The organism is Pseudoalteromonas luteoviolacea S2607, assembly GCF_001625575.1.
In the GTDB taxonomy this organism is placed as follows: Bacteria; Pseudomonadota; Gammaproteobacteria; order Enterobacterales; family Alteromonadaceae; genus Pseudoalteromonas; species Pseudoalteromonas luteoviolacea_E.
In genome coordinates, this window is sequence record NZ_AUXV01000001.1 from 115,344 (window position 1) to 297,715 (window position 182,372).

Consider the following 182,372-nt stretch of genomic DNA (forward strand, 5'->3'; position numbering starts at 1 on the left):
TGCCATGCAACGCTAGCAATACTGCCATCTACATCGCTTGAACCACTGGCATCGAAAGTGCAAGTTAGTTGATTGCAGTTAACCTGAATGTCAGCAGTTGGTGGGGTATTACCTACATGGCCATTGTCTCCCACTGGCACAACGCCACCAAAGTGTGAGGATACTTTTGGCCAAATTAGCTCGATACGCGTACCGCGATTAAGTTTTGTCGTGCATTGCGTGCTGTTTCCATAATGATGCAATGCGATGACATTGTTGTGCTCTGCGGACAAGACAGGCGACCCCGACGAGCCACCAATGGTGTCACATTTGTAACCCATATCTGTATTGCTACCTCGCCCTGCTGTAACAGTCTGATCTATTTGACAGTAACCCGTGTCATTTTGATCGCTTTCTATCGCCAACTCTTTAGGGTTGCCACTGCCATGTTGTGGAATATAGATTCTTTGTCCAAGTGTTTGCGAGGTTACATCAAGACCAAAATGACCAAACCGTTTAATCTTATCGAACTCTTGTACCGTGAATAATGTGTAGTCAAGACTGTAGTCGGTAGCCAGAAGTTGGTCGCCTTTTACTTTAACCGTTGCATTCGGCTGCCCTGTGCCACATGCAGTACGCTGATAGTTGAACCAAACCTCGACATTTTTGGCTTCAGCTGCGGTGTCAAAACAGTGATTGTTCGTAAACATGTGATTGCTCGAACCGACACGCCACGCTGTACACAGGCTTCGCCCCCCAATCAATAAACGTGCCACGGGACGGCTGCGCTCAAATTCAACTGGGTGAGTAGACTCCCAACACGCCACATCTCGACGCTCATTAATGCCACAGGTTGATTTTGGTTCAATTAAATCCGCAGCTAACATGTGTGCTTTTGCCGCTATTTCTGATTCAGGGTATCCGGCGAAGAAATTATCAATCTCTATACCATGGTGAGGCTGCCAAAGAGTCGGGGTTGGTACAACCAGCTTCAGCTGGATAGCATCAGCAGAAATCGACATAGCAGAAGTGACATCGCTGTCATTATGATCATAGCGATATGTTTCACGCCCGTCTAAATCACTAACTTGTAAATAAGCGCCTTTTGGCAGCTCAAATTTAGCAAAATTAACCTTGATAAAGTTTGCATTAGGGTGATGAATTGTATGCTCAAAGTGCCCAGAAGTAGAACTCAGAGTATGGTTTAAACCCAAAGCCATTTGGTACGGCACCGCCTCAGCTACAATCTCCTTTTGTTGATTTTCGAATGAGCTGGCTTGTAAGTTAGTCGCCAAAAACAGCGCACATGCTGGTAGCATGGACTTGATTACTTTACATGATGTCATAAGTTGAATGTCCTTTATTTGTAATTATTGTGCCTTAAATGAAAAAGCTCTTGAAACTTATGTTATATTAAAGTTAATATCAAGATAATTTTTTCGAATATTCTTTGTAGATTAAGTTCAAACAGTATTCAACTGCTCACGTCAATTCGCACAAATAGGGAAACCCTCTGTTATTACATGTAGTTTTTACTTTATTATCAGATGAGCGCCTTGTTTGCATCCAAGCATAAAAATCAAACATCTTTAACTTCGTTTATTTAATACACTGTTCTCCAAAAAAACGTATGTATATCGATACCATGCTCGTGTACTGTAACGCCACTTTCAAATCTCATGGCTTATTATCTTCATAAAAATTAACGTATTGAAGGAATTACAATGCCGTATCCACTGCTAATAAGGTTTACAATCTAACTGTAGTTCGGATCCAGATTCTGTTTAATAAACCTATCAAGCAGAGAAATCTACAGCCCTTTTTTGCAGTAAACCGTTTGCTGGTGCCGCCCAGACGACAATAAACTCATAACAGGAAAATATCGCCTCTTAGACTCTGTAACTTGAAGATAATCACTTTGGTTTGCGAGGAATTTAGTTACTTTTATCAAAACAAACCGCTTGAAATATTGCAATTTTCAGCCCAATGGATGGATTCGTGCGATAAATGCCTACATCTTGCGAAATTAGTTAGGTATCATTCTAGATACAAGTATATTATAACATTACATTACTTTTATTAGGGGATACCCAGTGCTAAGAAAAACCCACCTAGCTTTGGCCATTTCGGCAGCGGTTCTATTTGCCGGCTGCTCGAAAGCGCCTGAAGAGCAACAAGCCAGTCAAGCTACTGCTACAGAAAAAACGGTTGCTGAAGCTACAAGCAGCGATATTAAACAAAACCCTTTCTTTCAAGAGTGGACAACCCCATTTGGCGCGCCGCCACTTGGTCAAATTAAAACAGAGCACTTTTTACCTGCGTTCAATCAAGCTATGGTTGAGCATAAGAAAGAGATTGATGCGATTACTGACAACGAGCGTCCTGCCGATTTTACAAATACCATCGAAGCAATGGAATTAGCAGGCTCAACGCTTTCGCGTGTTTCTGCGGTATTCTTTAATTTGTCTAACACAGAATCAAACGAGCAAATGCAAAAGCTGCAACGTGAGATTTCACCGTTATTGACGCGTCATGAAAATGAAATTCAAATGAATGAAGCGCTGTTCAAACGTGTAGCACAGGTTTATGAGAATCGCGGTTCAGCACTGCTAAACGCTGAGCAAACGCGTTTACTTGAGCGTATTTACAATAGTTTTGTTCGTTCAGGTGCAAAGCTTACAGGTGAGCAACGTGCTGAATTTGCAAAAATTAACGAGCGCCTTTCAGCATTGACAACTGAGTTCGGTCAAAACGCTTTAAACGATTCTCGTGCTTTCACGCTGGTACTTGAAGAGTCTGACTTAGCTGGGTTATCACAATCACAACGTGATGCAGCAGCAGCTGCCGCGACAGCAAGAGATTTACCTGGAAAATACGTCATTACACTTAACCGCTCAAGCGTTCAGCCGTTCTTGCAATTCTCAGAGCGTCGTGACCTACGTGAAAAAGCATTTAAAGGTTGGGCAAACCGTGGGGACAATGACAATGAGTTTGATAACAAAGCTATCATTGCAGAAATCGTAGAACTTCGTTCAAAACGCGCTCAACTTCTAGGATATAAACATCACTCTGAGTACGTGCTTACTAATTCAATGGCAAGCAAACCTGAAACAGCAATGGATCTACTAACAAAAGTATGGGAGCCAGCTGTTGAAAAAGCCGAGCAAGAGCGTGAATGGATCAAAGAACAGATGGCTGCAGAAGGTGTCACTCACAAGCTTGAACCATGGGATTGGCGCTTTTACGCCGAGAAAGTGCGCAAAGCTAAATTTGACCTAGACCAAGGTCAAATCGCTGAGTACTTCGAGCTAAATAATATGATCGAGGCACAGTTTTACACAGCTGAGCGTTTATTTGGCTTAAAGTTTGTTGAACGTACAGATATCCCTGTTTACAACCCTGTTGTACGTGTTTGGGAAGTGCAAGATAAAGCAGGTAATGCGATTGGCTTGTTCTACGGGGACTACTATGCGCGTTCAACTAAACGTTCTGGCGCTTGGATGAGCTCATTCCGTACACAGCAGAAACTGGCGGGTGATGTTAAACCATTAATTCTAAACAACATGAACCTGAATAAACCTGCTGAAGGTGAGCCGACGTTGATGAGCTACTCAGACGCGGTAACTTTATTCCATGAGTTTGGACATGCACTACACGGCTTACTTTCGAATGTAACTTATCCAACACTGGCTGGTACTAGTGTACCTCGTGACTGGGTGGAATTCCCTGCACAGTTGTTTGAGCACTTCATTGCTCAGCCTGAAATGCTGAAAAAATTCGCGCTTCATTACAAAACTAATGAGCCAATGCCAAAAGAGCTGCTGGATAAGATCAAGCAAGCAGGCACATTCAACCAAGGTTTCGCAACAGTTGAGTTTACTGCATCTGCGCTTGTAGATATGGCCTACCACCAAATGACCGACGTAAAAGATCTCGATGTTCGTGCATTTGAAAATAAAGTACTCACTGAGTACGGTAAACCTGAAGAAATCATCATGCGTCACCGTAGTACACACTTCGGTCATATTTTCGCAGGCGGTTACTCGTCGGCTTACTATGCCTATATGTGGTCTGAAATCTTAGATGCAGATGGCTTCGATGCTTTCTTAGAAAAGAAAGATATCTTTGATAAAGAAACAGCCGAACGTTTATATCAGTTCATCTACAGCCGTGGTGACACGCTTGATTACTTTGAAGCCTATGAAGGCTTTAGAGGTAGAAAGCCAACCACTGATGCGCTACTGCGCAACAGAGGTTTAGACTAATCCCACCCTTAAAAAGCCGAAGTCATAGTACTTCGGCTTTTTATTTGTCAAACAATGTTTATTTAGTCGTTTTTATAAACCCAGTTCCCAAAACTTCAAAGTAAAACTGACCATTGGTTGCATTAATAGGTGTTGCGATTAGCTGGTCATTCTCTACACTCCAACTAAATGAGGGCCAACTTCTTCCTGTACCTTCGATACGTCCTAGAGCATACTGCTGTTCAACAAATACCGTATTGTCTGATTTGCATACAGCAATTTTGTATAACGCAGTATTCTTATTCAAACTGCTTGAAGGGTCGCCATTTGAAGCTTGTATCATTAATTCTCCACCATAGGAGCTGCTGTGTCCTTGGGGAGACAAAAGTCGACAAATTTCGGTAGGTGAGGTAACACTTTTATTGGGCACAACAGTGTGCTTGGGTAAGTGCTGAATATAGCCCCCCCGCTGAGATCTAACGCCATTTGGCAGATCATTAAAGCCTTCAACTAAGTAAGCCCCCTCTCCATCCACAATAACGTCTTCAATTACGTGTGCAGAATTTGACTGTTTTGAAGCACTATTAATTAACGTAGCTGTGTTTTCTTTTCCATCTTCCGACTTAAGATGGAGTAGATTAGCAAACCCTTGATTAGCAGAATTGTTGTTAAATCCAAAAACACTGTTCAAACTAATGTTTTTGTTTTCTCCACTGGCGTTTGAAGCTGTCAAATAGAAACCTGACTTCCTATTATGCTCTGCTCCAGAACCTGCTATATCCAGCGAATGACTGTTTGATATCTCATAGCCATGCTGGCTATTTAGGTCCGATGCACAACTACCGATAGAGCTATAAAAAGCTTGGTTAATTTTATATCCAACTTCATTTCTTGCTGAATAACAGTTATCAAATTTTAAAGAAGTGTGTAACCCCTGCATGTTAAACCCATGGCCAGCGTTATGAGACGCAAATACTCGACTATATGTTCCCAAGAAACCACGGCCAGAACTAACACCATCACCTTCATTGTAAGATATTCTAAGGTCTGCAAAATATGCATGGTTCCAAGCAATACCCGTAGTTTGGTCTAACGTAAACTCTCCACCTAACTGCGCTACACCATCACTTTTAGAGTTATATACAGCAAGATCTCTTAGTGAGTAAAATACACCTGGTTCAAAAACTACACCGCAATCAGTCCCATTCGCTTCACTAAAATCGAGTGCACTCGCCGCTTTACCTCTTCCTAGGATAGTTCTATTTACAAAGTTGTTGTGGCCGTCTACTTTAAAATATGCTTTTGAACTAACATTATTTTTGCCAATTGGAATATCAATTACGCCACCCGTTGTAATGCTATCCCCTGTTGTCAATAAATTACTGACATTATTGATACTGGTTGAATTCGCCACTTGGTTTAAATTAATTCGATCACCATGCACAAGCAATAGTGCTAAACTGCTGTTTGCATTGCTGGTATGCAACTCGACACTTTGTGGTGACGTATAATTAGAGAATACCACTCGGTAAAATGTAGATAAGGTCCGTGCAATGATGGATGCCGTGGCTTGAATGAATACAGTGTCACCTTCGCTTAGTTGATGACTGTTAAGCGCTTCAGATAACGTTGTAAAGAAATATATATTGCTAGTCCCTATTGACGCATCTACATTTGTTGCATATGTTGCTGCTCCAACTGGTATTGCAGCACCAAGTAATGCCCCAGCACTTAAAAACTGCCTTCTTCCAGCGCTGTCTATCTCGTTCACACTATCTAAAATTTTGCTATCATTCTTGTTTTTCAAAGTAATTCTCCACTATATAAATTGGAGGATTTTAAATTAAAAATAACGATCATCAACCTTGCAGATGTACAGCAATAAGTTATTTTTAATGATTGCCGAACAATTATTTAGAAATAACAAAATCGGTAATGGAGATTATCTGATTAGTAATGAATTCACATAAAAACCTCAGCAACGATGCTAAAAATCATTACTGAGGTTTTATTGTTAGTGTATGCTAACAATACATTATTGAAGCTTATAGAACTGTGACAAAATAAACTGGATTAAAAGTTGTTACACCATCAGGAGAAGCGATGACCTCTCTTGTTGAGCTAATCGCTCTGAATCGCCTGTTCTCAGAGTCTTTTAGCGCCGTAACTGTGATTGGATAACTTACGTAATCATTGAATGTATGATTCACAAACACACCCGACGGGCTTCCCTTGACTTCTTTGACTGAGCCATCCCCAAACTTAACTTGATAAGTCATTTGTGATGCGTAAGGGAAACAGCTTCTCATTGCCACTTTCACCTTATTGTCCCCAGAAAGAATAACGTCTGGCGCATCAACAACCGGCAAGAAAGCATCTGACTCTACTAATTCATCAAAGTATAAACTTTTCTGAATAGCCATATACTCACCGCGACCATCTAGCTCTTTTTCAACCCAACCATCTAAAAGCTTGATTCTTAGAGGCTCTTCTTTGCGATTACTAAACACCCGCCAGCTAAACTTACCTGCTACGCCAACCCCAGCGTCTATAGCCGCACCGCCAATTACCTCATTAACGCCATCATAGTTACCATCACCACAAGCATTTCCGTAGTAGGCCCACAATTCAGCATAGCCATATAAGAAAGTATCAAGTGTTAATCTAACTGGTGAAAGGCCCTTTAAGTAAATGCCAGCTCTTTGCGTATACACTGCAGCAATTTCAGGTTGAACACGAGCTCGTACCGAAACGCCGCCTGTTAACGTTGGATTTTTCAACTTTGCTTCGAAAGTATTGACTGTCTCACTTGCGTTGTAACAATTGTTTTGACCAACCATGTCACACTTGAAGTCAAACTGATATTTACCGTTTACATCAAAGTTTAACCCCATTTGAGCATCAATTCTGATACCACCAGCAAGTCTAGCGCGCAGATCAAACTCATGTGACCACACGATTCTCACTGGGCCGACCCAAAAATCTAACTCCTTATCAATCCCACCATTGAGTAAGCTTTCATCAAATAGCATATCCTGGGTCGTATCAATAACGGTACCATTTATCGAAATTGAGCCACCATTTGAATGCAAGCTCCCTTTCGCTTTGAAACCCGTTATAGAGTGCTTATATGGCACGTTAAAGGAACAACGATTGGTTTTGTATTTATAGCTAAGCTCGTAGCTAATATTACCGCTAATCCCCGAATTTACATTAAAGTTCAGGTCCCCTCTTTTATATGAATCAGTTAAAGAGGCTAGCGAAAAGCTACCTGCTTTAGTTCTATCATGCCACTTTTTTTTACAAAGGCCCAAAGGAGTTACTTCACCATTTTGTAAAGCAGCAGATTTCAAAGCAAGGCCATTGCCCAACTGATAGTCAGCTTGGTTTTTGTCAACGATCAGCAGACCTATCTCAACCTGATCAAGTGCATCGCTTGGTGTCACATCATAGTCAGATAAGATATCTAGTTTATGTGAATAAGGTAAGTCAGAATTCATCACACCAACTAGACTGTCAAATACATAAGCCTGAGTAGAAACTTTCTGGCTTGCGACTTGATAGTCTTCGAAGCTTGGCATATCCGGCGTTTCTTGAGAGCTTACATTCAATGCAGCGCTTGACATCTGCCTTTGTAGACTCGAAACATAGGTCTGATAATCAGTGCCTGACACTTCATACACTGAGTAACCTTCGCCTGAGTCAATTAAGTATGTGTCTTGTGTTTGTTGTATTTGAGGTACTTGAGATGCATATGCACCTAATGTGCTCATACTAAACAGTACACTTGAATACGTTATTAGTTTTTTTATCATGTACTAACCTTTAGTGTATTAATTGCTTATTCCTTGGTCTATAAGTTTTGGTTAACGTAAGACCCATCTATCAATTAGTACAACCAAATGCTAACAATTCTTGGATATTTACTGTTTTGTCCAGAGCAGCCCTGTACCCAAAATCTCACCTTGCTATTCGATAACTTTGCGGCCATTAGAGTTTCATGCATGGTTTCATAGTTCGGATGTGAAGGTACAATTGCATAGTGAGATGTACCTGCACAGTTGTCTGGATTTCCTGTAATATCCGGCGCGTGTACCATAGTCCAGCTGTTGTTGACATATACACTCGATATTGTTCCTGTTGTCGTGTTACCACCAGCCAATGCGTTAAAAGATAGACCCAAAGCTAAAACCGCAGCAGAAGTAAGTAATTTTTTCATTTATATTATCCTTATATTTATTTTTTAAATTTAACGTTAACAAAAATTAACGAAACCAATTTAAACACGGAAAATGAATAGCGCAACAGCTAAAAAACAAATATAAAAAACACAATAAAGTAAAAAAATAATCAAAATTAACAACAGGTTAAATTTCAAAAATCTCAAAAACAAAAACAAATAGAACAAAAACGAATCAAACCTACGTCCCCCACCAAGAAGAATGATCATTTAAAAAACAAATAAAGCACAAAAAAACAAAACATTTAACACAATTAAAACCTAGTTATAAATGTATTTATAAAAGAACTAGAGCAAGGAATAACAATAAAATAGGTTATATAAAATTATTAATACTACCACCCAATAAATAGTAAAATATTTAAAATATCCACCAAGAAAAATCGTGAAATAATAAGAGTGAGGTAACAAGCTATCAGTAACGAAAGGGTTATAGAGTAATTTTAATCTTTCAGCTCCTCTTTAGCTTGCCACAATATCAATTTTATACAGGCCATGCGGTGTTTAGGTTATCGTTAAAATTTAGTTGATAGCCAAATAGCAAATCGAGTTGAAACATGTATTTTTCACCATGTATTCACTGCACTTATGTCCGCTCGAGCCCAATGACATTTTGTTGAAAGTGCACTTTCTTCGTCCCAAAGGTAGGTGTTCAGGGGTAAACAGATGTGGCTGAACAATATCGTAGCGTAAAATAGTTTATATTTCCTCTTCCGCTCTCTCCCTCAAATACAGATACATAGGTAACCCAAAAGACACGCCTACAATCAAAGTACCAATCACCGCCAAGTACCTATACTTGATTTGTTTTCTTCGGCCATCGACTAAAATAAACCCTATAAGCGCGACTGCCGATACAAGTACATCTAACCAAGCAAATTGACTAACCGAGTTTGCCGCCGCATGACTGAACAAAAGAGGAATGTCCAAGCCATGGGCTGATATCCAGGGTGCTAATACTCCATATGGTATGAATAAACCAAGGAAAGCAAGGGTAAGATAAAATCCTTTCATATATTCTCTCTTAATCAATTTTTTCGACGATAAAATAAAATACACCAACACAGCTATTAGAGTGGTATTGCAACGCATTCATCACTTTCCTTTGTCATCTTCCACATGCCTTTGCGATTACTATTTAAGCAGACTGAGTTACTGAGTTTATAAATCAATTACACTCTTTAGTGAATGTATTTAAATACTTTATGAAAAAATTCAAGCTATTTCAGTTGTTCGCTTCTGGGCGATAAGTAATAATACTTAGAACCCAAAAAACAAAAGTAACGTTTAATCACTAGAGAATAAAATAGTTAATGACTTTTCCAACTCGGCAGATCCGTGCCGTTTATGACAATAAAACGATCCGTGTTTATCAGGCTTACAACGACGCAATAGCAAATTCTACACTCGCCAATGGCACTTTTATTTCGCCTCCTTTCAAAATGGAGCGTATGACCTGGATTAAGCCATCGTTTCTATGGATGATGTATCGCTCAGGTTGGGCGAAAAAAGATACTGGTCAAAACCGTATTTTGGCAATCGATATAAGTAGAGAGGGATTCGAGTGGGCACTCGACAATAGCCTATTGAGCAATAAGGCGAAAGAGTTCACCGACAGAGAGGCTTGGTTAAAGCTTAAAAACAGTACTCCAGTTAGGATACAGTGGGATCCTGAGCGTGACATTAACCTGCAACCGCTCGAGCATCGCGCTATTCAAATAGGATTATCCAACGAAGCGGTCGACTTATATGTGAACCAGTGGGTTCAAAAAGTCACCGATGTGACAGAGCTCGCAGCGCAAATTAAAGGTTACGTTGACAACAACCAATTAGAGGCCGCTAGGGCCCTATTGCCCAATGAAGTACCGTACAATCTCAATACCAATCTAAAAGATAAAATAATGGCCGATTAGATCGTTTAGCCAAGGCTTAAACTAACTTCGAGCTCCTCATAAACGAAAATGAAGAAGAGAATGGGGCACTCTTCTTCATTATGATTAACGCTAAGCTTTATTTTTTAGTAGCTTTCGCAAGAATTATAATAAGGCGTGCCAGATTTATTTTTACACACGTCATAACCTGCGCCACCATAATAATAATCAGCAGCTGTACCTCCTTCTAAGTAATCATTTCCATTACCGCCGTATAGTCGATCTGATGCTGTATCTCCATACAACTTGTCATTTCCGTTACCGCCATACAGAATGTCACTGCCTGTTTTACCATAAAGACGATCGTTACCATCATATCCGTAAATGATATCTGTGCCTGTACTACCAATGATAATATCATCGCCACCAGTGCCGTAGTGTGTACCACGTGCTTCTGCTGAGCTTGCAAAAGAGGCCGCAGCCAACGTTCCTATTACCATAAGTAAATTTACGAGTTTCATTAGTTATCCTTAATTATAAATTATTGTTTCGCTGTATTTTTGGAAAGACTTTTCCAAATCTGGTCTCTTTTATTTCTCATTGCATAACGACGGTTTATGCTCTGGTGTTATCTCGAGGTGCCTCTTATATCTTTGTTCATTATACGTAATTTGTTTATTTCACCGTCATTTAAGGCATACCTAGATAGTGATTTGAGTGCATATAGTCGAATTGGTGGTGGCTCATTTTCGTCATCCGCAACTTGCCAAAGCACACTGCGATTTTCATGAGATTTAAAAGGACTGTCTCCCAATGACATGACAGCTCGAGCACGTGTGTTAACATCAGGATCCGTTAAGGCCAAAGTCCTCACATCTTGCAAGTCTTCATTATTCGTAGCCCACTGAGCCATTTGATAAACGCCATGACGACGGATATTATGATCTTCTGCTTGAACCACTTTTGATAACGTACGTTGCACACGTTGGTAATCTTCTTGGGAGCTTGGAGCTGGTTTTAATGCCATTAGAGCAAATTGCTGTAGGTCAGAGTTTAAGTCACTTCCAGAATCAATATGTGCTAATACACGATCCCGAGTCTCAGCAGTCACCTCTTCCATTTTTGCAACCAACAGAAGTCCAGCCGCTCTAGCTGGCTCATCATGTGATAAATCCAATGCCATATCTAGCGCAGCTTCTTGCGCAAATTCATGACCTGATTCAGATAGTACCGCGCTGAGCTCTCTACCAAGCAAACTATTCGGCTCATCAATAAATGCGTCGATTAATTCAGAGATTAAATCAGGGTCTTGCTCCAGTAAATCAAGCAACTGCATACGCACTGCGATATGCTGGTTGCTAGGCCCCATAATGGCATGCTGGAGTGGTTCTGGGTTTTGCGAGATGTTTGCTTGTAGCTTTTCTAATGTATCTCTAAGCTTTTCATTCGTTGTGATATTTTGATCATTTTTATTCAGTGTTTGATTATTTTGGCTCTCAGCGGATGACACTAAAACCGGATTATGCGCATGCTTCTTTCCTGCACTGTCGTTTACCACATCAACTTGGATAGCAATTTGCTCGGCAAGTCGAGGAGACTCCAATGGTTGTGTTGATAAAAATCTCAGTTGTACAAAGCCAATAGTTACCAATAACACTAAAATAGCCGCAGCAATTATATATTTGCTCAGAAAACACCGTTTATGTTGCATCACAACACTCTTTTATTGTTTTATTTTTGAGCTAAGATAGATTGCTTAAATGACGTTTACGTTGCGAAAAGGCGAATATTTTTTGAACAGGATAAAATAAGGTTTTATTTACAATAACGAAGCTCAGTGTACTTTAAACATAGTGGAGGTGAATAAATGTTAAGTCGCTAACCTGCTATTACTTACCACAATACCTGTAACTTTATCGTAAAAGTCGTGTTTTTTATTTTCGCGCTCTAATTGCTTCAATTTCTGTAGAAGAAATTCCGAGAGACTCCAAAAATGCTTGATGTTGTATAGGCTTCATACGCTCAAAATTACGATGCCATTCAATCATGTCACTTTCACTAAAGCCAAGTGAAATCATAATCTCCACCCACCGTGATTTAGAGACAACTTTTTCTTCGAGCAGATCTGGTTCTTGTAACATTACTACAATTGCCTGTTGTTGCTTCTTTAGAGTTTGAATTTCTCTTGCTAAGGTATGAAACTGACTTTTTAACAATGCTCCTTGCTCCTGCTCACTTTCGCTGGAAACCAATTTGGCGATATCAGAAATTGACATACCGAAAGCGCGGTAAGCCAGAATACTTTTTAATCTATTAACTTCTTTCTCGCTGTACCAACGATACCCATTATCAGAGCGACAGCTCGGCATAAGCAGGCCAACTTTTTCGTAATATAAAACAGCAGTGCGAGAAATCTCGCACTTCTTAGCTAACTCAGTAACAGTTAACATCACTTCTCCAATCAATTAAATAGGTTTCAGATCCGGTGCAAGATAAGAGACTTTTGCAGTGTCACTCATCATTCGCTCCTTCGTAATGTACTGACTTAACACCCCTACCGCATCAGTAGCTAAATCTTGATTACTCGCAATAAAAGCCTCCCATGTTTTGGCTTCACAACTTTTCAAGCGGTTAGCTATAACTTTGACCAGCATTGCTGTAACAGTGAGATTAAATTTATCTTTTGCCCCGAGACTCTCTGCGTAAGCTCTAATTCCAGTGCAAACTTTTTTTATTGCCTCAGCTTCTGTGTACTTATTCAAGTATATACACGCAATTCGAATATGGCCGATGTGGTTAAAATGAACTGGATTTAAAGATAAATCTTCAAATTGAGTTAAAAAAACGTGGTTGTCTAGGTGCTCTATCTTTAGCATTAAAGTTCCCCTCTTTTACATTAGGTTGAACTAAACTTTAATCCCTATACTAATAGACAGGTCAAACGCATACTCAACTTTTATAAGTATCTATATGTATCGCGAATGCACATGCCATAGTCACATTTAGCGCTAAGCGTTATGCAAATCGCTGTAACCTGAATTTCTCATTAAGAATCTTTTAATTTGGTTTAACACCCCATACCTTAATACAGTTACCGAGCTCTGCTCGCAATTGAAAATGATGGCAATACTACTTCAACCGTCACCATCATTTCATAGCCTAAAAGTTAAATTCAAAAGAACTTAACATGACATTTAATTATTAGATAGGTTCAACTTGTTGATATAGCTTGAGTAATTTGTTCATTTGTCATTGCAACACCATTGAAATTCCAACTTCCATCTACGGCATGGACAACATTAATGTATATATTTTCTCTTGGCTGTGTACGCTCGGACAATTCATAAATAATATCCGTAACATCTTGACCAAACCCTATTTGAACGTCTCTATCAGTAAATGCAAACGACGGTACTTTCCATTCAACCCAAACGCCTGAAAACTCCTTTCCACCAGCATATGTCGCGTTTTTTGGTAAAACTTGAACCATGGCGGTGATATTCGACTTCATAGTTTCATTACCTGTCAAATTGTGCCATTTCAGCATCGCTTCAGTGATTTTCGCTATAGCAAGCTTTTCAGCACCTTCAGGCAAGACGTCTTCTGTGAGTGTTAGTGTTAGCGGCATAAATCTATCTCCTTTCAGTATCTACATTAAAATATAGTGGTCGCTATAAAAAATAATATAGTGATCGCTATATTGTCAAACATTTTTATAGTGATCGCTATTTTTAATGTTATAGTGCCTTTGTGGTAGACAGAGGAAGACTTCATGCCAAATAAAAAAGAGCTGACATATCAACGAATTTTAGAATCAATGCACAAAACCTTTAGACAAAATGGCTATGATGGTGCCGGAGTTAACAGCTTAGCCAATGGCGCAGGTGTGACATCAGGTGCTTTTTATGCTCATTTCGGCTCTAAACCGAATGCTTTTAAAGAAGTTGTCACTGAAGGCGTCAGTCAATTAGATTCTGCGCTGCAAAACTTTCAAGAGCAACACGGCGATCAATGGTTAGATAAATTTATTTCTTTTTATTTGCAGGACAAGCGGTGCAGCGATTTAAGTGAAAGCTGCGCTCTACAAAGCCTAACACCAGAGGTAATTCGCGCTGATGACGAGACTCGCTCAGCTTTCGAGGCGGCGCTGCTTAAAGTTGTCGAGACCTTTGAACAAGGCACAAAAGAGCGAAGCGAATTAAATACTTGGGCAACACTGGCAACCTTAATCGGCGCTGTTACTTTAGCGCGCGCAGTTAAAGACCCGCAAGTTGCTGAGGAAATTGCCACGTCTGTTCAGCAGCATATTATCCCTAAACCTGAATGAATCGATGAGATTCGCTCATAGAGTTTTCCGATTAGAACCTAGGAAAACATCAATTGCTAATTTCTAGGTTTTTACTTTTGAGGCTTTTGATTAAATCTTTATTAAAAATTAGTTACACGGATTCTTGTACTTTGTTCATATTTCGTTTTAGAAACAGAAACTACAGATAAGAATATTACAGCACATATACCAAAATAATAGTTTCTTAGAGTTTTTCCACATCCATTTTAATTTATAAAATAATTCATAACCATAAACACTGTAATAGCTCTAACGAAGCTACCTCTCTCATAAACATTAATATTTTAATACCAACAAGAAATAAAATATCAATAACGTAGTAATCAACCTGTACGCAATAAGGTTAAAAAATTTAGCTACATTTACATGCAGACGAAAAACAAACAATTTTAACCACCAAGCAACATCTTAATAAATCTCAAAGGAAATATATGAAATTGCCATTACTACCAATCAGCGCATTACTTGTCAGCAACTTTGCTTTAGCTCAAACTACACTAGAAGGAAATTATATTCTCACAACCGATAACCTGCAAAATGGTGTTATTGAGTCTGGTACATCTCAAGAGATCACAATTATAGGAGACAAAGTACATTTTATGTCTCAAACTGCCAGTCAATTTTTGTCTGGTAATACTTCAATTATGGGCAACGTTATTGACTTCAAGTTATCTGATAAAACTCCCTCAAATACTCAGTACTTCTTAGGAAACGTAGATGTTCAAGGTAACTACAGTGGCACTTGGTTTGCTGAAAATGGCACCAAGGGTGACTGGACACTCAGTGCCCTTCAATCAGATGCAGCAACGAGCTGTAAGGACATTTTAGATGCAGGACTTAGTCAAGGTGATGGAGTATATGACATCACGACCGCTTCGGGTGAAGCGCTTAGCGTGTATTGTGATATGACTAGAGATGGGGGTGGCTGGACCTTAGTCGGAAGCTACCCTGCAAGTGAAACAGGCGGGATTTATCGTATTGAGCAGTATGGAAGTATTCCAGAAACAGATCCAAATAATGTCACCAAGCTTTGGCTATATAAAGGGGAATTAAGTGTTTTCTCTGATGTAAAAGAACAAGTAAGTTGTTCAACTCTGGATTGTGGAGACGGCTACAATGTATATGGTACAAATTTCACTTCAAGAGAGCTTGAACTTGTAAGATATAACTGGGGTGCTAAAGACAGAGTTGAGTTAATGCCTAAAAACTCTGATAAGCCTAGTTGTACGACTTCTTTAGAGCCAGGTGCAACCGTGTATGAAGGGTGTGTTGGCACAGCTTACATTGGTGGAAATGTCGCAGATACGACAGTAGGTTGGCAAGGAGATGTGCTAGCTTCTCATTGTTGGGTTGCGACCGGCACATACAAACCAGGTTCTAAAGGTTCAGCGATTTGTAGTCGGGGCAGTCTACCAAATGGGACGCAATGGGCGTTACTTTGGATGAGATAAAAATCTCATAACTACATCTAAACAAAAGCAGCTCAACAAGAGCTGCTTTTACGTGATGACTACGGCTTATTCAAATACTTGTCATATGAATAAGTCTTAACTTGATCTGTCAGGCTTAATTAATAGGGGTGGATTAAATCTGACAGTGTCATTTGTGCCAACCCCTGTAGCTCAATTTTGAAAATTTTTTTGCTGTAATATCGTGAAATGCTATTAGTTTATAACTATCAAAAAGGACAATTGCCTTCATAAGCATTCGTTAGTCCATCTTCTAGAGTAATCATTTATTGAATCGTAATTATCGAATTTTAAATCTACAGGCACATCGAATTGTGCAGCTAGTTCGTTAAACCTATCAGATATAGACACATATGCAATTCGATAGCATGCTCTTCTTATTCTGACGGAGGACAAGTTGTTCTTACCAAAATATTTCTCAATTGCGTAAATTGCTTCGCTTGTATGAGTAACGAGTTCTCGAAGCTGTCGATTTTCTGCTCTTAATGTAGTTAGTTCTCCGTTTGCCTGCCTGTATAATTCGTTTGCAATTTTTGCATCGTTTTGTGCCGCGGTCTCGTTTGCTGTCGTCGTTTTATAGTTCTGCTCTAAATCTTTCGCATAATCTTCAAAATATTGTTTTTCCCCCCTTAGGCGACCAACTTCCTCACTTAAAGCTAATATCTTATTTGCTTGCTTTGTAGCTTCTTCAGCAGCGGCGGTGTTAGCATCACTCCTATAACTCGCAATAGAATCATTATACTCTTGCAGTTTATCTTGCATTGCTAGGCGATGTTCTTCGTCTGCTTTTTTTAGACTTTCTTTTAAATTAGATTTTTCACCAGCTAATGTTTCTATGTCGCGCTGTAAGTTGCCTATTTGGCGTTCAAGACGCTTATTGTCATTTTCGATACCTTCCAATTTTGCCAATCTGTTTTCAGCTGTGTTAAGTTCACCTCTAGCAACTTTCAAATCAACTTTGATTGATTCCACCCTCTTCTCAGCCCAAATAGTAGTGAAACTACCGTATGTAGCGCTAGCCGCAAACACTAAACCAAATAAGATAGCAGTGTTTAGTGGTGATAGACGTGCAAAAAATCTAGAAATAACCGCTATGGGAAATCGCCAACCTGACGGCAACTCTTTTTCGATGCTTAACGTTGTATTACCAGATGCAGTAGATACGCTGTCAAGTTCGGTTGGCTTTGGTTCTATAGACTGCTCCTTTTCTTTGCTGTCTAGTACACTCCATTCAGAAAAAGGCTTAGCTGCACCTTCTATAAACCCTGTAACACCTCGCCGTGCGAAATACCCAAACGCTTGTAACTTTGTTTTCTCAACATTGGTTTCTCCCCTCTGTGCTTCCAATTCGACTTTGAGTTGAGAAAGTTTATTGATCAGTTCGAGTTTCTCTTCTTTGTTGAGTTTTTCATATTTACTAAGCTCGGCTACATAGACACCGTAAGCGGCTTCTAACACGAGTTTTTGAGGTGCACTCGCTTTTGTCGGATCGTCCGCGAGGTTCGTATCCGATACGCTGTACGTTTTTTTTGCGAATTGTTTTTTAGTGAGCGCCACAGTTATTTTCCTATATTGTCTTAAATGGTATCTATGGTGTCTCAGAACTTACTTTCTTAAGCCAGCGACATTAGAATTATACAATATACTTACATATTACTAACCGATAAAAAAGAAATTGACAAACTAATGTATTATTAAAATTAACGAGTCTTTGACTTTAGTGGTTCTTGCTACCAATCAATATTCATACCGAAAAACAGTCCTTTCAGGGTTAAAGATAAGTGCATTTAAGAAAGTATTGAAAAACATTTTCAGTAAAACGAGGAGTAACTGACGGACTGCTCCTTTGTCTCTAATCGCTGTTCAAGGGAATTGTGCGACTGAGTTCTAGGTGCTCAAAGCTACCTGTCAGATGAATTCTAAACTTATTAGTTAAAACTGTCAGGTCAGATATGAGCTACTACATGTCATATGAGGGTAAAAACAATCCTCCACACGACTAACAGCATATTTTAATACTAATTTTCAACATGCTTAGCACTTTGAAAAGCTGATCTTTACAGCAATATTATGGCCTGTATGTAGTCTCGTAAACTCGCTATTCAAGCAAAAATGACAGACGTTCGTCACTTTTAGAAATTGCCAGCTCTGTAATTTCGGGTTTTACTACCCCCTCAATCACAAATGGGTCTTCAGCAATAATGCTTTCAAGCTCCATTTGGCCAACATTAATTGCTATTATTGCACCACCTCCGTTTGGCTTAATGCTGCCAGAGAGAATAAAAACCCCTTTATCAAACCAAGTCTGCAACCAAGTTTTGTGGCCTTCCATATAATTTTTCGCCAAAGATTTATTATCTGAAAACTTCAATTCAATTATAAACAAGTGTTTGCTCCTTCAATTAACATCTAAGTCTTTGTGATTTGCTTTATTTATAATATAAAACTTCGCTCAACAGCCATCGCGAATTAACTTTATAAAGCCTCTAAATGGATTTATTCAACTTAAAACCTCAATACCGTGTTTAATTTATCTGCTGAAACCTTTCTCACATCCGAGAGGTAAACCTCTCTATGCACATTAGACACTCTCACCACTCCATTCTGATTTGCAATCGCTTTCATGATTTCAAAAGCTTCATGCTGGTCTTCAAAAGGGACTATGTGAAGCATTTGAATACACTTTTCATCACCATAGATTCAAACCGTATTAGATCTCGTAATGGGGTTGGCAGGACTTCCTGTGCTACGTACAGTAATAAAACTAAACTCTGTTACGTCAATAATGACCGGCTTTCGTTTAGGGATATACAGTTCTTTTTCCTTTTGACGCCATTCGTACTTCTCTGGCATAGTCGTCCCTTTATGTTTGATGTATTCAGATACACTGATAGCATCAGATTTTCTAATTAACCCTTCTAGAAATGATGCAAAGAAGCTCTTATTACATTAATTTTCACAGCTTTATTGCTGACTAAGCTATTTTCTCGTAAACATCATTTTCCAGTTGGTTTCCCAAGTTTCACCATGATCTTTCGAAAATGCCTGTTCCCATGTAGGTATTTCTGGGTTTGTTGCATTCCAAATAAAACGAACTTTAATTGGCTGGTCATTGAAAGTATCGTCCGCAAAAAACTGCCCGACTTTCTCATTAAATGTGCCAACGACAGGTGTGTCCATCGACGTGGGGGTTCTGCCATCTATCCACCAAATAGACCACTCTCTTGTTTGCGCATTGTAGGAGCGTATTGCCTTAGCTCGAATTGATGCTTCAGGAAAGTGAAGATGGTTGTCTTCAATGTTACCAAACCCGCCAAGCGTTTTAACCGTGGCTGACTCTCCATTAAACTCGTACCACTCATCGCTATCACTTAAAATCTCTTTTAAACGACTATGTCTTACGTTCCACTCACCTATAATAAAATCAAAGTCTTGTGGAGCATCTAGCTCTAATTCGAGTAACATATCCTGTCCTTTTAACTTTTAATTTCCACCAATACCTTAGCACAACAACTGTATAAATAAACAGTTAAAGTTAAATAAATGAGGATATGCTACAAAGAATAAAGCATATTGATTTGGCGAGGTTGTGACAAAAGCTGCATTCAACACAGCCCTTGAATTGATGGATCATGGAATTTTTACGATTTCATCTCTAAAGGCCATAGGATGATTATCCGTGCTTTTAAGTTTGTCCGCTTCTATGTTGATAAACTGAGTTTGTGCGATACTGTATTCATCCACCTTCGCCGTTGGTTTGAACCAAGTAACATTGCAATTAAAGGATCCCGGGCATGCTTGGTCTACCCAGTTGGAAAACTCTGCGACTTTCGCTTTACCATTCGCAGTGGTACTTGCATCATCATGTGCAGCTTTCATCCTATTAAAAAGATATGGCGGCGTCGTATAAAATTCAGGTTGTACTTCATAATAGCAGTAGTAACCGTTTGAAACGCCTTGCTTAATAGGCACCTCGACTGAATGTAAATGGCTGTCCGACGATGAGTTATTGGCTCGTTGGCTACCGAGAAACATATTTGAGGCGTCACTTGGGCCGTGAAGAACCCCGTTAATTTGATGCATTCTGGTAAGCTTTGTACTAGAGGTACTTGATGCATTTGGGTCGATTAGCCCTTTATAAGGAACCCATTTCTTCAAATCTTTGAGATCAGCTGGGCTAGATTGCTTTTTCGTACTCGAAATAAAAACATTGTTGCTTTGTGCCGTATTGGTAAGACTGTTTATACTTCCGGAGGATACCTTGTTTGCTGTTAGTTTTTTTGTTACTGGTGTAATAAGAGACCAGTTTATCGAAGTGGGATCAACCACTTTATTCGCCATCATATTCAGCTGCCTTTTCAAGTTTTAAAATTTCTTTTAAATACTGCCAAGAAGACGAATTTTAAACGCATCTGTGAATCTAAATCGGCTCAAAAGCTATGTACCTACGGCTATGGCATTTGTTTTTCCTGATTGACGAGCTGATTCAAGACGTTAAACATTTCATACATTGCAACTGGTTTACCAATATGATTTACAAAACCTAAGCTTTTGTAATGCTCTATATCCTGAGGCATTACGTTGGCAGTCAAGGCTATGACAGGAACACTCGGATCAAGTTTTTGGATTAGTGAAAAAGCCTCAATCCCATCCATTTCAGGCATTTGAATGTCCATCAATACAATGTCATAAACGCTGGCTTCAAACGCTTGTACCGCCAATCTACCATTTTCGACTAACTTTACCTGTGCGCCTGTTTTTTCAAACATCTTTTTGATAACAATTTGGTTTATTTCATTGTCCTCTGCGATGAGGATTTTAATCTCAGAAAAGTTGGGGAGCATGTCTTTGCTCGCCTCTTTTTCAACACTTGGCAGCGCTGCTTTTTGCAATGGCAAAGTTACACTAACACAGGTTCCTTGACCTTCCACACTCTCAAGACGTAACTCCCCTGCCATTAACCTCACTAAACTGGCTGTGATGGCTAAGCCTAATCCAGTACCGCCATACTTGCGCGTTGTGGAAGAATCGGCCTGTTTAAAGCGCTCAAAAATTGAATCTTGAGTTTCTTGTGCCATCCCAATACCAGAGTCAATAACATCTATATGCAGGGCGCATGTTTCACCATTGTGTTTTGTTTTCACCTCAACTTGAACGCCACCAACTTCCGTGAATTTGATAGCGTTTGATATCAAGTTAAGCAAAATCTGCCTGACTCGCACAGCGTCACCAAGCCACCCTCGGGTTAACGCCATCTCAAACTGTGCCTCGAGTGAAATCGACTTTTTCAGCGCATCACCTTTTAAATCCGAAATCACTGACTCTACAGTATCGTGTATAGAAAAAGGAGCTGCTTCTAACTCCATCTTATGGGCTTCAATCTTTGAGAAATCCAAAATATCATTAATGACGGTAAGCAAAGACTGTGCAGAATACACAGCCTTAGAAACTAAATGCTTTGACTCACTATTAAGCTTTTCTTGCTCAAGCACTTGTAACGCACCTAATATGCCATTCATTGGTGTTCGGATCTCATGACTCATATTCGCTAAGAATTCACTTTTGGCGTTAGAAGCTTGCTCAGCCTTTATTTTTGCCTCCGTCAAAGCTTCATTTTTTTGTCGCATTTCATCCCGAGAACGCTTAATTTGTCCAGCATACTTTCGATTAAAAAACCCGACATTACAACAGTATAGATAAACACTTACAGCCGCGACGATTTTGGTAAGAAGTGGAGACTGGTCAACAAACTCAAACCCAAGTAATAAGCCGCCTGTTATACACCCTAATAACAGCATAGCGGTGCACATGTAGTACCTTTTAATGCCTCCTAGGATTAAGCTATTTAGTGAGTTTACAATTAACAGTGCGAACACCACCCAAATTTGAAATCCAGTGGCTGCACACCAGACCCCGTAAAACAACGCATCAAGGTACAAGTTTATGTATTCAGCCCCCATGCGCTCTGATGCAAGCTTGCTATGCAAACGTGCCAAGTGGGGCCAAAGGGCACAGTTCAAAAAAATAAAACCAATAGTGGTTAACGTGAGGTCGTTATACAGTGCCCCAATGAGCATCACCGCCATTAGCACACATCCGATAATACGGGGCGCATAATTCAGTTTGCCAAGAGATGGTTTGTGTTTTGATGTATCATTTGTGTGTTGAGCAGACGTCATGTCAAATACGTAAATCCAAGCGCAGCTATCCTCTTAACTTTATACACTAAAAAACACTTTTTTATTTGTTTTTTAACCCAATAAGTTAAAAAAATGCAACCATATGTACTTTCAACACAATCAGTGCTTAGTTCAATATGCACATTGCTCCGCAAACCTAGTTTCAATACCCGTTGTTATGCTTACCTTAAAGCGGGTTGAGATATAAAAGGCTTTTTATTGATATAATGACATGAGTAATCTATTTCCAAGGCCCAATTTTTAACTTGCCCTATCATTCATTGAAAAATCAAAAGCGCTAGACTTGCATACATCCAGCGCTAGAAGTAACACGATGATTAAATTTTAGGCCTGAGACTTTCTATCACTTGAGCATCTACCCAATAGCTTTTCCCAACCCAGTTTTGACTACCATCCTCTTTAACCTGCCAGTCACCTCGAGAGAAAAACAAATACTTTCCATCATGAGTCACTCGAGGGGAACTTTCATTCAAGTCAGTATTTATCAATGGCCCCATGTTTACGGCAGGTAGCCACACACCTTGCTTGCTTTTAAAGCTGATGTAAATGTCTGACTTTCCATGCCCATCGCCGCGCACAACATCCCACATTAGATACGACTCATCTGGTGCAATGTAAGGATGAGCAATCCATTCGCCCTGATTGATTTGCTCGCCAAGTTTGATTGGATTTTGATGCTTCCCATTGACCATACGTGAATAGCCTATGTTTCCTTTCCCTTTGTCTTCTTTTTTATAAAATGGAAAAAAGTAAGTACCTTGCGCTGAAATAGAGATGCCGTGTCCTTGCTCTTTTAAAAACGAGCCTTGCTTTTTTGGCTTAGACCACCCAGTTTTTGTTTTACTTCTAAACCATTTACCTCCATACATCATGCTGCCATCTAAAGAAAATTGTGGCCATCTAATATCGGTTTCAGATGCCTCTCCCCAGTGGCCATTTTCAAATCGAATCACAAAAAATACGCGTTCTTTGTATTTGCCATTTTTCCTTGTGAAATAAAATTCCTTCATATCTGGTGAAAATGTACCACCTTCAAATCGGCCATCTGGTGACACTACTTTGGGGTCAAAGAGCTTAGGGATTAACCCTGGTGGCGTTTCTCCAAAATAATGCTGTTCGGTTACTGCTGAAGTTTGTTGAGCAAATGTATTGCCACTCACACTCATAGCAGACAGTAGCAAACAAGCTGACATATAAATACGATTCATAGTTCACCTTAATTATTTAAATCAATGAGTTAATTTTTTTACTTGTATGACACTGAGGTCAAAACCTAATCTAAACGCTGCCGATGAAAAAAACCTGACGTCATAATGATTTTGAAGTGATTTGAACATGACGACGTAATGAGACTTTTAAAGTCACTTTAAAACAGAAAAATTATTTTGGTACTGTATGAAAGTCGTAAGTGGAAAAGTTTGATAGAAATAAAATTATATCGATATAAGTCAAATGTTTAACATTATTCGCTATGAAACCTATGTTCTATGTCCAATGATAAGGTGGGACAATGGGTTGCAGTGAACGCACTTTTACAGGCGAGCTTGTTCAATCGAACCAGATAATCGAACTAGATAGCGCGCCCTCTGAACGACTATAACTAGTTTAGCTATACCACAACACACTGCACTTCATCGACTCGTTACTCAGAGTGAGTCAATTCAGACCGAGTCAAGTCAGACCGGACCCAGTGTGTTGCGTGTTATAACAGTAATGTCGACTAAGCACCCGTTAAATCAAAAATATATGAAACATGTACGCCATAGAAAATACAAGGCGTTAAAATCACACTGGCAAAAATGAATGCCTTAGTCAGTTGTTTGTTATTCTTTTCTCTAACCATCTTGAGCCCAAAAGCAGCAATAATGAGCAGCGGTAGCAAATAGTGAATTCTAATTAAGGGCATTAAAACAAACAGTCGCTTAACTTCTACAGACATTGTTAAATCATAGGCCTCTATCATCATAGGAGCCCCAACAAAAACACCAATAACCAACGTGGTGATATATAAAACGATTAAGAACCACCAAGGTGTGGATTCTATAAATTTGATCATATGTATGTGCACTTAGCGCCTAAAAACAAGGCTTTTGAATGCTTGGCTAAAACAAAATTGGAATGAGCGTCAGCCAAGCTTTAGACGCACCATTCATAACTTCCTTAATATTTTACAACTTTTGATAGCGCAAAATATAGCAATTAATTTGCCACTTGAGATAAACAGCTAAGCACACTAGTAATTTTTGATTGAGTTTTATGTCCCACAGGGGCTGCAAACAGCCCAAGAATTACAAAACCCACCAATATTAGAGACGATATTGCTCAATCGTTTTTGTTCTGCAGCAACGAACTCGTGAGTTACATTACTGTTCACGATAATCAATACATGACCTGGCAACTCATCTTCTTCGTTTGGCTCAACATAACTAGCCTGCGGCAAAATACTGGAAATTTCTGTTTGCTGCTTTTGAGTTAGTGGCCACGCGTCAAACTCTACATAAAATTCAATGTTATGCGCAGTATCAAAGTCAAAGTCTCTTTCAGCCAAAATACGCAACATATCGCCATCAGCATCCAAAGGCCAAGTCATTGTTTCAATCATAGGTCTCTTCTTAAAAAATTTTGTCTACATTACTAGTCGTATGAAGGGACGATAGATTTACTTATTTTTTATCATTACTCGGGAGAGTTTGGGGTTTGCGACACTAAACGTGCCCTGTGGACAACGTGCTTAGGGTTGATAGAAACAAATTTAAAGTCGCGCCTAGTGCGCGACTTTAAATGACATTACACCGTTATTTACTGCTTGTTTTGTTTTAATAACGCATCAAGCTTTTCTTCAACGCGCAAGATATCTTCTTTTGTGGCCAACGCCTGCTCTGGTTTACCCTCTTCATCATGCATAATTTGCATTGCATCAACGATAATACCAATGAAAAGGTTAAGGACTGCAAAGCTGGTAATTATTATAAAAGGAACAAAAAATAACCATGACTGTGGAAACAATTCCATGGTCGGGCGAACAATTCCCATAGACCAGCTTTCTAATGTCATGACCTGAAATAAGGTATACGCTGATGCGCCAATACTGCCAAACCATTCTTGCATGTTAGGGTCCGGGTGCTGGCCAAAAAGCTTAGTCGTCAGTACTGCCGATACATAGAACACGATACCCAGCACACCAATAACCGAAGCCATACCGGGTAATGAGTGACCAAGTGCACCTATTACACGACGCATTTGGGGTACAACCGAAAACAACCTTAGTACCCTTAAAATTCTGAATGCACGCAGTACAGATAACGCCCCACCAGCTGGTACCCAAGCGATTGCAACTATGATGAAATCAAAGCAATTCCACCCTGATTTAAAAAATTTAAAACGATAAACAATGAGTTTTAAAACAAGCTCCAATGTAAAGATCAATAAAATAACAAGGTCTATTTTATGTAAAATAGTCACATTATCTTTACCAAATTGCGTTGTCTCTAGCCCCAAAGTCACGGCATTAAACAAAATAACGGCAATTAGAAAATTCTGAAACGTCTTCGCTTCTACAAGTGACGTCAGTTTTAACATGAAATTGTTTGAAGATGTCATGGCTCTTTTTTAGGAAAATAAAAGATAAGCAATGATTTAGAGGGAAGCCATTTTTGTCAAGCATAAATACACGTATCCACTGCTCAACCACTTTTAGATATTTGCATTATAAGACCCTCCCAATCCTTCTTCTGGCCAGTTAGCCCAGCTCAGCCTTGAACATTACTTTGCTTACGCTTTTTGCACTTAAATATCGCATTTTACTGTCTATGTAGCTTTGCATTTTGACTCTCAAATGAATTCGCAAATCTCCAAAACACTGTAGAGGCCACAATTACAAGCATGAAAATGGCAGTGCAAAACCTATAAAGCATTGAAATATAAATACATATTTTATTAGTAAAAAATGGCATAAGTTTCGCTACGTAGTTAATGAGTAGATATGAAAGCAATCAGTATCAAGTAAAACGAGCAGTACAACATACGGTCTGATACCTGATATCTCTCACTGAATTGGACATAAATTAAGGGTCTAGCATGACGAGACTGAATAGAAGAGAGACGTCCTTGCACAAGATGTATCAACATCATGGACTATTACGATTTCAAAATATGTATTCCCAAGCCACATTAACCAAATGGAATCGAGTACTAGATCCGGTATTCAAACGCCTATCCTCACAAGCTCGTAGCTATGTAAAGCCAGATGAGCTGGTGAAGTTGGGGATCTTCAAAGAAGTTATGTGTAAACGCTTGTTAAATGTGATCAGCATACTGGATCCTTGCCCCACGCTGTTTCACTGTCACTGTTTTGAAATCGGCGACACTTGCCATGAAAATCTGCTTGATTGCAACGGGCTAGATGGCTGGCACCGAGAGCCGAGTGATCCAAGTATAAGGTCGGTACGTGGTTGCAGACCTTACTCTATTTATATTTACCTGACAGATGTTGCACACACTGACTTTGGCTCCTTTGAAATCGTGCCAGGATATGAGGCAGGCCCACTGAAGAGCGATATGAAAAGCTGTAATATCACAGGAAATAAAGGCACTTGTTTTTTGTGGAATCGTGACCTTTACCATCGCCCCAATGCAAATCGTTCATCTAAGAAACAGCGGATCTTGAAACTGTCGATACAAACTAACGGTTGGGCTAACGCTAGCATACAGCTAAAAGAGTTTAAAAATGCCTTAACAGGTTTGGGTGGTGATGATCCGGCGCTTGCCTATCTCTTAGGTAGTCACTTTGGAAACAATCAAGCAATCAATACAATGCCCTATACCCGAACAGGGGATCTACCCCGAATAAAGCCACTTGATTGTTCTGAAAAAACAAAAGTACCGACCAAAGCCGCAACGATGCTACGCAAGATAAAATACAAACTAGATAAGGCACTGGGTATTTAGGCGTGACTAGACACAGGCACTTTGATGGTTAATACATTACTTTATTTCTGCCTGTATTTTTCGCTTCATATAATTTGGTATCGGCTTGTTTAAGTATGCTGTCAACGGAGTCATCTGCATTGGTCATTTGTGCAACACCACAACTGACTGTGACAGTTAAGTGATTGCCACTTATAGGCTTATCTCGAATAACAGAACAAAGCTTTTGCGCACTTTCTACGGCTTGCTCCATATCGGAGCCAGGTAAAACGACCACAAACTCCTCCCCACCAATCCGTGCAATGAATTCATTTGCTCGCTGATATTGCTGTGTAATTCGATTGGCGACTTCTATTAAAACTTCATCACCGACATCATGACCATAGGTATCATTCACGTTTTTAAATTTATCAATGTCTAGCAAAATAACTGAAAGCGCTAAATGATGTCGCTGATTGTATCGTATCAAAGCTTCAAGTTGCTCAACCATATAGCGACGATTAAAAGACTGTGTAAGAGGGTCCGTATTAGCTAAATTGAGCATCGCGTTGGAGAGCTGCTTTTGCTTATAGGCAAACACGCTTACACCCACAAGTATCGATATGGTCAATAAGATATAAAGCGTCCGTAGCTTATTTTCATCCATTAAGGCTTTTAGTGACGCTTGTTGCAATCTGATTTGCTTATCTGCAAGCTTTATTTTCGTTTCCTTGAGATCGGTTTCAAACTTTACTCTGGTTTCCTTCTCTAGCTTAAGCTTCTCATTTTCTCTCGCCTTTTTCTCCAAATCTATGTATTTAAATAGAATCTCTAGTGCATGTTGATCGCGTTCTAGAGCATCTAACGATTTCGCTTTCGTGAAAAGTAACTGCCTTTCGTAGCGGTTATAATAGCGGCTTTCAAACTGTTTAAGTAAATCGCTGGCTTGTAAAACAGTATTTAGCGCTAGTTCAGCTTGATTTAACGCCAGATAAGCTTGGGCTTGCTCCAAACGCAATACGGTCATTCGAACTGGGTTATGCGCTGTCGTCCATTCGTATTGTTTAGCTTGCTCCATGTAAGATATTGTTTTCTCATATTGCTGCTGCTTGTAGGCAATACGAGCTAAACCAAATGGTACCCAAAACTTTGCGCGATCAATATTAAATTCGGAAGCAACAGGCCGCGCTTGTTGGTAGCAAGCTTGCGCCTCCTTCAATCTACCAGCTCGAACATACACTGGGCATAAGCCATAATAACTATACATAACATCTACCCAATGGTTATGCTTCTGTGCATTTTGTAGCGCTCTGTATTTCAACGTTATGGCTTCTTCGTAATTCCCCAATACCGAGTAATATGCCCCCATCACATTATTAATATAAGTTTGATATTGCTCTGAGACCCCTTCATTTTGAGACAGCTTGTAGGCCTGACTTAAAACATCAAAAGAGGCTGCCGCATCCTCTGTCCAAAGCAAATATGCGCCCAAATATGTTTTAGCCTTTATTTGCATTTCGATGTCTCGCCACTTAACAAAGCCATCAAGTGCACGCCTGACATCGGCTTTCGCTTGCTCCATCTTGCCTTGCTCAAGTTGCTGCAAACTTAAATGCATGAGTAAATAAGCATGAGCCCAACTATTTGAGTTTTTTGATGCATCTTTGGCAAGTTTGTAGTGTAAAGTCGTTTTATCAATGTGGCCCTTAAAATAATAAAGTTGCCCCAATAAGGTGTGATAAAAGCTCAAAGCTGCTGAATTAGAGGTGCCTTTAATGGACAGTTTTATAGACTCAATAGACTTGTCAGGAGATATCAAACTTGCTTCAAGCGCCTGTTTATACTCATCAATTGGCTCATCAACCGCAACGCTGTCAATAGACAGTAGAGTGATAAAGAAAATCAAAACAAATCTTGCTATGGCGCTCACAAAATAGCCCAGATGAATATAGATTTAGTTGTAATATTAGCCTAATGCAGGCAACTGTGGGCCCGTATTCTATTTAAAGTACAGCGTGGCTTCTCCAAATGATAAGCCAGCGCTGCACCACTTATCTATGCTGCACTTTCTGCCTAGAGAATTCAGTAAACTCTCGACATATTTCTATACCAACTCTATATCTAAGCACCCCAACAACCTGATTGCTTCAAAGCGATCAAACTTTGCTTTTTTAAGGTCATTGCTAAAGATATCGATATCGAAGTCGGTCGCATTTGAAAAATCAGCACCTTGAAGGTTTGTATCCGCAAACAAAGAGCGACCAAAGTCAGTATGTTGAAAGTTAGCGTTGCTAAAATCTCCTGCCCTAAAGTCAACGCCTCGAGCGACACAGCTTTCCATTAATAGATCTGGCAACGATAATCCATAAAACGAACTGTCACTCACCAAACAATCATAAAACTGGATTGGAGCGCTAAATATTGGCCGAGGCCAGGCGACTTTACTCCAATCAATACCGAGCGCTTTTGAGTCTCGAAAGATCACATCTGAAAACTTGCTGTACTCCATTTTTGCGAGGCTCAAATTACATTTTGAGAACTCACAATCTACAAATTTGCACCGACTAAAAATGGTTTCAAAAAAGTTGCACCCGATAAATGTGCAGTTTTCAAACTCCTTTGAAGAGAGTTTTTCGCCAGAAAAGTCCTCTCCTTCAAACGTCTTAGACCAAAATTCGTTTTCTTCTCTAATCCCCACGAAACCTCCTTATAACTCTTTCTCGATTCTATTGGATCAATCGAATCGTCTTATAATAATGTAAACTGCCATACCTTAAGCCAAAGTGTGGCAGCTTATTGATATCTGATTTAAACAGCTTTTGATGTATTGAACATGTCAATAAGAGCAGCTCTTATCAATTTTCAATTATGTGGTTAAATCGTTGCTCCAGTTGTGCGGCTTGGCAAAACCCGAGTGTCAATGGATATGCTTGATTTTCTTCGCTAATGTAAAAGAGTGCAGGAAAACCACTTACCCTTAGCTGCTGCGTAATACCGAGGTGCTGTTGAAGTAGATCCTCTGTCTCTTGAGCATTCAATGCTTGTAAAAACTCATCGCCATTTATCTCTATCGAGCGAGCACAATCTACTAACGTTTCTTGTAATGATGGGTTTTTAGCTTGTTGATAGTAAGCTGATTGAATCGCTTTAACCATATTCTGTGCACTGTTTTCCAACAGTCGTTCAGCAGCAATAACGGCTCTACAGGCCAAGTATGTAGCGCGATAAGGCGTATTCAGTTGCCAGTAGTCATGGTTAAACGTTACTTGGCTTTTCTTTTCAATTTCATACCAATACGCAGAAATTGTTTGTTTCAGCTCTTCAGGCATAGGCTGATCTGTATCGGGAGCTAAGCCACCCATTACCCAGTTAATTTCAGCGGTTGGGTAATGACTCAAGAATTGTTCTAGCTCTGGTTGGAACCCAAAGCACCATCCGCACATCGGATCCATCACGTATAAAAATCGCATGTTTCTCTACTTTATATTTAGTAGCTTGGCGCAAAGTACTCCCAATCACATCAAGCTTATTAATTCATCATGCCATTATACACAGAGTAATGAACATTAAACCCTAGGTGAAATACTGAATTGAGCACATAGACCTTAGCAAACACTTTACAAGATTCGTATTTGGAAGTTTTGTGCACAATTGAAATTAAGAGGTGTTAAAGCGACACACGGCTGCATCGCTCGAAGGCCTATTTAGAATTCAAAATTAACTTGTACGGGGTAATGATCAGACAGCTCATTGTAGTAGCCATTATGGTAATAGCGCCCATCACTTAAGTTCCAATTCCCTTTTAGGTAACTCCAATACCAGTTATTTTGCGATTTTGGATAACGTACTGTCATTTTAGGCGCGTTTGTAGGTTGTTTATGATCAGTGTGCCAAAACACATAATCAAGTGTGTCATTGTAATCTAGGCTGTAGTCAAAGTAATAGGCATTAGCTTTGGTAAACCAATTGTGCTTAGCAGAAAAAGACCCAACTTGCGGCGTTTGAAAGTTCAGCCCAGCGCGCGCAGTACTGAGCATATCCGTTACTTCAGATTGTTTGCTCCACTCTACATTCATATCACCACCGATAATCACCGGCTCACTCACAGGAATATTTTCAGACTCAATAAATGACTGAATTTCTCTCAATTGGCCCATGCGAACGCGATGTTCTTGTTCTGTATTGCCATCGTGGGTGGCTTGCAGGTGAGTGCCGATTAAGTGATAACGTTGACCACCTTTTTCGATCTCTACATAGGCGAACCCTTTGTTTGCCAAATAATCCCAGCTTCCACTCAAGCTATTGGTAAATACATGTGCTTTTTGCGAAACAATAGGATGTTTAGAGAGAATCACCACACCACCGCGGATCACAAAAGGGCTGTTAGAACAATTGCCTGTTAACCCATCCCAACCGCTGCCACTGCAATCTTGACCCACATTAGGTGTTTGATACGGGTATTCATTTGAAAGTGCAGCCAGTGCTTGCTCAGCATCACTATTAAAAACTTCACTCACTAAAATAACATCTGGACGATTAGCCAATGAATTCAGTGCTGCGGGTAATCGCTCTGCGCGATTGCTTTGATCCCAGTCTTGCACATTTAGTTGCATAATATTATAAGCCATCACTTTAAGTGAGTCGGCCATTGTATGTGTACTTGCCAACATTGATACACATAATAGAGCATGTTTTATTTTCATTATTTCTCCAATACTTCATTATTTTTTGAGTCTTAAGTGTGTAACCACGCTTATTTGACTCATTTAAAATTAGAAATGTCGGAACATGAAAATAGTCATACTGAATGTCATTTCAATGTCATTATTTTGTCTTTTAAATTAATGTTTAACGGAATATATATTTAACTTTTATTTATTTTTAAATACAGAGCCACTTTTGAACTGGGTTTATTTTGGTTTTAGAGACTAAAATCATCATAGATAGTCACCAAGTTAAGCGACTACTCAATTAGACATGTGGCACTCACCCTTCCTGTCGAGCGATTTGCTCATAACGGTCAAGCTGGGACAAATAGGCTGATTTAGCTGGGTCTGGTTTGATGTGCTCAGCGTGAGATCTCAACAACTCAATATATGCCTTAACGGTAATATTCAATTCAGCTGCACCTATATTATTGAGGATCAACACCTGCTTACTCTCATCTGCGGCAAGTAAAGCATTTGACCATTGCTCTGGACTTTGAATCATGTGAAATTGTGGATTGGGGTTAAACTTCGTTTTAATGATTACCCACCACTTTTGAGCTTTTAGTGCAAATAACAGTACGAATAAGCACAGAGGAATAAGCAGTATCAGTCCTGCAACAAAATAAACCCAGTTGCCTTGCAACTTAATTATTTTATCTATTATTTCCACTCCTAGTTTCAAAGCCATTGGAAATACCAGCATCCCCCCAATAACGACCAAAATATATGCGAAGGGGCTTGCGTCACTTTCGTCTTTAATCTTTGAATAAGCAAACATTAAGCAAGCCACAAATAAAAACAACCCGCCAGTCCAAGTTATCACCTCCCAAGGCAGTGCTTCGATGGCTTTGATATCTATGAATCGCGACGCCACTAGAGCAAGAATTGCCAACCCTAGGGGCTGTCTCGCCATCAGTAATACAAGTCCCAATGCAATGGCAATGACCCAATTGTCGAGTAAGAACTTTACAACTGAAGAAAAACTTATCGCGTCATTTGACCATGGGGGAAACAAACCAAAAAAGAAGTTCGCGAGCATGATAGCTAACAAAGCAAAAGCGACTAAAGCACCAGTGACCTTATCTCGCAAAAATGAAAAAATGCCTTCACGAAATGGCTTGCCCCATTGCTGTGGCACAGCATAACTGGCAACAATCGACGCAAGCGCGTACGTGCTAAAGCACAACACGAGTAATGGGTATAGTAATATTGTGCTCAGTAAGCAGAAAAAGATGCCGCCTATCACATTAGGAAAACTGCTTTGCATAGACCAGATAGTCACAGCGTAAATATAAACATGTATTGAAACTAGCGTACATCCCAATGCCACTATATACATACAACTTGTCGTCAGACAAGTAAAGCCAATAAACACTAAAGTGCAAGTCCAATAAAACCATGGACTATCAAATAATCCCGCAAGCTTAGTGCGGTACAAATTTCGTGTGTACCGCTTTTGTATCTGTTTTAGCTTGTTTAGTTCGGTATTAACCCACGCTTCAAGGCTAAGAATTTCAACCTCTTGATTGCTCTTTTTCGCCTCGAAATTGGGGGACTTTCTCACCTTCTCAGCGAGAGTTTTTAAACGCGCATATTCGTTATGGTCAATTCGATAATCCTCGGCGGTATGTTGAAGAATGGTATCGATACTTAACCCAATCAGTCCTAACGAAACAGCAGCACACAAGAGTGCAAAAAAGCTGAGCATTAAACTGGTTTTGTATACGGCCGTACATTCTCGGCTTTTATTTTGTTCTGCAACCTTACGCAATGACGCGGCGCGATTTAATAACTCCCCTTTTTCAACTGCTTTTGAAATTTCAAAGTTAAATGCCTCTGTTGTGTGCCCCTTGCGAAGATCTTGTGCAGTCAGCAAATCAATCGCTTGAATCTTGAGCCAATCAACATCTGCCATTTGACAACGTTTACTAAATGCGTGTAAATCGATATCCGGAACTACTGCCAAAGCACGCAATGTACGAATATGTATAATTGGCTCGGCATAATGTACTAGCGCCCAAGCGCTTTCTAGTACGAGCAATCGTAGTTTTGCTTGCAGCTCATCCGCCTTGATACTGCGTGCCAATAACCGTGAAGCAAGTTCAACTAACTCAACCAGTTCACTACCATGCGCATTGGTTATTTGCGAACGCTCTGCAGAATCATAGTAGCCTGTAAAAGGTTTACTAGTGTCTCTCTGCGTATCGTTTAGCGCAGATAAAAACTGTGCTTTTCTCGTATAAAAAGCGGAACGTGCGGATTCTGAACTTCCTTTATTACCTTCCTCAATATCATCAAGACAAGGTTTGAGCTTTACCTCAATCGCGTCTATGAGTTGAGATACCCCAGCCTTTTGATGGCCAATCATCATTAGATTGACCAAGGTTTCTTGCCATCGGGGAATGGTAAATAGCGCTGACCATTGGGGGATTATCTTCCCTTTGTGAATAAAGCGTGCTGTTAGATATTCCTGAAACCTGTGATGCTCGAAACGGATCATTTCTCCGCTGTCCTGATCAACCAAAAAATGGTTCACATCACGACTTTTGCTGCTAATTAAAAGGCCACATTTCAATCCATTATCAATCGCTGTTTTACTGATTAAATTTTTCTCATTAGTCACGCTTTCCAATAGCACTGCACCACCACGGTTGCGCTCCGTTAAGTAATAAGCTAAGGCACACCATTGATGCTCATCACGATGAAAGTCATCAATCGACGCTTGTGGAAATTTCCTTTGATAATTGAGGCGTTGGTAGTGTTCGAAAAGCGCGATTCGATTGGTTGGCCAACAGTGATTGTTGCGTAAGTAAATTACCAAAAGCCAAAGATTAAAAGGGTTCGTGGTAGCGATTGAACTGCTGGGCCCGAGCAGAAAATCCGCCATTTCGTCGACTGTCCAACTCTTACTTTCGACACGTAAAGTTTTAACTTCACGAAACAGATGTTTTTTTAGGTATGATTTGACCTGCCTTTCTTCAAAAGGCAACAAAACAAGCCTTTGGTGGACAAAGTCCGGCGAAAAATCCGTGATACGACAACTAAACAAGGTTCGGACTCTATTGACTTTACTTTGAGCATATTCACTGAGCGCGCGGGTGTGGTCGTTGTATTTATATCGGCTCATCTCGTCCATGCCATCAAACAGCACGATTAACCGGTTATTTTCCTCCAGTGCACTCACTAAGTGGCCGATGCCAGCTTGCCAAGCATGCCTATACACTAATTGCTCTACTGATTGGCTATCTGGCGTTTCAACAAAAAAGTCTCCTAACCTTATCAATAAGCATGCTGCTGGCAATTGCTTAACTTTCTCTTGTTCACACAAACGCCACGCCGCCTGTTTAAGCGTCATAGATTTACCACTCCCAGGCTCACCTAATAGAACCAAAGGTTTGGTCGCTACATCCATTGCGTTAAGGATATTACGAACAATTTTACTTTTTCGGCTCAATAGCGCCATTGATGCAGAGGCGCTATCTCCTCCTTTGGCATGCCCTGCTAACTGCTTGATCAATTGCTGATAAGGCGTCAACACAGTCCTAGTATTATATTTACTAGAGGCGATACTTTTGGGCGCTTCTTGTGCTCGTAAAGGCACATAGCCTGACACGTCACTGGATAAATTGGTTTCAAAGTCTTGAATAAGGTTGGCGGCAAGATTAGACAAGTGCGCCACAATTGCCGGTCTTTGTGGAGGTTGTGAAAACACACCAATGTGAGCTAAATAGGTATGTAACCTTGGCGTGGTTGTATCCATTAGTTTTCGTATAAGTGATAACGAACGGTACTCAGACATGGCAGACGCATTTGCCATGTCTGGGGTAATGCGCATGTTGTGTAGATTGATATCTTCAGCCAACGCTCTGAAAAGGTTGAGTGGGATAACTACAGCCGTTTTTCGGACCTCATCTGCCACGCTCACAATGCCCACTACCGCTTGTAAAATCGGACACCACACTGGCGCCCCACTAAACCCCCCGCGTATTACCTCACCACCGTTACTTTTTTGATAAATATCATACCAACCATGTTCATTAACTGAATTGAATTGATAATCAGCAGTCGCCGAATCACCGCCGGTATCTTTGGGAAACCCACTCACTCTTACTGCCGTATTGTGAATACCCGATGGCACAACTAACTTGATGTAATTCGCGTTTAACGGCACTTTCTCTAGACTGTGTAAAAGCGCAATATCCCGCTCCACACGCTCGTCACAGTCAATTAGATTAGCGCGGAAATTCTTTTCTCTGCCCTCAACCCAAGGTCGAGTAAAATAGATTTCATCCCTTGTGAACTGATTACCTGAGACGACATGTGCGCAGCTCAAAATACGCGTCTCGTCAATCAACAACCCCGCGCCCACGCTCACACCCGCTCCTGTTTGAAAACGAACAATTCGCTCACAAAGCCAAGTCGGGTAACGCGGGTCAGCCATTTTTTAAGTCACCTAAACTAACTGGAAGCGTGCTCTTTTGGTTTCCAAGTAACTGACACTTTGAGGTTGCCTTCTAAGGCTGTTTTAGCAATGACGACACCAGTTTCACCACTTAATTTGACGCCGAGTTCAAGCTTAACTTCACTAACTCCCTCCACTGCAACAGCAGTCGCATTAACGACATTTCCCAGCAATGCGCTAAGATTGTCCATGGCATTTTCTAGCTTAACTGTTGCCTGTTCGATTATTCCATCATCAGTGGAAACTTGTCGACGACCGCCTGTGTTTTGAAGTGCTGGTGTGTCAACCTCGACATATATCGCAGCACCATTTTCTGATGGAAATTTTGTCATTGTTGGCGGCATGTGAATGCTCCTTATCAACCTTCCCAATATAATTAAAATATATCAGCGCGGTAGACTTTTACAAATTCACTATTCCATAAACCCAATATCGTGCTCACCGTCAGCGCTTACGTTATAAGTTTGCATGCTTAATCTAAGGTGGACATTAAGCCTTTAACTGCAACAGTCTTCCTCAATGTCGGTCATATACCATGTTTGAATAAATTCATCTCCCCAATCCATCACTTGGTGCTCACTTAACTCCACCAGCCCCTGCTTTTGGAGTGCCACCACTTTGGCGGCGATGTGGTCAAGTTCCTCCACATCACATGACTTAAACAACTCGGGGTAATCATTGGCTATCTTTTTCGCTTTTATCGGACAAACCGTATGAAGTGGATGTTCAAACGGCACGTACGGACCGAGTAAAACTTCTACTACCATTGGCGCTTCTTCAGCTCCCCAAAAGCAATGAGGAGTTGCATGAGGAAATAGAATCACATCGCCCGGCCCCACATCTTTCTTGGCCATCTTTCCAGTGTGCGTTTGAACAATTGCAGTACCAAAACCCTCTATTACCGAAATTAAACGACTACTTAATGGGTGAACATGCATGTCACCTTTTGCCGCCGACTTTGGTGGAAACATATCAAAGCCAAACGAAAGACCATCCGCTTGCTGGCTCACTATTTTTGTCAGCATGCAGTCAATTTTTTCCCAGCCAATAGACTCATATTTCTTGTAATCAGGCAGTGCATGTAACGGCACTTGGTTAAAGTGTTTACCATCTTGCCACTGTGTAAGTACAAACTGGTCTAGCTGCGCTTTAGTTAAACTATGTCGATTAGTCAGTAGATCTAACAATGTCTCTGCCATGTTCATTTTCCTTTTGAAAGACTGCTTTTTATTTGAGTGCTCGATATGCTTACTTATCAAACTCACTCAACGCCATAAAAGTTAACAAAGTGTAAATTACAGAATCATAAGATCAAATTAATAAAAGTCATTTGCTTTTGCCTTGAAATAACAAACTAGCAAAACGGTGCATTGAGGCGGGAAGAAAACGAAATAAAGCGGAGGAAGTGTCAAACATCTTAAATGCAATCAATCGTATTTTGCCCTCGCGGATACAATTCACATAGAGTTCACCAAAAAGCCACATTGATTCACAAGTTAAGAGTTAATATAATAATGATTCTCATTTTTAATTAAAAGGATAATGAATAAATGAAATTAATGTTCGTACTCTTGCTATTACTGTGCGCTTTACCTGCTTTAGCAAAACAACCAGTCCGTGTTGTAGATATAGGTGTGATGGGGCTTGCTTCTCACGATTTATTTCAATGGAATGCTGATACACGCGAAAATGAAGAAAATGGCCGCTTTGACTTAAGTACTATATTTGACTTTGCCAACGGTACAAAAATTTATCAAGGCGGGAATCCAAAGAACTCCTCAAACGCAGCAGTCTACTCGATTACACAAAATCTCGTCAGTTTCTATGCTGGTAAGAAAGCCACGCTGCTGATGTCTAGAACAGTAACTGAAGAACAAGCACACATAATTGCCAGACAACAGACTGTCGAATTTTTTATGGGCATGGTTAAAGAGTCCTATGAGCGTTTTACAAATGCCAGATTTCCTAACTATGCACTGGCGCAGAGCGTGACTGATGATGAACAAGGTGTAATGCGTGCTTTGCATGACATTTTACCAGGAAAAATAATCGTCAACCGCAATCTAACCCAAGAGACCTTGACTGTAACCGATTTCAAACTTGCCATGAATCAGCTCTCAGCAACCGAAATGATGCAAAACGTCAAGTTCTTTGACGGTAAATACGACGAAGAATATTTACATGTCGTTATCCCTGGGTTTCCTGACTCTCGTATCATCAATTTAAAAGAAATCGACCAAGCCTTTATCGCTGAGCAAACGGACTATAACTTGGATAATATGCTCCTAGAGCTCCACTACTATGGTAAATTTCCTTTCTTCGGCAACCTTATTCACTTCACGAGTTTTGGATATCACTTAGAGAACCTGTTTGCAAAAGGTATCTGTAACAAATACACCGACGGTACTGTAAATCCTTGGAACACAATAGGCGTAGAGTGTTACTGATTAAAGCCTACTTTATGTAAACATCATTGAAACTGTGAGGCTCACAACCTAGTTATTGCAAAGCATCTGTTCAGATTGTTCAGGTGTTTTGCAAGTTTGATTCAAGCAATGAATGAACTTTACTTACCACTCAACGTTTTATTGATACGCTTCATGCTGAAGCTTTCCTAAGTTCAAGTCTTACATTCTGCACTTTACCAAAGTAACATTGCCTTAGTAACCCATTCAGGAACTGCTGATAGCCTATTGAAAATAAGTGATTTTTATAATGATAATATGGAAAGAGGGCAATAAAAATTAAAGTTTCATGGCTCAAAGTGATAAGCGCCCTATTCTATATGCATGATAAATAAATGGGGAATAAACCTAACTACACAGAACCAGCGGACTCATAATTTAAGCGATTGGTATGGGTGCACTTTATGGACTGTTATTTTCTCGAATTTTATTTACAGCTAGGGTGAGCTGCTCGATTAGCAATTCTGCCTTTTCAAGGCTTAGTTCAATTTCTGTATTGGAAGCGACCGCATTTTCAGGGAAAGACTCATCACCTAGACCTGCTGATGTGATATCAACATCTGGATGGATATTCCATACCTCTAGATTAATGCATTCATCGTGAATGCCGCCCAATACCTCAATATAACCTTTACGATAGTTAATTGAGTTACATTTAATCAGATCTCTTTTCACAAATCCTCTAAAGCAATTGAATTATATCTGCCTATACCGTAATTCAATTATATACACAGTTCACCCAAAAAAATCATTCGCGGTAAAGTGTAAAGTTCTCAAAAATAATCTTCACATATTTGAAAGACACAAGTCAGCACGTTGACATGCAATTGATTCAGCCCTCAGCTCTTAAATGAGGTAACTTGGCTTTTACATAATTGTAGGCTTCATCTGAGATCTCCGTATCTAAGAAAGATACATATTTTAGGTTTGGCAATTGTGACAGCAGTTTAAACCCCTCATCTGTTACTTTGACGTCCTCAATCCATAACTCTTCAAGAGTTGAGAATAAAGTAATTATTTTCATAGCCTTATCTGTAATTAGAGTCGAGTCGAGGTCTAGACAACGAACTTTATTCAAAAATGGCAGGTTAGAAATCCCCGTATCGGTAATTGCGGCATTCTCTAAGTTAAGAAAAATAACATCGCTCGGGACATTAGGCATATCTGAGTCTTCAAGCGATGCAGCATCAAAATATCCTTCAGTTTCTTTTAATTTAAATACCAAAGTTTCACTCATTATTACATTAGCCCTCGATTCAAAATCCTAAATAACACTTTATCTCACAACCAAAGCCTAATTAGCTCAACAGCCAGGATAAATGTTGTGTCCATTATATCGGCAGTTTATTTAAAACCGGACTGTGACTCGGTGAAATAGAAGCTAAACACTTATAATTAAAAAGGCCTTTGACATTAACCTTCTATCTCGTAACTTTAGGAGGAGGTATGACTTCTGGCGGCCTTTCTACCTTCAATAGTTCAGCAAGATTTAACTCAATGATATTGCCACCGCACATAACAATACTGCCATCTTTCGTTGTAGAGTAGTTTAAATAAAACACGTATTGATTTATAAGCTCAGGATCCAAGCCTATTTCAGCTTCCATGTGTGCTGGGTAGGTAGATGCACCCGTCAAGTGCAATTTGAGATGTAGTTCATCCGGTTTATACATGTAAATCCAAGTTAAAGAGTACTCGCCTCGCATTTTAGGTGCAAACAACTGATAGTGCGTGACTTTTCCTAAGCGATAAGTGTCATTCAACACAGCAAAGGGCGAAATTTCACTATCTTCACTTTCATCACATGCAACAGATGAGCAAGAAAATAGCAATACCATAAAAGTAACTAACGATCTCTTCATAAACTTCTCAATATACAATCAATTTTTGATACAAGGGACTAAACAAAGTGCATATGTAACTGCCCAGCAAGGTTAATACACAACCTGCTTTAAAAAATAATAAGCTAAGCGGTCTCCACCAAGCACCTGTGCTAGCTTCAATGATATCAGACACACCAAATGCGATAAGTGTGATTGATGCGCATAGTGATACTTTGCAATACACATTTGAGGGGCCTTTTATAATGGCATTCACAAATAACCCAAGGGAAATTAAAAACCATAAGGCCGATTCAATGTAATTAAATTCTGAGATTGATATATTTCTTAGTAGCTTCTCGCTTGCTTATTGTGATTTTAGTTAAATTTATAGTTCCTGAAAACCTGGTTGTACTTCACTTTCTTTAACACTAAGACAAGTGAGAGTTAACTTTCTCGTGGCATCTACCTCTTTAACGTCATCACATTGAAAGTAGGTGACTAAGTCTTCTGTGAGGTCCACACACCTGACCCTGCCATTGAGATCTTCATAAACATACTCAACCGCTGATATTAACCACAACCGGCCAGAATGCTTTTGAATTACCTGACTTATATTTAATTGGCTTTCGACTTTAGCGCCTGAGGTTCTATAAAAGCAAAAACACCACATTCCGAAACCGCTTGTGAAGAATCTGAAGAAAATAAAAGCATCGAGGAATCACTGTAAGTATATTTGAAAGAAGTGGCAAAGTAAGAATACTCAAGACCTTAAGATTAAAAATCTCCTTTATAATAAAAACAAAGTTAACTTGCTATGATGCGGCTAATTTCCTGCCAACATTTTTCTGGGTTACTCTGAGCTATAAAATGACCGCCTTGAATATTTACTACGTTTAGTTCTAAGCACACCCGTTTAAAAGAGCTAATAACCTTCTTATTCACCAAATAGTCTGCACTAGCATTTAAGTAAGTTGTTGGTTGGTGAATTTTTTCGACAGGCTCTGTTGCTCGCCTAATGATTTTTAACCGTTCTTTTAGCTCTTTATTTGAAACGTTATCAAGTGCTTTATAAAAAAGCTTAACCAATTCAGTACGATTAATGCTACCAAAGAGCAAATAACTCAGAACGGTAGTAGGAACTATGCGGTGACGTATCATGGATAACGGTATTAAAGAACTAAATTTAGCCAACAAGGATGGACGACTCAAAAAGCTGGCAGCAAAAAAGACGTGTTTAACCGTCACACCACTCAATTGACATAGTTCGTAGGCAATGAGCCCTGAATATGACTCTGCAAATAAAACTATCTCTTCAGACTTAAATTGTTCAGCTATTTCAATTGCTTGCTCTTTTGGATGATTCGATCTGAGAGTTGACAGCGGTAAAATTTCATAAGAGCATGATTCTATTATATATTTTTTGATTGGCTCGAACAAAATGCCGGTTCCATCCATTCCTGGTAAAAATAATAATCGCATGATTACTTTTCCTAAAAAACGTGCCTCATTACATAAGCAATTTGATAGCAGGCGTCACTGTGTGAAACTTATAAACAATAAACAAATATGCTTAAATCAATGCGCCTTAGCTCCTCTGTTAAGGCGCAACGCTCAGTTGTGGCCACCTAACTAGCCACCCTTTTGATTTTACCCGATCATCAAACACTTTCCGTGGCCTATTGGAGTTATATGTAATGTCACCCTTTAGCAATGATTCTACCCCAAAAGCAGCAATGCATTCATATTGACTTTCTGCGGTCTGACGGATAGCAATTGCAGTTTCCTTTTCGGGCCAATAACTCATGGCATCTAGCACGCTTTTATACGGAGAATCTCCATTGCGACCATGCATTATCGCTTGATTTCGAACTTGCCAGTTTAACTCTGGCATTTGTTGAATAAGCTGACTTTCATACTTAATGTAAGCATCAGGGTTTGCTTCTTCAGGGTCAAAATAGATTACATCAACGTCGTTAAATGGAGTCGGCGAGTCTAGATTATGCAGAGAGTCCCGGACCAAATTGCGGACAAATCCCGCTGCAATATAGCATTAAGGTATCGCCAATTTTGCGACTAAATTGAGCACCTTAACTCGAACCATATCACGCTTAAGTAATTCTACAATTCTGTCCACTTTTACCTATGTAATATCCTCTAGAGCAACAGCGCCATTTGTAGCGTATTGTTGACTCTTATTAATATGATTTATTTGGCCCGTTGAACTAGGCTAAACCAGTTTCCTGAGTTGTCTATGCCCATTGCTTCAACGCCATAAAGCTGCTCTGTGGGTGGCTGAATAAACTCCACGCCTTTAGCCACAAGCTCTTCATACGTTTTCTGGCAGTTTTCAGTTTCGAAAACGCCTGCCCCAAATGCCCCTTCAGCAATTAAGCTTCGTATTTTTACTGCAGAGTCTTTGGTGAACATCGGTCCCTCTTTTGGCTCTGCCAGTACTAACTGAAGTTGTGAATTAGGTTTTGGATACACAGTTAACCAACGAAAGTCTCCTTCCACTTTCATGTCATCTCCGACCTCAAAACCGAGTTTATTTGTATAAAAATCAAGTGCCTCGTCCTGATTAAGTACGTATATTGTTGAATGCGCTATAGATGTGATCATCTTTGTACTCCTTTTTGTTGATTCACCCTAATGTTATAGAAATAATTGCGATGATATTTCTCCAATCTTGCTCACTTTGCCAACTTACCTATGAATTTAAATGCAAAACAAGCTGGAATAGCCTGTGCAGGAAAACAATATTCTTCGCTAGATAAAGCCCAAAGTTTTCGGCGATATGCCGTAGGAGCCACACCAACTTGCTTCAAAAACAACGAAGAAAAGCTACCAAGGCTGCTATAACCCACTCTCTCGCAAACTTCTGAGACACTGTAATTTTCTGTAATGAGCATTTTCTTTGCTTGTTGGAGTCTCAGCCGAATCAGAAATTCGTTAGGAGTCTCTCCATAAGTATCTTTAAATACACGCAAAAAGTGATAAGGAGACATGTATGAGCATTTAGCTATATCCGATAGGCTGAGAGGGGTGTGGTAGTTATCCGCAATATAATCCCTGCCTGTATTCAGCCGTTTCAATCTATAGTTTGTAGTCATAAAATATCCTTATTAACCAACATAAAATAAAACTCTTTTTCAATCAGCGGACATCAAATCCGTTTAGTAATTGGCAGCGCTATGAATAGAGCGATACCTTTCGGCGTGAGCATGATTCATTATTTTTGCGGCTTGTATTAAGTGTGTCCAAAACTGTTTAGTCTGAAGACCGTTATCAACGATCACTCCCTCTATCTCTTCCAAAGCTAACAATAGCTCATTGTGATTAATGTAAGTCAAAAAGTCTGCTTCACAATACCCATCTGCAGATTCGACGATATCTTTTGGCAAAAGAACGTAAGCAGCCATTAACTCTGCTTCAATTCGTTTGTCTTTTTGGTATCTGCTCAGGAGCCTGCTCAAAAGTGCTTTCAGCAAAGTAGTATCCATTTAATACAACTCTTCTTCATCTCCTTGAACAATAGCCCCGAGTTTAGCAGCTAATGCCTTGGCTACAGCTATTTGCGCATCAGAGACGTAATTAAAAGTGATGCGCCCTCTCGTGTAGTGAAACGCGTATTTGGGCTCCCCAACTGCTACGGCCCATTCAAAGCTATACTCAGTAGATATGGTAATTACCTCGCCCGTATCGGTGTTCTTTCCTGAAACTTCATTTTCACCATTTGGCGCTAAAGCAATAATCTTTTCTAATAGAATTGGCTTTTGTTCACTTTCCCACCAACCATCGGCGATTGTTATATGTATTGCGTATGCCATTTTAATCTCTCCAATTGAAGATATAAGGGACCAAAGCTATTTTTACTAGCCCAATGTTATAGTTTAAATGCTCTACAGTAAGCTTGCTTAGTCAAGTTATAGGTTATACAGCATAGCCATGTTATATACTTTAAGGGTTATTTGGTAATTGAAGAGTAATAATCTGCTTAACAGCGCTAAACTGGGATCGTAGCGAGTCCATATTAGATTAGAGGCTCCATCTTATGGTGACAAAAAGTGCATAACTTTTTCTTCTAGCTCTGACACCAATTCAGGGTCCATATATTGATATTCATCCGGTATATCGAGTACATTCACAGGCTTATGATGTAACATTCGCGTGAATTCAGCCACAATCCTGTTTTTATGCTTGGTCTCCATAACAAAAATGACATCAGCCCAAATAATGTCACGACTATTTACAGTCTTTTTTGCTTTAGGGCTCGTCCCTGCTGAGCGCACATTGTATTCACTTGAGCGTTTCCATATATACTCTGCGGTTGGGCTACGCCATTGATTTCGGCTACATATAAATAACAAGTTCATTTTATTCAGATTCACTGCTCAATGCTTTCTTTGCTATGTTTAATAAATTTTTTCTTGGGTACTCAAAACCTAACTGTTTAGCTCTTGCCAACTTTGCAGATCGAAGGTAAACCATTTTCCAGTTTTTTTCTGGCCTCCAATCCTTTTCAGTTCCCATACCTTTGCTTCTGTTTATAAAATTTTTAAATCTTCTCCAAGATCTAGTGCGATTTCCACTCATCTCATATCCTCTCAGTTTATCGGGTTCAGCAGCCGCGATAATACGGTGAGGTATCGTAATGATTAATAGCCCCAGACTAAGCCATAAGCAACAAAATACAAAGTTACCAACAAAGCTCAGTCTAATCGTTTGCTGTTAATTTAGAATTCAACTGGATAATACTGCTTGTTGAAACCTTCTAGCCCCAGGTGAATCCCATATTCAGGATTTTCACCCAGATCCTCTATCATTGTTTTAAATTCTCTATCCACTACGTCGAACTTAGCTTTATATACATGCTTAGGCTTCATGTCATTTATTGTAACTTCAGTCACACCTACTTTATATGAAGCTATTCCGTTATCATAAACACTTAATTTTACCGTAAACTTATTTACACCAGGTTTAACCCTCACCCAAATTGGGCAGCCTACCTCCCAGCAACTTGTTTCTACACCGTTTACACTCAATATTTGACTAATTGAATTTCCCATACCTCCATCAGTTGTAAACACTGAGGTATCAGAAAGCGGGTGATGCTTGTTCTCATACGCAACGTATGGTTTAGTGTGGAAAGTGGACATACAACCTGACATAAAAATTGACAGTAAGATTAAGATACTACTTTTAAACACGACTTTTCCTATATTTATACAACACTGTGGTAAGGTTAGATTGCCTAACTAACGTAACAACCTATACTAATCAATCAATTAAATCAAAATCTTACAAAAGTAGTTAGATATTTATGATTATGAGCAGCCTCATGGCACATCAACAGTCAAAATGCCTGAGCGATACCTTAGTGCCCCACAATTTTTTACACGAGCATTAACTGCACTCTGACAGTTATAAAACCATAAATATCTAAAATCACTGTGTTCAAATAGAAATTACTCAAAAAATAGCCTGAACCACAGGCTATTTTTATATACACCACTTATTGACAGTAGTTATCTACGAAGGTTAAGTCATTAATATGCGCTGGTGCATCCATAACATATGTAGAAACAGCGGTTTGAGGATTAACGGTATAAATTTTTGCGTTTTCACCTGCCACTCTGCCTGAAACGTACAATGTACCCTCATCAGAAATTGCTAAACCAGACGCCCAGTTAATCCCATGGTGACCAATCAACGTTAACTCCATTGAACCATCATCAATGGTATACAAGGACTTACCAGTTAGCACATAAAGTGTGTTGTTATCAGCTGAATAAGCAACATCTCCGTGAGAGAATGAGTCACCTGAGTAACGCATCTTACCTAACACTGTTTTTTCACCCGTTTGAAGGTTGTAGTCATACATATACGTTTTACTCGTGGCACGTAAAGACTGCCCACTGGCTGTTACTGCAGAACGATAAATTGGCCAAGACTTAGCATCTGCCTCAGCAACTTGTTCGCCAGTCTCTAGATCTAATGACCATAATTTTGACGCTTTAGTGCTCGAGTCAAGCTGTTCCATGAAATAAAGCTTACCATTGTGGCTGGCAATATTTGACGCCGTATTTTGAGCCCCAGCAACGACGCTGAACGTATTTGTCTCTAGATCAAACTTATAGACATATCCTGTCTCTGACGAGCCGTAGTTATTAATCCCAAAGATACCCGTGTGGCAAGCCTGCTTTTCAGTTATCACTACATTGTCAATGAAGCCTCCTAAACTATCATTCGTGCCAGCGCCAGTGAAGCGGATCTCAGAACTGCTTGAAACCGCCTCTACAGACAATGCAAAAGATTGCCAACCTCTTTGCGTTGCGTTTAAATTTAATACCGTTGTGCCATTCCACTTAACATCGACTTTATTTGTCTGATTGTTCCCCGTAACACGTGGTGAGTAGTAGAACGAAACTTCATATGTTTTCCCAGCTTCTGTTGCTACTGTTTGAAACACACTGTGATTAGCTGTCGAGTCGAGCTCGATATATTGGTTGCCATCTTGAGCGGTGATGATACCAAGGCGTGATGTTTGAATTTCAAATTTAGCCCCTTCACTTTGCCACCCAGTAACTGTACTTAGCAACTTCCATTTTGATTTTACGACATCTTGTTCGAAAGAGCCGTTTGTAACTAAATTGTCTGCTGTTGCAATTTGCGAAGCAAAAAGCGAAGACATTGCAAAAAGAGATAATTTCATATAGTAATACTCCCAAGTTTGATTGTATTTAAAGCATATTCAGAAAAGATTTATTACTAGTATTCAAAAAGTTACCTAGAGGTTTAGCGCTCAGTAGGTGTTAATTTAAATATTTGCTTGTAATGTAATTGCACAATTGGTGCCTAAATTGAAAAACGTGCTTATCAACCTAGAGATGGCTACAAAAGATCAAGACGTTACCGACAGTTTTTTGTGGGGAGCGCAGTTAATATGGTTAAAAGCTTAAATTAGATCTTTTGACGTATTTGAATATGCTTTACCACCACATAAACCATTAAAAGCGAAAGCATTATTATAAACAGCTCTATTAAAGAGATTCTGGTATCAGGGTGGTTTTAGTACTAAAAATCGACTTTCCCACTGCATCTGCGTATTAAATTGTATTGTTCAACCAAATAATTTTTTAAAGATAAGTAAGACGATTAAAAGATATCCAATTTGCTTAGAAGCAACGAACTCCTAAAATTTCGGCTTATATAAGACTGTAAACTTTATCAATCCAAACCACTGCTCCTATAGTTAGCCCCTTGCTTAAGTCTGAATTAACACTGCCTAAAGACAATAGACGATACACCGAGGCAAACACCTCACCGATGGAGGCTTTCAGCGCTATCACCACATCTTGTATCTGAGTTTTCACCACTAATTAAGTAGCTGAATGATGGAAAGCTGAAGCTCGGTTAAAGACTGAAATCCCGAGTAACGATGCAGCAACTTTAAATTATCTAAGGTTGGATAAACACGAATTTGTTTGTCAGTGACTAATATCAGCTCAATGCCTATTTGTTCTTTGGCAACAAACTGTTTTTGCGCAAAGCGTGCCCTAAATTCAGGGTTTGATATTTTACTAAAGGGTTTAACTTCAATAAGTTTTTGCGGCTTCTTATGATGCGTTATCAGAAAATCAGGAGTGTACGCGCAAACCTTGCCATTGAATTCATATCCAAATACTAACGGTTGAGCCTCAAAAGCTTTTATTTCACGAGAGTATTCAAAGTGAAAACACGCATCGAACTCTAAGGATGATTCAACTAAGCAAGTGGCTTTGTTCTTTTGACTTGCAAACTTATAAAGATTTTTGACTCTGGAGTGCTTTAGTTTACGCCTGATAATGACCATCACTGAAAATGTGAGACAATATAAAAAGTTGGCTATGCAGGGCTATGATTTAGTTTTAATGCGAGGTTTTACTACAAATTTGCAGACTTACACTTCAAACATGTGGAGTTTGGGTGGTAGTCTTACCAGCCACATCCCGGCACACAAGTCATCCGCTGTGGCTGCTTCCTTCCGGACCTGACCAGGTTCACGAACTATTGTTGCGAGAGGACCAATAAGACCACCATTGAGGGCCTTGTTTGGCGCGGGATGAATTATGGCGATTTTCTTACGGGGATGCAAGCGAAAACTAAAAAAGCTTGCTCGTTTGCTGTTTGTTTAAGCAACGTAGCAAGCTTTTGATTAATTGAGTATTAAATTTGTACTAGTTAGCCAGAGCGCGCTGGAATGCCTGTAGGCGCTTCTTGGCTTTTTTCATGTTCTCAGGTCCCATACGCAAAAATAGTTTTTGTGCATCAGACAGCTGCTCCCACTCTGCATATGCGTACTTATAAGTCACTGACTCTTGTATAAGTGGAAGACTAGACTCCGGAATTGGTGTTTCAAGCAACTCCCCAAGCGCTTCTTGTAGAGTGTAATCAAACTCACTACCGTTGTAACCGATTTCCTCATAGGCTTCGCTGATAAGCGGCTTATACTGCTCATAAAGACGCACAAGCTGCGCTGTGCTCATTGAACTAAGCATATTCACATAAGGTGTGTAACGCTCAAAGCTATTAGGGTCGGTCACAATGATATCGTCTTCAATCACCATAAAGTTGTCGGCTGGCTTGCTCACTGGGAAGTGTTTCTTAGCAATCTTACCTTGGGCTAAGTTGTCGATAAATACCACGCTGCGTCTAACCATATCTTCAGTCACTAGCAATTCCATTGCTTGTTTGCTGAGGTAGCTTGCTACGCTGTCACGTACACTTGTATCGCTGTCGTCTAAAGTCGGTAAAATCGGTTCTACTGGCTCAACTGGTCTTGCTTCAGGTTGCGTGTTTACCACTGGCTCCTCGGCAACCGGCTCCGAGGGCTCAACTGGATTTGTACTTTGGTCAGCAACTGCCTCTTCTCGCTGCGATGTTGACTCAGTGCGGGCCGTATTGACCACCGTTTTAGGGGTTTCTTCAGGCACTACGACATCCTGTCGAAATTTTGTATTCTCTGCGGGCTTACTTTCTTTGTTCGCTAATACAAATACAGCAACAATAATTAATGCAACTGCGGCAATCACCGCCACAAGAAGTTGACTGTTAGAAGGCTTTTTATTTGTCCTTGGCTCTGCTGAACTGTGCTCTGACATGGAGACTCCGTAAAATTCGCTTAAATAACTTGGCAGCCAAAATTCCTCGCTGCACTATGCAATTAAAACACAAACTAAAAGATATCTCATCTGCGTTAACGCGCATTAATGAGAGTTTATCTCAAACTCGCACCTCTTTGCTGACAATTACATGAACATCTGAGCAAACAAGAGCCAAAGCAACAGAAACAAACAAATGTACAACACGTTTTCACACGATATTGCATGAACGCAATTTTGTAACTGGCTGATATTTATAAAAGATGCAAAATACACTTTTGTCTTAAATTGAGTATAGTATAAGTAAGCAGGTTATTTTTTGTTACGGTTTCTGCTTAGCAAATGAAAGGACGTGTATGAATAAGGCGCAGAGTAAAATTGGCCAACCGCACATCGCTCTCTTATTAACGGGTGGTGGCGCGAGGGCCGCATATCAAGTCGGTGTACTCAAAGCTATTGCTCTGAGCTTGCCACGCAGCGCCCCCCTGCCTTTTAAAATTATTAACGGTACCTCTGCCGGTGCCATCAATTCGACCGGCCTTGCATGTTACTCATCCAATATGCATTTAGCGATAAGAAAAATAGAATGGATCTGGAAGAGCTTTCATACCGATATGGTATATAAGAGCTCCTTACTTGGTGCATTTGGCCACTTGTTTGATAATGTAATGCGCAGCTTTCAGGCAGATTACATTAATCATCCACCAGCCAGCCTTTTGGACAACACTCCACTGCGTCACCTACTTGCAGAAGTACTAGATTTGGCGCGTATCGACCGAAATATTCACCGCGGATTTTTAGATGCTCTGTCTGTTACAGTGTCGAGTTACTCTAGCGGTAAATCTGTGGCTTTTTACCAAGCCAAAGATGCAAAACCGTGGCAACGAGCCAAGCGCGAAGGCGTGCAAACACACCTTACGCTCGACCACTTAATGGCGTCCAGTGCTATCCCAATGGTATTCCCAAGTGTACGGGTAAAGCATAACTACTATGGCGATGGCTCTATTCACCAGCTTTCTCCGCTAAGTCCATCTATTCACCTAGGTGCTAGCAAAATATTTATTATCGGTGTTGAGCAGCCTAAAGCGCATACTCCATTGGGGTATGAAGCACATTTTCCTGGCATGTCAGTGGTTGCAGGCCACCTATTAGATAGTATTTTTAGCGATACCCTGCAGTCAGACCTTGAACGACTTGAGCGTGTAAACCGCACCGTGAGTTTACTGCCAGCCAAAGAGAAACATAAAGAGCTAAAACGTGTGGATACTTTAGTGGTTAACCCATCAATGAACTTTAATGAACTCGCACTCGATTTTTATGATGACCTTCCCATTGCCGTCAAATTGTTGCTCCGAACAATCGGGGTTAAGAAACACTCCCAATCCAGTTTAACCAGTTACCTACTTTTTGAGAAAAGTTACACGCAAGAACTCATTAAAATTGGCTATGAAGACGGTTTAGCTAGACTCGATGAAATACGCGCTTTTTTAGAGCTAGACTAAGGTAAACCATCAAGAATGAATTGCTCTGCACGCTCTACCCTGCGCGGCTTGCCCTTGAGCAATAAGACATCGCTTGCCATCAACATAATGTCTTCATCTGGCATGGATATTTCAGTTCCATCCCGCCTCAAAGCTTTTACTACCACCTTGTGCCGAACAAGCTGTAACTCGGAAATCGTTTTGTCTACCGCGTACGCATCTTCAGGGAGCGCAATCGCATGTAAGTATTCTAAGCGATCAGATACAAAGCTTGACTGGCTATTACCATATTCGTGCAACTCATGGCTGTTACCCGTGAAGAACCCGTGCAGATACTCATAGCGGTTTTGCCTTTCCTTACTTACCCGTTTAAAAATACGCCTCATAGGAACACCTGACATATACAAAACATGCGACACTAACATCAGGCTCGCTTCTAAAGATTCTGGTACCACTTCGGTAACACCCAACTGCTTCAAGTCTTCCAAATGCGTATCGTCTTGCATACGCACCAAAATTTTAACCTCTGGTGCAAAGTGTTTTATCGCGTCTATCACTATTTGACTTTGCTCGAAATCATCCATCGTCACAATCACTAACCGCGCTTTACTCACACACGCTGATTTCAAAATATCTTTTTGCGCTGCGTGACCAAATATTACAGGCTCTCCTGCCGTCTGCGCTTCTTGCACAATAATTGGATTGCGCTCAATGGCCACATACGGGATCGCCTCAGGTTTCAAAAAGCGGGCAATTGTTTGCCCTACCCGCGCGTAACCAAAAATCACCACATGGTCTTTTATCGTCGGATCTTTAAACCCTGAATTTGAGATATCTGATTTGTGCTCAGTGTCTAGTTTAAACAACGCCAACAAATGTTCTGTCTGGCCAATCAAGTAAGGCGTTAACGCCATTGAAATCACACCGAGTGCCAGTAAAAAAGAAGCAACATTGGGTTCAAGTAAGTGATGCTTACCTGCCAGTGCCACCAGTACGAAGCCAAATTCCCCCATTTGCCATAACATCACCCCCGAGGCAAACGCGTCTTTTTTCCGCTCCCCCATAAGCTGAGCACTAACATAAACAATGATAACTTTAGTGACGAGCAGTAATGCCATGGCACCTAAAATATAGAAAAATGAGTTAATCACGTAACCAACATCAAGTTGCATGCCCACTGTTACAAAGAATAAACCCATCAAAATATCTCTAAATGGCCTTATCTCGGCTTCTAGCTGATGACGGTACTGGCTTTCTCCTAGCATCATGCCAGCCAAAAATGCGCCCAATGCCATAGACAGCCCAAAAGCATAAGTGAGTGCCCCGGCACACAAAGCAACAACCAACGTCGTTAATACAAACAGCTCATCAGTCCGGGCAAGCGCTACTTCATTAAATACTTTAGGTAGCACCCATTTTCCAATAGCCCATAACAACATACATACAAAAGCGCCCTTTGCGAGTGCCAATATCAGCGCCCCAACCAAAACTTGATTATCGGTTTGTGCCATCAAAGGAAAGATAATTAGCATAGGAACAACTGCAATATCTTGAAATAACAGCACTCCCACTGCAAGTTGCCCTTTGCGAAGGTTCAACATGCCATTTTCTTTCATTATCTTGACGACCACCGCAGTTGAAGAAAGCGCAACGATACAAGCAATGATCAGTGATTCAGACCAAGCGTGTCCAACCTTGAATAAAATAACTGTGACTAAAAAAATTGAGAGAATAACCTGTGTGCTACCGAGGCCAAAAACCACACTGCGCATAGCCATCAATTTAGGAATAGAGAATTCCAACCCCAGGCTAAATAGTAAAAATACGATTCCTAACTCGGCAATTAAATGGATCTCGTGACTGTTGTCCATCCACCCATAACCACTCGCCACTAGCCCTGTAAGCAAATAGGCTAAAATCGGCGGTAAACCTACGCGCTTAAACGACCAAACAAGTAAAACTGCACATAACAACAGCGCGACAAAACCTGCAAAGTGCCCATGCAACGCATTAACAATTGCAATGAGCACTTTTTCTGAAAAAAGCCCGGCAAAATTTTGCTGCAAACGGCCTCCTAGGTGTCAAAGATTCGTTGTAGATTATTTTTCATTCAATTTAACTATAGCAAGCAACTGTTTTTCAGCCAGTTTAATTTATTGGCATGAAACTAGCTTATCTGTTTGGGAATGTTGTAATTAGGGGAATTACCAAATGGAAAATGTCCATATTTTGGCGCAACGAACGCCTTCGCGCGGTGACTACATACCGTTTGCGACGGACCAATATGTTTCACAAGCGCCAGAACAACCAAATACGCTCGTCGAAAAGCTGCAAACCACATTAGAGGTGAACGGCATATTAGACATATTTGCAGGCTACGTTAAACGCATTACAGATCTTGCTGGGCTACAATTTCACTCTAGCCAAGGTTTGTTTCAAATGCATCAAAGCGACAACCAACTCAAACCATATACGTTTGACCTTGAGCTTAACGGACAGCATTTAGGTCAACTCGTGTATTTTAGTAAATATAGCTTAAGTGGGACTATCAGAGCACGCTTAATGCAGCTGCATACCTGTTTACTTTATCCGCTCAGAAATGCGCTGATGTATCATCGTGTCCTGCAACTTGCGACCAAAGATACACTGACGGGCCTATACAATCGCAGCCAATTTAATGAATATTTGGAAACCAAACTTGAGCGCAGTCGTCGTCATCATCGTAATTTTAGTTTGATGCTGTTGGATTTAGACAACTTCAAACAAGTTAATGACAAATATGGACATAAAAAAGGTGACGAAGTACTAATTGAGTTTGCCAATATCTTAACGTCAAGTATCCGAGCCACAGATGCAGTATTTAGATTTGGTGGTGATGAGTTTGCAGTTCTTATCGACGACCCAGCATTTACCACAAACAAAGTAATCGCGGAACGTATTATGGACAGAGTAAACGGGTGCAATTTGCTGGTAAAACACGAAGTAACAACCAGTATTGGGTTTACCCTTGCGTCAAGCCAAGATTGCTCAAACGAAATATTTGCCAGAGCTGATGGCGGACTATACAAAGCCAAAGAAGCGGGAAGGAATTGTGCACGCGCAGTGTAATCAACTTATTGGGTACTTACCATCCCCTAATGGTAAGTACCATCGTGATTAGCGGTTTTTTACTTTAAACACCCAAAGTAGTATGGCAAAACCGCTAAAAAAGCCGTTAATCACCCACCCTAGTGCCCAAAAATCAGGTAACTCACTAAACAATATCGAAAGCATTGGCGCAGCCAAGCCCAAAATGAAAAAGTAACCACCTTTACCATGCCAATACGCCAAAAGCAGCACAGCTGACAACGCGCCGACACTCAATGCGAGTAATAGGTTTGTGAGATGAAACACCGAACCCAAAGCCAAGAGTATAAATCCAAGGCAACAAATCACGATTGCGATTGGGGCCTTACTGGCCAAAGATAGACTGATTGCGTTATTTTTTTGCATTAATTACTTTCCAATAGACGCCCTGCTCACTCGCGAACTCTTCGCTGACAAAATGACCGACGGCCGCGACAAGCGTGTCGTTATAGTAAATCAAAGGTACGCGTTCGCGTTCCCATGTGGGCACGTTTAAATCTTTCAACCAGTGCTTAATCGTGTTTCGACCTGGCTTTCCAAGTGGTTTCACTTTGTCATTTAAACAATTGAATCTCACTGAGACATGCTCATTTGGGTGTGGTTTTCTCACACCCTTACCCTCATATAAAACAAGCATGCGCCCGCAAGCAATCATAACCGGTTCAATCATGCTCAAGGTTTTATTTTCTATCATTGGTGGCAAGTCTTTATCAAGCCAATACAACCTGCCCTGATAAAGCTTTACGCTACCTTGCGCTAATTGAATGTTTACTTGTGCATCTGTACGGGCATTTATTGCCTGACTTAAAATCTGTTCTAATTGCTTTTTTGAAGGCATGTCAACATTATGCTTCGACAGCCATGCCCGCACGACATTACTTTGCCTTAAAGCTGACAGCTGCTTCAATTCTGCGACGATCAAACACGCAGCTTGTGTGCAACGCGCCATATCGCTCTCTGATATCTCGTCAATCAACGCTTGCTGCGCCTGCAATATCGAAATAGACCTCAACACACTTGGCACAAACCCTTTAAACCTTGCTTTTAAAAGGGGCAAAACTTGATTACGTAAAAAGTTTCGATCAAATATATCACTATGGTTTGATTCATCTTCGATATGATGAAATCCAAAGGTTTTGGCAAACGCTTCAATGTCTTGGCGCTCGATGTGAATTAACGGCCTCACACAGTGACGTCCACTTTGCAGCGTTGTTGCTGTTTTCATTGCGCCTAAACCTTGGAGCCCTGAGCCTCTTTTCAGACGAATGAAAAATGTCTCCACCTGATCATCGGCATGCTGACCAAGCAACAGCGTCGAGTCACTCAAAGCATACTCATCCAGTGCTTTGTAACGAGCTTCTCTCGCTTGTGCCTCAAGGCTGACCCGCGTTTTTGGCTGTATTGTCACCATTGCAGCTTGAAATGAGATCGATAAACTTTGACAGAGCTGCTCACAAAACTGCTGCCAATGCAGTGCGTTTTCCGACAACCCATGATTTACATAAACAGCTTTGATAGGGAGAGCATCAAATCGACTTGCATACTGGTGACATAAGTGCAATAACACAACAGAATCCACACCACCTGACAGCGCCACCGTAAAGCCCTGTTGGACGCGATGAGCACAATGTTGTTCAAGCGTTGCTGCAAATTGCTTGTAAACGCTGGTAAGCTCCATACTTCTCCCCAATTTAGATCCCGTGGCGTTATACCCTATCAAGCAGAATTTGCAAAGAGAAATGCCAAAATCACGTGTTTACTTTGAAGTAGATCAGACACTACTAACTATTTTACTAAAATCACTCTACACTTGGGCAAAGTATATTGGCGTGCCTTGGTGTTTTACAGGGATTATTACTGTAATTTAAAAAATGATTGGTCGGTTTTATGAACGTTACTCAAAAAATAAGAAAAACAGCCTGAATAAAACCTACATTTCAACGTCTTGATTTTCACTTGCCATTTATTTTTAGTGACCGAAATTTTCATTATTTACTAAAACAAAACAAACCCGAAATTAATTGACATCTGCTCCAAAATCTAGGTAAATCGCTTCTTATGTATAAAAAGTCGCATTATCTTGCTGGTCTGTTTTCAAGATGCAGCTTGGGGCAGTATAATGTGAAGAAAATTGTATGTGATGACAGAGAATTAGCCTTCACGAAGGAAAAAACAGTTGTAAGATGAAGAAGAATTTTGCTGCGAAAGTTCGCGAACTTCTCCAAAAGCTGAGGTAAATAAGCAATACTGGCTCTTAGTTAAGACTGCTTTTCGTAAAACAGGCTAAGCTATTAAAGACGTTGCAGATGACTGAGTCTTGGCATTTTAAATCTGTACTCTCTACATTAGACCGAGACAAACTTTAAAAAAATTATCAGATAGGTTAGAAAATGAGCTTAAATTATTTAGAATTTGAACTTCCAGTAGCTGAATTAGAGCAAAAAATAAAAGAGCTACAAGCTGTTAGTCGCTCAGGTTCGTTGGACCTAAGTCTGGAAGATGAAATCAGCAAGCTAAAAGAGAAAAGTGTACAGCTTACTGAAAAAATTTACTCAGAACTAAACCCATGGCAATTGCTACAACTAGCGCGTCACCCTATGCGTCCTCACGCAAGTGATTACATCAAGCGCATGTTTACAGAATTCGACGAGTTTGCAGGCGACCGCGCATTTGCAAACGATCCAGCTATCATCGGTGGTACAGCACGACTTGACGGCAAGCCTGTGATGGTTATTGGCCAAGAAAAAGGCCGCGACACAGCAGAAAAAATTAAACGTAACTTCGGTATGCCAAGACCTGAAGGGTACCGTAAAGCTAAGCGCTTAATGGAGATGGCAGAACGCTTTAAGATGCCGATTATTACCCTAATTGACACACAAGGTGCATATCCGGGTATCGGCGCTGAAGAGCGCGGTCAAAGTGAAGCGATTGCCATGAATTTAAAAGTAATGGCGTCATTAAAAGTCCCTACAATCTGTAGCGTAATTGGTGAAGGTGGTTCAGGTGGCGCATTGGCAATCGGTGTTGGTGACCGTGTAAACATGCTTCGTTACAGCACATACTCTGTAATCACACCTGAAGGTTGTGCATCAATCCTTTGGAAGAGCGCAGAAAAAGCACCGCTTGCGGCTGAAGCAATGGGTGTATCTGCACAGCGTATCAAAGATAACAACCTTATTAATGAAATCGTACCAGAGCCACTGGGTGGCGCACACCGCGATTACGATGCTGCGGCAAGTAGCCTAAAATCTCAAATTCTAAAAGACTTGTCTGATCTCTCTGCGCTAAGCCAAGAAGAAATGCTAGAGCAAAGATACCAGCGTCTAATGTCATTCGGCTACTGTAACTAAGCCGTACCAGATACGAAAAAGGCCACCAAGTGAAGCTTGGTGGCCTTTTTTTGTGCTTGCTTAACTCAACCCTTCTTTGAGCTAAGCGCGACAAAAACTAATCAAAGATCAATTCAACATCCTGCCCTGTTAACTTCTTTAAAGAGCGTATCAACTCATCACTCGGCGTAACACACCACTGCATGCCTAACGTAAGCTCTGCCGTGGCATCCGGCCGTTGATATTCGATAACAACTTGGCAAGTACCAAATTTATACGGTTCAAGTACACGTTTTAAATTCTCTCCGAAACTCGAATCCATTTGTGTCATGTTCAGCGTCATCTTCAATGCACTTATGCGCTTTTCTCGTGCTTGTGCAATGGTATTCACTTCCCGCGCAGTCATTGAAATGCCACCAGAGAAGTTGTCAAAGGCAACGTGTCCCGAAATAACGAGAACTTGGTTAACTTGCAGTAACTCCTCATACATTTCGAACTGTTCAGGGAAGAAGCGCACATCAACGCGAGCACTTTTGTCATCAAGGGTGATCAACCCCCAGCGATTACCCTTTTTATTTATCAGGGTACGCGCATTGATCACCAATCCGGCAGCGGTTGACTGCACATCACGGTTTGTCGGCTGTAAGTCAACCAATTTACCCGAAGTATAGTTTTTCAACTCTTTGCGATATTGATTTATTGGGTGACCGGTCAGATATAAACCTAAGGTCTCTTTTTCACCATCCAACCACTCGTTGTCACTCAGCGGAGTTGCTTTAACAAATGCGTTTGCGACATCCTCTGGTTCAACCGCCAATAAACCAAACAAATCAGATTGGCCTAGCTGCTCAGCTTTGTGATGCTGTTCTGCTGATTTCATAGCATCTTTTAAGCTAGCCAACAGTGTCGCTCGAGCGCCTTGTGTTGTCTCAGGCCCCAATTTGTCTAGTGCACCTGCATAAATTAGCTTTTCAATCACACGTCGATTTAAACGCTTAAGGTCAACCCGAGCACAAAAATCGAAGAGATCTTTAAATTCTCCGCCTTGTTCTCGCGCTTCTAAAATGGCTTCAACAGGGCCTTCACCTACACCCTTGATTGCACCAATGCCATAGACGATCTCACCTTGCAAGTTCACCGTAAACTTGTACACGCCCGCATTTACGTCCGGTGGTAACAGCGTCAGCTTCATGTTTTCACATTCATCCACCAACGTTACGATCTTATCGGTGTTATCCATATCGGCTGACATTACCGCAGCCATGAACTCTGCTGGAAAATGCGTTTTCATCCACAGTGTTTGATACGACACCAATGCATATGCAGCCGAGTGCGATTTGTTGAAGCCGTAACCCGCAAACTTTTCTACAAGATCGAAGATCTTCATCGCAAGTTCGCCGTCAACACCGTTGTTGATCGATCCTTCCTCGAAGGTCGATCGTTGTTTCGCCATTTCTTCTGGTTTTTTCTTACCCATTGCTCGACGAAGTAAGTCAGCGCCACCCAAGCTATAGCCAGCTAAAACCTGCGCTATCTGCATTACCTGCTCCTGATACAGGATGATCCCGTAGGTTGGCTCAAGTATTGGTGCTAGGCTTTCGTGCTGGTATTGTGCATCTGGGAATGAGATCTCTTCACGGCCATGCTTACGGTCGATGAAGTTATCTACCATGCCTGATTGCAAGGGGCCTGGGCGGAAAAGTGCCACCAGTGCGATCATATCTTCAAAGCAGTCTGGCTTCAGACGCCTGATCAGATCTTTCATTCCTCGTGATTCAAGCTGGAATACTGCTGTCGTTTCTGCTCTGAGTAAGACCTCAAAGCTGGCATGATCATCAAGTGGAATGGCGTTGATATCAACAAACGGCTTTTGTTCTCGCGCTAAACGCTCATTGGCCATATCCAGCGCCCACTGCAAGATAGTCAGAGTTCTTAGACCTAAGAAGTCAAACTTAACTAAACCAGCGGTTTCAACATCATTCTTATCAAACTGAGTAACAGGGAACTTACCCTCTTCGTCACAATATAATGCAGCAAAGTCGGTGATGCTGGTAGGCGAGATTACAACGCCCCCTGCGTGTTTACCGGCGTTACGTGTACAGCCTTCTAGAATACGACATTTATCTATAAGCTCTCTAACTTCTTCATCGCCATCGTATGCCTCTGGCAGACGTGGCTCTACCTCGAAGGCTTTTGCCAAAGTCATCCCAGGGTCCCCCGGAACAAGTTTGGATATACGATCAACAAAGCCATAAGGGTGACCTAGCACACGGCCAACATCTCGAATAACCGCCTTTGCCGCCATGGTTCCAAAGGTGATGATCTGAGATACAGCTTGGCGGCCATAGAGTTTGGCAACGTGATCAATTACCTCGTCACGCCTGTCCATACAGAAGTCGACGTCGAAGTCGGGCATTGATACACGTTCTGGGTTTAAGAATCGTTCGAATAGCAGGTCAAATTCTAATGGGTCAAGATCGGTGATCTTAAGCGCATATGCAACCAAAGAACCTGCACCAGACCCTCGACCAGGGCCAACTGGTATGTTGTTATCCTTACTCCACTGGATGAACTCCATTACGATTAAAAAGTAACCGGGGAATCCCATTTGGTTGATTACATCAAGCTCAATTCTTAACCTGTCATCATATTCAACCCGTTTAACTTTTCTGTCTTCTTCGTCGGGAAACAGAAACTGCAAACGCTCTTCAAGGCCATCTTCAGACACTTTGACTAAGAAGTCATCAATCTTTAAGTCACCTGTCGGGTAATCTGGCAGAAAGTAGGTGCCTAGTTGTACGGTAACATTACAACGCTTAGCAATTTCAACCGTATTCTCAAGAGCCTCTGGTATATCACTGAACAACTCATGCATTTGTTCAGGCGTTTTTAAATACTGCTCTTTCGAAAAGCGCTTGGGCCTATTTTTATCCTCGAGTGCATACCCATCATGAATTGCAACTCGGATCTCGTGCGCCTCGAAGTCTTCTTCATTTAAAAAGACCACTTCGTTAGTTGCCACAACTGGCAAATTGCGTTCCGTTGCCAGTGCAACCGCGGCATGAAGATACTCTTCTTCATGCTCTCGCTCAGTACGGTGCAATTCTAGATAATAGTGATCTGCAAAATGTTCTTCATAAAATGCCAGCGTGTCTTCTACTAGCTGCGGATTGCCTTTGAGAAGCGCCTTACCGACATCGCCATCTTTTGCGCCTGAAAGAATGATCAAGCCTTCTTTAAATTTAGCGAGCCACTCTTTATCTACAACGGGGCGATGAAAAACATGACCACGTAAAAACGCCTCAGATATAAGCAGCGTCAGATTTTTATAACCCTCATTGTTCTTCGCTAAGACCGCGATTCTGCAGGGTTCATCTGGAAATTGCTCACTCTTAAGCCAAAGATCAGCACCGACTATAGGTTTAATTCCTGCGCCATGTGCTCCTCCATAAAACCTCACCAAACCACATAAGTTCATTTGATCTGTGATGGCAAATGCTGGCATTTCCAACTCTTGAGCACGAGCAATAATAGGCTTGGTTTTCGCCAAACCATCTACCATAGAAAAGTCACTATGAACACGTAAATGTACGAAATTAGGCGTTGGCATAATTAAGATTGCTCCGCGAGAATACGCTGAACTGGTTTAAAGCTTTTGCGATGAAAAGGCGTAACGCCATGCTGTGCGAGCGCTTCAAAGTGTGCCTTTGTCGGATAGCCTTTGTGGCCTGCAAAACCGAATTCAGGAAACTGAGCGTCTAACTCAATCATCTCATTGTCTCTTGTAACTTTAGCCAATATTGAAGCCGCACTGATCTCTGCGACCAAGCTATCCCCTTTGACCACAGCTTGTGCCGGCACAGAGAGCTCTGGCAAACGATTACCATCTACAAACACAAATTCAGCAGGCACCTCTAGCCCCTCAACTGCTCGTGTCATTGCCAGCATTGTTGCGTGTAGAATATTAAGTTCATCAATTTCTGCAACACTTGCTCGGGCAATACAGTAACACAGCGCTTTTTCTTTAATCTCTTGCGCTAAGGCATTACGCCTTTTTTCGGTCAGCTTTTTTGAGTCTGCCAACCCTTCAATAGGCTTAGAAGGGTCAAGTATCACTGCAGCGGTAACAACATCTCCCACCAGTGGGCCGCGGCCTACTTCATCTACGCCTGCGATGTATTTAAAATCAGGTCTTTCAATTTGCATCTATTACCTCCGCAACTGCAATGGCAGCCTGCTCACTGGCATTCAAACGGATATTTCTATGAATGTCATAAAAACGTTCAATCAACGCTGTATTGTCTTCTCGTAATAGTGGGAGCAGAGCATCAGTTAGCGCATCTGGGTTACACTCTTCTTGCAGAAATTCGGGCACCAAAGGGGCGTCCGCGAGTAAGTTTGGCAAAGAAAAATGCTTAATATTGAAGGTGAAGAAAGTACTAAAAATCTTATAGCTCAACGCCTTAAGACGGTAGCCCACAACCATAGGCTTTTTATATAGCATAGCCTCTAACGTAGCGGTCCCTGATGCCAGTAAAACGGCATCCGCAGCATTCATTGCCAATGAAGATTGACCATCAAGTAAAATTGGTCTGAGATCCGGCGCGACTTTATTTAAAATTTGATTAAATTGCTTCTGACGCTTTTCATTCACCAATGGAACGACGATCTTTAAGTTCGGGATTTTATCAACCAGTTGCTTAGCTGTTTGAAGGTAAGTTTCACTTAATAACCCCACTTCAGAACCTCGACTACCGGGTAAAAGTGCCAAAACTGTGTCAGACTCATCCAAACCAATTTTAGCACGTGCCGCCTGTTGGTCAGGCTCTAATGGGATCTCATCTGCCAAAGTATGCCCGACAAAAGTACAAGGTACCTCATGCTTGTCATAAAAGGCTTTTTCGAATGGCAGTAACGACAGCACTAAGTTTGTTGCCTCAGCAATGGTATGAATGCGCTTTGGACGCCACGCCCACACGGATGGGCTCACATACTGAATAGTCTTGATACCAGCTGCCTTGAGCGGCTTTTCAACACGCAAGTTAAAATCAGGAGCATCGATGCCGATAAACACATCAGGCGGATAATCGATAAAATAATTCACTAACTCTTTTCTGATTTTTAATAATCTTGGTAACCGTCCTAAGACTTCAACCAGCCCCATAACGGCCAGCTCTTCCATGTCGAATAAGCTCTTGCAGCCTTGCGCTTGCATTTTTGGCCCTGCAATACCTACAAATTTGGCGTTAGGATATCGCTTTTTGAGCGCTTTGATTAATCCTGCGCCTAAGATGTCGCCAGACAACTCGCCTGCAACAATGCCAATGGTAATTGATTTTTCGTTTGCCATTTTTGTTCTTCTGAAAAATAAAAAAACGCCATACTAAGTATGGCGTCATTATATCAGAACACGCTCTTTGTTATTTGCCTAATTACCCAGAGGTTTTGGCAAGGCAAAGAGATAATCTGTATTAGCGTACTAAACCGCGTTCAGAGTTCGCTATAAAGTCCAACATCTGTTGTACAGCAGGGAACTTTTGTGCTTCTTCTTGCAATGAGGCGACTGCTTCATCAAGTTTTAAGCCTTTACGGAATAGTGTTTTATATGCTCTACGCGTCGCCATAATTTCATCAGACTCAAAGCCACGACGCTTTAAGCCTTCAGTATTAATTGCAACTGGACGTGCTGGCGTGCCTGTAGTGGTCACAAATGGCGGTACATCCTGATTAACACCAGAATACATGCCTACAAATGCGTGCGAGCCAACTTTACAGAATTGGTGAACACCGGAATTACCCGCTAGGATCACCCAGTCACCAATATGCACATGCCCTGCAACACTTGCATTGTTGGCAAAAATTACATTGCTGCCAATCACTGCATCGTGCGCTACGTGCGTGTAAGCCATAAATAAATTATTACTACCAATGATTGTCACGCCCTTATCTTGGATCGTACCACGATGTATCGTCGCACATTCCCTAATCACGTTGTTATCACCAATAATAAGTTTTGTTGGTTCATCCTTGTACTTTTTATCTTGACAGGCCTCGCCTACTGACGCGAATTGAAATATGTGATTACCAGAACCGATTTCACTCGGCCCTTTAATAACAACATGTGACTCAATTTTACAGTCATCACCAATAACTACATCATTGCCAATGTAACTATATGGTCCTACAGAGACGTTCTTTCCTAATTTAGCACCTGGCTCAATAATTGCGGTAGGATGGATCACACTTAAAACTCTCTTCTAGCACACATTAATTCGGCACTACATACTACATTGCCGTCAACCTTCGCCTCACCGGAGAATTTCCAAATGTTGCGACGTTCTTTAACAAACTGCACATGTAAGTGCATTGTATCTCCAGGAACAACTGGTTGCTTAAACCTAGCGTTGTCAATGGCTGCAAATAAGTATAGCTCATTATCAGAGCGGTTTTCGACGGTCTTAAAACCTAATAGGCCAGTTGCCTGCGCAAGAGCTTCAAGGATCATCACACCTGGGAAGATAGGCTGTTCAGGGAAGTGCCCAGTGAAAATAGGTTCATTCGCTGTCACATTCTTTATCGCATGCAGGTATTCACCCGGCTTGTAGTCAACCACTTTATCGACCAAAAGCATTGGGTAGCGATGTGGTAATAACTTTAAAATTTCCTGAATGTCAAAGCTGTTTAATTCGTTGGCCAAAATACCACCTTTTATTTATCCGTATGTTGTAACTGCTCAGTTAAGCTTTCTAGCGCCTTAATTCGCGCTTTAAAATCAGAAAGATTACGTAAGTGGGCAATGTTCTTGCGCCATTCTTTATTCGTTGTATGCGGCATGCCAGAAGAGTAAATACCAGGCTTGGTAATCCCCTTTGTGACCATACTCATACCAGTAATAACTACACCATCACACACTTCGTTGTGACCATTTATAGCCACCATACCGCCAATTTGACAGTGCTTGCCTACTTTAACGCTACCAGCCAACACCGAGCATCCTGCAATTGCAGTGCCGTAGCCAATCTCTACGTTATGAGCAATCTGTATTTGATTGTCGAGTATGACATTGTCATGAATGATCGTATCATCAATAGCACCACGATCTATAGATGTGCATGCACCAACTTCTACGCGATCACCAATAATGACGGTGCCAATCTGAGGAATTTTAACCCACTCTCCAGATTCATTCGCATAGCCAAACCCGTCACTGCCAACGACTGTGCCGGATTGGAATAAGCACTGTTCACCAATCACCACTTCATGATAGATGGTTACATTTGCCCAAAGTTTGGTATTTGCACCAATGCGAGCATTTTTACCAATAAAACAGCCTGCGCCGATTTCCACGTTGTCGCCAATAACTGCACCTGACTCAATCACTGCGTTAGCGGCAACTTTTACGTTTTCGCCTAATACTGCGCTTTCGTCTATAGATGCACTTGGGTGGGTATTACTTGCTGCACTTGGCGTCGTATCCATATATTGCGCTAACTTCGCGTAAGCGACATATGGGTTATCACAGATAAGTTTATTACCTGTGAAATACTCTGCTTCATCTGCTGACAAGATTACAGCACCGGCTTGTGTCGACTCTAATTGACTGCGGTACTTTTTGTTTGCCAAAAACGCAATGTCTTGGCCCTTGGCACTTACCAAGGTCGCGATTTTCACTATTGGCTGATTGGCATCCCCTTCTAGAGAGGCACCCAAATAATCAGCCAACTGTGACAACGTGTATTGTTTCGTCATTATTTTTTGCTAACTACTTCAACAATTTCATTTGATAGATCGCTAACTTTATCAGGGTTGAAGTAAATTGTCGTTTCTTTTACGCGAACTTCGTCAAACTTTCCTTTTTTGGCAACATCTTGAATTGCATCAAAGATTAGTTTTTGGACTTTAGCCAACTCTTGGTTTTGACGTTGTTTAATCTCTTGCTCTAAAGGACGTCCCTTTTCTGCAAGTGTTTTCTGCATTTGCTGAATTTTGTCACGTAGTGCAGTTTTCTGCTCTTCGCTCATCGTCGCGCTTTCGCGTTTGAATTTTTCAGCTTCAAAACGAATATCGCCTTGTAGTTTTTCAAGTTCTTGGCGGCGCTCAGCAAATTCATTTTTTAACGTTTGCTCAATCTTAGCCATTTGAGGTAGCTGAGAGTAAATATTCTGCATGTCGATTAAGCCCACTTTATGTGCGAATGCATTAACCGAGTTACCCATTAACAATGCTGCTAAAATACCCATAGCAGATGTTTTAAAAATCTTTTTCACAATAAACTCCTTAGAAAGTATTGCTGATGTTGAAGCTGATGTTTTGAGTGTCATCATCGTCTTCTTTTTTCAGCGGATACGCAAAACTAATTAACATCGGCCCCATTGGAGATATCCATTGAATAGATAAACCCGTTGAAACCCTAAAACGGCCAGGATCAGAAAAATCTGATAATTGTTTGTATTGATCTTCTGGCAAGTTCGTATAACGACTTACGTCGAACTCAGTGTCCCATACGTTAGCGGCATCTACGAAGAAGCTAGTACGTACTGAACTTGTATTTTCTTCATCTAGGAAAGGTGTTGGTACTATCATCTCTGCACCTAACACAGCTTTGGCATTACCACCGATACGTCCAAGAGGTACTAATTGGTCAAACTGCGGATCGCCGCCAATTGTGCCCGTTGTTGTTCCATCAGGCAGTGGCGTACCTGGCAAGCTCAGAGGACGACGCTGAACTGCTTGAGGCAAGATAGTGTTTCTTTCGAAACCTCTCAGCTCCATTTCAGTGATGCGGTAGAATTCTTGGAACGGCAATACCTGTTCAAAGCCATTCTTCTCACCATAACCATTACCATAAGCCAGTGCTGCTCGCGTCGAGAATACCCAACGGTGATCATTACTAATTGGCCAATAAAAACGAGAGTCGTAGCTCAACTTAAAGTAATTCAAGTCTGAATTAGGTGTCGTAAAGTTAAAGTTTGCCGACTGACGTGAACCGTCTGTTGGGAACATACCTCGGTTAACGGTAATACGAGACCAACCAATACCTAACTCAAATTTCGTAAAGTCGAATCCATCATCTGGGTTATTAGGATCTTCGAAAGTAAGTCTCATAACGCGCGTTTGCTCGTAGTCAGCAATGCGATCTAGATCTTCTTCAATCCAGCGGAAACTAAAGTTCAAGCGGTTGACTGGGTTAATTGGAATACCAAAGTGTGTACCAATACCATAGCTACGTGAATCGTAATCTACGAGGCCGATTTCACCACCATCAAAGTTGCTGTAGAAAATACTGCTACCTTGAGAAATACCATCTGGTGTGAAATATGGATCGGTATAAGAAACACTGTATCGTGTTGAAGCGCGTGATGTGTTGATATTAAATGCAACCTGATCACCAGAGCCTAAGAAGTTAGACTCACTCACACCAACATTAAACTGCAAGCCAGCATACGAACCGTACGCAACACCCGCTTGGAAACTACCAGCAGGTTGCTCTTTTACATTGAAATCGACATCTACTTGGTCATCGACACCTGGGATCGGCTTAACTTCAAACTCGACCTTTTCCATGTACGGTAAACGTTGAATTTGCAGTTTCGAACGCTCTAGGCTCTGGTTCGACAACCATGCACCTTCCAATTGAGTCATTTCCCTGCGCACCACGTGGTCCGCGGTATTTTGGTTACCGTTTACTAAAATACGACGAACATACACACGTTTACCTGGGTCAACAGATAGAGTTAAGTGCACTTCTTTGTTTTCATCGTCAATATCAGGGATGGTACGAACTTCAGCGTTAGCGTAGCCAAATCTTGCCAAATAGCCTTTAATAAATTCTTCAGATGATGTTACCAATGAACCGTTGTACAGTTCACCTGACTTCAATGGAACAACACTGCGGATCAACTCTTCACGACCTAACAAATCACCAATGAAGTCGAAACCCTTGACGGTGTATTTCTCACCCTCGGTGATATTGGCTGTTACATATACTGATTCGCGTTCTGGGCTTACCGACACTTGTGTAGAATCGATGTTGAACCTTAGGTAACCCCTATCAAGGTAATAACTTCGGATCTTTTCAAGGTCGCCTTCAATAGTTTGCTTTTGATAACGATCACTAGAAAGGAACTTCCACCAAGGCAAATCTTGCTGAGACTCAACTAAACGTAATAGTTGCTCATCTGAGAAAAGTTCATTACCAACTAAGTTTATTTGGCGAACCGATGCCGCGTCACCTTCTTCAAAATCAAATTTGAGCTTCACACGGTTACGTGGTAATTCAACCACGCTTACATCGATTTTCGCGTTATATTTACCAATACTATGGAAGAACTCTACCAAGCCTTTTTCGATGCCATCGATTACCGTACGATCTAGTGTTTCACCAGTACGGATATCTTTGTCATCCAAACTTTCCTGAAGCTGTTCATCTTTGATGTCTTTGTTGCCATCAAACTCAATAGAGGCAATTGTCGGACGCTCTTTAACCTTGAAAACGATCTGGTTACCATCACGATAAGCAGTTATATCGTCAAAGTGACCTGACGAAAATAATGCCTTAATCGTTTTTGAAACTGTGTAATTATCAACCTCATCGCCAACATTAATTGGAATATGAGTTAATGCCGCACCCAGTGCAACACGTTGTAACCCTTCAACTTTTAAATCTTCTACGATAAAGGAGTTTTGCCCTAAAGCGGCAAAACTGGCGCCAAGTAAACTCGTTACAGCTAAATGTTTTTTTATAGGCATTTTGTTATCTTTATCCTTTACAGCTTACGGCGTACTATACGCCACGTGCGCTATCGCCCTTATTACAGAGCCTAGAGCCTCGATACGTCATTAAACAGTGCAAAACAAGTCAGAGCTAAGAGCATCATGGCTCCAAGCTTATAACCTAACTCTTGTGTCTTTTCAGAGACCGGTTTTTTTCGAATTAGTTCAATTAAGTAATACATCAAATGCCCACCATCCAACATCGGCAGTGGCAAAAGATTAAAAACACCCAAGTTAACACTAATTAATGCTAGAAAGCTTAAAAAGGCAACTAACCCGTAGCTAACACTGTCACCAGCACCTACGGCTATGCCAACTGGTCCACTAATATTTTGAACTGAGACTTGGCCAGTGAGCAAATTACCAATCATATCGAAGCTCAGCGCAGTCAACGCATAGGTTTTCTGAACGCCAAGCACGATACTATCGAATACACCGTACTGTCTAGTCTCAATGTAGCCTTCAGGCCAACTTTTCTGTTTGGGTACAACCCCTAAATAGCCAATTACTTGACCATCTGAAATTTCTCTTCCGTCTGGTGTCACATTAAGGCTAATTTCTTGCCCATCTCGTAATACGGTTATCACACTTTTCTGATAAGCAGCTTGCTGTACCAATCCAACAAAATGAGTCCAACTCGTCACCTCTTGTTGGTTGAAAGACACAATCACATCATTTGCTTTTAAATCGGCTCGCTGCGCAGCTGAATCTTCTGCTATGAGTGCTAACTCTGTAGTGATGTCCGGTCTGTACGGATTAATGCCAATAGAAGCTAAAGGCGCAACATCTTTTTGATCTAGCTTCCAACTGCTCACATCTAAAGTACGTATCGCTATCTGTCCTTTTTCGTCCACAACTTTTATGTCAAGCTGTTGCTCTCCAAGCCCAGACATGATGGCAAAGTTCACTTCTTGCCACGAACTTACAGCTTCGTCCCCGATACGTTTTATCGCGTCGCCAGACTGCACTCCAGCCCTTTGTGCTATAGATGATTCCGTGACCGAGCCCACTATGGGCTTCACATTTTGCACCCCCACTGAGTACATAATGGCCAATGCTAAAATTGCGAAAAGGAAATTAGCTGCAGGGCCCGCAGCGGCAACTGCCATACGAGCGTATACTGATTTGCTGTCTAAAGTTTTATCAATGTCGTGTTCGTCCACGTCATCAACGCGTGAGTCAAGCATTCTCACGTATCCCCCTAAAGGGATCACAGAGATAGCGTACTCAGTACCCATTTTGTCATACCAAGTAAAGATGGGCTTACCAAAACCGATGGAGAAGCGCAGCACCTTAACACCCGCTTTTCTGGCAACCCAAAAATGTCCGTATTCATGTACAGCGACTAAGATACTTAACGCAACAATAAATGAACCTAGATTCCAGAAAAAATCAAACATCTCTACCCCTGATTTGCAATCATCTGCTGTGCAAGCCGACGGGCTTGACTATCCATATCCAAAATTTCTTCCAATGATTCTAAATCTTTTAAGGCGCTGTGCTCAAGCACCTGTTCATTCACTTTAAATATATCCATAAAGCCTATGCGTTTTTCCAAAAATGCGGCAACGGATACTTCATTTGCTGCATTAAGCGCGGTTGTCGCTGCCTGGCCATGACGACAGGCATCAATGGCAAGCTTTAGGTTTGGATAACGAGTGTAGTCTGGGTGCGTAAAGGTGAAATCACGCATGTCAGAAAAATCTAGGGGCTTTACGCCTGCGTCAATACGCTCTGGATAGGCTAGACCATATGCAATTGGTGTACGCATATCTGGTTGCCCCATTTGAGCAATCACTGAACCATCTTGATATTGAACCATGGAGTGGATCATGCTCTGTGGATGGATGACCACTTCAATATCTTCTGCTTGGCAATCGAATAGCCATTTAGCTTCAATGAATTCCAAACCTTTGTTCATCATCGTTGCAGAATCTACTGAAATTTTTCGACCCATTGACCAATTTGGGTGCGCCACCGCTTCTTCAACGGTCACCGCCTTAAGTGAGTTGATGTCACGCGTTAAAAAAGGGCCACCCGATCCGGTTAGGAGAATCTTACGGACTCCTACCGCATTAAAGTTAGACTGCACGCCGCGCTGCACATCTGCAGGCATACACTGAAAAATCGCATTATGTTCACTGTCTATAGGTAATAAGGTAGCACCGTGGCGCTTCACTTTATCCATAAACAATTGACCAGACATAACCAGTGACTCTTTATTTGCCAGAAGCACTTTTTTACCGGCTTCTACAGCGGCTAAAGTAGGTAGCAAACCAGCAGCGCCAACAATGGCTGACATCACAATGTCGACGTCTTCATGTGCCGCAATTTCACACATGGCATCTGTGCCGCTTAACACTTCAATTTTTGTATTGCTCAAACGCTCACGCAGCGAGACTGCCGCAAGTTCATCTTGCATCACAACATAACGAGGGGTGTGCTCTAGCGCTTGCTGTTGTATCACCTCAACATTTGTGCCCGCTACAAGCGCAAACACCTTATATCGCTTTTTATTACGCGACATGACATCTAGGGTTGAGGTACCAATCGAGCCGCTTGCACCAAGAATAACGACCTGCTCTAACTGGCTTGACTCGACACTCATAGTGTTACCGTCCATGCATAAAACAACGCAAACATTGGCGCAGCAGCGGTAAGACTATCAATACGATCTAAAATCCCGCCGTGGCCTGGTAAACAACTACCTGAATCTTTTAGTCCTGCTTCTCGCTTGAACATACTTTCAAGTAAGTCACCTATTGCAGAAAACAGCGCGATTACAATGGTTAGTGCGCCATATAGCAGCCACTGTTTATGCTCTACTCCCGAGCAATAGCAAAAAATTAATACAAAAACGACCGAGGTCAGTAAACCACCAATTAAGCCCTCAATTGTTTTATTTGGACTCACATTGGGCATTAACTTTCGCTTACCTAAGTTTTTACCTGCAAAGTAAGCACCAATATCGGCACTCCACACAATGCCTAGCACCACCATAATCAGCACTGAACCAAATTGTTCAGACGCACCATACTCAGCACTTCTAAGAACGTTTAGAGCCAGCCACAACGGGACCAGTGTTAAAAAGCCAGCAACAGCTGGCATAACCAAACCCTGACTCCAAGCTCGCGCCATTTTCGGGTATCGAAACACCAATAACGTTGCCACAATCCACCAAGCAGCTGCCAAGGTAAATAGATAATTAGCATCGGCCACTAATTTGCCTGACTGCCATAAACTCTCTATTGGCCAGTGCACATGAAATACTCCAATTAGTGCAGCCGTAACCACAACATAACCAGCGCGATGTACTCCCTTCTTTAATCCCATTAAAGACGCCCACTCCCATGCTCCTAAAAGCACAATTGCACCAGCAATCATACTAAAGAGTTTCAGTGGCGTATAAAATACCAAAAGTAGCGCCAGTGGAGCCAATACCACCGACGTCATAATACGTTGTTTTAACAAATTTTATACCTTTAACTTGTTGATTTGCTCTCGGCGAGTAGTTGTTGTATTTGTTCGCCTGTGCAACCAAAGCGCCTTTCTCTAGAAATATAGCAAGCAATTGCTTCTGAGAAAGCTTCTTCGTTAAAATCAGGCCAGAGTGTTTCTGTAAAATACAGCTCAGCATATGCGGCTTGCCATAACAAAAAGTTACTGATGCGATAATCACCACCAGTACGAATCAACAAATCCAGAGGACTTTGCTCTGCCATTGTTAACTTTTCAGACAATGCGTCTTCCGTGATATCTGCAACAGAGATCTCTCCCTGTTGTACCTGCGTTGCAAGCGATTGAGCCGCGGTCACAATATCCCATCGTCCACCGTAGTTTGCTGCAACATTTAAGGTCAAACCTGTGTTATTTGCAGTGAGTGCATGTGCATCGTGGACTTTAGCCTGTAAGCTTTCAGGGAATTTTGATATATCACCAATTATTTTTAGTTTTACATTATTTTTATGTAATTTCTTAACCTCTTTACTCAATACAAAGAGGAATAATTCCATTAAGGTACTAACTTCATCTTCGGGTCTGCGCCAGTTTTCACTGCTAAATGCAAACAGTGTTAAAGACTCAATGCCCAACTTAGTACAAAATTGTACAGCGCTACGAACAGAGTCGACACCTTTTTTATGTCCATATGCTCTAGGGCGCTTACGTGCCTGAGCCCAGCGCCCATTACCATCCATTATGATGGCAACATGCTTAGGTAATGATTGTTGTGAAATCGCGTCAGCGTTTAAAACCATAGTACTATTTTAAATAAAAAAAACGCCGCCTAGTATAGCGCAGACAACGCTGCAAACCTAATAAAATTCTTTTTGTTCACTTATCAAGCGAGAGTGCCCGTAATATAAACAAGTTTCAACCCGATATAAAAATACAGGGCAACCCGCACCATTTGGTGCAGCGTGAGCAAGTCATAGGACAGCAAAAAGCCGCTAAAAAGCGGCTTTTTAATACAACTCAATAGAGTTTTAGATTTCCATCAACTCTGCTTCTTTCGCGCTAAGTTGTGTATCCATCTCTTTGATATGAGTGTCAGTGATCTTCTGGATCTCATCTTCTGCTTGACGCGCTTCATCTTCTGAAATCTCTTTGTCTTTTAGAAGTGATTTGATGTCACCATTCGCGTCACGACGAATGTTACGTACCGCAACTCGACCGCCTTCTACTTCGCCACGAACGATCTTAATAAGGTCCTTACGACGCTCTTCTGTTAGTGGAGGAAGTGGAACACGAATAACTGTACCAGCTGACATCGGGTTTAAGCCCAGATCAGAAGCCATGATCGCTTTTTCAACAGCCTGTGCTAGAGACTTATCAAAAACGCTAATAGCAAGCGTACGAGAGTCTTCAACAGTTACATTAGCAACTTGGTTTAGAGGTGTATCGGCACCGTAGTAAGATACTGAAATACCATCTAGCAAAGCCGGGTGTGCACGACCAGTACGAATTTTAGAAAGTTGGCTAGCAAGTGCTGCCACACTTTTTTTCATGCGCTCTTGAGCGTCTTTTTGGATATCATTAATCACAGTTGCAATCCTATTTTTACTGTTCTAACCAATCTACATCGTCAAACAGATTGATCTGAGTTTGTTCTAAACAAATGGTGCCTATACGCACCATCTGAAATTGCTTTATTCCGCTACTTTTTTCGATGTGATCAAAGTGCCTTCGTCTTCGCCCATGATAACGCGCTTCAACGCACCAGGCTTATTCATATTGAATACACTTAGTGGCATATTGTGGTCACGCGCTAATGTGAAAGCAGCTAAGTCCATCACTTTAAGCTCTTTGTCGATAATTTCGTCATGAGTTAACTGGCTGTACAACGTTGCCTCTGGGTTTTTAACCGGGTCATCGCTGTATACACCGTCAACTTTAGTTGCTTTGATCACTGTATCCGCTTCAATCTCGATACCGCGTAAACATGCCGCAGAATCTGTCGTAAAGAACGGGTTACCAGTACCTGCTGAAAAGATAACAACACGGCCAGATTTTAACAAGCTGATTGCCTCTGCCCAGTTGTAAGCATCACACACACCATTTAGTGGAATTGCTGACATCAAACGCGCGTTTACAAACGCTCTATGCAGCGCATCACGCATCGCTAAACCGTTCATTACTGTTGCTAGCATGCCCATGTGATCGCCTACTACACGGTTCATACCCGCTTCAGCTAAAGAGCCACCGCGTAAAAAGTTACCGCCGCCGATCACCAAACCCACTTCTACGTCGAGTTCTACAAGTTCTTTGATTTCTTGCGCCATACGATCCAATACTTTTGGATCGATACCAAAGCCTTCATCTCCCATTAAAGCTTCACCGCTTAATTTAAGAAGAACGCGTCTAAAAACAGGTTTTCGATTGATAGTCATAATTTCCGGGCCAAGTTAAAATTGAGACAAAAAATAACCGCGCTTATGATAGACATAAATGCGCGGTTATTTTAGAGAATTTTCTGCATTGACGCAAAAGCAAATCACTACTTTTATGTCAATAAGATTATTCTATTGCGATTATTCGCCTTTTGCAGCAGCAATCTGTGCAGCAACTTCAGCAGCGAAGTCTTCTTCTTTCTTCTCGATGCCTTCACCAACTTCTAGGCGAATGAATGAAGAAACGGTAGCGCCTTTCTCTTTAAGGTACTCACCAACAGACTTCTTAGGCTCCATGATGAAAGCTTGACCAGTAAGAGAGATCTCACCAGTGAACTTCTTCATACGGCCAACAACCATTTTTTCTGCGATTTCAGCAGGCTTGCCTTCGTTCATAGCGATTTCAACTTGAACCGCTTTTTCTTTTTCAACAACGTCAGCAGGTACGTCTTCTGGCTTCAGGAAGTCAGGCTTAGAAGCAGCAACGTGCATTGCAACGTGCTTAAGTGTTTCTTCGTCAGCATCACCAGTTACAACAACACCAATACGGTCGCCGTGACGGTATGCAGATAGCTTGTCACCATCGATGTACTCAACGCGACGTACGTTGATGTTTTCACCGATCTTAGCAACTAGAGCAACACGAGTCTCTTCAAACTTAGCTTGAAGGTCAGCGATTGTAGCTTTAGTAGCAACAGCGTCGTCAAGAACAGTGTTAGCAAAACCTAGGAAGTTTTCGTCTTTAGCAACGAAGTCAGTTTGACAGTTAACTTCAAGAAGCGCAGCAAAACCTTCACCTTGCTTGATAAGGATTGTACCTTCAGCAGCGATGTTACCCGCTTTCTTAGCAGCTTTAGCAGCACCACTCTTACGCATGTTCTCGATCGCTAGATCGATATCACCGTTAGTTTCAGTTAGTGCTTTTTTACAATCCATCATGCCAGCGCCAGTACGCTCGCGAAGTTCTTTAACTAGGGCAGCAGTTACAGCCATTAGAATATCCTCAATTCTGAATTCGGTTTTTTTGGTAAGCGAATTTCCGCTTGTAAAGAATATCAAGTCTTCATCATTAAGTTGATGAAGACTTGATGACAGCTAATTACTCAGCTTCTACGAAATCGTCGTTTTCTGCTTGAGCAACGATGTTGCTTTCACGACCTTCTGTGATAGCAGTTGCAACAGCGTTAGTGTAAAGCTGGATTGCACGGATCGCATCGTCGTTACCTGGGATGATGAAATCAACACCATCTGGGTTTGAGTTAGTATCAACAACTGATACTACTGGAATACCTAGGTTGTTAGCTTCACGGATAGCAATGTGCTCGTGGTCAGCATCGATTACGAAGATAGCGTCAGGTAGACCGCCCATATCTTTGATACCACCAAGGCTCTTCTCAAGCTTTTCCATTTCACGCGTTTTCATTAGCGCTTCTTTCTTAGTAAGCTTCTCGAAAGTACCGTCTTGGCTTTGAGCTTCAAGGTCTTTAAGACGCTTGATTGATTGACGAACTGTTTTCCAGTTAGTCAACATACCACCTAACCAACGGTGATTTACGTAGAACTGCTCACTTGAGATAGCTGCTTCTTTAACTGCTTCACCAGCTGCGCGCTTAGTACCTACGAAAAGGATTTTACCTTTGTTAGATGCAACGTTTGATAAAAACTTAAGTGCATCGTTGAAAAGTGGAACTGTCTTTTCTAGGTTGATGATATGAACGCGGTTACGAGCACCGAAGATGAACGGCTTCATCTTAGGGTTCCAGTAACGTGCCTGGTGACCAAAGTGAACACCAGCTTGAAGCATATCGCGCATTGAAACGTTTGCCATTTGTATTTTCCTCTATTTAATTAGGGTTAGGCCTCCACATATCCCATATCACCAACATGCTAATTACGTATCTTTGACCGATACAAACATGCACCCAAGTGTATGTGTCGATATGTGTGTGTGTTAAAATTTAATTTTGCTTGTCTTAAGTACAAACAACCTCAACATCTGTTAGAGAAGATTTATTTGTAAAAAGACGGCGCGCTTTATACCATATAAATTAAATTAACTCAATGACGAGAGCAAAATTTGCTCGTTATTGCTACTAGAAATTATGACTTGGAGTCTCAATGAGTGCAGTGATTAAAACCCCTGATGAAATCGAAAAGATGCGTATTGCCGGTAGGTTAGCGGCTGAAGTATTAGAAATGATTGAACCTTATGTGAAGCCTGGGGTTACCACAGACGAATTAAACACAATTTGTCACGATTACATTGTGGATGTACAAGGCTGCATCCCAGCACCATTAAATTATCACGGTTTTCCAAAGTCTATTTGTACCTCAGTTAACCACGTTATCTGCCATGGCATTCCCAATGAGAAACCATTGAAAGAAGGTGATATCGTCAATATCGATGTGACAGTTATCAAAGATGGCTACCACGGTGATACCTCTAAAATGTTCTATGTAGGCAAACCGAGCATTCAAGGGAAACGCCTGAGCGAAATCACGCAAGAATCACTTTACTTGGCAATCAAAATGGTCAAACCAGGCGTAAGGTTAGGTGATATTGGCGCTGCCATTCAAAAATATGCAGAAGGCTTTAACTACTCAATTGTTCGCGAATATTGTGGCCACGGTATTGGTGCTGAATTCCACGAAGAGCCACAAGTTATGCACTACGGTAAACCTGGCACGGGTGAAGTACTAAAAGCTGGTATGTGCTTAACGATTGAGCCTATGGTTAACGCTGGCAAGCGCCAGTGCAAACTGCTAAAAGATGACTGGACTGTTGTGACTAAAGACCGTAGTCTATCTGCTCAGTGGGAACACACGTTACTCGTGACAGACAATGGTGTCGAGATCCTTACGCACCGTAATGATGACACCATCGAAAAAGTGATCGAGCACGCATAATTTCAACTATACTGCTCTTGCTTTTCAAACAGCAAGTAACTTGACTACCACCTAGAATAGCCGCTTGGGTCTTTCCCACAGCGGACAACGTTGCAGATATTTTGAAAGCGCAGGCCGTCATGTACGGCCTGATACGCTTGCAGCGACAAAAAATACTTAAAGATAATAAGGACCCAAGGAAATCCCGTGGCGTTACCGAACAAAGTAAAATTGTTGCTAGAAGAAGCCGAGCAACTTTGTGATTACAAAGGTTGTATGAGCTATTTTTACAAATGGCTAAACAATCAATTCTCCAAGCAACCCGTTAGACTCTTGATCAATGCACGCTCTGAGTTCATTGATATCTTACTAAAAAAGCTGTTCGTTCAAACTGGCTTAGCTGATTTCGAGCAATTGGCATTAATCGGTATTGGTGGCTATGGCAGAGGCGAGTTACACCCCTTTTCCGACATCGACTTTTTGCTACTGACCGATGGCGAGCCCAACGATGAATTAAGACAAAAACTCGAAGTATTTGTCACGCTACTGTGGGATTTAAACCTTGACATAGGCCATAGTGTTCGCACTCATGAGCAGGTGCTTGAGCAAAAGCGACAAGATGTACACTTTACCACCAGCCTGCTCGAGAGCCGTTTAATCTGTGGCAACTTGGTTGAGTTTGAGCGGCTTAAAAGTCATATCGTCAAAACCCCTATCTGGCGCTCCGATGACTTTTTTATTGCCAAAGTTAAAGAACAGCGAATTAGACGTAAAAAATGCCATGGCACGGCTTATAACTTAGAACCCAATATTAAAGAGAACCCAGGCGGCTTGCGTGATTTGCAAACCATTTTCTGGGTAGCCAAAAAACATTTCCATGCAGAAACCCTCGAAGAGCTTATTGGCCATGGCTACTTGACCCATGAGGAGTATCAAGAGCTCATGGAATGCCTAGAGAACTTGTGGAATATTCGTTTTGCACTGCATTTAGCAGCTGGTCGCCCCGAAAACCGCCTTCTGTTTGACTACCAGCCTCATGCAGCAGAGTTATTAGGGTTCGGTTCTGAGGGCAAGCCCTCAGTGGAACGCATGATGAAACGCCTGTTTCGTATCATGAGTCGTGTACGAGAAATGAACCAAATGCTATTGGCGTATTTCGAGCAAAGTATTTTACCTGACCAAGATGCCCTTACCGTGGTGCCTTTGGATGCACATTTTGAACGCATTGGTCATAAAATCAGAGTGAAGAACCCCTCTGCATTTTTCTTGCGTGAGAATTTATTGGTGCTGTTTGAGCACATCGCTGATAACCCAGATATTACAGACATTGACCCCAATACAATACGCTCGGTAAGACAGGTAAGACGCCGTTTGTTGGGGGATTTACAAGACTACGCAGCATGCAGAGACGCATTTATGCGCTTGCTTAAGCACCCCAATGGAATGGGTAGAGCGTTCACGCTCATGCATAAACATGGCTTAATTGCCGCTTACCTGCCGCAGTGGCGAAGTATTTTTGGGCAAATGCAGTTTGACCTGTTTCATGCTTATACAGTGGATGAGCATACACACAAGCTCATCAACAATATACATAAATATCGTGACAAACAGTTCAACAAAGAGTTTCCAATTTGTTCCGAAATCATGACGCGGATGGATAAACCTGAACTCCTGTATTTAGCCGGTATATTCCATGATATCGCCAAAGGACGAGGTGGTGACCATTCAGAGCTTGGAGCCGTCGACGCAACGGCATTTGCAAGTATGCATAAATTGACGCCATCTGATGGTAAGTTGGTCGCTTGGCTCGTTGAACATCATTTGTTAATGTCTGTCACTGCACAGCGTAAAGATATTAATGACCCGGATGTCATTAATGAGTTTGCCTCCAAAGTAAAAAATGAACGGCAGTTGGATTATTTATATTGCTTAACCGTTGCTGATATACGCGCCACCAATGATAACCTTTGGAACGACTGGAAAAACACCCTACTGAGAGAGCTCTATTTACACGCTCAACGCGCTTTGAGATTAGGGCTAGAAAACCCGATGGATATGCGAGATCAAATTCGCGACAAAAAAGCGCAAGCACAGCAAAGGCTTTTAGACGCCGGATATGAGGAAGAGCGCATTACGTTGTTGTGGTCTCGCTTCAAAGCCAACTACTTTACAGGCTTTAGTGAGCAGCAAATCTCATGGCAAAGTGAGTTTTTACTTTCAAGGAAAGATCAAAGTACTGCCGGAGTTGCCGTATCTGAAAAACCAATGCACGGTGGTACACAAGTATTTGTTTACGCACCATATGAAGCCAGTTTGTTCGCCAAATTGGTGTCTGTAATAGGCACCAAAAAAGCGCAAATTCAGCATGCTCAAGTTATGACAACAAAAGATGGGTATGTGGTATTTAGCTTTGTAATTTTGGAAGTAAATGGTGATGCTATCAGTGGTAGCAGAGCAAAAAATATTCGCCGAGGTTTAGAGAGCATTCTCGCCGACCCGAAAAAGAAAATACGACTTAAAAAGAATCGCTCACATAGGTTTAAAGACTTTAATATCAAGCCCAAGGTGATTTTGCGACCACATGCCCGTGAAGACCGTAATTTGCTTGAAATACAAGCAGTTGATATTCAGGGTCTATTAACAAAGATTGCGGAAGTATTGCAGGTTAAAAACTTACATATTCACGCCGCTAGGATCACCACGGTAGGCGAGCGAGCAGAAGATTTCTTTGTCGTTTCAAATGAACAATATCAAGCACTCAGTGAAGATGAAAAGAGTGATCTTCATCTCTCACTGATGAAGAAATTAAACGCCGAATCTGAATAACGAGGATACTATGTCGGATTTAAAAAGTATTATTGAACAAGCATGGGAAAACCGTGACAGCATCACACCTTCAAGCGTTGTCCCAGAAGTTAAAAAAGCCATTATCGACTCTTTAGAGCTGTTGGACTCTGGCGCAGCGCGCGTTGCAGAAAAAGTCAGTGACGAGTGGGTCGTCCACCAATGGCTTAAAAAAGCGGTTTTGCTATCGTTTAGGATCCGTGACAATCAACCAATGAATGATGGCGTAAATCAGTTTTACGACAAAGTTCCGCTGAAGTTCAGTGATTATACACCCGAGCAATTTCAACAAGGCGGCATGCGCGTAGTCCCTAATGCAGTGGCGCGCCAAGGCAGCTTCGTTGGCAAAAATGTTGTGCTTATGCCGTCATACGTAAACATTGGCGCATATGTTGATGAAGGTACGATGGTGGATACTTGGGCGACGGTCGGCTCATGTGCACAGATCGGTAAAAATGTTCACCTATCTGGTGGCGTAGGCATCGGTGGTGTATTAGAGCCACTACAAGCAAACCCTACAATAATTGAAGACAACTGCTTTATCGGCGCCCGCTCTGAGATCGTTGAAGGTGTTATCGTCGAAGAAGGCGCAGTCATTTCAATGGGTGTGTACATTTCTCAAAGCACCCGTATTTACGATAGAGAAACAGGTGAAATCCACTATGGTCGCGTGCCTGCGGGTTCAGTTGTTGTGCCTGGCTCACTTCCAAGTAAAGACGGCACACATAGTTTGTATGCTGCGATCATTGTTAAAAAGGTCGACAAGCAAACTCGCGAAAAAGTCGGTGTCAACGCCCTACTTCGCTCAGTTCAGGACTAAGCTCAATTTTTTACCGTACACCGCACCATGGTGTACGGTTTTAATCTTATTACTGACTTTTCAGTCCCAACCATGCTAAATATATGGCTGATATTAAAAGGACTGAAGTGATGCTAAAAACAATAAATACTCAACTTCTCGTCTGCACCTTGAGCGCCATGCTTTTAGGCTGTAGTCACACTACCACAGTGCATGTGTTTGGTAAGTATTTGCCAGATAATGAACTCAACAATTTACAATCTGCATTAGATAAGCAAGGTTTTGAAGTTGAAACAAATAGTCTTGATTTTCCTACAAGCATTTCCCAGAACACGATTCTTCATTCACTCATGCTCAGAGACGCCTCAGCGGTAGAGTCCGTAAAATTAATTGCCACGGCGCATGGCTTTCAAATCGCAGATGTACAGGGCCTTAAAGAAGGTAATCATTGGTATACCAAAGACGCCATAGCCATATACCCATTTCCTCAAAATAGTGAGAACACCCCACTACTTAAGCAAGACTTGGCTCGTCGCTTTAAAACCGCGGAATGTGATCTCGCATTTGACCTTAAACTTTTTTCCAACGGTGCTTATGAAATTTCAGGTGGACCCGTTTCGAACGAGAACAAAGGACTTTTAAGCGGTACTTGGCACTATGTTCAGTACCCTTATTTAGAATTGCGGCCATACAAAGGGATCAGTTGGAGCCGCTACTTTAAAATCCATCAAATTGTAAAGCAAGATAAAGTAAGCCAGATTGAAGTGATACAACTACGGCCTGTTGAAAAGCACCACATCTCTCAGGCCTGTTTTTATGAGCATGGAATTCGGATATAAAGAGCGCACACTCTATACCCTACTGGATATATAGGACCAAAACTAAAAAGGTGAGCTTGTGCTCACCTTTTACGACTCAAGTATGTGTACAGCTACTACAAACCTCTGTTCATCTCTTCGAACTTTTGCTCAATTGAATTTGAAGGCGGTGCTGTAATCAAGCTCGCGACCACGATTGCAATTGAAGCGACAACAAAACCTGGTACGATTTCATAAATAAAGGCACTTGGTGCTTGCCCTGCTATCGTAAACGGCGCATATATCCATAATAACACTGTCACCGTGCCTGCAATCATGCCAGAAAGCGCCCCAGCAAAGTTCATGCGGCTCCAGAACAAGCTAAATAGTACTAACGGACCAAAGGCAGCACCAAAACCTGCCCACGCGTTGCTCACTAAGCTTAAAATAGTGCTGTTTCGGTCGTGTGCTAAGTAAATCGCTAAAATCGACACCGCTGCCACACTGATACGACCAACCATCACCAACTCCTTTTCAGAAGCCATTGGTTTAATGAACACCTTGTACACATCTTCAGTCAGTGAACTTGAACTGACTAAAAGCTGAGATGAAATGGTACTCATAATTGCGGCAAGGATAGCAGCCAGTAAGAACCCAGCTATCAAAGGGTGGAACAATAACTCTGACAACACCAAGAAAATCGTTTCTGCATCTTTAATCTGGAGGTTGTTTTCATGGGCATACGCTGCACCAAATAAACCAGTCGTAATTGCACCTAAGGTTGCAACCACCATCCAACTCATACCAATGTTACGTGCAGTCGGCATATCTTTGACGCTGCGTACCGACATAAACCTAACAATAATATGTGGCTGACCGAAGTAGCCTAAACCCCAAGACATCGCTGAAATAATACCAATCACGCCACCGGCACCAATCCAAGTTAACATCTCAGGGTTCACTTCTTTCAATGTACTTAACAGTGGTTGTCCTAATAAACTAAACGTTACAAACGGCACCAATACAAGAGCGATAAACATAATACAGCCCTGTACAAAATCAGTAAGGCTAACTGCTAAGAAACCACCAAATAAGGTATACAGTACCACTACACCGGTCGTCACATATAAGCCCGTCTCATAACTCATACCAAATGAGTTCTCAAATAGCTTGCCTCCTGCAACAACACCTGAGGATGTATACAAAGTGAAAAATACAATAATGACAACGGCGGATACGATACGTAAAGCGTTACTATTGTCTTCAAATCGGTTAGCAAAATAATCTGGAATCGTGATCGCATCATTGGCGATTTCAGTGTAAACCCGCAATCTAGGTGCAACGAGTAGATAGTTCAAAAACGCGCCGATCACTAAACCAATCGCAATCCACGTACTACTAAATCCAGTTAAGAACATCGCGCCAGGCAGACCCATTAAGATCCAGCCGCTCATATCCGATGCACCAGCTGATAAAGCAGCGACGCTTGGCGGCAAATTACGCCCTCCCAGCATGTACCCAGATACATCGTTCGTAGATTTACGATAGGCATAAAGGCCAATAGCCAACATCACAATAAAGTACAATGCCAGCGATATCATTGTGCCAATTTCCAAAATGACCTCCGATCAAAAGAGCTTTTCTCCGAATAACAGTCAATTTAATTTATTAAACTGATATTGGAACAAAAGCCAAACACAAAAGTTCACTATATCACGGCAGTATTCAGTCCCCAAGCAAGTCAGCATAAATTGCTGTTATTGCACATTTAACATTCTAAAATATTACCCTTTAGTACGAAAATACTAAATAACTGTAAATTTATTAATGAAATATGCTTTAGATTACCTTATATTTGAACCATAAGATGTAACATATTGGGTGTCTCGTTCATGTATTTCTATGCCGCAAGGCAACCTATTTTAAATATAAATAAAGATGTCGTGGGATATGAGCTTCTTTTTCGCGACGGGGTAGATAATGTCTTTCCAAACATAGACGATGTGGAAGCAACCTCAAAGCTTATCGAAGGAAGTCAGTTTAATTTTGGTCTCGAAGATCTCACCGATGGAAAACCTGCCTATATCAATTTCACCCTTGAAACGATTTTAAAAGGGTACCCTACCATGATGGGTCGAGATCAGTTGATTGTTGAGATACTTGAGACGGTTCAACCAGGTAAGCGCTTACTTGCAGCCGTGCAAGAGTTAAAAGAAAAAGGCTATAAACTGGTTCTTGATGATTACAAGCATCAGAAAGTATGGCGACATTTTTACCCGTACATTGACCAAATCAAAGTAGATATGCTGGTCACCAGTGTTGAAGAAATACACGAAATTAAGCAGGCCATTGTGCCTCACCCGCAAATTGAGCTAGTTGCAGAAAAAGTAGAGACTTACGAGCAATATCAGCTGGCTTTAGAGCTAGGCTTTACCCTCTTCCAAGGGTTCTTTTTTGCTAAACCAGAAATGGTGCAAACCAAAGCGCTCCCCCCTTCAGAAATGGCCTTGGCAGAGTTGCTTTATGAAACATCCAGCGTCGACGTTGATCTCAAGCGCATCACTCAGGTTTTTGAGCGAGATGTCAATTTGAGCTACAAGCTACTGCGTTACTCAAACTCAGCAGCATTTAAACGCAGAGCCGAGATTTCAACTATTAAACAGGCGCTTATCGTACTGGGTAATCAAGAACTTAAAAAGTTTTTATCGTTGCTTTTTGCATCTCAAGTCGCTTCAGAAAAACCCATGGAGCTTATTCGGCTATCATTGACTCGCGCTAGATTTAATGAACTGCTTGCGATAAAACATAAAAAGCTGCCTGATATCGGTATGGCGTTTTTGACTGGGATGATGTCTTTAATGGACGCCATCTTAGATGAAACCATGGAAAGCGTGATGCAAAAACTGCCCCTTACCATCGACATCAAAGACGCTCTGTTACAGGGAGATGGATTGCTAGCTGATTACCTTGCACTCGTAATGGCCTATGAGCAAGCTAAGTGGGAAGAGGCTTCTCAGCTTACGGACAAACTCGGTTTAGTTGCTGATGAACTGCCAGAGCTTTATCGAGAAGCGCTGCAGTGGTGCGACCAACAAATAGAAGTCATGGCTATTTAGCGTTTTAATTCAACAGTATGTGGTATCTAACCCATAGGTACCACATTGCCCCTCGCGATATTGAGCTATATCAAATAGATAACAACAAATCATGTAGGTGCGACATTTTGTCACATCCCAACACTACCACTGCTCAGTAAAATACCCTCCATCAAATATCAAATCATTTCTCTGTACGTAACTTTCGATTGAAGTTTGCATTGAAAACACATAACTCGAGGATATAAATGAAAAAACGCTTTATCTGTGCCGCTATTGCAGCATCGTGCTCTTGGCAAGGAAATGCTCAAACTGGTCAAGCACTCGAACATATTGAAGTCATCGCACCGATGCACAGCCCACTAGATATCAAAATGGACCCAAAAGCGACAAGGCAACCTCTACCGGCTCAAGATGGCGCTGATCTACTTTCTAGTATCGCCGGATTTTCTTTGGTTAAAAAGGGCGGTGCTAGCAGCGATCCTGTTTTTCGTGGCATGGCAGGTTCTCGAGTTAATATTATTACTGATGGTGGTGTCGCTTTAGGTGGCTGTGGGGGCCGAATGGACCCACCTACGGCTTACATCACACCCCAAACATATGACACCTTAACCGTTATTAAAGGCCCTCAAACTGTGCTTTATGGCCCAGGAAACAGTGCAGCAACTGTAGTATTCGAACGAGAATCTGAGCGCCTATTAGAGTCAGGACTCTCAGGGTTTGCAAATGTCACACTGGGCGAGTTTGGTAAAACCATTTTAAACTCAGACATCAAAGCTGGTACCAAAAATTATTTTGCACGTGTTGCAGCAAGTTATAGCGAGGCTGATGACTACCAAGATGGAAACGGCACAGACATACACTCTGCCTATGAGAAATGGAATCTAGATACTCAATTTGCCTACACGCCGGATGATAATAGCTTGTACAGTATCAGCCTAGGCCGCAGTGATGGTGAAGTAGCCTATGCAGATAGAATGATGGATGGCAGCTTGTTTGATAGAACACAAATTGCACTTCAACTTGAAAAACATGAACTAGATGGGTTTATCAACAGCGCTGAAGTGAGTGTTTACTACAACAATATTGACCACATTATGGATAACCATAGTCTGCGCCAGTTTATGCCCAACATGATGATGAAAAACCCAACCTCGTCTAACCCTGACAGAAAAACCTGGGGCGCTAAGGTATTGTTTAACTCAGAATTAGACGAGCAAATAAGCCTTGCCTATGGCCTCGACCATCAACAAAATAGGCATCGCCTGAGGGTTAGCCGTGACCACGTTACAACTCCTGTGGAGTCATTAATACGGGCCGAAACGGCAGAGTTTGAACAAACGGGTCTATTCGCAGAGTTAGAATACGTTCTAAGCAATCGCAGTCAGTGGGTGAGCGGTATCAGACTAGACGAATGGGAAGCAACAGATCGCAGACAAACTCGAAGTGTAATGATGCAAGTCATACCCAATCCTACCGCTGATCTCACACGTGATGATACCCTCATAAGTGGCTTCACACGCTATCAGGCACAATCAAGTAACGATAGTTACTATATTGGTATAGGCCGCACAGAACGTTTCCCTGATTATTGGGAGCTAATGGGCGGCGGTCGCGGTGCAATTGATAGCCCAAGCGCATTTTTAGTGGACCATGAAACAACCAATCAATTGGATATCGGCTGGCTAGGTCAATCCAAGTCGTTTACACACTCTGTTTCAGTATTTTTTAACAGAATCGACAATTACTTATTGACTGATAACCTTTACCAAAAAATGGACATGGCAAGCAAAGTGACCAGAAATATCGATGCACAAACTTACGGATTTGAAGCAGAAAGCCGTTACCAAGTTAGCAAGAACTTTTCAGCCACGGCGAGTATCAATTATGTTCGAGGCGAAAATCGCACTGACGATATCGCACTCGCGCAGCAGCCTCCTTTACAGGCCCGAATGGCATTAAACTACCGTAACGACAAGTGGCAGTTTGGTACACTCTGGCGCGTTGTTCAAAGACAACACCGTGTTGCTATTGGTCAAGGTAATATCGCAGGTCAAGATGTATCTCCAAGCCATGGTTTTGCCACCTTAGCAGTAAACACTTCGTACCAGCATTCCCCGGATGTAGTTTTTGCGCTAGGCGTAGACAATCTATTTGATAAAGCTTATGCGGAACACTTAAGTCGCTCCGGAGCTATGGTCAGTGGCTATCCGCAAACAGCTAAAGTCAATGAAGCAGGCCGGACTTTGTGGCTAAATATGAATTGGCAATTTTGATAACAAAAATGCTCTGTTTATTCAAAACCAAGCACTGTGAGCAATTTAATTGATGTGCGGTGCTTACAAAACATGGTGGTCTCGAGTTTAAATACACCACTTTAAAATGATGATATTGCTTAGACCCATTGCTCGAACGCAATGAGTAACTACAGATAGCCTAAGCATTTGTGCATTTTTATGTAATAACTAAAAACAGTGTACTTACGCTTTGAGTCACCCTCCATCCAAAAGCCATATACAGGTCAGGTAACTGGGTGAATGCGATTAAAATAGCGAGTCTCACCAAATAATAAATAGCCAGTAATTACTGGCTTTTTATTTTCTAAACTTGATTGCTCTAAAGATTTTCTAGGAAATCATCATCGAAGTCTTCAGGCTCTTCCTCCATGGGCGGGTTTCCATCATGAAGCTCATACAGCTGTCTTTGGAAATACACATCCTTTAAGAAAGTATAAGGGTCTAAAGACTCGTTCAGCAGCTTTTCCTGTGACATCAAAGACGCACGAGCTTCTACTGCTCTTAGCGCAAATACAATGAGCGTCTGTGGTGTTGTTAATGCGATTTTAGGAAAAACCACATTATCTACAATATCCCCTGTGGTGTTTCTCACAGTTGAAGGTCCCATGCCTGGGATCATCAAATACGCACCATCACCAACGCCCCAAACACCTAATGTTTGGCCAAAGTCCTCATCTTTATGCTCAAGGCCTATTTCTCTTGCTACATCAAAGAGGCCTAAAATCCCAACAGTTGAGTTAATCAAAAAGCGCGCAACATTGACGCCAGCATCACCAGGCTTTCCTTGAAGGGCAGCATTAATTGCGTCACTAGGTGCCGCAATATTTGTCGTAAAGTTAACGATACTGCTGCGTACCGGAGTTGGGGTAATGGCCACGTAGCCTTTCGCAGCAGGACGTAAAATATACGCGTCTAACACATCCATATTAAAGTCATAGATGGGCCTGTTCATAGACTGCAATGGATCTCGCGGATCTTGCTTTTCTTCTGGGACTTGAGCACATCCCACAAGCATTAGCGCAAGCGCAGCGCCAACAATTTTTTTATACATTTAGCTTCCTGTGCTGGTTATAACACGACTTATAGTAACATTAACCAGTTGCGTACCCTCTTGTAGAATAATTAAATCAGAGCTTCCCTCAAGCTCACCGTCTTGAAGCATCACTGAATCATCCACTGAAATACGCGCAGTTATCACTACTTCTTTGAAGCTTGATAACTTTAGTTCTGGCATCATCGCCATACTATCATTCAAGTTGACCTGTAAAGGCAAGTTAAAAACTGTAAGTTTTTTCACAGCGAGCGGCATTCTGGGTCCGTTTGCTGCTTTTGCGAACACAAACAACGTCGCATTGGGTGGAATTTGTGCGGCCAACTCACCCGCTATATCAACATTGACTGTCAGCTGAGGGCCGACATCTGTTTGCTCAGCATCTGTATTGCTAGTCGCTATTTTCTGATCTATCTCAGCAATTCGCTGTTTAATAAAGCCATAGCGAGGATCGTTTAGAGTCATTGTCGCCAATAATACTTCAAACGCAGATTTCGCTTCTAGCCAATCTTCACGTTCATAAGCAATCAAAGCGAGCAATGAAATCGCATCGATATTTTGTGGATCTTTTCTAAGTACACGTGACAACATATGCGCGGCTTTGTTTACACTGGCTTCAGTTCCCTCAATCAATAACGCTTGGCTGTAGTTTACCAACACGTTATGGTTGTCAGGTTGCATTACCAAGGCTTTGTCAAAAGCCTGCATCGCCATTTCATAATCATTAAGCGACATTGCAACACGTCCAAGCAACATCCATGCGACCGCGTCATCACCACTATTTGCAAGTTTTGTTCGCAATCCCAAGGCAAATGCTTGAAGTTCGTTTGCTGTCAGCGGGTCGCCCGTTTGTAAAACAGCGCGTTCACCATACTCTGGTAGCTTCTCGACTGCTCTATGCCAACTCTCAATTTGCTGATGACTACCAGTGAAATAGTAAAACACACTACTTACGACGACGGTGAAGGCGACGCCGGTGGCTGCAAGTACTAGGTTGTTTCCTCTTGTATCAAGCGTCCTCTCTGGTGATAATTCATTAAGCAAACGCCTTTTCAGCTCAATGACTGAGTCTTCAAAATCACCACGCTCCAATCGTTGATTGTCTAACTCAACCTTCAGTTCTTCTAGTCTTTGATAATAAATATCTATACGCTCAGCGTTTGCATCATGATCAACAGAAATTAGTTTTTCTTTTCTTAAAAAAGGTACAACTACAAACAAACAACTTAGGACAGCCAGCAGCGCAAACATCCCCCACATTTGTGACAATTCACTCATGAATGACGCTCCTTACGCTGATATTGCTGAATTAGTTTATCCAGCATTTTTTCATCCTCGTCGCTCCAAAACTGTTTTTTCGCAGCCTTTTTCTGGCGAAACACTATAAAGCCGAATCCTAAGATCACAATAATAACGGGTAATACCCACAAAATTATCGTCGCTGGTGTCACAGGTGGTTGATAATGAACAAAATAGCCGTAACGATCGATCATATAATCAATCACTTCTTGTTTAGAGTTCCCTTCGTTGATTAATGCCAGCACTTTATCCCGTAAGTCTTTTGCCACAACAGCATCAGAATCAGCAATATTCTGATTTTGACACTTAGGACACCTTAGCTCTAAAGTCAGTTCCCTAAAAGTTTGCTCCTGCTCTGGGCTTTTAAACTGATATTTGTCTTCTGCCGCCTCGCTCAAACCGATACTGCACAAAAGGACCACGACGAGCAAAACTACAGCTCTAATTTTCATCACGTAACTCCTCAAGCGCAGGTAGGAATTTATTGCGCCACACCCTTTGGTTTATGTCACCTGTATGGTGCAACAAAATAGTGCCTTGCTTATCTACCAAAAATGTTTCGGGTGCGCCTGACACGCCAAGGTCTAGCGCTAGGCTTCGCTCTAAATCCAATATGTTGAATTGATATGGGTTACCGGCACGACCTAACATCGATTGCACTTCTGCGCGCAGTGCTTGCATATCAAAATGATCTCCAAAATCTGGGTCATAGGCTTGTTCGTAATACAGCCCTACAATTTTGATCCCCTGCTCTCGTAGCTTCGTTAAATAACCTAACTCAGCGATACATGTAGGGCACCAAGTGCCCCACACGTTCATCAAATATACTTCCCCTAACAGGTCTTTCTCGGTCCAGCGTTTTTGGTCACTCATTAAGTCTGGCAAATTAAAGCTCGGCATTGCTTGGCCTAGGCGGCCTGTTTGCAGCTCTCTTGGGTTACCAAACAGGCCCTGATACAAGAACACACACAAAAAGACAAAGATGAGAAAGGGCAAAAAGCCTAATATTTTACGGTTCATATAGTTATCCTTTTATCCCTTTTTCAGCTCTACGACGATAGCGTTTATCACCAAGCACGATGAATCCAGCAAATGCTATAAGAAGACCGCCTAGCCACATCCAACGCACATAGGGTTTGTGATAAATACGCAATGACCAAGCACCTTGACTCAATTGCTCTCCCAAAGCTAAATACAGATCTCTGAAAAAGCCGTCATCGATAGCCGCCTCCGTCATAAATTGCATGCCAATATCATACAAGCGCTTTTCTGCGTATAGCTCAGTTACGAATTCGTCCTCTTTCAAAACGGTAACCACACCTGCATGGCCACTGTAATTTGGTCCACGAATTTCTTTCACACCTTCAAAGCGATACTGGTATTCATTTAACATTGCTACATCGCCAGGTTTCATGGCAACTGCTCGTTCTACAGAATAAGCTGACGTTAATGTAACGCTTGCAATAACAAAAGCCAGACCGACATGACCAAGCATCATTGCCCAGTAACTCAGTCCTAATCGTTTAAATCCCTCTGTGATAGTCGTTTGGCTAGAGACCTTTTGTAATAGATCAGATGCAGTCGCAAACACAATCCAAACAGCTAAAGCCGTTGCCAGAAACGTCAGTGGCGTCACTTTTTCGTAGCTAGAAAATAACCAAGCGGCAGTAGCTACAAGGCTTAGCGCCACAATAACGCCCCACTTTTTAACCAGTCCGCTAAGCTTGTTTTGTTTCCACCGCAACATGGGTGCCAAGCCCAATAAAATCGCAAAAGGCACAATTAAAATGGCAAACATCTGATTAAAGAATGGTACACCGATTGATATTGAGCCCAAACCCAGTTCTTTGTGGATCATGGGTAACAGGGTCCCCAACAGCACAATAAGAGTCGCCACCACTAAGAAGATGTTATTCAGCCAGAGACCAACTTCTCTTGATACAAAACGGTACCGGCCTTCGCTGTGAACTTGTGCTACACGAGTTGCATATAGCGCGAGGCTCCCTCCAACCACAACCGCGAGGAACGAAAGAATATAAAGGCCTCGATCTGGATCTGTGGCAAATGCATGTACCGACACAATGATGCCCGAGCGGACAATAAACGTACCAAGCAAACATAAACTGAATGCTGCGATTGCCAACAATACAGTCCATGACTTAAACACGCCGCGCTTTTCAGTCGCAGCAAGGGAATGTAGCAGCGCTGTCGCGACTAACCAAGGCATCAATGAGGCATTCTCTACTGGATCCCAGAACCACCAGCCTCCCCAACCGAGCTCAGCGTACGCCCACCAACTACCGATGGTAATACCCAAAGTCAAAAACGCCCATGCGGCCATAGTCCATGGGCGTGACCATTTGGCCCACGTATTATCAAGTTTACCAGTTAGTAATGCAGCAATCGCAAAAGAGAATGAAACAGACAGTCCAACATAGCCCATATAAAGTAGTGGTGGGTGAATGATCATGCCGGGGTCTTGTAACAGAGGGTTTAGATCTCGCCCCTCTACGGGGAAGTAAGGCAGCAAGCGCTCAAATGGGCTGGACATCCAAAGTGTATAAAGCATAAAACCCACACCTAGGAAGCCCAAAACACCTAGGACGCGCGCGCGTAATACCCAAGGTAAAGACTTTGACATCAAGGCGACTAAAGCTGTCCATGCAGATTGCATGACTAACCACAGCAAAATGGCCCCCTCATGTCCGCCCCAAGTAGATGTCACTTTATAGTACCAAGGCAGTGTACTACTTGAATGATGGGCCACATAAGCCACTGTAAAGTCGTCAGTCAAAGTAATATATATAAGCACCGCAAATGCAAAGAACACTAAAAGGCATTGTCCGACAGCTAACGAAGGCGCCGCCCTCATTAACCTTAGGTTGCCCGTATAAGCCCCCCATAAAGGAAAAATACACAGCAGTAAGCTTAGTGCCATAGCCAAAACTAGGGCAAAATATCCTATTTCAGGGACCATACTAGTTCTCGCTATTTAAATTGTACTTGGGCTTCTCGTGTTTAATGCCTTTTACTGCCTCTGCAACTTCAGACGGCATGTATTCTTCGTCGTGTTTGGCAAGCACTTCAAATGCTTCAATCACATCTGACTCGATAAGTGTACCTTGCGCAACTATCCCCTGCCCCTCACGGAACAGGTCAGGCAGAATACCTTTATAGCGAATTGTTACTAGTGGACCGGTATCAATCAGCTTAAACTCAACGTCTAACGAGCTCTCATCTCTGACAACTGAGCCAGGCACCACCATGCCTCCGATGCGCAATTTCTGACCAATAGACGGTTTTTCTTGTTCAGGCCCTTTTCCGTTTACAAGCTCACTTGGCGTATAAAATAGGTTGATATTCTCTTGTAATGCATACAAGGTTAATCCAACCGCCGAGCCGATACCAAAGACCACAGCAAGCACAGTTAGCATTCGCTTTTTTCGTCTTGGATTCATGCCTGCGCCTCCGTTTGTTTTGCTTTCTTAATACGCTCTTCTCGGGACATTTGCCTTTTGATTTCTTGCTTTAAGCGCTTTCCTTCATAAAGAGACACAAACAACAACCCAAGAATTATGGCTAAACAGCTACCAAAAGAGAGCCATACATAAAACCCGTAACCGCCCATGGCGATAAAGTCGCTAAATGATTCAAACTGCATAATCAACCTCGACTCACTAACTGACGCACCCAAGGACGGTGCTTATCTGCTTGCATAATTTCATTTTTAAGACGGATCAGAGACATCGCGCCGACAAGGGCTGCAAATCCTAAAATATTAATTAATAGCGGCCATAACATTGAAGGGTCAATCGCAGATGTATCAAACTTGGTGATCGTTGCCCCTTGGTGCAAAGTATTCCACCACTCGACAGAGAAGTGAATAATAGGCAAGTTTACAACACCAACAATTGCAAGAATACAAGCAGCTCTTCCGCCTGCTTTTTTATCTTCAAAAGCATGGTACAAAGACAAAACACCTAAATATAAGAAAAGGAGGATCAGCTCTGAAGTTAATCTTGCATCCCAAACCCACCAGGCCCCCCACATAGGTTTACCCCACGCAGCACCCGTAATAAGCGCGATTGCAGTCATAGCTGCACCAACCGGCGCAATTGCAATCACGGCTAGTTCCGCATTGCGCAATTGCCAAACAAGCGCAACGATGGCAGCAATGGCCATGGACGAATAAGCCCCCATAGAGAGGATGGCCGACGGTACGTGAATAAAAATAATCCGATAGCTGTCTTTTTGTTGATAGTCAGCAGGCGCATATGCTAAACCCCAAACCCATCCGACTACCACACATATTACAGACACTACCGCAAAGTACGGCAGCAAGGTGTTACACAATTGGTAAGCACGCTCCGCTTTTGCATAGGGATGTAACCACTTCCACATTTTAACTTACACTCACTCTTAAAGCTGACGATATGGCAATTGGTGCTGCTACAAAAGCGACGGCGAGCATAGCACCAAGGATTGCAAGCTGTCCGCTATACGCTAGCGACATAATGCTAGTATCTATTGCAGACGTTGCAAAAATAAGTACAGGTATATACAGAGGCAATACGAGCAAACTCATCAGTATTCCCCCCTTTTGCAGGCCCACTGTCAGACCTGCGCCTATGGCACCGATAAAACTCAATAAGGGTGTGCCAATTAATAATGTCAGAACCGTTGCGCTTAGTGCCTGCGATTCTAAATTCATAAGTAATGCAAATACAGGGGCCATTACCACCATAGGTAGGCCTGCTGTCGTCCAGTGCGCAGCTACTTTGGCAAGCACAGCAAGTGATAACGGATAGGGAGAAGCAATCAACTGCTCAAGTGACCCATCCATGAAATCATCGCGAAAAATTTTGTCTAACCCTAACATAGTAGATAAAAGTGCTGCGACCCAAATTATGCCCGGCGCCATCCGCGCAAGTAGAGCTGGTTCAGGGCCAATTGCTAGAGGAAAAAGGGTTATAACAATTAAAAAGAACAATAGTGGATTGACGATTTCAGCGCGTTGCCTAAATGCTAGAGTAACGTCTTTACGATAAACATTACAGAACAGAGTCCAATACGAATTACTAGCTTGCATTAATGTCTGTACTCCAGAACCAGCGTTTGCAATGAGTCAAATGAACTGGTGAGATCCTGATGAGTTGTTAACAAAATAGAACCACCGTCATCTAAATGTTCTTGGAAACGACTCTGTAACATAGCAACACCGCGCTTATCAAGCGCCGTAAAGGGTTCGTCCAGTATCCATAACTTAGCTTGATTAAGCCACAACCTGACCAGTGCCACTCTTCGCTGCTGACCCGCCGACAGTGTCCTCACAGGTACATCCTCAAGGCCGACTAAACCAAGTTTGCCGAGGAGGCGATAAATTTCATCTTTATCGCATAGATAACCATGAACACCAAGCCAATGTTGTACATTTTCGAAGGCGTTCAACTGTAAATTAACACCCGTTTTATGACCAATAAACAACAAGGACTCAGCAAAGGTGTCGTAATCATCTGTGATATTTTGATTGTTAAACAATACATTACCTTCATCAGGTCGTGAAAACCCAGAGATTATTCTAAGTAGTGATGTTTTTCCTGCACCATTTGGGCCCTCTACTTGCATGATTTGACCTGGTAACAACGAAAAGTTAAGTGATTCGAACAAACAACGGTCTTGTTTGATACAAGTTAAAGCCTTAATCTCTAGCAAAATTTGTTATTCTCACGACCCTTAAATGTGGGCCTAAGTCTATCATAGTGATATGGTAATACGAATAACGCGTTGCAGCCGATTACTGAAAATTTGATTTAGAATAATGAATAAGCAAACTATCCCTGTACAAAGTCAGGCAAATGTGTCAACAACAACGTTTTCTTCACAAGATAGCAACACTCAAACTATTTTGGAAGCAGACAAAACGTTTTTAGCACGTAATGTTGTCATCAAGCCCGACTCGATTCAGATGGAAGTGGCACTAGAGGGTCGCTGGCAACCTATCCGCTTGAGTAGTCAAGCAAACCTAGAACAACCGCTAAAGTTAGCTGAGGCGCAACTAAGGTTGGACTCATCCGGTACGGTACTTACATTGTCTACACCAGAAGCAAAACTCACGCTAAATTCAGCACAATCGCTATTGAGCTTGTTAAGTTTACTTAAAGGGTTTGGGGATCATAGCGCGCTGCAAACAGAAGCTCAGATAAAGCCACCTGCAAATACCCAATTGGCATTGCCTAAACTCGGTATCAATATGCCACTCCCTTCGGGCATCGGGGCTTTATTACAGCAAGAAGAAAAACTAGTGGCAAGCCTGAGTAGTAAGGGCGACAAAGTGCTGATGCGGCTGTTTAATATGTTTGGAGATAAGCTTCACCAGATGCCTGTTGCAAAAAAGGCAATTACACAACTTGTGGCTCAGCTTAGCCAACAAACTTCAAACCATATTCAACTGTCATCGCAAAAAGGGATATTAAAGTTAGGCCATCATCAACATCAATTGGCCCAGTTGCAATCCAACACCCCAACTCAATTGTCCCAATTACAAAAGCAAGTTTGGCACCCGGTAAAAATCAGTAATAAGCAAGATACTATAGAAGTTGCCATCGCCACTAAGACCACTACAATCAAATTAGCAACGTCAATAAAAAGCATGCTACCTAAACTGGATACTCAATCCTTCAAGGCGCAACTTGAACAGGCAATCAAGCCTCAAGCAGAACCGACTTTAAAATATAACAAGCCGTTGTTTAATGTCTCTTTAGCCGATATCAAACAAACAGTGAAAAATGCCCTACAAGCCATTGCACAAAAACCATTTTTTAGCCGTGTTGATATTTCCTCTGCACAACAAAAGCCGGGGCCGAGCAATCAGCAAATTCCTGATATACAGCCAAATAAAGTTAACTATTTGCATCTGCCACTCATAGCAAAAGCGGCAATTCGTCCTGCAGGTTCACCATTAATGACCCTCACTCAAGGGATACAGCATAACTTTGCGCCAGCACAAGCCCCCACAAAACCCTCTCATGCCCAAACTTCTCCGCCTGAAGGACATAGAGGGGCCGTGAAACCTGACCCTAGCCCAGCCCTTGCGAGTACCAAGAGCGTACCGCAGGCGCAGACCAAGCACGCCGAGAACCAACCAAAAGCAACAATTTCCTTGCAACTAAATAGCTTGTCAGAATCTAAAGCAAAGCCTGCTTTTGAGGCGCGATTGGCATTATTGCAGCAGGTTATGGCAGCAGCGCTACCTAAGGACGTAAAGCCTTTTGCCGCTGAGCAACTCAATCTTGTCAAAAATAAGGTTGTTGAGCATGCTGTTCAGAAAAACGTTATTGTAGGACCTGTAAAAGAGGTAACTCAGCAGGAATCCTCCGAAGGTAAACCTCTGGCCCCTGCTGCGCTACCTTTGGCACATATCCTGAGTAAACCGTTACGTGCCGCAGCTTTGGCTCAAGTACCGACTGACCAATCACAAGACGCCCAATTATTGAGCGAAAAAATTACTGAAAAGCAATCATTTAAGAGCCCACAGTCCGCAGATTTAACGCGCCTTGTTCACCAAGCCTTTTCTCGATTGATTGATGAGAATAAGTCAAATGCTCAGGAAGTAAGCCAAGATTTGTTTGCGCGCTTGCCTAGTATTGCCACTCCAATTAATACCAGCGTACCTGTCAGCAGTTTTACGCAAGCGGTAGATAAACTACTCGTAACCTTACTTGGCACTCAATTAATGGCACAAGCAGATATGCAGCGACCGAAAGATGTTAGCCAAGAACAGCGTGTAGCCAGTATGGTAGAAACCTTATTCCCAGGTAACAAATTACACCAGCCTAAACAATTTATACAGGCAGTAAACTTATCGGCACAGCAAAACTTATTGGATGACCTTAACTTCATTCAAAACTCTATGGCCGCAACAAATCAAACACAGGCCTTAGGGCAAAAGTTTGATAGTGAGAGCCAACTGTTAATCAGTTTATTTTTACCAATGAAGGTGCCTCCTGAATGCCGGCAAAGTGAACTACAAATTGGTCAATATAAAAAACCTGCCAAAGCAGGCATGCCTGAAAAGCAAGTTTGGTTTGTTAGGCTCAATTTTGATTACGAAGCACTTGGACAACTCAGCGTACAAGCAGAGCTTATGGATAAAGCAGTAGACTGCGAGATTGTCGGAAACAGTACAGGCGTTTGCCAATTGGCTGAGCCACACTTAGACGCATTACGCAGCAAACTGGCTGCACACGGGCTGCAAGTTGGTGAGATTGAACTTAAAGAAGATGCACTGCAAGTGAAGCAGTTTTATGATAAGCATGCCATTGTGAATATAAAGGTGTAGTTATGGAACAGAAAACCGCCGTTGGTTTATTGTATGAAGCCGGAAAGTCCCCTGAAGTGGTTTGTAAGGGGTTTGGAGAGCTAGCTGAAGAAATCATCTCATTGGCAAAAGAAAAGGACATCATGATCCATGAAGATGCAGCACTAGTTAAAACGTTAGGCCAGTTGGATTTACATGAAGAAATCCCCAAAGAGCTCTACTATGTAATCGCAGAGCTTATTGCCTTTTCTTATGTTTTACGTGGTAAATTCCCACCTGGGTGGAAAAACTTTCAGGGCAAATTAAATATCAAAGCATAGGCTCGCAGTATCAAAATAGTTCCGTAGAAGGGTTTTCGTATAGCGATTCAATTAGACTTTAGAGTAACAACGACGGTTCGTCGAAAATAAAACTTTAAGAGCTGCTCAGCCAGAAAGAAGCCCGCTACAAATGGAGTGACCCCCAATAGTTGGACTCTCTAATTATTGGGGTCTTTTTATGTCTAAATACATTAAAAAGTTCAAACTAGAAGTTGCAACGTAAGCCAACACTCAAGGTTCGCGCTCACTTTCTAGGCAATTTAATGCCAGTTCACGGCAAATACGATATTGGTGTTTAGTTTATCGCCTTCATAGCGAACACGCTTTTTCGTATAAGCAAAAGCCTTATACAAATGAAGACAGAAAAAGAATTAAGAGAAGAACTTGAGTACCTTAGAGCGGAGAATGTGGCTCTAAAAAAGTGGAATGCCTTGGCTCAGGAAAAACAAACAACGAAATAGCAAAAGTAGTGCGTGAGCTTAAGGCTAAATTTAAATTATCCCATTTACTCGAGGCCAGTGGACTGCCTAAAAGTGTTTACTATTTCCATCGTAGTAAAGGCGATACCCAGAGCAATATGATGCGATAACAAAGCAAATTAAGTCTATATTCCATGCCCACAAAGGGCGATATGGTTATAGTCGCATAACATCTACATTGCGCAGTGCAGGCACGTTAATTAACCATAAAACTGTTCAACGTTTAATGTAGCAATTGTCGCTGCAATCAGTAGTGAGGCCAAAGCGCTATAAGTCTGCATGTCTCGAAAAGGAAGCTGCCTAGATAGCGCCGTAGCTGAAAATTTCTTTGGCATATTGAAAACGGAAATGTATCACGGTTATGAGTATAAAAGTGTTACCAAGCAGGTAAATGCCATAAAAGAATATATAGAATACTACAATCACAAACAAATTAAGCTGAAACTAAAACGCCTGAGTCCGATAGCGTATCGAAATCAGGCCTTGGTAGCCGCTTAGGAATGAGTCCAACTTTATGGGGTCACTTCAGAATACGAGGCTTTAGATTCAAAAAAGAGCATTTACCTATAAAAACTCAACGACTTCTTAAAATCGTAAAATTTAAACAACCCTGCGATGATAAAAACTATTGCGATTAGATTGAAAATGAGTTTGGTATCGTTTTTAGCACTCTTCACATCTTCAATACTAATTATTTGTTTATCATTTATTTTTAGACCAAAAATGGTAAGGCAATATGTGTCACTTATGCTTGGATCGTTTAAATTAATTTTGACTTCTACACGTGTATCTGCTTCTTTCATGAGGTGAGCAGATAGCTCTTCAATATCAATCCATGCTTTATCACACAACGGAGAAGATTCGCCACCAGAGGATACAAATACGACACCATTTTCCTGTTTGTTTAAGAATAAATTGCCTGCTCTGTAAGAAAGTGTAGTTTCATTTGGCAAAGGTGTATATGGAACAAACATTCCTGTCAGAACTACAATTCCCATCAATAAGAAAAATACAGAGCTAATCAAACTAAAGTACTTATTTTGCCTAGCTCTAATTTCCACAAGTTCTTTACTCATCATTAATTCCCCCAATAAAATGCAGGTTTAGGCCGAGACTTAATGATCTCGGCTAGGATGTTATTACTTATCTTGCTTTTTTAGTTCTTCAGGTGGTTGCTGGCTTTCAGTTGCTACTGCATTACCGATCGCATCTGTCATTGTTGATGCAACCGTACCAGCGACTGCCCCAGCGGTAGCTGCAATGGCCCCACCGACAGCACCACTAAAAGCCCCCTTTGATGAAGCGTCAATAAGCCCTTTCTTTGTAGGGAGTTTATCATTGGCTAGATTACCAGCAGTTTCACCCGCAGCACCTGCGACGGCCCCAGATGTAGTGCTCCCGGCGATTGTCTTTGCACTCTGAGTTGCCGTTGCATTTAGTGCTTTGCCAACGGTAGCTTTAACTGATGTAGTCGCAACTGTGCCACCGATGCCTCCAGTTAACATCCCCACGCCACCACCAACAAGAGTCGCTGCGACTAAACTTTTCCCAGATAGACCTCCTTTTTTAGCCGCACTGTAGGAACTAATCGCTCCAACAAAAAAACCAATAGCTTGAATTAGCATTTCGCCATCAGGATCAGTGTATTTGTATGGATTATTGTTAACGTAAGCATACCTATTAAAGCCTTGTACAGGGTTGCCTCTCTGTAAATGTCCCGCATAATCAACCGGATCATTCGAATAAAAACGCCCGATAACTGGATCATAGTATCGCGCCTGCATATAGTTTAAGCCTAGACTCTCATCATACTCATGGCCCGTATACCCAATAGTATCTCTAGCCCCTTCAATGCTTTCACCGAAAGGTCGATAATGTTGCTTACTCTTAGCTAAAGAAACAGTCGGCACGTTACCGTACTTGGCAACCAACTTACTGCCTAAATAAATATAGTTAATACCATTGCCAGTCAGCGCACCTGTTTGGTTGAATAAGAGTCGGCCGCTTTTATTAAAGATGCTATATTCGGTCTTACCACTTTCTACTTTTTTGACTCTACGATTAAAACCATCATATAAATAATTATTGCCATTCGCCGTTGTTACTTGGTTGGCATCATTAAAGCTTAATGAATACTTCCCGTTATTTGTAATATTACCTCTACTATCATAACTAATACTGCCATATTTACCATTTACCCCTGAAACAGAAGTGAGTCGGTTATTATCTGCATTGTAGGTATATATAAGATTTCTATTTTTACTTGAATAATTTATCACATTACCAAGCACATCATAATCAACAACACTACTACCGATTTTACTACCACCCGTTACTTTGGTGAGCCTATCCACACCGTCGTATTGCATATTTGTTATAGAGTAACCTGTGTCAACACCATTTATTATAGACTTAACGTTACCATTATTATCAAAGCTATATGTTAAATCCAGCGCACTAACACCGGTTTTTAAATCAGTTATCTTTTTAGGTAAATTACTGTCTGTGTACAGCTCCAGGTTATGCTTTACACCATTACCAAACTCATAGCTCTTGGCCATACCGTTGGGGTAATAATTTACATTTTTAATAAAGCTCTGTTGCAGTATGTTGTCACTATTATAAGCTGCAATTGACCGTGCTTCGCCGTATGCGTTTGGCGTATACTTAACTTTTGAGCCATCTGGATAAGTAATAGCATAAATATGTGCCGCAGCATCATAATCATATTGCAGTGAGATAGGTGCCTGATCAGAGATTGTTATAATCTCAGTTTCCAATAAGTTTTTGTTATTATATGTATAAATTTGAGTAACATTAGACTTAATGAGCGCGGTTAAATTACCATTATTATCATACTCCCGCTCTAAATCTAAAGCCGTTCCTGAGTAGTTAGTCTTGTGTAGTAAACCTAAATTATTATAAGTAAAGTATATACTTCCAGTGGGAGCAGATGTTAAGCATGCATTATAGCTAGTGCCTTCTTTTTTCCATGTCAATTGGCCTAATGCATTGTACTTCATGACGGTGTTACCAACATCAGCTCGCTTTACTAAGCACAGTTGCTTGTTTGAGTCATATATGCGAGTTTCAGTTTGTTTTAAAGCTTTGTTTGCAGAGCTTGCAGAGTACACGTTGTTTGGGTCAACGACACGTGGGTCATGACAACCTAGCGGATCTATTATGTCGCAAATGGGTGGATCTGGCTCAACTCCACCATCGTCACCACCACCATCGTCACCACCACCATCGTCACCACCACCATCGTCACCACCACCATCGCCACCTCCGGTTCCCCCACCTGAGTTTGTTGGCGCTTCATTAGATTGAGTAATAGATTTAATAAAACCACCAACGTCTCTTTGTATAGTTGTTAAAATCGACTCAGGTGAAACAATTCGTATAACACTCTTATAATTTGGAGCTTGATAGCTTTGAAAAGTTTTTGTCTTTTTATTACCTTTACCATCTGTCTCTTCCATTCTATGGCCAGACAAATAGCGGTAGTAAATGGTTCCCAACCCAGATTGTTCAGTTCTGATGGGACGATTTAAAAAGTCATAATGATAACTTGTACCAATCGTTTCAGTTTGACTGTCACTCATTATTGACTCAAAAGACAATCGCCCAAATTTATCATAGCTAAAGACTTTATAACGTGTATTGTTGAGCGCTGTAGAATATTTTAAATCTCTATACTTTTGCAGAATAATTTGACCATTGGCATTGTATGTCTCTTCGATTTGTAACTCTGAATTTGCCGCACAACCTGACATTGAGGCGTTTAACGTACAATGCGTTATTGTTTTCTTATTATTTACATCGTCCCAACTATAATAGGTCCCTAGCCATGCGTGTCCAAAACTCGTATCATTTTCTGTCTTCTCAGCAACCAGCCTCCCTAATTTGTCATATTTGTATTGCGACTTAGTACCTTTTTTATCGGTATTCTCTAAAATATTTCCAAATGAATCTGCCAGTTTAACCTCTTGGACAGTATTATCAGAAGCTGCTTTGTAAGAAGTTATAGTTCTTGGTATGTTCGCCTTATAATCTGCACTATAAGTAGTTGTTATTTTACCACTACCTGATAAACGGTAATGATTCAGCGTTTTACTTTTTAATGCTCCCTTTGAGCTGCCAGCTGCATGATATGAATAACTCTCTTTGAGCTGTCCAAAGCTGTACTTATGTTTAATATCTAGCGTATTTGGGTCAAGAGTAAGTTGAGTCTCTGCAATATAACCACTATCACTGCTCGAATACTCCTTTTTATTCAGATTATTTATTATCCAGTTAGTTTTATTGTGAGAGTACGAATTCTTCGTATATTTGGTAGAACCAGAAAAAACCTGTGAATCGATTCGATTTGGCGGCAAAATTGAAGAGCTTGAAAAGATTTCTTTATACTTTGTTATGCCGCTATACGTACCATATGTCAAATAGTCAGTAAAGAACGTATCGTAACCATCGTTTACCTTGTAGCTCGTATATTGTTTTGACTTACGCACACTTGTACAACTAGTTGGCGTAACCGTAAAGTATGGACCTATTAGTTGCTTATAACACCCACTACTACCAAGGTAATAGTGCTCCCATTGAGTTTCATTTTTTGCGAGTAACTCGCCCTCTTCCCACCGCTTATTATGGACCCAACCTACATTTAAATAAGGCCCTTTATAAATTTCTTGCTTGTAAATACGAGCGCCATAGTCTGCAGGAGAATGTATATAGTTGACTTTAGTCAAAGCGTGCATATTGTCATCTACATCATACTCATAAGAGATTGACTTATGACCACGAAAGCCTGGATAATTTAGTTCTGGTGAAGTTAATGTATATTGAAAACGTCTTTCTTGAATATTTGGCCCAGTAATCTTTTTAGAGCTTACAGTGAGGCTGTTTCTACTTCCCTCCCAGTAGCCCTGATATGTATACTCAACTTTCAGGTCAGAAGGAAAAGTAATACTGGCGATTGAGGTTAAAGCACCGCTAAAAGCACCGGTATGGGTAAACGAGGTAACTCGCTGTTCTGCGTCAACAACTGAAGTTATTTCACCCTTAGAATTAAAATTGAATGTCGTGGCGTAAATTTCATTATTATCATCAACAATCAATTGTTTAGTTTGAGAACTATTAACTTCTCTTACTTGAACTCCGTTAAAGTTAATATGCTGTTGAGTTAAATCAATTTTTAAACCATATTTATCTTCTATAGAGGTGGGACTCCAAGAATATTGTTTGTTCTGTCCTGTTTTCTTACTTCCAAATTTGACTTTTGTTCCATCAGAAAAAACAATCACAGGTTTGGATGACTCACATTTTAATACGGTGTGATCTTCGAAGAGTGCTAATGTGCCTGTAGGCATATTATTGCTATTAAACCCTAGAGGTTTCGACTTTTGTGGTAAACCTAAACCGAGTTGATTGAATTCAAGACCTGATAAACTACCTAAACATCCAATGGTTTTTGTCTCTCTGCCATTACCAGTAAATGCGCTTCCAGTTAATGACATCCTAAGCCTGTGGCCATTAAACTCTCTAAAGATGTTTACAGCGCCACCTTGAAAGCCTTTCACTTCATACCCAACGGAAAGAGAGCTTCCATTGGCTGCAGGGATCGTTTTGATGTTGAATGAGTGAGTTAACTTTAAATCCTGAATACTTATATTTTCAGATGGCAAATCACTGTAGTAACTTTTAAATACAGAAGAAAAATCACTGCTGTCCTCGCTATTGCCATTATCAGGTAAGTGACCTGTATCCGCTACCACCGAACTTGAAACGACTAAAAAGGCTAACGAACTAACTGTCTTTATTATTTTCATAACTTTACTACTCTTGAGTCTCTGCTACTGGGCTGCCTAATAAATCGGTATGAATAAAAGCCACTTTTTTTCTAGGAGCGAAGCTAATTGAAGCTTGGCCAGTGTTTTCACATGTATTCATGTTGCAGGCAATAACTCTGAACTCATAATTACCATTCAGCTTACTAAGAAGAAACTTATTCTCATTCACAATAAATAAGTCAACCCACTGACCTTGACTATTTAAAACTTGAATTTGGTACTTGCTGGCATGTTCGATATCTGCCCAAGTCACGTAACTCTCACCAGACACAATATTCGTGTTGAAATTCGTAGCTGGAGGAAAAGAAACCGAAGGTATGAATGGAATAACAAAAAATATGCCTCCATTTGAAATGGGTATCCATGTGGTTTGCGCTTTCACTGTTAAGGGAAAGCTAAGAAGAAACGTCAATAGCGTTACTATGCTTTTTTTCATTTACAAGCTCCATACAGAAAAATGCAAATATACAACAAAGCAGGGGAATTAAACTACCTTATTAACAATTTGGCATTCAATAAAATAATTCTTGTAAACAAGTTGCTTATAAATAGAAATGTTATTTCGACTTTTGACCGACCCAGACGCTCAATATGCCCTATGGGCAATATTGCCACTTTTGTCGCTATACAGAGTAAAACATGCTCATTCATTGTATGAATTACTGTATTTCCGCGTACTGGTAATTACAGCGCGACTTGTAAACCTATCAACCATATGCTGATCGTAAGTTAATTTTAAGCGACACGCTCCCGTTTAAACCTAGGAGCACTCCCGACAACCAGGCTCTTTCTTTCATTGTTCCGAATCAAACTAATGCATTAAACACATCAATCTATAAGTATTTAACCCGATATTGCGTGTCGTTCAGCCAATTTTTCAACGTCTTAGACAAAGTAAATCATCTAATACTTAACTACCAAACACATTAATCATTGATAGATTGTGCTAACAATATCAGTCTATCAGACATCTTGTGTTAGGTGTGGCTTACATTGAATCCCCCCGCTAGCCGGTTGGATGTGCTCTTGCCTTAAACGATTAAACCTCGCTATCCGCAAAGCTCAAGAAAGCTAAGTAGAAGCCTTATTGAGTATATCTATCAACTATTTTAACCGGATGTTAGTGGTTAATATGAGATTCTTTTAGAGGGGCTTACTCTCGTCCTACTAGGCGTGAAACTCTGAGGAGTCATTTGAAAAAAGGTGCACTTGGCACCTTTTTATTGTGATTTGTTGTGCAGAGACATGAGCAATTCAGCTTCTGCTCTTGGCAGTTCACATTCTCTCATAATCTCTTCGAGGTCAGCGCCTAACTCCACCATTTTAACGGCTCTGGAGTATATTTTAGCGTCCGGGTCATCGTATTTTTGAGCCGCTTGTTGCTGAGCAAGCTCTTTAGCGAACCCCTCACAAGCAACCAGTCGTTTACCAATACTCAAGACGCTGGCTCTCACTTCAGCAATTTCACTTCTTAGAATGCTGATTTGCTCAGCATCATTTTGTGTTTGCTTTTGTAGCCTTGCACAGTGCTGTTGATTTTGTTGTATACGCTTGCTAAAAACAAACAAAAGCCCCAAGCACACAATACTGATAAAACTTGAGGCAATGACTAGTACGATTAAAACATCGTCTAAAGTTACTGCAGCCACGATTTAAAGATGACTCAGCTCATCCCACTCATCGTCGCTGAGTAGTTTGTTCAAATCCACCAAGATTAGTAGCTCACCTTCTCGGTTAGATACACCTTGGATAAACTTAGCACTTTCTTCTGTGCCGATATTTGGTGCGCTGTCAATTTCTGAGCTGCGTAAATAAACAACTTCAGCAACACTATCAACTAGAATACCAATAACCTGCTTTTCAGCTTCAATGATGACTATTCTAGAGTTATCTGTTACTTCTGCGCTCATCAAGCCAAACCTTGCACGCGTATCAATGACAGTAACAACGTTACCACGCAAGTTGATAATACCCAGCACATAGCTAGGCGCACCTGGTACTGGCGCGATTTCAGTGTAACGAAGCACCTCCTGCACTTGCATCACATTGATACCGTAAGTTTCTTCCTCTAGTTTGTATGTCACCCACTGTAGGACTTCATCATTACTATCGGCATTTTTATCTGCAGAAAGTATTCTTTCTTGACTCATGATTAAACTCCAGATTGATGCTAGTTACTGCTCTCGGCTATCGAGGCCTTGCTCTAGCAACCTATTTAAATTCTCTACGTCAATAAGCGCACACATTTTCTCTTTAATCACGCCCGCAAGCCATGGGCGCTTTCCACATGCTGTTCGCCATTTGACGTCGTCAGCAGTCAGTGTGATATTGTTTACCAGTTTTTCAGCCAACAGCCCCCAAGGGCTATCTCCCAGCATAATCAGATACTGATAATTTAGCTGTTCCTCAAGCTCAGGTGTGTACTTTTCAGGCATAACCCATCGAGCCGTATCCACCACATTAAGCTTTTCTTCTCTGTTGAGCATCACCCCTTTAAACCATTTTGGCTTACCAAATAATTGGTTTACTTCCGTCAATTGATGAATACCACCAAGAGACTGTAACGGGACAGCGAGTGTTAGCCCCGCTACCTCAAAGAACAATGCTTGGAACTCACCCTCAATGAAAGCATCCTTCGCAGCGCTTAATGTTGGGGCTTGTTCTTTGATAATAGTTGTATTTTCAGTTATCTCAAGCTCTTGGGCTGGTGCCACAGTAGATTCTTGTAGATCTTTTACAACAGGCTTAACTTCAGGCTCAACTTTCTCTTTTATTTGAACTTCTGTTTTTGCTTCAGCTTGCTCAATAATTTTGACTTCAGGCGCTGTTTGCACCTGTTTTTGCGCATCCGGCACTGACTCAAGCAACCTAGCAACGGGTGCAAGCGCAACATCCTGTTCGTCCTCTTCTTGTAACAAGGCGCCTAGATATTGTTTCATCACTTGTTCGTTTGCAAACAGGTGCTTACTCATTATTACCTCTTTCCAGTTCACCAATATGCTCTAACAACGCCTTATACGCATATACCCCGCGAGACTTGGGACAAAACTGTATCGGCACCTGCTGAGCCAAACTTGCATCTCTAAATTTGGTGTCTACTGGGATCACTCCGGGCCACACTTTGTCTTTGTATGATTCTACAAGAGACTTATATGCTTCTAAAGATGCCTTGGTACGCTTATCGTACATTGTTGGCACTATAGTATATTGATATTGCTTAGAATGCGAACTTTGCATTAATGTCATCGTCCGCATCATCCTGTCTAACCCTTTGAGTGCCAAAAACTCGGTTTGCACAGGGATCAAAATACGCTCGCTCGCCGCCAAAGCATTGACCATCAAAACCCCCAGAACAGGGGGACAATCTAAAATCGCGTAATCATAATAATCACTGATTTTTGCCAGCGCTTTTTTCAAAACAAGGCCCATGCCAGAACGATTACCCATACTCCTATCCAGAGTGGCAATAGCCATTGTCGCAGGCAGAATATCCAAGTTTTCTACCGTCGATGGACATAAAGCTTGTAGTATTTCCTCACTCGCCATATTTGAGCCGCGTATAAAGATATCATACACACTCACTTCTAGGTCTTCAGAGTCAATACCAAAGTAATATGTCAAAGAGGCATGGGGGTCGGTATCTATTAATAATACCTTCTTGCCTTGTGCAGCCAAAATACCACCAAGACTTACCGTTGTGGTCGTTTTCCCCACACCACCTTTTTGATTAGCAACCGTCCAAATTTTCACTTTATTATTTTATTCCTTTGTGACTTTTCATGGCTAAGCTGTATTTAACAATCAGTATAACTTAAGCAATACCCAACTCTTTGTTGATACGCAACGCTACGTCCTGTAGAGCCAAACTCTCAGATGACAAACCAGCGGCTGCAACCGCTTGAGGCATGCCGTAAACGACACAGGTTTTTTCATCTTGCGCCCATATCGTAGCGCCAACTTGTTTCAACATCCTCGCACCATCTCTGCCATCAGCGCCCATGCCTGTTAAAACGATTGCCAATACATCACCAGAATAGGCTTTAGCAGTACTTGCAAAAGTTACGTCGACGCAAGGTTTATAAGTAATTCGAGGGCTATCGTCTTCGAACACTTTTAATGTTTTAGCGCCACCACGCGATTCAACCATCATTTGCTTACCGCCTGGCGCTAAATAGGCAACACCTGGCATTAATCTGTCACCCTGTTCAGCTTCCTTCACTTTAATTTTGCACAGACTGTTAAGCCTTTGCGCAAAAGCAGGAGTGAAAGCTGCCGGCATATGCTGAATTAATAGAATGGGGTGTGGAAAGTTAGCTGGCAATTGCGTCAAAATCGTTTGCAATGCCACCGGACCACCAGTAGAGGTACCAATTGCAACTACTTGATATGACTTTCCAGAAGCCTTAAAGCTTCGTTGAGGAGTAGTTTCTGGTGCCGCTTTTTGGAAGCTTCTATCTGGTTGTGCGACTGAAGGGCTTGTACGAGTGCTGCTAGCAGGTTTTGGTGCAAAGCTTGATGTGCTGCTCGACGTTGTCGCCGGTTTTGATGGAGAAATTGGTCTGGTGAATCGACTTACACGCTTACGACCGATTTCTTTAACTTTGTTTTGCAGTGCACGTATAGCTTCTTCACTGTTTCTTGCGATATCTTCAAACTTTTTGGGTAAAAAGTCTACCGCACCTGCGTCTAGGGCATCTAATGTTGCACTTGCACCTTCTCTTGTTAATGAAGAAAACATTAAGATAGGCGTTGGATTGCTTTGCATTATTTTTTTAACAGCGCTAATGCCGTCTAACACAGGCATCTCAACATCCATTGTAATTACGTCTGGTCGTAGCTTGCTCGCCTTTTCTACAGCTTCTTGGCCATTGACTGCAAAATCAATTACCTCAATTCCAGTATCTTTTTCTAGTATTTCACTTACACGACGACGGAAAAAACTTGAGTCGTCAACTACTAATACTTTAACTGCCATTGGCATCGCTCTTTTTTATGTTACAGATCCGAAAAGTGGTGCACACGGCACCACTTTTCGGTGATGGCAAATAGTATCTAAAACTACTTGCCCGCGTAATGCTTCAACATACTTGGTACATCCAGAATCAGGGCTATGCCACCATCAGATGTAATCGTTGCACCTGCCATACCTGGAGTACCTTGAAGAAGTGAGTCCAGAGGTTTTATCACAACCTCTTCCTGACCGATTAACGAGTCCACTACAAAGCCGACTTGCTGAGTACCTATCTGTACTATTACTACGTGACCTTCTGCTTTTTTCTGGTTTATATCAGTACCTTTGACTAACCAATGTTCCAGATAAAACAACGGAATAGCTTTTTCCCTAACAATAATAGTCAATTGCCCATCAACCACATTGGTTTTGGTCAAATCTAAGTGGAAGATTTCGCTTACACCTGCCAATGGTAAAGCAAATGTTTGCTCGCCAACCATAACCATCAATGTTGGTAAGATAGCTAACGTAAGTGGTACTTTGATTTCTAATATAGTGCCCACACCCAGTTCAGACTGAATGTTTACTTGACCATTGAGTTGGGTAATTTTTGTCTTAACAACATCCATACCTACGCCGCGGCCAGAGATATCAGAAATCTGTTCTTTAGTAGAAAAGCCTGGCGCGAAAATTAAATTGTAAGCTTCGGTGTCAGATAATCGACTTGCTTGGTCTGAATCAATTACACCCTTGCTAATCGCAATTTTCTTCAGCTTTTCAGGGTCCATTCCTGCACCATCATCTCTGATGGTTAATAGAATATGGTCACCTTCTTGTGATGCAGAAAGTGTAACTGTACCTGTTCTAGCTTTACCTGCAGCTTCACGCACATCTGGCATTTCGATACCATGGTCAACCGAGTTTCTGACAAGGTGAACGAGTGGATCTGCTAGCGCTTCTACCAAGTTTTTATCTAAATCGGTATCTTCACCCTCAAGAATCAGATTAATATCTTTCTTGAGGCTTCGAGCTAAGTCTCTTACAACGCGAGGGAAACGACCAAACACTTTTTTGATTGGCTGCATCCTCGTCTTCATAACAGCACCCTGAAGATCTGCGGTAACAACATCAAGGTTTGATATCGCTTTGCCCATGGCTTCACTATTGCTGTTATTGGCAAGACTCACTAACCGGTTTCTTACTAAAACAAGCTCACCAACCATGTTCATGATTTGGTCAAGTCGTTTAGTATCAACCCGCACGGTTGTTTCCGCTTGAGCAGCAGGCTTTTTAGGGGCTGCGGCTTTAGGTTCTGATTTAACTGGCTCTGATTTAGCTGGCGCAGGTTTCGCAGCTGGGGCTGGCTTTGCAGCTGCTGCAGGTTTTGGTGCGGGCTTTGGTGTGGCAGGCACTTGTGGCGCTGGCGCAGCAGGCGCTTTAGGTGTCGCACTTTTTTCGCCACCATCTTCCAAGTTTTTGGGAGCTTGGCCCTTGCCATGAAGTTCGTCTAGCAGCGCTTCAAAGTCATCATCATTGATTTCTTCATCGTCATCGCCACCACCCGCAGATGCTGCAGGTGCCGCTGGCGCTGCTGGTTGACTCGTCGTGGCAGGTTGTGCGGGCTCATTGGTACCACCACCAAATTTACCAACACCATGGAGTTCATCTAATAAGCTATCAAACTCATCATCAGTGATATCACCATCATTAGCATTGCTAGGGGTTGCGGGGGCTTCAGCTTGTGGAGCTGCCTGCCCTTCTGGCGTAGGTGCTTTACCAGCGCCATGCAGTTCATCTAACAGGCTTTCAAATTCTTCTTCAGAGATCTCATCGATGCTGTCAGAACTCGCTTTCTCTTCTTGTGCACTATCACTGCTACCATCTAAATCGAAGAAAACGTCATTTTCGACGGGTGCTTCTTGCGGTGCCTCTTCAACAACTGGAGGTGCAGCTGCTTCGATAGGCGCTTCGTCAGCAGACTCTGGCTGACTGAGCTTATGTAAGACATCGAGTAACTCTTGATCTGCAGGCTCAGGCTGTTCGCGATTTTGAATACAGGCGAACATATCGTTTATAGTGTCCAAAGACTGCAGAATGACATCCATTAATTCAGGATTAACTGAGCGCTGTCCTTGCCTTAACACATCAAAAACGTTTTCTGCACCGTGACAAGCGTCAACAAGCTCGTTCATGCCCAGAAAGCCAGCTCCACCTTTAACAGTATGGAACCCTCTGAATATTGCGTTCAGTAAATCTTTGTCATCTGGGTTATTTTCTAATTCAACGAGTTGCTCAGATAACAGTTCGAGTATTTCTCCAGCTTCAACAAGAAAGTCTTGTAAGATATCTTCATCGACTTCAAAGCTCATTATTATACTCTCCTATTAGAAACCCAAACTAGATAACAGATCATCAACTTCATCTTGACCAGAGACAACATCATCTCTCTCTTCTGCGTCAATGATTGGCCCTTCAGGACCAGATAGTTCATCAGTGGTTTCAACTACTTCTTGTGGTTTTGGAGCCGCGCTAAGTTGACCCACTTCTGCTGCACCGAATACGGTTAACAGATGTATTAAGCTGTCTTCAACTTCTCTGACAAGTTCAATGACCCGACGAATAACCTGACCAGTTAAATCTTGATAGTCTTGAGCCATTAAAACGTTCGTCATCAACGATTGTAATTCGTCTGTACGGCCTTGCGAAGATTGCATAAAGTCGTTCAAGTCGTGACACAGAGATTTAAACTCTCCAAGCTGTATATCACGACTCATTAACCTATCCCAAGTAGGTTTTATCTCTGAGAGCTCATCAGCTAACTCTTGAGCAAGCGGTAGGCTCGCTTCCACTGCATCCATTGTTTTATTAGCAGCGTTCTCTGTCATTTCCATGACATAATTTAAACGCTGTTTAGCATCTGGAAGGGCCTCTGTGGTTAGATCTGACAAGCGAGTATCTAACTCAAAGTTTTTCAGAGATTCGTGTAATTGACGCGTCAACTTACCGACTTCAGCAAATAACTCAGATTGCTCTTTATTGGTTGCTTCAATTAGTATTTGGTCGGCCTTCTCTTGTTCACCATTCTCAAGATACTCAACAAGTTGTTTCGCTTGTTCTAATGTAATTTGTGGCGCAGAGGATTCTGACATAAGCCTATCCTTAACTCGTTACTAGCCTAAGCGTTCAAAAACTTTTTCTAACTTGGTTTTCAATGTTCCAGCAGTAAATGGTTTTACAATGTATCCATTAACACCAGCTTGTGCAGCCGCAACGATTTGTTCTTTTTTGGCTTCAGCGGTTACCATCAAAACAGGTATATGTTTAAGGCTGTCGTCTGCACGAATAGCTCTTAGCAGGTCGATGCCCTGCATACCTGGCATGTTCCAATCGGTAACAACAAAGTCAAATTCTTGATTTTGCAACATCGGAAGCGCAGTGCTGCCGTCATCAGCCTCTTGAACATTTGTAAAGCCTAAGTCTCTCAACAGGTTTTTGATTATTCTTCTCATCGTAGAGAAATCATCAACCACGAGAATTTTCATGTTCTTATCCAAAACTTCCTCCGGTGAGGTTTGAACCTATAAAAATTATAAAATGTACTCTAATTGATCCAGTCATTAATTTTGGCTCTGAGTTTAATCATTGCCTGACCATGAATCTGACTAACTCGAGACTCGCTCACATCAAGAATGTGGCCAATCTCTTTTAAATTCATTTCATCGTTATAGTACAAAGACAAAACCATCGCATCTCGTTCCGGTAATGTTTTTATTGCATCTATCAACGACTCATTAAAGCGCTCATTCTTAACGTTATTGAATGGTTTGTCTAGCGCTAAATCATTGTCCGCAGGTGAAATTACGTCTTGGTCGACACCTAAGTCTTCTATTCCGATAATTTTACTTGCGTTTACGTCATGTAAAATATGATGGTACTCATCTAAAGGAATATCAAGTTTTTCAGCAATTTCCGTGTCTTTAGGCTCTCGACCTAGAGCAGACTCAAGTTCAGCTATCGCTTCTGCAACTAAACGACTGTTTTTATGAACTGAGCGGGGCGCCCAGTCTCCACGGCGTATTTCATCTAGCATAGCGCCACGAATTCGAATGCCAGCGAAGGTTTCAAAACTCGCACCTTTGCTTGCGTCAAAGTTTTTTGTTGCTTCAATTAGACCAATCATACCTGATTGGACAAGATCATCTAGCTGAACGCTAGCAGGCAATCTGGCTAGCAAATGACATGCGACTTTTTTGACCAAAGGTGTATGACGCTCGACCACTTTATTTAAGTGGTCTGCTGATTGATATCCCGCCATTCGATTGACCGGTGTAGCCATAATTACCCGTTAACTAATTGCTCAATGAAAAACTCTAAGTGCCCCGACGGTTGATGGGGAACAGGCCATTTAACGGCTTTGCTAGCCAATCCTCTAAACGCCACGGCGGCTGGAGAGTTGGGATAGAGCTCTACGATGGTTTTTTGACGCCTTGAAGATTTACGCATATTTTCGTCGAATGGAATCGTCGCTACCAGCTCTAAAGCCACATCCAAAAATCTATCCGTCACTTTAGACAGTTTAGCAAACAATTCTTGACCTTCGCGAAGGCTACGAACCATGTTGGCTACTATTTTAAACTTGTATACGCCATGCTCTCTGCTCAACACTTTGATCAAAGCATACGCATCGGTGATAGAGGTTGGTTCGTCACATACCACTACCATGACGTCCTGCGCGGCACGCGAAAAACTTAATACCATGTCTGAAATACCAGCGGCGGTATCAACTATCAGCACGTCGAAGTCGTTGCTCAGCTCACTGAATGCTCGTATAAGACCTGCGTGCTCAGCTGGGCTTAGCTCTACCATATTCTGGGAACCTGAGGTCGCTGGCACGATTCTAATTCCAGCAGGGCCTTCAACCAAAATTTCGTCGAGTTCACACTCACCTGACAATACATGCGACAAATTGCGCTCGACTCGTAAACCTAGCATCACGTCGCAGTTAGCCAATCCTAGATCGGCATCTAAAACTAAAACTCGATGGCCCTGTTGTCCTAGCGCAATTGCAGTATTCAATGAAACATTGGTCTTACCGACTCCTCCTTTACCACCAGTTACTGCTATTACTTTTACTCCGTGGTTACTTTTTTGGTTCATTTTACGCAGGCCACTTGCTTGATCTAAAACTGTATTAATCATACATTCCTACTGTCTGAGACGCCACTGCTTCACGTCGTGAATGTTGTGCTTTTGTTCTTTTTAAATACAATTGCTCAGCCTTTTTAACTAATTTTTGAGCATTTGCTACACGAATGTCTTCTGGCACTCGTTGTCCGTTCGTAAGATACCCTATTGGCAAGCGATTTTGAATCGCAATACTAATAATCTCGCCCAAACTTAGACATTCATCAAGTTTTGTAAAAATGCAACCGCTTAGATTCACTTTTTTGAAGTGATTCACTGTCTCTTGCAAAACATGCATTTGAGACGTTGCACTCAGTACTAAATAACTGCGAATATCTACTCTTGAACTACGCATCAATGTATTAAGCTGTTCAGTCAAGCGCAAGTCTCTTTGACTCATACCCGCTGTGTCTATTAATACTAGACGCTTATTGCGCAAATGATAAAGAACTTCTGCTAACTCGTTCGCATCTTTAACTTGCTTAACTGGACAGCCAATGATTCTACCATAAGTTGCTAGCTGCTCGTAAGCGCCAATTCTGTATGTATCTGTTGTAATTAATGCTACTTTGTCTGCGCCGTACTTTTGTGCCCCTAATGCAGCCAATTTTGCAACAGTCGTTGTTTTGCCAACACCCGTTGGTCCAACCATGGCATAAACACCACCTTGACGCAAAATATCATTATTTGTGGTGTGCATCTGGTTTACTACCATATTTAGCAATGCATTCCATGCCTCTTTGCGAGATACATCATCAGGAATAAAACATGCCATCTGTTCAGCAACGTCAGCACTAATGCCCATACCTTGTAGTCTATCTACTAAACATGCTCGGGTTGGGTCGCGGCGTTCCATTTCCTGTTTCATTAAGCCCGACAGTTGATATTCAAGCAGCTGACGAATCGCGTTCATCTCATCTCGCATTGAACTCATTTCATCTTGCTTTGGCTCACTTGCGACAGGTTGTGCGTCAAAACCAGATTCAAGATCATCGTCAAAACCCCAGTCAGACGAGATTGGCTCAGGCTGGCGTGCAGGTCGCGCTGTTGGTTGAGCTCTAGAAGCACCCATATTATTTTGCTGATAATCTGACTGCTGAGCTGCTTGATGAAAGTCAGACTGCTGGAAATTGGCTGCTTGCTCTTCTTTAGGTGCAAAAAGGTCACCTGTATCAATACCTGACTGAGAAAACATAGACGCGAGCTCTGGCGAACGAGGTTTAGGCGCTTGGCGCTCTAAAAGCGCTTCGAGACTATCAGCGACTCTAGCTTGAGGCTCAGGTTGGGCACGACGAGCCTGTGGTTTTACTACTCTTGCTGGTTGGCTGTAAGTAGGCTGAGCTTGAGGCGCAGATTCTACATTTGCTTGAGGCGCAGCTTCTTGTGGCTTTGCTGCCACTCTGTCGTTATCGATGGCAGCGACAATCTCTACGCCATCAGCTAACTTTTTGTTCGACATTATCACTGCATCTGCGCCCAACTCATCTTTAACTTCTTTTAAAGCCGTACGCATATCTTTTGCAAAAAATCTTTTAATCTTCATGACTCAGCACCTCGTTCCTCTATTGCCCAACAGAGCTAATAATCTTGATTTGTCTTTCGTCTGGTACTTCCTGATATGACATCACTCTCAAACCAGGGATCGTATGTTTGACAAATCTTGATAAAACACTTCTTAACATACCTGAGGTTAATAAGATGGACGGCTCGCCTAACATTTCTTGCGTTTGATGCGCTTCTCTCAATGAACCTTGAAGTCGCTCTGCAAGACCTGGCTCTATGCCTGCCCCCTCATCACCTGCGTTCTGAAGTGACTGATGCAACATCTGTTCCAACTCAGGCGCCAATGTTATGACAGGTATCTCATCAGCGTTCCCAACTGCGTCTTGAACTATTAATCTGCGTAGTGAAATTCTTACTGCAGCCGTTAATACATCTGGGTCTTGGCTGCGTGGGCCGTACTCAACTAATGTCTGAACAATTGAGCGCATATCTCTTATTGCTACGCCTTCATTGAGTAAGTTTTGTAGTACTTTTACAATTGTCGTCAGTGGAAGAATATCTGGTACCAGACCTTCAACTAAACGAGGATGGCTTTTAGCGAGCATGTCTAGTAAGTTTTGAACTTCCTCATGGCCAAGCAGCAGTGAAGCGTTATTGGTCAATAGTTGACTAATGTGGGTCGCAACAACGGTTGCTGCATCCACCACGGTATAGCCAAGTGAGTGTGCTTCATCTTTTTGGTCAGGTTTAATCCAAACAGCTTCTAGGCCAAAAGCTGGGTCTTTAGTTGCAACACCTTGGATCGGGCCGAAAACCTGACCTGGGTTAATTGCGAGCTCGTCGCCATGCTTTAATTCGCCGTCGCCAGAACCGACACCCATTAAAGTAATCTTGTAGGCGTTTGGATCCAATTCTAAATTGTCACGAATATGTACTGGCGGCACCAAGAAACCGAGCTCTTGCGATAATTTCTTTCTAACACCCTTAATACGGTTTAATAACTCACCACCCTGGGCTTGATCTACTAGTGGGATTAAACGATAGCCAACTTCTAGACCAATTACATCTACTGGCTGTACATCGTCCCAGCCGAGCTCTTTTTGATCCTGCTGCTTGTTTGCAACCTGAGTTCCTTGTGCTTCTTGTTCTGCTTGCTCAGCTGCTACTTTTTCTTTGTGTTGCTTCGAATAGTAGGCCAACCCACCGATGAGGCAGCCAAGTCCTAAAAACGCCACATGTGGCATCCCCGGTACTAAACCCATGACAATCAAAATGCCAGAGGCAATATATAAAGACTTCTCATTTCCAAGTTGCTGTGTTACTTGCTCACCCATATTGTGAGATTCGTTCTGACGAGTAACAACAATCGCGGTACCGATAGAAAGCAATAAAGATGGTAATTGAGCAACTAGTCCATCACCAATGGTGAGCAAAGTGTACACTTCCATCGCACGAGAAAACGTCAGATCGTGCTGTACCATACCAACAAACAAGCCGCCGATAATATTGATTGCTAGGATTACGATACCTGCTATCGCGTCCCCTTTCACAAACTTACTTGCACCATCCATCGAACCGTAGAAATCTGCTTCTCGAGTCACTTCATCTCGTCTTGCTCTTGCATCTTCTGCCGAGATGAACCCCGCATTTAGGTCAGCATCTATCGCCATTTGTTTACCCGGCATAGCATCTAGAGTAAAACGTGCTGATACTTCTGAAATACGGCCAGCACCTTTGGTGATTACAACAAAGTTAATGATAATAAGAATTAAGAATACAACTAAACCAACTGCATAGTTACCACCAATTACAACCGAGCCAAATGCTTCAATTACCTTACCGGCTGCGTCTCCACCGTTATGGCCTTCAAGCAAAACAACTCGCGTGCTCGCTACGTTCAGCGCCAACCTCATGATAGTTGCAATAAGTAAAACGGCAGGGAACATACCGAATTCTAGAGGCTTCATGGTGTAAACGGTTACCAACAACACAACTAACGCAAGTGCGATATTGAATGAAAATAAGATATCTAACAAGAATGGGGGCATGGGTAAAATAACCATACCCAATGCTGCAAGTACCAGTAACGGCGTACCAATACCTTTTGCATAATCTTTTTTGTCTCTATTTATTTGTTGTAGAACCGCTTTAAAATCCATAACTTATCAACTTCAATTTATTGACGCAGATAAGTTAAAGCAATCTTCATTCCAACTATTAGTGTTTCATATCATCTGGAATTGGTAAGTCTTTATTCAGTTCTGTAGGCCTTCTACCCCGACCTTTGTTGAATTTTTTCAGCTGGAATACATAAGCCAGTACCTGCGCAACAGCAGTAAACAACTGCTCTGGGATCTGGTCCCCTACTTCTGTTGTATGATACAAAGAACGAGTAAGCACAGGCGACTCGACAATTGGGACTTCGTTACCTTTCGCGACCTTACGAATTTGCATCGCCAATTCATCAACACCTTTCGCAATTACCATTGGGGCACCTGCTTTTTCAGTGTCATATTTTAACGCCACAGAATAGTGGGTTGGGTTTGTAACTACCACATCCGCGTCAGGCACATCTTGCATCATTCTGCGCTGGGACATTTCACGCTGCGTTCTTCTAATTCGCGCTTTAATTTGCGGGTCACCTTCAGAGTTTTTGTACTCGTCCTTAACCTCTTGAAGTGTCATTTTTAGTTGCTTGTGGTGGTTATAGCTCTGATAAGGCGCATCAATAGCTGAAATAATGATCATCGTGCAACTGAGCGCCAAAAAGATCCAAGCTAATATTTCCAATGAGTGGATAACATTACCAGGGGCTGACTCAATACTGAGATGCAAAATATCGTAAAACATCCACTTGATAAATAAGATGGCAAAGCCTGCAACCAGCACGAATTTCAACACGGATTTAATTAGCTCTACAGCAGCTTGTGGCCCTAACATGCGCTTAATGCCTTTCATCGGTGACATTTTACTCGCTTTTGGCGCAGCAGCTTGCCAGCTAAAATTAAAACCGCCCAACAGCGTATTCCCGATCACTCCAGCTACAAGAATAATTAAAACAAACATTGACATAGGGAAGAACAATTCTGAAAAGGCATCTCCCCACACCGCAAACATTTTAGTCGTATCATAGGTTTCATTGCGGTTTAGTGTCAGCATGCGGCCCATAATGTTGTACAAACCTTTCGCAATGTCCGCGCCATAAAGGATCAATGCCACGGCAGAAAAAATTAATACAAAGGTGGTTCCCAGCTCTTTTGAGCGAGCGACCTGACCTTTCTTTCTGGCATCACTAATCTTTTTTGAGGTGGGTTCTTCGGTGCGTTCTTGACCTGAATCTTCAGCCATTGCTGCCTCCTACACTGTACAGCCAATCAAATCACACATCAGCTCAGTCATTTTAAGCCACTGAAACTCATACTGCAGAGTAAAGTTCCCCATTGTCGCCCAAATAATCGTTAGACCCGCTACAAGTGTAAATGCAAAACCCACAGAAAAGATATTCATCTGAGGTGCTGCTCGTGTCATGATACCAAATGCTAAGTTAATAACTAGCATGGCCGTAAGCGGGGCTAAAGACAGTGATAACGCTGTAGCAAAGAGCCATGAGCCCCATGTTACGATTTTCCAGTAATTGTCGACATGCCACCAATCCCCTGCTATCGGCCAAGACTGAAAGCTAAAAACAATCATCTGAAACATCATCAGATGTCCATTGAAAACAAAAAATAGCAACGTAGCAAGGATCAAATAAAACTGGCCCACAGCCGGTACACTTAGCCCGTTTGAGGGGTCAACTACCGAAGCGAAACCTAGACCTGTTTGCATCGCAAGCACCTGACCTGCAACGATAAATGTATTTAGCAATAACAGAGACGCAAAACCAATCGCAATACCAATGATCATTTCTTGTATGACCACCAATACCATTTGAAAAGAGAAGAGTTCTGTAAATTGAGATTGTGGAATCGCGGGAGCAACAACCAAAGTCACGACAATGGAGAGGCACAGCTTGATCCGTTTCGATACACTTTGCGCACCAAAACCCGCCATTACCATAATCATCGAACTAATACGTATCAGAGGCAGTATAAAGTCACTTAGCCCCTGCATTAATTCTGAAAAAAGAATTTCCATACTAACCCGCGATTTCAGGAATGCGCATGACCATCAGTTTGAAAAAGTCCATTAACTCTTGGGTCATCCAATGGCCACCAACAATAAGAGCTACCAGCGTAATGATAAGTTTCGGTAAGAAGCTCAGTGTTTGTTCGTTAATAGATGTGGCAGCCTGAAACACCGACACGATTAAACCAATAATCAAACCAGGTACCACGATGGCAGCCACCAATTTTATCACCAGAAATAACGAGTCACTTAATATGTCTACAAAAACTTCTGGTTCCATATTACACCCCTAATCCAAAACTTCGGGCCAGGGTCCCCATAACTAGCGACCAGCCATCTACTAAAACAAACAGCATAATTTTAAACGGCAAGGAGACAATCATAGGGGAAAGCATCATCATACCCATTGCCATCAAGACACTGGCGACCACCAGATCAACAATCAAGAACGGGATGAAAAACATAAACCCAATAATAAATGCCGTCTGTAATTCACTGGTTACAAAAGCAGGAATAATCACCACAAATGGTGTGTCTTCAGGACTATCAAGCTTATCGTAACCTGCGATTTTAGCGAATGTCTCTAGATCTTTTATACGGGTCTGCGACAGCATAAACGCCTTTATGGGCTCCTTGGCAGCGTGCAATGCTTGCACTGATGTCATTTCTTCATTTAAATAAGGCTGAACAGCTTCATCATGAATTTTGCTAAAAATCGGAGCCATGATGAAAAAAGTCAAAAACAACGACATGCCAACCAAAATTTGATTTGAAGGAGACTGTTGCAACCCAATTGCTTGACGCAAAATAGCCAAAACCACAATGATACGTGTGAATGAGGTCATCATAATAACCGCAGCTGGAATAAAACTAAGCGCAGTCATTATTGCGAGTACTTGTAAAGTTACTGAGTACTCTTGAGAACCATCAGGGTTAGTCGTCACACTTAATGCTTCAAAACCGTCATTTGCGCTCACTTGGGGTAGAAATACAGCTAAAGCTAAAATTAAAAGGAATCGAAGCATGGTTTTCACTTTTCTTTTTTTATTGGTTGACCCACAAAGCGACTTAACTCTTTAACAAAAGGCGCGGTTTGGTTTTCACTTAATGGGGTTTCTAATTGGTATAAATAGTTAATGTTTTGCGGGGTAACGCCGAGCAGGTGTTGTTTATCATCAATTTCGATTACGAGCAGCCTTTCGCGAGTACCCAAAGGCAAACTACGAATAACTTTGAAATCTTGGTTATTACCCACATTGGGATTGATGCGTTTTACTAACCAGGCTAGGCCAATAATAAGCGCGATGATAGAGATCAGTGACAGTGCAACCGTTACTATCTCCAAACTAGGTCCCTGCGGCTGCGTTGCGGCTGCCGCATTCGTAAATAGTATCCAAGTCATGACTTATTCTACTATCTAAGCTTCTTAATTCGCTCGACTTGGCTAATTACATCGGTGAGTCTGATACCAAACTTGTCGTTGACAACAACCACTTCACCGTGCGCAATCAACGTACCATTTACAAGTACATCAAGCGGTTCACCTGCTACTCTATCCAACTCAACCACTGAGCCTTGGTTTAATTGCAGCAAGTTTCGGATGTTAATTTTCGATCTACCCACTTCCATAGAAATAGTGACCGGAATATCTAAAATAGTATCTAGTTTTCTTTTTTCATCCGCGCTTAAATTCGCATCACTTTCTTCTAGCTCTTCTAACTCTGCAACTTCAGCACTTCCTGGATCAGCATCTTCTGCTTCGGCAAGCGCTGCAGCCCATTCATCCATTGTATCTTGATCATCACTCATGCACTTACTACCTTAAATTCTTGATCACCAATCAAGATCAACACCTTCAGACAGGTGCAGATCTTCTTCTAATTCAGCCAACTCTGCATCTGAATCGAGCTTTTTACCACCTTTGGTAAATACATGTAGCTCAGATTTAACAGACTCAGGACGTTTAATCTTTTCACTTATTTGCAATGCCACATTGTCTCTTGAACGACCCATTTTCGCTCTAAACGTCGGCAGTTCTTCTACAAACACCGTGATATGCTCAGGCATTTCGACTGGGATGATATCACCAGCTTTCAAATCCATAATTTGTTGTAAAGACAAATCAACTTCAAGCAATTGGGTGGACATTTCTACTTCAACGTCCATTATTTCATCACGTAGAGCTTTACTCCAACGTAAATCTGTATCCTCGGTATCTGATTGAACACCCGCATCAAGCAATTCTCTGATGGGTTCCAACATCGAGTATGGCAAGGAAATATGAAAATCACCGCCCCCGCCGTCTAATTCGATATGAAACGAACTGATCACCACCACTTCGGTCGGCGATACAATGTTCGCCATGGCAGGGTTCACTTCTGAATCAAGGTATTCAAAGGACACATCCATTACAGGCGCCCATGCTTCTTTGTAATCCTCAAAGATGATTTTTAAAAGCATTTGTACAATACGACGTTCTGTCGGGGTAAATTCTCGCCCTTCAATCTTAGCGTGATAGCGACCATCACCACCAAAGAAGTTATCAACCAAAATGAAGACCAGTCTTGCTTCCATGGTGATTAGGCCAGTTCCCTTAAGCGGGCGAAACCTCACCATGTTCAAACTGGTTGGCACAAACAAGGTGTGAATGTATTCGCCGAACTTAAGCATCTGAACGCCGTTGATTGAGACTTCAGCGGTCCTTCTCATCATATTGAACAGACTTATTCGCATATGCCTTGCAAAACGCTCATTTACAATCTCGAGCGTCGGCATTCGCCCACGCACAATCCTGTCTTGCGAGGAGAAGTCATACTGGAGGGCATTAGCATCTTCGCCCCCCTCACCAGAGGGAACTTCGTCTTCTTCGACTTCATCGACACCATGTAATAGCGCGTCGATTTCATCTTGTGATAATAAATCGCTCACAGGGGATTCCTACTGCATTACAAAACCGGTAAACAGCACACGTTCGATAACTTTGCTGCCCTCGACACCTTCCATTGCTGCTTGAACTTTGTCTAAAGCAGTCAACCTCAATGTCTCCTTACCTGCACTCGTGCTCAATTCATCTGCGGTTGTGGTAGAGAACACACTTAACAACGTACCTTCGATAAGTGGAATGTGCTTTTTCGTCACTTCTTCGTTTACATCACCACGAACTAACAGTTGAACTTTGATTTGTACAATTCTATCTCTACTGGCACCTGGTACATTGAATACAAACGGTCTCGGCATCGCGACATAGAGCGCGCTTCCCATTTCTGCCGCATTTTGCTCACTCAAGTCCTCTTCAACTACTGTAGACTCTTCAGCTAAAGAAGCTTCCTCCTCCTCACCACCGGATAGTAAAAAGAAGCCTGCAACGCCACCTAATATGACAACAACTGCAGCAATAATAATAATGAGCTTCTTTTTGGATCCACCCGCTTCTTCAATTTCTAAATCGGTTTCTTCAGCCATATGTGCGCTTCTATTAATTTATGTTCTGTCTTAATGATAGCAGTTGTTAAGCATAGTAATCTATTGCCGAATCACTTTGTTTTCTGCTAGTCACTGATTGTTCTTTATTATTTTGCGCTTCACTGGCCTCATTAGCAAGTTTTCCATGACCTTGTTGCTTACCATCATCGTCATTTGAATTTCCTTCAGACTGCTGTTGGATATTGCTTTCTCCTAGTTCAATCCCCTGCTCCTCTAACATTTCTCTCAGCTTAGGCATGGACTCTTCTAGCAATTCTTTAGCTTGTTGGTTTTGCACTACAAAGTTTATTTGTGCCTGCTCTGCATCTGAACGAATTCGAATTTGCATGCTACCTAACTCTGCGGGGTCTAGTCTGATTTCAGCTTCCTTATTATTTAAGTTAATCATCATGTTAACTTTTTCTTGCAGCATTTTAGCAGCGTCATTGCGAGTCAAGTTTAATGCTTGTGCAAGCGCAGGATCTGCCTGTAATTTTACTTGTGAACTGGTTTGCTGCACTGAGGTCTGTTGGTTCTGGCGTGACTGCTCAACCTGCTGAATTACTTGCTCAAATTCTTCTTTGCTCTGAATTTGCTCGTTACCCAAACTGCGAATGGCCTTAAAGACGTTTTCTACATTTTGGCTAGCAGTTTGTCGCTGATTATTACCACTATTTTGCTGCTCCCCCTCAAAATCACTCGGTAACTCCACCTGCTCTTCAGAATTCACTGCAACATCGGCAACAGTTTGTTTGTTTGCCTCTGGCGCTACTTGCTCTTTTACTGGAGCCTTAGTGCTGTTGTACGTGAATTCAGGTTTAGCCACATCATTTTTAACCACAGTTTCAAGCTTATCATTACTCTGCTTGGTACCAGTTATAAGAGCATTCTCTTTATGCTCAGTTTCACTTGTTACTTTACTCGCTGTGCTAGTGCCTTCTTGCGCTATTGAATTAGGCGATTTACCTGTTAGGGCATGATAAAGAGCCGCTTCTTGTTTTTTAGAGGCAGAGTCAGTTGATTTGGTATCATTGAGGCGCTCATTGAGTAACTTCTCTAACTCTTGCTTTTCTTGGGGTGACAAGTTATCGACCATTGCCTTTAACTCTGACACACTCGTCGATTTAACTTCAGTCGCTTTTGGCACGTTTACGAAGTCACTCGAGGCCTGCTTCGGTGTATTTTTTATAATCTCAGCGCCATCAGAGTCAGAGGTTGATGCTGATTCGGTCGGTTTCTCGGTGGCCATTTCGATATTTTTGTTGATATGTGGTTTTGCGACGGCTTCACTCACTGAAGGTTGAGTCATTTTATTGCCTTGTTGGGGGGCGACTGAAGTACGTTCCTTTTGCATCAATTGAGTGATTAAATCTGGCGCCTGTTGCTCACTTTCACTTGCGTTTGGTGTCACTACTTTTGCTTCAACATCAGGGTTGAGCTTTTGACTAGCAACGGGGTTAGATTTTGACTCTTTCTCACTATGTAAGTGCCACTCTCGCTCTTTAGCAACACCGTTTAATGCTTCAGCCTTTACATCAGGTATAGACCGATTGCCGCTTTCTAGCATCTTGGGCTTGTCACTGACCGTTGCCTCACCATCGGTGGGGTCACCAATTGGACCTTCTGAATATCGCGGTCCTGTGGGCACTGGCGTGACGACTTCACCTTGTCCTGGTAGCTGTTTGGAAGAGTTTCCAACCTCTACATTCACATGTTTTGATTCAGCTTTTACAGAGTCATTCGGCATACTTTCGGCAGTCTCATTACCCAATTTCTTGTCTTGAACAACGATTGGACCAATTAAATCAATCGGACCTTTTTTGCCACTTTTTACAGGTAACTCATCGATCTTTTCTGCACTGCCAAGGTGATCTTTCAATGCTTGCGGTACTGGCGCTAAATGATGTTCCACATCAGTTTTTTGATTATTTGCCGCGTTGATCTGAGACAGTAATGTGTCTGGGTTAGGCGTAGAGCTAGCCTTTGACGCCTCATTAGTTGTTTCGACCTTTAAAACAACATCAGGACCTTGATTAGATTTAGGTAGATTTGAGTCATCAAGCTGTAAAGGCTCATCTAACCCTTTTGGCAAAGGTCGTTGAGTACCTTGCTGCGTCTCACTTGCTCGCGTTTTTTCTGCACTGGCTTCTTGCTTTGTTAATTCTTCTTGATCAGCTTCTTTCTGTATCGCAGCTTTTGCATCTTCTCGCTCGCTGGCCTCTGCCAACATCGCCATAAACCCTCTTCCATCAGAGCTTTCTTCAACCTGCCTATCCTGCGGTGAAACAGTGCTGTTTAATCCAACGTCCAATGAAACATTAACCATATTCTCACCTTTTAGTGTGGCAATCGAACGCCGCTTGCCTACTTATAACTCTATTATTTCGTAAAAATGCAATTTTTAAGCCATTAATTAGCCAACTTGCGTCTCATAAAGATGTTTGTTGCAAATTCATCGAGCATTTTCTGCTCTGCTTTTGCTAATCGTTTTTGTTTTTCAAGCTCTTTTTTCTCTATCAGCTTTGCAATGGCTTTCACTTTAGCCTGTTGAGCCAGCCACAGCTTACGCCGCTGCTCCACGACCCTTTTTGCCGTCGCAACTGTATTTGCCTGCTGCTTAATGGCTTCTTCAATTTTGTTAATAAAGCTGTGATACTGTGAAAAGCCACTACTACTTAGCCCTTGTAACGCTTTATTGTGCAGTTGTTGCGAGTACTCCAAACGAAAGTCATTTAACCCTTTCAACTTTTGCTGATTGTCATGCAAGCTCCGTTCAGCTTGAACAAAATTCACTCTCAGACCATCTTCTTTATCTGATTCGAGTTTATGTAACAGTGCAAGTTTGGTTTCTGCCATTAGCCTTGTCCTAATAGTTGCGCTAGACCCTGTAAGCACTCATCGTAGTTAAGTACTTCTTTCATGCCTTGCTGTAAAAAGCCATTCACACTTGGCATCATCGCAATCGCTTGATCTAGCATGGGGTCGCTCCCCTGCTGATAAGCGCCCAAAGTTATCATGTCCTTGTTTTGTTGGTACATGGAGTAAACCTGTTTCAATACTCTGGCTTGTTGCATATGTGCATCCGATACAACTTGCGGCATGACACGTGAAATGGACTTTTCAATATCGATCGCTGGATAATGACCGCTATCTGCTAAGTCTCGAGACAGTACAATATGGCCATCTAAAATCGCCCTCGCGGAATCGGCGATAGGGTCTTGCATATCGTCCCCTTCACTCAAAACAGTAAAAAACGCGGTAATAGAACCCTGCCCCTCTCCTCCGTTACCAGCTCTCTCTACAAGCGCTGGTAGCTTGGCAAACACCGAAGGTGGATAGCCTTTTGTTGCAGGAGGCTCGCCAACTGCTAATGCTATCTCACGTTGAGCCATGGCATAACGGGTTACTGAGTCAAGCAGTAACAGTACATTTAGCCCCTGATCTCTAAAGTATTCTGCAATTGTCACTGCACTTTCGCACCCCTTCAATCGCATTAGAGGGGAAGCATCTGCGGGAGCTGCTACGACCACTGAGCGTCGTCGCCCCTCGGCACCGAGTATTTCATCAATAAACTCTTTTACTTCTCGACCACGTTCGCCAACCAACCCCACTACAATGACATCGGCTTCACTTCCTCGGGTCATCATGCCTAATAGAACGGACTTACCGACACCACTTCCTGCGAACAATCCCATCCGCTGCCCTTGGCCCACGGTGATTATCGAATTAATAGCTCTTACCCCTACATCCATCGGCTCACTGATAGGACGCCTTGCGAGTGGGTTAATCGGTGCTTGTGCAAACTTTAATCTAGTATCGGCTTGAATTGCTCCGAGGCCATCTAGAGGGCGACCGAGCCCGTCTACGACACGCCCGAGTAGTCCCATGCCAACGGGTAAACCAGACTCTTTTACTTGAGGAATTACTCTGGCACCGGGGAGCACGCCAGAAATGTGATCATTTGGCATCAGGTACAAAATATCATCATTGAAGCCGATGACTTCGGCATCTACAAAACCATTGATTGTTTCGATTTTACACTGGCTTCCCACAGCGGCGTTTAAACCCTTTGCTTCAAGGGTTAGCCCTACAACACGAGTTAGGCTGCCAGCAACGGCAACCCCATAAGGTTGGATATGTTTTTGATACGAACTAATTCTTTGCGCTAGTGGCTGATGTTGAAGCTCAGTTTCTGTCATGAATATTGAAGCGATAAATACTAGATACCGCTATCATGCAAAAACTTCTCCAATATTTCGGTTATGCGGTTTTTAACGGTCAGATCTATCGATGAAATTGGCGATTTAATTTCACATCCACCGCGTTCCAACGTCGGCTCAGGGATCAGTTGCCACCTTTGTTTTGCTAACATCTCGCTGCCGTAGGCTTCTTCTACAAGCGTTAAATCTTCTGGGTGTAGATGAACTTTTAGTTGCACCTCTGCAATGGGCAGCGCATCTAAACCTTTTTTAAGTGCTTGAAGGATTAGATCAGGGCTTGTTTTCAATTCATGAAATGTGATTTGTTGTGTCAATAAACTGACAAGGTGAATAAGTTGCTTTTCACACGCTTCATCTACTTGTTGCAATGGCTCATTTATCTTGTCGACAAGGGACGATAGCATTTGCAAGCGCTCTTCAATAAGTGGCTTCGCATCCTCTATACCTTGCAGTTTACCTGCTTCAATCCCCTCTTTGAGCCCTGCTTCATTACCTTCTTTAGCGCCTTTCTCAAAACCTTCGATATAACCTTGTTCGTGTCCCTGCTTCAATCCTTCATCGTAGGCATCTTGGCGGATCTGCTCGAGTTCCTCCAGTGTCAGAGTTGGTATTTCTGCCTCAACGGTTTCTGGTTCAGTTTGGCGCTCCGTTTTCGTATACAGCTCTTCAAGTGGCGTACCCATTGCAGTTGAGCGACCAGATAAACCACTCAGGTCTTCTTTTACATCAGGAATATCCCAGTCTTCAAGGTGCTCAAGTAATGCATCAACAGCTTCACCGTGAACAGGTTTCCCCCGATATAACTTTGGTTCAGACATAATTTACAGGAACTCCTCACCACCGCCGCCACCCAGCATGATTTCACCAGAGTCAGCAAGTCGTCTGGCGGTCGCTAGGATTTCCTTCTGCGCAGCTTCGACTTCACTAATACGAACAGGTGGCATCGCTTCTAAGTCGTCCGCCATCATTTCTGCTGCACGTTTCGACATGTTACTTAAAATCTTGTCTTTTAATGAATCGTCAGCACCTTTAATCGCTTTCATCAGTACATCTTGCTGTACTTCACGAAGGATGGCCTGAATACCTCTATCTTCGACATCCATTAAGTTCTCAAAGACAAACATCAAGTCTTGAATTTGCTGTGACATTTCTTCATCGTGTTCACGAATTGAGTCCATTAACTGCCCTTCAACATTTGTATCCAGGTAGTTCATAATATCTGCAGCGGCTTTAAGGCCACCCATCTTCGCAGCTTGCGCACCGGCTTGACCCGCAAACTGTTTCTCCATAATCTCATTTAGCTCTTGTAGTGCCGCAGGTTGTACTTCTTCTAAATTGGCAATACGCATTGTTAAGTCAAGCCTTACCTTCTCTGTAAACTGAGAAAGGATCTCTGCTGACTGCTCTGGTTCCAGATAAGACAATACGATTGTTTGGATCTGCGGGTGCTCATTACGGATAATATTAGCAACCTGCTTGGAGTCCATCCATTTAAGAGAATCAAGGCCTTTCGCACCTGATCCCATAACAATTTGATCGATAAGACTCGCAGCTTTGTCCTCACCGAGTGCAGCGGTAAGGGCCTTTTTGATAAAGTCTTCAGATTGAAAACCGATTGTACTAAAGCTTTGGATTTGCTCAATAAATAGGTTATGTACTGCACTGATTTTAGACTGAGATAAATCATCTATTGCAGCCATTGCCATACCGACTTTCTGTACTTGCTTCGGCTCAAGGTGTTTTAATATCTGCGCTGCATCTTCTTCCGTTAGGCTAAGCAGCAAGATGGCGGCCTTATCGACCCCATCTAACTTCTCAACATCGAAAGCTGGCGGCAGTTGTTTTTGTTCTTCATCACTCATCTTCAGTTAACCACGCTTTGACCACTTGTGAAGAAAGCTCTGGTTCATTCGCCACGAGTGCACGAACCGCTTTCAGTAGATCTTCATCTCCATGTAAGTCTGGCAATTGTAATGTACCATCGGAAGAGAAGCCAACAGCAGATTCATCAAAGTCATTACTTAGCATGTCAAGTGTACTATCGCCTAAGTCAACACCAGCAGTTAATGCATCTTCATCATAGTCTTCTAGTGTATCATCTGGGTATATCAGTCTCTTCAGCATAGGGCGAACTACAGCCATAATCAATACAATGATTACCAAAGCCCCTGCTGCTAACCTTACAACCTTCATGAACCACTCTTGCTCCCATAAAGGCATTTCTGACGCTTCTAAGATATCCTCACGCACAAATGGGACTGTTACGACCTCTAATGCATCTCCGCGCTGCATGTCGAAACCTACACCACCTTGTAAAAGTCGACGTATATTATTTAATTCTTCCTGCGAACGAGGCGTCATAGCCATATTGCCTTCAGCATCAGGTTTAGCAACATAATCAACAGCCACTGATACACTGATACGGCGGATCACACCTGTTTGCTGGCGTTTATGCGAGATAGTCGTATCTAGCTCATAGTTACGTGTTGCTTCTTTTTGCGAACGTGTTGGTGTCGTGCCTTTGCCACTGCCACCAGCACCTGCAATTTCTGGAATATTGGAGTCTACCGGCGGTTGGTTCGTCAATGCACCAGGAATACCTGCGGTGATACCGCCTATATTGCTTTCCTCGAACGTAGTTTCACTTCTTACTGCTGGTAAATCAGGGTTAAAGCGCTTCTGTGTTTCTTCAATCGCACTGAAGTCCATCGTTAAGTCGACCTGAGCAGTAAAGTTACCTAAACCAACAACTGGGATCATGATGCTGTCGATTTTCGATAAATATTCAGACTCACGTTTACGTTCGATTTCATACTCTTTGCGAGAGCGTGCAGCCAAGGAGTCCTGAGATCCCGAATTTAAAAGGCGACCATTTTGATCGGTGACTGTAACGCGTGACGGTTCAAGCCCTTGAACGGCAGAAGCAACGATATCAACGATTGAATCCACCTCTTCACCATCAAGTGTACGACCGCGCTTCATGGTTAGTACAACCGTTGCAGAAGGTTTTTTCTCACGACGAGCAAATACATTCTCTTTTGGAATTGCCAAAAGCACTTTTGCTCTGTTGATATCTTGCAACTCTTCAATGGTTCTCGCGAGTTGCTGTTCACGGCTGTGCTTAAGTCTCTCTCTTTCAAGACGTTGACTGACACCAAAGCCCATGTCTTGCATCAAAATATCTGTGCCTGACGATGGTGATTGCGAAAAGCCGTCTCGGGCCATTTTTAATTTGATATTTTGATAATCCGTTTCCGCAACCATGATGGTGTTACCATCTAAGTCATAGTCGATTTTTTGAGCATCTAAAAAATCGAGTGTCTGAACCAGCTCATCAGTTGGATACTGACCTAGTGGGCGCATATCTGGTTGACGTGCCCAGATAATTATAAATACAGCGATTGCTAAACATATTGCCAGTGCGATTACGAGCGTAACTTGACGTAGCATATCAACGCCGCTTAAAGCACTGAAATAACCAGATTTTTGCTCTTGCTGTGTTTCAGCACCTTCAGCGACTGCTCCTGCTGGACCATCTGAAAGTGCTAAATCTGTCGATTGATTTGTAGCCACAGTTACTCTCCACTAACTCTCTGAATTACACCGGCATGCTCATGATATCTTTATAAGCTTCAACAAGCTTATTACGCACCTGAACCGTCGCTTCGAAAGCTACAGATGACTTGTTTTTTGCAATCATAGCTTCTGCCAACGAGACGCTTCTATCACCCATCTCAACCGCAGTTACTTTTGCCTTTGTATCTCTTTGCAAATCAGCAACGTTATTCAATGCATTTGAAAGTATATCGCCAAACTGCGCACTCGATGTAGCGGCTGTCGCCTGAGCTGGTACTTTAGTCTCTGGCTGGATTCTACCTGCTTGAGAGGCCATAGACTGCATTTCTTGATATAAACTGGTGTTTTGAATTTTCATATTGCTCACCCTGTGAGATTACATATGAATAGATAAAAGCACTTTTCGTGCCAATTTTTAATTCATTATAATCAACAACTTAAAAGGCGGTGAGCAATACTAATGGGAAGACAGAATTTTGACAGGAGAATAATTGGCCAAGCTGAACTTGGCCAATTTATTATTTATGCAGGAACTGGCAAACCTAAATCTCTCATTTTAGCCAGTTTATATCTCAGGGTTCTTGGGCTAATACCTAGAATCTCTGCAACATCTTTTCTTTTACCATTACAGCGGGTCAAGGTATCAAGAATAATTTGATGCTCTTTATCTTGTAACTCTTCTTTATAACTTAGCGCATCACCCTGCGTTGAACTCGCACTACTTTCGGTCAAACTCACATAAGGTGATACATCTAACTCAACTGGGCTGCTTGACGGTGCCACCGCTATACTTAGCTCTACCGGCTCAAAATTTTCAATAAATATATCTGTATCAGCAACTTCACTACCCTGTTGTAAAATTAACGCTCTTTGTACAACGTTTTCAAGTTCCCTTACATTACCAGGCCAAGCATGCTGCAATAACTTTTCTTGCGCTCCTGTTGATAATTGAGGTGTAGGCTGTCCAGACTTTTGACAATGCCTTTCCATTAAATGGCTTGCGAGTGGAACAATATCCGCAGCTCTGTCTTTCAAAGGCAACCAAGTCAACGGGAAGACATTTAATCGATAATATAAGTCTTCTCTGAATTTGCCCTCAGCAACGGCTTCTTTGAGATCTCGGTTACTGGTCGCCAATACACGCACATCTAATTCGATTGTTTTACGACCACCCAGTCTTTCGACTTCTCGCTCCTGTAAAACACGCAGCAATTTAGCTTGTAACCCCAGATCCATCTCTGTAATCTCATCAAGCAAGATAGTCCCTTTTTGCGCCTGCTCGAATTTACCCGGACACGCTTGAATAGCACCGGTGAATGCGCCTTTTTCATAACCAAATAAAGTCGCTTCTAGCATATTCTCAGGAATCGCCGCACAATTAATGGCAACAAATGGCTCACTGCTTCTCTCTGAGCTGTCGTGAATATATCTTGCAAGTACCTCCTTGCCAGAGCCACTAGGGCCTAACACCATAACACTGGCATCGGATTGCGCGACTTTTTTGGCCAGCGTTAACAGCTGTAAGCTTTTCACATCAGCTACGATGGGCCCTTCAGTCTCTTTTTCCTTCTCCGGCATGTAGCGGCTGACCATGTTCAGCAATACTTCTGGTGCAAACGGCTTTGCCATATAGTCAATAGCGCCGAGCCTCATTGCTTCAACAGCATCATCAATGGTGGCGTATGCAGTCATCATTAAAACAGGCAAGTTTGGATAATTGAGCTTAATGCTCTTGAGCAAATCGATGCCGCTCATTTGCCCCATTTGCACATCGCTAACCACCAAAGAAAAGCTTTGTTGCTTGAGTAACACCATCGCTTGCTCTGCACTATCCGCCTCAACACATTCAATACCAGCAAGCTCTAAAGTATCTAAGAGTGCTTCGCGTAAACCTGCGTCATCTTCAACGACTAGAATTTTATTACTCATACGACCTCCTGAAGCTGAGTGTGTTGAGAAATCGGTAATAGCATGCTAAAACACGCTCCTCCGCTTGGCATGTTATCTACTTCAACACGCCCTTTATGTGAATTGGCCACTGAGCTGACAACTGCCAGCCCAAGACCCGTACCTTGTGATTTGGTTGTAAAAAACGGTTCAAATAATCTGTCAGCTTGAGACAAATCTACCCCAGGGCCATTGTCACTTACAGAAATTCTTACTTGCTCGTCTTGTGTTTCTCGGGCCGCCCGCAGCGTTATTTTTGCACCCGGTCCAATCACTTGAACACTGTTGTGGATCAAGTTCTGGATTGCACTTGCAAGTGCCGTTTTATTACCAATAATTTCAATGTCTGGCTCCGGTAAAATGACTTCCATCGCCGCGCTATTCAATGACAACATCGCATCTGCGCCAACTTTGACTTCATTCAGTAACTGTTGCATCGAAACTCGCTCTACAACTTGCTGTTCGCCACTTTTGGCAAATAACAACATGTCATTCACTTGGCTTTCTAAATCTTTGAGGCGAGACATGAGTTTGTTATGAAACTTTTCTCTAGACGGCGTTGGCAAATTCGCACTGCCTAAATTTGCACCGTAAAGCATTGCGGCAGAGAGCGGAGTACGTACTTGGTGCGCCAATGACGCAACCATTTTGCCAAGTGCACTCAATCTTTGCATATGCGCGACTCTCGCTTGTAATTTGCGCGTTTCGGTTAAATCGGTCATTAATATTAACTGACCTGGTTCAGGCGTCAGTGCCGTGATCTCCAACTTGATGAGCCTACCATCTCGTAAAGACACCTCATGACCATCATCTTGTTGCGGACTAAAAGAGCGCTGAATAATGTTAAACCACTTTTCACCCTCTAATGGTTCACCAAGCATATCTTTGGCGATTTGATTCGCCTTTGCGATCATGCCCTGTCCATCTAGTACAACAACACCTGCAGGCATTGTATCGACCAAATGACTCAGCCAGCTCGCTTGCTGCCTCAGGTCGCTCAGTTCACCAACATACGCCTCTTGCAGCAAACAAGGGTTAAATTGGTTTTCTGGCACAAATTGTGGATTTATCACTTTCGCTAACGCCATGACACTACTCTCATGAATCTTCCTAATGCTGATAAAGCAACCACTGTGCCAATTTTATTTTTATAAATATTTCATGAAGTTAACTTAATAAAAAACACTACCAAAACTTTGACACTGTATTTTTATACAGATATAAAATATAGTTTATCTAGAATTATTGTTCACTTATGGCCTGCGTTTTACGTGCAGGGGTCGATTATTTGACAGACACAAAAAAGGAGCCGCTATGTGCACTAGGTGCTTATGGCTGGATGCTAGCAAACCAGACTACGTTGCTTATCATGATGAAGAGTGGGGCGTGCCTATTTGGCACGACAATAAGCTTTTTGAGTTTATTACGCTTGAGTCAGCTCAAGCAGGGCTAAGCTGGTACACAATTTTGAAAAAAAGAACGCATTACCGAACTGCTTTTAATGAATTTGATGTCAAAGCAGTGGCTAAAATGACCGAAGCAGATGTTGAGCAACTCATGGACAACCCAGGAATTGTCCGCAATAGAGCAAAAATCAAAGCGACTATAAATAATGCTCAACGCTTTATAGAAGTACAACAAGAATTCGGTAGCTTTGCCAAGTATCAATGGGGCTATGTTGATTTTGAGCCTATTATCAACGACATTCGAGGGAAAGAAGACTATCCAGCTACCAGTGAAATTAGTGAGCGCTTTGCAAAAGATTTAAAAAAGAGAGGATTTAAGTTTTTAGGTCCGACGACTGTTTACGCACACATGCAAGCCAGCGGTATGGTAAATGATCACGATAACGACTGCTTTAGAAAGCAGCCATTGATTGAACATGCAAAGTCTCTCGACCTGAGAGCTCTGTTGAACTAGCCAATCTGAACCGATTAATCTCGGTTCAGATTATACTTTTTCATTTTTTCTACAAGCGTAGTACGTCTAACGCCCAATATTTCAGCAGCACGTGCAACAACATAGTCGTACCTTTCCAATGCTTGAGTGATTAAACTCACCTCTAGCTCCGCTAGATAGTCCTTTAATTCAATTCCCTCATCAGGCAACAAACCGAGCAGTGGTTGCTCAGTAACATTGTCTATCTCATCTTCTTCATCAAAGTCACTGAAGCCACCACTAAACAACTCGTTAAAGGCATCTTTTTCCAGTAACTCTTCCGGATATTCCGGCTCGAACGCCTCAACTTCAATGTATCGGTACTTGGTTGGCAAATCGGTGACGTCAACTAACTTTTCAGGAAACATGATGGCCATGCGTTCAACCAAATTGGCCAACTCTCGAATATTACCCGGCCAAGCATGTGCTTTAAGGCTCTCAATAGCTCGGTCGGTAAACTTAACCCCTTTATTACCTTGTTCAGTCACTCGGCGGAGCAACTCTTTAAGTAACAATGGAATGTCGTCTACACGCTGGCTTAATGACGGGTTCTCGATAGGAAACACATTGAGTCGATAAAATAAATCTTCACGAAACTTGCCCGTTTCAATCATTTCTTCGAGGTTGCGGTGTGTGGCCGCAATCACACGTACATTAGCTTGAATAGGCTTAGTACCGCCCACTCGCTCATAACTGCGCTCTTGCAACACCCTTAATAATTTAACCTGCATTTGTAAAGGCATGTCACCAATTTCGTCCAAAAATAGGGTGCCATTTTGAGCTAGTTCAAATCGCCCTTTACGAGCCGATATTGCCCCCGTAAACGCCCCTTTCTCATGACCAAACAATTCACTTTCAAGCAACTCTCCGGGGATAGCACCACAATTTACTGGTACAAATGGGCCTGAGGAACGATTTGACAATAAGTGAACGTTTCTAGCTACCACTTCTTTACCGGTACCGGACTCCCCTAGAATGAGGACATTGGCATCGGTTTGAGCAACCTGAGAAATTAAAAATCGAACTTCTTTCACGGCTTCGGTATCACCGACTAGGCCATCAAACGCTCTAGCATCTTTATTCTGCCCACTTTGCCCAGGCAGTAGACTTAAATACTGCTGACAGTCATGTAACAACTGCATCGTGACGTCATGACTAAATGGCTCACTAATTAAGCCAATTACATTCGCTAGCGACATCAAAGGTCGAAGTGTTTCACCCACAAGGATAAAAGGTTGAGCTGGTAATTTTTTAATATGGTGCTCGTGATCCAATCCATTTAGTGCACCAAGTACAATTGTACATTCTTGATATTTTTTGACCAACTCTGGGGTAAATTCTGACTCCGCAGTTACTTTTGCAGCCTGCCCGCAAAATGTCAGTGCTGCAGCTAATCCAGAAGCACGATTATTGTTGTTATCGATGATCAGTATCATTTGGACTGGATCCAAGTGTTTTTATAAGTCTATAGGAGAGATTGTAAGGGAGTATGTAAGGGATGCAATACCTAAGTGGCGATTTATTGACATAAACGCCAAATAAATGCCACTCAGTATGTTTTGTATCAATACAAAAGCATTAATTTTTACTGCAAAAGGCTCAAAACGGACGAAGCAGACTGGTTTGCTTGACCTCTAAGTGCAATTGACGTTTGCGACAAAATATCATTTGCTGTTTTTTCTGCCGTTGCTTGCGCAAAATCCGTATCAGCGATTCGACTTTGGCTTTCAGCAATTCTGTCGCTTTGATTACCAAGACCTCTAATCGTGCTGTCCAACGTATTTTCAAATGCACCAAGTTGTGCTCTTTGAGAGTTAACATCTTTTGAAACTTGATCAGCTGCCGTGATTGCCGCCTGAGCGCCAGCCTGCGTCGATACGTCAACACTTAGTATACCTGCTGCAACCGTACCGTCCGTTGGCGTAAAGCTTTGCGTAGTATTTGCATCAGGACCAACCTGAAAGCTAGTCTGTTGACCATCAAATAAAGGGTCACCACCAAATGTTGTATTTTCAAACGTTTCGGTGATTTGCGATTGAAGTTGGGATACTTCATCTTGCAACGCTTGTCTATCACTATCAGACAATGCACCGTTTCCAGCTTGAATAGAGAGCTCTCTAATACGGCCAACCGCATCGTTAACACCTGACAGTGCGGAATCAGCAGTTTGAGAGTAAGAAATTCCATCATAGGCGTTTCTTACAGACTGATTTAAACCGTCTTGTTGAGATGTCAGTCGGTTAATAATTTGAAGCGCCGCAGCGTCGTCAGCTGCTGAGTTCACCTTTTTACCCGTCGCCAACTGTTGGTTCAATTTATTGTTGGTTTGTTCTGTACGGTTAAAAAAAGAATTACTTGGCGAATTAATTTGCATCACACTCTCCAGTCTAGTGCTCGTACCCTTAGTCTACGCCTACTCGCTCAAAAAGTCATCTATTACGATAAATTAACCCATGACGTCTGTTTAAATACTGCAAAATTTGAAAAAGTGATATAAAGTATTGAGTAATCACTTTTTTTTAGGGTGCTGATGCAAACTCTTTACCTAATACTTTTTTCTACAGTGTAAAGAAATGATTGCACCTTTAGATGGGTAAAATATGTTTGATAATAAAACGATCCTAATCACTGGCGGAACTGGCTCTTTTGGTAAGAAATATGTCAAAACGTTACTTGAAAGGTATCGCCCTAAAAAGATTATTGTTTTTTCACGCGATGAGCTAAAACAATTCGAAATGCAGCAAGTTTTCAATCAGCCTTGTATGCGCTACTTCATTGGCGATGTACGCGACAGAGAAAGACTAAGACGAGCAATGCAGGGGGTAGATTATGTCATCCATGCCGCTGCCTTAAAGCAAGTCCCTGCCGCTGAATACAATCCTATGGAATGTATAAAAACCAACATTAACGGTGCTGAAAATGTGATCGAAGCAGCATTGGATTGTGATGTTGATAAAGTCATCGCCCTTTCAACAGATAAAGCTGCAAATCCAATTAACCTCTACGGCGCCACAAAACTTGCATCAGATAAACTATTCGTTGCAGCTAATAATATTGCCGGGGGCCACAGAACACTGTTTTCTGTTGTTAGATACGGCAACGTAGTATGTTCACGCGGCTCTGTTGTACCGGTATTCCAAAAATTCATCGATGAGAATGTGGGACATATTCCCATTACACACCCAGACATGACACGCTTTTGGATTAGTCTCCAGCAGGGCGTCGATTTCGTATTAAAGAACTTCGAAAGAATGCTCGGTGGAGAGATTTTCGTTCCCAAGATACCATCTATCAAAATCACGGATCTCGCCACAGCTATGGCGCCAGGCCTAGAGCAGAAAATTATTGGTATTCGCCCCGGTGAAAAACTACATGAGGTCATGTGCCCAGAAGATTTGTCATTCGACACTTACGAGTTCAAAGATCACTTTGTTATCGCACCAGGCATAAAGTTCAGTAGTCGAACCAATGACTTTGATTCTAATGCATTGAATGAGAAAGGGCGCGCTGTTAAGCCTGGTTCTGAATATAACTCACTTACCAACCCTGTATACCTGTCCGTGGATGAAATTATCGAATTTAACAAGCAGGCTCTGCTATGATCCCCTATGGCAAGCAGGTAATCTCGCAACAAGATATCGATGCTGTTGTTGAAGTATTGAACTCACCATGGCTGACTCAGGGGCCAAAAGTACCCGAGTTCGAAAATGCGGTCACGCAATACTGCCAAGTTCAATACGGTACAGCAACAAACAGTGCCACATCGGCTTTACATGTTGCCTGTTTGGCATTGGGTGTTACCCACAATGACATTGTCTGGACGTCACCAAACTCATTTGTCGCTTCTTCTAATTGCGCTTTGTACTGCGGAGCGAAAATTGACTTTGTCGATATCGACCCGACAACAGGCAATTTATCTGTAGACGCATTGACGTTAAAGCTTGCACACGCAAAGCAAACCAATACATTGCCAAAAGTGCTTATTCCTGTTCATTTTGCAGGCCAATCTTGCGATATGAAGTCTATCAGCACACTGGCTCAAGAATATGGTTTCAAAATCATTGAAGATGCCTCACATGCTGTTGGGGGAAAGTACCTCAATGACCCCGTGGGTAGCTGTAGATATTCAGATATTTGCATCTTTAGCTTTCACCCTGTGAAAATCATCACATCGGCTGAAGGTGGAATGGCGCTTACCAATGACTCTGCCATCAACGCCAAGCTTAAAATGTACAGAAGTCATGGAATTACAGCTGAGCAAGGGCTGTTACATAATGAAGCTGATGGTCCTTGGTACTATGAGCAACAAGCCCTTGGCTTTAACTATAGAATGACGGATTTACATGCTGCGCTTGGCACTCAGCAAGTGCAGCGCCTAGATGAGTTTGTAGAAAAGCGCAACCAACTTGCTCAGAACTACGACCAGCTATTTACGCAGAGCGAAGATATCACCCCATTAAGGCAACATGAAGGTGTCTATAACGCTTATCACTTATATGTAATCAGGATTTCAAGCACTAACCCCGAATTACATAAGCGCCTTGTAGAGACATTGCGCGCCCAAGGGATTTTCTGTCATGTTCATTATATTCCCATATATCTGCAACCTTACTATCAATCTCTTGGTTTTAAACCTGGGCACTGTCAAGGCGCTGAAGACTATTACCACAGTGCGGTGACCCTCCCCTTGTTCCCCGAATTATCGGAAACTGACCAAGACTACGTAGCAACAACATTAATTGAAACACTCACAACATTGAAGGCGCAAAGCCAATAGGAATGTATGCATGTCAACACAGTGTTTAAAACTTGCATTTATCGGCGGTGGTGCCAATTCGGCAGTAGGATATGTCCACTTTTCAGCGGCACAATTAGACAACAGGTTTAAAGTCGTTGCTGGCGCATTTAGCCGCCACGAAGACTGCAATGTAGCCACTGCGCAACAATGGGGCATAGCAGCTGAGCATACTTACTCAGATTGGCGCGAGATGCTCTCATATGAGCGAGATAACATTGATGCAGTTGTCGTGCTCACGCCGACCCCACATCACCTTGAAGTGCTTGAGACACTTCTGCAACTAAATGTACCTACGATTTGTGAAAAGTCTTTAGTATGTGGCAGCACGGAGATTGCGCAATTAGAAAAAGCGTATAACCCAGAAAAACACTTTCTAGCGGTGACATTTAACTACTCTGGCTATGCCATGGTTAGAGAGCTTAGAAATCTTATAAAGAGCAATAAGCTAGGACGTATTCAAAAAATTCATCTAGAAATGCCACAAGAGGGGTTTAAACGCCCTCCCGAAATAGCCGGCAAGGCTGCTCCACCACAATCTTGGCGTTTAAAAGACTATGCCGTGCCGACCATTTGCTTGGATCTCGGTGTGCACTTACATCACCTTTCGAGTTACTTGCTTGATCTCGAACCACTCCAAACAAGTGCTTTATTCGCTACACATTCAGAGTACACTGAATTGGTTGATGATGTGCAAATGCTACTTAAGTATCCTCAGAATGTGACTGGTAGTATGTGGATGTCGAAAACAGCTATAGGTCACCGTAATGGCTTAAGAGTACGTATTTATGGCACTGAAGGTAGTGCGCATTGGTATCAATTAAACCCTGACGAGCTTGAGTTAAATTACAACGATGGACGCAGAGAAATTTTAGATAGAGCAGGCCAATGCCAATACGCTCACCAATTTAGATATAACCGCATGAAACCAGGCCACCCTACAGGGTTTGTCGAGGCATTCGCGAACCTCTATACCGATATTCACGATGCGTTATCGAGCTACCTAAATGCGCAACCTGTAAGTAATGAATATGTATTTGGCTTTTCGCAGGCAAAAGATGGCTTAGCGTTATTCGAAGCGGCTACACGCTCTAGCAAAACCGGCCAGTGGGAAAACTTATAGTGCTCATGGTAGGTGAAGTTCAGATACCTTCACCTACCCTACTACTGATTTTGTAGTTTCACATCATTTCTCAACACTTTACCCATTTGATTACGAGGCAGTTCAGGTAATCGAGTTAGCTGCCTTGGCTGCTGGTAGTCGGTTAATTCTTGTAAACACATCATTCGTAGTGATCTGTCTAAATCTTCCTCTCCTCGTTGTTCATAAACTACTTTTATTACCTCACCAAGTTGCTGGTCGTGGCAACCAAAAGCTACGCAATCTGTAATGTCCGGGTGGCGCTTTATGACTGCTTCTATGTCTTGAGGGAAAATATTAATCCCGCCGCTTGAAATAACTTCCTTTTTGCGGCCCACATAATACAAATAACCTTGATCATCCAAATAGCCTAAATCACCCGTATAAAAGTAGTCACTCTGATCATATGCAGCCTCAGTGACCTCTGGTAATTTATGATATCCGCTGAAACCAGTTATCGTTTTGCAGGCAATTTCACCAACTTCGCCAGCAGCTACTAATTCACGCTGCTCATCAGTGATCTTCACCTCAACAAATGGTAATGGCGCACCAACACTACCGTTTTTTTCTGGCATATCTGAGACACAAAAATCAGTTACAACACCCACTTCCGATGCACCATAACACTCGTGAAATGCACAATGTAGCTTGTCGAGCAAGGCCTGCTTTGAATCGGCATTCAATACCGCAGAAGATGACACGACACATCTCAGCGAGCTCAGGTTATAATCTTCCCCTTGGTATGCGAGAAAGCTTTCCAGCTGCGCAGAAACGGCAAATAAAAAAGAAACTTTGTGTGTCTCTATGGCATCTAACCAGCCTTGAAGCGCAAACTTAGGCATGATCACAGTCGTTGCCCCCAATAACAGAGGCATTAGTACGCCGCGCTGTGCTAATGAGTGATAAAGTGGCGTGGCAACCAACACTTTATCATTCTGATCTAATTGATAATATTTTTCGGTCGCTTCTTTTGCTCGCATTATTTTGCAGTGCTGACTTAATACGATAGGCTTTGGCATGCCCGTTGAGCCTGAAGTCATTGTTAATATGTACGGCGCATGAACGTCAGGTTCAGGTTCTTGTGTAGGTAATGTACTTTTGTTCAAGCTTTCATAAGTCCCAGACAACACATCAGCCCAAGTAATCTCGCCAGCAACTCTTTTTTCAAAGCTGACTAATTTTTGTTGATCCACAAGCCCTTTATCGAGTAACAATCGGCTAATCGATGGCCATGCTATCACAGCAGCAACGGGCGTTTTTTTCAAAGCAACCTCAAGTGCGGCACCTTTTAAGCTGATAGGAAGTGGCACGACTGCAAGTCCCATTCTTGCTATCGCCAATAGCACTACAGGATACTCAATGCCATTGGGAGCAAACAGCGCAACACGATGGCCTGACTGCAGTCCTATATGTTGAAAATACGCCACCACACACGTTACCTGCTCATCTAGCGCACGATAGCTTAAAAATGTATGCTTAAATACCACCGCTGTTTTTTCAGGGTGCGCTTCTACATTGCTTTTAAATATTGAATAGATGCTGTCCATACCGCTCTCTTTAATTGGGAAATTTGCCAACAAAGTTAAACGCTGACGCATCCGCCTGTGCAAAAATTTGTTGTGTCAGTGCATACTCTTTGGAGCCTTCAATTAAACCAGTAAATCCTTCTTTTTGGTTAAGTAAATTCACAAATCGATTGTCCTTATTAATCACAGCTAGCCAAATCCCATCCGGGTGCAGCTTGGCACAGTAATTTAGTTGCCAATCCAACACGATTTGTGCATGTGCAAAATTCACATCATCACAGGCAGCAAACCAGCCACCATATAAATAATCTTGGCCCTCGTGTTCACATACTTGATGCCAGACGTAAATAAGCGCTTTACCATTTTGCTCCAATACATAAGATTGACGTGCATTGTTAAACCACCAATTATAGTGGTCCACTTTGCTTATTTTGTCTGTTACCGTCATGCGCCACATATTCTCATCACGATTTCTTGCATTTAAGTAGCTGTTCACATCCTCATTGCAAATCTGCCTCACTGAAATGGATGAAGATATCTCTGTGACAACTTCGCCCAACACACTCGAAGTGCCCAATTCATTTACTAAAAGGTCAGATTTGTTATTCAGCAGATAGTCTGCGACCCTTTTTGCACCTCTTCCATCCACTTGAACTTTTGGGGATTGCCTCAATGCTTCAATCTCAGCGCGATGCTTATACAATGTCATGATCAAGCGGACAACTTTTTCAACAGGAAGCGATAACAGATCTGATATATGAAAGTAATGGCCGAGCGCTTCTAAATCTTCAGTTCTGTTTTCTTGATTTTGAGCCAATGAAAATGTGAGCGACGGTGTTTTTGTTGCCGCTAATTCATAAAGTGAAGTGCCTAGTGCACCAACAAACAAACCAGTTTGGCCATAACACTTAGCCAAACTCGATGGGGCATTTAATATTTTAAGATTTTCGTTTTGCTCACTGAGTAACAACAAATTTTCAGTGCCAGTTGCTTTTGGGCCAAAAACCAATTGAATTTGCAAAGCTTGAGCGCACAGTTGCTTTATCACCGCTTCAAGTAGATGCCAGTTACCCCCGCCCCCCAAAGCAAAAGTTATATTATTCTCTCGCTTTAGCGTATTCTGTTGTTGCGCTGCAGATACATACTCTGGTGCAAGAATGGCATATTGAGGGCCTAATAAGCGGTGTGCCTTAGTGTCAATTAAATGCAAGTAGCGAGATTCAGTCTCAGCCCCTAACCATTTCATATCTAGCACACCATCTCCTAAATGCTTGCGCTCTAAATCATCAACACTTAACAGTTTGATATCGAGCTCAAGAACAATAGACTCCCATAGGCTATCAAGTTCATAGCCATCTACCACCACCCATGTAATTGCACCTTCTAGTGATAACAGATACTTTTTACACCAAGTCGCGTCTTGCTCACTATCAGAAAAGCGAGGTACCGTCACCAACTCTGCCTGTAAAGGGCGCGCAAAAGCTCTGGGAATTTCACAGTCATCGACTAAGAATAGCGTTTTCTGATTTTGCTTTTCTAGCTCACACGCTAACCACTTCATACGCATAAAGTGTCCTAGCCCGCATCGAGTATCAACGCGAAAAACAATCATGCCTGCTCCAAAAGAGCGGTTACCAAGTTGCCTACAACACCGTTGCGTTCATCTAGCAGCAGCGCCGGCGCGACAGGAAGAGAAAAGTGTGCTTCAATGCCCATTGTTAGTGTCAGTATTTCGAAAGAGTCCAGTGCACCTTCGGCAACAAAATTATATTTTTCGAGTTCCGCGAATGTGAGAATGACTCCTCGTTCTTCTAGAAATTGCTGAATATACGTCAATAACGCTTCTTTGCTAGCCATTATTGTAAATCCTCCCAGCTTAGTTGCGTGCCACACTTCAACGGCTTGTTTACGCGTCTACCGACAAGCCTTGGTAGCTCCTTCGGCATAATTTCTCCACCGCCAGGCCTCATTTGCCTCAAGTGCGCGGCAGTCAGCACCTCATTTGCTTGAATATCTTTTATTACATAGACACATCTGCGCGCTTTTGAGGGTTCTGTAGGGTAATGGACCGTACCCATTGCTTTTTCAATTTGACGCACTCCATGAACCAATGCCTCTAATTCTTTAGGCGTCATTGAAAAAAAGCTATCTGCGGTATTATCTTTTTTATCTAAGACAAAATGTTTTTCAATCATACAGGCACCAACAGCAACTGATGCCAAAGGGACATCGTTGCCCAATGTGTGGTCCGAAAGCCCCACAGGACAACCAAATGCCTCTCTCATATGCGGTATTGTTCGCAAATTAATCGACTCAGCGGGTGCAGGATAGGTGCTAGTGCATTTCATTAATGCCAGCTCTTCGACGCCCGCATCATGCGCTACTTTAACTGCGTCGGCAATTTCAATCAGAGTCGCGCCCCCTGTTGACATAATAACGGGTTTTTTCGTTGCGGCTACATCTCTAATTAGCTGATGATCTATCAACTCTGGAGACGCAATTTTATAGGCAGGTGCATCAAACTGCTGCAATAAATCCACAGCCGATTTATCAAATGGCGATGAAAAACACGTCAACCCTATCTTGGCTGAAAGCTCAAACAGCTCCGCGTGAAAATCCCAAGGCATATAAGCGCCTTTATATAAGTCATGGAGATACTGTCCTTTCCAAGGCCCTGTCGCTTCAAAATGCGGGAGCTTGCAGTCCATAGTAAGGGTGTCTGCTGTGTAAGTTTGCAACTTTATAGCGTCTGCGCCGGCTTCTTTAGCAGCGTGTACTAATTCTTTTGCTTTAGTTAATGACTGGCCGTGATTAGCCGACATTTCAGCAATAATATAACTTGGAAAGTCATGACCAACTTGGCGGTTGTTTATCTCAAATGACTTTTTAAACTTCATCTTTCTCTCACTTTTGGCGTGCCAAAAAATTCTTACATTCGGCGCTTGATCTAATTTATTTTAGGTACTGCGTAAAACTGTGTTTCTAACAACCAATGACCTTCTTGACGTATATAAAAGTCATACCTATCAGGGGCACACTTATTTATAAACTGAGGTATCGCCCAAAGATCTTGGGGACGATGGTATAACGACAGGGCTAAAGTGGGCTGGTAAGCGCTAATGTATTCACGCGCCTGCAACAAAGCATCAAAATCAGCCCCTTCAATATCCATTTTCAAAATGTTGCACTGACAGGCCAACATTTGCTCGCCTAAGCAACTACCCTCTACTAACTCTTCTGGTGCCACATCTTCCGCTTCTTTCACCACATGTACCAACGTGGCAGATTGATTTTCCTCTATTCGCAACCGGTCACCAGAAGGCAACCCTACTGCTTTTCGATCAATCGTGATGTTTTTTGGTTGTTTTGGCAAACCTGATAAGCGCTTTTGAAATGCCGCAATATTCACCCGACTCACTTCAAGTGCATGATAATTTGCTATTTTATCACCAAATCGTTCGTAAAACCCTTGAAATGTATCCCCATCATATGCACCAACATCTAGTATTCTTAACGCATCATACTGATATAACCTAGGTATATCCGTCGGGAAATACATTTCATATTCTTCCGGTATTGGGTAAGTTTCTCGAGTAGGAGAAGTTCGGTGTTCAACTATCTGCTTAAACAAACTTCGTGATTTTACATCTGCCCAGAGTGGCGCCAATTGTTTACACCTTTCTATGTCAACAAGGCTGTCGTATGGAGGCTGCATCCACAATACACCACACGTATTTAATATTTTGATTGCGCCCGGAAAATACTCAAAAGATTCGAGTGTTGACATCACTTTACTGAATCCATCTTGCTTTAAGTTTTGATCTATTTCACCAAACCCTAGAATTGTGATAATAACGGGTAACGAGAGGTCGACATTTTCAGCATGATATTTTTCACACGCTATACCTTGCCATGAATCAATTTTTGGAGCTCTATCGAGTATGGCTTTTGGCTCAAGCCCTTCACTCACTAAATATGTTGTCAGTGCTCTACCGTAATGGCTGCACCCATAGATGTAAAATTGCTTATTTGACAGATCCACACACACTCCAAGCACAATTTAAAATATATATTGAGAAAGACAAGCAAAAACTACACCGATAATAGTTAGTTGATTTATATTTTGCATTATTAATTCTCGAAAAAAGCTGTATCAGAAACCATATATTTAAAACGAGGATGATATTTGAACACTTTCCATCCTTCTGTAGTATTCATAATCGAAGACGCACGAACGATAAACGTCACGAGCTAGATTGTTCCTTAATTGCGACTTTACATATTTTACACCTCTAATATATTATTAAAACTGTATTTTACGAGCGTATAAGCAGGTTTCTTTGAACAATTTACAAATAGTTATTCAAGCACGAATGACATCTACTAGGCTACCAGGAAAGGTGATGCTGCCACTTTGCGATAAGCCCGTATTACAAGTCATGCTTGAAAGACTAGAAAAGTGGAAAGAACAGATAATTATTGCGACAACAAATGATGGTTCTGAAGAGCCTATTATTGAGTTATGCAAAACACTGAAAATAAAATATTTTAAAGGTGATACCAATGATGTTTTAGGGCGCTATTATCATGCTTGCAAAGCATATAATGCGACTGCATCAACCGCGGTAGTACGCTTGACTAGTGATTGCCCTATAATCGATCCAGATCTACTTGAGAAAGTCATAAATACGTATATGACAAACCACTATTCAATGGTAAATCTTGGCCCACATAGCGGCTTTCCTAGAGGTTTAGATTGTTGTATCTTCCCTTTCTCATTATTAGAGCTTACTCACCTCAATGCAAAAAGCTACAGTGATAGAGAGCATGTCACGTTAGGAATGCCTAAATTTCAAAACCTCACTACTTATTCAATTAGCGCACTAGAAGATTTGAGCCAGATTAGACTAACACTCGATGAACCAGATGACTATAAAGCCATCAAAGCCGTTTATCAGATATTTGATAATCAGACCGCCTTTACGTATGAAGAACTAATTGAAGCACTAAAATCAAACCCGTCTTTGGTGGACATAAACAAGCACGTTGAGCAAAAAAGCGTATAAGATGGTGTAATTCTTGCTTTAGCTATAATGATAAGATAGCTCAGAGTTTAGCGGTTTTTATACTAAACAAGTTAACACTTTGGCCGATAACGTTAGATAGGTCATAAGTTGCACTGTTAGTGACGCCACTTTATTTACACAACTTGCATCGACACCAAAACCTGTCAATTGGAGAATATCATGAGCACAGTAAGAGATATAAAAGCCCGCTCATCAAAAACTGAACAAGCCATATCTCAATATATTGATAGCTTAGAAACAGTATTAAGAACGCTTGACGCGGTAGACTTGGAACACTTTGCTACACAACTATTAAAGTTACAAAAATCAGGAAACACTTTGTACATATGTGGCAATGGTGGTAGCGCCGCAAATGCATTACATATTGCCAATGACTTCACTTTTGGGATTAACCCACAAGGTTCTGCATTGAGAGTGGAAGCACTGCCTGCAAACTCCTCAGTTCTAACTTGCTTGGGTAATGACATCGGATATGAAAATATTTTTTCTCATCAATTAAAAGTTAAGGGTAAGCCAGGAGACTTACTTTTAGTTCTTTCCGGTAGTGGTAATTCAAAAAATATCATTAATGCCCTCGAAGCTGCCAATTCGATTGGTATCAAAACCGTTGGGATTTTAGGGTTTCAAGGAGGGCTTGCAAAACCGCTTCTTGACCTCTGTTTTCACTTCGTTATTGATGATATGCAAGTTGCCGAAGATACCCAACTCGTAGTTGGGCATTTGCTCATGAAAATCCTAAAAGAAAAGCTCCAAGAGCAATAAATTTTCAAACTATTATGAATAAGATAGCCAAAGATACATACTTTGAAAACTTCGAATTAGCTAAGCGAGCTGCCCAGCAGCAACTTTATGTTGATGAGTATGAGAATCGAGTCCAGTTATGTTACTACGACGGTCCTGAGCAAGTTACTGACTTAAACAATTTAATAAACTTACCTATGTCCAACATTGTGGACAAGTTGCTCTCTCTTGGAACAAGGCCACCTGTAGAGATAATTCATAGCACTAAAGATGCTGTTGAAGCAAACTTAACGGAATATAGAAATAAAAAACTCTGGCTCACACAATTATTAAAAGATGACATAAAACGTCAAAAGATTGACTTTGACGAGCCTTTACGTGTTTACATTAGCGCAGACTACAAAGGCAGAGTCGTTCAAAATATATATGAATTGATCAATCAGTCCTTCAAAAAGCAAGGAATTGATACTCAGTTTGATATAAATAATGCATATACATTAATGGATGATTTTAGACGTTTACAGTCAATAAAGGCCTATAAACCTCATATTGTAATCAATATTAATAGGCTCAGAAATGATCTTATAAATGATGCAACTTTCAATTTTATTTGGTTTATGGATCCGACCCTTTGTCTGTATGATCAATCGAACTTTCTAATCAGGGAAAGAGATCATTTCTTGTACCTTATCGATAACTTTAAATTAGCACTGGTAAATAAAGGTGTACCTTTGTCACAGATGTCAAAGCAAAGTTTCGCCACCGATAACCAACACTTCTTTGTGATGCAAAACATTGAAAAACAAAATAAAATCGTTTTTATCGGTAATGATTATTTCTCTGTATGTGACCCAACTTATAGATATGCCAATAATGATGGATTGCGTAAAGAGCTAGGTGAATTATTTAACTCAGGTAGCTTAGATAGAGCTACTTTAGATAAATTAGCTCAAGACTATGTTGCGAAAGGGATTATAAAGAGCCTCGAGCATTTAGAAATGTTTTTATTCCCAGCAATTGTCAGAGTTGAAATCCTCAAGTGGGCAGCTGAAAATTGTGACATACCATTTGAAATCTATGGTGCTGGCTGGGATGAATATCCATTATTAAAGCCTTTCCATAAAGGTTCTTTGTCAAGTAAATCAGAGCTGCGCAAAGTATGTAATGAATCCAAGTACTCGTTATTAGCACACCCTGAATACTATTACCAACAGCGTCTCATGGAATCATCTGCTTGCCAAAGTATTCCTGTTATTTACAAAGGCGTAAATAACACAGAGCAGTTTGACCATTCAAAACACAGCTTACTCTTTGAAAATCCAATGGAATTACGAAGGGCAATACACTCAGAGCCAATTCAAAACAGTCAACAAATTGCTGAAGACATTTCATACGATACGCTTATCCAAAAAATGGTAAGGCACGTACATTCTTTGTGTGATTCAAAACTGTCAATATCTCTAAAAAATGAGGCTGACTATGTCTGACAAATATTCAATCGATTCCCACAAGCTAATTTTACACCCTGTTAGGGTTGCGAAATGGTACGAAGGTAAGCAAGAGAATAACTGGGAGAAGCTCAAAAAAATCTACCCTGTTTATGTAGAGATTTCGCCTTATGGTGGATGCAATCATCGCTGTACATTTTGCGCTCTAGATTATATGGGATATAAAAACATTGGCATGGACTACGACGTTCTCCAAAATACCATAACGAATATGGCGGAAAATGGTGTCAAAAGTGTGATGTTTGCCGGAGAAGGTGAACCGTTATTATTTCGCAATCTAGACAAAATTTGTGAGCATGCTTCATCTGTTGGTATTGATACAGCGCTTACGACCAACTTTGTGCCTTTAAAAAAGCATAATATCGAAACCCTCATGAAACATTGCTCTTGGATAAAAGTCAGTTTAAATGCAGGCTCTGCTGAAAATTATGCCAACATCCATAGAGCTAAAATTCGTGACTTTGATACTGTGCTCAATAACCTTAGACAAGCGATTGAAATCCGTAAGAAAGAAAATTACAAATGTACGCTAGGCGCGCAAATGGTTCTATTGCCTGGAAATATGGATGAAGCAACAAAGCTTGCTGAAATTTGCAAAGAAATAGGGTTGGACTATTTAGTGATAAAACCCTACTCCCAGCACAAATCTAGCATTACTAATGAATTCGAATGCATCGATTACACAAAAATGTACCACATTGAACAAGAGCTCAAAAAGTACAATGGTAACGGGTTCAATGTCGTTTTTAGAGCCAATACGATGCAGAAATTCATGACAAACAAGCAACCGTATAAAAAATGTAACTCTACCCCTTTCTTTTGGGCATATATTGCAACCGACGGAAAGGTATTTGGCTGTAGTGCCTACTTGGGTAAAGAAGAGTTTTGTTACGGCAGTATTTATGACAACACCTTCCAAGAAATTTGGGAGGGCGAAAAACGTAAACAATCCTATGAGTTTGTTGAGAATAAACTCGACATCAAAAACTGCCGAATAAATTGCCGAATGGACGAAGTAAACCGTTACTTAGCTCGGTTACGTGATCCTGAAGCGCATGATAATTTTATTTAGGAATTAATAATGAAAGCAATAGTAACTGGTGGCGCTGGGTTTATCGGCTCACATATGGTCGACAAACTCGTACAAGAGAATTACCAAGTAATCGTACTCGACAATTTAGCTAATGGAAGGCTAGAAAATATTGCTCACCATAATAGTAACGTCGAATTCATAAATGTTGATATTGGCGCACCTGATTTTTCAGTTGAACATTTATTTGAAGATGTTGATTATGTTTATCATTTTGCAGCGTTAGCAGATATCGTACCATCGATTAACAACCCTATTCAGTACCACAATGCCAATGTTCAGGGTACTTTAAATATTCTTCAAGCAAGCCGCAGATCCACTAAGCTTAAAAAGCTTATATATGCTGCATCTAGCTCTTGTTATGGTATTCCTGATAAGTATCCAACACCAGAAAATACACCCATAGACCCTCAATACCCATATGCTTTAACCAAGACAGTGGGAGAGCAGTACGCAATGCACTGGGCAGCAACATACGACCTTCCCGTGATATCAACTCGCTTTTTTAACGTATATGGTCCAAGACACAGAACATCTGGTGCTTATGGTGCCGTATTTGGTGTCTTTTTAGCACAACTTTTGAACAAACAGCCTCTAACAATTGTGGGGGACGGTGAGCAGACTAGAGACTTTACGTTTGTCACTGACATTGTCAATGCGTGTTATATTGCAAGCCAAAGTAACTATAAAAATCAAATATTTAATGTGGGAAGCGGAAATACATACAGTGTAAATTACTTAGCAGAATTATTAGGTGGAGAAAAAACCTATATTCCCAAAAGACCAGGCGAACCTGACTGTACATTTGCTGACATCACTGAAATTACTGAAAAGTTGAATTGGAAACCAGAAGTATCCTTTGAAGAAGGCGTGCGTATCATGCTCGATAATATTGAGCAATGGCGCACAGCTCCAGTGTGGAATGAGCACAGCATTGGAGAGGCAACACAAGCCTGGTTTAAACACTTAGGAAATAAATAATGTTAAATGCTAATGATATTAGGCAAAAAACAATCTCTTTTTCATGTGCCACTGGCGCAGGACACCTGGCTCCTGCTCTTTCGACCGTCGAAGTACTCACAACAATGTTCAATGACTACTTAAAGTACACTCCGGGTAACCCACACGATGAGTCTAGAGATCGTTTTATTTTAAGTAAGGGGCATGGTGCTTACGCCTATTATATCATTCTAAATCAATTAGGCTTTTTACCCGACCATGAACTCGAAGGCTTCAATACGCCCTCAGCATCAATAAAAGGCTGCTTGACTGAAAACCCGGATTACATGATTGAAGCTTCAACAGGCTCCTTGGGTCACGGGTTGCCTATTGCTGTGGGCATGGCACTCTCTTTTAAGCTACAGAACAAACCCAATAAAGTAATTTGTATGGTTGGTGATGGTGAAATGCAGGAAGGGAGTAATTACGAAGCAATGATACTTGCACTGCGTTTTAAACTCGATAACTTATTAATTATCATTGATGCCAATGACTTACAAGCAATGGGTAAAGTTGATGATATCGGCGTAAGTAACGATAAACTAGCCGTAATTTTACGCTCTTTTGTCGACTCTCCTTCTTCATTTTTTGATATCAATGGGCATGATGAAAAAGCAATATCGGATGCCTTTAATAACTTTTATAATCAAGAACATCAGAGCTTTTCTGTCATGTTTGCCAGAACTGTCAAGGGCAAGGGGTTGAGCTTAATTGAAAACTCATCAAAGCATCACTTCAGGTGTCCAACTCAAGATGGCTATGTGCCGAAAGAAGGGGCGTAAAATGAATCAATTATGTTCAAAAAAACACGTAATGGAAGCAATATATCCCTACTTTAAAAATGATGAAAAGTACGTGTTACTCGCTGGTGACATGGGTTTTGCTGTATTAGATAGTTACTTTGACAACCACCCTGACCGCGCTTTTAATACAGGGATCAACGAGCAAGCAACTATGAGTATGGCAGCAGGCCTTGCAATTACTGGTATGAAACCAATTATTTATTCACAGATCCCGTTTATTACAATGCGTGCTTTTGAGCAATTTAGATATGACGTCAACGAGCATAGTTTAAATGTGAAAGTAGTCGGTGTAGGTGCTGATAATTACTTCGCACCTTTGGGTCGAAGCCACTGCATGGATGACGATGATGTTAGTTTAATCTCGATTTTAAAGAATGTAGAAATCATTTCTCCAACAATTGAGTCTTTGAACAAAGATGTTGATAAAATGATGGGAACATCTGGTCCTTTCTATATGCGTTCTTTGTAATCTTGGGGAAAGTGAGGTAGCCAAGTGAAAAGTAGTTCAGAATATACCAGTCAACTAGATAATGAATCCCTATGGATTAGCGTAGCCGAAGGCAAAGTGGCGAGTGCAAAAACTACCCTAGACAACCAAGACGCAAATTTATTTTGTGAGCAGGTCGTTGGTATGTTACTTGCCGATGCAGCTTATTACGGGGCAAAAACAGTGCTAGAACAGCACAATAACAATAGGTCACCGGGTATTACATTTGTAGATCAAAACCCAACCTTGTTGCAATTAGATACGCTGATCAAAAAGATTTTTGATGACTCAACGCAACCTGATAGCCCACGTTATGTATGTGCAGCGCAAAGATCATGGGCAGAGCTCCCAAAAAATGAGCAGGTGGAAGCTGTTCAATCACATTTAAACGACTATTTTGAAGGAAATAGTCTTTACAACAGTCAGTCTGTATTAATTGATGTGAAATTTAATTCAATACAAATCGATCTCTCAAAATTCGTACCTAAAAGCCAACTTCAAAAAGTGTTAGTAAAGCTTGAAAAGTACTTGCGAGAGTCTCTTGGTAATATCCCAGTTATCGTGCTAATTGAGGAGTATGAAGATGCAAACAAAAAGCGACAATAAATATATTTTAGATGCGACTAAAATCGCTTGGCATCATGATCGCATTCTAGAATGGAAGCGAGGTAAACGAATTGCCCCTATTACAATAGACATGGCCCTTACAAGAGCGTGTAACTACGGTTGTCATTTTTGCTACGCTAGATTACAAGAAAATGACCGCTTCGATATTACAAGAGAACATATTGATGACTTTTTAGATGATTGTAAAGAGTTAGGTGTTAGGGCTATTTCTCTAGTAAGTGACGGCGAAAGTACATTGTCACCGCACTTTGAGCACACAGTAATAAGAGGATCAGAGCTTGGTATTTCTATGGCTGTTGCGACACATGGCTTCAACTTTAAATATGACATGCTAGAACGTATCCTCCCCCACCTTACTTATTTGCGGGTCAATTTCTCAGCCGGTGAGCCAAAAAGATATGCTGAGATCATGGGAGTGAGAGAAGGCCACTTCCACCGTGTCGTCCAAAATGTGAAAGATATGGTCGAAATAAAGAAGCGCGACAACCTAGATGTAACAATTGGCCTTCAAATGGTACTTATGCCTGAAGATGCAGATCAGGTTGTGCCTTTGGCAAAAATAGGTAAAGAGATACGTCCTGACTATCTAGTAGTCAAACACACAAGTGACAGTGAAGATGGTAAATTAGGCGTTGATTACTCAAAATACGCTGAACTTCAACACATATTGGAAGAAGCAGAGTCATATAGCGACGAAACTTATCAAGTCAGTGTAAAGTGGTCAAAGATTAATGCCGAAGGTAAGCGCAGTTATCAGCGATGCTATGCTGCACCATTCCAAATTCAGATTTCCGGTTCAGGCCTCATCGCGCCTTGTGGGATGTTGTTTAACGAGAAGTATAAACGCTTTCACATCGGCAACATAACAAAGCAAAGATTTAAAGACATTGTTTTGGGTGATAAGTACTGGGAAGTCATGCAACATTTAGCATCTATGAATTTTGATGCTCAAAAAATGTGTGGTTCACTATGCCTGCAACATAAACCTAATGAGTTTTTGGATAATGTTGAGAAAGGTAAAGTCAAGCTAGAAAAGCCTACCGGCAAACCACCAGCTCACCTAAATTTCATTTAAAATAAAAAAGTGCATCAATTAGATGCACTTACACCTCAAGGTATAGAGTACTAGGTTATGCAAACAATACTAGTGACTGGCAAGTTCGACATTTTACACCCTGGACATGTGCGTTTACTCAAATTTGCCAAAGAGTGTGGCGCTCACCTAACTGTTGCTGTAATGAGTGACGAGGTGATGAGCCAATCATGTAGTGTCAACGAGCAACATCGTTTAGAGCTTATCCAATCTTTAGGCTCTGTAGATTCAGCGTTCATTAGTAATGAAAACGCCGTGGAGTTGATTCACAGACTTAAGCCAGACGCTGTCATTAAAGGTAAAGAGTTTGAAGAAAGAGATAATCCAGAAAAGGCTGCTCTAGACACATATGGTGGTAGACTAATCTTCGGCTCTGGAGAGTTTGACATATCTACACAACATTACATGAGCCTTAAGCGTAACCTTCAATTGGGTAAGTCTTTTGATTTCAGTAAAACAAAAGATTATGTAAAAAGACATAACATTTCTTCCACATCAATAACGGATCTTTTCAAGAAAATAAATAACTTGAAAGTATGTGTGATCGGGGAAGTTATTGTAGACCAATATGTTCAAGGCACCGCTATAGGAATGTCTCAAGAAGACCCTACAATTGTCATTACTCCAAACACAACGGATACATTTTTAGGTGGCGCAGCCATAACCGCGGGACACATCAAAGCGATGGGCGCAGCAGAGGTAACATTTTTATCTGTGCTCGGGAAAGATGATTATGCCAACTATGTAAAAAGCAACATAGATGAATACAATTTATCCTGTCACTTTTATACTGACCCTAGTAGGCCAACACCTTTAAAGACTCGTTATCGAGCTGGTAATAAGACACTACTTCGAGTCAATCAATGTCGACAGCATAAAATATCAAAAGAAGTCCAAAACGATCTTTATAATCAATTCGAAACTATCGTTAAAGATCTAGACATACTTGTATTTTCAGATTTCAACTATGGACTTCTACCTCAAGATTTAGTCAATAGGCTTTGCACACTGTGTGAAAAGAACAACGTGACTATGGTTGCAGACAGCCAAACATCTTCCCAAGTTGGAGATATTTCACGTTACAGTAATATGCACTTGCTTACCCCAACAGAAAAAGAAGTTAGAGTAGCATTAGGTAATGTTGATGATGGCTTACCTATTCTAGCGCAAAAACTTTGCCAAAAAGCTACCCCTAAGTTTTTAGTTATTACGCTTGCGAATGAAGGGATTTTTATACATATCCCGACATCAGATAACCTCTGGGAAAATGATATGTTACCTGCAATTAATCGAAAAGCAGTTGACCCAGCAGGTGCTGGAGATTGTTTCCTAGCAGCTAGTGCACTCGCACTTGGTGCAGAAGCAACACCTTGGCAAGCTTTTTTCCTAGGCAGCATCGCAGCAGCCTGTCAAGTTGACACATTAGGAAATAAGCCACTAGAAGCTCAGGCACTTATCCATACAATCAATGAACATTTTAATACCTAACATATGAAAGCTATACTCCTAGCAGCAGGTTTAGGGACTAGACTTAGACCCATAACTGATAATATTCCAAAGTGCTTAGTACCAATTAATGGATACCCGTTATTAGGGTTGTGGATAGATAAACTCATCGACTTAGGTGTAAAAGAAATCCTTATTAATACACACTACTATGCCGATCAAGTTGTTAAATTTGTTGAACAACACCAGCATAAAAAACATATAAAACTCGTCTACGAGGACATTTTATTAGGCACAGGCGGCACTTTAGTAAATAATGCTGAGTTTTGGCAAGGCCACAATTGTTGGGTGATTCACGCAGATAACTATTGTGAAGATAGCCTGATAGATATGCTAGTTTGGCACAAAAGTCATGCCGACTTTTCAGATGGCACTGTGCTTACATTTGAAACAGACACCCCGTCCGCTTGCGGCATCGTACAGCTTGACGAACGAAAACGCGTGATAGGTTTTCAGGAAAAGCCTCCAAACCCAACTAGTAACCTCGCAAGCGGAGCACTTTTTCTTTTCTCTGCAAATGTGTATGAGCAATATTTTTCATCACTAACAAAAAATACTTTTTACGATCTAAGTCGAGACATCATCCCAAAGATGGTGAACCACTTAACAGCTTATCATGTTAAAGGGAATTACTTAGATATTGGAACACCTGATACTTACCACAAAGTGCAATCTCTGCAATGTTAAATTGCGTGATGTTTTAGGTAAAAAATTGGAGATATATTTATGGCTTTTTGCGAAAATTGGGACAAACTCTATCGAAACAATCAACATATGTCAGTTTGGCCTTGGAGCGATGTCGTCAGCGTGTCGCTGCGTCATACTGAGTTAAAGAATGCCTCGGACGATTTTAGAGTACTTGAAGTTGGATGTGGTGCAGGTGCTAACTTCCCATTTTTTCTGACCTATACAAATAATGTATATGGTATAGATGGCAGCGACTTCATTATTGGTCAACTGCAACAAAGATTTCCATCAATTAGTGAGAATTTGTTTTGTGGAGACTTTACTCAACCTTGGCCATTTAATAAAACCTTCGACCTGATAGTCGACAGAGGTGCTTCTGTTCACAATCCACCCAGCAGTATCAAACGCTATCTAAAGACCGCACTAGAGCAATTGAAGTCAGGTGGTGTATTAGTCATCACAGACTGGTTTAGCACCGAGCACTCTGAGTATGAAAGCGCGCCTGAATCAATTGATAAATATACTAAAGCAGGCTACGTACAAGGACCTTTTGCACAAGTTGGTAATGTTAATTTTTTTGACAAAGAGCTAATCTTAGAGCTAGTCACTGATTTCGAGATTATCTCACTATCACATACTGTCAACACCAGCCATAATAGCGAAGATAGATACGCATCGTGGAATATGATACTGAGAAAGCCATAAATGAAAAGTAAATACAAGCTGGTAAGTTGTGAGCTTGATGCACAGTGGGATCAATTCGTAGCACGATCCCCTCATGGTAGTGCCTTTTCTATGAGCCAATTTATCGCCACAATAGACGTTAAAGTTCACTCTTTTTATTGCTGTAAAGGTAATGAGAAAATCGCAGCAATATTATTAATTGTTTCCGATGATGGATGTTCGGTGATTGGCCATCATGATGTCATTTATGATGGTATTATTCACAGAAATACGCGCCATTTAAACAAGGCACAGACTCATTCGGAAATGTTTTCAGCTCAAGAGTTTATTAGTCAATTTTTAGCAGACAACTACCAACAAGTACACCTTAAGCTACATCCTAATATTGTTGATATTAGGGCTTTTCAGTGGGTTAACTATCACAATGATGGTAAGAAGTACTCTACAAACATTCGTTACACCTCTGTGTTAGAAATTAGTGAGTTTGAAAATCCGGATTTACCTTTTGATGATTCTCAGTGCTACTTGAACAGCTCTGTATCTAGACGGCAGGAAATACGGTATGGGTTGAAAAAAGGAGTTTCTGTATACGAGTCGAAACAGTATGACCTATTTGCTCAGTTTTATGCTTTAACTATGTCGCGTCAAGAAATTGATATTTCTCAACAACAAATAAATAAGCTAGCTCACATGATTGAAGTGCTCCATAGTTCGGGTCTTTTGCTATTAGTTGAAGCAAAAGACCAATCTGGACGCATTGGTAGTTTCGCAAGCTATTTAATCCTCAATGACACTGCATACTACTTTTATGGTGCCAATGATCCACAAATGCGTGACAGTCATACTGGAACTGCTGTCCTTTGGCAGTCCATCCCTCTTTTAGTTGAGCGAGGAGCTCGCCTTTTAGATTTAGAAGGAATAAATAGCCCTAAAAGAGGTTGGTTCAAACTCAGTTTTGGTGGTGAAATTATCTCTTATTTTCATCTTCATTTAGGCTAAATATAACGACCATTAAAAAAGGCACCTATTTACAATCGGTGCCTTTTAAATTGAGGGTTTAAAGTCTATCTATTGATTCAAATGCATCTATAAGTACGTCAGCTTGGCGCCAACACCTACCACTATACCGCCCCGACACAATTAAATTGTCTACACTTTTATCTAATAACTCAAAATTATGTAGATTGACATCTTTAAACTCTTTAGTTGGGACTGGGAAAGTATTATTTATGGCTTGTGTTTGAGAGCTTACCACCTGTGCGTTTTCATCAACGATAGACATTGCTTTGAGCTGTGCTACAACATGCTCAAGTGAATAAGATGATACTTCATCAGGCGAGCACAATATCTCTGCCGTCAAATGGTGGTGGACTGCACTTTTATCCAGATTAGGGTATAAAGTCAGTCTAAAGATATCTGTACTACTGTCCCACACCCAAAGATAGTGAGACTTCCTGTTAATCAAAGGCTTGTCAAAGTTTAAATGAAATATAACTGCTGTTCTTAATTCCATTTGTCCCCGTTGTGGCTCTAGCCCCAGCGCATTCAGCGCAATAAACGGCGGTGCACTCCAAAACAGTAAATCACATGAAAGTACTCTGTCCGAAGCCAATTCAATATGGGTAATTTTCGTGCCCGAACGAACTATCTTTTTAACTCGCTCTGACACAATAACTTCCACTCCAGCTTGTTCAACCTGTGAGAGCAGCTCTTGAATCCAGTGTCCTATACCTTCACCATTATTAGGGTAAAAATATTTTACATCTGGCAATTTGTCACGTTCTTTTCTCGCCAAAAAATCCTGCTCGGTTTGATAACCCAATTTGTTATCAAAGGCCGGAAGCTCTTTGAGCTTAGCTGCGACACCAGCCGGCAATGCCAAGATACGAGTGAACCCAAATAAGCCGGCATCCATTGTAAGCCCTCTTACATCGACATGTTTGCCATACAGTTTCTGTAAAATGGGCACAACAATGCTATGAGTAAAGACTACACCCAAAGAATTAATGCAGTGATCATAAATAAATTGCTCTGATGGCTGAGCAGTTAAGTTAATCAACTCGCCACACCCCTGGGAGTATAGCGCGGGCTCCAATTTTTGAGCATTTGGAAAAGGACTGGTCAAATCCCAGCTTCCGGCAAAATAATTACCCGACTCAAGTTTATCAATCGTATTCCAGAGAGATTTATCGTCTACATGGCCAAATAAAATTTGATCAAGCTCTTCAATGCCCGTGGCGTTAGGGATGTGAGATCCCATATCATACGCTGCACCTCTGCTATCCTTTATCGAGCAAAACAGTCCGCCTATGCGCTCTGCTTGTTCAACCAAAACAACGTTATATCCTCTCTTTTTCAACAACAAGGAGGACACCAAACCACAGACTCCACCGCCAACTACCACTGCGTTTTGATTTACCATGACAACTCCTAAACTGCTTTTTACGATCTAACCATCTTCAAGAGCCCTTGTTCTTCCAACTTGTGAATAGCCGTAGCCATATCGCCAACAGAAACTCCCAGCTTTTTCGCAATCTCAATAGTGTCATGTTCACCATCACCGTAACTAAGCAGCATCTTTATTTGGTTTAGTTCATCCACTTGCTTTTTTCTTTCTTCACTAAAAAAGCTGAGAGTTGGGTACAACCCGCGATTACCAAGCTGTGGCTCACCATAAGGATACTGGTTTTCAAACACAGCGGATTGTTCCATCTCAAGAAAAACTCGCTCGAGTTTATCAATGCTATCTAGCAATGATTCAATACCCATATATTCTTTATCGTCCAATGACGTATGATATTGAGGGTAGCCGTCATGAAAACTGCGGCTCACACAGCATACAGGTAACTGGAAGCCAGGAGCATTGTATTGCCTTTCATCAGATCCAGATAATGGAGAATAAGCGATGTTGCGGTGACCATGTCCATGTTCATTCAGGTGATAAAGCAACTTGTCTAATAGTCCATTATCATTACGGCTGTGTTTGAAGGTTAATTCTTGCTGTTTCCCTCCTACACAGTTAATAACTAGACCAGCGACCATATTTTTCGAAAAGTTCTTATGCTCCAAATGCAATAGCCCTAAACTGCCTATTGTTTCAGGATGCAAAGCAAACCTATAGGTATAACGGCGCTTTGGCCACTTCTTTATCCGATGATATAGACCCAACAGCACTAAAGGCCCGCTGAGTTCATTGTTCGCCATAGATGGGTGACATAGGTAAGAGCTCAACAAAACCTCTTGCTTGCTGTCGCCCTCTAATATTGTTTGCGCAATATCTAGATTACCATCAACAAACTCGCTTTTTACTACTGCTCTGTAATTACCCTCTGGCAGATTATCTCTTACTTGCTGAGATAAACAAAACCCCCAACGCTTTTTGTAATAACTCGTAACGTAAGGAATGGCCGTAGGCTGTTCTGGTAAGCTGTAAAGGTGGTTTTGTAGTTCATCGAGCGGTAACGTCTTATCCACCGCTTCTGAGTAGTTAACAACCTCGAGGTTCAAGCGCTGCATATCTGCAACTTTTGTCCCATCTGGCGCCTCTAAATAGGCTTCACTGCAATGCCACTCTTGTGGAACCTGCCAGTCAAAAATCTGAGTACCTGTTTTTATTGAACTGATTTCCAATGGCATATACTGTGCAAAAATATGGTAGCTCTGCCTTAAACCAGGGCCTGTGATAGAGCGTAATATGGGAAATAGCTTGTCATACAAGTCACTATAAAATTGCTCAGATTCAGTGTAAGTTTGAGTCACTTTTAATCCCTTCCTAAGTCACACTTTTCGCGATAGTTATCTTTATAGTAATCTTTCATTTCAGATACGTAGCCTTGCCATAAATTATTAATTTTTTGGTAGCTCTGCAACGTAAACTCTTCATCTTTATACGTATACAAGAGTGTTAGCATAGGGCAGTGGTAGTACAATAACGCCCCCTTTATCATATGAAATAAATGATTTAACGCCGTATTTTTAAATGAATAAACATACCTAGCCTGTCGCATTAACAACTCTGACGCTTCCACCCTGCTTTTTACTGGCTCTTTGGTAAGACTTAAAATGTGATCACAAATTTCGTTAAACCCTTTTACACCAACTAATTCATCATTGATTTTTTCTAAGTTAAAAGGGGTAAAAAAGTCAGTTTTTAGCGACTCTACCTGCGAAAATTTATCTGCTTTGGTTGGTATAGGAAGGAGCTCTTCAGCAGGGATTTCATAAGCGCCCGTCAACTTTGCCCCACTACCTACATTGTAAATTGTTCTTTTTGGATAGTACTCAATAACGCTTTCTAGCTGGCTGTGCGCCATCATGAACAAATCGTTCGTCTCGACTTGCCCACCAAAGTTAGCTGGCAAGTATTTACCATCCATTTTCAAACATAACATACCTTCTTCGTCTTCATCATTTTGATTCTTCTTATAAATGCTGTCCTTACTATGATGCTCGCCTGTCAATAAATTGCCATTATCGATACCAAATAAGTAGATGTTTTTGAAACCAGCATATAGTGCAAAAGACAAAGCCGCATTTGCCACCACCGGATTACAATATGGAATAAGAGGTATCCCTTTGCCCAGCTCTGTGTGGCCCAATATTTCGAGTAAAAACGTGCCAGCTTCACTACCTTTACCAGCAATGCCTGCCCACTTGTAGCGATCGATGTTGTCCGGATAAAGCGTGTTGAGTCCAATCAAGTTTGTTTTTTTATAGACTTCTTCAGGTACTATGTCCCCAAAGATTTTATAATTTGAATAAGGTCGTTCGACAAGGATATGGAAATCGGCTTCTATTCCTTTGTTATACAAGGTCGCAATAGATGTACCTGCAGCAAGCAAAATGGCATTTTGCTTATTCGCTTTGATAAACGCTTCTGCTTCATCCAGTGACGGGCCGTTACCCATTATAAAAACCGGCGTTGACAGGTCTATCCCTGTACTTTGATTGCCTGTCAAAATAGGGGCATTTTTCTCTACTAGGTGGATACTGTGAGAAAGGCCAGTGATAGCATCATTAAAGAAGCCGTGCCCGAATTGAAATTTAAAGTATTCACGAGACCATTGCTGGATGAGCTGCACAACTTCAGATTGAGGCGTATGTTGATAGCAAAAGCTACGTACTAATGAGAATGCACCTATTCTTTCGACTAACACTTCCAGATCTTTTATAAACGTACTGGTATCTGCACCGAGCTGGAAGAACATATTTCCACCACGCTCGTCTACTTGCTCGATCAGCTTATACCAGTCGGTACAAAATAAACTGGCAAAGAAAACTTCTAGATCAGGCTCTACAAGGAAGATGTACTCAAAATTTACTCGATTAAATAGGATCTCCAAATGATAACCAAGCCCAATACCAAATAAAATCCCAGTTGGAAAATGCGCAGGTAAGGAGCCCAAGTGCGGTTCGTTTTCTGCTTGGATTTGTTCCATTGACTCCGACAACGACCTCATGTATCGCACATGAATTCGCTCATCATCATCGCTGGTTGCATAAGAGGTATAATCTGTCGCGCAATATACAGGCGTCTTAATATTCAACTCTACCTGAGCTTTGCTTTGAGCAATGGGATCGTCACTATAAAGCGGCGCACTATAGCCTTTGGGTACAAAGTTACCATGACCTGATTTAGTTACGTGTATACAAAAGTCATCACGTACAGAGAATTCACTAAAGGTTTTTGCAATATCAGGGTAGTACTGTTCAAAGCAGGCCATATTTTTGGCAAACCGTTCGTTGGCTTGCTCTGCAAAAATAGCTTCTCTTTTCTGGTGTTCTATGGATTCAGATAATTTATCATCTAAAGATTGGATTTGTTGTTCGATTGATTTTTTATTCATAAATGTTCTGGCTACTGCATGCCTTTATATGCATTTATTTTTTTCTTGTTAGATAAGTGTTTACCAAGTTTTTGGGATACGTCTGCTTTTTGACTGCCTAGCAAGTCACTCAACTCACCTATCTTGTCATAAAAGTGCGTAAGCATAGAAATCTGAGTGTCAGAAAGCTCAACGTCTTGATTCGCAAATAGCTGCTTTATACACTCATCTATTTTTTGCACTTCTCCCTGGGCATCTTCCAGCTTTCCATTGTGACAATACACTTCAAGCTGGTCTAAAAATAAGCCTATATCATCTATACTAGCCGACATTCGCATCTGTGCCATTTTGCCCTAACGTTTTTTCTCTCACATCATAAGGAATGGCATCCCAGGCAGATTTGATTTCTTTCAATAAATTAGAGACTTCGTCAATAATAGCAGGGTCATTTTGCAAGCTGGCATCTAGCAATCTATCTAGCATGTAAGAATACAGAGCATATAAATTTTCTGTTACCTCACCACCCACTTCAAAATCTAGACAATCTCTCAACGCGTTAATAATCGCAGAAGACTTTGAAATATGTTCAGATTTAGCTTCTAAATGCTTTTTCTCAATTGCAACCTTGGCAAGCACCATTTTTTCGATTGCACCCGCCATCAACATTTGAATTACTTCGTATCTATCAGCACCTGCAACTCGGGTTTTAAGTGCCTCACGCTGATAGTTTTTTACTCTTGCGTTATACATAACGGCTCCTTAGTGTGTTATTTCTTGGTAAATCCTGGCAGGTTTGCAAGCTGCGCGCCTAGATAGTTTTGTGTTTGCTGCATTTGCGCAATTAAAACATCCAGACCAGCATACTGCTTCCTTAACCTTTCTTCCAAAGATTGCATTCTATATTCATGGTTTACTACATCATCCTCTAAGTCTTTAATTTGACTGTTGAGGCTATCTTCCCTTTGTTTTAGTAAACCACCTGAATCTACATAGTTACCAAGTAACGATTCGAGTTCTTTGGCAACACCATTAGGTCCTGCAAAGGCTGTGCCAATATCATCATAATTTGAGTCCATGGCATCATTTAAACTACGAACTAAAGATGACTTCTCAAGGTAGCCTTCTTTATCTATTCCTAAACCGATATCAAAAATCGAGCCAAATGGGCCAGCATCGGTCAGTGGCTTTGACAATGCCGTGACTAATTGGTCATCCAAGCTACGCATAGACGAGTCGCCATTGAGCGGTTTTCCGATTCTTGTTTGAAACCCGATCTGGCCTATTAATGCATTATAGTTCGAAATAAACTCATCTATTAACGTAGTTACCGACTCCCTATCGTAGTCGATATTAAGCTTGGCTGTTTCGTACTGTGAAGTTGTCGCGTCTTGTACACTAAGCGCCTTCGCAGTGATGGTCATGTCTTGTACTGCGTCTTTAAAGGTGTTAGTTGCACTGGTCACTTCAAGGCCATCAACCGTTATTTTTGCATTTTGTGCTTTATCAGCGTCCGCAATACGCATGCCGCCTGTCGGATTAGTTGACGCGTCATAGGTTTCTATCGCATCTAGTTCGGAGGTGTCACTGGTAATGACCAAATCATTGCCATCGCCAGTTTCATTTGAGGTTAATACCAGCTTACTACCGATAGCAGCGTCACCGGTATTTACGATGTTCGCTGTTACGCCAAAGTTAGTATCACTTGCATTGATGGCATCACGTAATTCACTTAACGTCATACCCGCTGTTACTGTTAAATCGAAAGATTTCGAGCCTGCGGCAAAAGACAGAGTTCCCCCAGACGCGCTTACAACTGCATCACTTGAGGCAAACGCGTTATCTGCACTGACAGCGCGGCTACCCTGTGCCAATTGCGTTACCGCTATATCGAAATCACCTACAGAAATTTTTGACGTAGGAGTAACACTGATGATGTCACCGCTACTCGGCTGCGTTATATTTGCAACACGTTTGTTGAAATTGTCTAGATCTGCCAATTTTTCGACAGTATCGTTAAGTTTGGAGATAGCAGATTTCACTTCGCCAACCGCTGATAACTCAACTTTTAGCGCTTCATCTTTTTTCGCGAACTGTTGCATCTTGGGCACATTTTCAGCATCCACAGACGCCTTAATGATACTCTCAAGATTCAAACCTGAACCAACGCCCGCTGACGTAATAAGTGGCATTTTGCTACCTCCAACTAATTATCAAGCTGTTCTGTCGAACAACAAGCCTTTGCCTGATACCTTATCGGCAAATTCATCCAAAGCCTTAGCTACTTCACGAAATTCCTCGGAAGGTATTTCCCTTATAACCTCTTCACTGTCTCTATCGATGACCCTGATGAATGGTGGATCACCATTTTCATCAAACTCGAAAGACAAATTTGTAGACGTAACTGGTAAAACATCGTTGAGTCTACCAAGGTTAGCCTTAACTTCCTCAAAAAGTTCGGATTGAAGGTTACCCTCTTCCTCCCTCTTTTGGCGCGCGGTTTCAACTTTACTCGCATTTTCAATAGCGCGCAAAGTATCTGTCCCTTCTTCGGGCTTCGTTTTCTCAAGAGTTGGCACTATGTTGTTCGATCCAACTCCAGCTGAAGATTGAACATCTTTCACAATACACCTCCAAGCAACAAGCCTAACTTATAGTATACGTCAAGTTTGTAATTTAGTCCCAAACTTGACGCTACTATCACGCCAACTTAACCAAGTAGAGAGAGTGCGACCTGAGGTCTTTGGTTAGCTTGACTTAGGATAGAACTACTTGCTTGTTGCAGAATCTGCATTTTAGTTAGACTTGCAGTTTCTGAAGCAAAGTCGGTATCTTTAATACGAGATTTCGCAGCTGCTAGGTTTTCAGATACATTTGACTGGTTACGGATAGTAGATTGGAATCGGTTTTGAACCGCACCAAGCTCCGCACGCTTTTTGTCCACTACGGCAATAAGCGAGTCCATACCAGCTAAAACAGCCTGAGCGTTTGCTTGTGAAGAAACAGATATACCAGTCGCTGTGAACACGTCAGAAAACGCCGTGTTATCAGCTGATGCGCCTACAGTGTTACTAATCGTACCTGTAGTGGCTGAAAGAGAAGCTCCTGTTACAGCGCTTGCTACGCCTGCAATGCCTGACATGGTGAAACCACCTTGTGCAGTTATTGAGTTTGCAGTACCACCAACATTTTGCATACTGAAAGAGATTGTCTGTACAGCATCCGCACCTACCTGAAAGTTCGCGTCATAACTACCATCAAGTAAGTTTTGACCACCAAACGTGGTATCTGCTGCAACCCTGTTTACTTCCGAAGAAAGTGAACGGATCTCTTCTTGTATTGCTAATCTATCTTCGTCTGTATTTGAACCATTTGATGCTTGTTGCGCCAAAGTTCTCATACGCTGGAACATTTGCGTGGTTTCATCTAACGCACCTTCAGCAGTTTGCGCTAGTGAAATACCATCGTTTGCATTTCGAATACCCTGATTCAAGCCATTAATCTGACCTGTTAAACGATTCGATACCTGCAAACCCGCTGCATCGTCTTTCGCACTATTAATACGAAAACCCGATGATAGTCTTTGGAATGATGTGTCCAAAGAGTTGGCAGAATTACTTAACTGCCTTTGTGCGTTCAAAGAACTCACATTGGTGTTTACATATAAAGCCATAATAGCCTCCGCTTTATCAATATCAATCGAAGTAGCGGGATACCCCTACCCTGCTATTTCGATAAGATTAGAGTCCTACATTTCTAGTTCTCTAACTCTGGTATCGACACGTAAAGCGAAAGCTTTAGCCTTATTTGCAAATTTTTTAATTAATTTTTAATTTTTACCCTTGTAACAGACTCAATGCTGCCTGAGGTCTTTGATTCGCTTGACCTAGTATAGTCTGACTTGCTTGTTGCAAGATCTGGTTTTTAGTCAGTTTAGCTGTTTCCATCGCAAAGTCAGCATCACGAATACGTGATTTTGCTGCTGCGAGGTTTTCAGAAATGTTAGCTTGGTTACGAATTGTAGATTGGAAACGGTTTTGTACCGCACCCAACTCAGAACGTTTTTTATCCACAACCGCAATTAGCGCATCCATACCAGCAAGTACGGCTTGTGCATTAGCCTGAGAAGATACGCTGATCCCACTGGCAGTATATACATCAGAAAACGCAGTATCATCCGCTGAAGCACCAACACTGGTACTGATTGTACCTGTTGTTGTACTTAGCGACGCTCCTGACACACCACTCGCAACGCCAGCAACACCAGAAAGCGTAAAGCCGCCATTTGCCGCTAAGCTGTTTGCCGTAGCGCCAACATACTGCATACTAAAGCCAATTGTTTGTACCGCGTCTGCGCCGACCTGAAAGTTTGCAGCATATGACCCATCTAGCAAGTTTTGACCACCAAAAGTGGTGTCAGATGCAACACGGTTAACTTCTGCCGCCAATTGACGGATTTCTTCTTGAATCGCCAAACGGTCTTCATCGGTGTTGGAACCATTCGCAGCTTGTTGTGACAGGGTACGAATACGCTGGAACATGGATGTAATTTCGTCCATCGCACCTTCTGCGGTTTGCGCCAGTGAAATACCATCATTAGCATTTCGGTTACCTTGGTTCAAACCAAGAATCTGTGATTGCAAACGGTCTGAAATTTGCAGACCTGCCGCATCGTCTGCAGCACTATTGATACGAAGACCAGAAGATAATCTTTTAAAAGAAGTATCTAGTTCAACGCCCGACTTCTGCAACTGTCTTTGTGCATTCAGCGAGCTGACATTGGTATTTACAAATAAAGCCATGATTCACTCTCTCTATTCAAACGCCCTTATATAGAGCGGCTATTGAGTACAAGGAGGCAATCCATATCGAAAACTACGTTTTTACGATGGGGCAATAAACTGCCACTTGCACAACTTTTCAAAGTTTGAATAGATAAAAGCAATCTACATGCCAAAAAATAAATTTATTTTTGACAGAATGCGATAAAAACACATAAGCAATTGATTTTATTGTTTTATTAATTTTTAACGAGATAAAAAAGGAGGCTGTCGCCTCCTTTTTTTAAAGTTTGAGAGTGAGTGTCAATATTTTATTCTAAATATTGGCACGGAAAGTGCTAACATTAATGTGTTCATTGAATACATGAACTGTTTTGGATTTTAAGCTCCTCCGCTTTATCATCCAATTCCGGTGTCTGTGTTAATACCCCATCAAGCACAGACACCATCTTCTTCCTCCGCTTTATCTTATCTACCTAGTTATTATCCAAGTAGACTCAATGCTGCCTGCGGACGCTGGTTAGCCTGACTTAGAATTGTTTGGCTAGCCTGTTGTAGGATCTGCATTTTAGTTAGTGATGCAGTTTCCTGAGCAAAATCAGTATCTTTGATACGAGATTTCGCAGATGATAGGTTCTCAGCAATGTTCGATTGGTTACGGATTGTTGATTGGAAACGGTTTTGAACCGCACCTAGTTCCGCACGCTTTTTATCTACTACTGCAATCAGTGCATCTACACCTGCTAATACTGCTTGCGCATTTGCCTGAGAAGAAACCGAGATACCGCCTGCTGTGAATACATCAGAGAACGCAGTGTCATCTGCTGACGCACCCACTGTTGTACTGATAGTACCTGTTGTCGTAGAAAGTGACGCACCTGTTACACCACTTGCCACACCGGCAATACCTGACATAGTGAAACCGCCGTTTGCAACTAAACTGTTCGCTGTACCACCAACAGTTTGCATACTGAAGCTGATTGTTTGTACTGCATCAGCACCTACCTGGAAGTTCGCTGCATATGAACCATCAAGTAGGTTTTGACCACCAAACGTTGTATCTGCTGCAACACGGTTAACTTCTGACGATAGTGAACGAATCTCTTCTTGGATTGCAAGACGGTCTTCGTCAGTGTTTGAACCATTCGCTGCCTGCTGTGACAAAGTACGGATACGTTGGAACATCGACGTAACTTCGTCCATCGCACCTTCAGCTGTTTGCGCTAAAGAGATACCGTCATTCGCGTTACGGTTACCTTGGTTTAAACCGTTAATCTGTGAAGTTAGACGGTCTGAAATTTGTAGACCTGCCGCATCGTCTGCTGCGCTGTTGATACGGAAGCCTGATGATAGACGCTTGAATGAAACGTCTAACGAATTGCCTGAATTATTTAACTGTCTCTGAGCATTCAATGAACTTACGTTAGTATTTACATATAGTGCCATGGTAATTCTCCCACTGTAAACTGAGTACTTACTCTCAAACTTGTAACTCTTTCGCCTTTAAGTTTTTTTAAACTATCCGGCCTGGTTAATTAAGTTATCGGACGGCAATTTATTTCCTTTAGATTTTTTTCTAAAAAAATTATAAACAGTTGAATTGCATATACTTTTAATTGTTAATCAGTTCTATTGGCAATAAACCACTTCGGACTTTGTACAAAAGTACAAAATAGAAGAGGTGTTTCTTTTTCCTGTAAATTCAAAGAATAAATACGAAAATTATAAGATTTGACGTGTTTGGCAAGAAATAGCCGCTAATAATAAGCGGCTACAATTTGATTATCTAATGAAGTCTAATAAAGAAAGGTTAGACAGGCGGCCATAAGTTGCCTGAGATGCTTGCAGTTGAGTCTCGTGCTTAGTCAACTCTGTTATCGCTTCTGCCATATCTAATTCTATAAGATCTGCTCGTGCTATCTTATTGTTGATATCTAGATCTGTGTTAGCCTCAGTGATCCGCGTTGCAGTATTCATTCGCCCGCCAAGCCCTGATTGGATTTGAGAAACTCTGTTCTTCGCGTTTTCTAACCCGGTCATCGCATCAGCTAGTTGCTGGCGATAGTCTTTATCAGACAAATTTGGATCTTGCACAGCATTGATTAAGTTTTCTAGTGTGTTCAAGACATTGTCTTTTTTCGGCGCAGCAAGATCAAATGTGATTGTATCTGTCGGTGCTGCCGAACCTGAAAAGCTAAATTCCATGCCCGCTACAGTAATGTTGTTTTCTGTATAACTGCCTGTTTCCATCACCGTACCCGTCGCCACTTGCACCAATTGATAGGAAGCCGGTGCGGTCGCGCCATTTAATTGAAGCTGGTACTGGTTCGCATTTGCTGGCGCTGTCGGGTCTGGGTTGTAATTGGCTTTATGGAATATATCAAATGGACCTTGCTCTTTTACGTACACATCTGCACTTGTTATACCACCAGCCCCTACCGTAGCCGTGTTAGAAGCCACATTGAGCCGTTGTTCAACACTTTCAAATACGTCGTAACCATTGTCACTTGACTTAATTTCAACACCTTCAGCGACCTTTATCTTATGTTGACCTTGGTCACCAGCATAAGTATATCTTTTGTTGGCACTGTCATAGTCATAGGTTTTGGTATTGTCTTGATAACCAGAAAAGATATACCGGCCATCCTCCGTTTTGGAATTCATCAATTCTAAAACTGCGGTTTGAATTGACTCTAGCTCTTCAGACAAAGCGGCTTTATCTGGCGCCGTCAATGAACCATTACCTGCATTGACAGTTAGCTCGATTGAACGTGTTAAAGAATCTTTGATGTTATCTAATACACCCTCTTGTGTATCTAGCCGGCTTTTTAGCATCGTTAGATTTTTGGTGTATTGTTCATTTGTCTGGATTTTATCTGAGTACAATAAAGATCTCGCCATCGCGGAAGGATCATCAGATGCGGTAAGTACACGCTTTTGCGTATTTACCTGCTGCATCGACTTATTCACTTCCTGTTGGCTGTTTAAAATAGAATTCAGGTTATTTTTAAAAATCATATTGTGAGATAAACGCATAATTACCTCGCAGCACTAAGTAAAGTATCAAACACAGTTCTAGCAGCACTCAAAATTTGTGCTGACGCTGAGTATGATTGTTGAAAACGGAGCAAATTCGCGGCCTCTTCGTCCAAGTTAACCCCAGACACAGACTCAAACCAAGCCTCTGATTGAGCAGCAAGCGCATCGTATGCTGCGCCATTCGTTTTTGCCTGGTTGGCTACAACGCCTATTTCGGTAACAAGGCCAGCATAAGCCTCATTAAAGGTCTTTAAATTATCAGCTACAGCTGTAGTGACAACATTTTGTCTCACAAGTTGCCCCGACTGTAATTGGCTTAGGGCCAAACCGTTACGGTTATCATCAAAACCACCTGTATTAAATTCGATAGTATAAGTATCGCCAGTAGACGGCTCACCATCGATATTAAAATCAAATCCGTAGTTGGCGAACGCGCCACCCGCTTGCGCCAGAATATTTTCTAGCGGAGGAGTTGCGGTAAATGTCGTTGTACCACTGCCATCAGTCAAGGTATATTGATTGGTTGTGCCTGTTTTTTGCAGAGTAATAGTACCATTAGTCAAACTGGGTGGTGCTGCGGTAAAGTTACTCGTTGCAGGCGTAGTATTGGTTACACTGCCAACAGAGATAGTCGCGGTACTCACATTGCTGGTGCCGGACTCCGTTCGAATAGGCGATGCCAGTGCCAAGCTTTCAGCACGATCTGTAGCAAGCGTCATTGTGCCAGCTGCTGCTGCATTTAACTTCACATCAAAAACATCACCATTTGCCGGGGTAGCTGTAAAGTTAAGCTCTAGGCCAAATAAGTCGGTGCCCGCAGGAACCGTAGTCGAGTTAATCGTGGCTGCATATGGAATGGTCGTCGCATTACCAACTGTATTACCTTGGCTGTCTATTGCTGCGATAGTCAAATTGCCCGCGTTATAAGTAACACGAAAGTCATTTGCGGGAATTTCTTTCCCTTTACCAGCCTCTAATGTCGCAGCGAGTTGCGCGGTGCCGGTATTGCTTCTGTGGGGCAAGCCCGCAGCAGTTGGGATTTCAAATATATTCCCACCCAAATTGCCGTCAAGATCCATACCCAGCTTATTTTGTTGGTTAAATGCATCAGCCAATGCCAATCCTATTTGACCAAGCTGATTTTGTGCAGGTATTAAGATTTCATCTCTAAAGGCAAGGAGTCCTCCAATTTGCCCCTGTAACTTAGTTTGGTCGACTTGAAGCGCCACGGCATTGCCGTCTGTCACATCCAGTGTCAGTTCTTTTCTATTGGGATCGGGATCACCATCCAAAGAAAAAAGGTTAAATGCCCCATTTTCCATTACGACTGCTTGACCACTACCTAAGAATACAAGCTTCTCACCATTGGAGCCATTGAGGGTCTCAATGTCGACCAGCTCCGCCAAGTCTTTAATTGCCTGATCACGCTCGTTCAAAACCGAGTTGGCGTTGTCGTTATCCGGGTTTGCATTCAGTGCCCCAACTTTACCATTTAAGTCACTAATCTTTTGAATAAGATTATTTGCCTCTTGCGAGTAAATAGACAACTGCTCATTCACAATATTATTTTGGTCAAATACGATCCCCGATAGTCGATCCATTTGGTCAATCAGGTTTTGTGCATCTGTTAAGAACAAAGATCGTGTAACCGTTGAAGAAGGCAAGTTCATTGCCTCTTGCAAGTTGTTAAACATCGAGTTGATACTTGCATTTAAGTTATTCGACTCTTCACCAAATAAGGTATCGACTCGCGTTGACTCTGTTACAAACTGCTTATAGTAAGATTGGCTAGAAACATCCCTAATCAACTGCTTTTGTGCGAACTCATTCAGCATTCTTACTGTTTCACCACGGCCAACTTGATTGCCAATCAACGTAGCATGCTCGGTTCGCTCTCTCACATAACCGACCGTATTGAGGTTAGCGATGTTTTTACTCGTAGTTTGTAGCAATTCACTACTAGAACGGACGCCAGACGTACCAATGTTCATTAAGTTAAAAGACATATTAATTTACTCCCTGACGTACAAGCGAAGTTAGCGCAGATTTAAATTGCTCACCGCCCATTACATTTTTTATCTTGTTTGCGTAATTTGGGTCCGTCGCATAACCTGCCTGCTGCAACGCTTCTAGATAGTCATTTGGGCTAGCCGCTTTATTCAGTGCATCACCATAACGAGGGTTGGATTGTAAAAAGTCTACATAATCATTAAAGCTTTGTTTGATGGACTCATAAGCCCTAAAGTTAGCTTGCTTTTTCACTGGCAAGCCTTGTTCAAATTCGAGTGTCATTTTACTGGCACTGTCTCCTTTCCAGCGGCTATCCGCTTTTATATTGAATAAGTTAAAGCTGCTATTACCGTCAGGCTTCGAGATCACGTGCTTACCCCAGCCTGTTTCCAACGCAGCCTGAGCCACCATCACGGCAGGGTTCAAGCCAATTTTTTGTGCGGCGGATTTCGCATAGTCCCAAAGTGTACTGATGAACTCTTCAGGACCCTCAAACGATTTGGGATCTGCGTTCTGCTCTGCTACTTCTTTGGGTTGCTGGGCCACTGTGGGTTGTGCAGTCTCAGGTTTAACCTCACCGTTTGCCACTGTATTTTGACCATTGGCAATTTTGTCACTTTGAATGTCAGCACCTGTGCGCACTACTGAAGCAGGCATATAACCGTTTTTTGTTGGTGATAGCTGTTGCACAATCAAGTCGGCCAATCCCAAACTGCCATTGTTTGACAGCTCCAGTGACATTTGTTGATCATGCATTTCTCTGTAGAACTTAACGCTGCTGGAATTAAATGGACTGTCTTGGTCTTCGAACGCTTCATTTGCTTTGCGCATACTCGTCAACAGCATTTGTGTAAAAATTGATTCAAAATGCTGCGCTGCTTTTTTAAGTGCTTGCTTAGACGCATCGCCATCACCAGCACTTTTAAGCGCGTCCTGTCTCAATGAGTTCAGGTTACTTAGATCAAAAAAGCTTTGATTGTGTGTCGGATCAGTATTCATTGTTCAAAAACACGTCGTTAATAATAATGATTACTACAATGCAAATATCAAGCCAAAAAAAAGCCCCATAAATATGGGGCTAACTGCTTGATTAAATTAAGAACTAAATGACGACTAATTGACCATGTATCGCACCAGCTTCTTTTAGCGCTTCAAGTATTGCCATAAGGTCGCCCGGCGCTGCGCCGACCGCATTAATTGCTCTCACCAAATCATCTAAGCTACTGCCTGGGTCAAAAACAAAGGCGCGAGAGTCATCTTGGTCCACATCTACAATACTTTGACGGGTTACCACTGTGTCTGCTTGCGTTAAAGGTTGAGGCTGAGACACGTTTGTTTGCTCTGCAATCGTCACCGTCAGTCCGCCGTGCGTTATCGCTGCTGGTTGCAATTTGACATCCTTACCAATCACGATGGTGCCAGTTCTAGAATTAACAATAATTTTTGCTGAAGTATCAGCTGGTTTGAACTCTAAATTTTCTAACGTAGACAAGTAAGCTACTCGCTGTGACGGATCCCTAGGGGCAATCACGCGTACAGAAGCTGCATCAAGTGCGCTCGCACTATTGGGGCCAACTAATTCGTTAATCGTATCAGCAAGGCGTTTAGCCGTCGTAAAATCTGGTCGGTTAAGGTTAAAAGTAATATGGTCGCCTTGTGTGAAAGGACTTTTAACTGCTCTCTCAACCATGCCACCATTTGGTATTCTGCCTACAGTAGGTGTATTGATGACAACTCGGCTACCGTCTAATCCTTCCGCGCCTAAACCGCCAACAATCATACTGCCTTGTGCTATTGCGTATACGTTACCGTCAACCCCTTTTAAAAAGGTTTGCAGTAACGTACCGCCTCTTAAACTGCCCGCGCTACCGATAGAAGATACGGTTACGTCAATACTTTGACCGGGTTTCACAAATGGTGGTAAGTCTGCATGAACGGCGACAGCTGCTACATTTTTAATTTTGGGTTTCAAATTACCAGGTAAGGTAATGCCAAAACTGTTCAACATCGCTTTAAAGCTTTGTTCAGTAAATCGACTCTGCTCGCCCGTTCCTGGTAAGCCAACCACTAAACCATAACCAATTAGCTGGTTGCTTCTTACGCCTTCAACCACACTGACGTCTTTTACTCTCTCAGCATTGACACACAAGGGGATCATTACTGACGTAAGTATTAATAGACTACGTAGTATGTTCATAATGTACTTCCTTAAAAGGGCATCAAAGTGCTCATAAAGAATTTAGTCAACCAACCTGCACTTTGTACTTCTTGCGTTTGCCCTTTACCCGAGTATTGGATACGGGCGTTTGCAATTCGGTTTGATTCAACTTCGTTTTCGTACGACACGTCTTGAGGCCTTACCAAACCTTCCAGCCGTATAAATTCTTCACCAGTATTAAGCGTTAACCATTTTTCACCGCGAATCACTAAATTTCCGTTTGGTAATACACGCATTACATTGACCGAAATATTGCCAAATAGGCTATTCGATTGATTTGCTTGTGCATCACCTTGAAATGACGAATCTCCGCCAGCACTCATCTGAATTGCATCACCGCCGATTCTAACTGGCACATTTCCCAACCCTAGGAAGGGGTCTACTTTTACTTCGCTGTCTTTGTCTAGCTTAGAATTCGCAGCTTTTGATGCCTGGGTGGACTCTCTCAACACCACAGTAATAATGTCACCGACACGCACAGCTTTTTTGTCTGAGTACAGATCATTTGAGTATGAATTAAACAAAGACCCTGTAGCGACTACAGATTCAGGCTCCATTTCAGGATACATGGGTGCGTAATAAGGATCGTCTCTTACTACACTACTGTTCTCTGTCGACATACAGCCAGTTAATCCGAGTCCTATGGCGACTATCAATATACTCTTACGCATGATCTGCCCTACCCTTTAAAGTTGCTGATTAATGTAACTAAGCATTTCATCAACTGATTTAATGACTTTTGAGTTCATTTCATAAACTCGCTGTGTCTCAATCAGGTTCACCAATTCTTCAGTTACATTTACATTCGAGGTTTCAAGCGCCCCCTGAACGATAGAACCAAGCCCTTCAACTCCCGGGTTACCCTGAACAGGCGCACCACTTACCGCAGTTTCTGTATACAAGTTTTGCCCGATTGGCTCTAAGCCTGATGGGTTGATAAAGTCACTAATAACGAGCTGACCTATAACCGTGTTTTCTGCCTGTCCATTAATACTTACTGACACCTCACCATCTTGAGAAATCGTAATTGAGTTCGCATTGTCTGGCACCGTCATTTCAGGCTGAACGGGAAAACCCGCGCCTGATGTAACGACTCGACCTGTTTCATCGGTTGTGAATTGGCCATTTCGTGAATAGGCGATAGTGCCATCTGGCATTTGTATTTCAAAAAAGCCTGGACCTTGGATCATCCAATCCAAAGAGTTTTCAGTACTAATCATATTACCTTGGGAAAAGTTCTTTTGGTTCGCAACCACTTTAGAACCTGCACCAAGCATTAAACCAGATGGTAATTCAGTATCTTGTGATGAACGCCCACCAGGTTGATTAATATTTTGGTAAAGCAAATCTTCGAAGATTGCGCGGCTTTTCTTGTAACCAACTGTGCTGGCGTTAGCCAAGTTATTCGAAATAACCGATATGTCTGTTTGCTGGGCATCTAAACCCGTTTTACTTATCCACAATGCAGGATTCATAATCTATACCTCACTCTCTTAAACTATGCGCAGGAGCGAAGTGTGTCGCTCATCAATTTCTTCTGCTGACTTCATTAGCTTGATTTGCATTTCAAATTGTCTTTGATGATTAATTAAATCAACCATCTCATGAACAGGGTTTACATTGGACATCTCTAGGTAACCACTCATTACTCTCGCGGTTGGGGAGATCTCACAAAAGCCACAGTGCCCGTCTTCAAGCTGATCTTCTTTCGGTCTAAACAAACCATCATTACCTTTTTCCAGCTTACTGTTGTCTGCTGAAATGATCTTAAGTCTATCTACTGTTTCTAAGAAGTTCGCTGGTGCGCCTTGAGGACGAACTTGAATCGAACCATCGTCACTAAAGACGACTTTCTCGATTGGCAATGGCAATATAATTGGACCACCTTCGCCAATTAATTGGCGGCCATGGCTAGTGACTAGTGCACCATCACTGGTGATGTTCAATGTACCGACTTTTGTGTACGCTTCTTCGCCACTGGCATCCATTACACTGATCCAAGACTTTTCATCGACTGCAATGTCAAGATCCCGACCTGTTTCAGTGACTGCGCCACTCAACATATTGGTTCCTGGGCGCTCTTGCATGGCAAATACCCGTGTCGGTAAACCTTCACCAAACGCCTGCATCGATCTCGCTTGCGCAAAGTCAGCTTTAAAACCCGTTGTATTAGCATTAGCTAAGTTGTTGGCTTTTAAAGCAACACCACGCAAACTCTGTTTAGCGCCAGACGCAGCGATATAAAGCATTTTATCCATGAGAACGACCTAAAACTGTTCAACCTATAAGGGATAATGCAATAGTAATGCCAGTATGAGTGTCAAAAATAAAAAAGCCGCTAAAGCGGCTTTTTGTTGGAAGGTTAAGGTTATCGAATCTGTAGAATGTTTTGTTGTAGTGTTGAGTTAACTTCTAAAGCCCTCGAGTTAGCTTGGAAGTTTCTTTGAGCACTTATCAAATCAACCAACTCATTTGTTAAATTCACATTGGACTGCTCCAATGCTGAGGAGTTAATAGTACCAAGCGTACCTGAACCAGGCTCACCGGCTATCGGCTCACCCGAGGTCAAACTCTTCTTCCAACCTGTGTTACCAACTTCTGTCAGACCTTGTGAGTTAGAAAATCGAACCATGGCAACTTGCCCCAAGAAAGTTGAATCACCATTACTATATGAAGCAACAATTTTACCGTCGGAGCCGATATCAATCCCTGCTAGTCGACCTGTTGTCGCACCATCTTGGTCTAATGCTTTAACTTCGAAACGGCTTGCAAACTGAGTTGGCAATTTAGTGCTGGTATTTGCTTCATCACGCCAGTTCATTTGTACTGCCCCAGGGAAGGTTGCACCATTCGTTAGCAATGTAGAAAGACCCGCGTTTGCACCCGCAGGAATTGAAAGCGGATTGAATGTAGTGCCAGTATTGGCTGTACCACCGGTACTAACTGGGAAACCTTGCGCGTTAAATTCAAACTCAGTGATTGGCGCACCAGGAGGTGTGACTGCCTGACCGTTCGCGCCAAATTGCTGACCATTTAACGTTGCATAAACCTGCCACTCATTGGGGTTTGTAGTTGGATCTTCTTTTCTAAAGAAGAACTGCAAAGTATGCGGCTGACCTAACGAGTCATAAATAGTGGTTGATGTCGAACTATTGTAGGTTGCACTCTCTGTCGGGCTAAAAGGCAATGTGGGTGCCGTAGCTCGAGAGTCTAAGTTGAACGATGAATACACATTCGTCGTAGCACGTGGAGAACCTGAAGCATCTGGGATCTGCAAAGCCGAAGATGTACTTAAACTCACAGAAGTTGTATCACCCGTACTTGGGTCCACTGGGAAGCCTTGTAAGAAGTTGCCTCGTGCATCAACGATGAAGTTATCTTTATTAAGCTTAAATGCGCCTGCACGTGTAAACGTATAATCTTGGCCACCGAGCTCTTCACTTGTAGCAAAGTAACCTTCACCAGTAATTGCTAAATCAAGTGAGTTTTGGGTAAAGTTTAAAGAACCTTGGTGAAACTGCTGTGCAACCATTGTGGTGGAAACACCATCACCATTTTTTGTAGCACCAGCACTGAAAACAGAGGATGCATATACAGAAGCGAATTCAGCACGCGATTCTTTAAAACCAGTTGTATTAACATTCGCAATGTTGTTCGCTGTAGTATCCAAATCTTTTTGGGCAGCAGCTAGTCCCGTTAAAGCAATATTAAAACTCATACTCTCTTACCTCTATAAATGAAGGTTAAATCTTTTGATTAAGCTATCTCTGCAACGTCAGATAGTCTAACTGCACCAGCTTTTGTGTTAATTACGATGCCCTGAGAGCCATTCACATTAACACTGTCAATATTTCTAAATGTTGCTGTAGGCAAAGCTTCAAACTTTCCGTTGGTCTGCCCTTCAGCTTTAATCGTGTACTCACCTGGAGGAAGTGGCTCTTTATCATCATTTAAACCATCCCACTCAAAGCGCTTTGCACCAGTAGTTTGTTCGCCCAGTTCAATCTTCCTTACCAGCTCGTTTTTATCATTTATGATACTCAACGTAAGCTTTTCGACCGGTTCAGCGACGATGATAGAACCACGGGCTTCCATACCTGGACCATGCTCAATCGTATCGGACTCAAGCAGCGCTTTTTTACCTATGAGCGTTGAAGCTTGTAATGCTGAATTCGATGTCATAGATGCAGCCAACGACTCAAACTTGGTATTCAAATTTGATATACCCTCAGCCATAGTGAAATTAGTCATTTGGGATATCATCTGATCATTGTCAGCAGGTTTACTCGGATCTTGAAAAGACAACTGTTGAGTAAGTAATGCAAAAAAATCTTCCTGCTTTAACTCATCATTTTTCTCAGTTGGCACTTGCTTATCTTGCCAACGCAACGAGTCGACAAAGGACGTAGTTGCGGAATTGACATCATTACTCATCAGCTATACTCCCAATTAGCGCTGACCAAGCAACAGAGTTTTACTCAACATCTGTTTTGCTGCGTCTGCTACTTGAACATTCGTTTGGTACGAACGTGATGCGGAGATCATATTTGTCATTTCCTCGACGACATTCACATTCGGTTTATAGATGTACCCGTCTTTGTCAGCACTTGGGTGATTAGGGTTATATTCAACCTGTAAAGGTTTATCGCTTTCTACGATGCCTAACACCTTCACCCCTACCGAAGAGCTTAGAGTGCTCGGGTTAGCCGCTGTTGCTTTATTCAGCTCAGCCGCAAACACCGGGTGCCTTGCTCTATACACTTCGTCCTGACTAGAACTTATGCTGTTTGCATTGGATATATTACTGGCAGTGGTATTCAAGCGAATATTTTGAGCACTCATACCAGAGCCTGCGATATCAAAAACGTTATATAAACTCATAATTAGGCTCCTTGACCACCACCAAGCGCTTTTTTCAAGCTTTTAAATTTACCACCCAAAAAGTTCAAACTAGCTTGGTACTCTAATGCATTCTGTACATACAAGTTCCGTTCCACTTGTATGTCAACCGAGTTACCATCGCCTGTATCTGTTTGATTTGGATTACGAAATAGTTCTTCACTGTTAGTCAATCTAGTTCCACCACCAATGTGTTTTTCGTCGGTACGGGTCATTTGATTGCCGCGTTGCTGTGCCGACTTTGCCGCATTGAGTGCTCGACCAAAATCGATATCCTTAGCTTTGTAGCCAGGTGTATCTGCATTAGCAATATTACTTGCTAAGATCTCTGCACGCTGAGAACGGATCAACATGGTGTGTTGATGAACTCCAAGCGCCTTATCAAAACTAATCGCCATAACCAACTCCAAAAATTTGACTATATACCGATTAATGCAAAACTAGGACCAACTTTAAAGCAAACATAAAAACCAATATTAATATATATTTATCAGCGCGTTGCAGATTAATGTAGCTCTTATCTTGTTCGCCAAAAATGTGTTTTTAACCGAGTTATGGATATGAATAGGCAGGTTTTATTCCAATAATTGAGTCAGCGCTTTTCAAAATTCGAGGAGTAAAAGTAAGTATCCAATTCTCAAGCGAGTATTCAAAATACCCAAGTAAGCACTTCAGTTTTTGGGTTTATCAATTCGCTAGATGATCTCTTATCCAAATGACCACTTATTGAAATACTCTCGTCATTACGCCTAACTTTATGCATGCATTATAAACAATCAAACCAAGTGAATACTTAATGCAAATACAAGAGCATAAGAGCAGCTGCCAGAGTTACTCTCATTCACCTTAAGCAGGGTAAGTAATAAAAAAATAGTGACAGCGAGCGCAATGAGTACGTTTCCTTTGCGTAAGTATGGTGTAAAAGGTTAGCGACAATGAGCAAAGCGAGTTCGCTCTTTTTACGCAAGATAGGTGCAAAGGGTTAACGACAGCGAACGCAGTGAGTGCGTTTCCTTTACGCAAGGTGAAATGAGCTGTTTTAACCGCAACTAAGGGAGTGTATTTAAAAGGCATAAAGAATGACAACAGTGAAAGTTGCTCTCTTCACCTTGCGCTAAAGTCGCATGGTGCAAAAGGTTAGCGACAGCGAACGCAGTGAGTACGCTTCTTTCGCGCTTTAGCTGCTGCCTAGGGACTTAAAAGCAAAAAAGCCCGACTCTTTCGAATCGGGCTTTCTTTTATTTGGCGCTTGGCAATGTCCTACTTTCACATGGGAAACCCCACACTATCATCGGCGCTATTTCGTTTCACTACTGAGTTCGGCATGGGATCAGGTGGTTCCAAAATGCTATGTTCACCAAGCAAATTCTTTGCTTTTAGTTATTATTTTTAATTTTTAAATTGGGCCCTGGCGATGTCCTACTTTCACATGGGA

170 protein-coding genes, 1 rRNA gene and 1 other RNA gene (1 of these 172 only partly in view) are annotated in these 182,372 nt (G+C 41.8%); 36 read left to right on the forward strand and 136 right to left on the reverse strand.

Going from position 1 to position 182,372, the window contains the following annotated elements:
* Positions 1 to 1,325 carry the 5' portion of a PKD domain-containing protein gene (locus N480_RS00575; RefSeq protein WP_063370598.1) on the reverse strand. The gene continues 559 nt to the left of window position 1, outside the view, so only the first 1,325 of its 1,884 coding nucleotides appear in the window; it begins with the start codon at positions 1,323 to 1,325; the stop codon falls past the left edge of the window.
* A 747-nt stretch (positions 1,326 to 2,072) separates the two neighbouring features.
* On the opposite strand from N480_RS00575, the gene N480_RS00580 reads away from it, so the two are divergent.
* Positions 2,073 to 4,244, forward strand: coding sequence for a M3 family metallopeptidase (locus N480_RS00580; protein WP_081231703.1), 2,172 nt, complete (start codon positions 2,073 to 2,075; stop codon positions 4,242 to 4,244).
* Positions 4,245 to 4,302: 58 nt separating this feature from the next.
* Here the strand turns inward: N480_RS00580 and N480_RS00585 are convergent, their stop codons facing one another.
* The 4 genes from N480_RS00585 to N480_RS00600 all read right to left on the reverse strand — a co-directional run bounded on the left by N480_RS00585 (position 4,303) and on the right by N480_RS00600 (position 9,477).
* Positions 4,303 to 6,030 carry a hypothetical protein gene (locus N480_RS00585; protein WP_063370599.1) on the reverse strand — a complete coding sequence of 576 codons (1,728 nt, stop codon included), beginning with the start codon at positions 6,028 to 6,030 and terminating at the stop codon, positions 4,303 to 4,305.
* A 238-nt stretch (positions 6,031 to 6,268) separates the two neighbouring features.
* A complete protein-coding gene (locus tag N480_RS00590) occupies positions 6,269 to 8,038 on the reverse strand; it encodes a hypothetical protein (protein ID WP_063370600.1) in 1,770 nt (589 codons plus the stop codon).
* A gap of 74 nt (positions 8,039 to 8,112) precedes the next feature.
* Entirely contained in the window at positions 8,113 to 8,442 is a 330-nt protein-coding gene (locus tag N480_RS00595) for a hypothetical protein (protein ID WP_063370601.1), read from the reverse strand.
* Between the two features lie 720 nt (positions 8,443 to 9,162).
* Complete coding sequence (locus N480_RS00600; RefSeq protein ID WP_063370758.1) at positions 9,163 to 9,477, reverse strand: DUF2834 domain-containing protein; 315 nt, start codon at positions 9,475 to 9,477, stop codon at positions 9,163 to 9,165.
* A 299-nt stretch (positions 9,478 to 9,776) separates the two neighbouring features.
* Here N480_RS00600 and N480_RS00605 point away from each other — a divergent pair, with 299 nt between their 5' ends.
* Positions 9,777 to 10,376: a DUF4291 domain-containing protein gene (locus tag N480_RS00605; RefSeq protein ID WP_063370602.1), complete on the forward strand. Its 600-nt coding sequence runs from the start codon at positions 9,777 to 9,779 to the stop codon at positions 10,374 to 10,376.
* Positions 10,377 to 10,480: 104 nt separating this feature from the next.
* Here the strand turns inward: N480_RS00605 and N480_RS00610 are convergent, their stop codons facing one another.
* From N480_RS00610 to N480_RS00630, 5 genes are all read right to left on the reverse strand, one after another.
* On the reverse strand, positions 10,481 to 10,855 hold the full coding sequence (locus N480_RS00610) for a calcium-binding protein (RefSeq protein WP_063370603.1): 375 nt from the start codon (positions 10,853 to 10,855) through the stop codon (positions 10,481 to 10,483).
* A gap of 107 nt (positions 10,856 to 10,962) precedes the next feature.
* The gene (locus tag N480_RS00615; RefSeq protein WP_063370604.1) at positions 10,963 to 12,045 is read right to left on the reverse strand and encodes a hypothetical protein; all 1,083 of its coding nucleotides are present in this window, start codon (positions 12,043 to 12,045) and stop codon (positions 10,963 to 10,965) included.
* Between the two features lie 223 nt (positions 12,046 to 12,268).
* The gene (locus N480_RS00620; RefSeq protein ID WP_063370605.1) at positions 12,269 to 12,784 is read right to left on the reverse strand and encodes a MerR family transcriptional regulator; all 516 of its coding nucleotides are present in this window, start codon (positions 12,782 to 12,784) and stop codon (positions 12,269 to 12,271) included.
* Positions 12,785 to 12,799: 15 nt separating this feature from the next.
* Entirely contained in the window at positions 12,800 to 13,210 is a 411-nt protein-coding gene (locus tag N480_RS00625; protein ID WP_063370606.1) for a hypothetical protein, read from the reverse strand.
* A gap of 335 nt (positions 13,211 to 13,545) precedes the next feature.
* Entirely contained in the window at positions 13,546 to 13,962 is a 417-nt protein-coding gene (locus tag N480_RS00630; protein ID WP_063370607.1) for a hypothetical protein, read from the reverse strand.
* A 144-nt stretch (positions 13,963 to 14,106) separates the two neighbouring features.
* Here N480_RS00630 and N480_RS00635 point away from each other — a divergent pair, with 144 nt between their 5' ends.
* Together N480_RS00635 and N480_RS00640 are read left to right on the forward strand one after the other, a co-directional pair.
* Positions 14,107 to 14,661, forward strand: coding sequence for a TetR/AcrR family transcriptional regulator (locus N480_RS00635; RefSeq protein ID WP_063370608.1), 555 nt, complete (start codon positions 14,107 to 14,109; stop codon positions 14,659 to 14,661).
* A 452-nt stretch (positions 14,662 to 15,113) separates the two neighbouring features.
* Complete coding sequence (locus N480_RS00640) at positions 15,114 to 16,133, forward strand: fibrinogen-like YCDxxxxGGGW domain-containing protein (RefSeq protein ID WP_063370609.1); 1,020 nt, start codon at positions 15,114 to 15,116, stop codon at positions 16,131 to 16,133.
* A 246-nt stretch (positions 16,134 to 16,379) separates the two neighbouring features.
* Here the strand turns inward: N480_RS00640 and N480_RS00645 are convergent, their stop codons facing one another.
* The 11 genes from N480_RS00645 to N480_RS00685 form a co-directional block, all read right to left on the reverse strand.
* A complete protein-coding gene (locus N480_RS00645; protein WP_063370610.1) occupies positions 16,380 to 17,708 on the reverse strand; it encodes a hypothetical protein in 1,329 nt (442 codons plus the stop codon).
* 541 nt (positions 17,709 to 18,249) lie between these two features.
* Positions 18,250 to 18,537, reverse strand: coding sequence for a YciI family protein (locus tag N480_RS00650; RefSeq protein ID WP_063370611.1), 288 nt, complete (start codon positions 18,535 to 18,537; stop codon positions 18,250 to 18,252).
* 119 nt (positions 18,538 to 18,656) lie between these two features.
* Positions 18,657 to 18,824: a hypothetical protein gene (locus tag N480_RS25725; RefSeq protein WP_231102202.1), complete on the reverse strand. Its 168-nt coding sequence runs from the start codon at positions 18,822 to 18,824 to the stop codon at positions 18,657 to 18,659.
* A gap of 27 nt (positions 18,825 to 18,851) precedes the next feature.
* Positions 18,852 to 19,004: a hypothetical protein gene (locus N480_RS25730; protein WP_231102203.1), complete on the reverse strand. Its 153-nt coding sequence runs from the start codon at positions 19,002 to 19,004 to the stop codon at positions 18,852 to 18,854.
* A gap of 126 nt (positions 19,005 to 19,130) precedes the next feature.
* The gene (locus N480_RS00655; protein WP_063370612.1) at positions 19,131 to 19,616 is read right to left on the reverse strand and encodes a hypothetical protein; all 486 of its coding nucleotides are present in this window, start codon (positions 19,614 to 19,616) and stop codon (positions 19,131 to 19,133) included.
* Between the two features lie 165 nt (positions 19,617 to 19,781).
* Positions 19,782 to 20,495, reverse strand: a complete 714-nt coding sequence (locus N480_RS00660; protein ID WP_063370613.1) for a hypothetical protein — start codon at positions 20,493 to 20,495, stop codon at positions 19,782 to 19,784.
* Positions 20,496 to 20,602: 107 nt separating this feature from the next.
* Positions 20,603 to 22,330 (reverse strand): ATP-binding protein, encoded by a 1,728-nt coding sequence (locus N480_RS00665; protein ID WP_063370614.1) that lies wholly within the window; start codon positions 22,328 to 22,330, stop codon positions 20,603 to 20,605.
* Positions 22,331 to 22,668: 338 nt separating this feature from the next.
* A complete protein-coding gene (locus N480_RS00670) occupies positions 22,669 to 23,559 on the reverse strand; it encodes a PD40 domain-containing protein (protein ID WP_063370615.1) in 891 nt (296 codons plus the stop codon).
* Between the two features lie 512 nt (positions 23,560 to 24,071).
* On the reverse strand, positions 24,072 to 24,407 hold the full coding sequence (locus N480_RS00675) for a hypothetical protein (RefSeq protein WP_063370616.1): 336 nt from the start codon (positions 24,405 to 24,407) through the stop codon (positions 24,072 to 24,074).
* A gap of 198 nt (positions 24,408 to 24,605) precedes the next feature.
* Entirely contained in the window at positions 24,606 to 24,953 is a 348-nt protein-coding gene (locus N480_RS00680) for a ribonuclease E inhibitor RraB (RefSeq protein WP_063370617.1), read from the reverse strand.
* A gap of 197 nt (positions 24,954 to 25,150) precedes the next feature.
* Positions 25,151 to 25,951 carry an ion transporter gene (locus N480_RS00685; protein ID WP_063370618.1) on the reverse strand — a complete coding sequence of 267 codons (801 nt, stop codon included), beginning with the start codon at positions 25,949 to 25,951 and terminating at the stop codon, positions 25,151 to 25,153.
* A 477-nt stretch (positions 25,952 to 26,428) separates the two neighbouring features.
* On the opposite strand from N480_RS00685, the gene N480_RS00690 reads away from it, so the two are divergent.
* Positions 26,429 to 27,298, forward strand: a complete 870-nt coding sequence (locus N480_RS00690) for a hypothetical protein (RefSeq protein WP_155732726.1) — start codon at positions 26,429 to 26,431, stop codon at positions 27,296 to 27,298.
* 28 nt (positions 27,299 to 27,326) lie between these two features.
* Here the strand turns inward: N480_RS00690 and N480_RS00695 are convergent, their stop codons facing one another.
* The 7 genes from N480_RS00695 to N480_RS00725 form a co-directional block, all read right to left on the reverse strand.
* A complete protein-coding gene (locus tag N480_RS00695; protein WP_063370620.1) occupies positions 27,327 to 29,186 on the reverse strand; it encodes a diguanylate cyclase in 1,860 nt (619 codons plus the stop codon).
* A 174-nt stretch (positions 29,187 to 29,360) separates the two neighbouring features.
* Positions 29,361 to 29,954: a pentapeptide repeat-containing protein gene (locus N480_RS00700; protein ID WP_063370621.1), complete on the reverse strand. Its 594-nt coding sequence runs from the start codon at positions 29,952 to 29,954 to the stop codon at positions 29,361 to 29,363.
* A 157-nt stretch (positions 29,955 to 30,111) separates the two neighbouring features.
* The gene (locus N480_RS00705; RefSeq protein WP_063370622.1) at positions 30,112 to 30,726 is read right to left on the reverse strand and encodes a DsbA family protein; all 615 of its coding nucleotides are present in this window, start codon (positions 30,724 to 30,726) and stop codon (positions 30,112 to 30,114) included.
* Between the two features lie 234 nt (positions 30,727 to 30,960).
* Positions 30,961 to 31,959 carry a sphingomyelin phosphodiesterase gene (locus tag N480_RS00710; protein WP_063370623.1) on the reverse strand — a complete coding sequence of 333 codons (999 nt, stop codon included), beginning with the start codon at positions 31,957 to 31,959 and terminating at the stop codon, positions 30,961 to 30,963.
* 283 nt (positions 31,960 to 32,242) lie between these two features.
* Positions 32,243 to 36,406 carry a trypsin-like peptidase domain-containing protein gene (locus tag N480_RS00715; protein WP_063370624.1) on the reverse strand — a complete coding sequence of 1,388 codons (4,164 nt, stop codon included), beginning with the start codon at positions 36,404 to 36,406 and terminating at the stop codon, positions 32,243 to 32,245.
* 17 nt (positions 36,407 to 36,423) lie between these two features.
* Positions 36,424 to 36,771, reverse strand: a complete 348-nt coding sequence (locus N480_RS00720; RefSeq protein ID WP_063370625.1) for a CU044_2847 family protein — start codon at positions 36,769 to 36,771, stop codon at positions 36,424 to 36,426.
* A 153-nt stretch (positions 36,772 to 36,924) separates the two neighbouring features.
* Positions 36,925 to 37,626: a cupin domain-containing protein gene (locus N480_RS00725; protein ID WP_063370626.1), complete on the reverse strand. Its 702-nt coding sequence runs from the start codon at positions 37,624 to 37,626 to the stop codon at positions 36,925 to 36,927.
* A gap of 351 nt (positions 37,627 to 37,977) precedes the next feature.
* Between N480_RS00725 and N480_RS00730 the strand changes: the two genes are divergently transcribed.
* Entirely contained in the window at positions 37,978 to 38,874 is an 897-nt protein-coding gene (locus tag N480_RS00730) for a hypothetical protein (protein WP_063370627.1), read from the forward strand.
* Between the two features lie 420 nt (positions 38,875 to 39,294).
* On the opposite strand, the gene N480_RS00735 is transcribed toward N480_RS00730, so the two are convergent.
* The 17 genes from N480_RS00735 to N480_RS00820 all read right to left on the reverse strand — a co-directional run bounded on the left by N480_RS00735 (position 39,295) and on the right by N480_RS00820 (position 49,855).
* Positions 39,295 to 39,567: a hypothetical protein gene (locus N480_RS00735; RefSeq protein WP_063370628.1), complete on the reverse strand. Its 273-nt coding sequence runs from the start codon at positions 39,565 to 39,567 to the stop codon at positions 39,295 to 39,297.
* A gap of 157 nt (positions 39,568 to 39,724) precedes the next feature.
* The gene (locus N480_RS00740) at positions 39,725 to 40,129 is read right to left on the reverse strand and encodes a hypothetical protein (RefSeq protein ID WP_063370629.1); all 405 of its coding nucleotides are present in this window, start codon (positions 40,127 to 40,129) and stop codon (positions 39,725 to 39,727) included.
* A gap of 184 nt (positions 40,130 to 40,313) precedes the next feature.
* Entirely contained in the window at positions 40,314 to 40,754 is a 441-nt protein-coding gene (locus N480_RS00745; protein ID WP_063370630.1) for a hypothetical protein, read from the reverse strand.
* A 346-nt stretch (positions 40,755 to 41,100) separates the two neighbouring features.
* Positions 41,101 to 41,385, reverse strand: a complete 285-nt coding sequence (locus N480_RS00755; RefSeq protein ID WP_063370632.1) for a hypothetical protein — start codon at positions 41,383 to 41,385, stop codon at positions 41,101 to 41,103.
* 134 nt (positions 41,386 to 41,519) lie between these two features.
* On the reverse strand, positions 41,520 to 42,194 hold the full coding sequence (locus tag N480_RS00760) for a hypothetical protein (RefSeq protein WP_063370633.1): 675 nt from the start codon (positions 42,192 to 42,194) through the stop codon (positions 41,520 to 41,522).
* 118 nt (positions 42,195 to 42,312) lie between these two features.
* The gene (locus N480_RS00765; protein ID WP_269200915.1) at positions 42,313 to 42,759 is read right to left on the reverse strand and encodes a nucleotidyltransferase family protein; all 447 of its coding nucleotides are present in this window, start codon (positions 42,757 to 42,759) and stop codon (positions 42,313 to 42,315) included.
* Between the two features lie 161 nt (positions 42,760 to 42,920).
* Positions 42,921 to 43,334: a VOC family protein gene (locus N480_RS00770; RefSeq protein WP_063370634.1), complete on the reverse strand. Its 414-nt coding sequence runs from the start codon at positions 43,332 to 43,334 to the stop codon at positions 42,921 to 42,923.
* Positions 43,335 to 43,405: 71 nt separating this feature from the next.
* A complete protein-coding gene (locus tag N480_RS00775; RefSeq protein WP_063370635.1) occupies positions 43,406 to 43,825 on the reverse strand; it encodes a helix-turn-helix domain-containing protein in 420 nt (139 codons plus the stop codon).
* A gap of 63 nt (positions 43,826 to 43,888) precedes the next feature.
* The gene (locus N480_RS00780) at positions 43,889 to 44,215 is read right to left on the reverse strand and encodes a hypothetical protein (protein WP_231102204.1); all 327 of its coding nucleotides are present in this window, start codon (positions 44,213 to 44,215) and stop codon (positions 43,889 to 43,891) included.
* Positions 44,216 to 44,542, reverse strand: coding sequence for a hypothetical protein (locus tag N480_RS00785; RefSeq protein ID WP_063370636.1), 327 nt, complete (start codon positions 44,540 to 44,542; stop codon positions 44,216 to 44,218).
* Between the two features lie 222 nt (positions 44,543 to 44,764).
* A complete protein-coding gene (locus N480_RS00790; RefSeq protein ID WP_231102205.1) occupies positions 44,765 to 45,103 on the reverse strand; it encodes a low molecular weight protein tyrosine phosphatase family protein in 339 nt (112 codons plus the stop codon).
* On the reverse strand, positions 45,090 to 45,308 hold the full coding sequence (locus N480_RS25175) for a hypothetical protein (protein ID WP_063370638.1): 219 nt from the start codon (positions 45,306 to 45,308) through the stop codon (positions 45,090 to 45,092). The genes N480_RS00790 and N480_RS25175 overlap by 14 nt, the downstream gene beginning before the upstream one ends.
* Positions 45,309 to 45,448: 140 nt before the next feature.
* Positions 45,449 to 45,922: a hypothetical protein gene (locus N480_RS00800; protein WP_063370639.1), complete on the reverse strand. Its 474-nt coding sequence runs from the start codon at positions 45,920 to 45,922 to the stop codon at positions 45,449 to 45,451.
* A 305-nt stretch (positions 45,923 to 46,227) separates the two neighbouring features.
* On the reverse strand, positions 46,228 to 47,427 hold the full coding sequence (locus tag N480_RS00805) for a DUF642 domain-containing protein (RefSeq protein ID WP_063370640.1): 1,200 nt from the start codon (positions 47,425 to 47,427) through the stop codon (positions 46,228 to 46,230).
* A 663-nt stretch (positions 47,428 to 48,090) separates the two neighbouring features.
* Entirely contained in the window at positions 48,091 to 48,567 is a 477-nt protein-coding gene (locus N480_RS00810; protein ID WP_231102206.1) for a Tn7 transposase TnsA N-terminal domain-containing protein, read from the reverse strand.
* A 120-nt stretch (positions 48,568 to 48,687) separates the two neighbouring features.
* An RNA gene (ffs, locus tag N480_RS00815) (signal recognition particle sRNA small type) lies at positions 48,688 to 48,784 on the reverse strand.
* Positions 48,785 to 48,931: 147 nt separating this feature from the next.
* Complete coding sequence (locus N480_RS00820) at positions 48,932 to 49,855, reverse strand: DUF3014 domain-containing protein (RefSeq protein WP_063370641.1); 924 nt, start codon at positions 49,853 to 49,855, stop codon at positions 48,932 to 48,934.
* 356 nt (positions 49,856 to 50,211) lie between these two features.
* Here N480_RS00820 and N480_RS00825 point away from each other — a divergent pair, with 356 nt between their 5' ends.
* Positions 50,212 to 51,357, forward strand: coding sequence for a patatin-like phospholipase family protein (locus N480_RS00825; protein ID WP_063370642.1), 1,146 nt, complete (start codon positions 50,212 to 50,214; stop codon positions 51,355 to 51,357).
* On the opposite strand, the gene N480_RS00830 is transcribed toward N480_RS00825, so the two are convergent.
* Positions 51,354 to 53,342, reverse strand: coding sequence for a cation:proton antiporter (locus tag N480_RS00830; RefSeq protein ID WP_063370760.1), 1,989 nt, complete (start codon positions 53,340 to 53,342; stop codon positions 51,354 to 51,356). The genes N480_RS00825 and N480_RS00830 overlap by 4 nt on opposite strands.
* A 205-nt stretch (positions 53,343 to 53,547) precedes the next feature.
* Between N480_RS00830 and N480_RS00835 the strand changes: the two genes are divergently transcribed.
* A complete protein-coding gene (locus N480_RS00835; RefSeq protein ID WP_063370643.1) occupies positions 53,548 to 54,444 on the forward strand; it encodes a GGDEF domain-containing protein in 897 nt (298 codons plus the stop codon).
* A 48-nt stretch (positions 54,445 to 54,492) separates the two neighbouring features.
* Here N480_RS00835 and N480_RS00840 read toward each other — a convergent pair whose 3' ends face one another.
* A complete protein-coding gene (locus N480_RS00840; RefSeq protein WP_063370644.1) occupies positions 54,493 to 54,828 on the reverse strand; it encodes a hypothetical protein in 336 nt (111 codons plus the stop codon).
* Positions 54,815 to 56,140 (reverse strand): tRNA lysidine(34) synthetase TilS, encoded by a 1,326-nt coding sequence (gene tilS / locus N480_RS00845; RefSeq protein WP_063370645.1) that lies wholly within the window; start codon positions 56,138 to 56,140, stop codon positions 54,815 to 54,817. Before tilS ends, N480_RS00840 begins: the two co-directional genes overlap by 14 nt.
* A gap of 712 nt (positions 56,141 to 56,852) precedes the next feature.
* Here tilS and accA point away from each other — a divergent pair.
* A complete protein-coding gene (gene accA / locus N480_RS00850) occupies positions 56,853 to 57,812 on the forward strand; it encodes an acetyl-CoA carboxylase carboxyl transferase subunit alpha (RefSeq protein ID WP_063370646.1) in 960 nt (319 codons plus the stop codon).
* 97 nt (positions 57,813 to 57,909) lie between these two features.
* Here the strand turns inward: accA and dnaE are convergent, their stop codons facing one another.
* From dnaE to rpsB, 16 genes are all read right to left on the reverse strand, one after another.
* Positions 57,910 to 61,401, reverse strand: coding sequence for a DNA polymerase III subunit alpha (gene dnaE, locus N480_RS00855; RefSeq protein ID WP_063370647.1), 3,492 nt, complete (start codon positions 61,399 to 61,401; stop codon positions 57,910 to 57,912).
* A 2-nt stretch (positions 61,402 to 61,403) separates the two neighbouring features.
* Entirely contained in the window at positions 61,404 to 61,997 is a 594-nt protein-coding gene (rnhB, locus tag N480_RS00860; RefSeq protein WP_063370648.1) for a ribonuclease HII, read from the reverse strand.
* Positions 61,987 to 63,141 carry a lipid-A-disaccharide synthase gene (gene lpxB, locus N480_RS00865; RefSeq protein WP_063370649.1) on the reverse strand — a complete coding sequence of 385 codons (1,155 nt, stop codon included), beginning with the start codon at positions 63,139 to 63,141 and terminating at the stop codon, positions 61,987 to 61,989. The genes rnhB and lpxB overlap by 11 nt, the downstream gene beginning before the upstream one ends.
* A gap of 121 nt (positions 63,142 to 63,262) precedes the next feature.
* A complete protein-coding gene (gene lpxA, locus N480_RS00870; protein WP_063370650.1) occupies positions 63,263 to 64,033 on the reverse strand; it encodes an acyl-ACP--UDP-N-acetylglucosamine O-acyltransferase in 771 nt (256 codons plus the stop codon).
* A gap of 2 nt (positions 64,034 to 64,035) precedes the next feature.
* Complete coding sequence (fabZ, locus tag N480_RS00875; protein ID WP_063357028.1) at positions 64,036 to 64,488, reverse strand: 3-hydroxyacyl-ACP dehydratase FabZ; 453 nt, start codon at positions 64,486 to 64,488, stop codon at positions 64,036 to 64,038.
* Positions 64,489 to 64,499: 11 nt separating this feature from the next.
* A complete protein-coding gene (gene lpxD / locus N480_RS00880; RefSeq protein ID WP_063370651.1) occupies positions 64,500 to 65,540 on the reverse strand; it encodes a UDP-3-O-(3-hydroxymyristoyl)glucosamine N-acyltransferase in 1,041 nt (346 codons plus the stop codon).
* Positions 65,540 to 66,058 carry an OmpH family outer membrane protein gene (locus tag N480_RS00885; protein ID WP_063370761.1) on the reverse strand — a complete coding sequence of 173 codons (519 nt, stop codon included), beginning with the start codon at positions 66,056 to 66,058 and terminating at the stop codon, positions 65,540 to 65,542. The genes lpxD and N480_RS00885 overlap by 1 nt, the downstream gene beginning before the upstream one ends.
* A gap of 10 nt (positions 66,059 to 66,068) precedes the next feature.
* Complete coding sequence (gene bamA, locus N480_RS00890; RefSeq protein WP_063370652.1) at positions 66,069 to 68,540, reverse strand: outer membrane protein assembly factor BamA; 2,472 nt, start codon at positions 68,538 to 68,540, stop codon at positions 66,069 to 66,071.
* Between the two features lie 71 nt (positions 68,541 to 68,611).
* Positions 68,612 to 69,964, reverse strand: a complete 1,353-nt coding sequence (rseP, locus tag N480_RS00895; RefSeq protein WP_063370653.1) for an RIP metalloprotease RseP — start codon at positions 69,962 to 69,964, stop codon at positions 68,612 to 68,614.
* 2 nt (positions 69,965 to 69,966) lie between these two features.
* On the reverse strand, positions 69,967 to 71,172 hold the full coding sequence (gene ispC / locus N480_RS00900) for a 1-deoxy-D-xylulose-5-phosphate reductoisomerase (RefSeq protein WP_063370654.1): 1,206 nt from the start codon (positions 71,170 to 71,172) through the stop codon (positions 69,967 to 69,969).
* The gene (locus N480_RS00905) at positions 71,169 to 72,035 is read right to left on the reverse strand and encodes a phosphatidate cytidylyltransferase (protein WP_063370655.1); all 867 of its coding nucleotides are present in this window, start codon (positions 72,033 to 72,035) and stop codon (positions 71,169 to 71,171) included. Before N480_RS00905 ends, ispC begins: the two co-directional genes overlap by 4 nt.
* 11 nt (positions 72,036 to 72,046) lie before the next feature.
* Positions 72,047 to 72,820, reverse strand: a complete 774-nt coding sequence (locus tag N480_RS00910; RefSeq protein ID WP_063370656.1) for an isoprenyl transferase — start codon at positions 72,818 to 72,820, stop codon at positions 72,047 to 72,049.
* Positions 72,821 to 73,048: 228 nt separating this feature from the next.
* Positions 73,049 to 73,606, reverse strand: coding sequence for a ribosome recycling factor (gene frr, locus N480_RS00915; RefSeq protein ID WP_063370657.1), 558 nt, complete (start codon positions 73,604 to 73,606; stop codon positions 73,049 to 73,051).
* Positions 73,607 to 73,711: 105 nt separating this feature from the next.
* A complete protein-coding gene (gene pyrH, locus N480_RS00920) occupies positions 73,712 to 74,452 on the reverse strand; it encodes a UMP kinase (RefSeq protein WP_063370658.1) in 741 nt (246 codons plus the stop codon).
* 141 nt (positions 74,453 to 74,593) lie between these two features.
* Positions 74,594 to 75,445, reverse strand: a complete 852-nt coding sequence (gene tsf / locus N480_RS00925; protein WP_046355137.1) for a translation elongation factor Ts — start codon at positions 75,443 to 75,445, stop codon at positions 74,594 to 74,596.
* Positions 75,446 to 75,551: 106 nt separating this feature from the next.
* A complete protein-coding gene (gene rpsB, locus N480_RS00930) occupies positions 75,552 to 76,280 on the reverse strand; it encodes a 30S ribosomal protein S2 (protein WP_063362921.1) in 729 nt (242 codons plus the stop codon).
* Positions 76,281 to 76,570: 290 nt separating this feature from the next.
* Here rpsB and map point away from each other — a divergent pair, with 290 nt between their 5' ends.
* From map to N480_RS00950, 4 genes are all read left to right on the forward strand, one after another.
* Positions 76,571 to 77,359: a type I methionyl aminopeptidase gene (gene map / locus N480_RS00935; RefSeq protein WP_063370659.1), complete on the forward strand. Its 789-nt coding sequence runs from the start codon at positions 76,571 to 76,573 to the stop codon at positions 77,357 to 77,359.
* Between the two features lie 186 nt (positions 77,360 to 77,545).
* A complete protein-coding gene (glnD, locus tag N480_RS00940) occupies positions 77,546 to 80,164 on the forward strand; it encodes a [protein-PII] uridylyltransferase (RefSeq protein WP_063370660.1) in 2,619 nt (872 codons plus the stop codon).
* A 10-nt stretch (positions 80,165 to 80,174) separates the two neighbouring features.
* Complete coding sequence (gene dapD / locus N480_RS00945; protein ID WP_063370661.1) at positions 80,175 to 81,002, forward strand: 2,3,4,5-tetrahydropyridine-2,6-dicarboxylate N-succinyltransferase; 828 nt, start codon at positions 80,175 to 80,177, stop codon at positions 81,000 to 81,002.
* 110 nt (positions 81,003 to 81,112) lie between these two features.
* Positions 81,113 to 81,820 (forward strand): hypothetical protein, encoded by a 708-nt coding sequence (locus tag N480_RS00950; protein ID WP_063370662.1) that lies wholly within the window; start codon positions 81,113 to 81,115, stop codon positions 81,818 to 81,820.
* Between the two features lie 95 nt (positions 81,821 to 81,915).
* Here N480_RS00950 and putP read toward each other — a convergent pair whose 3' ends face one another.
* Entirely contained in the window at positions 81,916 to 83,394 is a 1,479-nt protein-coding gene (gene putP, locus N480_RS00955) for a sodium/proline symporter PutP (protein ID WP_063370663.1), read from the reverse strand.
* A 276-nt stretch (positions 83,395 to 83,670) separates the two neighbouring features.
* Here putP and N480_RS00960 point away from each other — a divergent pair, with 276 nt between their 5' ends.
* Positions 83,671 to 84,894: an EAL and HDOD domain-containing protein gene (locus tag N480_RS00960; protein ID WP_063370664.1), complete on the forward strand. Its 1,224-nt coding sequence runs from the start codon at positions 83,671 to 83,673 to the stop codon at positions 84,892 to 84,894.
* Between the two features lie 227 nt (positions 84,895 to 85,121).
* Entirely contained in the window at positions 85,122 to 87,149 is a 2,028-nt protein-coding gene (locus N480_RS00965) for a TonB-dependent copper receptor (RefSeq protein WP_063370665.1), read from the forward strand.
* A 340-nt stretch (positions 87,150 to 87,489) separates the two neighbouring features.
* On the opposite strand, the gene N480_RS00970 is transcribed toward N480_RS00965, so the two are convergent.
* Genes N480_RS00970 through ccmA form a run of 10 tightly spaced genes read right to left on the reverse strand, consistent with a single transcriptional unit; the run spans position 87,490 to position 95,232 of the window.
* Positions 87,490 to 88,221, reverse strand: coding sequence for a VacJ family lipoprotein (locus N480_RS00970; protein WP_063370666.1), 732 nt, complete (start codon positions 88,219 to 88,221; stop codon positions 87,490 to 87,492).
* Positions 88,222 to 89,499 (reverse strand): c-type cytochrome biogenesis protein CcmI, encoded by a 1,278-nt coding sequence (ccmI, locus tag N480_RS00975; protein ID WP_063370667.1) that lies wholly within the window; start codon positions 89,497 to 89,499, stop codon positions 88,222 to 88,224.
* Positions 89,496 to 89,972 (reverse strand): cytochrome c-type biogenesis protein, encoded by a 477-nt coding sequence (locus N480_RS00980; RefSeq protein WP_063370668.1) that lies wholly within the window; start codon positions 89,970 to 89,972, stop codon positions 89,496 to 89,498. The genes ccmI and N480_RS00980 overlap by 4 nt, the downstream gene beginning before the upstream one ends.
* Positions 89,962 to 90,540, reverse strand: a complete 579-nt coding sequence (locus N480_RS00985; RefSeq protein ID WP_063370669.1) for a redoxin family protein — start codon at positions 90,538 to 90,540, stop codon at positions 89,962 to 89,964. Before N480_RS00985 ends, N480_RS00980 begins: the two co-directional genes overlap by 11 nt.
* A 4-nt stretch (positions 90,541 to 90,544) precedes the next feature.
* On the reverse strand, positions 90,545 to 92,497 hold the full coding sequence (locus tag N480_RS00990) for a heme lyase CcmF/NrfE family subunit (RefSeq protein WP_063370670.1): 1,953 nt from the start codon (positions 92,495 to 92,497) through the stop codon (positions 90,545 to 90,547).
* Position 92,498: 1 nt separating this feature from the next.
* Entirely contained in the window at positions 92,499 to 92,978 is a 480-nt protein-coding gene (gene ccmE / locus N480_RS00995) for a cytochrome c maturation protein CcmE (protein WP_063370671.1), read from the reverse strand.
* Positions 92,975 to 93,181, reverse strand: coding sequence for a heme exporter protein CcmD (gene ccmD, locus N480_RS01000; protein WP_063370672.1), 207 nt, complete (start codon positions 93,179 to 93,181; stop codon positions 92,975 to 92,977). The genes ccmE and ccmD overlap by 4 nt, the downstream gene beginning before the upstream one ends.
* A gap of 2 nt (positions 93,182 to 93,183) precedes the next feature.
* The gene (locus N480_RS01005) at positions 93,184 to 93,921 is read right to left on the reverse strand and encodes a heme ABC transporter permease (protein ID WP_063370673.1); all 738 of its coding nucleotides are present in this window, start codon (positions 93,919 to 93,921) and stop codon (positions 93,184 to 93,186) included.
* A gap of 1 nt (position 93,922) precedes the next feature.
* Entirely contained in the window at positions 93,923 to 94,609 is a 687-nt protein-coding gene (ccmB, locus tag N480_RS01010) for a heme exporter protein CcmB (protein ID WP_063370674.1), read from the reverse strand.
* Positions 94,609 to 95,232 (reverse strand): cytochrome c biogenesis heme-transporting ATPase CcmA, encoded by a 624-nt coding sequence (gene ccmA, locus N480_RS01015; RefSeq protein WP_081231705.1) that lies wholly within the window; start codon positions 95,230 to 95,232, stop codon positions 94,609 to 94,611. The genes ccmB and ccmA overlap by 1 nt, the downstream gene beginning before the upstream one ends.
* A gap of 106 nt (positions 95,233 to 95,338) precedes the next feature.
* Here ccmA and N480_RS01020 point away from each other — a divergent pair, with 106 nt between their 5' ends.
* The 4 genes from N480_RS01020 (at position 95,339) to N480_RS25980 (ending at position 99,134) form a co-directional block, all read left to right on the forward strand.
* Positions 95,339 to 97,858 (forward strand): flagellar hook-length control protein FliK, encoded by a 2,520-nt coding sequence (locus N480_RS01020; protein WP_063370675.1) that lies wholly within the window; start codon positions 95,339 to 95,341, stop codon positions 97,856 to 97,858.
* A 2-nt stretch (positions 97,859 to 97,860) separates the two neighbouring features.
* Complete coding sequence (locus N480_RS01025) at positions 97,861 to 98,157, forward strand: EscU/YscU/HrcU family type III secretion system export apparatus switch protein (protein ID WP_063370676.1); 297 nt, start codon at positions 97,861 to 97,863, stop codon at positions 98,155 to 98,157.
* Between the two features lie 585 nt (positions 98,158 to 98,742).
* A complete protein-coding gene (locus N480_RS25975) occupies positions 98,743 to 98,868 on the forward strand; it encodes an IS3 family transposase (protein WP_155732730.1) in 126 nt (41 codons plus the stop codon).
* 47 nt (positions 98,869 to 98,915) lie between these two features.
* Positions 98,916 to 99,134: an IS3 family transposase gene (locus N480_RS25980; RefSeq protein ID WP_155732728.1), complete on the forward strand. Its 219-nt coding sequence runs from the start codon at positions 98,916 to 98,918 to the stop codon at positions 99,132 to 99,134.
* 62 nt (positions 99,135 to 99,196) lie between these two features.
* On the opposite strand, the gene N480_RS01035 is transcribed toward N480_RS25980, so the two are convergent.
* The 32 genes from N480_RS01035 to N480_RS01190 form a co-directional block, all read right to left on the reverse strand.
* The gene (locus N480_RS01035) at positions 99,197 to 99,715 is read right to left on the reverse strand and encodes a hypothetical protein (protein ID WP_063370677.1); all 519 of its coding nucleotides are present in this window, start codon (positions 99,713 to 99,715) and stop codon (positions 99,197 to 99,199) included.
* 60 nt (positions 99,716 to 99,775) lie between these two features.
* On the reverse strand, positions 99,776 to 104,464 hold the full coding sequence (locus tag N480_RS01040; protein ID WP_063370678.1) for an RHS repeat domain-containing protein: 4,689 nt from the start codon (positions 104,462 to 104,464) through the stop codon (positions 99,776 to 99,778).
* Between the two features lie 7 nt (positions 104,465 to 104,471).
* Positions 104,472 to 104,921, reverse strand: a complete 450-nt coding sequence (locus tag N480_RS01045) for a hypothetical protein (RefSeq protein ID WP_063370679.1) — start codon at positions 104,919 to 104,921, stop codon at positions 104,472 to 104,474.
* Positions 104,922 to 105,705: 784 nt separating this feature from the next.
* Positions 105,706 to 106,137, reverse strand: a complete 432-nt coding sequence (locus N480_RS01050; protein WP_419554932.1) for a DUF2802 domain-containing protein — start codon at positions 106,135 to 106,137, stop codon at positions 105,706 to 105,708.
* The gene (locus N480_RS01055) at positions 106,138 to 106,635 is read right to left on the reverse strand and encodes a chemotaxis protein CheW (RefSeq protein ID WP_023401824.1); all 498 of its coding nucleotides are present in this window, start codon (positions 106,633 to 106,635) and stop codon (positions 106,138 to 106,140) included.
* Between the two features lie 24 nt (positions 106,636 to 106,659).
* Positions 106,660 to 107,457, reverse strand: a complete 798-nt coding sequence (locus N480_RS01060) for a chemotaxis protein CheW (protein WP_063370681.1) — start codon at positions 107,455 to 107,457, stop codon at positions 106,660 to 106,662.
* Positions 107,450 to 108,235: a ParA family protein gene (locus tag N480_RS01065; protein WP_063370682.1), complete on the reverse strand. Its 786-nt coding sequence runs from the start codon at positions 108,233 to 108,235 to the stop codon at positions 107,450 to 107,452. Before N480_RS01065 ends, N480_RS01060 begins: the two co-directional genes overlap by 8 nt.
* Before the next feature lie 61 nt (positions 108,236 to 108,296).
* The gene (locus tag N480_RS01070) at positions 108,297 to 109,460 is read right to left on the reverse strand and encodes a protein-glutamate methylesterase/protein-glutamine glutaminase (RefSeq protein ID WP_063370683.1); all 1,164 of its coding nucleotides are present in this window, start codon (positions 109,458 to 109,460) and stop codon (positions 108,297 to 108,299) included.
* A gap of 83 nt (positions 109,461 to 109,543) precedes the next feature.
* The gene (locus tag N480_RS01075; protein WP_063370684.1) at positions 109,544 to 111,805 is read right to left on the reverse strand and encodes a chemotaxis protein CheA; all 2,262 of its coding nucleotides are present in this window, start codon (positions 111,803 to 111,805) and stop codon (positions 109,544 to 109,546) included.
* Between the two features lie 15 nt (positions 111,806 to 111,820).
* On the reverse strand, positions 111,821 to 112,585 hold the full coding sequence (locus N480_RS01080) for a protein phosphatase CheZ (protein WP_063370685.1): 765 nt from the start codon (positions 112,583 to 112,585) through the stop codon (positions 111,821 to 111,823).
* 21 nt (positions 112,586 to 112,606) lie between these two features.
* On the reverse strand, positions 112,607 to 112,990 hold the full coding sequence (gene cheY, locus N480_RS01085; protein WP_010364893.1) for a chemotaxis response regulator CheY: 384 nt from the start codon (positions 112,988 to 112,990) through the stop codon (positions 112,607 to 112,609).
* Positions 112,991 to 113,037: 47 nt separating this feature from the next.
* The gene (locus N480_RS01090; RefSeq protein WP_063370686.1) at positions 113,038 to 113,772 is read right to left on the reverse strand and encodes an RNA polymerase sigma factor FliA; all 735 of its coding nucleotides are present in this window, start codon (positions 113,770 to 113,772) and stop codon (positions 113,038 to 113,040) included.
* A 2-nt stretch (positions 113,773 to 113,774) separates the two neighbouring features.
* The gene (locus N480_RS01095; RefSeq protein WP_023401816.1) at positions 113,775 to 114,635 is read right to left on the reverse strand and encodes a MinD/ParA family ATP-binding protein; all 861 of its coding nucleotides are present in this window, start codon (positions 114,633 to 114,635) and stop codon (positions 113,775 to 113,777) included.
* Complete coding sequence (gene flhF / locus N480_RS01100; RefSeq protein WP_063370687.1) at positions 114,628 to 116,163, reverse strand: flagellar biosynthesis protein FlhF; 1,536 nt, start codon at positions 116,161 to 116,163, stop codon at positions 114,628 to 114,630. Before flhF ends, N480_RS01095 begins: the two co-directional genes overlap by 8 nt.
* Positions 116,164 to 116,182: 19 nt before the next feature.
* On the reverse strand, positions 116,183 to 118,282 hold the full coding sequence (gene flhA, locus N480_RS01105) for a flagellar biosynthesis protein FlhA (protein WP_063370688.1): 2,100 nt from the start codon (positions 118,280 to 118,282) through the stop codon (positions 116,183 to 116,185).
* A gap of 58 nt (positions 118,283 to 118,340) precedes the next feature.
* Positions 118,341 to 119,471 (reverse strand): flagellar biosynthesis protein FlhB, encoded by a 1,131-nt coding sequence (gene flhB, locus N480_RS01110; RefSeq protein ID WP_063370689.1) that lies wholly within the window; start codon positions 119,469 to 119,471, stop codon positions 118,341 to 118,343.
* A gap of 9 nt (positions 119,472 to 119,480) precedes the next feature.
* Positions 119,481 to 120,260 carry a flagellar biosynthetic protein FliR gene (fliR, locus tag N480_RS01115; protein WP_063370690.1) on the reverse strand — a complete coding sequence of 260 codons (780 nt, stop codon included), beginning with the start codon at positions 120,258 to 120,260 and terminating at the stop codon, positions 119,481 to 119,483.
* A 1-nt stretch (position 120,261) separates the two neighbouring features.
* Positions 120,262 to 120,531 carry a flagellar biosynthesis protein FliQ gene (gene fliQ, locus N480_RS01120; RefSeq protein ID WP_063370691.1) on the reverse strand — a complete coding sequence of 90 codons (270 nt, stop codon included), beginning with the start codon at positions 120,529 to 120,531 and terminating at the stop codon, positions 120,262 to 120,264.
* Between the two features lies 1 nt (position 120,532).
* On the reverse strand, positions 120,533 to 121,276 hold the full coding sequence (gene fliP, locus N480_RS01125) for a flagellar type III secretion system pore protein FliP (RefSeq protein ID WP_063370692.1): 744 nt from the start codon (positions 121,274 to 121,276) through the stop codon (positions 120,533 to 120,535).
* A gap of 5 nt (positions 121,277 to 121,281) precedes the next feature.
* Positions 121,282 to 121,653: a flagellar biosynthetic protein FliO gene (gene fliO, locus N480_RS01130; RefSeq protein ID WP_063370693.1), complete on the reverse strand. Its 372-nt coding sequence runs from the start codon at positions 121,651 to 121,653 to the stop codon at positions 121,282 to 121,284.
* An 11-nt stretch (positions 121,654 to 121,664) separates the two neighbouring features.
* On the reverse strand, positions 121,665 to 122,060 hold the full coding sequence (fliN, locus tag N480_RS01135; RefSeq protein WP_063370694.1) for a flagellar motor switch protein FliN: 396 nt from the start codon (positions 122,058 to 122,060) through the stop codon (positions 121,665 to 121,667).
* Positions 122,061 to 122,084: 24 nt separating this feature from the next.
* A complete protein-coding gene (gene fliM, locus N480_RS01140; protein WP_063370695.1) occupies positions 122,085 to 123,179 on the reverse strand; it encodes a flagellar motor switch protein FliM in 1,095 nt (364 codons plus the stop codon).
* 9 nt (positions 123,180 to 123,188) lie between these two features.
* Positions 123,189 to 123,713: a flagellar basal body-associated protein FliL gene (gene fliL / locus N480_RS01145; RefSeq protein ID WP_063370696.1), complete on the reverse strand. Its 525-nt coding sequence runs from the start codon at positions 123,711 to 123,713 to the stop codon at positions 123,189 to 123,191.
* Between the two features lie 46 nt (positions 123,714 to 123,759).
* Positions 123,760 to 126,039, reverse strand: a complete 2,280-nt coding sequence (locus tag N480_RS01150) for a flagellar hook-length control protein FliK (protein WP_063370697.1) — start codon at positions 126,037 to 126,039, stop codon at positions 123,760 to 123,762.
* 83 nt (positions 126,040 to 126,122) lie between these two features.
* The gene (gene fliJ, locus N480_RS01155; protein ID WP_063370698.1) at positions 126,123 to 126,569 is read right to left on the reverse strand and encodes a flagellar export protein FliJ; all 447 of its coding nucleotides are present in this window, start codon (positions 126,567 to 126,569) and stop codon (positions 126,123 to 126,125) included.
* A complete protein-coding gene (fliI, locus tag N480_RS01160) occupies positions 126,569 to 127,912 on the reverse strand; it encodes a flagellar protein export ATPase FliI (protein ID WP_063370699.1) in 1,344 nt (447 codons plus the stop codon). The genes fliJ and fliI overlap by 1 nt, the downstream gene beginning before the upstream one ends.
* A 20-nt stretch (positions 127,913 to 127,932) precedes the next feature.
* Entirely contained in the window at positions 127,933 to 128,751 is an 819-nt protein-coding gene (gene fliH / locus N480_RS01165) for a flagellar assembly protein FliH (RefSeq protein WP_063370700.1), read from the reverse strand.
* A 3-nt stretch (positions 128,752 to 128,754) separates the two neighbouring features.
* Complete coding sequence (fliG, locus tag N480_RS01170) at positions 128,755 to 129,795, reverse strand: flagellar motor switch protein FliG (RefSeq protein WP_063356978.1); 1,041 nt, start codon at positions 129,793 to 129,795, stop codon at positions 128,755 to 128,757.
* Positions 129,788 to 131,506 carry a flagellar basal-body MS-ring/collar protein FliF gene (gene fliF / locus N480_RS01175; RefSeq protein WP_063370701.1) on the reverse strand — a complete coding sequence of 573 codons (1,719 nt, stop codon included), beginning with the start codon at positions 131,504 to 131,506 and terminating at the stop codon, positions 129,788 to 129,790. The genes fliG and fliF overlap by 8 nt, the downstream gene beginning before the upstream one ends.
* A gap of 25 nt (positions 131,507 to 131,531) precedes the next feature.
* Positions 131,532 to 131,867: a flagellar hook-basal body complex protein FliE gene (fliE, locus tag N480_RS01180; RefSeq protein ID WP_063370702.1), complete on the reverse strand. Its 336-nt coding sequence runs from the start codon at positions 131,865 to 131,867 to the stop codon at positions 131,532 to 131,534.
* A gap of 164 nt (positions 131,868 to 132,031) precedes the next feature.
* Complete coding sequence (locus N480_RS01185; protein WP_063370703.1) at positions 132,032 to 133,438, reverse strand: sigma-54-dependent transcriptional regulator; 1,407 nt, start codon at positions 133,436 to 133,438, stop codon at positions 132,032 to 132,034.
* Positions 133,435 to 134,544, reverse strand: a complete 1,110-nt coding sequence (locus N480_RS01190) for a sensor histidine kinase (protein WP_063370704.1) — start codon at positions 134,542 to 134,544, stop codon at positions 133,435 to 133,437. The genes N480_RS01185 and N480_RS01190 overlap by 4 nt, the downstream gene beginning before the upstream one ends.
* A gap of 226 nt (positions 134,545 to 134,770) precedes the next feature.
* On the opposite strand from N480_RS01190, the gene N480_RS01195 reads away from it, so the two are divergent.
* Positions 134,771 to 135,376, forward strand: a complete 606-nt coding sequence (locus N480_RS01195) for a DNA-3-methyladenine glycosylase I (protein WP_063370705.1) — start codon at positions 134,771 to 134,773, stop codon at positions 135,374 to 135,376.
* A gap of 14 nt (positions 135,377 to 135,390) precedes the next feature.
* Here the strand turns inward: N480_RS01195 and N480_RS01200 are convergent, their stop codons facing one another.
* Together N480_RS01200 and N480_RS01205 are read right to left on the reverse strand one after the other, a co-directional pair.
* Positions 135,391 to 136,830 (reverse strand): sigma-54 dependent transcriptional regulator, encoded by a 1,440-nt coding sequence (locus N480_RS01200; RefSeq protein WP_063370706.1) that lies wholly within the window; start codon positions 136,828 to 136,830, stop codon positions 135,391 to 135,393.
* 149 nt (positions 136,831 to 136,979) lie between these two features.
* Positions 136,980 to 137,768, reverse strand: a complete 789-nt coding sequence (locus N480_RS01205) for a flagellin (RefSeq protein WP_063370707.1) — start codon at positions 137,766 to 137,768, stop codon at positions 136,980 to 136,982.
* 226 nt (positions 137,769 to 137,994) lie between these two features.
* On the opposite strand from N480_RS01205, the gene pseB reads away from it, so the two are divergent.
* From pseB to N480_RS01220, 3 genes are read left to right on the forward strand one after another with little or no spacing between them, the layout of a single operon-like run.
* On the forward strand, positions 137,995 to 138,996 hold the full coding sequence (gene pseB / locus N480_RS01210) for a UDP-N-acetylglucosamine 4,6-dehydratase (inverting) (RefSeq protein ID WP_063370708.1): 1,002 nt from the start codon (positions 137,995 to 137,997) through the stop codon (positions 138,994 to 138,996).
* Complete coding sequence (gene pseC / locus N480_RS01215) at positions 138,993 to 140,171, forward strand: UDP-4-amino-4,6-dideoxy-N-acetyl-beta-L-altrosamine transaminase (protein WP_063370709.1); 1,179 nt, start codon at positions 138,993 to 138,995, stop codon at positions 140,169 to 140,171. Before pseB ends, pseC begins: the two co-directional genes overlap by 4 nt.
* Before the next feature lie 10 nt (positions 140,172 to 140,181).
* Entirely contained in the window at positions 140,182 to 141,312 is a 1,131-nt protein-coding gene (locus tag N480_RS01220) for a Gfo/Idh/MocA family protein (RefSeq protein ID WP_063370710.1), read from the forward strand.
* Positions 141,313 to 141,353: 41 nt separating this feature from the next.
* On the opposite strand, the gene N480_RS01225 is transcribed toward N480_RS01220, so the two are convergent.
* The 5 genes from N480_RS01225 to N480_RS01245 are packed head-to-tail and all read right to left on the reverse strand — an operon-like array spanning position 141,354 to position 146,898.
* Positions 141,354 to 142,877, reverse strand: a complete 1,524-nt coding sequence (locus N480_RS01225) for a class I adenylate-forming enzyme family protein (RefSeq protein ID WP_063370763.1) — start codon at positions 142,875 to 142,877, stop codon at positions 141,354 to 141,356.
* Between the two features lie 10 nt (positions 142,878 to 142,887).
* Complete coding sequence (locus N480_RS01230; RefSeq protein WP_063370711.1) at positions 142,888 to 144,468, reverse strand: hypothetical protein; 1,581 nt, start codon at positions 144,466 to 144,468, stop codon at positions 142,888 to 142,890.
* Entirely contained in the window at positions 144,465 to 144,713 is a 249-nt protein-coding gene (locus N480_RS01235) for a hypothetical protein (RefSeq protein WP_063370712.1), read from the reverse strand. Before N480_RS01235 ends, N480_RS01230 begins: the two co-directional genes overlap by 4 nt.
* A complete protein-coding gene (pseI, locus tag N480_RS01240; RefSeq protein ID WP_063370713.1) occupies positions 144,713 to 145,753 on the reverse strand; it encodes a pseudaminic acid synthase in 1,041 nt (346 codons plus the stop codon). Before pseI ends, N480_RS01235 begins: the two co-directional genes overlap by 1 nt.
* 50 nt (positions 145,754 to 145,803) lie before the next feature.
* Positions 145,804 to 146,898, reverse strand: a complete 1,095-nt coding sequence (locus N480_RS01245) for an FkbM family methyltransferase (protein ID WP_063370714.1) — start codon at positions 146,896 to 146,898, stop codon at positions 145,804 to 145,806.
* A gap of 298 nt (positions 146,899 to 147,196) precedes the next feature.
* On the opposite strand from N480_RS01245, the gene N480_RS01250 reads away from it, so the two are divergent.
* The 13 genes from N480_RS01250 (at position 147,197) to N480_RS01310 (ending at position 159,167) form a co-directional block, all read left to right on the forward strand.
* Entirely contained in the window at positions 147,197 to 147,922 is a 726-nt protein-coding gene (locus N480_RS01250) for a cytidylyltransferase domain-containing protein (protein WP_081231706.1), read from the forward strand.
* A 180-nt stretch (positions 147,923 to 148,102) separates the two neighbouring features.
* The gene (locus N480_RS01255) at positions 148,103 to 148,705 is read left to right on the forward strand and encodes an SIS domain-containing protein (protein ID WP_063370715.1); all 603 of its coding nucleotides are present in this window, start codon (positions 148,103 to 148,105) and stop codon (positions 148,703 to 148,705) included.
* A 14-nt stretch (positions 148,706 to 148,719) separates the two neighbouring features.
* Positions 148,720 to 150,171, forward strand: coding sequence for a glycosyltransferase family protein (locus tag N480_RS01260; protein ID WP_063370716.1), 1,452 nt, complete (start codon positions 148,720 to 148,722; stop codon positions 150,169 to 150,171).
* Positions 150,164 to 151,264 carry a radical SAM protein gene (locus tag N480_RS01265; RefSeq protein WP_063370717.1) on the forward strand — a complete coding sequence of 367 codons (1,101 nt, stop codon included), beginning with the start codon at positions 150,164 to 150,166 and terminating at the stop codon, positions 151,262 to 151,264. Before N480_RS01260 ends, N480_RS01265 begins: the two co-directional genes overlap by 8 nt.
* A 9-nt stretch (positions 151,265 to 151,273) precedes the next feature.
* Entirely contained in the window at positions 151,274 to 152,263 is a 990-nt protein-coding gene (locus N480_RS01270; RefSeq protein WP_063370718.1) for an SDR family oxidoreductase, read from the forward strand.
* A complete protein-coding gene (locus N480_RS01275; RefSeq protein ID WP_063370719.1) occupies positions 152,263 to 153,063 on the forward strand; it encodes a transketolase in 801 nt (266 codons plus the stop codon). Before N480_RS01270 ends, N480_RS01275 begins: the two co-directional genes overlap by 1 nt.
* A 1-nt stretch (position 153,064) precedes the next feature.
* On the forward strand, positions 153,065 to 153,553 hold the full coding sequence (locus tag N480_RS01280) for a hypothetical protein (RefSeq protein WP_063370720.1): 489 nt from the start codon (positions 153,065 to 153,067) through the stop codon (positions 153,551 to 153,553).
* A 24-nt stretch (positions 153,554 to 153,577) separates the two neighbouring features.
* Complete coding sequence (locus N480_RS01285; protein ID WP_063370721.1) at positions 153,578 to 154,177, forward strand: hypothetical protein; 600 nt, start codon at positions 153,578 to 153,580, stop codon at positions 154,175 to 154,177.
* Positions 154,155 to 155,273, forward strand: coding sequence for a radical SAM protein (locus tag N480_RS01290; RefSeq protein ID WP_063370722.1), 1,119 nt, complete (start codon positions 154,155 to 154,157; stop codon positions 155,271 to 155,273). Before N480_RS01285 ends, N480_RS01290 begins: the two co-directional genes overlap by 23 nt.
* 57 nt (positions 155,274 to 155,330) lie before the next feature.
* The gene (locus N480_RS01295; RefSeq protein WP_063370723.1) at positions 155,331 to 156,779 is read left to right on the forward strand and encodes a PfkB family carbohydrate kinase; all 1,449 of its coding nucleotides are present in this window, start codon (positions 155,331 to 155,333) and stop codon (positions 156,777 to 156,779) included.
* A 3-nt stretch (positions 156,780 to 156,782) separates the two neighbouring features.
* Complete coding sequence (locus N480_RS01300) at positions 156,783 to 157,484, forward strand: nucleotidyltransferase family protein (RefSeq protein WP_063370724.1); 702 nt, start codon at positions 156,783 to 156,785, stop codon at positions 157,482 to 157,484.
* Positions 157,485 to 157,523: 39 nt separating this feature from the next.
* Positions 157,524 to 158,189 (forward strand): class I SAM-dependent methyltransferase, encoded by a 666-nt coding sequence (locus N480_RS01305; RefSeq protein ID WP_063370725.1) that lies wholly within the window; start codon positions 157,524 to 157,526, stop codon positions 158,187 to 158,189.
* On the forward strand, positions 158,190 to 159,167 hold the full coding sequence (locus tag N480_RS01310) for a GNAT family N-acetyltransferase (RefSeq protein ID WP_063370726.1): 978 nt from the start codon (positions 158,190 to 158,192) through the stop codon (positions 159,165 to 159,167).
* A 58-nt stretch (positions 159,168 to 159,225) separates the two neighbouring features.
* Here N480_RS01310 and N480_RS01315 read toward each other — a convergent pair whose 3' ends face one another.
* From N480_RS01315 to rrf, 22 genes are all read right to left on the reverse strand, one after another.
* A complete protein-coding gene (locus tag N480_RS01315) occupies positions 159,226 to 160,590 on the reverse strand; it encodes an NAD(P)-binding protein (RefSeq protein WP_063370727.1) in 1,365 nt (454 codons plus the stop codon).
* Between the two features lie 20 nt (positions 160,591 to 160,610).
* Positions 160,611 to 161,927, reverse strand: a complete 1,317-nt coding sequence (locus N480_RS01320) for a DUF4910 domain-containing protein (protein WP_063370728.1) — start codon at positions 161,925 to 161,927, stop codon at positions 160,611 to 160,613.
* 2 nt (positions 161,928 to 161,929) lie between these two features.
* On the reverse strand, positions 161,930 to 164,014 hold the full coding sequence (locus tag N480_RS01325; protein ID WP_063370729.1) for a 6-hydroxymethylpterin diphosphokinase MptE-like protein: 2,085 nt from the start codon (positions 164,012 to 164,014) through the stop codon (positions 161,930 to 161,932).
* Between the two features lie 11 nt (positions 164,015 to 164,025).
* Positions 164,026 to 164,325, reverse strand: coding sequence for a hypothetical protein (locus tag N480_RS01330; RefSeq protein WP_063370730.1), 300 nt, complete (start codon positions 164,323 to 164,325; stop codon positions 164,026 to 164,028).
* On the reverse strand, positions 164,315 to 164,743 hold the full coding sequence (fliS, locus tag N480_RS01335; protein ID WP_063370731.1) for a flagellar export chaperone FliS: 429 nt from the start codon (positions 164,741 to 164,743) through the stop codon (positions 164,315 to 164,317). Before fliS ends, N480_RS01330 begins: the two co-directional genes overlap by 11 nt.
* A gap of 17 nt (positions 164,744 to 164,760) precedes the next feature.
* Positions 164,761 to 166,182, reverse strand: a complete 1,422-nt coding sequence (fliD, locus tag N480_RS01340; RefSeq protein WP_063370732.1) for a flagellar filament capping protein FliD — start codon at positions 166,180 to 166,182, stop codon at positions 164,761 to 164,763.
* A 21-nt stretch (positions 166,183 to 166,203) separates the two neighbouring features.
* Positions 166,204 to 166,614, reverse strand: a complete 411-nt coding sequence (locus N480_RS01345; RefSeq protein WP_063370733.1) for a flagellar protein FlaG — start codon at positions 166,612 to 166,614, stop codon at positions 166,204 to 166,206.
* 86 nt (positions 166,615 to 166,700) lie between these two features.
* Positions 166,701 to 167,663, reverse strand: a complete 963-nt coding sequence (locus N480_RS01350; RefSeq protein ID WP_063370734.1) for a flagellin — start codon at positions 167,661 to 167,663, stop codon at positions 166,701 to 166,703.
* A 163-nt stretch (positions 167,664 to 167,826) separates the two neighbouring features.
* Entirely contained in the window at positions 167,827 to 168,792 is a 966-nt protein-coding gene (locus tag N480_RS01355) for a flagellin (RefSeq protein WP_063370735.1), read from the reverse strand.
* A gap of 462 nt (positions 168,793 to 169,254) precedes the next feature.
* Entirely contained in the window at positions 169,255 to 170,217 is a 963-nt protein-coding gene (locus N480_RS01360) for a flagellin (protein WP_063370736.1), read from the reverse strand.
* 336 nt (positions 170,218 to 170,553) lie between these two features.
* A complete protein-coding gene (flgL, locus tag N480_RS01365; RefSeq protein WP_063370737.1) occupies positions 170,554 to 171,807 on the reverse strand; it encodes a flagellar hook-associated protein FlgL in 1,254 nt (417 codons plus the stop codon).
* 2 nt (positions 171,808 to 171,809) lie between these two features.
* A complete protein-coding gene (locus tag N480_RS01370; RefSeq protein WP_063370738.1) occupies positions 171,810 to 173,816 on the reverse strand; it encodes a FlgK family flagellar hook-associated protein in 2,007 nt (668 codons plus the stop codon).
* A gap of 1 nt (position 173,817) precedes the next feature.
* Entirely contained in the window at positions 173,818 to 174,819 is a 1,002-nt protein-coding gene (flgJ, locus tag N480_RS01375; protein ID WP_063370739.1) for a flagellar assembly peptidoglycan hydrolase FlgJ, read from the reverse strand.
* A gap of 103 nt (positions 174,820 to 174,922) precedes the next feature.
* Entirely contained in the window at positions 174,923 to 176,017 is a 1,095-nt protein-coding gene (locus N480_RS01380; RefSeq protein ID WP_063370740.1) for a flagellar basal body P-ring protein FlgI, read from the reverse strand.
* 11 nt (positions 176,018 to 176,028) lie between these two features.
* On the reverse strand, positions 176,029 to 176,709 hold the full coding sequence (gene flgH / locus N480_RS01385; protein ID WP_063370741.1) for a flagellar basal body L-ring protein FlgH: 681 nt from the start codon (positions 176,707 to 176,709) through the stop codon (positions 176,029 to 176,031).
* 15 nt (positions 176,710 to 176,724) lie between these two features.
* Positions 176,725 to 177,513 carry a flagellar basal-body rod protein FlgG gene (gene flgG / locus N480_RS01390; protein ID WP_063356943.1) on the reverse strand — a complete coding sequence of 263 codons (789 nt, stop codon included), beginning with the start codon at positions 177,511 to 177,513 and terminating at the stop codon, positions 176,725 to 176,727.
* 18 nt (positions 177,514 to 177,531) lie between these two features.
* Positions 177,532 to 178,296, reverse strand: coding sequence for a flagellar basal body rod protein FlgF (locus N480_RS01395; RefSeq protein WP_063370742.1), 765 nt, complete (start codon positions 178,294 to 178,296; stop codon positions 177,532 to 177,534).
* Between the two features lie 110 nt (positions 178,297 to 178,406).
* A complete protein-coding gene (gene flgE, locus N480_RS01400; RefSeq protein WP_063370743.1) occupies positions 178,407 to 179,756 on the reverse strand; it encodes a flagellar hook protein FlgE in 1,350 nt (449 codons plus the stop codon).
* 38 nt (positions 179,757 to 179,794) lie between these two features.
* The gene (locus tag N480_RS01405; protein ID WP_063370744.1) at positions 179,795 to 180,472 is read right to left on the reverse strand and encodes a flagellar hook assembly protein FlgD; all 678 of its coding nucleotides are present in this window, start codon (positions 180,470 to 180,472) and stop codon (positions 179,795 to 179,797) included.
* 15 nt (positions 180,473 to 180,487) lie between these two features.
* Positions 180,488 to 180,919 carry a flagellar basal body rod protein FlgC gene (flgC, locus tag N480_RS01410; RefSeq protein ID WP_063370745.1) on the reverse strand — a complete coding sequence of 144 codons (432 nt, stop codon included), beginning with the start codon at positions 180,917 to 180,919 and terminating at the stop codon, positions 180,488 to 180,490.
* Positions 180,920 to 180,921: 2 nt separating this feature from the next.
* On the reverse strand, positions 180,922 to 181,335 hold the full coding sequence (gene flgB / locus N480_RS01415; RefSeq protein ID WP_063370746.1) for a flagellar basal body rod protein FlgB: 414 nt from the start codon (positions 181,333 to 181,335) through the stop codon (positions 180,922 to 180,924).
* A gap of 849 nt (positions 181,336 to 182,184) precedes the next feature.
* Positions 182,185 to 182,299 (reverse strand): 5S ribosomal RNA (gene rrf / locus N480_RS01420).
* Positions 182,300 to 182,372 lie beyond the last annotated feature (73 nt).

Bases quoted from the DNA above. Each gene is read 5' to 3' on its own strand.
- N480_RS00590 (WP_063370600.1), bottom strand. From the start codon at position 8,038: ATGATAAAAAAACTAATAACGTATTCAAGTGTACTGTTTAGTATGAGC.
- N480_RS00595 (WP_063370601.1), bottom strand. From the start codon at position 8,442: ATGAAAAAATTACTTACTTCTGCTGCGGTTTTAGCTTTGGGTCTATCT.
- N480_RS00600 (WP_063370758.1), bottom strand. From the start codon at position 9,477: ATGAAAGGATTTTATCTTACCCTTGCTTTCCTTGGTTTATTCATACCA.
- N480_RS00605 (WP_063370602.1), top strand. From the start codon at position 9,777: ATGACTTTTCCAACTCGGCAGATCCGTGCCGTTTATGACAATAAAACG.
- N480_RS00610 (WP_063370603.1), bottom strand. From the start codon at position 10,855: ATGAAACTCGTAAATTTACTTATGGTAATAGGAACGTTGGCTGCGGCC.
- N480_RS00615 (WP_063370604.1), bottom strand. From the start codon at position 12,045: ATGCAACATAAACGGTGTTTTCTGAGCAAATATATAATTGCTGCGGCT.
- N480_RS00620 (WP_063370605.1), bottom strand. From the start codon at position 12,784: ATGTTAACTGTTACTGAGTTAGCTAAGAAGTGCGAGATTTCTCGCACT.
- N480_RS00625 (WP_063370606.1), bottom strand. From the start codon at position 13,210: ATGCTAAAGATAGAGCACCTAGACAACCACGTTTTTTTAACTCAATTT.
- N480_RS00630 (WP_063370607.1), bottom strand. From the start codon at position 13,962: ATGCCGCTAACACTAACACTCACAGAAGACGTCTTGCCTGAAGGTGCT.
- N480_RS00635 (WP_063370608.1), top strand. From the start codon at position 14,107: ATGCCAAATAAAAAAGAGCTGACATATCAACGAATTTTAGAATCAATG.
- N480_RS00640 (WP_063370609.1), top strand. From the start codon at position 15,114: ATGAAATTGCCATTACTACCAATCAGCGCATTACTTGTCAGCAACTTT.
- N480_RS25725 (WP_231102202.1), bottom strand. From the start codon at position 18,824: ATGCTTCACATAGTCCCTTTTGAAGACCAGCATGAAGCTTTTGAAATC.
- N480_RS25730 (WP_231102203.1), bottom strand. From the start codon at position 19,004: ATGCCAGAGAAGTACGAATGGCGTCAAAAGGAAAAAGAACTGTATATC.
- N480_RS00655 (WP_063370612.1), bottom strand. From the start codon at position 19,616: ATGTTACTCGAATTAGAGCTAGATGCTCCACAAGACTTTGATTTTATT.
- N480_RS00660 (WP_063370613.1), bottom strand. From the start codon at position 20,495: ATGATGGCGAATAAAGTGGTTGATCCCACTTCGATAAACTGGTCTCTT.
- N480_RS00665 (WP_063370614.1), bottom strand. From the start codon at position 22,330: ATGACGTCTGCTCAACACACAAATGATACATCAAAACACAAACCATCT.
- N480_RS00670 (WP_063370615.1), bottom strand. From the start codon at position 23,559: ATGAATCGTATTTATATGTCAGCTTGTTTGCTACTGTCTGCTATGAGT.
- N480_RS00675 (WP_063370616.1), bottom strand. From the start codon at position 24,407: ATGATCAAATTTATAGAATCCACACCTTGGTGGTTCTTAATCGTTTTA.
- N480_RS00680 (WP_063370617.1), bottom strand. From the start codon at position 24,953: ATGATTGAAACAATGACTTGGCCTTTGGATGCTGATGGCGATATGTTG.
- N480_RS00685 (WP_063370618.1), bottom strand. From the start codon at position 25,951: ATGACATCTTCAAACAATTTCATGTTAAAACTGACGTCACTTGTAGAA.
- N480_RS00690 (WP_155732726.1), top strand. From the start codon at position 26,429: ATGACGAGACTGAATAGAAGAGAGACGTCCTTGCACAAGATGTATCAA.
- N480_RS00705 (WP_063370622.1), bottom strand. From the start codon at position 30,726: ATGCGATTTTTATACGTGATGGATCCGATGTGCGGATGGTGCTTTGGG.
- N480_RS00710 (WP_063370623.1), bottom strand. From the start codon at position 31,959: ATGAAAATAAAACATGCTCTATTATGTGTATCAATGTTGGCAAGTACA.
- N480_RS00715 (WP_063370624.1), bottom strand. From the start codon at position 36,406: ATGGCTGACCCGCGTTACCCGACTTGGCTTTGTGAGCGAATTGTTCGT.
- N480_RS00720 (WP_063370625.1), bottom strand. From the start codon at position 36,771: ATGCCGCCAACAATGACAAAATTTCCATCAGAAAATGGTGCTGCGATA.
- N480_RS00725 (WP_063370626.1), bottom strand. From the start codon at position 37,626: ATGGCAGAGACATTGTTAGATCTACTGACTAATCGACATAGTTTAACT.
- N480_RS00730 (WP_063370627.1), top strand. From the start codon at position 37,978: ATGAAATTAATGTTCGTACTCTTGCTATTACTGTGCGCTTTACCTGCT.
- N480_RS00740 (WP_063370629.1), bottom strand. From the start codon at position 40,129: ATGAGTGAAACTTTGGTATTTAAATTAAAAGAAACTGAAGGATATTTT.
- N480_RS00745 (WP_063370630.1), bottom strand. From the start codon at position 40,754: ATGAAGAGATCGTTAGTTACTTTTATGGTATTGCTATTTTCTTGCTCA.
- N480_RS00755 (WP_063370632.1), bottom strand. From the start codon at position 41,385: ATGTGGTGTTTTTGCTTTTATAGAACCTCAGGCGCTAAAGTCGAAAGC.
- N480_RS00760 (WP_063370633.1), bottom strand. From the start codon at position 42,194: ATGCGATTATTATTTTTACCAGGAATGGATGGAACCGGCATTTTGTTC.
- N480_RS00770 (WP_063370634.1), bottom strand. From the start codon at position 43,334: ATGATCACATCTATAGCGCATTCAACAATATACGTACTTAATCAGGAC.
- N480_RS00775 (WP_063370635.1), bottom strand. From the start codon at position 43,825: ATGACTACAAACTATAGATTGAAACGGCTGAATACAGGCAGGGATTAT.
- N480_RS00780 (WP_231102204.1), bottom strand. From the start codon at position 44,215: ATGGATACTACTTTGCTGAAAGCACTTTTGAGCAGGCTCCTGAGCAGA.
- N480_RS00785 (WP_063370636.1), bottom strand. From the start codon at position 44,542: ATGGCATACGCAATACATATAACAATCGCCGATGGTTGGTGGGAAAGT.
- N480_RS25175 (WP_063370638.1), bottom strand. From the start codon at position 45,308: ATGAGTGGAAATCGCACTAGATCTTGGAGAAGATTTAAAAATTTTATA.
- N480_RS00805 (WP_063370640.1), bottom strand. From the start codon at position 47,427: ATGAAATTATCTCTTTTTGCAATGTCTTCGCTTTTTGCTTCGCAAATT.
- N480_RS00810 (WP_231102206.1), bottom strand. From the start codon at position 48,567: ATGGTCATTATCAGGCGTAAACTAAAGCACTCCAGAGTCAAAAATCTT.
- N480_RS00820 (WP_063370641.1), bottom strand. From the start codon at position 49,855: ATGTCAGAGCACAGTTCAGCAGAGCCAAGGACAAATAAAAAGCCTTCT.
- N480_RS00825 (WP_063370642.1), top strand. From the start codon at position 50,212: ATGAATAAGGCGCAGAGTAAAATTGGCCAACCGCACATCGCTCTCTTA.
- N480_RS00835 (WP_063370643.1), top strand. From the start codon at position 53,548: ATGGAAAATGTCCATATTTTGGCGCAACGAACGCCTTCGCGCGGTGAC.
- N480_RS00840 (WP_063370644.1), bottom strand. From the start codon at position 54,828: ATGCAAAAAAATAACGCAATCAGTCTATCTTTGGCCAGTAAGGCCCCA.
- tilS (WP_063370645.1), bottom strand. From the start codon at position 56,140: ATGGAGCTTACCAGCGTTTACAAGCAATTTGCAGCAACGCTTGAACAA.
- accA (WP_063370646.1), top strand. From the start codon at position 56,853: ATGAGCTTAAATTATTTAGAATTTGAACTTCCAGTAGCTGAATTAGAG.
- dnaE (WP_063370647.1), bottom strand. From the start codon at position 61,401: ATGCCAACGCCTAATTTCGTACATTTACGTGTTCATAGTGACTTTTCT.
- rnhB (WP_063370648.1), bottom strand. From the start codon at position 61,997: ATGCAAATTGAAAGACCTGATTTTAAATACATCGCAGGCGTAGATGAA.
- lpxB (WP_063370649.1), bottom strand. From the start codon at position 63,141: ATGGCAAACGAAAAATCAATTACCATTGGCATTGTTGCAGGCGAGTTG.
- lpxD (WP_063370651.1), bottom strand. From the start codon at position 65,540: ATGACGAAACAATACACGTTGTCACAGTTGGCTGATTATTTGGGTGCC.
- bamA (WP_063370652.1), bottom strand. From the start codon at position 68,540: ATGCCTATAAAAAAACATTTAGCTGTAACGAGTTTACTTGGCGCCAGT.
- rseP (WP_063370653.1), bottom strand. From the start codon at position 69,964: ATGTTTGATTTTTTCTGGAATCTAGGTTCATTTATTGTTGCGTTAAGT.
- ispC (WP_063370654.1), bottom strand. From the start codon at position 71,172: ATGAGTGTCGAGTCAAGCCAGTTAGAGCAGGTCGTTATTCTTGGTGCA.
- N480_RS00910 (WP_063370656.1), bottom strand. From the start codon at position 72,820: ATGGTTTTAAACGCTGACGCGATTTCACAACAATCATTACCTAAGCAT.
- pyrH (WP_063370658.1), bottom strand. From the start codon at position 74,452: ATGACTATCAATCGAAAACCTGTTTTTAGACGCGTTCTTCTTAAATTA.
- tsf (WP_046355137.1), bottom strand. From the start codon at position 75,445: ATGGCTGTAACTGCTGCCCTAGTTAAAGAACTTCGCGAGCGTACTGGC.
- rpsB (WP_063362921.1), bottom strand. From the start codon at position 76,280: ATGGCAAACGTTTCAATGCGCGATATGCTTCAAGCTGGTGTTCACTTT.
- map (WP_063370659.1), top strand. From the start codon at position 76,571: ATGAGTGCAGTGATTAAAACCCCTGATGAAATCGAAAAGATGCGTATT.
- dapD (WP_063370661.1), top strand. From the start codon at position 80,175: ATGTCGGATTTAAAAAGTATTATTGAACAAGCATGGGAAAACCGTGAC.
- N480_RS00950 (WP_063370662.1), top strand. From the start codon at position 81,113: ATGCTAAAAACAATAAATACTCAACTTCTCGTCTGCACCTTGAGCGCC.
- N480_RS00960 (WP_063370664.1), top strand. From the start codon at position 83,671: ATGTATTTCTATGCCGCAAGGCAACCTATTTTAAATATAAATAAAGAT.
- N480_RS00965 (WP_063370665.1), top strand. From the start codon at position 85,122: ATGAAAAAACGCTTTATCTGTGCCGCTATTGCAGCATCGTGCTCTTGG.
- N480_RS00970 (WP_063370666.1), bottom strand. From the start codon at position 88,221: ATGTATAAAAAAATTGTTGGCGCTGCGCTTGCGCTAATGCTTGTGGGA.
- ccmI (WP_063370667.1), bottom strand. From the start codon at position 89,499: ATGAGTGAATTGTCACAAATGTGGGGGATGTTTGCGCTGCTGGCTGTC.
- N480_RS00980 (WP_063370668.1), bottom strand. From the start codon at position 89,972: ATGAAAATTAGAGCTGTAGTTTTGCTCGTCGTGGTCCTTTTGTGCAGT.
- N480_RS00985 (WP_063370669.1), bottom strand. From the start codon at position 90,540: ATGAACCGTAAAATATTAGGCTTTTTGCCCTTTCTCATCTTTGTCTTT.
- N480_RS00990 (WP_063370670.1), bottom strand. From the start codon at position 92,497: ATGGTCCCTGAAATAGGATATTTTGCCCTAGTTTTGGCTATGGCACTA.
- ccmE (WP_063370671.1), bottom strand. From the start codon at position 92,978: ATGAATCCAAGACGAAAAAAGCGAATGCTAACTGTGCTTGCTGTGGTC.
- ccmD (WP_063370672.1), bottom strand. From the start codon at position 93,181: ATGCAGTTTGAATCATTTAGCGACTTTATCGCCATGGGCGGTTACGGG.
- N480_RS01005 (WP_063370673.1), bottom strand. From the start codon at position 93,921: ATGTGGAAGTGGTTACATCCCTATGCAAAAGCGGAGCGTGCTTACCAA.
- ccmB (WP_063370674.1), bottom strand. From the start codon at position 94,609: ATGCAAGCTAGTAATTCGTATTGGACTCTGTTCTGTAATGTTTATCGT.
- N480_RS01020 (WP_063370675.1), top strand. From the start codon at position 95,339: ATGAATAAGCAAACTATCCCTGTACAAAGTCAGGCAAATGTGTCAACA.
- N480_RS01025 (WP_063370676.1), top strand. From the start codon at position 97,861: ATGGAACAGAAAACCGCCGTTGGTTTATTGTATGAAGCCGGAAAGTCC.
- N480_RS25980 (WP_155732728.1), top strand. From the start codon at position 98,916: ATGTCTCGAAAAGGAAGCTGCCTAGATAGCGCCGTAGCTGAAAATTTC.
- N480_RS01035 (WP_063370677.1), bottom strand. From the start codon at position 99,715: ATGATGAGTAAAGAACTTGTGGAAATTAGAGCTAGGCAAAATAAGTAC.
- N480_RS01040 (WP_063370678.1), bottom strand. From the start codon at position 104,464: ATGAAAATAATAAAGACAGTTAGTTCGTTAGCCTTTTTAGTCGTTTCA.
- N480_RS01045 (WP_063370679.1), bottom strand. From the start codon at position 104,921: ATGAAAAAAAGCATAGTAACGCTATTGACGTTTCTTCTTAGCTTTCCC.
- N480_RS01055 (WP_023401824.1), bottom strand. From the start codon at position 106,635: ATGAGTCAAGAAAGAATACTTTCTGCAGATAAAAATGCCGATAGTAAT.
- N480_RS01060 (WP_063370681.1), bottom strand. From the start codon at position 107,457: ATGAGTAAGCACCTGTTTGCAAACGAACAAGTGATGAAACAATATCTA.
- N480_RS01070 (WP_063370683.1), bottom strand. From the start codon at position 109,460: ATGGCAGTTAAAGTATTAGTAGTTGACGACTCAAGTTTTTTCCGTCGT.
- N480_RS01075 (WP_063370684.1), bottom strand. From the start codon at position 111,805: ATGAGCTTTGAAGTCGATGAAGATATCTTACAAGACTTTCTTGTTGAA.
- N480_RS01080 (WP_063370685.1), bottom strand. From the start codon at position 112,585: ATGTCAGAATCCTCTGCGCCACAAATTACATTAGAACAAGCGAAACAA.
- N480_RS01090 (WP_063370686.1), bottom strand. From the start codon at position 113,772: ATGGCTACACCGGTCAATCGAATGGCGGGATATCAATCAGCAGACCAC.
- N480_RS01095 (WP_023401816.1), bottom strand. From the start codon at position 114,635: ATGATTAATACAGTTTTAGATCAAGCAAGTGGCCTGCGTAAAATGAAC.
- flhF (WP_063370687.1), bottom strand. From the start codon at position 116,163: ATGAAGATTAAAAGATTTTTTGCAAAAGATATGCGTACGGCTTTAAAA.
- flhA (WP_063370688.1), bottom strand. From the start codon at position 118,282: ATGGATTTTAAAGCGGTTCTACAACAAATAAATAGAGACAAAAAAGAT.
- flhB (WP_063370689.1), bottom strand. From the start codon at position 119,471: ATGGCTGAAGATTCAGGTCAAGAACGCACCGAAGAACCCACCTCAAAA.
- fliR (WP_063370690.1), bottom strand. From the start codon at position 120,260: ATGGAAATTCTTTTTTCAGAATTAATGCAGGGGCTAAGTGACTTTATA.
- fliQ (WP_063370691.1), bottom strand. From the start codon at position 120,531: ATGGAACCAGAAGTTTTTGTAGACATATTAAGTGACTCGTTATTTCTG.
- fliP (WP_063370692.1), bottom strand. From the start codon at position 121,276: ATGCTTCGATTCCTTTTAATTTTAGCTTTAGCTGTATTTCTACCCCAA.
- fliO (WP_063370693.1), bottom strand. From the start codon at position 121,653: ATGACTTGGATACTATTTACGAATGCGGCAGCCGCAACGCAGCCGCAG.
- fliN (WP_063370694.1), bottom strand. From the start codon at position 122,060: ATGAGTGATGATCAAGATACAATGGATGAATGGGCTGCAGCGCTTGCC.
- fliL (WP_063370696.1), bottom strand. From the start codon at position 123,713: ATGGCTGAAGAAACCGATTTAGAAATTGAAGAAGCGGGTGGATCCAAA.
- N480_RS01150 (WP_063370697.1), bottom strand. From the start codon at position 126,039: ATGGTTAATGTTTCATTGGACGTTGGATTAAACAGCACTGTTTCACCG.
- fliJ (WP_063370698.1), bottom strand. From the start codon at position 126,569: ATGGCAGAAACCAAACTTGCACTGTTACATAAACTCGAATCAGATAAA.
- fliI (WP_063370699.1), bottom strand. From the start codon at position 127,912: ATGACAGAAACTGAGCTTCAACATCAGCCACTAGCGCAAAGAATTAGT.
- fliH (WP_063370700.1), bottom strand. From the start codon at position 128,751: ATGTCTGAACCAAAGTTATATCGGGGGAAACCTGTTCACGGTGAAGCT.
- fliG (WP_063356978.1), bottom strand. From the start codon at position 129,795: ATGAGTGATGAAGAACAAAAACAACTGCCGCCAGCTTTCGATGTTGAG.
- fliE (WP_063370702.1), bottom strand. From the start codon at position 131,867: ATGAAAATTCAAAACACCAGTTTATATCAAGAAATGCAGTCTATGGCC.
- N480_RS01185 (WP_063370703.1), bottom strand. From the start codon at position 133,438: ATGAGTAATAAAATTCTAGTCGTTGAAGATGACGCAGGTTTACGCGAA.
- N480_RS01190 (WP_063370704.1), bottom strand. From the start codon at position 134,544: ATGGCGTTAGCGAAAGTGATAAATCCACAATTTGTGCCAGAAAACCAA.
- N480_RS01195 (WP_063370705.1), top strand. From the start codon at position 134,771: ATGTGCACTAGGTGCTTATGGCTGGATGCTAGCAAACCAGACTACGTT.
- N480_RS01200 (WP_063370706.1), bottom strand. From the start codon at position 136,830: ATGATACTGATCATCGATAACAACAATAATCGTGCTTCTGGATTAGCT.
- N480_RS01205 (WP_063370707.1), bottom strand. From the start codon at position 137,768: ATGCAAATTAATTCGCCAAGTAATTCTTTTTTTAACCGTACAGAACAA.
- pseB (WP_063370708.1), top strand. From the start codon at position 137,995: ATGTTTGATAATAAAACGATCCTAATCACTGGCGGAACTGGCTCTTTT.
- pseC (WP_063370709.1), top strand. From the start codon at position 138,993: ATGATCCCCTATGGCAAGCAGGTAATCTCGCAACAAGATATCGATGCT.
- N480_RS01220 (WP_063370710.1), top strand. From the start codon at position 140,182: ATGTCAACACAGTGTTTAAAACTTGCATTTATCGGCGGTGGTGCCAAT.
- N480_RS01225 (WP_063370763.1), bottom strand. From the start codon at position 142,877: ATGGACAGCATCTATTCAATATTTAAAAGCAATGTAGAAGCGCACCCT.
- N480_RS01230 (WP_063370711.1), bottom strand. From the start codon at position 144,468: ATGATTGTTTTTCGCGTTGATACTCGATGCGGGCTAGGACACTTTATG.
- N480_RS01235 (WP_063370712.1), bottom strand. From the start codon at position 144,713: ATGGCTAGCAAAGAAGCGTTATTGACGTATATTCAGCAATTTCTAGAA.
- pseI (WP_063370713.1), bottom strand. From the start codon at position 145,753: ATGAAGTTTAAAAAGTCATTTGAGATAAACAACCGCCAAGTTGGTCAT.
- N480_RS01255 (WP_063370715.1), top strand. From the start codon at position 148,103: ATGAGCACAGTAAGAGATATAAAAGCCCGCTCATCAAAAACTGAACAA.
- N480_RS01260 (WP_063370716.1), top strand. From the start codon at position 148,720: ATGAATAAGATAGCCAAAGATACATACTTTGAAAACTTCGAATTAGCT.
- N480_RS01265 (WP_063370717.1), top strand. From the start codon at position 150,164: ATGTCTGACAAATATTCAATCGATTCCCACAAGCTAATTTTACACCCT.
- N480_RS01270 (WP_063370718.1), top strand. From the start codon at position 151,274: ATGAAAGCAATAGTAACTGGTGGCGCTGGGTTTATCGGCTCACATATG.
- N480_RS01275 (WP_063370719.1), top strand. From the start codon at position 152,263: ATGTTAAATGCTAATGATATTAGGCAAAAAACAATCTCTTTTTCATGT.
- N480_RS01280 (WP_063370720.1), top strand. From the start codon at position 153,065: ATGAATCAATTATGTTCAAAAAAACACGTAATGGAAGCAATATATCCC.
- N480_RS01290 (WP_063370722.1), top strand. From the start codon at position 154,155: ATGCAAACAAAAAGCGACAATAAATATATTTTAGATGCGACTAAAATC.
- N480_RS01295 (WP_063370723.1), top strand. From the start codon at position 155,331: ATGCAAACAATACTAGTGACTGGCAAGTTCGACATTTTACACCCTGGA.
- N480_RS01300 (WP_063370724.1), top strand. From the start codon at position 156,783: ATGAAAGCTATACTCCTAGCAGCAGGTTTAGGGACTAGACTTAGACCC.
- N480_RS01305 (WP_063370725.1), top strand. From the start codon at position 157,524: ATGGCTTTTTGCGAAAATTGGGACAAACTCTATCGAAACAATCAACAT.
- N480_RS01310 (WP_063370726.1), top strand. From the start codon at position 158,190: ATGAAAAGTAAATACAAGCTGGTAAGTTGTGAGCTTGATGCACAGTGG.
- N480_RS01315 (WP_063370727.1), bottom strand. From the start codon at position 160,590: ATGGTAAATCAAAACGCAGTGGTAGTTGGCGGTGGAGTCTGTGGTTTG.
- N480_RS01325 (WP_063370729.1), bottom strand. From the start codon at position 164,014: ATGAATAAAAAATCAATCGAACAACAAATCCAATCTTTAGATGATAAA.
- N480_RS01330 (WP_063370730.1), bottom strand. From the start codon at position 164,325: ATGTCGGCTAGTATAGATGATATAGGCTTATTTTTAGACCAGCTTGAA.
- fliS (WP_063370731.1), bottom strand. From the start codon at position 164,743: ATGTATAACGCAAGAGTAAAAAACTATCAGCGTGAGGCACTTAAAACC.
- fliD (WP_063370732.1), bottom strand. From the start codon at position 166,182: ATGCCACTTATTACGTCAGCGGGCGTTGGTTCAGGTTTGAATCTTGAG.
- N480_RS01350 (WP_063370734.1), bottom strand. From the start codon at position 167,663: ATGGCTTTATATGTAAACACCAATGTGAGTTCTTTGAACGCACAAAGG.
- N480_RS01355 (WP_063370735.1), bottom strand. From the start codon at position 168,792: ATGGCTTTATTTGTAAATACCAATGTCAGCTCGCTGAATGCACAAAGA.
- N480_RS01360 (WP_063370736.1), bottom strand. From the start codon at position 170,217: ATGGCACTATATGTAAATACTAACGTAAGTTCATTGAATGCTCAGAGA.
- flgL (WP_063370737.1), bottom strand. From the start codon at position 171,807: ATGCGTTTATCTCACAATATGATTTTTAAAAATAACCTGAATTCTATT.
- N480_RS01370 (WP_063370738.1), bottom strand. From the start codon at position 173,816: ATGTCTTTTAACTTAATGAACATTGGTACGTCTGGCGTCCGTTCTAGT.
- flgJ (WP_063370739.1), bottom strand. From the start codon at position 174,819: ATGAATACTGATCCGACACACAATCAAAGCTTTTTTGATCTAAGTAAC.
- N480_RS01380 (WP_063370740.1), bottom strand. From the start codon at position 176,017: ATGAACATACTACGTAGTCTATTAATACTTACGTCAGTAATGATCCCC.
- flgH (WP_063370741.1), bottom strand. From the start codon at position 176,709: ATGCGTAAGAGTATATTGATAGTCGCCATAGGACTCGGATTAACTGGC.
- flgG (WP_063356943.1), bottom strand. From the start codon at position 177,513: ATGAATCCTGCATTGTGGATAAGTAAAACGGGTTTAGATGCCCAGCAA.
- N480_RS01395 (WP_063370742.1), bottom strand. From the start codon at position 178,296: ATGGATAAAATGCTTTATATCGCTGCGTCTGGCGCTAAACAGAGTTTG.
- flgE (WP_063370743.1), bottom strand. From the start codon at position 179,756: ATGAGTTTTAATATTGCTTTAACGGGACTAGCTGCTGCCCAAAAAGAT.
- N480_RS01405 (WP_063370744.1), bottom strand. From the start codon at position 180,472: ATGAGTAATGATGTCAATTCCGCAACTACGTCCTTTGTCGACTCGTTG.
- flgC (WP_063370745.1), bottom strand. From the start codon at position 180,919: ATGAGTTTATATAACGTTTTTGATATCGCAGGCTCTGGTATGAGTGCT.
- flgB (WP_063370746.1), bottom strand. From the start codon at position 181,335: ATGGCGATTAGTTTTGATAAGGCGCTTGGAGTTCATCAACACACCATG.